At 51.2% G+C, this 196411-nt stretch carries 189 protein-coding genes, 1 tRNA gene, 1 pseudogene and 1 riboswitch; of the genes and pseudogenes, 89 read left to right on the top strand and 102 right to left on the bottom strand.

The features are described from left to right. Window positions 1-255 precede the first annotated feature (255 nt). Entirely contained in the window at window positions 256-1353 is a 1098-nt protein-coding gene (locus C7B82_RS27030) for a Get3/ArsA fold putative tail anchor-mediating ATPase NosAFP (protein ID WP_106259925.1), read from the bottom strand. Window positions 1354-1564: 211 nt separating this feature from the next. Further along, on the bottom strand, window positions 1565-1765 hold the full coding sequence (petP, locus tag C7B82_RS27025) for a cytochrome b6f subunit PetP (RefSeq protein ID WP_106259924.1): 201 nt from the start codon (window positions 1763-1765) through the stop codon (window positions 1565-1567). A gap of 308 nt (window positions 1766-2073) precedes the next feature. On the opposite strand from petP, the gene hisF reads away from it, so the two are divergent. Both hisF and C7B82_RS35310 read left to right on the top strand, forming a co-directional pair. Beyond that, a complete protein-coding gene (hisF, locus tag C7B82_RS27020; protein ID WP_106259922.1) occupies window positions 2074-2844 on the top strand; it encodes an imidazole glycerol phosphate synthase subunit HisF in 771 nt (256 codons plus the stop codon). 90 nt (window positions 2845-2934) lie between these two features. Continuing rightward, entirely contained in the window at window positions 2935-3282 is a 348-nt protein-coding gene (locus C7B82_RS35310; protein ID WP_219904721.1) for a hypothetical protein, read from the top strand. A gap of 338 nt (window positions 3283-3620) precedes the next feature. Here the strand turns inward: C7B82_RS35310 and C7B82_RS27010 are convergent, their stop codons facing one another. Together C7B82_RS27010 and C7B82_RS27005 are read right to left on the bottom strand one after the other, a co-directional pair. Next, on the bottom strand, window positions 3621-4379 hold the full coding sequence (locus C7B82_RS27010; protein WP_106259920.1) for a lipase family protein: 759 nt from the start codon (window positions 4377-4379) through the stop codon (window positions 3621-3623). A 260-nt stretch (window positions 4380-4639) separates the two neighbouring features. Continuing rightward, entirely contained in the window at window positions 4640-5287 is a 648-nt protein-coding gene (locus C7B82_RS27005) for an SH3 domain-containing protein (RefSeq protein WP_106259919.1), read from the bottom strand. 183 nt (window positions 5288-5470) lie between these two features. Here C7B82_RS27005 and C7B82_RS27000 point away from each other — a divergent pair, with 183 nt between their 5' ends. Next, on the top strand, window positions 5471-6355 hold the full coding sequence (locus C7B82_RS27000; RefSeq protein WP_106259960.1) for a YihY/virulence factor BrkB family protein: 885 nt from the start codon (window positions 5471-5473) through the stop codon (window positions 6353-6355). Between the two features lie 144 nt (window positions 6356-6499). Then, the gene (locus C7B82_RS26995; protein ID WP_245940114.1) at window positions 6500-7744 is read left to right on the top strand and encodes an ABC transporter substrate-binding protein; all 1245 of its coding nucleotides are present in this window, start codon (window positions 6500-6502) and stop codon (window positions 7742-7744) included. Window positions 7745-7761: 17 nt separating this feature from the next. Here the strand turns inward: C7B82_RS26995 and C7B82_RS26990 are convergent, their stop codons facing one another. The 5 genes and pseudogenes from C7B82_RS26990 to rpsB all read right to left on the bottom strand — a co-directional run bounded on the left by C7B82_RS26990 (window position 7762) and on the right by rpsB (window position 12075). Further along, window positions 7762-8061 carry a nucleotidyltransferase family protein gene (locus C7B82_RS26990; RefSeq protein ID WP_106259916.1) on the bottom strand — a complete coding sequence of 100 codons (300 nt, stop codon included), beginning with the start codon at window positions 8059-8061 and terminating at the stop codon, window positions 7762-7764. Between the two features lie 378 nt (window positions 8062-8439). After that, window positions 8440-8595, bottom strand: a pseudogene (locus tag C7B82_RS26985) (transposase); the annotation flags it as partial. 155 nt (window positions 8596-8750) lie between these two features. Then, window positions 8751-10292, bottom strand: coding sequence for a site-2 protease family protein (locus C7B82_RS26980; protein ID WP_106259914.1), 1542 nt, complete (start codon window positions 10290-10292; stop codon window positions 8751-8753). A gap of 147 nt (window positions 10293-10439) precedes the next feature. Continuing rightward, window positions 10440-11189 (bottom strand): translation elongation factor Ts, encoded by a 750-nt coding sequence (gene tsf / locus C7B82_RS26975; RefSeq protein WP_106259913.1) that lies wholly within the window; start codon window positions 11187-11189, stop codon window positions 10440-10442. Between the two features lie 91 nt (window positions 11190-11280). Continuing rightward, window positions 11281-12075, bottom strand: coding sequence for a 30S ribosomal protein S2 (gene rpsB, locus C7B82_RS26970; protein WP_106259911.1), 795 nt, complete (start codon window positions 12073-12075; stop codon window positions 11281-11283). Between the two features lie 321 nt (window positions 12076-12396). On the opposite strand from rpsB, the gene C7B82_RS26965 reads away from it, so the two are divergent. After that, complete coding sequence (locus C7B82_RS26965; protein ID WP_106259910.1) at window positions 12397-13026, top strand: nucleotidyl transferase AbiEii/AbiGii toxin family protein; 630 nt, start codon at window positions 12397-12399, stop codon at window positions 13024-13026. Between the two features lie 14 nt (window positions 13027-13040). Here the strand turns inward: C7B82_RS26965 and C7B82_RS26960 are convergent, their stop codons facing one another. Together C7B82_RS26960 and C7B82_RS26955 are read right to left on the bottom strand one after the other, a co-directional pair. Continuing rightward, a complete protein-coding gene (locus tag C7B82_RS26960; protein ID WP_106259908.1) occupies window positions 13041-14036 on the bottom strand; it encodes a glycosyltransferase family 2 protein in 996 nt (331 codons plus the stop codon). Window positions 14037-14128: 92 nt separating this feature from the next. Further along, complete coding sequence (locus C7B82_RS26955; protein WP_146141281.1) at window positions 14129-14665, bottom strand: hypothetical protein; 537 nt, start codon at window positions 14663-14665, stop codon at window positions 14129-14131. Between the two features lie 211 nt (window positions 14666-14876). On the opposite strand from C7B82_RS26955, the gene C7B82_RS26950 reads away from it, so the two are divergent. The 6 genes from C7B82_RS26950 (at window position 14877) to C7B82_RS26930 (ending at window position 21352) form a co-directional block, all read left to right on the top strand. Next, window positions 14877-15782, top strand: a complete 906-nt coding sequence (locus C7B82_RS26950) for a glycosyltransferase (RefSeq protein WP_106259905.1) — start codon at window positions 14877-14879, stop codon at window positions 15780-15782. A gap of 8 nt (window positions 15783-15790) precedes the next feature. Continuing rightward, complete coding sequence (locus tag C7B82_RS26945) at window positions 15791-16054, top strand: glycosyltransferase (RefSeq protein WP_146141280.1); 264 nt, start codon at window positions 15791-15793, stop codon at window positions 16052-16054. A 324-nt stretch (window positions 16055-16378) separates the two neighbouring features. Then, window positions 16379-19321 carry a PAS domain S-box protein gene (locus C7B82_RS26940; protein WP_106259902.1) on the top strand — a complete coding sequence of 981 codons (2943 nt, stop codon included), beginning with the start codon at window positions 16379-16381 and terminating at the stop codon, window positions 19319-19321. 3 nt (window positions 19322-19324) lie between these two features. Beyond that, complete coding sequence (locus tag C7B82_RS33385) at window positions 19325-19540, top strand: response regulator (protein WP_219904712.1); 216 nt, start codon at window positions 19325-19327, stop codon at window positions 19538-19540. Continuing rightward, window positions 19524-19736 (top strand): response regulator, encoded by a 213-nt coding sequence (locus C7B82_RS33380; RefSeq protein ID WP_219904711.1) that lies wholly within the window; start codon window positions 19524-19526, stop codon window positions 19734-19736. The genes C7B82_RS33385 and C7B82_RS33380 overlap by 17 nt, the downstream gene beginning before the upstream one ends. A 65-nt stretch (window positions 19737-19801) precedes the next feature. After that, complete coding sequence (locus tag C7B82_RS26930) at window positions 19802-21352, top strand: hybrid sensor histidine kinase/response regulator (protein ID WP_106259900.1); 1551 nt, start codon at window positions 19802-19804, stop codon at window positions 21350-21352. 265 nt (window positions 21353-21617) lie between these two features. Here C7B82_RS26930 and C7B82_RS26925 read toward each other — a convergent pair whose 3' ends face one another. From C7B82_RS26925 to C7B82_RS26910, 4 genes are read right to left on the bottom strand one after another with little or no spacing between them, the layout of a single operon-like run. Beyond that, complete coding sequence (locus C7B82_RS26925) at window positions 21618-22754, bottom strand: ABC transporter permease (RefSeq protein ID WP_106259899.1); 1137 nt, start codon at window positions 22752-22754, stop codon at window positions 21618-21620. Between the two features lie 5 nt (window positions 22755-22759). Beyond that, entirely contained in the window at window positions 22760-23863 is a 1104-nt protein-coding gene (locus C7B82_RS26920; RefSeq protein ID WP_106259897.1) for an ABC transporter permease, read from the bottom strand. Window positions 23864-23865: 2 nt separating this feature from the next. Beyond that, entirely contained in the window at window positions 23866-25833 is a 1968-nt protein-coding gene (locus C7B82_RS26915; protein WP_106259895.1) for an ATP-binding cassette domain-containing protein, read from the bottom strand. Window positions 25834-25839: 6 nt separating this feature from the next. After that, complete coding sequence (locus tag C7B82_RS26910) at window positions 25840-27057, bottom strand: HlyD family secretion protein (protein WP_106259894.1); 1218 nt, start codon at window positions 27055-27057, stop codon at window positions 25840-25842. A gap of 251 nt (window positions 27058-27308) precedes the next feature. Here C7B82_RS26910 and C7B82_RS26905 point away from each other — a divergent pair, with 251 nt between their 5' ends. Together C7B82_RS26905 and C7B82_RS26900 are read left to right on the top strand one after the other, a co-directional pair. Continuing rightward, window positions 27309-27956, top strand: a complete 648-nt coding sequence (locus C7B82_RS26905) for a TetR/AcrR family transcriptional regulator (protein WP_106259892.1) — start codon at window positions 27309-27311, stop codon at window positions 27954-27956. A gap of 202 nt (window positions 27957-28158) precedes the next feature. Continuing rightward, on the top strand, window positions 28159-29496 hold the full coding sequence (locus C7B82_RS26900) for a hypothetical protein (protein ID WP_106259891.1): 1338 nt from the start codon (window positions 28159-28161) through the stop codon (window positions 29494-29496). A 118-nt stretch (window positions 29497-29614) separates the two neighbouring features. Here C7B82_RS26900 and C7B82_RS26895 read toward each other — a convergent pair whose 3' ends face one another. Further along, window positions 29615-30313, bottom strand: coding sequence for a class I SAM-dependent methyltransferase (locus tag C7B82_RS26895; RefSeq protein WP_181357708.1), 699 nt, complete (start codon window positions 30311-30313; stop codon window positions 29615-29617). A gap of 554 nt (window positions 30314-30867) precedes the next feature. On the opposite strand from C7B82_RS26895, the gene C7B82_RS34445 reads away from it, so the two are divergent. Further along, entirely contained in the window at window positions 30868-30993 is a 126-nt protein-coding gene (locus tag C7B82_RS34445) for a hypothetical protein (protein ID WP_281259052.1), read from the top strand. Window positions 30994-31568: 575 nt separating this feature from the next. After that, window positions 31569-31976: a peptide-methionine (R)-S-oxide reductase MsrB gene (gene msrB, locus C7B82_RS26890; protein ID WP_106259887.1), complete on the top strand. Its 408-nt coding sequence runs from the start codon at window positions 31569-31571 to the stop codon at window positions 31974-31976. A 193-nt stretch (window positions 31977-32169) separates the two neighbouring features. Here msrB and C7B82_RS26885 read toward each other — a convergent pair whose 3' ends face one another. Both C7B82_RS26885 and rffA read right to left on the bottom strand, forming a co-directional pair. Then, a complete protein-coding gene (locus C7B82_RS26885; RefSeq protein ID WP_106259885.1) occupies window positions 32170-33447 on the bottom strand; it encodes a glycosyltransferase family 4 protein in 1278 nt (425 codons plus the stop codon). A gap of 153 nt (window positions 33448-33600) precedes the next feature. Then, window positions 33601-34839 carry a dTDP-4-amino-4,6-dideoxygalactose transaminase gene (rffA, locus tag C7B82_RS26880; RefSeq protein WP_245940113.1) on the bottom strand — a complete coding sequence of 413 codons (1239 nt, stop codon included), beginning with the start codon at window positions 34837-34839 and terminating at the stop codon, window positions 33601-33603. An 832-nt stretch (window positions 34840-35671) separates the two neighbouring features. Here rffA and C7B82_RS26875 point away from each other — a divergent pair. The 5 genes from C7B82_RS26875 to C7B82_RS26855 all read left to right on the top strand — a co-directional run bounded on the left by C7B82_RS26875 (window position 35672) and on the right by C7B82_RS26855 (window position 39198). Beyond that, a complete protein-coding gene (locus C7B82_RS26875) occupies window positions 35672-36055 on the top strand; it encodes a DUF3119 family protein (protein WP_219904710.1) in 384 nt (127 codons plus the stop codon). A 76-nt stretch (window positions 36056-36131) separates the two neighbouring features. Next, window positions 36132-37340, top strand: coding sequence for a DUF3086 domain-containing protein (locus C7B82_RS26870; RefSeq protein ID WP_245940112.1), 1209 nt, complete (start codon window positions 36132-36134; stop codon window positions 37338-37340). Window positions 37341-37342: 2 nt separating this feature from the next. After that, the gene (plsY, locus tag C7B82_RS26865; protein ID WP_339375213.1) at window positions 37343-38146 is read left to right on the top strand and encodes a glycerol-3-phosphate 1-O-acyltransferase PlsY; all 804 of its coding nucleotides are present in this window, start codon (window positions 37343-37345) and stop codon (window positions 38144-38146) included. A 97-nt stretch (window positions 38147-38243) separates the two neighbouring features. Continuing rightward, window positions 38244-38573 carry a hypothetical protein gene (locus C7B82_RS26860; protein ID WP_106259954.1) on the top strand — a complete coding sequence of 110 codons (330 nt, stop codon included), beginning with the start codon at window positions 38244-38246 and terminating at the stop codon, window positions 38571-38573. Window positions 38574-38655: 82 nt separating this feature from the next. Further along, on the top strand, window positions 38656-39198 hold the full coding sequence (locus C7B82_RS26855; RefSeq protein WP_106259953.1) for a GIY-YIG nuclease family protein: 543 nt from the start codon (window positions 38656-38658) through the stop codon (window positions 39196-39198). Between the two features lie 76 nt (window positions 39199-39274). On the opposite strand, the gene C7B82_RS26850 is transcribed toward C7B82_RS26855, so the two are convergent. The 5 genes from C7B82_RS26850 to C7B82_RS26830 form a co-directional block, all read right to left on the bottom strand. Beyond that, window positions 39275-39505 (bottom strand): DUF6887 family protein, encoded by a 231-nt coding sequence (locus tag C7B82_RS26850; RefSeq protein WP_106259882.1) that lies wholly within the window; start codon window positions 39503-39505, stop codon window positions 39275-39277. A gap of 31 nt (window positions 39506-39536) precedes the next feature. Next, window positions 39537-39683, bottom strand: coding sequence for a DUF6888 family protein (locus C7B82_RS26845; protein ID WP_245940111.1), 147 nt, complete (start codon window positions 39681-39683; stop codon window positions 39537-39539). Between the two features lie 297 nt (window positions 39684-39980). Continuing rightward, the gene (gene ispG, locus C7B82_RS26840; RefSeq protein WP_106259880.1) at window positions 39981-41204 is read right to left on the bottom strand and encodes a (E)-4-hydroxy-3-methylbut-2-enyl-diphosphate synthase; all 1224 of its coding nucleotides are present in this window, start codon (window positions 41202-41204) and stop codon (window positions 39981-39983) included. A gap of 168 nt (window positions 41205-41372) precedes the next feature. After that, window positions 41373-41639 (bottom strand): RNA recognition motif domain-containing protein, encoded by a 267-nt coding sequence (locus C7B82_RS26835; RefSeq protein ID WP_106259879.1) that lies wholly within the window; start codon window positions 41637-41639, stop codon window positions 41373-41375. Between the two features lie 143 nt (window positions 41640-41782). Next, window positions 41783-41998 carry a ssl0294 family protein gene (locus tag C7B82_RS26830; protein WP_106259877.1) on the bottom strand — a complete coding sequence of 72 codons (216 nt, stop codon included), beginning with the start codon at window positions 41996-41998 and terminating at the stop codon, window positions 41783-41785. A gap of 516 nt (window positions 41999-42514) precedes the next feature. Between C7B82_RS26830 and C7B82_RS26825 the strand changes: the two genes are divergently transcribed. After that, window positions 42515-43285, top strand: coding sequence for a C39 family peptidase (locus C7B82_RS26825; protein WP_106259875.1), 771 nt, complete (start codon window positions 42515-42517; stop codon window positions 43283-43285). 48 nt (window positions 43286-43333) lie between these two features. Here C7B82_RS26825 and nrdJ read toward each other — a convergent pair whose 3' ends face one another. The 5 genes from nrdJ to C7B82_RS26805 all read right to left on the bottom strand — a co-directional run bounded on the left by nrdJ (window position 43334) and on the right by C7B82_RS26805 (window position 47879). Beyond that, the gene (nrdJ, locus tag C7B82_RS26820; protein ID WP_106259874.1) at window positions 43334-45619 is read right to left on the bottom strand and encodes a ribonucleoside-triphosphate reductase, adenosylcobalamin-dependent; all 2286 of its coding nucleotides are present in this window, start codon (window positions 45617-45619) and stop codon (window positions 43334-43336) included. Window positions 45620-45837: 218 nt separating this feature from the next. Beyond that, window positions 45838-46806, bottom strand: a complete 969-nt coding sequence (locus C7B82_RS26815) for a hypothetical protein (protein WP_146141279.1) — start codon at window positions 46804-46806, stop codon at window positions 45838-45840. Window positions 46807-47007: 201 nt separating this feature from the next. Then, on the bottom strand, window positions 47008-47409 hold the full coding sequence (locus C7B82_RS26810; protein ID WP_106259871.1) for a hypothetical protein: 402 nt from the start codon (window positions 47407-47409) through the stop codon (window positions 47008-47010). A 13-nt stretch (window positions 47410-47422) separates the two neighbouring features. Next, the gene (locus C7B82_RS31680) at window positions 47423-47653 is read right to left on the bottom strand and encodes a hypothetical protein (RefSeq protein WP_146141278.1); all 231 of its coding nucleotides are present in this window, start codon (window positions 47651-47653) and stop codon (window positions 47423-47425) included. 40 nt (window positions 47654-47693) lie between these two features. Continuing rightward, entirely contained in the window at window positions 47694-47879 is a 186-nt protein-coding gene (locus tag C7B82_RS26805; RefSeq protein WP_146141277.1) for a hypothetical protein, read from the bottom strand. A gap of 202 nt (window positions 47880-48081) precedes the next feature. Between C7B82_RS26805 and C7B82_RS26800 the strand changes: the two genes are divergently transcribed. The 7 genes from C7B82_RS26800 to C7B82_RS26775 all read left to right on the top strand — a co-directional run bounded on the left by C7B82_RS26800 (window position 48082) and on the right by C7B82_RS26775 (window position 54691). Further along, on the top strand, window positions 48082-49647 hold the full coding sequence (locus tag C7B82_RS26800) for a DUF4062 domain-containing protein (protein ID WP_106259867.1): 1566 nt from the start codon (window positions 48082-48084) through the stop codon (window positions 49645-49647). Beyond that, complete coding sequence (locus tag C7B82_RS26795) at window positions 49644-52829, top strand: nSTAND1 domain-containing NTPase (RefSeq protein ID WP_106259865.1); 3186 nt, start codon at window positions 49644-49646, stop codon at window positions 52827-52829. Before C7B82_RS26800 ends, C7B82_RS26795 begins: the two co-directional genes overlap by 4 nt. 153 nt (window positions 52830-52982) lie before the next feature. After that, window positions 52983-53240, top strand: a complete 258-nt coding sequence (locus C7B82_RS26790) for a hypothetical protein (RefSeq protein ID WP_245940110.1) — start codon at window positions 52983-52985, stop codon at window positions 53238-53240. 77 nt (window positions 53241-53317) lie between these two features. Next, the gene (locus tag C7B82_RS31675; protein WP_146141276.1) at window positions 53318-53458 is read left to right on the top strand and encodes an oligoendopeptidase F family protein; all 141 of its coding nucleotides are present in this window, start codon (window positions 53318-53320) and stop codon (window positions 53456-53458) included. 93 nt (window positions 53459-53551) lie between these two features. Next, the gene (locus C7B82_RS26785; RefSeq protein WP_106259863.1) at window positions 53552-53875 is read left to right on the top strand and encodes a hypothetical protein; all 324 of its coding nucleotides are present in this window, start codon (window positions 53552-53554) and stop codon (window positions 53873-53875) included. Next, window positions 53872-54282, top strand: coding sequence for a type II toxin-antitoxin system VapC family toxin (locus C7B82_RS26780; RefSeq protein ID WP_106259861.1), 411 nt, complete (start codon window positions 53872-53874; stop codon window positions 54280-54282). Before C7B82_RS26785 ends, C7B82_RS26780 begins: the two co-directional genes overlap by 4 nt. A gap of 169 nt (window positions 54283-54451) precedes the next feature. Continuing rightward, a complete protein-coding gene (locus C7B82_RS26775) occupies window positions 54452-54691 on the top strand; it encodes a hypothetical protein (RefSeq protein WP_106259859.1) in 240 nt (79 codons plus the stop codon). A 535-nt stretch (window positions 54692-55226) separates the two neighbouring features. On the opposite strand, the gene C7B82_RS26770 is transcribed toward C7B82_RS26775, so the two are convergent. Then, a complete protein-coding gene (locus C7B82_RS26770; protein WP_106259858.1) occupies window positions 55227-58580 on the bottom strand; it encodes a phycobilisome rod-core linker polypeptide in 3354 nt (1117 codons plus the stop codon). A gap of 381 nt (window positions 58581-58961) precedes the next feature. Between C7B82_RS26770 and C7B82_RS26765 the strand changes: the two genes are divergently transcribed. Then, window positions 58962-59600, top strand: a complete 639-nt coding sequence (locus tag C7B82_RS26765) for a hypothetical protein (RefSeq protein WP_106259856.1) — start codon at window positions 58962-58964, stop codon at window positions 59598-59600. Here C7B82_RS26765 and C7B82_RS26760 read toward each other — a convergent pair. Beyond that, the gene (locus C7B82_RS26760) at window positions 59597-59782 is read right to left on the bottom strand and encodes a 2-oxoisovalerate dehydrogenase E1 subunit beta (protein WP_106259855.1); all 186 of its coding nucleotides are present in this window, start codon (window positions 59780-59782) and stop codon (window positions 59597-59599) included. The two genes, C7B82_RS26765 and C7B82_RS26760, sit on opposite strands and share 4 nt — an antisense overlap. 111 nt (window positions 59783-59893) lie before the next feature. Between C7B82_RS26760 and C7B82_RS26755 the strand changes: the two genes are divergently transcribed. From C7B82_RS26755 to C7B82_RS26690, 14 genes are all read left to right on the top strand, one after another. Continuing rightward, window positions 59894-61105, top strand: a complete 1212-nt coding sequence (locus tag C7B82_RS26755; protein ID WP_106259853.1) for a class I SAM-dependent methyltransferase — start codon at window positions 59894-59896, stop codon at window positions 61103-61105. 173 nt (window positions 61106-61278) lie between these two features. Beyond that, window positions 61279-61698: an ATP synthase subunit I gene (locus C7B82_RS26750; RefSeq protein ID WP_106259852.1), complete on the top strand. Its 420-nt coding sequence runs from the start codon at window positions 61279-61281 to the stop codon at window positions 61696-61698. Window positions 61699-61766: 68 nt separating this feature from the next. After that, window positions 61767-62522: a F0F1 ATP synthase subunit A gene (gene atpB / locus C7B82_RS26745; protein WP_106259850.1), complete on the top strand. Its 756-nt coding sequence runs from the start codon at window positions 61767-61769 to the stop codon at window positions 62520-62522. A 134-nt stretch (window positions 62523-62656) separates the two neighbouring features. Then, window positions 62657-62902 (top strand): ATP synthase F0 subunit C, encoded by a 246-nt coding sequence (gene atpE / locus C7B82_RS26740; RefSeq protein WP_106259849.1) that lies wholly within the window; start codon window positions 62657-62659, stop codon window positions 62900-62902. 86 nt (window positions 62903-62988) lie between these two features. Continuing rightward, window positions 62989-63465, top strand: a complete 477-nt coding sequence (locus tag C7B82_RS26735; protein ID WP_339375212.1) for a F0F1 ATP synthase subunit B' — start codon at window positions 62989-62991, stop codon at window positions 63463-63465. A 72-nt stretch (window positions 63466-63537) separates the two neighbouring features. After that, window positions 63538-64104, top strand: a complete 567-nt coding sequence (locus tag C7B82_RS26730) for a F0F1 ATP synthase subunit B (RefSeq protein WP_106259846.1) — start codon at window positions 63538-63540, stop codon at window positions 64102-64104. Further along, a complete protein-coding gene (gene atpH / locus C7B82_RS26725; RefSeq protein ID WP_106259844.1) occupies window positions 64101-64658 on the top strand; it encodes an ATP synthase F1 subunit delta in 558 nt (185 codons plus the stop codon). Before C7B82_RS26730 ends, atpH begins: the two co-directional genes overlap by 4 nt. A gap of 111 nt (window positions 64659-64769) precedes the next feature. Beyond that, on the top strand, window positions 64770-66284 hold the full coding sequence (atpA, locus tag C7B82_RS26720) for a F0F1 ATP synthase subunit alpha (RefSeq protein ID WP_106259843.1): 1515 nt from the start codon (window positions 64770-64772) through the stop codon (window positions 66282-66284). Window positions 66285-66420: 136 nt separating this feature from the next. Beyond that, a complete protein-coding gene (locus C7B82_RS26715; protein WP_106259841.1) occupies window positions 66421-67371 on the top strand; it encodes a F0F1 ATP synthase subunit gamma in 951 nt (316 codons plus the stop codon). A 163-nt stretch (window positions 67372-67534) separates the two neighbouring features. Further along, on the top strand, window positions 67535-67864 hold the full coding sequence (locus C7B82_RS26710; RefSeq protein ID WP_106259840.1) for a 2Fe-2S iron-sulfur cluster-binding protein: 330 nt from the start codon (window positions 67535-67537) through the stop codon (window positions 67862-67864). Window positions 67865-67870: 6 nt separating this feature from the next. Then, window positions 67871-68056 carry a hypothetical protein gene (locus C7B82_RS26705; RefSeq protein ID WP_245940109.1) on the top strand — a complete coding sequence of 62 codons (186 nt, stop codon included), beginning with the start codon at window positions 67871-67873 and terminating at the stop codon, window positions 68054-68056. 58 nt (window positions 68057-68114) lie between these two features. Continuing rightward, window positions 68115-69203, top strand: a complete 1089-nt coding sequence (locus C7B82_RS26700; RefSeq protein ID WP_181357706.1) for a DUF3326 domain-containing protein — start codon at window positions 68115-68117, stop codon at window positions 69201-69203. A gap of 187 nt (window positions 69204-69390) precedes the next feature. Next, window positions 69391-70140: a CPBP family intramembrane glutamic endopeptidase gene (locus tag C7B82_RS26695; RefSeq protein ID WP_339375211.1), complete on the top strand. Its 750-nt coding sequence runs from the start codon at window positions 69391-69393 to the stop codon at window positions 70138-70140. A 322-nt stretch (window positions 70141-70462) separates the two neighbouring features. Then, window positions 70463-72415, top strand: coding sequence for an iron uptake porin (locus C7B82_RS26690; protein WP_106259835.1), 1953 nt, complete (start codon window positions 70463-70465; stop codon window positions 72413-72415). Window positions 72416-72470: 55 nt separating this feature from the next. On the opposite strand, the gene C7B82_RS26685 is transcribed toward C7B82_RS26690, so the two are convergent. Beyond that, window positions 72471-73646 (bottom strand): NAD(P)/FAD-dependent oxidoreductase, encoded by a 1176-nt coding sequence (locus tag C7B82_RS26685; protein ID WP_106259834.1) that lies wholly within the window; start codon window positions 73644-73646, stop codon window positions 72471-72473. 270 nt (window positions 73647-73916) lie between these two features. On the opposite strand from C7B82_RS26685, the gene C7B82_RS26680 reads away from it, so the two are divergent. Then, window positions 73917-75122, top strand: coding sequence for a BMP family ABC transporter substrate-binding protein (locus tag C7B82_RS26680; RefSeq protein ID WP_106259832.1), 1206 nt, complete (start codon window positions 73917-73919; stop codon window positions 75120-75122). A 69-nt stretch (window positions 75123-75191) separates the two neighbouring features. On the opposite strand, the gene C7B82_RS26675 is transcribed toward C7B82_RS26680, so the two are convergent. Beyond that, window positions 75192-76310, bottom strand: a complete 1119-nt coding sequence (locus C7B82_RS26675) for an AI-2E family transporter (RefSeq protein WP_106259831.1) — start codon at window positions 76308-76310, stop codon at window positions 75192-75194. A 167-nt stretch (window positions 76311-76477) separates the two neighbouring features. After that, entirely contained in the window at window positions 76478-77944 is a 1467-nt protein-coding gene (gene cysS / locus C7B82_RS26670) for a cysteine--tRNA ligase (protein WP_106259829.1), read from the bottom strand. 185 nt (window positions 77945-78129) lie between these two features. Between cysS and C7B82_RS26665 the strand changes: the two genes are divergently transcribed. From C7B82_RS26665 to C7B82_RS26655, 3 genes are all read left to right on the top strand, one after another. Next, the gene (locus tag C7B82_RS26665) at window positions 78130-79278 is read left to right on the top strand and encodes a CobW family GTP-binding protein (protein WP_106259948.1); all 1149 of its coding nucleotides are present in this window, start codon (window positions 78130-78132) and stop codon (window positions 79276-79278) included. A 103-nt stretch (window positions 79279-79381) separates the two neighbouring features. After that, window positions 79382-79669 (top strand): (2Fe-2S) ferredoxin domain-containing protein, encoded by a 288-nt coding sequence (locus C7B82_RS26660; protein ID WP_106259828.1) that lies wholly within the window; start codon window positions 79382-79384, stop codon window positions 79667-79669. 416 nt (window positions 79670-80085) lie between these two features. Next, the gene (locus tag C7B82_RS26655) at window positions 80086-80307 is read left to right on the top strand and encodes a DUF4327 family protein (protein ID WP_106259947.1); all 222 of its coding nucleotides are present in this window, start codon (window positions 80086-80088) and stop codon (window positions 80305-80307) included. 44 nt (window positions 80308-80351) lie between these two features. Here the strand turns inward: C7B82_RS26655 and C7B82_RS26650 are convergent, their stop codons facing one another. The 3 genes from C7B82_RS26650 to C7B82_RS26640 form a co-directional block, all read right to left on the bottom strand. Then, window positions 80352-81656, bottom strand: a complete 1305-nt coding sequence (locus C7B82_RS26650; protein ID WP_106259826.1) for a protein kinase domain-containing protein — start codon at window positions 81654-81656, stop codon at window positions 80352-80354. A 137-nt stretch (window positions 81657-81793) separates the two neighbouring features. Further along, window positions 81794-83911, bottom strand: coding sequence for a serine/threonine phosphatase (locus C7B82_RS26645; RefSeq protein ID WP_106259825.1), 2118 nt, complete (start codon window positions 83909-83911; stop codon window positions 81794-81796). 333 nt (window positions 83912-84244) lie between these two features. After that, window positions 84245-85948 (bottom strand): cellulase family glycosylhydrolase, encoded by a 1704-nt coding sequence (locus C7B82_RS26640; protein WP_106259823.1) that lies wholly within the window; start codon window positions 85946-85948, stop codon window positions 84245-84247. A gap of 170 nt (window positions 85949-86118) precedes the next feature. On the opposite strand from C7B82_RS26640, the gene C7B82_RS26635 reads away from it, so the two are divergent. Then, window positions 86119-87690, top strand: a complete 1572-nt coding sequence (locus C7B82_RS26635) for a helicase HerA-like domain-containing protein (protein WP_106259822.1) — start codon at window positions 86119-86121, stop codon at window positions 87688-87690. Window positions 87691-87765: 75 nt separating this feature from the next. Here C7B82_RS26635 and C7B82_RS26630 read toward each other — a convergent pair whose 3' ends face one another. From C7B82_RS26630 to C7B82_RS26605, 6 genes are all read right to left on the bottom strand, one after another. Then, entirely contained in the window at window positions 87766-88146 is a 381-nt protein-coding gene (locus C7B82_RS26630) for a translation initiation factor (RefSeq protein ID WP_106259820.1), read from the bottom strand. 57 nt (window positions 88147-88203) lie between these two features. Continuing rightward, on the bottom strand, window positions 88204-88944 hold the full coding sequence (locus tag C7B82_RS26625; protein ID WP_106259819.1) for a hypothetical protein: 741 nt from the start codon (window positions 88942-88944) through the stop codon (window positions 88204-88206). Between the two features lie 259 nt (window positions 88945-89203). After that, the gene (locus tag C7B82_RS26620) at window positions 89204-92464 is read right to left on the bottom strand and encodes an efflux RND transporter permease subunit (protein ID WP_106259817.1); all 3261 of its coding nucleotides are present in this window, start codon (window positions 92462-92464) and stop codon (window positions 89204-89206) included. 100 nt (window positions 92465-92564) lie between these two features. Continuing rightward, on the bottom strand, window positions 92565-93827 hold the full coding sequence (locus tag C7B82_RS26615) for an efflux RND transporter periplasmic adaptor subunit (protein ID WP_245940108.1): 1263 nt from the start codon (window positions 93825-93827) through the stop codon (window positions 92565-92567). Between the two features lie 842 nt (window positions 93828-94669). Next, window positions 94670-97504, bottom strand: coding sequence for a preprotein translocase subunit SecA (secA, locus tag C7B82_RS26610; RefSeq protein WP_106259945.1), 2835 nt, complete (start codon window positions 97502-97504; stop codon window positions 94670-94672). A gap of 237 nt (window positions 97505-97741) precedes the next feature. Continuing rightward, entirely contained in the window at window positions 97742-98377 is a 636-nt protein-coding gene (locus C7B82_RS26605) for a diheme cytochrome C (RefSeq protein WP_106259814.1), read from the bottom strand. A gap of 232 nt (window positions 98378-98609) precedes the next feature. Between C7B82_RS26605 and C7B82_RS26600 the strand changes: the two genes are divergently transcribed. Further along, on the top strand, window positions 98610-99080 hold the full coding sequence (locus C7B82_RS26600) for a GNAT family N-acetyltransferase (RefSeq protein ID WP_106259813.1): 471 nt from the start codon (window positions 98610-98612) through the stop codon (window positions 99078-99080). Here the strand turns inward: C7B82_RS26600 and C7B82_RS26595 are convergent. Next, on the bottom strand, window positions 99049-99534 hold the full coding sequence (locus tag C7B82_RS26595) for a DUF4112 domain-containing protein (RefSeq protein WP_106259811.1): 486 nt from the start codon (window positions 99532-99534) through the stop codon (window positions 99049-99051). The two genes, C7B82_RS26600 and C7B82_RS26595, sit on opposite strands and share 32 nt — an antisense overlap. Before the next feature lie 136 nt (window positions 99535-99670). Between C7B82_RS26595 and C7B82_RS26590 the strand changes: the two genes are divergently transcribed. After that, complete coding sequence (locus tag C7B82_RS26590; protein ID WP_106259809.1) at window positions 99671-100339, top strand: antibiotic biosynthesis monooxygenase; 669 nt, start codon at window positions 99671-99673, stop codon at window positions 100337-100339. An 18-nt stretch (window positions 100340-100357) separates the two neighbouring features. On the opposite strand, the gene C7B82_RS26585 is transcribed toward C7B82_RS26590, so the two are convergent. Further along, the gene (locus C7B82_RS26585) at window positions 100358-100612 is read right to left on the bottom strand and encodes a hypothetical protein (RefSeq protein ID WP_106259808.1); all 255 of its coding nucleotides are present in this window, start codon (window positions 100610-100612) and stop codon (window positions 100358-100360) included. 252 nt (window positions 100613-100864) lie between these two features. On the opposite strand from C7B82_RS26585, the gene hpxO reads away from it, so the two are divergent. The 4 genes from hpxO (at window position 100865) to C7B82_RS26565 (ending at window position 103848) form a co-directional block, all read left to right on the top strand. Further along, entirely contained in the window at window positions 100865-102028 is a 1164-nt protein-coding gene (hpxO, locus tag C7B82_RS26580; protein ID WP_106259806.1) for an FAD-dependent urate hydroxylase HpxO, read from the top strand. Window positions 102029-102269: 241 nt separating this feature from the next. Next, on the top strand, window positions 102270-102782 hold the full coding sequence (locus tag C7B82_RS26575) for a nucleoside deaminase (protein ID WP_245940107.1): 513 nt from the start codon (window positions 102270-102272) through the stop codon (window positions 102780-102782). A gap of 144 nt (window positions 102783-102926) precedes the next feature. Continuing rightward, window positions 102927-103364 (top strand): hypothetical protein, encoded by a 438-nt coding sequence (locus tag C7B82_RS26570; protein WP_106259803.1) that lies wholly within the window; start codon window positions 102927-102929, stop codon window positions 103362-103364. 34 nt (window positions 103365-103398) lie between these two features. Continuing rightward, complete coding sequence (locus C7B82_RS26565; RefSeq protein ID WP_219904709.1) at window positions 103399-103848, top strand: hypothetical protein; 450 nt, start codon at window positions 103399-103401, stop codon at window positions 103846-103848. Window positions 103849-104146: 298 nt separating this feature from the next. On the opposite strand, the gene C7B82_RS26560 is transcribed toward C7B82_RS26565, so the two are convergent. Both C7B82_RS26560 and C7B82_RS26555 read right to left on the bottom strand, forming a co-directional pair. After that, on the bottom strand, window positions 104147-104938 hold the full coding sequence (locus C7B82_RS26560; RefSeq protein ID WP_106259800.1) for an IS5 family transposase: 792 nt from the start codon (window positions 104936-104938) through the stop codon (window positions 104147-104149). Between the two features lie 23 nt (window positions 104939-104961). After that, entirely contained in the window at window positions 104962-105573 is a 612-nt protein-coding gene (locus C7B82_RS26555) for an ATP-binding protein (RefSeq protein WP_245940106.1), read from the bottom strand. Window positions 105574-106973: 1400 nt separating this feature from the next. Here C7B82_RS26555 and gltB point away from each other — a divergent pair. From gltB to C7B82_RS26530, 5 genes are all read left to right on the top strand, one after another. Next, window positions 106974-111563 (top strand): glutamate synthase large subunit, encoded by a 4590-nt coding sequence (gene gltB / locus C7B82_RS26550; protein WP_339375210.1) that lies wholly within the window; start codon window positions 106974-106976, stop codon window positions 111561-111563. Between the two features lie 129 nt (window positions 111564-111692). Further along, the gene (locus C7B82_RS26545; RefSeq protein WP_146141275.1) at window positions 111693-112346 is read left to right on the top strand and encodes a hypothetical protein; all 654 of its coding nucleotides are present in this window, start codon (window positions 111693-111695) and stop codon (window positions 112344-112346) included. Between the two features lie 27 nt (window positions 112347-112373). Beyond that, on the top strand, window positions 112374-112622 hold the full coding sequence (locus C7B82_RS26540; protein WP_106259796.1) for a DUF4926 domain-containing protein: 249 nt from the start codon (window positions 112374-112376) through the stop codon (window positions 112620-112622). Between the two features lie 69 nt (window positions 112623-112691). After that, the gene (locus tag C7B82_RS26535; protein WP_106259794.1) at window positions 112692-113000 is read left to right on the top strand and encodes a DUF433 domain-containing protein; all 309 of its coding nucleotides are present in this window, start codon (window positions 112692-112694) and stop codon (window positions 112998-113000) included. Window positions 113001-113011: 11 nt separating this feature from the next. Next, window positions 113012-113362, top strand: coding sequence for a DUF5615 family PIN-like protein (locus C7B82_RS26530; protein WP_106259793.1), 351 nt, complete (start codon window positions 113012-113014; stop codon window positions 113360-113362). 46 nt (window positions 113363-113408) lie between these two features. Here the strand turns inward: C7B82_RS26530 and C7B82_RS26525 are convergent, their stop codons facing one another. Beyond that, entirely contained in the window at window positions 113409-113714 is a 306-nt protein-coding gene (locus C7B82_RS26525; protein ID WP_106259791.1) for a ssr2422 family thylakoid membrane protein, read from the bottom strand. Between the two features lie 76 nt (window positions 113715-113790). Here C7B82_RS26525 and gltD point away from each other — a divergent pair, with 76 nt between their 5' ends. The 6 genes from gltD to C7B82_RS26500 all read left to right on the top strand — a co-directional run bounded on the left by gltD (window position 113791) and on the right by C7B82_RS26500 (window position 119752). Next, window positions 113791-115275 (top strand): glutamate synthase small subunit, encoded by a 1485-nt coding sequence (gene gltD, locus C7B82_RS26520; RefSeq protein ID WP_106259790.1) that lies wholly within the window; start codon window positions 113791-113793, stop codon window positions 115273-115275. Window positions 115276-115351: 76 nt separating this feature from the next. After that, complete coding sequence (locus C7B82_RS26515; RefSeq protein WP_106259788.1) at window positions 115352-115564, top strand: hypothetical protein; 213 nt, start codon at window positions 115352-115354, stop codon at window positions 115562-115564. Window positions 115565-115678: 114 nt separating this feature from the next. Further along, the gene (locus C7B82_RS32730) at window positions 115679-115828 is read left to right on the top strand and encodes a hypothetical protein (RefSeq protein WP_181357705.1); all 150 of its coding nucleotides are present in this window, start codon (window positions 115679-115681) and stop codon (window positions 115826-115828) included. A 240-nt stretch (window positions 115829-116068) separates the two neighbouring features. Further along, complete coding sequence (locus C7B82_RS26510) at window positions 116069-117877, top strand: AAA family ATPase (RefSeq protein ID WP_106259786.1); 1809 nt, start codon at window positions 116069-116071, stop codon at window positions 117875-117877. 69 nt (window positions 117878-117946) lie between these two features. Further along, complete coding sequence (locus C7B82_RS26505) at window positions 117947-119344, top strand: sensor histidine kinase (RefSeq protein WP_106259942.1); 1398 nt, start codon at window positions 117947-117949, stop codon at window positions 119342-119344. A gap of 132 nt (window positions 119345-119476) precedes the next feature. Beyond that, window positions 119477-119752 carry a UBP-type zinc finger domain-containing protein gene (locus tag C7B82_RS26500; protein ID WP_106259785.1) on the top strand — a complete coding sequence of 92 codons (276 nt, stop codon included), beginning with the start codon at window positions 119477-119479 and terminating at the stop codon, window positions 119750-119752. A 108-nt stretch (window positions 119753-119860) separates the two neighbouring features. On the opposite strand, the gene asnS is transcribed toward C7B82_RS26500, so the two are convergent. Then, a complete protein-coding gene (gene asnS, locus C7B82_RS26495; protein ID WP_106259783.1) occupies window positions 119861-121255 on the bottom strand; it encodes an asparagine--tRNA ligase in 1395 nt (464 codons plus the stop codon). Between the two features lie 249 nt (window positions 121256-121504). On the opposite strand from asnS, the gene C7B82_RS26490 reads away from it, so the two are divergent. After that, on the top strand, window positions 121505-121951 hold the full coding sequence (locus C7B82_RS26490) for an HIT family protein (protein ID WP_106259781.1): 447 nt from the start codon (window positions 121505-121507) through the stop codon (window positions 121949-121951). 70 nt (window positions 121952-122021) lie between these two features. Then, entirely contained in the window at window positions 122022-122546 is a 525-nt protein-coding gene (locus tag C7B82_RS26485; RefSeq protein WP_106259780.1) for a dihydrofolate reductase family protein, read from the top strand. Window positions 122547-122634: 88 nt separating this feature from the next. On the opposite strand, the gene C7B82_RS26480 is transcribed toward C7B82_RS26485, so the two are convergent. Next, the gene (locus tag C7B82_RS26480) at window positions 122635-122877 is read right to left on the bottom strand and encodes a DUF6761 family protein (RefSeq protein ID WP_106259778.1); all 243 of its coding nucleotides are present in this window, start codon (window positions 122875-122877) and stop codon (window positions 122635-122637) included. A gap of 357 nt (window positions 122878-123234) precedes the next feature. Between C7B82_RS26480 and C7B82_RS26475 the strand changes: the two genes are divergently transcribed. Then, complete coding sequence (locus C7B82_RS26475; protein ID WP_106259777.1) at window positions 123235-124017, top strand: response regulator transcription factor; 783 nt, start codon at window positions 123235-123237, stop codon at window positions 124015-124017. A gap of 9 nt (window positions 124018-124026) precedes the next feature. Here the strand turns inward: C7B82_RS26475 and proB are convergent, their stop codons facing one another. The 8 genes from proB to C7B82_RS26435 all read right to left on the bottom strand — a co-directional run bounded on the left by proB (window position 124027) and on the right by C7B82_RS26435 (window position 132386). Continuing rightward, window positions 124027-125151, bottom strand: a complete 1125-nt coding sequence (gene proB / locus C7B82_RS26470; RefSeq protein ID WP_106259775.1) for a glutamate 5-kinase — start codon at window positions 125149-125151, stop codon at window positions 124027-124029. A gap of 416 nt (window positions 125152-125567) precedes the next feature. Further along, window positions 125568-126089 (bottom strand): YqeG family HAD IIIA-type phosphatase, encoded by a 522-nt coding sequence (locus C7B82_RS26465; RefSeq protein ID WP_106259773.1) that lies wholly within the window; start codon window positions 126087-126089, stop codon window positions 125568-125570. A 69-nt stretch (window positions 126090-126158) separates the two neighbouring features. Continuing rightward, window positions 126159-127319 (bottom strand): endolytic transglycosylase MltG, encoded by a 1161-nt coding sequence (gene mltG, locus C7B82_RS26460; protein WP_219904708.1) that lies wholly within the window; start codon window positions 127317-127319, stop codon window positions 126159-126161. A gap of 163 nt (window positions 127320-127482) precedes the next feature. Then, window positions 127483-128043 (bottom strand): DUF3727 domain-containing protein, encoded by a 561-nt coding sequence (locus tag C7B82_RS26455; protein WP_106259770.1) that lies wholly within the window; start codon window positions 128041-128043, stop codon window positions 127483-127485. 60 nt (window positions 128044-128103) lie between these two features. Continuing rightward, entirely contained in the window at window positions 128104-128595 is a 492-nt protein-coding gene (gene ruvX, locus C7B82_RS26450) for a Holliday junction resolvase RuvX (protein ID WP_106259769.1), read from the bottom strand. Between the two features lie 13 nt (window positions 128596-128608). Then, window positions 128609-129946, bottom strand: coding sequence for an N-acetyltransferase (locus C7B82_RS26445; protein WP_106259768.1), 1338 nt, complete (start codon window positions 129944-129946; stop codon window positions 128609-128611). A 163-nt stretch (window positions 129947-130109) separates the two neighbouring features. Then, window positions 130110-131285, bottom strand: a complete 1176-nt coding sequence (locus C7B82_RS26440; protein ID WP_219904707.1) for a F420-0:Gamma-glutamyl ligase — start codon at window positions 131283-131285, stop codon at window positions 130110-130112. 165 nt (window positions 131286-131450) lie between these two features. Further along, on the bottom strand, window positions 131451-132386 hold the full coding sequence (locus tag C7B82_RS26435; RefSeq protein ID WP_106259938.1) for an NAD-dependent epimerase/dehydratase family protein: 936 nt from the start codon (window positions 132384-132386) through the stop codon (window positions 131451-131453). A gap of 185 nt (window positions 132387-132571) precedes the next feature. Between C7B82_RS26435 and mug the strand changes: the two genes are divergently transcribed. Further along, a complete protein-coding gene (gene mug / locus C7B82_RS26430) occupies window positions 132572-133135 on the top strand; it encodes a G/U mismatch-specific DNA glycosylase (RefSeq protein ID WP_106259766.1) in 564 nt (187 codons plus the stop codon). Between the two features lie 66 nt (window positions 133136-133201). Here the strand turns inward: mug and C7B82_RS26425 are convergent, their stop codons facing one another. The 3 genes from C7B82_RS26425 to C7B82_RS26415 form a co-directional block, all read right to left on the bottom strand. After that, complete coding sequence (locus C7B82_RS26425; protein WP_106259764.1) at window positions 133202-134842, bottom strand: glycoside hydrolase family 3 N-terminal domain-containing protein; 1641 nt, start codon at window positions 134840-134842, stop codon at window positions 133202-133204. 113 nt (window positions 134843-134955) lie between these two features. Further along, a complete protein-coding gene (gene rbfA / locus C7B82_RS26420; protein ID WP_106259763.1) occupies window positions 134956-135360 on the bottom strand; it encodes a 30S ribosome-binding factor RbfA in 405 nt (134 codons plus the stop codon). 94 nt (window positions 135361-135454) lie between these two features. Then, window positions 135455-135658 carry a DUF751 family protein gene (locus tag C7B82_RS26415; RefSeq protein ID WP_106259761.1) on the bottom strand — a complete coding sequence of 68 codons (204 nt, stop codon included), beginning with the start codon at window positions 135656-135658 and terminating at the stop codon, window positions 135455-135457. 359 nt (window positions 135659-136017) lie between these two features. Here C7B82_RS26415 and C7B82_RS26410 point away from each other — a divergent pair, with 359 nt between their 5' ends. Further along, window positions 136018-136842, top strand: a complete 825-nt coding sequence (locus C7B82_RS26410) for a DNA adenine methylase (RefSeq protein WP_106259760.1) — start codon at window positions 136018-136020, stop codon at window positions 136840-136842. Window positions 136843-137081: 239 nt separating this feature from the next. Here the strand turns inward: C7B82_RS26410 and hpf are convergent, their stop codons facing one another. Next, complete coding sequence (gene hpf, locus C7B82_RS26405) at window positions 137082-137759, bottom strand: ribosome hibernation-promoting factor, HPF/YfiA family (RefSeq protein WP_106259759.1); 678 nt, start codon at window positions 137757-137759, stop codon at window positions 137082-137084. Window positions 137760-137934: 175 nt separating this feature from the next. On the opposite strand from hpf, the gene lipB reads away from it, so the two are divergent. Next, on the top strand, window positions 137935-138651 hold the full coding sequence (gene lipB, locus C7B82_RS26400; protein WP_245940105.1) for a lipoyl(octanoyl) transferase LipB: 717 nt from the start codon (window positions 137935-137937) through the stop codon (window positions 138649-138651). Window positions 138652-138827: 176 nt separating this feature from the next. Here lipB and C7B82_RS26395 read toward each other — a convergent pair whose 3' ends face one another. From C7B82_RS26395 to C7B82_RS33370, 3 genes are all read right to left on the bottom strand, one after another. After that, window positions 138828-139706 (bottom strand): alpha/beta fold hydrolase, encoded by an 879-nt coding sequence (locus C7B82_RS26395; RefSeq protein WP_106259757.1) that lies wholly within the window; start codon window positions 139704-139706, stop codon window positions 138828-138830. A gap of 230 nt (window positions 139707-139936) precedes the next feature. Then, a complete protein-coding gene (locus tag C7B82_RS33375; RefSeq protein WP_219904706.1) occupies window positions 139937-140128 on the bottom strand; it encodes a hypothetical protein in 192 nt (63 codons plus the stop codon). A 15-nt stretch (window positions 140129-140143) separates the two neighbouring features. Next, on the bottom strand, window positions 140144-140521 hold the full coding sequence (locus tag C7B82_RS33370) for a hypothetical protein (RefSeq protein ID WP_219904705.1): 378 nt from the start codon (window positions 140519-140521) through the stop codon (window positions 140144-140146). A gap of 434 nt (window positions 140522-140955) precedes the next feature. Between C7B82_RS33370 and C7B82_RS26385 the strand changes: the two genes are divergently transcribed. Then, on the top strand, window positions 140956-142230 hold the full coding sequence (locus C7B82_RS26385; RefSeq protein ID WP_106259756.1) for a septal ring lytic transglycosylase RlpA family protein: 1275 nt from the start codon (window positions 140956-140958) through the stop codon (window positions 142228-142230). 225 nt (window positions 142231-142455) lie between these two features. Here C7B82_RS26385 and C7B82_RS26380 read toward each other — a convergent pair whose 3' ends face one another. The 3 genes from C7B82_RS26380 to argF form a co-directional block, all read right to left on the bottom strand. After that, entirely contained in the window at window positions 142456-143730 is a 1275-nt protein-coding gene (locus C7B82_RS26380) for a class I SAM-dependent methyltransferase (protein ID WP_106259754.1), read from the bottom strand. Window positions 143731-143876: 146 nt separating this feature from the next. Next, window positions 143877-144077, bottom strand: coding sequence for a hypothetical protein (locus C7B82_RS26375; RefSeq protein ID WP_106259753.1), 201 nt, complete (start codon window positions 144075-144077; stop codon window positions 143877-143879). Window positions 144078-144644: 567 nt separating this feature from the next. After that, on the bottom strand, window positions 144645-145565 hold the full coding sequence (gene argF, locus C7B82_RS26370) for an ornithine carbamoyltransferase (protein WP_106259752.1): 921 nt from the start codon (window positions 145563-145565) through the stop codon (window positions 144645-144647). A 253-nt stretch (window positions 145566-145818) separates the two neighbouring features. Here argF and C7B82_RS26365 point away from each other — a divergent pair, with 253 nt between their 5' ends. Both C7B82_RS26365 and C7B82_RS26360 read left to right on the top strand, forming a co-directional pair. Further along, a complete protein-coding gene (locus C7B82_RS26365) occupies window positions 145819-146199 on the top strand; it encodes a hypothetical protein (RefSeq protein ID WP_146141274.1) in 381 nt (126 codons plus the stop codon). Window positions 146200-146428: 229 nt separating this feature from the next. Then, window positions 146429-146476: riboswitch (Glutamine riboswitch) on the top strand. A 33-nt stretch (window positions 146477-146509) separates the two neighbouring features. After that, the gene (locus C7B82_RS26360) at window positions 146510-146929 is read left to right on the top strand and encodes a hypothetical protein (RefSeq protein WP_106259749.1); all 420 of its coding nucleotides are present in this window, start codon (window positions 146510-146512) and stop codon (window positions 146927-146929) included. Between the two features lie 148 nt (window positions 146930-147077). On the opposite strand, the gene C7B82_RS26355 is transcribed toward C7B82_RS26360, so the two are convergent. Further along, window positions 147078-147749, bottom strand: coding sequence for a potassium channel family protein (locus tag C7B82_RS26355; protein WP_106259747.1), 672 nt, complete (start codon window positions 147747-147749; stop codon window positions 147078-147080). A 414-nt stretch (window positions 147750-148163) separates the two neighbouring features. Beyond that, entirely contained in the window at window positions 148164-149345 is a 1182-nt protein-coding gene (locus C7B82_RS26350; protein ID WP_106259745.1) for a DUF58 domain-containing protein, read from the bottom strand. A 351-nt stretch (window positions 149346-149696) separates the two neighbouring features. Here C7B82_RS26350 and C7B82_RS26345 point away from each other — a divergent pair, with 351 nt between their 5' ends. Further along, window positions 149697-150899: a type IV pilus twitching motility protein PilT gene (locus C7B82_RS26345; RefSeq protein WP_106259744.1), complete on the top strand. Its 1203-nt coding sequence runs from the start codon at window positions 149697-149699 to the stop codon at window positions 150897-150899. 52 nt (window positions 150900-150951) lie between these two features. Here C7B82_RS26345 and typA read toward each other — a convergent pair whose 3' ends face one another. The 3 genes from typA to C7B82_RS26330 form a co-directional block, all read right to left on the bottom strand. Further along, window positions 150952-152751 carry a translational GTPase TypA gene (gene typA, locus C7B82_RS26340; RefSeq protein ID WP_106259742.1) on the bottom strand — a complete coding sequence of 600 codons (1800 nt, stop codon included), beginning with the start codon at window positions 152749-152751 and terminating at the stop codon, window positions 150952-150954. Between the two features lie 238 nt (window positions 152752-152989). Then, entirely contained in the window at window positions 152990-153778 is a 789-nt protein-coding gene (locus C7B82_RS26335; RefSeq protein ID WP_106259741.1) for a Uma2 family endonuclease, read from the bottom strand. Between the two features lie 28 nt (window positions 153779-153806). After that, on the bottom strand, window positions 153807-154694 hold the full coding sequence (locus tag C7B82_RS26330) for a Dam family site-specific DNA-(adenine-N6)-methyltransferase (RefSeq protein ID WP_106259739.1): 888 nt from the start codon (window positions 154692-154694) through the stop codon (window positions 153807-153809). A 42-nt stretch (window positions 154695-154736) separates the two neighbouring features. Here C7B82_RS26330 and hisIE point away from each other — a divergent pair, with 42 nt between their 5' ends. After that, a complete protein-coding gene (gene hisIE / locus C7B82_RS26325; protein ID WP_106259738.1) occupies window positions 154737-155402 on the top strand; it encodes a bifunctional phosphoribosyl-AMP cyclohydrolase/phosphoribosyl-ATP diphosphatase HisIE in 666 nt (221 codons plus the stop codon). A 16-nt stretch (window positions 155403-155418) separates the two neighbouring features. Here hisIE and C7B82_RS26320 read toward each other — a convergent pair whose 3' ends face one another. Next, entirely contained in the window at window positions 155419-156690 is a 1272-nt protein-coding gene (locus C7B82_RS26320) for an MFS transporter (protein ID WP_106259736.1), read from the bottom strand. Between the two features lie 188 nt (window positions 156691-156878). Between C7B82_RS26320 and C7B82_RS26315 the strand changes: the two genes are divergently transcribed. Further along, on the top strand, window positions 156879-157322 hold the full coding sequence (locus tag C7B82_RS26315; RefSeq protein ID WP_106259735.1) for an Rrf2 family transcriptional regulator: 444 nt from the start codon (window positions 156879-156881) through the stop codon (window positions 157320-157322). A gap of 112 nt (window positions 157323-157434) precedes the next feature. Here the strand turns inward: C7B82_RS26315 and C7B82_RS26310 are convergent, their stop codons facing one another. After that, window positions 157435-157980 carry a CU044_2847 family protein gene (locus C7B82_RS26310; RefSeq protein ID WP_181357703.1) on the bottom strand — a complete coding sequence of 182 codons (546 nt, stop codon included), beginning with the start codon at window positions 157978-157980 and terminating at the stop codon, window positions 157435-157437. Between C7B82_RS26310 and C7B82_RS32725 the strand changes: the two genes are divergently transcribed. The 3 genes from C7B82_RS32725 (at window position 157979) to C7B82_RS26300 (ending at window position 158948) form a co-directional block, all read left to right on the top strand. Continuing rightward, entirely contained in the window at window positions 157979-158140 is a 162-nt protein-coding gene (locus tag C7B82_RS32725) for a hypothetical protein (protein ID WP_181357701.1), read from the top strand. The genes C7B82_RS26310 and C7B82_RS32725 overlap by 2 nt on opposite strands. Before the next feature lie 201 nt (window positions 158141-158341). Next, the gene (locus C7B82_RS26305) at window positions 158342-158566 is read left to right on the top strand and encodes a hypothetical protein (RefSeq protein ID WP_106259733.1); all 225 of its coding nucleotides are present in this window, start codon (window positions 158342-158344) and stop codon (window positions 158564-158566) included. Next, a complete protein-coding gene (locus C7B82_RS26300) occupies window positions 158550-158948 on the top strand; it encodes a type II toxin-antitoxin system VapC family toxin (RefSeq protein ID WP_106259731.1) in 399 nt (132 codons plus the stop codon). Before C7B82_RS26305 ends, C7B82_RS26300 begins: the two co-directional genes overlap by 17 nt. Before the next feature lie 154 nt (window positions 158949-159102). On the opposite strand, the gene C7B82_RS26295 is transcribed toward C7B82_RS26300, so the two are convergent. Continuing rightward, window positions 159103-160260, bottom strand: coding sequence for a GUN4 domain-containing protein (locus tag C7B82_RS26295; RefSeq protein WP_219904704.1), 1158 nt, complete (start codon window positions 160258-160260; stop codon window positions 159103-159105). Between the two features lie 308 nt (window positions 160261-160568). On the opposite strand from C7B82_RS26295, the gene C7B82_RS26290 reads away from it, so the two are divergent. Continuing rightward, window positions 160569-160808, top strand: coding sequence for a hypothetical protein (locus C7B82_RS26290; RefSeq protein ID WP_106259730.1), 240 nt, complete (start codon window positions 160569-160571; stop codon window positions 160806-160808). Beyond that, window positions 160801-161166 (top strand): type II toxin-antitoxin system RelE/ParE family toxin, encoded by a 366-nt coding sequence (locus C7B82_RS26285; RefSeq protein WP_106259728.1) that lies wholly within the window; start codon window positions 160801-160803, stop codon window positions 161164-161166. Before C7B82_RS26290 ends, C7B82_RS26285 begins: the two co-directional genes overlap by 8 nt. Window positions 161167-161226: 60 nt before the next feature. Here the strand turns inward: C7B82_RS26285 and C7B82_RS26280 are convergent, their stop codons facing one another. Next, on the bottom strand, window positions 161227-162099 hold the full coding sequence (locus tag C7B82_RS26280) for an MBL fold metallo-hydrolase (protein WP_106259727.1): 873 nt from the start codon (window positions 162097-162099) through the stop codon (window positions 161227-161229). Between the two features lie 48 nt (window positions 162100-162147). Here C7B82_RS26280 and C7B82_RS26275 point away from each other — a divergent pair, with 48 nt between their 5' ends. Next, window positions 162148-163623, top strand: a complete 1476-nt coding sequence (locus C7B82_RS26275; protein ID WP_106259725.1) for a leucyl aminopeptidase — start codon at window positions 162148-162150, stop codon at window positions 163621-163623. A gap of 179 nt (window positions 163624-163802) precedes the next feature. Here C7B82_RS26275 and C7B82_RS26270 read toward each other — a convergent pair whose 3' ends face one another. The 12 genes from C7B82_RS26270 to purU form a co-directional block, all read right to left on the bottom strand. After that, window positions 163803-165158 (bottom strand): FMN-binding glutamate synthase family protein, encoded by a 1356-nt coding sequence (locus C7B82_RS26270; protein WP_106259724.1) that lies wholly within the window; start codon window positions 165156-165158, stop codon window positions 163803-163805. 68 nt (window positions 165159-165226) lie between these two features. Continuing rightward, complete coding sequence (locus tag C7B82_RS26265; protein ID WP_106259722.1) at window positions 165227-165502, bottom strand: hypothetical protein; 276 nt, start codon at window positions 165500-165502, stop codon at window positions 165227-165229. Window positions 165503-165704: 202 nt separating this feature from the next. Continuing rightward, entirely contained in the window at window positions 165705-166385 is a 681-nt protein-coding gene (locus tag C7B82_RS26260; RefSeq protein WP_106259720.1) for a GltB/FmdC/FwdC-like GXGXG domain-containing protein, read from the bottom strand. Beyond that, window positions 166373-167281: a class II glutamine amidotransferase gene (locus tag C7B82_RS26255; protein ID WP_106259718.1), complete on the bottom strand. Its 909-nt coding sequence runs from the start codon at window positions 167279-167281 to the stop codon at window positions 166373-166375. The genes C7B82_RS26260 and C7B82_RS26255 overlap by 13 nt, the downstream gene beginning before the upstream one ends. 180 nt (window positions 167282-167461) lie before the next feature. Next, complete coding sequence (gene glnT / locus C7B82_RS26250; RefSeq protein WP_106259717.1) at window positions 167462-168790, bottom strand: type III glutamate--ammonia ligase; 1329 nt, start codon at window positions 168788-168790, stop codon at window positions 167462-167464. Between the two features lie 183 nt (window positions 168791-168973). Continuing rightward, the gene (locus tag C7B82_RS26245) at window positions 168974-169645 is read right to left on the bottom strand and encodes a methylglutamate dehydrogenase (protein WP_106259715.1); all 672 of its coding nucleotides are present in this window, start codon (window positions 169643-169645) and stop codon (window positions 168974-168976) included. Continuing rightward, window positions 169642-172707, bottom strand: a complete 3066-nt coding sequence (locus tag C7B82_RS33990; protein ID WP_245940104.1) for a 2Fe-2S iron-sulfur cluster-binding protein — start codon at window positions 172705-172707, stop codon at window positions 169642-169644. Before C7B82_RS33990 ends, C7B82_RS26245 begins: the two co-directional genes overlap by 4 nt. Then, complete coding sequence (locus C7B82_RS26230) at window positions 172704-172964, bottom strand: sarcosine oxidase subunit delta (protein ID WP_106259935.1); 261 nt, start codon at window positions 172962-172964, stop codon at window positions 172704-172706. The genes C7B82_RS33990 and C7B82_RS26230 overlap by 4 nt, the downstream gene beginning before the upstream one ends. Window positions 172965-173000: 36 nt before the next feature. After that, entirely contained in the window at window positions 173001-173330 is a 330-nt protein-coding gene (locus tag C7B82_RS26225; RefSeq protein WP_106259934.1) for a low molecular weight protein tyrosine phosphatase family protein, read from the bottom strand. A 33-nt stretch (window positions 173331-173363) separates the two neighbouring features. Continuing rightward, window positions 173364-173666, bottom strand: a complete 303-nt coding sequence (locus C7B82_RS26220) for an antibiotic biosynthesis monooxygenase family protein (protein WP_106259713.1) — start codon at window positions 173664-173666, stop codon at window positions 173364-173366. 42 nt (window positions 173667-173708) lie between these two features. Further along, the gene (locus tag C7B82_RS26215; protein ID WP_106259712.1) at window positions 173709-174950 is read right to left on the bottom strand and encodes an FAD-dependent oxidoreductase; all 1242 of its coding nucleotides are present in this window, start codon (window positions 174948-174950) and stop codon (window positions 173709-173711) included. 24 nt (window positions 174951-174974) lie between these two features. Next, window positions 174975-175835, bottom strand: a complete 861-nt coding sequence (gene purU, locus C7B82_RS26210) for a formyltetrahydrofolate deformylase (protein WP_106259710.1) — start codon at window positions 175833-175835, stop codon at window positions 174975-174977. Window positions 175836-176028: 193 nt separating this feature from the next. Between purU and C7B82_RS26205 the strand changes: the two genes are divergently transcribed. Next, on the top strand, window positions 176029-176655 hold the full coding sequence (locus C7B82_RS26205; RefSeq protein WP_245940103.1) for a helix-turn-helix domain-containing protein: 627 nt from the start codon (window positions 176029-176031) through the stop codon (window positions 176653-176655). Window positions 176656-176741: 86 nt separating this feature from the next. On the opposite strand, the gene C7B82_RS26200 is transcribed toward C7B82_RS26205, so the two are convergent. Beyond that, window positions 176742-177302, bottom strand: coding sequence for a helix-turn-helix transcriptional regulator (locus tag C7B82_RS26200; RefSeq protein ID WP_106259709.1), 561 nt, complete (start codon window positions 177300-177302; stop codon window positions 176742-176744). A gap of 399 nt (window positions 177303-177701) precedes the next feature. Between C7B82_RS26200 and ureE the strand changes: the two genes are divergently transcribed. After that, the gene (ureE, locus tag C7B82_RS26195; protein WP_245940102.1) at window positions 177702-178172 is read left to right on the top strand and encodes an urease accessory protein UreE; all 471 of its coding nucleotides are present in this window, start codon (window positions 177702-177704) and stop codon (window positions 178170-178172) included. Between the two features lie 21 nt (window positions 178173-178193). Next, window positions 178194-178880: an urease accessory protein UreF gene (locus C7B82_RS26190; protein ID WP_106259707.1), complete on the top strand. Its 687-nt coding sequence runs from the start codon at window positions 178194-178196 to the stop codon at window positions 178878-178880. Between the two features lie 60 nt (window positions 178881-178940). On the opposite strand, the gene C7B82_RS26185 is transcribed toward C7B82_RS26190, so the two are convergent. From C7B82_RS26185 to C7B82_RS26175, 3 genes are all read right to left on the bottom strand, one after another. After that, window positions 178941-182105: a hybrid sensor histidine kinase/response regulator gene (locus tag C7B82_RS26185; RefSeq protein ID WP_181357700.1), complete on the bottom strand. Its 3165-nt coding sequence runs from the start codon at window positions 182103-182105 to the stop codon at window positions 178941-178943. 331 nt (window positions 182106-182436) lie between these two features. Then, on the bottom strand, window positions 182437-183234 hold the full coding sequence (locus C7B82_RS26180; RefSeq protein ID WP_245940101.1) for an ABC transporter ATP-binding protein: 798 nt from the start codon (window positions 183232-183234) through the stop codon (window positions 182437-182439). Window positions 183235-183303: 69 nt separating this feature from the next. Next, a complete protein-coding gene (locus C7B82_RS26175) occupies window positions 183304-183930 on the bottom strand; it encodes a hypothetical protein (RefSeq protein ID WP_339375207.1) in 627 nt (208 codons plus the stop codon). 895 nt (window positions 183931-184825) lie between these two features. Between C7B82_RS26175 and C7B82_RS26170 the strand changes: the two genes are divergently transcribed. The 3 genes from C7B82_RS26170 to C7B82_RS26160 all read left to right on the top strand — a co-directional run bounded on the left by C7B82_RS26170 (window position 184826) and on the right by C7B82_RS26160 (window position 185815). After that, a complete protein-coding gene (locus C7B82_RS26170; protein WP_106259703.1) occupies window positions 184826-185104 on the top strand; it encodes an Npun_R1517 family heterocyst differentiation transcriptional regulator in 279 nt (92 codons plus the stop codon). Window positions 185105-185253: 149 nt separating this feature from the next. Continuing rightward, window positions 185254-185326: transfer RNA gene (locus C7B82_RS26165), tRNA-Glu, on the top strand. A 165-nt stretch (window positions 185327-185491) separates the two neighbouring features. Next, window positions 185492-185815, top strand: a complete 324-nt coding sequence (locus C7B82_RS26160; RefSeq protein WP_106259928.1) for a (2Fe-2S) ferredoxin domain-containing protein — start codon at window positions 185492-185494, stop codon at window positions 185813-185815. Window positions 185816-186019: 204 nt separating this feature from the next. On the opposite strand, the gene C7B82_RS26155 is transcribed toward C7B82_RS26160, so the two are convergent. The 10 genes from C7B82_RS26155 to C7B82_RS26110 form a co-directional block, all read right to left on the bottom strand. After that, window positions 186020-186502, bottom strand: coding sequence for a cupin domain-containing protein (locus tag C7B82_RS26155; protein ID WP_106259927.1), 483 nt, complete (start codon window positions 186500-186502; stop codon window positions 186020-186022). Between the two features lie 344 nt (window positions 186503-186846). Then, complete coding sequence (locus tag C7B82_RS26150) at window positions 186847-188553, bottom strand: peroxidase family protein (RefSeq protein ID WP_106259701.1); 1707 nt, start codon at window positions 188551-188553, stop codon at window positions 186847-186849. A 724-nt stretch (window positions 188554-189277) separates the two neighbouring features. After that, window positions 189278-189955: a hypothetical protein gene (locus tag C7B82_RS26145; protein ID WP_106259699.1), complete on the bottom strand. Its 678-nt coding sequence runs from the start codon at window positions 189953-189955 to the stop codon at window positions 189278-189280. 168 nt (window positions 189956-190123) lie between these two features. After that, the gene (locus tag C7B82_RS26140) at window positions 190124-190381 is read right to left on the bottom strand and encodes a BrnA antitoxin family protein (RefSeq protein WP_106259698.1); all 258 of its coding nucleotides are present in this window, start codon (window positions 190379-190381) and stop codon (window positions 190124-190126) included. A 51-nt stretch (window positions 190382-190432) separates the two neighbouring features. After that, entirely contained in the window at window positions 190433-190651 is a 219-nt protein-coding gene (locus C7B82_RS26135) for a BrnT family toxin (RefSeq protein WP_106259696.1), read from the bottom strand. 50 nt (window positions 190652-190701) lie between these two features. After that, entirely contained in the window at window positions 190702-190896 is a 195-nt protein-coding gene (locus C7B82_RS26130) for a DUF6887 family protein (RefSeq protein ID WP_106259695.1), read from the bottom strand. 42 nt (window positions 190897-190938) lie between these two features. Continuing rightward, window positions 190939-191163, bottom strand: coding sequence for a hypothetical protein (locus C7B82_RS26125; RefSeq protein WP_106259694.1), 225 nt, complete (start codon window positions 191161-191163; stop codon window positions 190939-190941). Beyond that, window positions 191160-191483, bottom strand: coding sequence for a hypothetical protein (locus C7B82_RS26120; RefSeq protein WP_106259693.1), 324 nt, complete (start codon window positions 191481-191483; stop codon window positions 191160-191162). Before C7B82_RS26120 ends, C7B82_RS26125 begins: the two co-directional genes overlap by 4 nt. Before the next feature lie 80 nt (window positions 191484-191563). Further along, window positions 191564-195550, bottom strand: a complete 3987-nt coding sequence (locus tag C7B82_RS26115; protein WP_106259692.1) for a magnesium chelatase subunit H — start codon at window positions 195548-195550, stop codon at window positions 191564-191566. Window positions 195551-195934: 384 nt separating this feature from the next. Further along, on the bottom strand, window positions 195935-196327 hold the full coding sequence (locus C7B82_RS26110) for a hypothetical protein (RefSeq protein ID WP_106259691.1): 393 nt from the start codon (window positions 196325-196327) through the stop codon (window positions 195935-195937). Window positions 196328-196411: the final 84 nt, after the last annotated feature.

Here is a 196411-nt window from a genome sequence, read left to right as displayed (position 1 = left end):
GTGCCGTTACTTTGTCATGAGTATTTGGAGCACAAAAGATTTGCTTCATTCCCCTTGACTTTCAAGACAATCGCTACACAGGCTATTTAATCCACGCTCCTTAGGGAAAGGTTTGATCACAAGGTTATCGGTTAGAGGTCAAGACTCTGGCAAAACCGGCTCGTACCCAACGGTAAATTTTCTTGGAAATCTCCTTAGTTGTTAGAAGGACGCTCACTGCTCAAGCAACGCAAAACGCAAAACTAAGCTCAGAAATCAAAACGAAATAATGAGGAAACTATCCTGGAACTTTGCCCCGGCGACAGGTTTACCACTCAATTCTGGTGGTAGCAGAATATTGCGCCGCTGATCGCCTGCCTCGATCGTAATTTCGGGTCCAGACTGCGTTAGCTTAACCTGCTTCTTATCGAAACCAGGCAAAAAGAGGCTCACCTTACGTTCTGCTACGTTGATCGCGATCGGTCGAGGAGCCTGAGACGCTTGCTCGAAATCTGGTAGCACGTCCATCAGCGGTTGCCAATCGTCGATCGCCTGCGTGGGAATTGGCGTCACCGTAAGCGGTGCAAAGGCTGGCGCGACCGCTCCGCTCTCATGGCTCCGGTTCAACAGCACACCACCTACAGTCAAGCCAACTTGCTGAGCGGCACCCCAGAGATAGGTTGCAGTCGCGATCGCAGCGGGATCGTCCGTCGTGACCAGATAGGCCGCAACCCGTTTGGGATCTGCCAAGGCCTGCTTGCCCTGCTCTAAAATGTTAGTTGCCTGTTGCGCAGCAGGTTGATTGAAAAGATCGTCTGTCCAGCTCACGTTCAGCACGGCGCTGGCGATCGGCTGCAGAAAGGGTGACAGCGTTCGACCCAGATCCGAGTCAGCAAAGACCTTGCGGAACCGACGGGTATACCAGCTCAGAATTTCGGGCATCCCAAACAGGCGTAGCGTTGCCTGATCGCCCGCGCCATCGTAAACAATAACGTCGTACTTGCCGCTCGCATCGTATTCCCTTAAGGCATTCAGCACGAGAGCGTTGTCCATCCCCGGCAACACACCAAGCTCTTGCCCAAAGACTTCCTTAAAGAACGGCGTCCGGAGGTATTGCGCTTCGAGTTTTTTCACCTCTTCCCAACTGCGCTCTAGCAGGGATGCCGCTTGAAGCTGCACCGCAAAGAGGTTGGACGAAAGTTCCTGTGGGTCAACACCCGAAACCTCACCTAAAAGCACATCTAACGCTGGCCCTGGCTCTTGCAATGCCAGCAGCACTCGCTTGCCTTGAATGGCAAAACGCTTGGCAGCCGCGATCGCGATCGTCGTCCGACCGACGCCGCCTTTGCCCAAAAAAGTCAAAATTAGAGCCATTTATCTCGCTTCCACGCCCAATGGATTGTGTGTGCTAGCCGACGTTCCGGCAGCATTCTCTCTTATGGTAGCGAGTGCCTGGAGTCTGCAAACATCCTTTTGATAGGTAACCGTGCCTTGGCGCGATCGACCCACATCTTAACCAGGATTCTGTCAGGATTTTTCGAGCGTTGGCAAGCCCTCAAAAAATAATCCCATCTTCTCTTGCCCGTCAGTTTCCAGGAGCAGGCTGTACCTCATCCTCAAAAAACCAAATGGCTGAGTTATCGGCGAACTTGACCAGAAACCCAACGCCGCTGCCATCCGTCATTTTGTAGTCCTGAATCACACCGACTTCGCCCAACTTTTTAGCAATAACCGGAGACACACGATCTCGCAACCGATACACGCGAACGCTCTGCCCAACTTCCATCACAACTCCAAGACTAACTAACGGGTCTAACTAAATGGCGATTTCGGGGGTGGAAGAGGGGAACCTCTGCTCAGAAGCAAAAACCCAAACCCCTTTTTACAAGTAGTGACCGACGAGTAGTGACAGCGACCAACTTGTAAAACCAAGAATCAGTGTATCAGCGTCGCGTATCGAATCGTATCGATGGGGAAAATTGGGGGAGGAGAGATGAAGGGAATAAGCGCATCCTGACCATCGACCACTGCCACCAAGCACCAAACACTGTTCCCAAAGCTTTAGAATTCAGAAGTCCAATTTTTCTATAGTCAATGCTGGCGAAGCGAATTTTACCCTGTCTAGATGTGAAGGCAGGGCGAGTAGTGAAAGGGGTCAATTTTGTTGACCTGCGAGATGCGGGTGATCCAGTAGAGTTGGCGCAAGTCTATAACCAGGCGGGTGCAGATGAGCTGGTGTTTCTGGACATTACGGCAACGCACGAAGACCGGGGCATCATTTTTGATGTGGTCTACCGGACGGCAGAACAGGTGTTTATACCCCTCACGGTCGGCGGCGGGATTCAAAACTTAGAAACTATTAAACAATTGTTAAGAGCTGGTGCGGATAAGGTCAGCATCAATTCTGCAGCAGTGCGTGATCCTGGCCTGATCGATCGCGCCAGCGATCGCTTTGGCAACCAATGTATCGTAGTGGCGATCGATGCTCGTCGCAGATTGGATGCAGATCATCCCGGTTGGGATGTGTACGTGCGCGGTGGACGGGAGAATACAGGACTGGATGCGATCGCCTGGGCAAAAAACGTGGAGCAGCGGGGCGCCGGGGAACTGTTGGTGACGAGTATGGATGCGGATGGGACTCAAGCAGGGTACGACCTGGAACTAATCCGCACGATCGCGGAGCAAGTTGAGATTCCGGTCATTGCTTCAGGCGGAGCCGGAACCTGTGAGCATATCCATGCAGCACTCACAGAGGGTAAAGCAGAAGCCGCTCTCCTCGCCTCGTTGCTGCACTACGGGCAACTCACAGTGGCTCAAATCAAAACCTACTTGTCAGAGCACCAGGTGCCTGTTCGCTTAGTTTGACCAACCCCAACACCCATAGCAAGGCTGTGATTTTCTTTTCATGCCAGAAAGGGATGACGAAATCTGAGTATCTGTTACAATACTTTAAGTATGCTGATACTTATTCTGATTATTGTTATTGCTTTGGTTGCTTGGGCGCTTCATTTGATGCAGCAGGCAGTCGATCGCAATGAATTTTCACTGATGCTGGCGGGTACCCTGGTGGCGTTCTCCGCAGCAGCAATGGTTGTTGTCTATTTCTTGATGGGTAATTATATCGGCTATGTTACTGGCATGACGCACCCTTCGATCGCGCGTGTCTCATCGGCTAATGTGGCTACCTGGGTAATTGAGTTTGATAGCATTGGGAGCGACGCAGAGGCACCAACCTTTCATCTCTCTGAAAAACCCATTGATGCAGAGACAGGTTTAGCCAGCCCTCGCTTCCCGCTCTACTGATTCATTGATCGAACGTCATTGCTCCGGTTTTCATCGTCAACGGCGATAGCGGCGGCGACACCTGAGGCTCGTGGATTTAATAAAACCGAATGATTGTGTAGGATGGGTAAAGCCGTTTCGGCATACCAGAAAAACGAAGATAACCCATCAACCCCTGAATGCGATGGGTTACGGTTAACGCCTTTAGAGAAGCCATGCCGTAGCTTGCTGCTCGAAGACTAGGCTTTACCCATCCTAGTAAAAGCCGATATTATTTACAGCAGTTTTCAGATCAGTAAGCCACAGGCCTTGGGTGTAGGGTGTGGTTAATCCAAATAAAAACGGCTATTCCTTAGAGGCTATCGAGCGGCCTGTTCCTTCAATGCATTGAGGTAATTGGAGATAGCGTGATCCTTAAAGCGTTGGGTCACAAAGTTAAGGCTCAAGCGAGGCCCCAATCTGTATTCGGCATCCACATGGCTATAGCCCTGCCACGGTCTGGGTAAGGCTGGCACAATATCCATACCATAGACAAAACGGTAGCTTTTGGGCACACGCTGGTTAAAGGAATCGCGGAAACCGCTGTTGCCGACCCTTGGCGAACCAAATGTGTAGAGCTCGACATCAACTGGCGAAAAGTTGTACTGCACATCGACAGCACAGAGCGTTGCCAGTGCCCCACCCAGACTGTGACCTGTAACAGTCACACTGCTGACTGAGTGACTCTTCAAGTACGTATGAATTTGATCGCGCACAGAAAAGTAGGCATCCACAAAACCCTGATGCATTTTCGCACCAGAACTGCTTTCCGCCGCATAGGGATACACCTGCGCTCGGTCTTGCACAATCTGCTCTTGAATCACAGCTTGCTTAAAATTCGCCTCTTTTTGAGAAAATTCAAAATTGGTATGCCAGTCTAGACGCTGCTCACTACCGCGAAAAACGATATAGAGAGAAGACCCGGTTGCATCCAACAGAATGGCACCTTGCGTATCTGTCGTTGCCTGGTTGATCCACCCTGGGGTAATGCCAGGAAAATCAGCAAACTTGAGCTGTGCAAAGTCCTGGTAGATTTCTTGGGAAAGGATGGCACACTTAATTGCTTTCGAGTTATCCATCACCGCGTCTCTCTTGCCTTGTCGGCAGTCAATAGATCCTGTATGAGTCGATCGTCTGCGATCGCATTTCCGAATTTTATCCCGTTAATCTTTTAGCGACTGATAAAAAATGTGTGCCCTCGTCTGTTGACAGCTCGCTCTGCACTGTTCTCAAGCGAACGACTTCATGCAGAGAAACCGTAGAGAAAGGAAAGAAATCGGGTAACTTACAGGCGATCGCGACAAACGCTGTGAAGAAACCCGATTTCCACCTCAATGCTCTAGGGGCAGAGAGTGAGATTGCTGCTACCACCTGGGAAGCCATTGGACACCCAACCAGCCACTGGTTTAGCAATCTGGACCCAATTGCGACCATCGGCGCCCTTCTTAGACGTGGCTGGAGTGGTCGTCAGTTCAACCCGCTCTAGATTGCCCACCCCCCCAACAACAACTGAATCTGGCGACGCTTCTTTACGGATGGCTAGACCCAGCGGTTGCACGACACGACGACAGGTATTGCCTGTAGGGGGCGGCGTAGGGCCACTGCACGGTTTCAAGTTAGCCGTCTGCACGTAACCACTCACGGGGCTACTGATGCCAATAAAACCGCCACTGCCGTTGTCAGCAAGCGTTATTTTCGTTTGAGCATTGAGGGTACTCACTACTGCAGCCGTAGCAGATGCCTGTTTATAGACCGAAACCTTTTTGTTCACAGCACGGCACTGACCAACGAGCGAGCTTGGAACCGGGCTGCTGGTTGGAACCGGGCTGCTGGTTGGAGCCGGACTGCTGGTTGGAGCCGGACTGCTGGTTGGACTCGGTGACGGTTGCGCAAAGACAGGGATGCCGAGCCCTACAGTCGCGATCGCTACGGCGGCAACGCCAGCAGACAGCTGCAAATACTTAAATTTTTTCATTGCTTTTTTCATCGGAAAACTCCTCTTTTAGTTCAAGTCACTCTGTTTAAACGTTCACAGCAAAATTCCTGCACTGAATCTTACACTCAAAGGCTAGATTCATCGCTAAAAAGCATGAGAGTGTAACGTTTGGGATAATGGAACAAACTTGATGAACCAAACGCGCTGATGGCTGACAGCTATCAACTTTCAGCTATGTTCAGGATCCGCTTCTTTCGCTTCTTTCGGTATCTCACACCGACAACGCTGCGCGACATTTTCGAGCGCACTGGGCAACAGAGGTTGCCTGGGCTCGCTTCAGAAATGGCATATAACGCGATGCTGGCAATGTTTCCAGCTATTTTGGCGCTGCTCACCGCGATCGGTTTAGTGGGCGTTTCTCAAAATACGTTTCAAGACCTTGCCAGTCAGATTAGTCAGGTTGCACCGCAAGAAGCACTCACACTGATCCAAAATTTTATAGGCGAAATCGGCGCGCAACCCAATCGAGGGTTGTTTTCCATTAGCTTTATCGTATCGCTGTGGGCGGCTTCTGGGGTTCTCAGTGCTGCGATGCTCGCGCTCGATCAAATTTATCAAGTACCACTGAGTTACAGGCGACCCTTCTGGAAAGCAAAGCTAGTTTCTCTAGGACTGACGATCGGCACGATTCAACTACTGATCTTCGCCTCAGTGCTGGTCTTTATCAGCGATTTTATTGTGCAAGTGGTCGCGAAGGGTAGTGGCGTTTTGCAGCCAGGAGTCATATCACTCTGGCGCTTGTTGACATGGCCTGTAGCACTGAGCATTATCGCCCTTGCTTGCGGCTTTATCTACCGCTATGGACCAAGTCGTTGGACACCTGGAACGCCGATTCTTCCGGGTGCCATCATGGCAGCAATCTTTTGGGCGCTTTTATCGGGTCTGTTTCGCTTCTACGTCTCCCATTTTGGTAGCTACAACCGAGCGTATGGCGCGATCGGAGCAGTGATCGTGCTGTTGCTATGGCTCTATCTCAGCTCGCTGATGATGCTCATTGGTGCCCAACTGAATGTCACAACAGGGGAAGCAATGCACCGACGACAGAGATACAGAAAGTAAGTTCATTTTCAGCAAAGAGGCAACACGCCAATCATGCTCAATTTTCATCGTTACATGACAAACCTTTTACTCTGTCTCTGTCTGCTGGTCTTGTCGGGTTGTCGGGTTACAGTTGCCACCCCTAACGTAACGAGCCCTAGCGTAATGAGATTAATGCTCTGGCAAGGCGTCAATCCACCGTCTAATCGCACGGTTCTGCAAGGGCTGGTAGACCAATTTAACCGTGAGCATCCGACCATTCAGGTCGAGTCGCTGTATGTCGGACAGAGTGACCAGCAGTTGCCCAAAATTCTAGCGGCGATCGTGGGCAATGCGGCTCCCGACCTGCTATGGTACTCCCCTCTGTTAACGGGGCAACTGATCGAACTGAATGCTCTCCGTCCTCTTGATCCCTGGCTCGATCGCTCACCGTTACGGCAGCAGCTTGATCCAGCGCTCTTGGACAGCATGAGGCTAGAAAACCATCTTTGGTCGATCCCCTTTGGTACGAACAATGTCGGTATTTTTTACCGTCCAAGTTTATTCAAGGCAGCAGGAATCACTCAATTGCCGCAAACCTGGTCAGAGTTTCGTCAGGTTGCCCAAACCCTGACTCGTGATACGAACAGCGATGGACGGATTGACCAGCACGGCATGCTGCTGCCACTCGGTAAAGGAGAGTGGACAGTGTTTATGTGGTTGCCGTTTTTGTGGAGTGGCGGTGGTGGTTTGGAGGGGAGTCGGGAGTCGGAAGTCGGGAGTCGGGAGAACACAGGTTTGCCGCCAGCACAAGGCGAACGACAAAACGTAGACATTCAGTTAGTGAATGCTGGGGCGATCGCGGCACTGCAATTTTGGCGTGATCTGATTAACGATGGTTCTGCGGTTTTGTCCGCACCAGAGCGGGGCTACGAGTTGGATCGCTTTCTGGCAGGCAAAGTGGCAATGCAGCTATCAGGCCCGTGGACGTTGGGGCAGCTTGAGAAGACAGGTGTGGATTTTGGTGTGCTGCCCATTCCCAGGCAAGTGACGCAGGCAACCGCGATCGGTGGCGAGAATCTGTTTCTGCTTAAAACGACGCCTGAGCGAGAGCAAGCCGCACAGGTATTTGCAGAATACGTGATGAGTGAAGGGTTTCAGACGCAGTGGGCGATCGGCACGGGCTACCTCCCCACCAATCTGCGATCACGCCAAAGTGAAACATATCTAGCGTATAAAGCAAAGCGATCGGTTGTGGATGTGTTTTTGTCGCAAGCCCCCTACGGACGATCGCGCCCCATCTTTCCTGGCTACAACCGTATTTCTGAAAATTTGGGACGGGCGATCGAGGCCACACTTCTCGATCGAGGTACGCCCTTAGAAACCCTCACTGCCGCTCAAAAACGTCTTGACTTAATTTTCAATCCGTGATGTTGACCAAGAAGCAATCATACATAAACGGCTTCCCGATCGATCCTCGTCTTCAAGTAATGGTTCATGCCATGCCAATATCGCACCACATCAACTTCCTTATCGAAAATCAATTCTAGTTCGGCTTTGAGGCTCACACGCTTGAAAAGATCAGGTGCCATATCCACCACAATATCAATGTCACTTTTGTGATCAGCTTCATTACGCGCTATGGAACCAAAGACCCCAAGGCGAGTGACGCCATAGCGTTTTTCGAGGTCGGGCTTCAGATGGCGCAATTTTGTGACTACGTCATTGCTGTTTATACCTTCACTCATTTATTTCTATTTCTGTGGATATTATTCAGTTAAAGTAGCACATCAGACAATGTTCTCACATCGAACAGCATTGCAACCAAACTGTAAGTCAGATTAGGGCAAACGCACACGTTTCTTAACACGCTAGGGGTAACACAATCTATACCTACGCAACGCTAAAGCCGTCAATTTTGTTCGCAATAAGCTCTGCTTGATGAGACCATTTGCAATAAAGTAGCCAGAATTGGCGCTTATTGAGATATGTACTTTTGTATGCGTTCGCCCTATAAGTCAGATCAATTGATTTACCACACCTAAAGTATTAGGAAAACTTTGTCTAAGTTTCGCAACAGTTGTACCTTCAGTAGCCTGACTTGCAACGGCAGCCTAATCAGCATTCCGACATTCCTTCTGGCGTGCCAATTCATGAAAAATTAGACCCAAAAACTGGCGAATCTCGCCAAACATGACCTTGCGACGGTACTTGGGTACAAACACAACGTGATACTTACAGTCCCACTTCGAGTGAGACAGACTTTGATACAATGCCGACATTGTTCTTTCCTCCTACGGAACTGGCTCATCAAGCCACCGTGGGAGTTACTTTACGGCTGGAACGCTCAACGCTTTGCGAGTCGCACTGGTAGAACCAGTGGCTTACCTCAGGGGTTTAGTTAGATAGCCAGGAACCTTTCAGTCTATTTTTCGCACTAACCACCAATACCCAGGCGACCAGCAAGGCTAGGCGTGAGTGGTAGCAACGTCACGATCATCAAAAATAGTGCCAGCAGCCCTAACGCGGCTCTGGTGTCATCGGGTTCTGTGAGTTCGTTTTGGCTGGGACGTTCTAGCTCACGTTGGAGAAATAACACCACGATCGCCCAGTACAGCGCCAGCGGATTCACGATCGATGCGAAACCCAGCACAATGATGGAGGCGATCGTGGTGCGTCCAGCAATGGTACGTCCGTAAATGGCTTGAACGATTCGTCCACCATCGAGTTGTCCCGCTGGCAGTAGATTGAGCGCCGTGATCACCAGACCTAGCCAGCCCAGAATGACAAGTGGATGGACATCGACGATCGGCTGCTGGAGCGACTCGCGCAGTACAACTCGTGTGAGCGTACCCACTAAAATAGAACCCTGGAAAAACTCCGTTGGCACCTGGAACAAACTGCCCTTGTGCGATAGTAGTAGCCCCGCAACCACCATCACCAGCGAGAGTAACCCGCCTGCGGCTGGGCCTGCGATCGCAATATCAAACAGCGTACTGCGATTGGGCAAGACCGACTCAAAGCGGGTGATGGCACCAAACGAACCGATCTGCCAGGTCGGAATAAAAAACGGTAGGCTCAGACGCACCTGATAGCGACGCGCCACCAGCCAATGCCCCAGTTCATGCACGGCAAGGACGCTGAGAAGTCCTGCTGACAGGGGCAAAACCTCTGCAATGCGATTGGGGGATGTGAAGAAGTCGAAACCGAGCATGAGCCCACTACTCTCCAAACTGGCCGCGATCGTCGCGAAGAGCAGCATTACCGCAACACCCTTCTGAAACAACGTTGATGGCTGCGGGTCTCTGCTCGTAGGCAAAACGATGACCACAGGCTTACCGTCCTGTCCTTCCACCAGAAAGAGCCGATAGCGAGGCTGTTGTGGATTGGTCTCACTAAAGCCAACTTTCTCCTGTAATCGTTCTGAGAGACGGGCGATCGTTGCTTCTGCCTCGCCGCGCAAATTTCCCCGTAGGATCACACCTTCTTGGTAGGGAATCGTTTCGGTGGCAAAAAAGGTGTCAATGCCAAAAATGCTTTGAATGGCCTTCAGGTCGTCTGCGGGAATGGGCACAATGTCAGGTTCTGCCAGTGCTTCAGCAAGCTTTTCAGCTTGTGTCTTAGCGGCGTCAGTTGTATTCAACGCATTGGCGGTGTCGTTGCCAATTTCCAGGCTATGAGTGTCTTGAGTCTCTGCGATCGCCGTTGCTCGTTGGGCAAGAACTTCACTTTGAGCCAGCGATCGTAGACGGCTACCCAGATAGATATATAGCCCAGTGGACAGCACAAACAGAAATAGCACGCTGACAATGTTCAGGTAAATGCCGACGATCGAAAGCCCAAAGAACAGCAGCCAGGGCGCAATCAGCACGACGGATTGCAACCAGGCAACCAAGCCCAGTTTGCCAAAGGGTCTGGCACGGTAGAAGCCCCAACCCAGAAACCCCAGCGCTACCAGTACAGTGATCGCAGTAATCATTCCCAACCCTTTCCAAGACGTTTCGGCATTCAAGACATGAAAGCCCTTTCCTTAATCTACCTGAATCAAGCGCTCACAAACGCTACAAATGGCAAAGGCAGCCCAGTGGACTGCCTCTAAGCATGATTCGGTTGGAGCGATCGAAGACTACTTTTTCTTCTTGCTGCCTTTACCGTCTTGCTTGTCTTCTTTCGGTGCCGCTTCAGGTGTGGCTTCGGCGACAGGCTCTGCTTTCGGTGCGGCTGTACCCAGTTGAGCGGCGACTTCCGCTGCGAAATCGGATTCTTCTTTCTGTATGCCTTCACCCAGCACAAAGCGGACAAAGCGACGCACCTGGATATTTTCACCCAGCTGAGCGACGTTTTGCTTCACCAACTCATCCACGGTGATGTTTTGGTCGCGGATGTAGGGCTGATCCAGCAGGCAAAGCTCTTTCAAGCGCTTTTCAATCCGGCCCTGCACAATCTTTTCTTTGATGGCTTCGGGTTTGCCGCCCAGGTCATCGCGACCCATTTCGATCGCCTTTTCGCGATCAACAATCTCTGCCGGAATGTCGGCAATTTTCACGTACTCAACTTGCTGTGATGCCACAATTTGCTTGGCAATATCCTGCACTAGCTTTTTGAAGGCATCGTTCCGCGCCACAAAGTCTGTCTGGCAGTTGACTTCGACCAACACACCCACACGGCTCCCCGTATGAATGTAGCTATCGACAATGCCTTCAGCCGCTACTTTACCAGCTTTCTTCTCAGCAGAAGAAATGCCTTTTTTGCGGAGCCAATCGGCAGCTTGCTCCAGGTCGCCGCCCGTTTCTGTGAGCGCTTTTTTGCAGTCCATCATCCCTGCGCCCGTTTTCTGGCGCAGTTCACCGACTAATTTTGCTGTGATTTCCGCCATTACCCTTCACTCTGAATAGTTATTAGTTGTTAGTTGTTAGTTGTTAGTTGCTAGAGTCTCTAAAAACTAACAACCAACAACTAACAACGCTCTACGCTTCGGTTTCTTCGGTTTCTTCGGGAATGAACGAGGTGTCGTTATCTTCGTAGTCGAAGTCTTCCTCGCCGCCTTCGTAGTCTTCGTACTCGTCGTCAGACTCAAGCTGACCATGACGACCTTCGTAGATCGCGTCTGCCAGTCTGCCTACAATTAGCTTAATCGAACGAATGGCATCATCATTCGCCGGAATCGGCACATCGACCAAATCGGGATCGCAGTTGGTGTCGAGCAATGCCACGATCGGCAACGAGAGCTTTTGGCACTCCTGGACAGCGTTGTACTCGCGCTTTTGATCCACCATGATGATGATGTCAGGCACTTTCCGCATCGCTTTAATGCCACCCAGATATTTCTGGAGCTTTTCCAACTCACGTCGCAGTACAGACGCTTCTTTTTTGGGTAGTAGATCCAGTCCACCCGTTTCTTCACGACGCTCTAGCTCTTTGAGGCGATCGACACGGGTTTTGATCGTCACCCAGTTGGTGAGCATACCACCCAACCAGCGCTGGTTCACGTAGTAACCACCACAACGAGACGCTTCCTGAGCAATGATCCCAGCAGCCTGACGCTTGGTGCCGATAAAGAGGAACTTTTTGCCCTGCTCAGACGCCGTGCGCACATAGTTATACGCTTCATCCATCAACCGGGCAGTCTGCACCAGGTCAATGATGTGCACCCCATTCCGCGAGGTGTAGATGTACGGATCCATTTTGGGGTTCCAACGGCGGGTTTGATGCCCAAAGTGAACCCCAGACTCTAGTAATTGAGCCAACGAAACAACTGGCATTGATTTTGAACTCCTGATTCGGGTTAATCCTCCATCCAGGAGCACCTGTGAAAGCTTTTAGTTTTTAGTTTTTAGTTTTTAGACAGGAACTTCTTGCTAACAACTAACAACCAACCCCTAACAACTCTTTTGAGGCACCCGAAATCCTGAATGTGTGATTTTAGACAACTTCTCTAGGTTAACACAGCCGTGTAACAGGATTTGAAGCAGATTGATCTAATGAGAATGAGAAGCAATTGATCACCGATGTCAGGCTTACGGCAGGTGTAGGAGAATGAAGACCTGGAGCCGTAATAGTTTTTGATCGATCAATCAACCGTTATGTTTGACGCAGGCTCTTTAACGCTCCGAGAATTTATCATGCGTGAACCATTACCGCTAGCGACCATTCAAGAGGCGGTGCTGGAATTTTTGCGCGATCGCAATGATGCGGTGATCTTTGGCGCTCAAGCGGTCAATGCCTATGTCGGCGAACCCCGTATGACGCAAGCCATTGATCTGCTCTCAACCCGCGCCAGAGAACTTGCTGAAGAACTGCGGGAGTCTTTGAGTCAGCAATTTCATATTGCCGTGCGGGTGCGCGAAGTGGGTGAAGGACGGGGCTATCGCTTATTCCAGGTGCAGAAGTCGGGGAATCGCCATCTGGTTGATCTGCGCCCCGTGCCAACCCTACCGTCTGCTCAACGCATTGAAAAGTTGCTAGTACTGTCGCCTGCCGAACTGATTGCGAGTAAGGTCATTGCTTATCACCAGCGACGCGGCAAGCCAAAAGCCGGAACCGACTGGCGCGATCTGGCAATGCTTTTGCTGACCTTTCCTGAACTCAAAGCGGATGCTGGTGCTGTCATGGATTGTCTGCAAGCGGTCAACGTGGATGATGCCATACTGACCGTTTGGCGAGAATTTGTCGCTCAAGATATTCAGGCAACTGAAGATGAAGACGAATTTTGAGCGAAGTGCCAATCTCAGCGTTCTGACTGCATTTCGGCATAGGCTTCGTAAACGCCCTGGACGTTATACCAGTTGAGGAAAATGCGCGCGACTTCAAGGGACAGTTGGGGTTTGCCCCGATCGATCAGCCATTGCAGGAAGGGAGCCATCGTGCGTTCGTTGAGCCGACCACCGATCGACAACACGCCCCACAGCACGCGATGAATCCAGGTCATCTGAATCATCATGCGCACGTTCCAGGTCGGGTGCTTTTGGTAGAACAGTACGCCCATCTTGCCGCGCTCAATTTCTTTATCGATCAGATTTGGGAGTTGGCTGAGGGCGAAGGGAGGATGCCAGTGATACCCAACCGCATCGGGACATTTGATCAGCGTTAAGCCGAGTTGCTTCAGGCGAACACCCAGTTCCAAATCTTCCCAGCCGTAGAGTTGAAAGCGCGTGTCAAAGAGTCCCGCTTTTTCGAGCCAGATGCGGGCGATCGCCACATTCCCAGTCGCAAAATACGCCGCTGAAAAATCGGTGATTTTGTAAGGTTCTGCCGTAGGGTCGTCGAAGTTGGCAGTGTTGATGACGCGACCGTAGGTGAAGACGGGGGAGGATATGGGGTGGGGGGTGGGGGGCGCAGAGTTTTGAGTTTCCAATGGCTGCTGACTGCTGACCGCTGACCGCTGACCGCTTTGTAAGCCATCGGCGTGTGCCTGGAGAAACCCTTCAGTTACAACGAGATCGCTATCAATAAAAATAATGGTATCGCCAGAGGCTTTTTCGACTCCCAGATTGCGGGCAGCGGCGGGACCTTGATGGTCTTGTTGAAAGAGTCGGACATGGGGAAACTCGCTGGCGTTTGTTTGCAGCCAATCTACAGTGCCATCGGTGGAACCATCATCCACGACAACAACCTCATAGCCTGCGATCTCGCCTGCATCAAACTGCTGCTGCTCCAGCGCTTGCAAGCACTTTTCTAAAATTGGTTTGCGGTTGTAGGTCGGAATGACCACACTGAAAAACACGGCAGTTCCTCGAAAAGTTATTGGTTGTTAGTTTTGGTGTGATGCGTTAGGACTATGCTGGGCAAAACTTACAGTTAATTCTGACGGACGCTTCAAAAAACTCCAAGCAGTATTTCCTCATTCTTCTCGTCTGCTGCAAGATACAAATCTCGCCATTCACTAAAGTGATCAACGCACCATCTATCCTTACCTTCGTAGGCAAATAGTGTTTCCGGATCAATCTGTCGAAGAATTCTGGCTCCTTCGCTAACTAACTCACGCGATATAAGCCCTAACGATTCTGCTTCTGGCAATAAGTTTGGAGCAAGAGACTGGTCTCCAAATATGAGTTTTTCAACAATTTTATTGGCGTTCTCAATCTGTCTTCTTGATAGTTCCTGTGACAAACGTTCCTCAATTTCATTAGATGTCTTTTCCAATGATGCTGTTCTATCTTCAATTCCCGGATACGCTTTACGAGTGAGCCTTAGTTCTGTCCGAAATTCAGCAATTACTTGATCAGCATCTAGCTCAGATCCGAATGTATCTTGATGCGCTTCAATGACCTCTTCAAGAATTTCATTTACCTCTTCAGGCTCAATTTCAAAGAAGTTAAAGATGCCACAGCCATAGGAAAAGAGAGAAACCATGAGAATTGCCAGTGGCTTCTCACGTTGAAGGCGTGTGTACAACGTACTGCTAAGAGGAATGGCGCTATAGATGACTGAGACACCCATTAGAAGCTCACTTTAGTACTTAATCGAATGACCTATCTCATTTCATGCTTTCTGTCCGGTGTTAGTTCGGCGATCGCACCGTGTACTCTAACAACAAAAAACCAAGCCCCTAACATCTACTGCTGTGACCAAACATATTCTGCTGTATGCGTCGCCTGCGATCGGCGGTCTTTTGCCGTATAACCATGCCATTGTGTGTGCCTTAGCCACTCTAGGCTACCAGATGACGCATGTGCAGGATATTCCTGACGCGTTAGTAGAGCTTTTTGGTTCCGAAGGGATGGAGAAAACGCGGCAACGAGCGGATTGGTTCGTGGCGCAGCAAAAGCAAGTTGGCGTTCAGAAGCATATTTGGCTGGAAGGCGCAAAGGCGGCAGAGGCAGAAAAAATCATTGCTGAAGCAAAACCGGATTTGCTGATTGTGAGCAATGGTGGTCCGGTTGCCAACTTTTTTCCTAAGCGGGCTGCGATCAAGTATGGCATTCCCTTCATCGTGGTGGAACATCTGGTGCATCCGATTAAGCCAAAAGAAGTGCCCGAAGCTTATGCAGAATTGGCACAACAGTATCGCGATGCCAGGGCAGTAATTGCGGTGTCGCAAGATAACCTGCGACTGTTGCAAAAGCTGTTTGGGCTGGCGGAGGACAAAGGGCAGGTGATTTACTGTGGGCGACCAGCCACCTATTTTGAGCCGCCAGATTTACAGGTGCGATCGCGTCTCCGCCAGCAGTGGGGCATTCCTGATGATGCGGTCGTCTGCTTTACGGCGGCTCGGATGGACATCATCAAGGGCTATCAGTATCAGCTTGGTGCCATCAAGCGACTGAAGCAAACACCTGCCTGGGAGCATCTCTACTTTGCGTGGGCAGGCACAGGCACACTGGCGGATCACTTTAAGCAAATGGTGAAGCAAGCGGGTGTGGGCGATCGCGTCAAGTTTTTGGGCGAACTGGGTCAGATTAATGAGTGGCTGGATGCCAGCGACATTTTTTTGCTGCCGTCTGAATCGGAGGGGTTGCCGTTGGGATGATGGAGGCGATGGCAAAAGGGCTTCCTGTAGCGGCATCAGCAGTCAGCGGTGTGCCTGAAGGATTGGGCGATACGGGACAACTCCTGACTTCACCGATGTTTGGCAATCCTCAGTCCACGATTCAAGAGTTGGTTACAACGTTGAAGGACTGGGTAAGTGATGCAACGCGACGGCAACAGGTGGGGTTGGCATGTAAACAACAAGCAGAAAAAATGTTTCGCGAAGAACGCATGATTGAGGAAACGGTGGCGATCGTTCAAGCCATTCTGTAACAGTTTTAGGAGCTATGCAGAACCACTAGCACAGTTTGTGACTGCGATTAGGTAGGGGCGCACACCCGTGCGCCCCTACGGAAAACGCCGAGGTGATTAAATTCTTGTTCCTTAACAAACTCTTAAGGCTTCCTGGAGAAAAGTGGGTTTGTCCCTTTTAACCACTATTAAAGGAACTATAAGAAATCATACCGATTTAAAGCATGACGACCACAGAGCCAATCGCTGGGTAGGGGCAAGGCATTGCCTTGCCCCTCCAAGATGTGTCGCCTTTTCAATTCAAATTGGTATTAGAAACCTGAGTCATCGGTCTGGAGCGGGAAAATGCTGAACTGGACAAGCCTTTCTGGAAGCAATTTGTTTATGCCTCATGGGCACTGCTATCTCTGGAAACCAGAGCTTGTAGGGCTGCATATTCTGTCAGACGCTCTCATCGCCCTTGCCTATTACTCCATTCCACTGACGCTGTTCTATTTTGTCCGCAGGCGATCGGATCTGCCTTTCATCTGGATTTTTTGGCTGTTTAGTGCCTTTATTGTGGCTTGCGGCACCACTCACCTGTTAGAAATTTGGACGCTCTGGTATCCCACCTACTGGCTGTCAGGGAGCGTCAAACTATTGACGGCGATGGTTTCAGTGACGACAGCCGTGCTGCTTGTGCCGATCGTTCCCCAAGCTCTGGCACTGCCCAGCCCTACAGCACTGGCGTTAGCCAACGAGGCATTGCAACAAGAAGTCGCCGAACGCACGCGCATCGAAGCTGAACTTAGGCGTAACCGAGATTTACGCGAGGCAATTTTTAACGAATCGGCAGATGCGCTGTTTCTGGTTGACGCACAAACATTATTCACCCTGGACTGCAATCAACGTGCAGTAGACCTTTTTCAAGCCGTTGACAAAACTCATCTGCTTGGCATTGAAGGGCATATGCTGCAACGCTACCAGTTTTCTCAGGATGAGTTGCAAGAGATTGGGGCTGAAATGCAGGCGAAGGGCTTTTGGAGCCGCGAAATTGAATATGTGACCTGTCAGGGCAATATTTTCTGGGGCAATCTTGCTGTCAAGCCGATTACCGTTGCGGAACGAGTGATGCATCTGGTGCGGGTGACCGATATTACCGATCGCAAACGAGCCGAACACGCCTTGCAAGAGCGGGAGGCATTTTTGCGGGCGATCGGCGACAACATCCCCAATGGCTACCTGTACCAGTTGCGGCGCGAACCGGATGGGCGCTACCACTACACCTACGTCAGCGCTGGCATTGAGCGGGTGAGTGGACTCAAACCAGACGCAGTTTTGGCAGACTCCAGCCTCATGTTTAAGCTGGTGGTTGAAGAGGATCTCCCTGCTGTACTTCAAAAAGGAGAAGAATCGGCACAGAATCTCTCTGTCTTTGATCTTCAGGTGCGAGAGCAGTTACCCAACGGCAAGACCCGCTGGTTGCGGCTGTGCTCAATGCCTCGCCGACTGGACAATGGAACGATCGTGTGGGATGGCATGCGGCTAGATATTGATGATCTGAAGCAGACCGAAGAAGCCTTGCGTCAAAGTGAAGTCCGGAATCGGGCGCTGATTCAAGCTATTCCAGACTTACTGATCCGCATGAAGCAAGATGGCACCTACCTGGATATTCAGACGACCGGGAACGTGCTGCCGTACAATGCCAGTCGGATGGTGATCGGTAACAACATCCATGCCATTTTGCCAGCCGACAAAGCCCAAGAACGTATGCAGTATGTGCAGCAGGCGCTGCAAACCCGCGCCTTGCAGGTGTATGAATATCAACTCAGGCTTGATGGCAACCTTCAGTTTGAAGAGGCTCGCATCATACCCTGCGGGGAAGACGAGGTCTTGGTGATTGTGCGCGACATCAGCGATCGCAAGCAGGCAGAAGAAGCTCTGCGACGGTATGAGCGGATCGTCTCTGCCACCACCGACGCTATTTCGTTGATCGATCGTAACTACGTTTATCAAGTCGTCAATCAAACCTATGTCAATTGGTACAACAAACCGCAGGATGAAATTGTGGGGCATCCAGTCAGCGAACTCTTACCGGTGAACGTTTATGAAACGACGATTAAGCCCCGATTAGACCAATGTTTAGCCGGACAAGTTGTGCAGTATGAAATGTGGGCGGACTACGCAACTCTAAAACCGCAATTTTTGAGCGTTACCTATAATCCTTACTTTGACAATGCCTATCAAGCCGTTTCAGGCGTTGTGGTCAGTCTTCGCAATATCACCCGACTCAAACAAGCAGAAGTAGAGCTGGAGCTTCAGAGCCTCATTGTCCGGAACATGGCTGAGGGCGTTTGCATGGTCAAGTCGGCTGACGACACCATTGTTTATGCCAATCCTAAGTTTGAGCGGATGTTTGGTTATGATGCCGGAGAACTCAAGGGTAAACATATCTCGATCGTGAATTACGCAGACGCAGAAGCCACCCCCGTAGCAGCTCATCAAGCCATTGCCACGACCATTCTTCAGCAGGGTGAAGCAACTTATGAAGTCCACAATGTCAAAAAGGATGGGACTCCTTTTTGGGGGCAAGGCATCGCTTCCTTGTTTGAACATCCTACCTATGGCACTGTCTTAGTCGCTGTACATCAGGATGTGACAGAGCGGAAGCAGGCAGAAGCGGTCATTCAGGCATCTCTGAAAGAAAAAGAAGTGCTCCTCAAAGAAATTCACCATCGGGTGAAAAACAATCTGGGTATTGTGGATGGCTTGCTGCAAATGCAGTCGCGACGATCGTCCGATCCACAAGTGATTGCAACTTTAAAAGAGAGCCAGAACCGGATTGCGTCGATCGCCCTGGTGCACGAAAAACTCTACGGCTCTAAAGATCTGGCAAACATCGATTTTGCCCAATACATCGCCGATCTCACCGCTCACCTCTTCGACTCTTACAACACTCGTGCCAATCAAATTAAACTGATGACACAAATCGAACCGATCGCGCTCAATATTGATACTGCTATTCCCTGCGGTCTCATCATCAACGAACTGGTCTCTAATGCATTGAAATATGCCTTTCCCAAAAAGCGCGCGGGTGAGATTCAAGTGCTTTTTCAACAACACCCCGACCAGCGCCTGACTCTCTGTGTGCGAGATAACGGCATTGGGTTGCCTCAAGACTTCAACCTCAAGCAAACAAAAGCGTTGGGGATCACTCTGGTGAAAGGCTTAGTCAAACAACTTCGGGGCACCTTAGAGATTAGCTCTCAGCAGGGAGTGATCATTAGTATTTCCTTCACCAGAACCTAAAAAATGGAACCTTATTGTGAAGCTCTACCCACTAAAACGCCTCCCAGGCGCTTATGCGTCTTGATTGTAGAAGACAACTACATGCTTGCTGCCACCCTGCAAGAAGAACTAGAGTGCTTGGGCTATGACGTGCCAGAAATCGCTGCTTCTGTCGAAGAGGCAGTTCGCAAAGCAGTCAGCCTGCGCCCACAGATTGTGCCTGATGGACATTCGGCTTGAGCATCAAGGCGATGGCATTCAAGCGGCTACCTTTATCTGGAACCAACTACAGATTCCGATTATTTTTGTCACTGGGCACTCCGACCAAAGCACCGTCCTACGCGCCCAAAAAACCTTTCCCTTTGGTTACATGCTCAAACCTGTCAACGTGCAAGATCTGCAGATCGCGATCGCAACTGCCTTAGACTGTTGGTAGCGAAAACTACGCATGACGGCGTTTACTCCTTGCCACCCTATTGCTGACAACATAAACCCTACAATATGACTCAAATCTTAGTCGTAGAAGACGAATACATTCTTGCTGCTAACTTACAGGAGAATCTGGAGTCTCTGCGCTATACCGTAGCAGCTATTGTCAGTTCAGCAACAGAAGCGTTTGAAAGCGCTGTGACACTGCAACCCGATCTGGTGCTGATGGATATTCAGCTTCAGGGTGAAACGGATGGCATCCAGGCAGCGGAGCAAATCTGGGACCGTTTGCAAATTCCGGTTATTTTCATCACCGGGCATTCTGACAAAAGCACCTTAGAGCGAGCAAAAGTTACCCTGCCGTTCGGCTATCTCCTCAAGCCCGTGACGGAACAGGAACTGTATGTGGCGATCGAAACTGCCCTCAACCGCTACGAACGAGAACAACTGTTGTCTACCGTCCTTCGCAGCATTGGCGACGGCATCATTGTTGTCAATACTCAAGGACGCGTCATGTTTCTGAATCGCTCGGCTGAGCTACTCACTGACTGGCAGCAAACCGAAGCTAGAGATCGAGACTTGACTGATGTCTTCGACGTCAGCTCCGAAACAACCGGTCTGCCGATCGGCAACCTCGCCCTGACGGCGATTCAAGAAGACACCATCATTTTTTTGAACGAACACCTGCTACTGACCACCAAAAACGGTAGCACCCTTCCCGTGACAGACAGCATTGCGCCCATTAAAGATCGTAAAGGCTTGATTACGGGCGCTGTACTGGTGTTCCGAGACGATACCCAACGCCGACTTCAGGAAGAACGCGATCGGGCAGTTCAAGAGGCCCAGTTGTTGCAACTGCGGTCGGCAGAACTGGAACAACTGAACCAAATCAAAGATGATTTTCTGAGTACCGTTTCGCACGAACTGCGTACCCCGTTGACAAACATTAAAATGGCAATTCAGATGCTAGAGATCGCGCTCACGCAACAGAGCGAGCTCGATGCCGCAACGACGCCTGATCGCACGACCCGCTACCTGTCTATTTTGCGTGACCAGTGCAATCGAGAACTAACCCTGGTGAATGATTTGCTAGAGCTACAGCAGCTTGAAGCCGGGGCACGTCCGATTGAGTGGCTTTCTCTAGATCTCGAGCAATGGCTTTTGCAAAGTATTGAGGTGTTTCAGGAACGTGCCCAGAGGCGTGAGCAAGCACTGCAAACAAGCATTCCACCCGACCTTCCAGCCATAGTGTCAGACCCAAACATTCTGACGCGCATCCTCGCAGAGCTGCTGACAAATGCCTGTAAATACACGCCTCCTGGCGGCGAGATCACAGTGACCGTTTGCCTCGAACCCGCCGATCGGGTGCAGCTTAGCATTAGCAACACTGGCACTGAGATTGCTGCTGCTGAATTACCGCGTATTTTTGACAAGTTCTATCGCATTCCAAGCAGCGATCGCTATAGCCAGGGTGGGACTGGGTTAGGTTTAGCGTTAGTCAAGCAAATGGTAATGTATCTCGGTGGTACTGTTTGGGCTGAGAGTGATGCGGCGCAAACCCGTTTCATTGTGAATTTATGGCTCGTGCCTCCAGACACAGCCCATGCAATGGTCGAGCCGTAGCAGCACGTTGAATAGGGCACAGGTTTGCACGGAATGCAGTTAAGGGGCGATCCCACCTTAGCAAATTCGTTTCGGGCTGAAGCGTCGGTAGGTAATATAGCGATCGTCACAACGTTTAGGACATGGGGATCAAAGGGGGTGTGGGGGCGTTGCCCCCAGCCAGGGGTTCCACCCCTGCACCCCGTCCTAACCCATCTGTCTATTGCTATAACAATGAAAACAGCAACACAAGTAAGGTCGATTCACCAGCAAAAGGAGCGTTTTTTTAACTAAGCTGACTGCGGAATTTGTTGACGCTGACAGTGAGTAAGACGATCGCAATTACTGCTAACGCCAACGCATGCATCCACAGTGCTTCTAGACCGACACCTTTGAGCAAAATGCCACGCACGATCGCAATATAGTGACGCAGGGGATTGAGCAATGAGACAACCTGAAAAAACGTTGGCATCGTTTCAATGGGGGCGATCGCGCCCGATGTTTGCACCATCGGCAAGTTAATGAAAAAGGCCGTGAGAACAACCTGTTGCTGCGATTTGGAGATCGTCGCCAGCGTAATGCCGACGCCAATGCCCACAAATAAATACAGCCCCGACATCGCAATAAACAGCAATAAATTGCCTCGAAACGGTAGTCCAAAGACGACTCGTCCTAAACTGAGCGCCAGAAAAACATCGCCCATTAACAACACAAACAGAGGCACCACTTTTGCCAGCAAAATTTCCCAGGCTTCAGCGGGTGTCATTAATAACTGCTCTAGCGTCCCAGTATCTTTCTCACGGACGACGGTTACGGCTGAAACCAAACTGCCAATGAGCGTCAACACAAACCCCATAACACCCGGCACAAAAAACCAGCTACTGATTAGCCCTGGATTGTAGAGAAAAATCACCTCAGGTTTAACCAGTGGCTTCAGTGGAGTGCCACTTAGGTTTAAACTATACTGCTGAATAATTTGGTTGATATACCCATTCGCAATACCAGCCGTATTTGCATCCACGCCATCAATAAATGCTTGAATTTCTGCCGTTTTACCCTGACTAATGTCGCGTCTAAATTCTGGCGGAATCACAATACCAGCCGTCAGCTTTCCCGTTTCCACCTGACGGCTGAGTTCTTGTTCTGTGGCTGGATAGGAATCCACTACAAAAATCTGATTTTCTGTTAGTGCCGACACCAGTTCTCGGCTGGCAGAAACATTGGCATAATCCACGACACCCAGCTTGAGATATTGCACATCTGGATTCAGTGCAAAGCCATACAGCAATAGTTGCAGTGTCGGTGGCACAATCAACAAAACAAGCAGTTGCTTATCTCGCAAGATCTGGTTGATTTCTTTTCGCACCAACGCCATCAAGCGACCGTCGAAGAAACCTTTAAAGAACGTAGAAAGAGACTTCATATTTTCTAATCCGGTAGCTGCATACGGCTTAAAGCACGACGAGCAACGTTAAAAAAGAACAATCCAATAACCAACATCATCAGAATGTCAAACCAGACGCTTGCCCAACCGACGCCACGGACAAATGCGTCACGAGTAACAATAATGAAGTAACGAGCAGGCACAACATTGGGCAAGATCGATAGCGGAAATGGGATGTTACTCAAAGGATAAATAAAGCCAGAAAGCAGAAAGGCAGTGAGAAAACCAACGAGTGAAACACCCTGCACAGCCGCGTTTTGATTGGCGCTGCGAACACCCAACAGCAACCCAAACATGACTGCAGCACTGAGATAAATAGGCGTACCAATCAATAGCGGTGTTGGATCGCCAGCAAAGCCCACGCGAAAAATCAGTGAACCCAAAACCATGATGATCGACGCTTCGCATAGACCAACCACCAAATAAGCCAACGCTTTTCCTAACAACAATTCCGCTGCGGTGAGGCTAGAGGCATACACTTGCAAAATCGTGCCTTTTTCTTTCTCGCGCACCATCGCGATCGCCGCTAGCAATGACGGAAAAATCCACAGCACTACGGCATACACTCCGGGCACAATGTAGAGCGATTCTTTGCGTCCAGGATTAAACCAAAGGCGAGTATGAACCTGAATCTTTTGTGTGCTGGATGACACATCATTGGTCAAGAAAAAGTTGGTCGTCGCTTTAATGCTGTTCTTGATCACGCGTGCATTGTTCGCATCCGTGCCATCTACTAACACCTGTACAGAACTTTGTTTATCCGCTTTGATGCGCCGACTGAAATCGGGTGGAATAATCACTGCTGCTTTGGCAATGCCTTTGTCGATCGCGTCATGCATGGGATCATCACCCGACCAGCGCACGGGTTGAAACTGATTCGTTGCAAACAGTCGCTCAATATACGTTTGGCTCAGATTGCTATGGTCAAAATCTTGCACCACTAAGGGAATATTTTTGGACTCTAAGCGAATCGCAAACCCAAAGATTAAAAGCGTCATTAACGGCAGCAAAAAAGCCAACGCCAATGTCAGGCGATCGCGCCGAAATTGCGCCAATTCTTTCACACACTGAGCGAGAATACGCTTCATAACTATTTCTGGCTTCTTTGTACTGTGCCGATAAACGCATCTTCTAGCGAGTAAGGAATGGATCGGAGGGAATGAACGGTGATGTTGGCAGCTTGGAGGCGATCGCGCAATTGAGGAATTTCGGTGTCGGGATTATCCACAACAACGTGGAGGCGATCGGCGAAGATAGAAACGCGCCAGGGTTCCAGCGTTTGTTTAAGCAAATTAGAGGCGGCTTGATTTTGATCGGGTGTAATTTCGATGAGCTTGCCGGGTTGAGCCGCTTTGATCTGGCTGGGAGAGCCTTCGATTACGGTTTCGCCTGCGACCAGAAAGCTCATGCGGTTGCACTGTTCGGCTTCTTCTAAATAGTGCGTGGTGACGAGAACGGCTGTACCTTGACGGGCAAAATCGTTGATTAAGCGCCAGAACTGCCGACGCGCCAACGGATCAACGCCAGACGTAGGTTCGTCGAGAAACAGAATGTCAGGTTCGTGCATGACTGATGCGCCGAACGCGACGCGTTGCTTCCAGCCTCCAGGAAGTTGTCCGGTCAGCAGGTTCTCTTGCCCTTCCAACCCACAAATGGCGATGACCCAGGCGATTTTTTCGCGTCGCAGGCGTTGAGGAATACTGTAAACTCCAGCGTAAAATTCCAGGTTTTGGACGATCGTCAGGTCATCGTACAGCGTAAACTTCTGGCTCATATAGCCGATACGTCGTCTCAGGTTGCCGCTGCGCAGGTTGCCCCGTTCGCCACCGAGAGCAATATCGCCCGAAGTGGCTTCGAGCAAACCACACAGCATTTTAATCGTGGTGGTTTTTCCGGCTCCGTTGGCTCCCAGCAAGCCAAAAATCTCGCCGTAGCGTACCTCAACATTGACGTTTTTGACGGCCTGGAAGGTGCCAAACATCCGGTTCAGGTTCCGTGCGTAAATGGCTGCCTCGCTAGACGTGCGATCGCGCCGGATCGATCGGGGAAACGAAATAAAAGGCGGTTCTAAACCCTGTTGGCGTAACCGAGTCACGAAGACGTTTTCCAATGTTGGCTGTGTCTGGTCAAGGCTGTCGAGCGGTAGGTGCTCCTGGCGCAGTAGACCACGTACCTGGGATTCACCCGCTTCAATGTCGCTGACAAGGATATCCAGGCGATCGCCAAAGGTCTGCACATCACGAATCGCCGTCGCTTCACCTGATTCGGACACTTGTGCTTCAAGCACTTTTTCGGCTGCCTGTAGCTGACTGGTGCGAACTTCTAGACGATGCAGTCCCAAACTATTTTTTAGCTCCGCAGGCGTGCCAATCTGCTGAATCTGCCCTTCGTACATCAACGCTACGCGGTTACAGCGCTCCGCTTCATCCAGGTAGGGTGTGGCAACGACGATCGTCACGCCCTCACTGGCAAGCGCGGCTAACACATCCCAAAACTCGCGCCGCGATACGGGGTCAACGCCTGTCGTGGGTTCATCCAGCAGCAGCACTTCTGGCTTGTAAATCAGGGCACAGCAGAGCGCTAGTTTTTGCTTCATGCCGCCCGAAAGTTGACCTGCGAGACGATCGCTAAACTGTTCTAGACTCATTAGCCGCAGATATTTGTCGCGCCGTTCAGCAAAGTCGCGATCGCTCACGCTCCGCAATCCGGCAATATAGCGCAGATTCTCGTCAATACTCAGATCCAGATACAGCGAAAACTGCTGCGTCAAATAACCGATGCCCAGTCGTGCTTTACGCGGTGCTTGCCCCAGCACCTGAATCTCTCCCGACGTGGCTTCCATAATGCCACCGAGAATATGGAAGGTCGTCGTCTTCCCCGCACCATCCGGTCCAATCAGCCCAAAGACTTCGCCTGTCTGCACGGAAAAGTCAATGCCCCGCACGGCTGACAGTCTGCCATAGCGCTTGTGGAGCCCGTTGACCTGGATGATGGGGGGAGTGGAGGGGTGATGGAGTGGAGGGGTGACGGGGTGAGGGGATGGAGAGGTCGTATGCATAGGGATTTATTCCAGCACAATCTCAGCGTCGGCTGGCATTCCGGGTTTGACGTAACCACCGGGATTGTCGATCGTGAGTTTAATGCCAACCACTTGCTTGACGCGATCGTCTCGAAAATAGATGTTCTCAGGTGTGAATGAAGCTTGGGGATCGATCGCGGCAACTTTGGCATCGAGTGCGTGTTTTGGATCGGAGTCAATAAACACGCGTGCTTTTTGACCAACCCGAATTTTGCCAATATTGCCTTCAGGCACGTAGCCTCGCAGATAGACCGTGTTGAGGTTAATCAAAGATAGGACAGTTTGCCCATTCGTAACAACGGCTCCAGGCTCTTTGCTGCGTGCCGTCACAACACCGTCGATCGGGCTGGTGATGTTGAGATAGTCAATCTGCGCTTGAATTTGCTTCTGCGCTTCCTGCGCATTTTTAATCTCGGCTTCGGCGGCTTTTAGCTGTGCCTGTGCGCTTTGCCGCTGGCGTAACAGTGCGCCCAGTTGGGCATCCCGAATACCCGGGTTAATCTTGTAACTTTGGGCTAAGGCAAGACCACCCACACCCGCATCAATTTGTTTCTGAGCCGCTTCAACATTGGCTGAGGCGTTCCGGTAGCTGGTTTCTTGTTGATCGTATTGCTCTTGCGTGACCGCTCCTTCTTGTACCAGTTGGGCGTAGCGATCGCGAGTCACCCTTGCCAAATCTAGCTGCGACTTTGCTTGCTTCAGCTGCGCTTCTAGTGATGCCACAGTCGAAGCCGCCTGGTAAACGCGCCCCTGGCTATCCTGCTGCGACTGCAAGACATTCAGCTGCGATTCACGAATCTGGCTTTCCACGACGGCAATTTGAAGCTGTGCCTGCTGCGCCTGTTGCTGAGCCGCAATGACCTTTGCAGCCGCACCCCGCAACTGTGCCTGCACTTCGGTATCGCTGATGCGCACCAGTAATTGACCTTGCTTGACCTGATCGCCTTCTCGCACGGTGATCGTATCCACTCGTCCGCCCGTCTTCGCGCCAACATCCGTCTCGTAGCCTTCAATGCGCCCGCTGAGATGCAAATCACGATCGGACGGACGGGACAGAACATACCAGATAGTTGCGCTCACCCCAGCGATCGCAAGCACGCCAAGCATTATGAGTAAACGCGGATTCAGCTTGCGCTGTCGCTTGACTGGCAGCGATGACGATCCTGGAGCACTGTCACTCGAACCTGGAATACTTGTCGTCATAGTGAGACCTTTAATGACTAACGGTCAAACCTTGCTATGTGGATTGTGCTAATCATACTAGACTGTCTAGTATGATTAGACAACAAAACGCTGGAAAATTTAATATCTCCAAGACTTACGCAAAAGCCGTCGGAGGTCGCCCCCTAGCCCCCAAGTTTGGGGGTAGAACTAGTTAAAGCCCCCAAAGTTGGGGGTTGGGGGCATGGCGTAAACCCTAATCTCATTTTTTGCTTTCGCACAGACTCACTACCATGCTCAAAGATTCTCGATCTCAGCCTGAAGACCTTTCGACGCTTTATCAAGAGGGGTCATCGGCTGCTAATCAAAAGCGAGAGCAGATCTTGCAGGGTGCAATGCAAGTCTTTCTGCAATCGGGCTATGCCGGGACGAGTATGGATCGGGTGGCGGCTGAAGCCGGGGTCGCCAAGCAGACGATCTATAGTCACTTTCAGGATAAAGAAGGATTGTTTAAAGCGCTGATGGAACAAGTCACGCTCGATCGGTTCCGCAGTGTGTTCTGCCTGGAAGACTTCGAGGGCGACCCAGCCGTGCGGTTGCGTCAGCTTGCCGAAATCTATCTGACCAAGGTTGCCGATCAAAACTATCTTGCGCTCACCCGAATCATCATTGGTGAATCAGAACGCTTTCCTGCACTGGCGCGACTTTGGACAAGCACCGTGATTCATCGGGGTCGTAGCTTACTGTCCCGCTACTTTGATGCCCACCCAGAGCTTGGCATCGAAGACTCTGAAGCGATGGCGCACATTTTTTTCGGGTCGCTAGTGTCGTTTATGTTGACGCAAGAAATGCTCTACGGCAAAGAACTCATTCCCATAGAGCGCGATCGCGTGGTCACTACCCTGATCAACTTAATTTTGAAAAGCAGCAGAGAGGAGTAAGAAGGGCAGGGGGAGCAGGGGAGTTTTGAGTTTTGAGTTTTGCTTGGGAAGAAAGGCATGAGGGATAGAAGTTTTGAGCGTTAGCCTTAAGCCCTACTCCCTACTCCCTACTCCCCTCCACTCCCCCTCCCTAACATTCCAGCTATTTGCTTGTCATAATGTTAAAGGCGTATGCTTGCGAGACACATATTGAGGTCAGACTGTGGATGATGCAACTTTGGTGCGATCGCGATCACTCAAACAAGCTTTAGCTGATTTTGTGCTGGATGCCGAAGGAGAGTTGGCCACCGCGTTAGAGTGCTACTCCGCAGAACAGTTGGCGCGATCGCCACAGTCGGATCAGCACCAGCAGGCGTTGGTGATCGATCGCTTCGTGGTCGAAGGGACAGTCGGCAAGCAAACTCCGATCGATTTGTTTATTGCCGAAACGTCTGATCTATCGAAGAGCGATCGACAGCTGCTTGAGGGCTGGAAGCGCAGCTTTGTCGGGCTGTTTGCCGTCACGCAAAAGCTACCCGATGGGTTCGAGTTGATGAATTGGCTCACAGCAAAGCCCTACAGCGTCAAGCCAAACGATCCAGCGGCGCTAGAAGAAATGCAGCGCTTGAAGCTAGGTGAGATTCTGCTGACCCAAATCGCCCCCATCACGGATAAGACCTGGACGTTTTCAGCACCCTGGAAAGCAATGGGCAGTCTGGGTAAGCCAAAGCTGGCAGTGGCGATCGGCAATTTCAAGCAGAACTATAAAGAATCGCTCTACAGCGATGCACCAGAACTTTTGGAAGAAGCCTGGCGATCGGTGGAACGCTATCACCAGGACTTCCTGGACTTTTTTGGCAGTGATGCGATAACGCTACCAGGCTACCAGCTAGTGAAAAAAATCACTGAATTCCAAGAAGTGTTGACCAAAAAACAACTGGCAGAAGCAGGCATCGACGAATCGAAATCGATGGCGGATCTGGCAGCCGAAGCTGGGATGGATGAAGCCGCGATCGAGGAAGCTGCTGAAGCGATGGGCGCTGATGCGAAAGCAGTGTCAACGATGCTGAAGAGCAAAGAAACGGCCGCGAAAATGGTCACGCCTAAAATTGACCTGCCGCCTGAATTGAAGAAAGCAGAGGCAGTGACCGTCTTAGCGCATCCCCGCTGGGGACAGGTGTTTTTGCCAACCTATACCCAGTTGGAAACAGTACTGCAAGCCGAGGATTGGCAGAGCGTCCCCGGAGCGGAAAAGCTTATTCGTAAACATCTAGATGATGCCAACACCAATGCTTTTGTCTGGCATCACTTAGCAGCAACCTATCCAGCCTCGTTAGAAACGGTGCTGCGATCGGTGTTAGAACGTCCCACCTTTGACCTTCAGAAGGATTTAGACTCACTCTTGGAAGAGCATAAAAAGCCTTTGCAGCCAGAGCTTCCAGAAATTGCCAGCGTCCCACTTCATCTCCACGACCTCTTCCAGGAAGCGCTGAAGGAAGTGAGTAAGTCAAAACCCAAAGAAAAGGATGGACAAAAAGCCAAAAAAGGTTTTCAGCGCTGAAGCGAGACAAGTGTGAGAACGATCGCTCTGGTCAGACTCCAGAAGCGATCCACCAACACGAAATCTTATCAGAGCGCCACGCATGAGGCTGAGTCTCTTCTAGTGCCGAATCAGCATCTCAATGTAGCGTCATCTCGATAAAGGGCTTGTTGGGACCAAGAGTTTCAAAGGAAGCACCCAGTTCAGCCTGCCAACGGGCTGCGATCGTGCGCTCTTGTTCTCGTTCAGCATCATCAAGGAGTATGACGCAACCAGACTTCAGCCGATCGCTCATGATTGGAACAAGCCCATAGCGTCCTCCCTTGGTAGCCCCAGGAGGGCCATCACAGATCACTAACGAAAAACTGTCAGGCATCGATGCCAAAGGCGCTTCATACCAACAGAAATCACCATAATCCTTGAGAGGTGTTGAACACAGAACAACAGCATCTAACTGATAGCGATTTAAGTAGTGTTGGACTCTTGTTGCCCACTCCGGCGTGTGTTCCAGTGCCCAATGGCTTCGACCTTGCTTTTGCGCGATCGCGCCGAGCAAAAGGGTGGACAATCCAGAACCACATTCTAAAATCGGGCCGTTTGATGTCAGCGCATGTTCGATGCAAGCAGCCAGATATTCATCTAGAGCACTCCAACCCTTGTTGCCCCAACCATAAATCAAGTCAATGAGTACGGGATTTCTAGGCTGTTTGCACGCGTCAGGATTGCTCAGAAAGCGTTTCATAGCGCGATCGAAAACAAAATCACGATGCGGTGCCAAAAGAACCTTCTGCACCTGGGAGGGTAAAACGGCTTTCGCAATACTTTGGAGCTGATTCATAGATAATTCTCTCGAGCAGCCTAATATAATCTCAACAAACCCATTTTGCATGGCTAACCCTCTGCCGTCTCCCTAATCCCTCTCCCAGATTTGGGAGAGGGACTTCAAGACACTCTGACGCCCTTCTCTCAGCATTGGGAGAAGGAGTTGGAGGATGAGGTTAAAAAGGAGCTTGCAAAAGAGCTTTTCTGAACATGCACTAATAAAAAAATGGGTGAGATTCATCATCACCCGCCGACACTAGGGCGTGTTTTAAAACCCTCGGAAGCCCCAAACCCCCAATTCTGAAGGCTTCAAAACCATCTTCAAAGTCCCACAGCCTATAGCCCGATCGGGCATACCCTACGGGAAGCAAGCGACAAGAAAGGGGGATTGAGGGGGCAGCAGCTTTCAGCAACCAAGCGATTATGAGTTTTAAACCACAGCCTAGCCGATGACGGGGTGTACACTACCCATTCCATTTAAGGATAGGCGCAGAAAACACACTTGGCGTTGCAGATGTTTGTGCCTTCAAGATGAAGGTTTTGAGGTAACTTTCGGGTGGACTCTAGAACTTGTCGAATCGGCTGCCGCTGGAGCCTAAAGCAATACTCGGTCAAGACAAGATCGAGCAAACGACCCACATGCCGTTTGAGAGGGCGAAGCATACGGGTGCTAATGTGATCGGCGAAGCCGTATAAAGATACGCCTCTGAAAGTAGTGGTCATAAGCAATCTCACGGTATATAGGGAATGGCATGAAGACCAAGTAAGCCCGTGGCAGACAAAGGATGTACGTAAAGCTGAACCTATAACAGTCTCGCGTGGTCAAAGTCTGTCCCATACACAGTTGCACGCAGTCTGTGTGATAGTCATATTTACGGAATCCCGGGTTAACTATCACTCTGATTCGTCTAGAACAACGCCCATAGCGATGAAATTTATCAAAATCTTTAATATCGTCAGCTTTCTTGAAGCCCTGGTGAAGATTGGCGCTCAGGCTTGTAGTCTGCTCTTTGGCGATCGCTAACATCCGGTACCTAACGTCCGGTTCCTGACATAGAGCAAAGCGCGCTCAATGACTTGGTTCCTCCAATCATGCGGCCCAGTCGTTGAGTTAGACTTTAAAGTATGGAGACAAAAGCCGCCTTTGTTCATCCAGGCCACCACGGAAACGATGATCTACCTAGAATGGGTAGAAGAACGCTTTTAGAAACCAGTGCTGTCATAGTCAGTACAGCCGGTCTATCACACTACTTCCTTGGGAGAACGCGAGCATGACAACCGCAGATCATGAATTTGAAATTAAAAAAAGTGAGGACGAGTGGCGTAGCGCCCTAACACCAGAACAGTTTCAAGTGCTGCGTCAGCATGGTACAGAACGCCCTCGCACTAGTTCGTTAGATAAAGAGTACAGCCATGGGACGTATGCCTGTGCCGGTTGCGGCTTACCCTTATTTTCATCCGATACTAAGTTTGACAGCGGTACCGGCTGGCCCAGCTTCTTTAAGCCGATCGAGGGCTCGATTGAAACAACAACCGATCGATCGCTGTTTATGACCCGTGTTGAAACCCACTGCCGCCGCTGTGGTGGGCACTTAGGGCATGTGTTTGAGGATGGCCCCAAGCCGACTGGTCAGCGCTATTGCATGAACGGTGTAGCACTGAAATTTATTCCAGGTTAAGTCCATGAGAGCGTTTACCTAACCGTGACTGCTGTCTCTGCCACAGTCAAAACTTGTAAGCACCACCGCCTTATCATGTGCGCTCTCTGCGTTGTAATGTTTTCCCTAAGGGGGTTGTAGCAACTTGCTTGCAATCGTTCATGCCACAAGTGGTACTACCCCTTTAAAACAACACAGCAGATTGCGCCACATGTTAAGCCATCTTCGGTATAACCTCAAGTTGGTGTTGAGCGATCGTCTCTTCAAAGATCTCAATCATCCGATCGACTTTAGAATCCCAATCAAAATAGCTTTCTGTCACTCGTTTCGTACTGCCATGACCCAACTTGCGCCTTAGCTCAGGCAATTCAGCCAACCGCAACATTGCCTCGGCTAAGCCATCAATAAAGCCCTGTCGTGAACTGGGTTCAACTAAAATACCGCAGGAATCGTTGACGAATAGCCCCGGACCAGCCCAGTTTGTAGCAATCAACGGTAACCCCATCGCCATTACTTCCAAAATGGCGTTACCACCACACTCTCGCAAAGACGGAACCACATACACCTGGCAGCCAGCAATCAATTTAATGCTATCCTCCAGCGTTAACCGCCCGTGGAAATTGACTTTATCTTGCAGTCCAAGCGCTACGACTTGTGCTTTAGTTGCTTCAAATAGCATTCCATTCCCGATCAACTCCAGCACAGCCTTTGTTTTGGGTGCAACCTGCTTAAAAGCCTCCACTAAAAACTGCACGCCTTTCCAGTCCACAAAACGGGCAAAGAAAACAAAGCGCACGGGTTGATCAGGCGTCAGTTCGACTTGTGTGACCGGTTGACAAAGCGATAAATCAACGCCGCTTTCTTCCACTCTATAAACCCTGCCACGATGGCTTTTCGGCAAGGCTGCTGCCGTAAAATCGTTGCCGACAATCAACGCACTTGCCTGCAACTTACCCGGTACCAGCACATGACCAATTTGAGCCAACGCACGACCAGCATGAATGGAAAAGCGGGTAAACGGTGAATCCATGTAGCGAAAGGCAGGTGGGAACTCCAACCCCCCACACATGGGTCCAATGACGACCGGCACGCCTAGCCCATACATGTAGCTGAGCCCTTTCGGCGTAATAGGAGTGGGTTCAAAGACCAAGTCAGCATCATGTTCCTTCACTAGTTGCTGCACAATCGCTCTTGCAGAACGCTGCGCCAGGAAATGAATGATTTGGCCAAAGATCAAGTCCTGAATACGATAAGGAAAGAGGTTGCTCAGTCGATCAATCAAAATTTGTGAGCGCGTATCTTCGACAAATTGAAACTTTTGAAAATCGTCGTCATTGGGGAAGATGCTCCGAAGTTCCTCACGGCAACGGGCATGAGTGACAACCCAAACCTCTACCCCACGTGCTCGTAAACGGTTGAAGTAATACAACGGTAAGACCGTCTCGCCGCTCATCCGCTGTGAAACATTTGCAGCAGTGATAATTACGCGCATGGCTTCTATTCCTATCCCTAGGTAGTCATTATTAATCGTCAAAGAGGGGTAGATGGGGTAGGAACTGCTTCTACCCACGAAACCAGCATTAATTTGGTTGCACCCAACTGTTTAGAACAATTAATCAAGACGAACAGAAGCCACGCTCATAGCTTAGGCTGCTAATGTTTGCAAGACCAGACCGATGACACGATCGACCTCTTCAGTGGTCAGCGCGGCACTCAGTGGCAGTCTCACAATGCGATCGCAAATATCTTCCGTGACGCTGAGTTCACCATGCGCTCGAGCATACTTACGCCCTGCCGGTGCACTATGGAGCGGGACATAGTGGAAAGTGGCTTGAACCCCATGCTGTTTCAGCACCGATAAGACTCGTGTTCGAGTTTCAATATCATTCACTAACAGGTAATAGATGTGAGCATTGTGCTGGCACTCGGAAGGTACCGTTGGACGTTGCGCCCTACGCTGTAACTCCAGTTCAGCAAACGCTTTGTTGTAGCGATGCCAGATTCTTAGACGCCGCTGTTTGATCTCATCGGCATAGCCCAACTGAGCCCAAAGAAAGGCTGCCAGTAAGTCACTTGGCAGGTAGGATGATCCCACATCAACCCAGGTGTATTTGTCTACCGTGCCACGGAAAAACTGGCTGCGGTTTGTGCCTTTTTCCCAAACAATCTCTGCTCGTTCAATCAGCGCCGGATCGTTGATTGCAAGCGCCCCACCTTCACCAGACACAATATTTTTGGTGGCATGAAAGCTAAAAGCGGCCATCTGACCCAAGCTACCGACAGGCTGACCTTTATAAGTAGAACCGAAGCCTTGCGCTGCGTCTTCAATGAGTGCAAGGCCATGTTTTGCCGCCAGTGCTTTGATAGTGTCCATCTCGCAACTCATGCCTGCGTAGTGTACAGGCATAATCGCTTTTGTCTTAGACGTAATCGCGGCTTCTACCAGTGTTTCGTCTATATTGAGCGTATCTGGTCGAATATCAACGAAAACTGGAATGCCACCGCGCAAAACAACAGCATTCGCCGTTGATACAAACGTATAAGATGGCATGATCACCTCATCCCCAGGCTGAATGCCAGCCAGAATGACCGCCATCTCTAGAGCAGCTGTACACGAATGAGTCAGCAAGACTTTTTGGCTGCCAAGCGCTTGCTTCAGCCACTGCTGACACTTTTTGGTAAACGCTTCATCGCCAGCAATTTGACCATTCGCGATCGCCTGAGAAATGTATTCCAACTCTTGATTCGTTGTGTAGAGCTTGTTAAAAGGAATGTTATTTGTACTATTTCCAATCGCGATATCAACGCTAGGATTATCTAGAGGATAAGAGCTGTTTATACCCTCATTAACATTAACATCTGCTGTAAAATCAATAGCTTTCACAATAACCTCCAAAAGATGGATGTACAACAATCTATAGCGTCCGTGTGAGCCGAATTAGAACCAACTAGGCCCAGCCCATCCAGACTGAGCAGTAATTTTTTCGGGCACTAACTGTTGAAGAACGTGCGTTTCATACATGAAGCCATCATGTCACTGAATGATTAAAGACGGAATAGTAACTCTCTAAAACCCAAATTTAGATGCTGCTTTCAAGATTGATTTCTATAGTGAAATTCACAACCAGTCCAAGCTAGCGACATGCACGTAGTTAGCGATTTGGCCTTCGTTAGTACCACTTCCCTCTTGTGTTTTTGAGAGCTGACTGCGATTCGTGTATCTTGATCAGGCTCACGTAATATTTAGGCTACTCGCAGTTTTGGAATATTACAATTGCTTAGAGCAAAACCAACAGTAATTTTACTCAAACTTTATTGATCAGGTCTCCATTACTCTAAGAACGCACTGCAATATCAGTTTTATGTGAAGCATATAGAGCTTCACGATTGCTCAAAGTCTTTACGGAAAGGCATGCTGTCAATCGTGCAATGTGCAGCTTCAAACTGAATTGATGTACGACAATTACAGCTTTATTAAGTGAATCGATGTCGCCAAAGTCTGCTAACAGAGGTATTTCAGCCTGTCAATAGGGCTTGATGAGAGCGGTGAAGAAGCTGCTAAAAACTTATGGTTTTCCTCATAGCCCTAATGTTGATGACAGAGTGATCAATGCTGGAGTTGTGCCTCACTGGTAACTCAGGGGTCAGCATTGAGCAGCTCAGCATAGAATAAAGAGACGCGCTTCGGTCAGTCTGAATCTATAGGAGTGAAGTCTGTGACAACAACGCCCGCTTCAACCCAAACAATCGTACTGTCGCCAAGTTATAAACTGCCGATCGCGCTGGTGGTTTTGGCAGCCCCCTTGCTATTCGTGCAAGTTTGGGTCAGTCTGGTAATGGCGCTATTTGGGCTGTTTCTGCTGTTTCAGGCAGCGACCTTGCGCCTTTGCTTCACTGAGGCAGTACTTGATATTGAGCGCGGACAGACGCTGATCCGGCGTTTTCCTTATCAAGATTGGCAGAATTGGCGAATCTTTTGGTTGCCTGTACCGGTTCTCTTTTATTTCAAAGAAGTCAACAGCATCCACTTTTTACCGATTCTCTTTGATCCTAAAATGCTGCAGACTTGCTTGGAGGCTCATTGCCCCCGTATTACCTAAGCGCCGTTGTTAGTTGGTAGATGTTAGGCTCCAGAGCTTTACCACTAATAACCCCTATCTTCAATTTGCATTGATTATGAACTCAGACGAATTGCCAATGCCATCGACGGCGGATACGCGTCAGTCTGAATCGATCGCTGACACGCGTGAACAGGAAGAGGTGAGCGATCGCCCCAGTGGCGAACCGTTAGGGATACAAGAAGCCTCTGCGCAGACACTAATGGAAGAGGAAAGACTGACGTTAGTGGAGCGGGTTGAAGCCGAGCAAGTGCTGCCATCGATCTCGGCTGTGGGAACCTCGACGAGCACTGAGGTTGGGCAGCGGGTTGTCGATCTCCAACGTCGAGAACAGGCGCTAAGGCGAGAGATTGCCACGTTGCAAGCATCGCAAGCTCGTTTACAGGAAGAAACGGCAGCGGCTCAGGCAGCAATGGGGCGGCTCGTGCAAGAAGGTCTGAAAGAGCTAGAACAACGGAAGCAGTCACTGCAAATTAGCGTGGAGCAGCTAGAGCGCCGTCAAGAACGAATTCGTAATGAGATGCGAACGACGTTTGCGGGCGTGTCGCAGGATTTGGCGATTCGAGTGCAGAGCTTCAAGGACTACTTAGTCGGCAGCCTACAGGATTTAGCGTTGGCCGCGGAGCAATTGGAACTACCGCAGCCTGGAGCGCCAATGACACAAAGTCCTGAGCGATCAGCTGTGAAGGAAGAACGAGTATCCAAAGCGGCGACCACTCCTCAGTTTGCTGAGCAGAGCTTTCAAGAGCAAACGAAAAAAATCCGTAATTTGTTGGATCAGTACCGCAATCGGCCAGACTATTATGGGTCGGCGTGGCAGCTTCGGCGCACGTTTGAACCCGTTCATGCTGAGCGCGTCTCGAATTGGTTTTTTACCCAGGGTGGACGCGGTGCCGTGCGCACAATGGGTAGCCGCTTGCAGAATATTCTGATTGCCTCGGCGGCGATTTCGATTTTGCATACGCTGTATGGCGATCGCTTACGGGCTCTTGTCCTTGCCCAGTCACCAGAGCGGCTAGGCGAATGGCGGCGTGGTCTGCAAGACTGCCTTGGCATTACGCGGAGTGAGTTTGGCCCAGAGCGAGGTGTTGGTTTGTTTGAAGACCCGTTCGCGCTGGCACAGAAGGCCGATCGACTGATGAAAGATGGGCTCATGCCGCTCATCATCATTGACGAAACGGAAGAGGATATTAGTTTATCGCTGCTACAATTTTCGCTCTGGCTGGCATTTGCACCAAATCCTCAAGCGCAGACCTATTCGTATTAAAGTTGTTAGGTGCTGGTCGTAAAGCCCTTTGGGCATTCAAGAAAGGGTACAGCGATCGCGGCCCATCGCTTGCGACGAGCGATGCCATGACGTACGAAGGAAATCAAGCAATGGTACTCTGGCTTGCCTTGAATGGACTGCTGCTAGTAAGCGCGTATTTATTAGGCTCAATGCCGCCTGGTTACTGGGCGGGACGGTTGCTGAAAGGGATTGACATTCGAGAGCACGGGTCTGGCTCAACTGGAGCGACAAATGTGTTGCGGACAGTGGGTAAAGCGCCAGCGCTGGTAGTGCTGCTGGTCGATATTTTGAAGGGTGCTGTGGCGATCGCGGCGGTTCGCTGGTGCTATACCGTTGCCGAAGCTCAGTCTCTCCCCTTGCCAACGCTAGACGTAGCAGTGTGGCTACCGTGGATGGTGACGTTAGTTGGTATGGCAGCGTTGCTGGGGCACAGTAAATCGATTTTTCTTGGCTTCACTGGCGGCAAATCGGTGGCGACCAGTCTGGGCGTGCTGTTAGCGATGAACTGGATGGTTGGGGCTGGGACGCTGGCAGTCTTCGCTCTCGTACTGGCAATTTCTAGAATTGTGTCGTTGAGCTCGATCGCGGGTGCGATTGCAGTCTCCGGCTTTATGATGTTTACCCATCAGCCCCTGCCTTACCTCTTGTTTGGTCTTTTAGGCGGACTCTACGTCATCTTGCGCCACCGTGCCAACATTCAGCGGTTGCTCGCCGGAAGCGAACCACGCTTAGGGCAACCTGTGCCAAATGCAACCGCTTCATCACTGTCAGAGACTGGAGAATAGAAGGCGGCATTGTAGGGACGTTACGTGTAACGTCCCTACAATGCCCCGTAAAACAGTAGGATCTGAATACTTAGTGCTTCTCTAAATGGGTAGTGTCATGGCGCTCAAGATTATCGATCATTTCGACGGCAGTTTTACGCTTGACCCAGACGCTAAAGCAGCGTTGTTTGAGTTGCTTAAAAGCGACGCCTTTCTTCAACAAGTAGCTCAACAGGCAAGCTATCCAGCAGTTGAATTTACCGAGCTGTTGTTTCAACCTGTTCCCTACAGTGCAGCCACCCCAAAGGGGATGCCAACCGAGTTCGAGAAATTTCAGAACGCCGTTGATTATGTCATTATTAACGTGCCGCCCAACTTTATGTTCAAAGCTAAAATCTTCAAGCCCAGTCGGCTTTGTGCGATTTATCGAAACACAAACGAGGCGTAGTTCAAAGAAAGGATCAAGGCTGAATGCTAAAGACTAAATCAACCTTTTATCCTTGTATCCCTTACCCTTCATTCTTTATAAAATGTCTTCTCAAATTGATACACCTGTGCTCTCTGGTTTGGAGCACCTTGCCTATATTGACGATCGTGGTCAACTGCCAGAACAATTTCAGGGCAAAGTCGGCGTGTATGCCATTTTTGATCAACAGCAAACGTTGCAGTATATTGGCTACTCACGGGATGTTTATTTGAGCCTGAAGCAGCACTTAGTCCGTCAGCCAGAGCGGTGTTATGGGCTGAAGGTACAGACGATCGATCGCCCCAGTCGCACAATCCTGGAGGAAATTCGCACAGCCTGGATGAGCGAGAATGGTTCGGTGCCAGTCGGAAACGGTGCTGATGAAAGTCGATGGACACAAGCGATCGATGCAAAAGCGCAAATGACGCCAGAGGAACAGGCAAGCTATGCTGGGGCGATCGATGAACTGAGCCAAATGAAAGTGCTGAAACAACTCGCCCGACGAGTTGAAGCACAAATACTGGAAGTATTGAAGTCTCGCGACGTTCAGGTGGAAATTCGCTTTAACCCTAAACTCAAAGAAGCAGGGCTGTTAGATCTGAAGTAACGCAACGGTCAATAGGTCTGAGAGACTTGCTAGACACGATTGTTGCCCTAACCCCAAAGTCAGCTGCCTACTATTATCAATCGGCTGACTGATCCTGCTCAATCTGGCGGATTCTCGCCCTGAAAATTGCCTCAACCTCGCGTTCGGGATCAACCATATCGTATGGATAGGGATACCTCGGAGCATTTGGATCGCGACGGCTCATTAAAACTTGCAGCGCATCATGAAACGCATCATCATTGTTCCGATGCTCTGAAAGATAGCGCTTCAGTTCAGCGTTGGTCAGTTGATTTAAGTCTTGAGTCATAGAACGAACTCCCAGTTCCCATCCTCAAAAATTACGATCGCAATTCGTCCGCGCTTCCACCTTGAACATAGATCGTCTTCGCCTTTTGGTCGTATCGAAAAACGTTGATTGGCTGAAACAGGTTAGAAAACAGTTGACAGACAAAAATGGCTGCTTCAGCTTGCTCGCGTGTTGGCAAGTGAACACTCCTGTAGAAACAACCTTAGCGTATTAACTGCTGGACTTGTATGCCATCACTCTTGTATGCCATCACTTGTTGCTTGTAACAATGACATGTGATTTTTTTTTTGCAAATGCAACCTGGGTTGAGCTAAACAGATGACAGCAAAACTCAGTACTCGTATGCTTATTAGGACTTACGCATGAAGTCTTCAGATCCCCGACTTCTGGCGAAAAATTAGCGCTGCCCAGCTTCCCGTGCGATAGAAGTCGGGGATCTTTGCGTAAGTCCTACTTATTTCTACTGTTTCCTTTCTTACGGCTCGATCCAACAGCCGTCCGACTTGATCAAACTAATCAACTCCTCAACGCCTTGAGCCTCAGGGACTTTCTTAATTTCATCGCGTCCCCGATAGAGGGAAATCCAGCCTGCTTGCTTGCCCACATAGCCGTAGTCTGCGTCTGCCATCTCGCCAGGTCCGTTGACGATGCAGCCCATTACCGCAATGTTCAAGCCAGTCAGGTGATTGGTCGCGTCTCGAACTTTGTGCAGCACTTCTTCGAGATTAAAGAGCGTGCGTCCGCAGGACGGGCAGGCGACATACTCGACCATCGTGCGGCGTAGCCCCAAGGCTTGCAGAATGCCGTAGCAGACGGGAATTTCTTTTTCGGGTGCTTCGGTGAGAGAGACGCGGATGGTGTCGCCGATGCCTTCTGCCAAGAGCGTCCCGATGCCAGCGGTGGATTTGATGCGACCGTATTCGCCATCGCCTGCTTCGGTCACACCGAGATGGAGCGGGTATGCCATGCCCAGCTCGTTCATGCGCTGCACCATAAGACGATTGGCAGCCAACATGACGGGTACTCTGGAGGCTTTGAGCGAGAGTTCTAAATGGTAATAATCGAGCGATTCGCAGATGCGGATGAACTCCAGCGCTGACTCCACCATGCCTTCGGGCGTGTCACCGTAGGTAAACAGCATCCGTTCTGCCAGAGACCCGTGATTCACGCCAATTCGCATCGATTTGTTTTGATCGCGCAGAGAAATGACGAGTGGTGCTAGAGTCTCGCGAATCTTCTCGCCAATTTCGTCAAATTCGGTTTGGGTATATTCAGTACGATCGCTCTTCGGCTTTTCAAACACATATAAGCCTGGATTGATCCGCACGTTATCGACGTGCTTAGCCGCCTCTAGCGCAATCTTCAACCCGTTGTGATGCACATCTGCAACCAGCGGTACGGGTTGATAGGTGGCACGCAACCGCTGTTGGATTTCTTCCATTGCCTTAGAGTGCGCCATGCTGGGGACGGTCACACGCACGATTTCGCAACCGATTTCGTGCAGACGGCGAATGGCAGCCACCGAGCCATCAATGTCCAACGTATCTTCGTTGATCATGGACTGCACGGCAACGGGATAGCTTCCGCCGATCGTGATGCTGCCCACAGGCACCGATCGCGTTTTGCGACGCTGGATAGCAGTATCGGTAGGTGCAGCGAGAGGCGTTGTGGCGGTTGGTGGGCTGGGCAGAGTTTGCATACGCTATGGGTAAAGCTTGGCAGTAAGACAGTATCAGTTGTCTCTGTTCTTACAGATTGCCATAGATAGGTTAAGTTTGACGGTTAAAACGCGAGAAAATCTTTGGTGCGCTAGCGTTGCTACCGCAGTGAACTCTCAATCTTTGACCGCTGATGCTCGTGACTGCCGCTATCGTGCAGCGCTACGAGCGTCTTCTCGCGGTTTTGCCTTATTCACCTTTAACTGACGACCCATCCATTCGGCACCGTCTAATGCCACGATCGCCGCATCTTCTTGAGCGTCTTCAGCGAGTTCCACAAAGGCAAACCCACGCATCCGACCCGTTTCGCGATCGGTCGGCAGAGAGACACGCTTCACTGCACCGTACTCAGTAAAGACTTCCGATAGGTCTTCTGGAGTTGCCTGGTAAGACAAATTGCCAACGTAAATAGTCATAGGAGCTTGATCAGATGGGACGAAGGGTTCGTATCAAACCCTAAATCCGGTGATAGCACACCAGCCACACCTCATTCTGAAAAGCCTGATACTTGTTAGACGTCGTTGGTATCAAGCATCACGGTTTTATTCATTTAATTTATTTAGTCGATCGAAATCGACTTGGGAGCACCGCTGTTGCCATTATTCGATCCAGTCGTTGAGCCAGACGTCGTGCTACCTGACTGTTGATCCAGCCAGCTTTTGACGGGGTCTTCTGAAAGATTGAGGCGAAACAGCCCTGATAAGAAGCCACCTAGAAACGCAACAGGCTGCTGCGAAAGCTCTTTCCAGACAGGGGTTAGTTCATCAAGAAACACGAGTGGACTCCTTTGGGTTATGGGTTTGGTTGGTTAGTGAGCGGTGAGAAACTATCCGTTAACAGTGGTCAGGAATCAGTGATCAACGGGTTGAAGACATTGTTTAGCTAACAATCAACGATTGCTGTACGGCTCAGTTTCTAGCGCGAGCTAAACGCCGACTCTTTGGTGATTGTAGCGCGTTGGTAATGATGGAGCGCTGGTCATGAGGCTAGATGTGTCAAAGCGAAGCAGCCTCATTGGTTGGGCAAACTTGACATACGATGGCAACACCACGCTAGCAAGCTACGAAGCAGTCAGCAGTCACCTGTTCGTTGATGTTCCGCGGACTGAGGTGAGAACCCTGGTCATATTAGTAGCCTCGATCGCCTCACCTTCATAAGCCTGACGCAGGGTTGAAAGCAAGCGCGTTTCTGGTCACAACCTGGACGCTCTCCTGGCACCGATTCGTGAACACCCCAGTTACTGCATCAGCCCTGAATCCATAGAGTCCATTTAGTAAAACGGCATTGTCTTATGACTCAACTTAAAGTCCTTTGCGATACGGTACTTAAGCAACAGCCCATCCAAGCGGGAAAGTTAGCCGCTGATCAATTGCAGACGGTGCAGGCTGGCACGCTGCTTAACGTTCAGTCCTACGGAGCAGCGAGTGATCACATTAAGGTAGCGCTGTCAGATCAGAGCTTTCAAGGAAAAAATACCTGGTATATCTATCAGCGGCACGGTGCCATTTTAGAGGACAACAACGTTGTCTTTCCGAAAGCCGTCAAACTCTCGGTGCCCTATTATGATCAGCTAGATAACTCTGAAAATCCCTACGGTACCTGTAATGTGACCTCGATCGCGATGTGCCTGGCGTATCTAGGAGCATCGCGCAAACATCCTGAACAGCGCTTCCCGGATGAACTCCAGGATTACTGCGCGGCCAATGGGCTCGATCGCCATGTACCCGATGTACTGGCAAAAGTCGTGGAAGTCTACGGCTGTAAAGACACGTTCAAAACGACTGCAAGCTTTGAGAATGTGAAAGAGTGGCTCATCCAGGGCAATCCAGTCGTTGTCCACGGCTATTTCACAGCCTCTGGGCATATTGTCGTCTTCGTTGGCTACAACGAAAACGGGTTCATTGTGAATGATCCCTACGGCGAATTAACCTACAACGGTCCTGGCGATAGTCAATACGACATTTATGCCAGTGGTGTGGGGCTGACCTACTCGTACAGACTGGTTTATGACCTCTGCTGTGGCGACAATCAGTTTTGGGTGCACTTTATTTCCAAAGGCTAAGGGATGAAGGCTAAAGGATAAAACGTTTTAGCCTTCATCCTTTAGCCTTTAGCCTTTCCCTTCCGGCAACATGCACTTGTCGCTATCGCAGCCAGCGGGTCCTTCAGCCAGACTAAAGCCAGAGTCGTAACGGCTGAGCGCGGCGTAAAAGTCGCTGGTTTGCTGTTTGGTGGCGACCGCTTGCTGGAGACGATCGAAGGTTTCCTTATCAATCTTCTCAAACGGTAGGCGGGGGAAGGGCGCATCAAAGCGAGCTAACAGAGCCGCGCTAATGTAGCCTTCCTCGTTGGCGATCGTCTGGTAAATGCGCTGTGCCAGCGGTTCAATTTCGGCTTCGGTGAGTTCGATCGTAGCGCTGGTATTGTGCGCGGTGTAGTAGGTTTGCACCTGCATGTAGAAATCGAACTGCGCCAGAGCCGAGAACTTTTCGATCGCGATCGTGTCGGCACCGGGCAGGTTTGCCCATGAAACCTCAACGGGGATCTCAACCAGCCATTCCGTACAGCGAGGATCAAACGGATCGTTCAGTAGATTGCCCGTCTCATCCTTATCGGACTGTGACGGCACAATGCTGTAGCCGTAATCCAAGCACGCCAGGGCGACTGGATCATTTTTGCGGAAGGTGATGCGACGAATGAACCGCTGGGCTTTGGGCGGATGCCAACCGGGGCTGGCTCCTGTGAGTAAGGATTTAGTCCCGGCAGGTTGAACGGTGGTGCAGCGGTTGGGACGCTTGAGGTGATGGCGATCGCAGTATTCCCATACCGCCTGGTTCACGGTTTCCCGCCAGCGCGACAAGAATGCCTGCTCTTTTTGCTTGAACGCCAGACCTGTCACTGTATCGGGTCTACCTGCTTCCCACCAGCGCAACCACTCGACGCCAAACGCATGGACGAAGAAATCAAATAAGCCTGTGAAGGAGACACCCACGATCGGATCGAGATCACGCGATTTCTGATAGCGCGGTTCCGCAAAACGATGATTCAGGAGCGCTGCGACAGAAAGTGCGGCTGCCTTGAAAGCGTCCGCCTGTTCGTCGAGATTGTTTGGATCAAGCTGATTCAGATGCACTTCTGCCAGGTTGCAGTGGAAGTCAGCACCCAAAATCTCGCCGCAGGGATTCAACCCATAACGACCCAGACGATGTTCTAGCTCCGCCGCAGGCATTTGGGGTTGCTGTTGGAGCAGCCATTCTCTGGCTGTGCCTTGATTGTAAGCAGCCAGGAAGGCCGTTTTGAGTTCTGGTGTGGTCAACAGATCACGGTTGGAGCGGGCGATCGCTTCGGGTGCATACTGAATCGCTCCTTCACCAGAGTAAAACTGCTTGCGCACCGCATCGGTACATTCTTGCTCGGTTGGCTTGTGGTGATACACGCGCGTATGGTTTGCCATCCGCAGCGCATCGCGTTCTGGGTCAATACGCCAGTTGCCAGCCTCGTCTTGCTGCCACAGATTATCTTTAGCGACGGCAAACGCGGCATCGTTGCTCACGCCTTGACGCATGCCCGCCGATCGCCGAATATTGCCTGCAACCACTGTGGCAGCGGCTTCATCAATCAACAAACAGCATTCAACAGAGGTAAGTTGACGACCGATCGCCTTGTTCAATAGTGCCGCACACCGTTCGTACAATCCTGGTAGCCGAATGGGGTTTGCCATGCCGCCAAAGCCTTTCAGCACTTCCCCTTCAGCGCGGACATCGCTCACGTTGACGGTTACGGCAACATCGCCTGTAAAGCGATCGTCGGTCGAAAGTTCCAGCAAGGTTTTGTAGGACTGCACCCATCCCTGGCGGCTATCGCCTACGAGAATGTGTACCTGATTGCCGTCAATGGTGACTTGCGTGCGATCGTGCCGTTGCTCAGCGGGTGTCGTGCCGATTTCGCCCTCTAAATTGACGAGTAGATGGTTACGAATGGCGGGTAGTTGATTGCTGTAGCGTGGTTCGAGAATCGCACCAGTACCACAGCCCATCATGGCGAGATCCATCATGAGCCCAAACGCCTGCCAATCAATGACGTTGGTGCTGGTGCAGTTGTAGGCTCCCGAAAAATTTTCTGGCTTGTTGATCCAGTCTGTGCCGCCGACCCACAGCCAGCGCCCTGAGGGCATGCTCTTAAGCTGCTGCTGCATGCGTTGAATGAGGGCTTTTTCTTCGACGCTCAGCCGCCCTAACTCAACCAACCCTTGCGTTGTCCGCTGGATCACGTCTGCCAATGGTTCACGACGGTTGTTAATGCGACGACTGTAGGTTCTGTAGAAGACAGGATTGGCAGTGGGAGCGGTTTCAGGAAACTGCTCAGACAAATGTTTGCGTTGAAGTTCTATAACCATAGGTTGCGCTGCCTGCTAGCGTGGTATACAAATAGAAGGCTCTATATGTAGCGTTAAAATAAGGATTATGTCCATACAAATGAGTTCAAGTCAAGATCTAAGATTAAAAACTCAGAGCAAAAAAGGAGTAAGAGTGTACGACTCTTACTCCAGATTTATGCAATCTCAAAAGAAGTAATCTTGATGACTTCTCTTTTGATGAGACGGGTCTGTATCAATCAGCGACGAGGTAAGCACTTCCACAATTCATCAATTTTCGGTAGAGCCCTACCATAGTTGCTTGTAGAAATGTCCTCTAGAATCTGCTTCATTAGCGCTGAATCTACTGGACAGCCAGAAATAAAAGGCTCACCTTGACTGTAAATCGATAACCCGTCTAAAGAGGGGTTCCAAACAGGCCACAACTCTCCATTAAACTCTAGAGGATAGTTGCTTAAATGGGCATCGCGAATCAACTTGGACATAAGTAAGTAGCCAAATATGCGCTGCTGCTTATCTTCACGACCATCGTTAGGGAAGACATCAAGCATTGCTCTGCACACTCCACACCAGAGTTCATAAAACCATCTGATATATTTTCGATGGTTGTAAGCTCTTTCATCGTGGAACATCAGAAATAAGCTAAGCGTGTGAACTACTAAATAATCACTTCTTAAATCTAGTTCTCCAATCCGCTCCCTACCGATTCTTACGTCAACCTCTTTCATTCGCTGGACATCTTCGTACTCCGCAAGTTTCTGAGCAATGTGAGAAACTTCATGAAGTAGGAATACTAGGCACGCCATACGCAACCATTGCTGAGGTCTATCTGAAGAGAAACGCTTAGGGACTGCTTCAGCCATTTTTACGACAATTTCCAAGCTTAGGCTCAGGGTACGATCAGCACTGTTTACCCGTAGGCTGCCATATTCTAAACGCTCAAAGATTATTCCATTTGCGTAATGCTCCAGAGAGTTTGTAATCTTCTCAGTGAAAGGATCAATCTTCGATAGCTCAGGGGCGTACTTTCTGAGCAAATAGAGCTTGTCACCTAAAGTGCTACAAACTTTTTCGTTCAGAAGGCTACATAGCTCTTTACTTATTACCCTGTCTCCCGAACAAGTATAAGTTCTAAAAAATACTGGGATTGCTTCAGGAGTTGACAAATAAAACTGTTCAAGCTCTTGAACCATAATTTCAGCGCTCACTTCTTTGGAACGGGGTGGGCTTGGCTAGATGTAGCATCTAGACATCACAGTCTACACCATAGGTAGAGTTGTGACTTAGTGGTGTTGTAGCACGAAGTTCGCAGAATGGCGCGACTTTTTGCGGCGTTTGCCCCGTTCTGAGAGGAGACTTTAACTGAAAGGGCGATCGCAGCCTGCTAAGATCGCCCTCTCGTTGGGAGACTAAACGGCTTGTCCACTCGCGCTGCTGCTGGCTGGCTCGTCTGCGCTTGCTTTGAGGCGGCTCACGGTACTCCGGCGAATGCGCTCACTCTTGCGGACACCCCCTGCCATTTCGTACTCGCGGCTGTTTTTGCCGTACTTGAAGGCGACGCCAATCAACATCTGGTCTGCCAGGTCGCCGAGGGTCTTCTCTAATGCATCAATTTCAGTTTTGGATGAATCGATGATGGCGAGAGCGGTATTATACGCGTCTAGTTTGGCGCGGAGTTGTGACATCTGGGCGGTGAGATTGGCTAAGGTGCGAACATCGCCAAAATCCATCTTAGGGTCAACGGCTTTCAATCCGGCAGAGCGGAGTTCAGCGTTTTCGAGCATGCGGGAGGTACGTTTTTTGCGGGACATAGAGGTAAGCCTGCTAGAGAGTAGATAAGACCAGCATGGCTGATGGGTCATGGCTTTGAGAGCCGCGAACCCCGCAAGGTTGTGTGTGGTTTCTAAGAAGGGTTGGGCGATCGCCCGCTAATGGCACGGCAGTACGATACGGATAGGCCTGATGCAGACGTTGCAGAAACCGGGTTTCTTGACGAGCATCTGCCGTTGCAGCGTTCAGAGGGCATTCAGAAACCCGGTTTCTCTCAAAGCGCACGATCGTACTTCACGAACGCTTCACCGTAAGTCACCACAGCTTAACCGTAAGTAACGACAGCTTCATCGTAAGTAACCAACGCTTGAGTGGAAGTGACCACCGTTTGAGCGTAAGTCACCAACGTTGGTGCTGAAGTGACCACGGCTTGAGTGGCGGTGAGGACGGCTTGACTGGTGGTAAGGACCGCTTGAGTCGAAGTCACCAACGTTGGTGCCGATGTCGCCACTGAAACTGTGCGGGGGGTTAGACCTCGGAGGTTTCCAAAACCTCCGAGGTCTGAGAGGGCATTTGCCACGCCCCCGTGTCTTTCTCAAGCACTTCGGCTGTAGAATAAAGCAGACTAAGACACTTACACGAAACCCCTTGCAGGTGAGTGCGGGTTTACGGTGGCTGGCAGGGTGCTGAAAGGCACACGTCTGGATAAACGCATGACAGTTGAAACCGCTTTCGAGAACGACATTTTCATCAGCTATGCCCACATTGACAATGAACCCTTAACGGAGGGGCAAGAGGGCTGGATTTCGGACTTTCATCAATCATTAGAGAAACTGCTAGCCCAACTGCTGGGCGATCGTCCCCGTATCTGGCGTGATCCGAAACTGCAAGGCAATGATTACTTTGCCGACACGATCGTGGATCAGTTCTCGAAAGTGGCGTTACTGGTGTCGATCTTCTCGCCTCGCTACATCAAGTCGGAGTGGTGTGTACGCGAACTGAAGGGGTTTCACACGGCTGCCAGTCAGACAGGTGGCGTGCGGGTTGCCGACAAAGCCCGAATTTTTAAGGTGATCAAAACGCCCGTACCCCTGGAACGGCAGCCAGAGGAAGTACAAGGTCTGCTGGGCTATGAGTTTTATCAGCGCGATCGCAACGAGAATCCGCTGATGTTTAATCGCATCTTTGGGTCTGAGGCAGAGCAGCGGTACTGGGCTAAACTGTCTGACCTGGCATACGACATCTGTCAGCTTTTGGAAGCGCTCTCGCGAGTGGAGGTGGTAACCCCTCCGGAGGTCACCACTCAAGGAAATGGTGCTCAGACCGCGTTAACAGAGCCAGCCAGCGCGAGCAATGGTAAGACCGCCACGATCGCTGGATCTAGCGGTATTGCCGTCTACCTGGCAGAAACGAGCTACGATTTGCAGGACGATCGCGACAAGATTAAGCGAGAGCTGCAGCAGCGGGGACATCTGGTGTTGCCCGACCAAACGTTGCCCACCTATTATCCTGACTTTGAGCGGGTGGTGACGGAGAACCTGGCGCGGTGCAAGCTCTCCATTCATCTGGTTGGGTCGCGCTACGGCATGATTCCAGAGGATGCGGAGCGATCGCTGATTGCGCTACAGCATGATCTGGCAGTCGCCCAGCGTCGGGAACGTGCAGAGTTCTCACGGTTGGTCTGGATGCCTGTGGGGTTACAAACGCAGGATGCCCGTCAGCAGGAATTGATTCGATCGCTCCAGAACGACCCGGACTGGCTGCAAACGGGCATTGAGGCGCTTAAAACCGTCATCCAGGATCGGCTCACCGCGCCGACGCCGCGACTGGACAACGGCTCCAGCGACGACGCAACGGTGCGAGTCTACCTCATCTGCGACCAAAAAGACCTGGAGAGCGTTGTGCCTGTCTACAATCACATCTTCTTCGATCGCGGTTGGGAGCCAATGTTACCCGCGTTTGAAGGCGATGAAGCTGCGGTGCGGCAGGAGCATCAAGACACTCTCTGCGAGTGTGATGCGGTGTTAATCTACTACGGCAGCGGCAATGACCTGTGGCTACGTACCAAACTGCGGGATTTACAAAAGGTGGCGGGCTACGGACGTACCAAGCCTATGCTGGCAAAGGCGATTTACGTGGCAGCACCGGAAACGCCGAAGAAACAAATGCTGCTAAGCCATGAGGCGATCGTCCTCAAGAATTTTGATGCCTTTACGCCAGCGGCACTGGCACCGTTTGTGGATCAGATCGCTCAGGCACAGGGAGGACAGCACCGATGACGATTGGCACCCAGACCCGCACCAATCCCTTTCCAGGGCTGCGACCCTTTGAAGCTGAGGAAGACCACCTGTTCTTTGGGCGCGAAGGGCAAACGGATGAACTGTTGCGACGGCTGCGATCGCGCCGCTTTCTGGCAGTGGTGGGCACATCGGGTAGCGGCAAGTCGTCGCTGGTACGAGCGGGACTGCTGCCTGCACTCTACAGCGGCTTTATGGCAGGCGTGGGGTCAAACTGGCGAGTGGCGCTGCTGCGACCAGGGAACGCACCGATCGCGAACCTGGCAGAGGCCTTGAACCATACAGATGTGTTCGGTTCTGATGGGGAAGACCAGCGCCTGCAAACGATTATCACGGAGACGGTGCTGCGACGGGGCGCGCTGGGGTTGGTAGAAGCGGTGCAGCAGTCGCGGTTGCCAGACGATGAAAATTTGCTGGTAGTGGTGGATCAGTTTGAGGAATTGTTTCGGTTTAAGCAACAGTCGTCCAGCGAGGATGCGGGGGATGAGGCAGCGGCGTTTGTGAAGCTGCTGCTGGAGGCAACGCAACAGACGGCACTCCCCATCTATGTGGTGCTGACGATGCGATCGGACTTTTTGGGTGAGTGCGCCCAGTTCCGCGATCTGCCCGAAACGATGAACGATAGCCAGTATCTCATTCCCCGCATGACGCGCGACCAGCAGCGACAGGCGATCGAGGCTCCGGTGGCGGTCGGGGGGGCGACGATTACCCCGCGTCTGGTGAGTCGCCTGCTCAACGATGTGGGCGATAACCCGGATCAGTTGCCCATTTTACAGCACGCGCTGATGCGAACGTGGGACTACTGGACGGCACACCATGAGGGGAATGAACCGATCGATGTGCCGGACTACGAAACGATCGGCGGCATGGAGCGGGCACTGTCGCAGCATGGGGATGAGCTGTACGACGGGTTACCAGACGATCAGGCGCGGCAGCGTGCCACATGGCTGTTTCAGTGCCTGACGGAGAAGGGAGCCGATGGGCGCGGCATTCGACGACCGACGCGGTTGCGGGATGCGGGTGCGATCGCGGATGCATCCGACGCAGACATCATCGCCATCGTCGAAGCCTTTCGGACACGGAGCGGCACGTTTTTGACCCCACCGTTGCCCACCCCCCTGCAAGCTGACTCCATGCTGGATATTTCCCACGAAAGCCTGATGCGCGTGTGGCAACGGCTGGATGGCTGGGTGGAGGCAGAGAGCCAGTCTGCCCAGATCTATCGACGGCTGGCAGATACAGCCGTGCTCTACCAGCAGCAGCGAGCCGGACTGTTGCGCGACCCGGAGTTGACGATCGCCCTTACCTGGCGACAGGAGCAACAGCCCAATGCCGCCTGGGCAGAACGCTACGCCCCCAACTTTGACCAGACGATGCAGTTTTTGGATGCCAGCGTCACGGCACGCGACGAGGAAGCGGCGGAAAAGGAGGCGAATCGCAAGCGAGAACTCAAGCGACTGCGGCTGTTTTTGGCGGGGCTGGGGCTGTTGTCGCTGCTGGCAGTGGGCGCAGCCGTGTTTGCGTTCCAGAAGCAGCAAGAAGCAGATAATGAGAAAACGAATGCGGATGTTAACTTTCAAAGTGTCACCGCCCAAAACTTGCTGGCATCCAATCTGGAGCTTGAATCCCTCATCGCCGCGATTAAAACGGGGCAGCAAGTCCAGCAGCTTGAGAAGGGCAAGATGCTAAAGCCCGATACGCGCATGCGAGCCATTGCCACGCTCCGTCAGGTCGTCTATGGGGTTCAAGAGCACGATCGTCTGGAAGGGCACAGCAGCAGTGTCTTGAGCGTGAGTTTCAGCCCGGACGGCAAAACCCTGGCGACGGGCAGTGATGACAACACGGTGAAGCTGTGGGACGTGCAGGCGGGGCGGGAGTTGCAAACGCTCAAAGGGCACAGCAGCAGTGTCTATAGCGTGAGTTTCAGCCCGGACGGCAAAACCCTGGCGACGGGCAGTGTGGACAACACGGTGAAGCTGTGGGACGTGCAGGCGGGCCGCGAGGTGCAAACCCTGAAAGGGCACAGTAGCAGTGTCTGGAGCGTGAGTTTCAGCCCGGACGGCAAAACCCTGGCGACGGGCAGTGCGGACAACACGGTGAAGCTGTGGGACGTGCAGGCGGGGCGGGAGTTGCAAACGCTCAAAGGGCACAGCAGCAGTGTCTGGAGCGTGAGTTTCAGCCCGGACGGCAAAACCCTGGCGACGGGCAGTGCGGACAACACGGTGAAGCTGTGGGACGTGCAGGCGGGGCGGGAGTTGCAAACGCTCAAAGGGCACAGCAGCAGTGTCTGGAGCGTGAGTTTCAGCCCGGACGGCAAAACCCTGGCGACGGGCAGTGCGGACAACACGGTGAAGCTGTGGGACGTGCAGGCGGGGCGGGAGTTGCAAACGCTCAAAGGGCACAGCAGCAGTGTCTTGAGCGTGAGTTTCAGCCCGGACGGCAAAACCCTGGCGACGGGCAGTGATGACAACACGGTGAAGCTGTGGAATCTGAACCTGGATGATTTGATGGCAAGGGGCTGTAGCTGGCTTGATGCTTACTTGAGCAGCCATCCTGAAGAGCTAGCGACGCTTCCAGTGTGCCAAACTACTGCCAATCTCATCACTGCGTCCCAAGCATGGGTTAAAACCGCAGAGCAGCAGGCAAGCTTAGGCAATGTAGACAAGGCAATGACCATGCTCCGCACTGCTCTCAAATGGAATCCCAAATTGGGTGTTCAGCTAGACGCCAAAGAGCAGCAGTTCAAAGCGCTCGCGCTTCTGGCTCAAGGCAATGAGTTCGTCGGCAAGCGCGACATCAAAGCCGCGATGGATTCCTATACCCAGGCGCAAACACTCGATCCTCGCTCTATCGATTCCGTTTCTGCCCAAAACTGGAACAGTCTCTGCTGGTTTGGCAGCCTACAGGGCAATGCTAAAGCTGTGCTGTCAGCTTGTGAAACCGCCGTTAAGCTCGCGCCTAAAAATATAGAGTTTCGAGACAGCCGTGGGCTTGCCAGAGCGCTCAGTGGCAATACCCAGGGTGCAATTGAAGACTTTCAGGCGTTTATCGCTGGCACTGAAAACCAGGAGCGAAAGCAGCAACGGCAACGCTGGATTGATGCCTTACGCGCTGGCAAAAATCCTTTTACACCAACAGAGTTGAAAAGCTTGGAAGGTCAATAAGGTGGGGGAGAGTTTTGGTTTTGAGTTGAGGGAATTGACCAAAACCTCCGAGGTTTAAGCCGATCGATTGGTCACGCTTGATTCGTGGTTCAAACCTCGGAGGTTTAAGCCGATCGATCGAAGCAATTTAAACCCTAAGCTCTGCCATTTATAATGGACAACATTACGACTGGCGGTTCGACGACGATGCAAACCTCATATCGCCTCAATGCCAAAGACCTGGATCACCATTTTCTAGAATCACTTAAGACTCTTTTTCAAGACAAAGAAATTGAGATTATTGTCTACGATATTGATGAAACGGCTTATCTCTCTCGCTCTGAGGCAAATCAAAGGCGCTTACTTGAAGCAATAGAAAACGCTGAAAATGGCACTAACCTCATTACGGTCAGCCTTGAGGGACTTGAATGAGTCGGCGGATTAGCTTTGAAGCATCTGCCTTTGAGGATTTTAACCAATGGGCAACGCTGTAACTATCACTATTCGTAATGCGATTCGGTTTAGAGATCCTACGCGATCAACTAAAAGCTCATACCCTGACTGCGCAGAAAGAAGCCGAATTGGCAGGTATGACGGAACCCGATCGTATCTTTACCGTGATCAACGCCCGCATTATCGCTGAATCATGAGTAGAGTGAGCAATGCACCTTACACCTCAGCTTCCCACACTTCAGCCTTGCCCTCCTGTTAAAATTTCGTCAGACTCCATCTGTTTTAGACTCATGCAAGCGATTGAAGCCACTGGAACGATCGATGCCTACGGACAACTCGCGTTGGATCAGCCGCTGCCGGTGGCTCATCCCGGTCGGGTCAGAATCATTGTGCTGCTGACTGACTTAGCCAGCCCAATACCTGAGCAGACTCAGCCACCTATCATCAGTAGTCAATCTTTGGCAGAAAACCAACCATCTCACAAGCGCCCCATTTGGGAACGAGTAGCGGAAATTTCAGCGCAGGTGCCTCCCGAAGAGTGGGCGAAACTACCCAAAGATTTGTCGAAGAACGTGGATCACTATCTGTACGGCTCACCGAAAGAGGACGAATGAGAACCATCTTTGCGGATGCAGGTTACTGGATTGCCCTGGTCAACCCAGCCGATGATTTGCATCACCACGCAGCAGTCGTTTCTGCTTCTCTAGCACCGCTCAAGCTTGTTACCAGTGAAATGGTCTTAACTGAAGTCTTAAACTCGTTCTCCAGGAAGGGATTAGGTCTGAGAAAAACAACAGTTGCTCTGATGCAAGATATCAGAACTGACTCCGCGATCGAGGTTGTGCCTCAAACCAGTGAATTATTCAACAACGCGCTGACGTTTTACGAAGAACGCCTTGATCAAGCGTGGAGCCATACCGACTGTGCCTCGTTTCTCACCATGCAGCAACAAAAGCTTCTGGAAGCGCTGACCCACGACAAGCATTTTGAACAAGCGGGTTTCATTGCTCTCTTGAGATGAGTCATAGAACTTAAGCATATTGACCAACACATCGGAGATTTCAGGCACCACGTTGGTCACGGCTGGATTGGTGGCTTAAACCTCCGAGGTTTGCGTCAGTGATGGACGATAGCAGCCAGATGAAGCAAGAACGATAAGATAAAAATAGTTAGCTGCTGAGTGAACAGGTATGATTACTCAAACAATGGTACAACCCTCCTCCTGGGTTGAAGCGGGTGTCACGATTCAGACCATTCGTGGGCTCAACCTGTTCAAGTTTACCGATGAACTGCAAGCTCGCCTCGAAGCCCTCATCGACCAACAAAAAGCCAACACCCTGACCGCGCAAGAAGAAGCTGAATTGGCAGGCATCACCGAACTCGATCGCATCTTTACCCTGATCAACGCCCGCATCATCGCGGAGTCATGAGCATCAAGCAATGCCCACCCTTTATTTTAGAGCTAGGCAAGACCTCCGAGGTTTTCAAAACCTCGGAGGTCTAACATCTCTGGCGATGGTTGATTTCCGGTTAAAACCTCCAAGGTTTGCGTCAGTCCTAAGTCTCATCTTGAAATCGATGTAATACGATCATCGTTGGAGTGCTGAATTACAGACCCATACGCCCAATGACTGGTCGTCGCAGTTAGCAAAACTACCCTCGCAACACGGTATGAATACTAAAGAGCCATCGGTTCATTTATCCCTTGCAGACCAGGCTCCCAACACCAGCATCAAAAGCCCACTCGCAAAAATGGCGATCGCTAATCCTCCTAAAACCATGTCTACACCATTCAATGGTTCCATCTGCTCTCTCCGTTGTAAGTTGCGTTAACTGCCCCAGGTCATCCCCAATATCCTGAACTAAAAGAAATCCCCCGATCGAAGGCTCGATCGAGGGAGAACGTCAGGTATGTTTAACCAACTAAACTGATTAACGACCCGGCAGTGACCAAGCAGAACAAGCTTATTTCACCAGATCTGCTTCTACCTTCACGCTATCAAGGTCATTTACGGCTAGTGCGGAGACGCGCTTGTAAGGCACCACATCTTCGCCAAAGTAGCGACTGTATTCCGCACTATCGACGATCGCGTCAACTGTTGCCTTCAGCCCACCGGTCGCCAGCAACTGCTCGTACTGCTCGCGTTCATCCTGAGTGGCAGGCGCACGACCCAGCAAGTGACGGAACAACAGTTCAACCACTTTAGGCTGGGGATAAGCCAGACAGAAGCGATGGCTGTAGCTGCCAGAGCTGGCCAGCGTCCGTACAAACTCCCGCACAGAGAGTACGCGGCTGTAGAGCTGGCGTTCTAGCTCCGCGTGACGATCCTCCTCTGGCATCTGTTCGCCAGAGATGTCCATCACCTGACCATAGAGCGCGTTCACGACCAGCGCCATCTCAGCCTGAGACATGCTGGAGTGCAGGCGGTAGATGCGGGCAGGTTTGCGATGAGTTGCCTCTACACTGGACTCGATCGACAGAGCATCGGCATTGCTAGAGCGGCCCAAGCCAACCAACTGTTGCTTGTTTAGTTCCGTTTGTTTCGCCTGAGTCGCCATATCGGCCAAAGCCTTACTGCTCAAAGGCAGCGTTGAATTATCCAAACGCGACTTAACAGTTTCAAAGCTTGGTACAACCAGCTCTTTGTTTTGCTTCGTCAGCGTGTTGTACAACGTTTGGGTATTCGGGTAGTTCGCAGCAGGCAACGTCAGGAAACGATTGTACGGAACGGTGTCTTCACCGAATGCGTGAGCATATTCAGCTCCGTTTACCAGGGCACCGATAAAGGCTTTGAGGCCGTTTGTTGCCAACAGCTGGTTGTACTTGCGGATTTCTGCCTGATCCAACGGTGCACGACCCAGGAAGTGCTTGGTACCCAGTTCAATCACTTTCGTGTTGGGGTAGGGCGTGTAGAACTCCTTGATGTAAAGGCTGGAGCAACCCAAGCCCTCAATGAACTCTTTGAGATTGATTTCGCCATTGCTTAGCTTGCTCTCCAGCACCGAAAATTCGTTCTCGAGGATATAGGGGGCAATGTCGCGCTCAAACACTTGACGGTAGGCAGCACCAATCAGAATCGTAAGCGTCATCTTGTCTTCTAGCCCGGTCAGCTTGAAGATTTTTGTTTGCTCACGCTTCTTGCTAACGCCCTGATTTGCACGGAACTCAATGCTAGGAGCGGAACGGTTTTCTGTAACAGTACCCAATTCGATAAAGCGAGGTGTTTCTTCTTTATCGACTCGACCGCCTTTCTCTCCCAGGCTGCCAAGACGAGCATTGCGCTGTGATAAGCCAGCGGGGGTTACATAGCGTTCGTAAGGCACCGTGTCTTCATTGAAGGCATCGCTGTATTCCTTACTATCGATCAACGCATCAATGAGTGCATAGAAACCCTTCTTGGCACAGATATCAAAGTAGCTGTTGATTTCCTGGCGGCCGTACGTGGGGCGACCCAGCAAGCGACGATGGATGTATTCGACTGCCTTCGTCACATACAGCGGCGTCCAGTAAAGCGATCGGAACAAGTTGGATTTCGCCAAGCGACGCACAAACTCGCGGAGGGTGATTTCGCCATTTTCCAGCTTGATTTCATCCACCTTCAAGCGTTGACCGTCGTAAACAGCACGCCCAAATACTTGCAAATAAGCAGCATTAATCACTGCCTGCGTAGAGCTCTCAGAGAACTTGGTGCTAATACCCTGGGTGTTGGTTTTGCGCCGACCTTTGCCACTGCCGCTGACATAGCTGGGCAGTTGATCAAGTTTGAACACTTTGGGACCCAGTGAACCGGGAGCCACGCCGCGTGCACCAGGATTGCTGAGCTGGTTGTTGATGCCTGCGCCCTGGTTGATTAAAATCCGGCGGGTGTCTTTGCCAAACGGTGCTGGGCTGGCGCTGGGGTTTTTGGTCTCTTTCGGGAAGATCGCACCAAACTGGATTTCCAGTGGATCGTTGCCAGAGCCGTAGACATGCTGGTCGGGCAGAGGGCGATCGTAGTTCGCAAAGGTGACAAGGAATTGAGGAATCTTGCGGAACGGCGCGCTGTAGTTAAACAGATCTTGCTGCGGTCCCCAGTTGCGGCATTCTTGCGCTTCTTGACCCAAACCGCGCAGATAGGGCACCGTCTCTTCACCAAAGTAGTCCGCGTACTCTTTAGAATCAACCAGCGCATCAACGAGTGCGGGTAAACCACCTTTAGAGACGATCGAGAAGTAGATTTGCACTTCTTCGCGCGAACTGGGACCACGCCCCAAAATATGGCGGAAAGCCAGCTCCAACGCTCGGCTGTTGATGTAAGGTTCGTAGAAGTTTTTGCGGTACAGCGGAGACTTGGCGAGGCAACGCATGAACTCCTTCATGGAGATCTCGCCATTCTTCACCTTTGAAGACAAGTCCGAAATGCTGAGGGAATAAGCACGGGTAATATCGCGCTCAAACACCTGCCGATAGGCTGCTTTGACCACATCATTTTTCTCAGACGCTGAGAGCCCCGGCTTCATCACGAATTTAGGACGACGCTCTGAGGCGTTGAAGTAGATTTGGGGCAGTGCCAAACCTTGCAAATCAGTAGCGGAGCGCTGGCGCAGCTTAGTCGATGGGGTCGGTGCTTTAAACTCGGTGATTAAGACATCGAAATATTCCGCCACAATCGTCGCCGATGCTTCACCACGACGGAAATAGCCGAGACTAGCCGACTTCATTTCTTGTAGCGCCACGATCGTCGCATCACCAGAGCAGGCGCGTTCAATGATTTCCCGCAGCCCGCGAGTATTGACAGCAATAATATTTGGATCTCCCGCCACGATCGCGTAAGTCACATAGCGCAAGAACCAGCTCAAATCCCGCAGGGACTTCGCCATGTTGCTGGGGCCATAACGCGCCACGTTAATCGGACGGAAGCTCGCTGGAGTGGCACCACCGCTGACACTGAAGAGCGATTTAATTCCATCCAAAAAGCCACCACCAGAGCCCACGTACGTCGCAGTACCTAGCTTCATCGATTCACTGGTACTCATCGCACCACCACCAGCTGCTACCAGGGCAGGCTCTTCCTGGGGTTTTTCCAAAAACGCCATCGGTGAACCGCCAACAAAAATGCGGTTAGCAGCACGCGACACAATGATTTCAGAATTTTGAGTCAGCGTTTCAGCGATTTCGAGGCGCGTTGCTCCGGAACTGAAATAACGAGCCAACTCGTCCAATTCACCGCGACCCAAGAAACGATCCTGCTGTTCAGCCTGGGAGATCGTTGCAACCGGGACAGTTTGATAAAGGTTCGGACGGGCGACCGAGCTTCCACCACTTGCTTTAACACTCATTGATTTCAAAAGCTCCCTTTAACGGATCGTGACTGTGTTAAATCTGACCAGAGCGGCACCTGGCAACCATCCCAAAGCCCTTGCCTTTTAAGGAAAAAGCATCTAGTTAGGGCTCGAATCTAATGACGGCACAGGGTCTACCAGTTCAATATTTAGGTTAGAACGATTCGAGCCTCAAGACTCGTTGATTAAAAAGTATGTAGACGCGATCGCTCACTGTATCGTCCGATCATAGGGGATGGAGGTAACGCTCCTGAGAAGGCACAAACGTTTTGTTACAAATCTTCGTCGAGTGCAGAAACGGTAGTCTGTGGCTCGATCGATTTCGGTGAATGGAACGCATACTGCACGTTGTTTAAACCTTGTACAACCCTAGACGGCATGACCCCTGAAAATACCGAATCCTTTGTGCGCTCAATTTTAGGTGATGATGACCTTCACCCTGTCACTCTTACTGTGAATGGACAAAGTTGGCAAGGATGGCAAAAAGGCAGGTTAAAAGAGGGTGCCTTCAAAGAGTCCGATGTGTTTGCTGCTCACTTAAAGACGAAGGCAAACAGGGATAGCGTTGAGCAAGCGTGGCGTTTATGTCATGGACGCGATATTCGGCTGTGGATAAATGGTACGGGTAGTCTCTTCGCCATTCCCCAAATGCCCGCACTGGCAATTCCTGCTTGTGAGCGTGTCGGCACACACAATAGCTGGGACAGGGAAGAAGATGCTCTTCGAGAAGTGCAGGATACGTTGGCAGAAATCTATCATCATTGCCCGTTTGAGATTCTTTATGCTGGTACTGCAAGCCTTAACGCTGCTTTCTTAGAACCGATTACTCGACAACAAGCGGAAATGTTTGCAGAACTAATCAACCGCATTGCTTTTGAGACTGAGAACGAGTGGTTAGGCGAACTAGCCGATCGCGGTGAAATTGAAGCAGATGAAAACGGCGTGCCACAAGGAAATATTCAAACGTTGGCAGATTGTCTTCAGCAGAAGCAGGCTCTCCATTTGTATTGGGATTAGAGAACTAGACGAATCATGTTAGAGCAGCGTTGTTGGTCGGGATAATGGCACTGAACGGCATCTCTTACCAGTGCTTCTAATTCTTTGATGCTTTCAGCTTGCGTAAAAATAGATTCCCCGATCGCTCTCGCAACGTAACCACCGTCTGGATCGTCTTCCACCAAAAAAATAATTTCTGTCATGGCTATCTTTACTGGGAAAAGCGTCGAGCGCTTATGCACTCCTGCCATAATCATAAGCAGGTAAGCGCTACTCTATTCGGTACACTCAAGATCGCTGCAATAGTGTGTGCCATGCCAGATTCTCAAGCCGTTAGTGCTGCTGTCGCCAAACTCTACGACACCTATCCGTTTCCCCCCGAACCGTTACTAGACGAGCCACCTCCTGGCTACAACTGGCGCTGGAATTGGCTAGCCGCGTACAGTTTTTGTACAGGACGAAAACCTGAGAAGGATGATCCGCGCATTCTGGATGCAGGCTGCGGGACAGGTGTGGGTACAGAATATTTAGTGCATCTAAATCCCAAGGCGCAGATTACGGCGATCGATCTCAGTGCAGGAGCCTTAGCCGTTGCGAAAGAGCGTTGCCAGCGATCAGGAGCCGATCGCGTCGAGTTTCACCACCTGAGTCTTTACGATGCTGACCAGCTTCCCGGTGAGTTTGACCTGATTAACTCCGTTGGCGTACTGCATCACCTTCCTGACCCGATTCGGGGCATTCAGTCCTTGGCGGCAAAGCTGGCTCCGGGTGGCATTATGCACATCTTTGTCTATGCCGCCTTGGGACGCTGGGAAATTACGTTAATGCAAGAGGCGATCGCGCTTCTCCAGGGCGATCGGCGTGGTGACTATAAAGATGGGGTAAAAGTTGGGCGTCAGATTTTTGCAGCACTGCCCGAAGACAATCGACTCGTACAGCGAGAGAAAGAGCGTTGGTCGCTAGAAAACCAGCGTGACGAAAACTTTGCCGATATGTACGTTCATCCTCAAGAGATTGACTACACGATCGACACCCTTTTTGATCTCATTGAAACGTCTGGGCTGGAGTTTCTTGGCTTCTCCAATCCACGTAATTGGTCGCTGGAAGCATTACTAGACAAAGCACCGGAGTTAATGAAGCGAACGGAAGGACTGAGCGATCGCCAGCGCTATCGGTTGATCGAATTGCTCAACCCCAGTGCGATTACTCACTACGAGTTTTTCCTGGGTCGTTCACCCTTACCCAAAAACGACTGGTACTCCGATGAGGCATTGCTGAGCGCGATCCCCGATCGCAACCCCTGCATGGACGGGTGGGAAAGCCGCTGTTTATTCAACGAAGACTATCAAATTGTGAATTTGAGTGAAGAGGCCTTTGCGCTTCTTAAAGCCTGCGATGCGAACACGCCTACATTGACGTCATCACACCGTAAAACCGTGCGTGCATTGCTTTCTGACGTTGGCGTTGACCTAGCTCAAGTGCGCTCACTCTGGGAACAACGCTTAATTCTTTTAACCCCAGCTTAACGTCACGTCATTAAGTATTATTACTCTCTGCGTGATATGATGACATCGTTCTCAGGTCAGTCTATGGGTGCCTGGGGCTCATCAATTACAGAGCTTCTTTGACAGAATCTTGCGATCGTTGAGTTCTTTTGTGACGCACATACGGCTTTAGTAACAGGCGACGACTTTGATTTATGCAAACACCTGAAACGGGGACGTCCTCTATACCCAGCGAGCTCCCAGTGGAGTTAACTGCTTCTATGCAGGAGTACTACCAGCTTCAGAAAGAGTTGTTGGTCACGACGCTGGTTCTGACAGGGATAATTTTCATCACTGTTTGGGCTTTCTACCCCGTCAACATTGCTCTGAATTATTTACTTGGAGCGTGCACAGGTGTGGTTTACTTGAAAGTGTTGGCTAGAAACGTTGAGCAACTTGGCAAGGAAAAGAGCCAGGTCGGTAAGTCCCAGCTTGCGATTTTTATTGGGCTGATTATAGTAGCAACTCAATGGAATCAGCTAGAGGTACTACCAATCTTTTTAGGTTTTCTGACCTACAAGGCAACGCTCATTGTTTACACCCTGCGCCTCTTGCTACTGCCTGACTCTCGCTAGTCGATCGGGTCTGAAGCATTTTGCCCTTTGTAATAACCCCTTAATTTGGGAAAACCGCTCAAAGTCTAATGCTAAGTTTTCTCCCAACGCTTAACGCTTTTCCGCTTGCTAGTCTCGAAGTGGGGCACCACCTTTACTGGCAGATTGGCAACCTCAAAATTCATGGACAGGTTTTCCTGGTTTCGTGGATTGTGATTGGGGTCTTGCTGATTGCCTCGATCGCGGCGACGCGCAACATCCAACGTGTTCCCAAAGGAATTCAAAACCTGATGGAATATGCGTTGGAATTTGTGCGCGACCTTGCCAAGAGTCAGCTTGGCGAAAAGGAATATCGCCCCTGGGTGCCCTTCATTGGCACGCTCTTTTTATTCATTTTTGTCTCCAATTGGTCGGGTGCACTGGTTCCCTGGAAGCTGATTAAGCTACCTGAAGGTGAACTCGCCGCTCCAACCAACGACATTAATACAACGGTGGCGCTGGCACTGTTAGTCTCTCTGGCGTATTTTTACGCTGGTTTCAGCCGGAAAGGGTTGGGCTACTTTGCCAAGTATGTACAACCAACGCCCATCCTGCTGCCGATCGCGATTTTGGAAGATTTTACCAAACCGCTCTCGCTTAGCTTCCGTCTGTTCGGTAACATCCTGGCAGACGAGTTAGTCGTAGCAGTGTTGGTGCTGCTGGTGCCGTTGTTTGTGCCCTTGCCCGTCATGCTGTTGGGCTTGTTTACGAGTGCGATTCAGGCGCTGGTCTTTGCGACGCTTGCGGGTGCTTACATACATGAAGCACTTGAGGGTCATGGAGACGAGCACGAGGAGCACGCCTAGATTTCGCTTTTAACTTTCAGCTTGCTCGCTGTTGGGTGAGAGACTGAGGTTGAATCACCCATGACTGTCATGGTGGGCGCAAGCTGAAAGCTCTACCCCGTTCGATTTGTTTACTATCTAAAGGAAAAGACATCATGGATCCATTAGTTCAAGCTGCATCTGTTCTGGCTGCTGCTCTGGCGATTGGTCTAGCCGCGATCGGTCCTGGTATCGGTCAGGGTAATGCCTCTGGCTCGGCAGTCGAAGGGATTGCGCGTCAACCCGAAGCAGAAGGCAAAATTCGCGGTACGCTTCTGCTGACCCTGGCGTTCATGGAGTCCCTCACCATCTACGGTTTGGTGATCGCGCTGGTGCTTCTGTTTGCTAATCCGTTCGCTTAAGCGCTCTCGCTCAAGCAATAAAAGCGGTTTACAGCCATTGGGTGATCGGTAATTGGTCAACGGTAAGCGATTTCAATCCATTGCCAATGACCAATTACCCATTGCCAAGTAAGGAAAAATCTCCACTCAACCCCAAGACAATGTTTGATTTTGATGCCACTCTGCCGCTGATGGCAGTTCAGTTCCTTCTCCTGGTTGTCCTTTTGAATGCGGTGTTCTATAAGCCGTTGACAAAAGCAATCGAAGACCGCAGCGATTACATTCGCACGAACGAAACGGAAGCACGTGAACGACTGGCAAAAGCTGAGCATCTAGCGACGCAGTACGAGCAAGAATTGGCGACAACTCGCAAGCAATACCAACAAACGATCGCCACTGCGCAGGCCGAAGCGCAAGCGCTTGCTGATCAGCAGATTGCGGCTGCACAGCAGGAGGCTCAAGCCCAACGAGAGCAGGTGCAGCGCGAACTTGACCAGCAGAAGCAAGAAGCCATGCAAACCCTGGAACAGCAGGTCGAGTCGCTGAGCCATCAGATTTTAGACAAACTTTTAGTCAGTTCTTAGTTGTGGATTGTGACTCTTTAAACCCTTTCTAAACGAACATCCATCAACTCCAACCGTTTTGGATCTAGCACTATGGAAATGCTCTTAAAGTTGGCGATCGGTGCCAATGTACTCGCCGCAGAAGCGGCAGAATCAGCTGAAACGGGCGGGTTTGGCATCAATTTTGACATTCTCGAAACGAACCTGATCAACCTGGCGATCGTGATTGGTGTTCTCATTTACTTCGGTCGCGGCTTTCTGACCAAAACGCTGGGCGATCGTCGCTCTGCAATTGAAACCGCAATCAAAGAAGCTGAGCAGCGTAAGAAGCAGGCGGTCAGTGCTCTGGCAGAACAGCAACAAAAGCTGGCACAGGCACAGGGAGAAGCGGAAACCATTCGGGCGTCTGCTCAAGAAGCGGCTAAAGCGGCTAAAGCTGAAATCGTGGCAAAAGCAGAGCAAGATATTCAGCGCATGCGTGAAGCAGCCAGTCAGGATCTCAGCGCTGACCAGGCCCGAGTGATCACCGAGCTGCGTCAACGGGTGGCAGCACTCGCCATCCAGCGAGTCGAAGCAGAATTGCCGTCTCGGCTGAATGATTCGGTGCAGCAACAGTTGATCGATCGCAGTATTGCCATGCTAGTAGGAGGCGACCAGTGAACGATAGCGTCATTACCAGTGAAATTTCTGCCCCCTATGCACAAGCATTGATGTCTCTGGCAAAGTCTGAAGACTTGAGCGATCGTTTTGGTGAAGATGCTGCCAGCATTTTGAATCTCCTCAAAGAATCACCTGATCTAGACCAGTTTTTGGCAAGCCCCGTCATCGATTTGGATGCCAAGAAGGCCGTTTTGCAGCAAGTTTTGGGCGATCAAGTGCATCCCCACGTGCGTAATTTCTTGCTGCTCATTGTTGACCATCGCCGTGTAGCCTTTTTGAGCGGCATTCTCAGGCAGTATCAAGCCTTGCTACGCGAACTGAATCAAACGGCTTTGGCTGAAGTCATCTCTGCAGTTGAACTTAATGAAGGGCAGCAGCAGACGGTACGCGACAGAGTCGTTGCTCTCACAGGTGCGCGCCAGGTTGATCTGGAGACCACGATCGATCCCGATTTGATCGGCGGCGTCATTATCAAAGTTGGCTCCCAAATCATTGATGCCAGCCTACGCGGACAGCTTCGACGGATTTCGTTAAAACTCGGCAGCGCCACTTAAGTTTTTAGCCATTAGTTGTTAGTTTTTGGTTTGAGCACTACCAACTTAAAACTAACAACCAAAAACCATCAACTTCCCTCACTCCTTATCCTTCTTACAAAGAGCAACCCTATGGTAAGCATTCGACCAGACGAAATTAGCAGCATTATTCGCCAGCAAATTGAGCAGTACGACCAAAAGGTTAATGTGTCGAACGTTGGCACCGTCTTGCAAGTGGGTGATGGTATCGCCCGCGTCTACGGCCTAGACAAGGCGATGGCGGGTGAGCTTGTAGAGTTTGAAGACGGCTCTGTCGGCATGGCGCTGAACCTTGAAGAAGATAACGTCGGCGTCGTGTTGATGAGTGACGGTCTCAGCATTCAGGAAGGTAGCTCGGTCACATCGACTGGCAGAATCGCTCAAATTCCGGTGGGTGAAGCCATGCTCGGACGCGTAGTGGATGCGCTGGCTCGTCCCATTGACGGTAAGGGCGACATTCACACCACCGAAACCCGTTTGATTGAATCGCCTGCACCTGGCATCATTGAGCGGAAATCGGTTTATGAGCCCATGCAGACTGGAATTACGGCAATCGACTCCATGATTCCCATCGGTCGTGGACAGCGTGAGTTGATCATTGGTGACCGTCAGACGGGTAAGACCTCGGTGGCGATCGATACCATCCTGAACCAGCAGGGTGAGGATGTCATTTGCGTATATGTCGCGATCGGGCAAAAAGCTTCAACTGTCGCCAATATCGTCAGCGTACTCCGCGAAAAGGGAGCGCTCGATTACACGATCGTCGTCGCTGCGTTCGCTAACGACCCTGCGACCTTACAATATTTTGCACCTTACACAGGCGCTGCCTTGGCAGAGTACTTTATGTACAAGGGCAAGCACACCCTGGTCATTTACGATGATCTTTCCAAGCAGGCACAGGCATATCGTCAGATGTCTCTGCTGCTGCGCCGTCCGCCCGGTCGTGAGGCATATCCTGGCGATGTGTTCTACGCTCACTCGCGTTTGCTAGAGCGTGCCGCTAAACTCAGCCCTGAACTGGGCGAAGGCAGCATGACGGCGCTTCCCATCATTGAAACCCAGGCGGGTGACGTCTCGGCGTATATTCCAACTAACGTGATTTCGATTACGGATGGACAAATCTTCTTGTCGTCTGACCTGTTCAACTCTGGTCTACGTCCTGCTGTGAACGCAGGTATTTCGGTGTCACGGGTGGGTTCGGCAGCACAAACCAAGGCAATGAAGAAAGTCGCTGGTAAGGTGAAGCTAGAGTTGGCGCAGTACGACGACCTGCAAGCGTTCGCCCAGTTTGCGTCTGACCTAGACAAAGCCACGCAAAACCAACTGGCACGTGGTCAGCGTCTGCGCGAAATTCTGAAGCAGCCTCAATACTCACCATTGTCGGTGGCTGAGCAGGTAGCATCCATCTACTCTGGCATCAATGGCTACTTGGATGATATCCCCGTTGACAAAGTGGTTGCGTTCCTCAAGGGCTTGCGTGAGCACCTGAAAAATAGCGTCTCGAAGTATGGCGACATTGTTCGTACTGAGAAGCAGCTAACCCCCGAAGCCGAAGATCTTTTGAAGGGCGCGATCGCTGAATACAAAAAGACCTTCGCAGCTGCGTAGAGGTGAGGAGAGAGGGGTGAGGAGAGAGGTGTAACGCGCCCTTATCCCTCTTTTCATCCCGCTGCTTACATTGACTGCTTTAGCTTTGATCTGGTGACGTACTCCTCACCCCTTACCCCTCACCCCTCACCCTGATATGGCAAACCTTAAAAGCATTCGCGATCGCATTAAGTCGGTCAAGAACACCAAAAAAATCACTGAGGCGATGCGACTGGTTGCTGCTGCCAAAGTGCGTCGTGCTCAAGAGCAAGTGATTGCGACCCGTCCGTTTGCTGACCGTCTGGCACAAGTCCTCTACGGATTGCAAACTCGCCTGCGGTTTGAGGAGGCGAACCTGCCGCTACTGAGCCGCCGCACGGTTAAAACCGTCGGCATCCTGGTGATTTCGGGTGATCGAGGCTTATGCGGTGCTTACAATTCCAACGTGATTCGCCGAGCCGAAACGCGAGCCAAGGAACTGCAAGCCGAAGGTGTTAACTATCGCTTCGTGTTGGTCGGTCGTAAAGCCACGCAGTATTTCCAGCGTCGTGAACAGCCGATCGCGGAAACCTTCGTGAACCTGGAGCAGATTCCGACCGCTTCTGAAGCGTCGCAGATTGCCGATCAGTTACTCGCTCTCTTTCTTTCGGAAACGGTTGATCGCGTTGAGTTGGTGTACACCCGTTTTGTCTCGCTCATTAGCTCTCGTCCCGTCATTCAGACCTTGCTGCCGCTTGACCCTCAAGGGTTGGAGGCAGCAGATGATGAAATCTTCCGGCTGACGTCACGGGGTGGGCAATTCCAGGTAGAACGGGAGAAAGTGACGGCTTCTGCGCCTCAAACGTTTCCTCAGGATATGATTTTTGAGCAAGATCCGGTTCAAATTCTGGATGCACTCTTGCCGTTGTATTTGAATAACCAATTGCTGCGAGCCTTGCAAGAATCTGCTGCCAGCGAACTTGCGGCTCGGATGACTGCCATGAGCAACGCCAGCGACAACGCCAAGGAACTGATTAATACCCTAACGCGAGGCTACAACAAAGCGCGTCAGGCTGCCATCACCCAGGAGATTCTGGAAGTGGTCGGTGGTGCTGAGGCTCAGCGTTAAAACGGTCATCGAGTATCAGTATTCTCTGCGTTGGGTTCCCGGTCATCTTTGGTGGCAAAGCCCCAACAATAGGTAAGTAATCGGTCGTATTTCAAAGCGTTGTTTACGTCCGTAGGGACGTTACCTGTAACGTCCCTACGATGTTTTCTTGGATTTTTAGCACATGTCCCAACTTTACACCGTTGAAATCCATCATCAGGGTAGTACGCACACCCTTCAAGTGCCAGACGACCAGACCATTCTGGCGGTTGCTCAGGCATCAGGGTTGGATCTCCCGAACTCTTGCAACGCTGGCATTTGTACCACCTGTGCGGCTCAGGTGGTTGAAGGCACGATCGAGCAGCCAGATGCTATGGGTGTTAGCCCAGAGTTGAGGGAGCAAGGGTATGCCTTGCTCTGCGTTGCCTATCCACGTTCGGATCTGAAAGTTGAGACTGAGAAAGAAGACACGGTTTATCATCTGCAATTTGGCCAGTTTCAGCAAAAGAAGTAACGGCACGTGCTGATCACTCAGTTCATCACCACCGAGGTCGCTCTCCAGAAGTCACCGTTTGTTATGCAACGATCGATCGAAGCGGAACTGCAGAAGCACGGTGAACCGTTACGTTGGGCGATCACCGAAGTCAATACGGCAGAGCAAAAAGCGATTGTTGAAGCGATCGTCACTAGAAAGGCTGAAGGATAAAAGCTAAAGGATCAAACGTTTTCTATTTAGCCTTAATCCTTTAGACTTTATCCTTTCTATGAAACGCCCTTTTACCGTTGTACTGATTGTGCCGACTGGTGTGGGAGCCGCGATCGGCGGGTATGCAGGTGATGCATTGCCGATTGCGCGTGCGATCGCCCAGGTTGCTGACTGTCTGATTACCCATCCGAACGTACTGAATGGCGCGCAGTTATATTGGCCGCTCCCTAACGCTCTATACGTCGAGGGCTATGGTCTAGACCAATTCGCAGCGGGATCTTGGGGTTTACGTCCAGTCCACCAAAATCGTGTGGGTTTAGTGCTTGACCAAGGCATTGAACCAGAGCTGCGGCTGCGACACATCCAGGCGGCTGACGCAGCAAGAGCCACATTAGGGCTAGATCTCACTGAGTATGTTGTGACGGACGCGCCGTTGGCGGTCGATCTGCAAACCGCTTCATCAGGTGCAACCTGGGGCACCATTCGGAACCCGGACAGTTTGTTGCGAGCAACTGAAACCGTAATTCAAAAGGCCGGTGCAGAAGCGATCGCAGTGGTTGCCCGTTTCCCAGACGATTTTAGTAGCGACGCACTCCAAAGCTACCGTCAGGGTCAAGGGGTAGACCAGATCGCAGGCGCAGAAGCGGTCATTAGCCATCTTGTTGTGCGCACATTCCGGCTGCCTTGTGCCCATGCACCTGCTCTTTTACCGCTGCCGCTCGATCCTCACGTCGCCCCTCGATCGGCAGCTGAGGAATTAGGCCATACCTTTTTACCGTGCGTCTTGGTCGGTTTAAGTCGTGCTCCACAATTTATCGTGCGATCGCACCCCACGTTTACCCCGCAACAGGGAGACCTTTGGGCTGATCAAGTGGATGCGGTTGTGGTGCCAGCAACGGCCTGTGGTGGTAGCGCTGTTTTGAGCCTGAGCCAGCCAGCGTCGGCATCTGAAGCGCGATCGCCCCGTATTATAGCTGTACGGGATAATCAGACGACGATGCAAGCATCGCCTCGGTCGTTGGGGATGGCCGCGATAGAGGTCGATTCTTACCTGGAAGCGTTGGGCGTACTGGTTACTCAGCGAGCAGGCATTAGTCACACGGCACTGAGACCTTCAATGGGATCTCTTGCCTCTTTGGATCAATGAGCGCTCAAGAAAAGGAACGCTGCACTTTCAGCACAAGGCGCTAGACTGGTTAAGATTCATTGGCTCAGAGCTCAGTTTGCCACAGCTCCAGCATAGCTTGACTGACATGGCCTGACTGAATTTGATCGCAAATTGCATTGTGATCGAGGCGGACTGTGATCGAGGCAGATATTTGTTGGGATAGGGTTTGTCCTTAAGCCACAGCGAAACCGATGATATAGCGTCCAAAGCCACTCCTACGACTGACTGCATTGACAGCAAGAACGGCTTAAATCGGTACAAGGCACTTAGCGATCGCTCTAAAGTCAGCGTCCTTTTTCCTATAACGCTCTTTCCCGTGGCAGAACAACGTCCCGATCATCCCGAAGTTGAATCTCTTAGCCGCACTCAAGTACTCATTGCGATGGGCGTTACAGCCGTTGTGCTGTTGCTGGTTGCCAAACTGTGGGTTCAGTTTGGCACTGTCATTCTATTGCCGCTGCAATGGTCAGCGATCGCAGTGCTGCAAGGGCTTGGGTTAGGGGTTGTCATTACGCTTGCCAGTGCGGTGGTGTATCGCGTTTGGCCAGCCTATCGTCAAAGTGCTGATTATTACCTGGCACTCGTACTCAAACCACTGGTTTTGCCTGATCTAATCTGGCTGGGGCTTTTGCCAGGCTTAAGCGAAGAGTTACTGTTTCGCGGCGTCATGCTGCCTGCTTTCGGCTTGACGTTTGAAGGTGTGATTATTTCGAGCCTTTGTTTTGGTGTCTTGCATTTGAGTAGCCCACGGCAGTGGTCTTATGTGGTCTGGGCGACAACGATTGGTGTTCTATTAGGCTACAGCGCCCTGCTGACGGGCAATCTTCTAGTACCGATCGTGGCACACATCACAACCAATCTAGTTTCCAGCACGATCTGGAAATGGAGTAATCGCGAAGGAATAGTTAAACGATAAGCCGCGATCGTGTGGCGTTTATACATCGGTTCCACCTGACAGTAAAGATACGGTTCCACCCTGACAATCAGGTCGCACACTACTGCCTCCCAAGGCTAAGGTCTTTAGTGCCAATGGAGCCAATGGAGCCAGGCTTTTCTGCCCTAGCCATAGAGTTTCTGTAGTTCGTTTGTTGGAATGGGCTGTAGAACTTTTCTCATACCTGTCAACTAGCTTTAGTAAGCCTTTAGAACGCTTTATTGTGTCTAAAATTACATATCTCGACCTGTAGCTTTAGTATGCTTACGTCTTGATTTGTTTAATCGCGTGGTGTGAGGATTCGATGTCTAGTCTTAATAATCGATGGAAATCTTTGTTGCTTTCGCCAGTGAGCCTGTGGACAGCGTTGTTCCTTGCAAGCACGGCAACAGGGCTACTAGCGTCTGGTGCCAAGGCTTCGCAAAGCTCGATCGACGCATCACAGCGTGTCGTATCGGTTGTGCCTCAAGCGCCTGTGCTCTCAGCGAACACACAAGCGACCCCAGCTGTTTCTGATCGGCAAGCATTGAGCCCACGTCTGGTGGCAAGTGCAGTGGCAAGCGATCCGCTTGTCCAAGGGGCTGAGATCCAGCCAATGCTATATGCAGCCGACGCTCAAGAAGTTGAGCCTAGCGTACTGGATCAGGTGACATCTGTTTCTCAGTTGACTGACGTTAAACCAACTGACTGGGCTTTCCAGGCGTTGCAATCGTTAGTTGAACGGTACGGCTGTATTGTGGGCTATCCCAACAAAACCTACCGCGGCAACCGTGCGTTGACCCGTTATGAATTTGCGGCTGGTCTAAACGCCTGCATGGATCGCATCAACGAACTGATTGCGGCGGGAACGGCTGACCTGGTCAAAAAAGAAGACTTATTAGCCGTACAAAAGCTTCAAGAAGAGTTTGCAGCGGAACTAGCCACCTTACGGGGTCGGGTCGGTGCCTTGGAAGCTCGTACTGCCACGCTGGAGAAGCAGCAGTTTTCGACGACGACCAAGCTGAATGGTTTAGTTTGGTTTAACCTCTCAGGCGCTGGTGCCAGCCGCGACGTGACCTATGAAGGCCCTGCTAGCGGTGTGAATGATGCTGCCAACGGACGGTTCTTTACGACTCGGACTAACGGTCAGCCAACCAGACAAGTCACCGGTTCGCCAGAACCAACGTTTAGCTTTTTGACCTGGTTGACTCTCAATACCTCGTTTTCGGGTAAAGACAACCTGGTCACGCAGCTATCGGCAGGTAACGGTATTTCGCCAATCAACCAATATGCGTCGGCGGGCTTCTTTAACGCCTTCGGTGCTCCGTTTACCGATCAAACAGCGGGAACGGTCAACGGTCGCAGCGATGTGGTCATTCACGATTTGTTCTACAGTTTCCCAGTTGGTGACTCCATTAAAGTCACCGTTGGGCCTCGTGTTAACTGGTACCGTGCCTTTGACTTCAACCGCTTTACCTTCTTCCTAACCGGTTCAGGTAGCTTTGACTCGATCGGTAGTACCCAGACAAACGCAATCGATCGTGGGTCGGGTGCGATCGTTGAGTGGAATATCAACAAGCAGTTCCGGTTTGCAGCCGCTTATTTGGGTGAGAATACCGAGTTTCTACCCAGCCAGTTTGGCTTTAACACCTCAAGCAGTCCTACCTTCGGCTTGTTTGGTGGTACAAACACCGCAACAGCTGAGTTGACCTTCTCACCTAGCAGCACGCTCAACTTCCGCTTTCTATACAACTACAGCCGGATTCAAGCCTACGGTGGTCAGGTCGGTGGTGCGATCGGTGAACCCATTCCTTATGGTTATGTTGATGCGGGTCCGGGCTTCTCTGAAAACGGGGTTGGTGGCGGTCTGAAATACGCCTATGCCAACACGTTTACCTTTAACTTTGATTGGCTGATTACACCTGGCTTTGGCATCTTTGGACGCTATGGCTTTGGTAACACTAATCTGAAGCCAATCGACAAGGCCGTTGATGTCCAATCCTTCCAGGTGGGTGTTGGTTTCCCCGATTTACTCAAAAAAGGTGCCTTGGGAGTTGTGACGTTCTTGATGCCAATGGACATCATTCGGGGCGATCGCTACTTTGCAGCGGGTGCTGGTGATGGCGGCACCATGTACGAGTTAGAAGCCTCCTACTTCTACCCGCTGACGGATAATATCGCTCTGGTGCCTGCGTTCTACGCCATCTTCAATGCCAACAACTTCGACAGTAATCCGACGATTTTTGTCGGTAACTTGCGGGCACAGTTTAGTTTCTAGTCGTTAGTGGTTAGTGATTTTATAAAACTAAGCACTAGCCATTAAGAGCTAACAACTACTCAAAGCGATCGGGCGAGAGTTGGGCAATGATCTCATCTCCTTGCCCGATCGCATTGCTAGCAAACCGTCTTGCCAGGGTTGGCACGATCGCCAGGGGATTGCTGAAGCCTGAAAACAGGTGAACGCCATCTACGCCTGGAAGTGTGCCGATTAAGGGTAGGCGATCGCTGCTAAACCCAATCAGACAGTGATGCCATTGACCAGGCAGATCGTTTAAGGCAGGTAGGACGGTGCCAACTTTGGTTCGCATTATGACTTCGCTCTCAGTTGCATTAATAGGAGCATCTGGATCGGTCAGCACTCGGCTCATCTGCCCTATTCTCAGCCTGCCATCTAGCAATTGAATCGCTCCCGCATCCAGGATCGGTGGACTTGGCTCATGTCCAGGCTGATCCCACAAAGCATCCAATGCCGTTGTGCTTGCTTCTGCTTCTAGTTGAAACCGTTTGGTATCCGCTGGCATGACTAACGTTTGCAAGCAAACCTCGACTGGAGGTGTTTCAATCAATTCTGCATGCGTAAAGTAGAGTCTGGTGGGAATACCTGCGGTCTTCAGCAACGATCGACTGAGTGCACCGGCACAGATAGCCACATTAGCGCTGTGGTAGGTGTCCTGTTTGCCGACAACACCTGTGACGCGCGAGTTCTCACCCTTCAGCAGTTCTTTTACCTGATCGATTTGGATGCTGCCACCCAATTTAGTGAATGCTTTTGTGTAAGCGTTCGTAGTGGCAGTAGTGGAAATGTGACCATGTTTCACCGTCAGCGCGCCAGCGATCGCATTCGGATTCAACAGCGGCTCTAGCTCGCAGGCTTCCGCGACGCTCACCAAACTTGGGGGAATAGCAAAGTGTGTATAGGATTGTGCGATCGCCTCGGGGTCTTCGTCGGCAGCAATGGTTAACACCAAATCCAGCTCACGAAATTCTGTTTCAGCGTCTAGTTCTGCGGATAATGTGCGATGTAAGGCAATGCCTTCGGCACACAGTTGACGAGTTAGATCGGTTGTTCCAGACCAATATGCGATGCCTCCATAGCCAAAGCGGGTCGCTCCTTGCAGGGATTGATGTCGCTCCAAGAGCAAAACAGAAAACCCCTGTTTAAGCAATTCATACGCAAGAGCGGCTCCCGTAATCCCCCCACCCACCACAATCCAGTCATAGATTCGCATAGCCCAAATGCCTAACGTAGGCAATCACTTATCTTTGCCCACTAATTGTACTGTTACAGTTTGTTTCGTACTGTGCCGTGCGATCGTGTACGAGCGATTTGAGCGAACAGTGCTGTGCTTGATCGGGCAGGATTGGCTCAGCCAGCAGATGTGTAACGAATCTGACTGAGCGTCACTATTCGATCAACACTATCCTTCCAGCGATCGCAGACTATTTTTTGGATTCTTTCTCGTAAATTAAATCGTTCTCGCAACTTTGAGGAGTTAACCATGACCACTAAACGCCCCTTGTCTGTACCACGTCGCCAGATCATTCGAGGACTTCTCGCTGCTGGTGCCTTCGGTGCAACCTCCCGTCTGTGGGTGGGTTGTACCCCCACGCCAACGCCCGAAACCAGTTCCGGTAGCCCTGCCGCCAGTGGTTCGGCAAGCCCCACCAAAGAAGTGGTCATGGGTTTTATTTACGTGGGTCCCAAAGATGACTACGGTTGGAACCAGGCACATTTTGAAGGCAAAGAAGGCGTTGCCAAATTGCCTGGGGTTAAAACGGTTGAGCAGGCAAGCGTTCCAGAAACCAACGAAGTCCAGGAAGCGATGCTTAATATGATCAACCAGGACAAAGCGACGGTGGTTTTTCCCACGTCCTTTGGCTACTTTGATCCGCATATTTTGAAGGTGGCACCCGGCAACCCTAACGTGCAGTTTTTCCATGCGGGTGGTCTTTACGTCGAAGGCAAGCATCCTAAAAATGTTGGCAGCTATTTTGCCTATATCGATGAAGCGCAGTACGTGGCAGGCATCGTAGCCGCGCATATGGCAAAGAACGGGAAACTCGGCTTCATCGCTGCCAAGCCCATTCCTCAAGTCGTTCGTAACATTAACAGCTATACCCTCGGCGCACGTACCGTGAATCCCAAAGCGACTACACAAGTCGTCTTTACAGGCGATTGGTCGTTACCCGTCAAAGAGGCAGAGGCCGCTAACAGCATGGCAGACCAGGGCATCGAAGTCATCACCTGCCATGTGGATAGCCCTAAAGTGATCATGGAAACCGCTGAAAAGCGGGGGATCTACTGCACGGGTTATCACACCAATCAGTCCAAGCTGGCTCCCAAGGGCTACCTGACTGGGGCAGAGTGGGACTGGTCAAAAATCTATGGTGAATATGCCAAGCTCATCCAGGAAGGTAAATCGGTCACAGATGGGGGCATTCCGCATCTCGTGCGCGGTGGCTACAAGGAAGGCTATATCAAAGTGTCAGACTATGGTCCTGCTGTGACGGATGCTGCTAAGAAAGATGCCGATGCTGCCAAGACAAAGCTGGAAGCAGAAACCCTCATCATTTATAAGGGACCGCTGAAAGACAACAAAGGTAAGGTTGTGATCCCTGCTGGGAAAGAGTTTAAGCAGAAAGACACTGAGCTAGAAAAGATGGATTGGTTAGTTGAAGGTGTGTTGGGGACAGTCAAGAGTTAGTGTTCTAAATGCCAAAAGATCCCTCTGCAGGGACGTTCCATGGAACGTCCCTGCAGAGGGGTCGATCGTCTAGCGGGTTGTAGGCACGAAGTCTTTATCGATCGCACTACTCTCCTCATTCCGTGCCCGCTCAATCCTGGCTTCAGCAATGCGTTTGGGTCGGATGTAGAGATTCTCCAGCAGCACAGCCGCTCCAGCGATCCAGGGCGGCACAATAATGGCACCCAGAATGCCCAAAACCTGTGTGCCACCAAACACGGCTAAAAGCTGATACAGCGGATGGATGTTCACAGACGAGCCGACCAGCAGCGGGTCGAGAATATAGCTTTCCAGGTTTTGGACGATCGCAAATAGCAGCAAGACCCACAGCCAGGTGACACCGCCCATTGATAGCGACACGATCAGTGCAGGAATTGCGCCTAAGAAAGGGCCCACAAATGGGATCAGATTCGTGAAGCCAGCAATCACACCCAGCGCCAGCGAGACTTCGGACAAACCCAGGATATTTAAACCAACCGTCGTCACAACGCCCAGAATCGCGGATACGACCACTCGACCTTGAATAAACCCGCCCATCCGCTGACTCACTGGTTTAACCTGCGCCAGCAAGCGGCGATCCCAGGGCTGCGGAAAGAGCTGAACAAACCCCTGAAGCAGCGTTTTGCTACCTGCGACCATATAGCCCGAAATGAGCAGGATCAAAATCACGCTGAACAACGCGCCCACAATATTTTTCGTCAAGCCAAACGATCGCAGCAGCACCTGCTGACTGGAGCGAATCACCCAATTGGTTAACGCTTGCGGATTCACCAACTGCGGCACAAGCTCTGGATGCGATGTGTTGAGTCGTAGGGCAAGGCCCTGAATCCAGTTGAATAAGGCTTCTGAATAAACGGGAATTTGAGTGATCAGGCGATCGGTTTGCTCTACCACCGTAGGGCCGATTAACACTCCAGCGCCCACAAAACCACCAATCAAGGCGAGATAAACGCCGATCACCGCTAACCAGCGTGGTACTCGACGACCTTCTGCCCAGTTGACGATCGGACTCAATGTCGCCGCCAACACCACCGAAATCATCAGCAAAATTAACAAACTCTGCAACTGCCACAGCAATACCAGCAGCACCACGATGAGCAAAATGCTGAAGAGGCTAGAAAGGGAAATGGTAATGCGCTGTTCGGACATGGATAGAAGAAGTTTTGGGTTTTGAGTTTTGAGTTTTGGAACTACCAGCCACTAACTCCTGGCTTCTGACTCCTCACCGAGTTTTAAGTGACGACTTAACTCTACCGATTCACACGAGAAAAAGCGCAATCTAAAACTCTTTCTTCCTACTCCCTACTTCCCACTCCCTAACCCCGATGCCAACGCGTTACGCCATCCTTCTGATCGATCAACGTAATGCCCTGAGCCTGTAGTTCATTACGAATGCGATCGCTCTCTGCCCAATTTTTTGACTGTCGTGCCTCTTTCCGTTGCTGAATGAGTGTTTCAATTTCGCCATCCGTTAGCCCAACTGTTCCTGTATCGTTGGCTTCAATAGGAAGCTCAACTGTTCCAGGCTCTTTCACCTCCAACCCTAAAACCTTCAGAAGTGCCTCAAAGGTGTGCCATTTTTGCTGTAGCTGCGTAACAGGTATTTCCCGTTCTTGATCATGAATTATTAGATTACGTCCGCGATGGAGATCCTTTGCCAACTCGAAGAGAACAGAAAGCGCGATCGGCGTGTTGAAGTCGTCATCCATTGCCTCGTTGAAGCGATCGATAGCCTCCTGCTCTAACACATCGGCTTCGGGACTCCAGGCAGTTAAGGCTACAAATAGTGCCCCAAACTGAAGCGCTTCTTTCAAGGTTTTCCAGCCGTTTTCGGCAGCATCCAGGGCATCGGATGTGAAGTCGATCGGCTTGCGATATTGCGCTTGCAAGACAAACAGTCGAAACGCCATTGGGTCATAGTTTGCTAACAAATCGCGCGTCAAGCGGAAGTTGCCCAGCGATTTGGACATCTTCTCGCCATCCATATTAATAAAGCCGTTATGCAGCCAGTATCGTGCCAAGGGCTTACCCGTCACCGCTTCGCTTTGAGCAATTTCGTTTTCGTGATGGGGAAAGGTCAAATCCATGCCGCCTGCGTGGATGTCGATCGACTCACCCAGTTCATCCCGCACCATTGCCGAGCATTCAATGTGCCAGCCCGGTCTACCTGCCCCCCAGGGTGATTCCCAGGATGGTTCACCCGGTTTGGCTGCTTTCCATAACGCAAAATCAGCGGGATCTTTCTTTTTGTCTGCGTCTTCTTCCACGTCAACCCGACCGCTAGCACCTGCTTGCATATCGTCCAACTGGCGTCCAGAGAGCTTGCCGTACTCTGGAAACTGACGGACTGCATAATAGACATCGCCATTGGCAGCATAAGCGTAATGACGTTGTTCCAATTCGTGGATTAAGCGCTGAATGCCGTCGATCGTATGCGTTGCTCGTGGATAGACATCGGCGCGGAGAATATTCAGGCGATCGGAATCCTCAAAATAGGCAGCAATATATTTCTCAGCAATTTGTTCCATCGTGCTGTTTTCTGCGATCGCCCGTTTCAGAATTTTGTCATCAATATCCGTAAAATTCTGGACATACCGTACCGCATAGCCGCGCCACATCAGGTAGCGCCGCACCACGTCAAAAATCACAAAGGCTCTGGCGTTGCCCACATGAAAGTAGTTGTACGCCGTAATGCCACACACGTACATCCGCACCTTACCGGGTTCGATCGGTTCAAACCGTTCTTTGCGACGGGTGAGCGTGTTGTAGAGCATTAATGGCATGGCAAAACTATTCCAGAGTTGATAAGAGCAGTTTAGAATGGGCAACAGTCGGTTCGTTTGCAATCGAAAAACAACCCACCCCAGATCGGTGATAATGAAAAAGAATGGCTATGCCGTTGTGCAAGCTGTTCATTTTAACAATCACGTCCCAACCTCTATCTTCTGACGTCTCGGACATTTGCGCTATGCAATCAGCGGTCACTCCTGCCTCTTCTTCTGCGATCGACGCTCCCAAGCATGGCTTACCTGTCACTATCATTACAGGGTTTCTGGGTAGCGGCAAAACAACTCTACTGAACCATATTCTGACCAATCAGCAAGGCGTGAGAACAGCCGTTTTGGTCAACGAATTTGGTGAAATTGGGATCGACAACGAACTCATCATCACCACCGGCGAAGACATGGTGGAGTTGAGCAACGGTTGTATCTGCTGCACCATCAACAACGACCTGGTAGAAGCCGTTTATAAAGTCCTGGAGCGGCAAGACTCGATCGATTATCTGGTCGTCGAAACAACCGGACTCGCCGATCCACTGCCTGTTGCGCTCACCTTCCTGGGCACGGAACTGCGCGATCTAACGCGGCTTGACTCTATTATCACCCTGGTCGATGCCGAAAACTTTAGCCTGGATCTATTCAACAGCGAAGCGGCTTACAGCCAGATCAGCTACGGCGACATTATTCTGCTGAACAAAGCCGATCTTGTGGAAGAAGCTAATCTGGATGCGCTGGAAGTGAGAATCCGCGATATCAAAGAGGGCGCGAGAATCCTGCGCACTGTGAAGGGACAGGTACCTCTGGCAATGCTGCTCAGCGTTGGGCTGTTTGAATCAGACAAATACTTTGATCCCGCTGACAAAGCGCCCGATCACGAGCATCATGACCACGAGCATCACGAGCATGGTCATGAGCACAAGCATGACGAGCATGAACACGCTGATCATGCTGCTTGCGATCACGATCATGGTCACTGTGAGCATGACCACGATCACGACCATCACTCTCACCACTTAGAGAACGATGGCTTTACTTCCGTCTCCTTTGCCAGCGACAAACCGTTCGATATCCGTAAATTCCAGTTCTTCCTGGACAATCAGCTACCCGCCAACGTCTTTCGTGCCAAGGGTATTCTCTGGTTCAGCGAAAGTCCGAAGCGGCACATCTTCCATCTCAGCGGCAAACGCTTCTCGCTCGATGATGACGACTGGAAAGGTGAACCCAAGAACCAACTTGTGTTGATTGGTCAAAATCTGGATCACGACGCGCTGCGATCGCAGGTCGAAAATTGTCTCACCGTCGCATCAGTTGGTCGCGGCAAAGGCTTTGGGAAGTAGTTTTGAGTTTTGAGTAGCGCTCCGCGTCGACAAACTAGAGAGTTTTGAGTTCTCAACGGCCCTCAACTCAAAACCCTTAATTCTTAACTCATAACTTTACTGTATGGATTCCAGCCGTCAGATTCTCGTTTGCCAGTACACCAACTGCCTTAGAAATGGGTCTGCAGGTGTACTGGCAGCTTTTCAGGGCTATTCCATACCGGGTGCAATGGTCATTGGCTGTGGTTGCCAGGGACAATGCAATATGGGAGCCACCGTACGCGTGCTGCCTGATGACACCTGGTATTGTCGCGTAAAATCCGAAGATGTCAGGACGATCGTTGAGCAGCATTTCAAGCAAGGTCACCCTGTAACAAAACTCCTCCACCCACGCCTGCACCCTCACGGTTAGGTGCATGGTTAAAACGGGCGTCGCTCTGAATCTGGGGATGCTTGAGAGACCCTGACTCTGCTGTAGGGAAGTTATCCCCTGTGACAGGCAAGAAACGCGAACCGCTCCTACGCCCTACGAAATTCAGTCCTCAAACCAGCAACGCCTGGAAACCTACCAACCCGTAAAATGTAAGTTTGCGTCTTTTGGTGCTTGACTCTTGCCCTTTACGCTCCTTTTAGGGCGGTTAAGTTCGGTAATTCCCCAATTTAAACAAGTATTTTAAGGAATCGCTTGCTAGCTCATTGGAGTATGCTAATATCAATGGCTGGAAAGGCTGCTTCCCCCTCCTAGCATTCATCTACACGCTGCCGAGACTTTATTGGGAAGCACCAAGCAGAGTATTCACACAATTCAATTACATGATCCAAACCGGTATGAGCCAGCAGGTTATTCACCCAATGGTTAAATTGCAGCGTCAAGTGCGATCGCTCGTCGATGGCAAGCTGCTAAAACCAACAGACAGCATTTGGAAAATTGCGCTTCTTTATGGAGACGATTGGTCTCATTTGAAGCAAGAGTTATTCGCGTTCGAATTCACCATGCAAGACCCAGTGAGCGATTTGCTTGCAGTCGAAAGTTGGGAAGAGGAAGAGTAGACAAGAAAGTTTGAAGTCTGAAAGCTTTTTAGCCTTTAGCCTTTTCAAAGGCAGTTTGACAGCGCTTGCATTAACTCCTTCGCGGTTTGGTAGCGATCGCTAGCGCGTGATTGTGTCACCCGATCGATCACTTTACGTAAGGGGGGTGTAATCTCTGGGTAGTTATCCAAGCTAAAGCGGTAACTCTGATTGCCTTTTGTATACAGTCGAACGGGGTTCTGACCAGTAATGAGAAAGATGAGACTGGGGCCGATCGCGTAGAGGTCAGACTGGGTGACGGGTCGCCCTTGAGCTTGTTCTGGCGCTGCATAGCCTTCTGCACCGATGCGGGTACCAGAAGGGATGCCAACGGCTTTAACGGCTCCAAAGTCCAACACTACGATGCTGTTAGTGAGCGTCTGCACCAACAGATTGCCGGGCTTAATGTCGCGATGAATGATCGGCGTTCTATGGGTGTGAAGATAAGACAGAATATCGCAGGTTTGGATCATCCAGGCGATCGCCTGCTGGGCTGACACAGGTCCCTGATGGCGAATCCGTTTTTCCAGATCTTGACCGTGCAGCAGCGCCATCACCAGGTACTTCTTGCCTGCCTCAACGAAAAAATCGTAAAACTTGGGAATGCCAGGATGGCTGAGCGTTTGAAGGGTACTTGCCTCCCGTTCAAACAACTCTTGCGCCTTGGGGATTTTAGCCATGTCCGCATTCATTTCTTTGAGCACTCGGAGCGCATTTTGCGGTTGCCCAGACACCTGGCTTGCCGCTGGATGCCACACCAGGTAAGTGGTGCCCATACCACCCTTACCGAGCACGCGCAACACTTGATACTGACGAATCGTCTTCTCGACCTTGACCGGTAAGCCACAGTGCATGCAGAAAAGATTGTCAGGTGGATTGCCAGCATGGTTGCAAAACAGTCGCAGAGGTTGCTTAACCAACAGTGGCGGTTGAGGAAGCGCTGGTAATTGAGGAGCTTTGGCGATCGCCAACGGGCTCTTTGAAACGGAGCCGGTCGCTGCTAGAATTTGCAGTTTCAGCAGTGGACCACCCTGCGCTAATTGAAGCAACGCATTGGCTCCTAGCAGCCCTTGTGACATGACAGCACCGTTGACAAACGTGCCGTTGGAACTGTGATTGACCAGGTGCCAGGAAACAGTCCCCGCCGATCTAGCGTCAGCGGTAGACACATCAACCTGACGCAAATCCAGATGGTGCCGAGAAACCAGGAGATCGTTAAGAATGACGTGATTTCCCGGTGCGCGGCCAATCCGAATCAGCGGTTCATTTGGAAAGCACCATTGCCTGAGCGGTGTTCTGTGTTGAGGATGAAGAAGGGTCAGGATGACCATGTGAACGGGTAGACTCTAGACTGAGACTCTAGCTGCGGATGGTCTAGATGCTGGTAGACTGCTGACGCTGTGATTACTTCAGAGTCAAGAGTCTCCAGTCCAGCGATCGGTCAATCGTTTGCTTACAATGCTGGAGGTTAGCGCAAATGATCCAGATTGGGGCGAACCTTAGCGCGAATTGCGATCGCGGTGATGTTGTCATGCCCATTGTATTGGTTCGCCAGCTCAACCAGCTGAGAAACGCCCTGCTCTAGATTGGCTTGCGAACTGAGCAACGGTTCTACGTGAGTGCGCCAGTGCGTTTCCAGGAGGTCATTGTCAGTCAGCCCATCCGAGCACAGCAACAGCAAGGTGTCTTCGTTTAGTTCGACATACTGGATGTCAGGCTTAATGAAATGCTCATCACGAGGTCCTAGCGCCTGGGTCAACTGGTACGCGTCAGGACGAGCGTACGCAATATCAGGGTCAACGCCCCGCTGGATCTCGCGCTGCCCCACTTCGTGGTCGATCGTAATCTGCTCTAACCCCCGTTTACGGGTATAGCGATACAGGCGACTATCACCGACATGGGCCACCGCCGCTTCCGTATCTTGAACAAGCAGCACAACCAACGTCGTACCCATGCGACCACTGCCTGAGCGGGCATTTTGCTGATTGACATCGTAAATTGCCTTGTTAGCAAGCTGTACGGCATCAATTAAAACCTCTGGCCCAGGCAGTTTATTTGAGGCGCCATCAGAGAAGGGAGCGCTCTGCCACTTTTCCTTGAAATAGCGGCGCAAGGTATCGACTGCCAGTGCACTGGCCACTTCGCCGCCCGCATGCCCACCCATGCCGTCACACAAAATGTAGAGACTACGAGCATGCACTGTTTTACCAGAAGGGCTTTCGAGCTTTGCCGTTTGGGTCTCGATGCCAAAGTAGTCTTCGTTGTGGTCGCGCTGTCTTCCAATATCAGTCCGACCGGCATCCTCCAGGTTAAATAGCTGCATTGGCAAAACGACCGTCGGCAGGTCGTCGCTATCCCCGTCGCTATCGACATCCGGCGGCAGCGTTGGCTCTGGCAAGGAGACTTCTAACCGAGTCGAGGCAGCGGCTGTACTTAGATCCGCCACGCTCGACGAACGTGATGGCTCTGAGTCGAGCGCCAGATCATCAACAGATTCATCAGTCGGTTCAAAACTCTCAAGATTGGGCATCATCTCGGTTTCAGGTTGGTTTGCCTGGAGCTCATGGGCGATTTCCTCAATGCGCGATCGCAAATCAGCGATAGTTTCTAGCTTGCCAGCCTCTAAATCTGCAAGCAGTACATAAATTGCACCAATTTGAGTGCGCTGTGATTGAGCGAACAAAGTTTGCCACAATTGCCCTAGATCTTGCAAGGTCGCTGGTGCATCAGGCAAGTTCAAATGCAAGCGTTGCAGACAGATTGCCTGATCTTCATCTACTTTCAGGTTTTCAATTTCTAGCAGGCTGCGGCAGGCTTGCCACTCGTCTAACACACTCCATAGCTCCACCATTTCATAAAGCCAATGCAAAAGCTGTAGGGCGGGTAAGGCAAGATCCTCATCCAGCCACAAATCGACGAGCCGTGGGAGAAGCGCCCGATCTTCTAATAGGATGATCTGCTGCCCGTCTTGCTGCCAGGCGTCGTGAATCACCGGTAAAGCTTGATGAAATTTGCTGCCCAAGGCCAGATACGGTTGGGCGATCGCAGGCACTGCCATCGCTTGCACGGAATGTATACGATTGCCTGCAAGTGCCGTTGGATCAGCGCGTTCGATCGCATCAGGTTGACTTTCGATCGGCATAGACCCAATGGGCTCGTCTGCCTCATGCTTTGCCAGCGCTTCTAAAAGCGACATCTGAAACGGTTGACAATCCAACACCCGAACGTGCCGCTCAACGTTGGTACCATCAGGTGCCGGTAAGACCTCCAACAGCCGATACCGCTGACGACGATCAAGATAGGCGTACCCTCGCTCGGCGTCATTCACTGCAATAGGGCGATCGTCAGCGGTTACTTCTATTGCAGCAGGAGTTGAAGGCAGCTCAACGACTCGCCGTTGGTCGTCTACCATCAGTGCCCACCAGATCACGCCAGCGATCTCGCCACACTCCTGACATTGCACAACATCAAAAGGCACGAGACTAGAGCATTCAGGGCAAGTATTCTGAGTCAGTGATGTACCGCACTCCTGACAAAACTTGTTGGTGTTGGGATTTTCAAACTGGCATTGAGGACAGACAAGCATGGTGGGACTTCCTTCATTCCCCGTTTGGGAGGCTCAGGGTGGGGCATCGGCCGCAGAGATAAACCAGCGCCACTCACGGGGCTGAATTAAGTTGCTACCGTCAGGGCGATCGAGTCTTGTCAGACAAAACTGTAGCCTATTTAAGCAGAATTCCCAAAACGGCTCCTCTGTATACAGCTTATCCGAATGTTTGACACTCGGCATCTCTGCGGGGTTGTTGGTTGCTAATTATTAGTTGTTGGTTAGAAAAGTTTTAAGTTGAGACTGCCCCCTGAGTTTTGAGTTCTAAGATCAAAACAAGCCTCTACGTCCCCCTGTTCCCCGGCCTCCTGCCTACAAACCCGAAACAGCCAGCTTCTTCAACCGATAATCTACACCTTGCTTCGCAGCACAAAACCCTAAATCGATCGACTGATTCGGCTCAAGCACTCGTCCCCATTCGGGTGGATCAACGGTATAGCGGGAACCTTGATGCGCAAAAGTTCCATTCCAACTGTTGCGAATGGTTGCCTGGTTCATCTGAAATTTCAGCCGCCAGTTGCGACGACTCAGCTTAGTGTGATTGGTAACGCGAATAGCAGTACAAAAGCCCGTTTGCCAGTCTGATTGCATGGTTGCCTGCACCTCTAATTGACCATCAGCGCTAGAGGGGACGATCTCGCCTGTAGGACGTGGTGAAGGCAATGTCGGGGCAACCAATGGCGCCAATGGCGATACCGACTGCCGTACTGACAGTGCCAGTGCTGTCGGGCCTGGCACTGTCAGTAGCTGACTGAGCAATTGCTGCTTCGCTTGATCTACCGTACGCCAGTCATCTTGCAAGATGCCGCCTGTATCGCTGCTGTTAGGGTTCCAACTCCAGTAGGTAAAGTGCAGCTTTTTTTGCTGAATAAAATTGACTAGCTGACGGTGCCAAAGACCCTCTTTAGAACTGGCATCCACCTGTCGTCCACCAAACTCACCGATCAGGATGGGAGCAATGTTGCGACTGGCAAGGTAATTAAAGCCAACCTCCCAGCGGTTGAGCAGATTTTTTGGAAAGGCTGCTTCGGAAAACCAGGGCTGGTTATAGACACCAGGACCATACTCGTGAGGTGAGTAGACCAGTTTACGCGCCTTGTTCAGGCGCACTGGATAGCGGCCTGCGCCTTCTAGATTGCCACCCTGCCAGTGTCGCGCTAGTTTCTGTCCGGGTACATTCCTTTCTACGCCTTCAACGACGATGAGCCAGTGAGGAGCGATCGCCAAAACAGCGTTACCCGCACGTTCGGCTGCTAGTCGCCAGTCAGTAGCCCGGTCATTAGTGCCCCAACTTGCGCGACCGTGGGGTTCGTTTTTCAGATCTGCTCCAATCACATTGGGCTGTTTTTGGTAGCGAGTTGCCAGCAATTTCCAGGTATCAACCCAGTCCGCTTCAGTGAAACCATCCCCATACCACAGCTCCGGAATCCGCTGGTTGTTCAGACGGTGGCTATCCAGCAGGATCATCAGTCCCTGTCGCTGAGCCTCTTGAATGATCAAATCCATCACTTCCAGGGGCGTTTTGCCTTGCAGGTCGCGGTTATTGCCAATAGTGAAATCAACCCCGTTGATGGTAGACGCACGTAAACTCTGCACTGCATACGGTAGCCGGATGAGGTTGTAGCCCAGACTCTTGATTTGCGCCAACATCTCCTTATAATCGCGAGCCCAAAGCCCATGAGGAACTTGCGTTTCGGTTTCGATGCCGAACCAATTCACGCCCCGTAGCAAGACAGGCTGACCGCTGGCATCCACAATTTGAGCCCCCTTAGTTGAGAGGGGGAATTGCACAACCGCAGCATCTGCTGGGTTGAGTCTATGTAGCGCCAGACTCAGGACAATCGTTGAGAGGAAGAGCCCACCCCAAAGCCAACGCAAGCGCTTCTGCCTGAGGTTGCCTGTTTTAGTGTGCAGTGCGGCTGCGGCGAGCGATCGCCAACCGTCTTTTATACAGACCCGCTGCAACGGTTTTACAGCAGTGCCCAGCCATCGAAGCCATCGCTCAAGTTGAATCATAGACCTTACCGAATTTGCAAATCGTTGACTCCCACTGATCAGACATGCGGATGCTGTAGATTGTGACGCCAATTACACCCAAAAGTGCCTCAAAGCAGCCTGCTGGCAGAATTCACAACCACATTCTCTCTGTATAATTTCAGGAGATTCCCAAGTGAGCGCTAACTGCCATGACCGATTCCTTGCTCATTGCCAAAACTACCGCCACTCAAGGTAGCCATGACTGTTGTCTCGTACCTGCGATGGCAACCCGTCACGGACTGATTGCGGGAGCAACAGGCACGGGCAAAACGGTCACACTGCAAGTCATGGCTGAGCGCTTCAGTCAAATTGGGGTGCCTGTTTTTATGGCTGATATTAAGGGCGATCTATCTGGTATCAGTCAACCAGGGAGCGACAAACCGAAGATTCGCGATCGCATTCAGCAGCTAGAGCTTTTGGACTTTCAGTTTGCCAGTTGCCCTGTCGAGTTTTGGGATGTGTTTGGCGAGCAAGGTCATCCCTTACGCACCACGATATCAGAGATGGGGCCGCTGCTCTTGGCACGACTGCTGAACCTGAACGAAACGCAAGCGGGGGTGCTGACCATTGCCTTCAAGATTGCTGACGATTTGGGGCTATTGCTGCTTGATCTTAAGGATCTGCGATCGCTCTTGCAATTCGTTGGCGATAAGGCAAAGGACTTTAAAACTGAGTATGGCAATCTTTCGGCTGCGAGTGTGGGTGCCATCCAGCGGGGTCTACTCACTCTAGAACAGCAAGGGGGCGATCGTTTTTTTGGCGAACCGGCGCTTGACTTAATGGATTTGCTACAGACCGATGCAAATGGTCATGGCGTGATCAACCTCCTCGCGGCTAATCAGCTGATACAAGCACCCAAACTGTATGCCACTTTTGTACTCTGGCTGCTCTCTGAATTGTTTGAACAGTTGCCAGAAGTCGGTGACATGGATAAACCTAAGCTAGTCTTCTTTTTTGATGAAGCACATCTCCTCTTTGCTGATGCCTCTAGCGCCCTGCAAGACAAGCTGGAACAGGTTGTGCGTTTGATTCGTTCCAAAGGCGTTGGCATCTATTTCTGCACCCAAAACCCGACTGACGTGCCGCTAAAAGTGTTAGGTCAGCTGGGTAACCGATTGCAGCATGCGCTCCGAGCCTTTACGCCCCTCGATCAGAAAGCAGTTAAAGCTGCTGCTACCACCTTTCGCCCAAACCCTTCGTTGAACGTCGAGCAGGTGATTACAGCGTTGGGCATTGGCGAAGTGCTGGTTTCGTTTCTAGATGCACAGGGCATCCCGACCATTGTAGAACGTGCATTTGTGTTGCCGCCTCAAAGCCAGGTTGGTGCGATCGACCCTCAACAGCGTCAGCAGAGTGTCCAGGGCTCAGTCCTATACGGGCACTACGAGGCGGCGGAAGACCGTGAGTCAGCCTACGAGCTTCTCAAAGCGAAAGCAGCTGCAGCCGCTCAATCAGTTGCTCAAGCGGCTGCTCAGGCCGACGCTGAAAAACTAGCAGAGCAGGAGCGTAAACAAGCTGAGAAAGAGGCGACTCAGGCGCAGAAACTGGCAGAGAAAGCAGCGGCGGCTCAGGCAAAGGAAGAGGCTCGCCTGGCACGTGAACGTGAGAAGTTCCTCCTTAACCTTGCTGGCAATGCAGCTCAAGCACTAGGCGGTGGGTCTCAGGGCAAAAGTATTGTACGAGGCGTGCTAGGCGGTATTTTAGGCTCTAGACGACGGTAGCTTGTCAGCAGACTGGAGAGGTTGAACATACGTCTAAGCTAATCAACCTTAAAGCTGATCAACACTGAAAATGTTCTAGCCGCCGCTGCTTTTTGCCTTATAGCCCAGATTGATCAGAAACTCGACCACTTTTTGCTTGTGATCGCCCTGGATTTCAAGCTCCGTTTCTTTCAGCGTACCGCCAGCGCCACAATGGGCTTTGAGCTTTTTGAGCAGTTCTGTCAACGTCTCTGTATGAGCTTGAAAGCCACGCACGATCGTGACCGTTTTGCCTTTGCGTCCAGCGCGAGACGCTTCGACTCTCAGGTTCTGCTGGTTAGGTGGCAGGTCGGGGACGGCTCGTTTAAACGCGTCATCATTGTTTGCGTTACCAAACTCTGAGTAGACGACTCGTCCGTGATCAGAGGGTTTTGCCTTAGAGGCGTTAGCATTGGCGGGCTTTTGCTTGGAAGACATGACAAGACGCGCAGGATGACCATTGCAAGGTGCTAGCAATTACAATACTAGCGGCAATCATTGCGTTCGTTCGTCCTTTAGCCTGAAGGCAGCCGCTTTACCACCGTCACGAATCTGCTTGATGCGATCGCGCACGCGCTGCTCTTCTTTTAAGCGTCCACTGACCCGGTAAAGATCAGCCGCCCGCAGCAAGGAAATCAAGCCAGTGCGTGCGTCTCCCTGGGTAATCTGCTTGGTAGCGATCGCTTCATAGGCTTCAGGGGGCTGGAGCGGCGGTAGTGTAAGCGCCCGTGATGTTTGGCTCCTGGTAACAGCTGGCTCGACCGCGACTGGTGCATCGACGATAAAGAGACGGCTGGGAAACGTCGTAAATATGTGGCCATCCCAGCTGGCTACACGCCCCACCAGGCAAATGGGCCCCTCATCCACTTGAATGCCCCAATCGCTACTATAGCTATCGGTACCCAGTAAATAGCTCTTGCCAGGTTCGGCATACCAGTATTTAAAGATCCGTTTTGGCGCATCAGGATGGTAGAGCGAAACAATCGTCGCGGTTTGAGTATTGTTTACGATCTTGATGGGTCCGATTCTGCTATCCAACAGACCAGATTTAGTGCGCTGTTGCAGCGTTCCAGGCTCATAGGATGATGCACAGTTTTGTGCCTGTGCGCTCGGTTGATACACACTGAGCAGGAGCAACGCTGTCGTTGACAGGAACGCGGACGTGAGCATCTTTGCAGCAGGGTAACGTAACTGCGATAGGCCATCCGCCGGAAGCAAATCCTTTTGATCAATCATTATTTGCACTCATGAACGCCGTAGATAGCGCACCATTCAAAGCGAGCCAAGGGCTGATGTTGGAGAGGAGTCATCAATCCGTACAGGCTTATGGATACCTCTCCTTTCTACAGAAAAAGTGAGCGCAATCAGGATTTTGAGTTGCAACTTTAAGATAGTTTTGCGATCGAGAATGGGAGACTGGTGATCACGTTGCCAGGTCTTTATTTAGCCATTAGTGTTAAACCAGGAACGCATGGGCTTGAACTAGGGGAGGCACCTAACGTTTGGACGTTACTTCTTCACCCGTACGAGTGCCATCCGATTCGGCCTCCGGAGCGTCGGCGATCGCAGGCTTATAGGGGCCTCGGCGATAGCGTGCTTCAGCCGTTTTGATCACGATGTAGAGGACAGGTACGACCAAGAGACTGAGGATCGTGGCAACACACATCCCACCGACGATAGCCGTTCCCAGCGATTGTCGGGCACCAGCACCGGCACCTGTGGCAATAAAGAGGGGAAAGGCACCAATCACCGTGGAGATTGCCGTCATCAAAATTGGCCGTAGCCGATCTTGCGCTGCTTCCACTGCTGCTTTGGTAATGCTCCACCCTTCCGCATAAAGCTGGTTCGCAAATTCCACGATGAGAATGCCATTTTTACTTGCCATCCCAATCAGCATGACAAAGCCAATCTGGGTGTAGACATCATTGGCAGTCCCCCGCAGCAGTAGCGCAATCAACGCACCGAGAATTGCCAGCGGCACTGTCAGCAGAATGATGAAGGGATCGATGTAGCTCTCGTACTGGGCTGCCAACGTCAGATAAACAAAGATAATCCCTAGTGCGAAGATAAAGATGGCGCTGCCGCCCGCACTAACTTCTTCTAGCGATAAGCCAGACCATTCATAGCCAAACCCTTTGGGTAAGGTTTCCTTCGCGACTGCTTGCATTGCCTGGAGGGACTGCCCAGAACTAACACCTGGAGCGGGAGCGCCCGTGATTTCGACTGAGCGGAACAGGTTGTAGTGCGAGATGATGGACGGACCGATCGTTTGAGTTACTGTGACCAGATTACTCAGTGGAATCATTTTGCCTGTCTGCGATCGCACATAGAGCCGCTTAATGTCTTCGGGGTTGGAGCGAAACTGTTGATCTGCCTGCACATAAACCCGATAAGTACGTTCAAATTGATTGAAATCGTTCACATACGTGGAACCTAACGAGGTTTGCAGGGTGTTGAAAATATCCTGTAGTGGCACCTGAAGTTGGTTTGCCCGTGTGCGATCGACTTCTACTGAAATTTGGGGGGTATTCGCATTGAAGGTCGGTCGTAATCCAGTCAACTGAGCTTTGTCTGGAGAGGGATAGGTAGCAGCACGGCTCATAAACTTGTTAAGGTTTTCGCCAAGCACATTAAAGCCAAGCCCAGTACGGTCTTGCAGTTGAAAATCAAAGCCCCCGAAGTTACCCACACCCTGTAACGCTGGTGGCGCTACCGGAATCACCGTTGCTTCTTTGATGCCTAGCATTTGGGGGAATAGCCCTGATGGTTTAGGGAAGAAGCCACCGATGATCGCCTTCACAGACTGATCGGCTCCCTTGCGCTCTTCCCAGGGCTTGAGGGTTGAAAAAATCAAGCCATTATTGGGAGTGGAGCCACTAAAGCTAAAGCCACCGACCGCAAAAATATTTTGGACTTCCGGCTGCTGCTTGAGGATTGCCTCTGCCTTTTCCAGTACATTGCGCGTGTAGTTAAGCGATACGCCTTCTGGTGCCTGGACGATCGTAATAAAGTAGCCCTGGTCTTCATCGGGAAGGAAGCCACCCGGTACGAGCGTGTAGACCCAGCCAGTTAGCGCCAATGCCCCCGCGAACAGCCCCATGACTAACCCTTTGCGCCGCGTTACGTTACCCAGCAATCGGCTGTACCGTTGGCGGGTGTAATCAATCCCTACGTTGATACGGTTAAAGAACCAGTTGTTGGGCATTTGACCACGCCGCAGCAAGAGTGCTGACAATGTTGGGGTCAAGGTGATCGCATTAAAAGTGGAAACCGTGATCGAAAAGGCGATCGTCAACGCAAATTGTTTGTAAAGTTGCCCGGTGGTACCAGGGAAAAAGGCAACGGGGACGAAAACCGTCACCAAAACCACAGAGGTGGCAACAACGGCACCAATAAGCGAGTCCATTGATGAAAGTGCGGCATCTAGCGGTCGCATTCCATCTTCTTGAACACGCTTAGTGATATCTTCCACAATGACGATGGCATCATCCACCACCAACCCTGTTGCCAGCGTCAAACCAAAGAGGGTGAGTGTGTTAATTGAGAAGCCCAGCAGTTTGACGAAGATAAAGGTACCCAGCAAGGCAACTGGAATTGCGATGGACGCAATAAGCGCCGATCGCCAATTCTGCAAAAAGAGATAGATGATCAAGACCACCAGAACGATCGCCAGGATGAGTGAAATGATGACCTCTTCTGCACCTGCCTCAATAAAGGTCGTGGTATCAAAGGCAACGGCATAGCGCATTCCTGGCGGGAAATTCGCCGCCAGCACTTGCATTTCTGCCTTCACATCACGGGCAGTATCCAGCGCATTGGTACCAAATTGCTGATTAATGCCAAGTCCAATCCCCTGGTGTGTAATGCGGTCACTGGGCGTAAAGCGCAGCAAAGACCCGTAGTTTTCCGCCCCCAGTTCGGCGCGACCCACATCCCGCAACTTGACTAAAGTGCCAGTAGCGGTAGTTTTGACAACAAGGTCATTAAATTCCTCTGCATTTTTGAAGCGACCCTGAGCCGTGACGGCATATTGATATTGCTGTCCATCGTCAATCGGTGGTTGCCCGATCTGCCCCGCACCCACCTGGAGGTTTTGTTCTTTCAAGGCTGTGATCACATCCTGGGAGGTCAGTCCCCGACTAGCGAGACGCTCTGGATCAACCCAGAGGCGCATGGCATATTTCCGCTCACCAAAGGTTTGTACTCCACCCACCCCCTTAATTCGCTTGAGCGCATCAGCAATGTACAAATCGGCATAGTTGCTGAGATAGGTGCTGTCGTAAACGTCTTGTCCAGTTTTCTCGTCGCGATCGGAGTACATCCCGATCGCCAGCAGAAGGTTGCTGTTTGCTTTTGCTACCTGCACACCTGTTTGGGTCACGGGTCCTGGCAAACGTGATTGCACCGTGGACACCTTGTTTTGCACATCGACCGCTGCGAGATCCTGATCGCGTCCGAGTTCAAAGGTGAGATTAATGCTGCTAGAACCATCGTTAGCGCTGGTGGATTTGATGTACCGCAGGTCGTTGATGCCGTTTAGCTCTCGTTCCAAGATGTTGGTCACGGTTGATTCAACCGTTTCCGCACTAGCGCCAATGTAGTTGGAGGTGACTGTAACTTGTGGCGGCACAATATCAGGATACTGGGCGATCGGTAGCGTTGGAATACACGCAATCCCCAGCAGCGTCACCACGATCGAGCAAACTGTTGCAAAAATCGGGCGACGAATAAAGAAGGTTGAAATGGAGAGAATCATAAAGCACAGGTGTCCTGAGGAAACTGCCCGCTGTCAATAGTGATGTGCCATGAACTACGCACTCCTGCCCGCTAGCCCACTTTAAGTTGAGCCGTGGAAATTACTTTGGTGTGGCTGCCGCTTCTTGAACAATCAGACAATTTTGCAAGCTCAGGATGCCGGAAGTGATGAGGCGATCGCCTTTGCCAAGTCCGTCCTGCACTTCCTGCTCGTTGCCCACAATCTTGCCTAGCTTGACTGCCTTTTGAGCCACCGTTAGTTGTTCAGGGTCAACGTTAGTTGGTGGTGGTGCCCCCTCTCCCGCAGAGGCAGCTTTGCAGCCTGAAGCCTTGAACGACGTACCGACAAACACAAAATCCTTACCGCCTAACCGCGAAATCGCAGTTACTGGTACCAAAACACCCGGACGGGTTGACCAAATGACTCTCACGCGAGCAAATTGTGAGGTTCGTAGCTTGCCGCTCGAATTGTTAAAAACCGCTTTTGCTTGTATGGATTGCGTAGACGGGTCAACATCTGGCGCAATAAAAGACACCTTACCAGTTTGCAGTACTTTGCCTTGCTCATCCAGTAGTTGTACAGGCAACCCCGATCGCAAGGCAGGTGCCCTGTCTAAAGGAATTTGCATTTGCACCTCAAGCTGCTCGTTCTGCGTAAGGCGGAGCATTGGGGAGGTGTTATCAACAAAATCGCCCACCTTGACAGGAATGTTACCAACAACCCCCGAAAAGGGCGCTTTGATGGTGTAATACTGAAGCTCTGCTTGCCCTTCAGTCACATTTGCTTGTGCTTGCTGTAAAGTACGCTGGTTTTTTGCAACGGTTGACTGCGATCGCGCAATAGCTGACCGCTGAGCCTGTATATCAGCCTCTGTCTGCCTGAGGGTTGCGCGTGCAGTTTGCACCGCGTTTAGCTTTTGATCGAGCACTTGCTTGCTGCTGGCTCCCTGAGCAAACAGATCCTGATAACGCTTGTACTCACCCTCATTGAACTGCACATCAGATTGATTAGCTGTTCGCTTTGCCTGGAGTGATCGCAGATTATCTCGAGCGCTTGACACGTCGGACTGCGCAACCGAGATATCAGCATCAGCAGATTCTACTGCCGCATCCCGACTGGCAACCTGTGCTCGCTGTTGCGCTGCATCAATTTGAATGATAGGTGCCCCTGCCTCAACGCGATCGCCAGCCTTGACGTAAATAGCCGCAATCTGCCCCGACACCCGTGGCTGCAAAGTGACAGACTGGCGCGAATCAAGGTTAGCCGCATAGTCTGAGCTATCGGCAATTGGCGCTGTCTTTGGCGACGATAACTCAACTGGTGTTAGCTGTGGCTTCATGCTGCTGAAAATGAGTATCGGCATGATGAACCGACTGAACACGATCCACCCAACGCCTCCCAAAATTGCCGCTGCAATAAGGGCAGGTATCAGGAAACGTCGCCTCCCTCTGCGTGGTGGTTGAGGGTCACGCTCAGAATCTCCTACTGGCTTGGAACTGCCCCTCTCATGTGGAAAAGGTTGCCTATTATGATTTTTGCTTGTCCCTTCAACATTCATAGGGTTGTTCACTCACTTTAAAGGACTAACAAAGCGTAACCGTATGCTTTAGATGAGCGTCGCTTAAGAAGGACACAAGCCATTACAAAGTCAAACACTTAGCGTTGAAGCATCTCATTCCAATGATCATTGCTGCATGGCATACGAAATCTTTTAGATACGTATGAAATCTCGCTGTGGTCAGGTTATCGCAAGAGCGTAGAGCAGGCTTCACCTATTCAAGTCGCCCGATCGGAGGATTTCAAACTTGTGGAATAAAGAATAATGCTCGGCAAACCTGGATCAAGTGTACCAGCGCCCCTGTGTTTTGCCCATGCCGTGCTCTTGAAGAGACGCGATCGCTAGGAATGGCTTTAATGCACCGGATGAGCAAAGCATCGACTGATCAGCCTCAAAGAGTAAACGCCAAAGACTGTAACCTTATAGATTGACTGGTGTAGTTTTGGTTAGGACTACCGTTATTATTTCTACCATCAGCACCAAAGCGTAAAAAGCGCCCAAGCATTCATTGCCTCAAAACCTACAAACCACGCTTTAGCTTTGTCAAGTATAGCTTTCGCCACAGAAGTTAGGGCATCGGGTCGAAAGCTGGGTAAAAGGGCGATCGATTGATTGCCCTTCGAGATCTCCACCCTATTAACTGAGTTCTAGATTGTTTCAGACGCAACAGCAGCAGTGGGCTGCATCTGAGGTTGAAACTGGAACAACGAGTAAACCACATCACGACGGATTTCGGTCATCATTTCCAGGAAGATTTCGTAACCTTCGCTCTTATACTCGATCAACGGATCTTTTTGCCCGTAGCCGCGTAGACCTACCGATTCGCGCAGAGCATCCATCTGCTGTAGGTGTTCACGCCAAAGCGTATCAATCCGTTGCAGGATGAAGAAGCGCTCAGCTTGTCGCATCAATCCGGGTTGAATCTGATCAATTTGGGCTTCTTTGAGGTCATAAGCAATGCGAACTTGCTCATGTAAGAAGGTTTTAATTTCGCCGATCGTCATATCGATGAGATGATCCGGCTCCAGGTCAGACAACAAGTAAACAAATTCCTGCACCTTGCTGACCAGGCTCTTGAGATCCCACTCTTCTGAGGGCAGGTCTGGATTGACTTTGGCTTCGACGATGTCATCCATCGTGCGCTCAGCGTATTTGACGACTTGCTCTTTCAGGTCTTGCCCTTCCAGAACGCGACGACGTTCAGCATAGATAGCACGACGCTGATTATTCATCACTTCGTCGTATTCAAAAACCTGCTTCCGAATGTCGTAGTAGTAGGTTTCCACTTTGCGCTGGGCACCTTCTAGCGATCGAGTCAGCATCCCCGACTCGATTGGCATATCTTCTTCAACCCGGAAGGCATTCATCAAGCCCGCTACGCGATCGCCACCAAAAATCCGCAGCAGGTTATCTTGCAGACTCAGGAAGAATTTGGTAGAGCCAGGGTCACCCTGCCGACCCGCTCGACCACGCAACTGGTTGTCGATGCGTCGGGATTCGTGCCGCTCTGTACCGATGACGTGTAAGCCGCCCAGTTGAACCACTTCATCGTGTTCACGGGTCGTAAACGCTTCGTATTCTTTCCGAATCAGGTTGTAAACCTCGCGTAGCTTTTGCACCACAGGGTCTTCGGTGGGCGCTTTTTCCGAAGCAACGGCAACGCGATCTTCCGCTTCCAGTTCGGGTAGCGATCGCTCACCATATTGCTGTACGCCAACATCTACCGCTGCCTTCAGCAGTCGCTCAGTTTCTTTCGATAGAGACGTGGGATAAATTTGGGGCGAGGCTTTCCAGGATTTCACTTTTTTACCAGGAACAAAGCCCTGCCCACCACCACGACTAGCCGCTAAAGCTGGAACATCGGCAACACCAAAGGTATCTTCGTCCTCTGGTTGCACAATCCTGGGCATGAAGTATTCCCGGACTTTCAGACGCGCCATGTAGTCGGCATTACCACCGAGAATAATATCGGTACCACGACCAGCCATGTTGGTGGCGATCGTCACTGCGCCTTTGCGTCCCGCTTGGGCGATGATTTCTGACTCTCGCTCCACGTTCTCTGGTTTGGCATTGAGCAGATTGAGTGGAATGTTGCGCTCATTCAGCAGCCGAGCGAGGAGTTCCGACTTTTCAACGCTGGTGGTACCCACAAGCACAGGGCGACCCACTTCGTGCATTTGAGCGCATTCTTCGGCGATCGCATTCCACTTCGCGTCCTCGGTTTTGTAAACCACATCGGACAAATCACGTCGGCCAGTAGGACGATTCGTCGGAATAGTAGCAACTTCCAGGTTATAGATTTTGCCAAATTCCGCTTCTTCGGTCTTTGCCGTCCCCGTCATGCCCGCTAGCTTGGGATAGAGTAAGAAAAAGTTTTGATAGGTAATGGTTGCCAGCGTTTGCGTTTCGGGCTGAATTTCAACGCGCTCTTTGGCTTCGATCGCCTGGTGCAAACCATCACTCCAGCGACGACCCGGCATCACGCGGCCAGTAAACTCATCCACAATCACGATCTCGTCGTTGCGAACGATATAGTTCACATCATTGATGAACAGTTCTTTTGCCTTAATGGCATTGAAAACATAGTGCGCCCACGGGTCTTGCGGGTCAAACAAATCTGTCACGCCCAGAAATTGCTCTGCTGCAATAAATCCTTCATCGGCAAGGATTACATTCCGCTGCTTTTCATCTACTTCGTAGTGATTGTCAGGGTCATCTTCGTTCGCCTTGCGGGTGAGCGATGCCGCCACCTCTGCCGCGCGCACATACTTCTCACTCGGACGCTCGACCTGACCAGAAATGATCAACGGTGTGCGGGCTTCATCAATCAGCACCGAATCCACTTCGTCAATAATGCAATAGTTAAAGGGACGCTGCACCACATCGACCATTGCCGTCGCCATGTTGTCACGCAGGTAGTCAAACCCAAGCTCGCTGTTGGTAGCGTAGGTAATGTCGCACGCGTAGTTGCGCTGGCGATCGGCCGGAGTCATGCTCTGCTGAATCAGCCCTACGCTCAACCCCAGGAAACGGTGTACCTGTCCCATCCACTCAGCATCGCGTCGTGCCAGATAGTCATTCACTGTAACCACGTGGACACCCTTGCCCGCGATCGCATTCAGATAGGCTGGCAGCGTCGAAACCAGGGTTTTACCTTCCCCAGTTTTCATCTCAGCCAGGTGCCCTTTCACACGGCCGCCTTCGTTGTCGTGCAGCAGAATGCCGCCTAACACCTGCACATCAAAGTGGCGCATGCCTAACACTCGCTTAGCAGCTTCTCGAACCACTGCAAAGGCTTCCGGTAGCAGATCGTCTAGAGATTCGCCATTTTCAACGCGCTGTCTAAACTCTGCTGTTTTGCCTTGTAGTTCGTGATCAGACAGAGGTTGCACTTCCGCTTCGAGTAGGGCGACCTCAGTAATGAGCGGTTGGTACTTCTTGAGTTTGCGTACGTTGGGATCGCCCAGCAGAGTCTTAAGCATGGCAGAAAGAAACCAGTTCCTAATGTTTGGAAAGTGTGTTTGACAAAACGTTAAAATGCTTCGGTCAAAGCTTAGTAAGCCCTCGAATCGACAGGACATACCGCTAGGACGAACCTTTGAAGCCACAATTCGGTCTACTTTAATCCTATCACCGCAATTAGAAGGGGCAGGATGAAGGCTAAAGGCTAAAGGATTAGTCAATTGAGCCTTTAGCCTTTAGACTTCATACTTTCTTCCCTACGGCGCGTTCTGCCACTCGGCCGTGAGGCTGCGGAAATCGTATTTGCCAGCGCCAGCATGGCAAGAGACACAACTGCTCAGCCCTAATCGTGTCGGTAGCTTGACTTTAGGATGTAACGCTTTGAAGTAACGTGCTTGGTACACCCGATACGGAATGTCTTCATCTGCACCCTGAGGTCGCGAGAACGTACGGATGTACTGCCAGACAATTTGCAGATTGGGTGGAACGAGTGGCTGAATTTGGGCACCGTAATGCTGGGAATCTTGAATCAGTTGTCGCCAAGTTTCGGTTGGCATGACCTGGGGCGGCACACCAATATGGCAGCTCGCGCAATTCTCTAGATACAGATCTTGACCCAGCTTGAGGCTTTTCGGAACGACATCAACGGTGCCAATGGTGACTGGTGGCGCGGTGGTTGGCTGCACGGTGGTGGGTGCCGGCAGAGGTTGCGCGATGGGTTGGGACGCACGCGGTTCTTTTGCCTGTGCCAATCCCCATCCTAAACAAAGGCTCCAGGTCAACAGCAGGAGCAACAATACAATCGCCGATCGCCCTCGCCTGAGCGTCTGCCACCGATCGCGGGTCAATCGGAGGAGAGGGTAACGAGAACGTTGGCGGGCAGGATGGGGCATAGAAAGACGAGAATTTTTGAGTTACGAGCGTTAAGTCCTGGGCTGTCATCCAACCGGAAAACTAGAAACTGATAACTACTGTTTGTATTCTAGCTGGCGGTGGTCAAGCTTTCATGATGCATGAGTCGAAATTTTGGCAATGAGTTCCCTCTAAACAGACAAAGCCGCCGTCTTTGAAGTTAGGTTATGTAAAGTTAGATTATGTTCGTACCGTTATTACAGTGATGTGGGAATGGATTGTCGTCATATTCGGTTTTCTGACCAGAGACGTGTGGACTTGATCCAGCTTCAGGCGCTCTTCCAGGTGGCTACTTTTTGGGCGACCGATCGTTCTCTTAAAGATATGAGCCTGGCGATCGCCAACAGTGAGCCTGTGATCACCGCGTGGGATGGCGAACAGTTGATCGGTTTCGCTAGAGCGACCTCTGATGGTGTTTACCGTGCGACCATTTGGGATGTTGTGATTCATCCGCACTATCAGGGCGCAGGTTTGGGACGGAAGCTCGTCCAAACGGTGTTGAGTCATCCCAAAATGAGTCGCGTTGAGCGGATCTATCTGATGACCACACATCAGCAGTCGTTTTACGAACGCATTGGCTTTGAGTGCAACACCAGTACAACGATGGTGCTACACAATCAGCCGATTGACGCTCCGCGATCGCAGTCGATCGCTAGCCAGATATCGTCTTCAGCAGCCAGGTAATCAGCAGCGTTGCAATCGCAGCAATGCCGACAAGTAGCACGACCAACAAGAGGATGATCAGAACGACAAAGCCACGATTCGCGGCCTTTTTCGGTGATGGTGTCGCCACATGAGCTTCTAAAAGCGCCAAATTGCGACTATTCGCTTTCCAGGTTGCGTCAAACACATCCCCTAGCACAGGTAGCGAACCGCCAACCGAGTCGAGCACCAAATTCGTCACCATCTGCGTCAATGTTTCTCGTGGCAAGCCAAACCGAGCCGCCTCGATCACAATGTAAGCAGAAAGGGCTGCCCCAAGAAAATCGCCTGCACCAGGCAGTAGCCCCAGAATCGGGTCGAGCCCAACGCGAAAGCGCGTCCCAGGAATCGGAATCGCATTGTCGAGCAGATGGCTAACAAGACGAACACGCTTGAGTGCTGACGGCTTGTTGATGTTTTTAGGAATGGTGGACATAGTTCTGGGATAACGGCTATCCCCAGAATACCGATCCTGCTCTAAACTGCATCAAACTACAGTCATACATTTCAGCGAACACCTACTGCAGCCCGCTGTTGCACCGCTTCCTGCCCCTTATTTTTGTCTTCTATCTATGACGGATCAAATTGAGCCGATGCCCGATGGCAGCATTGTGATTGAGTATGACGGCATCCCTGGAGAAAAAGAAACAGAGTTTCGGAAATGGCAGTCAGAGATTCGATCGGGGGTCACTCAGTTTGAAGGCTATTTACGCACGGATGTCTTCCCAGCGATCAAAGATGCGCAGGACAAATGGTACATCATTGTGCATTTCGACACTCCTGCCAACCTGAGTCAATGGCTCGATTCAGATACGCGTCATCGCCTCATCAGCATGGGAAAGCGGCGCTTTGGTGCCTATCGTTATCACATGGGTAATGGGCTGACGGGCTTGGAAGCCTGGTTCTCTAAACGCATCGATACCAACGGTAAACGCTCTCATCCACCGGCCTGGAAACAGAATTTTGCAGTGCTATTTGGGCTTTATCCAACGGTGATGGTAGAAACGTTACTGTTTGCCAAATTGCGCTTTATGGACGCATGGGCGTTGCCCTACCAAATGTTTGTGAGCAATTTAGTCAGTTGCTCTTTGTTGACATGGGTAGTTATGCCATCGGTGACATGGCTGCTCAGTTTTTGGTTAAAACCGCAGCAGATGGACGGCAGGCTTAACCTCATCGGTGCGTTACTAGTGTTTCTTGGCTACAGCTTGATGGTCGCTGTTTTTCGTTCTCTCGTTTAGCTGTTTGCAGATGACGTATTAGTCCATCAACGTCAACAGCTTTTTGAGTTGGTCTGCATGCTTAATTGTATAAGGATCGGCATAATCGATCGCCCAGCACCGCTCAAAATAGTCGCGTCGTTGCTCATAAAAATGCTCTTGCGCCAGGGCATTGATGAGCGATCGCCAAAGATGGCTGAGCAAGAGCCCATGCATAAAGTGATTCACTTTTGGTTCCGGTGCAGAGTCTGGAATTAGCTCCAGCCCTTTATAGGTTTCCCATTGAGTTTGCATAAAAAGCTCCCATTTATATGGGTTGAAGTCGTTTTATATGGATTGAAGTCGTTAATGATGCGCCTCTCAGCCACCCTTTGCGTTAATGTGTGGCTGAGATCACGAAAGGATGAGTAGCAGCGCTCGAACGAATAGCTTTAGATTAAGACGGAGAGCCGGGAAGCACATCATCCAGGTGGTAGATTTGTATCGTAGAGTTCAGTTTTATTCGAATAATTGTGCATCTTTTGGAAGTATTGAAAGGAGTACGTCATGGATAGCCTGAAGGTCATTATCATCGGTGCTGGGATGGGTGGCTTGACTACAGGCATCGCTATGCAGCAGGCAGGATATACCGTCAAAATCTACGATCGCGTCAGCGAATTACGTCCTGCAGGAGCCGCTATTTCTCTCTGGTCGAATGGCGTGAAAGTGTTGAATCACCTGGGGCTAGCCAGCGAGATTGCCAGCATTGGTGGGCAGATGGATCGCATGGCCTATTACAGCCGCGCAGGAGAACCACTGAATGATTTCAGCCTTTTGCCATTAATTGAACAGGTCGGACAACGACCGTATCCCGTAGCACGGACAGAACTCCAGCAAATGCTGCTGCAAGCGTTTGGGACAGAAAATGTCCAGCTAGGCGCGAAGTGTGTGGGCGTCGAGCAAGACGCCGATAGCGTGACCGCCCTTTTTGAAGACGGTAGCAGTGCTACAGGCGATGTACTGGTTGCAGCAGATGGCACTCACTCACGCCTGCGTCCCTACGTTGTGGGGCATCCCCTCGATCGCCGCTATGTGGGCTATGTCAACTGGAACGGGCTAGTACCTGCCACAGACGATCTAGCGCCGAAGACAAGTTGGGTTATCTATGTGGGTGAACACAAACGCGCCTCGCTGATGCCGATCGCGAGCGATCGCTTCTACTTCTTCTTCGATGTCCCAATGTCCAAGGAACAGGCTCAGGACGCCGGTGAGATTCGTACCGAGCTAGAACACTTTTTTGCGGGTTGGGCAGCACCCGTGCAAGCGCTGATTCAACGCTTAGAACCAGAGAAAACCAACCGTGTCTTAATCCACGATATTGAACCACTGGAAACCCTGGTACGCGGCCGCGTTGCCCTGCTGGGTGATTCGGCACATGGCACCGCTCCCGATTTAGGACAGGGTGGCAGTCAGGCGATGGAGGATGCGTTCGTGCTCACTAACTACCTGAAAACGACTAACCTCAGCGTTGCCGATGCCCTCAGGCGCTACGAAGCAGAACGGAAGGATCGCGTTGCCGACATCATCACTCGTGCCCGTAAACGCGCTGACATGATTCATGGCAAAGACCCTGAAAAGACCCAAAAGTGGTACGAAGAACTGAAGTACGACGATGGAACCGAAACAATCGACGGTATCGCCAAAACAATTTTGGGTGGACCGCTAGGGTAGGAAGGAAGGGGGAAAGTTTTGAGTTTTGAGTTTTGAGTTTGGCTAGCAGCGGTCAGCGGTCAGCGGTCAGCGGTCAGCGGTCAGCGGTCAGCTTTTCTTGCTTTTAACCGTCAGCCTTTAGCCTTTCTAACAACCAACAACTCCTCCTGCTCTCTGCCTTTTCCAATTTTTTCTAATAATTAAAAACTAACAACTAAGAACTCCTCTAGCCTCCTGCCCTCTGCTTTTACTCCTCACGCCTATGCCCGATCGCCCTTCCCTCCCGCCCAATCCTGACCCAACGCCTGAACAGATGCTTCAGCATTTGCGACGGGCCAATCAAATTGCCATGCGTGCGCGTGAGTTTGGGCATCATCCGTTTGGCGCCCTGTTGGTGGCACCCGATCGCGAAACGGTGCTGTTGGAGCAAGGCAATGTGGATACGGTCAATCACGCAGAAGCGGTGCTGATTCGCACAGCATGGCTCAATTTCTCGCCAGATTATCTCTGGGGCTGCACACTTTATACGACGGCTGAGCCCTGTGCAATGTGTGCCGGAACGCAATACTGGGCAAATATTGGTCGCCTTGTGTATGGCATCGCTGAAACTCGGTTACTCGCGTTAACAGGCAACCATGAGGCAAACCCAACGTTGCATCTGCCCTGTCGTGAGGTGTTCGATCGCGGTCAGAAACCGATTCAAGTCTGGGGTCCTTTGCCTGCAGTAGAAGCTGAAATTATCGAAGTGCATCGTGAGTTCTGGCAGTTTTCTTAGCCAACAGCCCCTCACTAAGCGCAGCGCCATCAATGCATCCGACACAACCTCACCAATCGAAGAGAAGAACTCATTCTACCCAGCAGATTTGGGAATACTGGGAAGAGTTGCAAGCTCGTAAGGATAATCACGTTGTCAAGCTTCATGCGAAAAACCGGCATACAGTTGCTGGTGCTGTTCTGTAGCTGTGGGCTGGCAGGTTACGTGCTGTGCAGTTATAAGGCATCCTTTGCCGTTTGGGTGAGCATCGAAGCGATCGTTTTTTACCTTGCCTGGGCAGGTTTTGGAGCGATCGCTGGATCGGTGGTTTGCGTTCTTGGTCTGCTCTGGTGCACTACCCTCTTTCACCACGAGGCCATGTTCTTTGTGTGGTCTGGTACAGACCTGACATCCGCCCAGAATTGGGCCATCGAACTTGTGGTGAATTGGCTTTTAGCAACAGTTTTAACGTTTCAACTGGCATTTACCCATCAGTTTCTCCGCTCAAATAGCTGGAACAGAGCAAAAACGTTTTGCTTGCTGATGATCGTGACCAATCTTGGTTTAACTCTGGGCCAAGGCACCAGAGTTTTGTTGCCATAACGTTTAGGGCTTAATTCAGCTATAGGAAGTCATTGTGAACCGTCCTGACTATTCATCGCACACTCCCAATTACTATTTATCAAAGCTTGCTGCACCGATACGAAACAGCCTCACACCAGAACAATTAGAAGCTTTTCACCAAATTCTGAACGAGGCGATTCCGAAACCATCGGCCAAGCTGGTTGATCTGCGGTTTGTCATTGATCTGCTTGTTTCACGCTTCTATATAGTGCTGTTTATTGGCAAAGATCGTCGCGCCAAAAAGCGACGCTACGTTCCTCAGGTCATGACGAAGATGGGCAATACGATCGCCATCGTCATCATTTTGCTGGGAGCCAATTTGACCATAAGCGCGTTTATTCTCCTGGCAGCCTACTTAATGAAGTCTGCGATCGGTATTGATCTGTTACCAGGTCATTTTCCCGATACGATTAAGCGTTTTTTTCACGTTGCCTATGCAGATTACTTAATGCTCATCAAGTAGACACGCCTGCAAAACTATTATTGCACTCATTCTTGGATCAACTGCTTATAGTCGATCAATCTTGCCTCTAGCCGTTAATCCTGTGATCAAACCTGCCCCTACGGGTATTTTGTTGACTAGAAAGCTCCTAAGTCGGCGACATTTACCTATAAGTGCCGAGTGACCGCAACGCTTTTTAGATCAACGCGGGTTGAAGGCACAACGCCTCTTCTACTGCGCCCTCACCACGAGGATAAATCACGGCCTCTAAGCTCAGGTCACTGAGAGGCTGTTTGAAAAGGGTTAGGGGTGTAACAAATTACGCCAGTCGCCTGACCATAAGCCGAATCATGGCGAGATAAATCATCGTTTCCGCAGTTTCCGGCAGTGCCTCATAATCACAATTGAGCCGCCGATACCATTGCCACCAGCCAAACGTCCGTTCCACGACCCAACGCTTTTTCAGAAGTACAAAGCCTTTGGTCTGTTCGGGGCGCAGCACTGGGTAAACCACCCAACGAAAGCGATCCATTACCCATTGCACAAAGGGTTGACCACTATAGCCGCCATCCACCCAAACGAGGTAAAGGCGACAAACCTTCGCACCCAGTTCAGACAAGCGTTGCAGCACCCGTTTGCCCCCCTCGCGTTCCGGCAGGCTCGCCGCGGTCACCAGCACAGACATCACTAAACCCAGCGTATCCACAACGGTATGACGTTTGCGCCCTTTGGTGGCTTTGAAGCGGTCAAACCCCACTGCCTGCTGCACCATCGCTACCGTGGGCACCGTTTGACTATCGAGAATCACCTCGGAAGGACTTTCTGGGCGTCCGACTGCGACTCGTGTCCACGCTCGTAAGCGCGCATGGATCGCTTGCCAGGTGCCGTCTTTGCGCCAGTTGCGGAAGTAGGTGTACACCGTTTGCCAAGCCGGAAAGTCGCCGGGGATGTCTCGCCATTTACAGCCCTGCGTGACCACGTAAAAAATGGCGTTCAGCACTGCCCACAGGTTGGTACTGCGGGGGCGACCGCCGGGTTTGGCAGGCGGCAGCAGCGGTCGGATTAAGTCAAATTGGGCGTAGGTCAGGTTGCTTGAGTAAAATTTAACCATCGCTCTCACGGGGTTGGAGTTCACTACTTACAGCCTAACCGTGTGAGTTTTTTACGGTCGATCCGGCTTTCCAAACAGCCTCTGAGATAGCGGGCAATTTGTTCTGCGGCAGCGGTAGAATCTTCGACAATCAAGACGCGATCGTTCGGCAGTAAGAATGCCTCACTAGGTATCATCTTCGGTGCTGCTGCGATAACGTTTGGCGCCTGGCACGCATACGGCAAACGTACAGTAAAACTTCCTTTTCCCACCTCGCTGTTGACTATGACACTACTGCCATGTAGCTCTACGATTTGCTTGACCAACATCCGACCCAAGCCCGTGCCTGAATATTGACGGTTGAGGCTGCTATCAATCTGAACAAACGCCTGAAAAAGTTTGGCATGATCGGCAGCAGCAATCCCGATGCCTGTATCAAGCACCGAGAAGCAGAGGTTACAGGCACCTGAAGGTATCGGTTGGATGCAATCGCTGTCTTTGTAAGCCTCTGGTTGTTCTAGGTGGACTAACAGCGTTACCTGTCCACCGGGGGGCGTAAATTTAACGGCATTGTTGAGCAAGTTGAGCAGTACTTGCCGCATGCGACGTTCGTCTACAAAAACGTTGCCTAAGTCTTCCTGAAAGACCGTTTTCAAATGAACGTCTCCGCCGCAAGCGGACGGAGTATCACTTCGCTACGCCTCACACGCTTCGCGGCTCGGCTTCGCTCAACAGCGCCCATTCGGACTGCTGTGCCTCATGCGCTCCCAGGGGCGGGGAATTGACCCGTAGTGATTAAACTTCAACAGCAGTAACGGGCTTGGCAATCAGCTTTCTTGTGAGCTTTAGGTGCAGGGAAGGTACCGTTTGGAGTCTCACCGATCGCACGACAACAGATTGCTTCAGCGAATCCACGCATTTAAAGGCAGAATTTTATGCCTACGATACGCGAAAACGCTACCGGTGGCCTAGCTACGCAACTGGCGGCAGTACGACTCTTTCGTTGAGTTAGGTTGCTGGAGCGATCGTGTAGAGCATTGCCAGCGTTAGCGTGCCCAAAATTGACCCTGTTTAGCTAGTTGTAGAGACATCCATCACGAAGCCACACGTTGGTCTCCATTTCGCACCCTACTCCATTTCGCACCCTAAAGGACGTACATTACAAGAGGATGGACAACATTAGACGCGATGAAAAGAGACGTGATGAAAAGCACGCGTTAGCATTCAAATATAGGAGACTAGACTTAAAGTAGTTTTGCCAAAGCCAGTTGGAAATTGTTGCTTTTCAACACTCATTGTCAAGAATAATCACAATTAATGGGGAAAGATTTCTATTTCGTTGTGCAGAAACAACATCAGTTCAAAAAACAGGTTTTCCAAGCTTTGTAGCATCGTGGGACTAGCGCTTTTAAATACTGATGTGATTTTGCATTCAGGTTTAACGTCACTACTCCTTATTTTGAGAGCAGAGCATAGAGAGTAAAGCAGATTTAGTCTCTGCAAAAGTGCTTGGCACCCTTCTTTTTGAGCAGCAAGCATTCGTCTCTAGAGGTAAGATCTTTTTCTGGTCAATTTTCTTGCACGACTTTTTATGACTAGGAATGACATACGGTTTGAGCACAACCCGCTTCTTGGGACGAAACCTGGAGACTTAAACGGCATCGTCTCGTGGAGAGAAACGGTTTCCTAAGCTCTGATTACAAATGATTGAGGACTGCAAGAGGGTATGCAGTGACACAATTTATCGCTGTTGCAGATCTGATAATTTTATTAGAGCTGGCGATCGACGCACGGTCTCGTTAGAAGCTTTAACGACTGTTTGAAACAATCAGATTAAAGCGATCAGAATGCTGAAGGCGGTCAAGGCACTTTAGGCACTTTAAACAATGAAAGTAACAGCTTGATTCAGTCTGGTCGGCAAAGTCCTAAAGACGTTAGCCTGCAAACCCTACTTGACCGAGGGTTCGTTAACGTTTTAATTTAATGGCTTCGACGCTCTTGCTCACCTCTTGCCCTTCTCAGGCAGTCAGCACGCACCCAAATGAACAGTAACAAAATGCCATTACCACAAGGTTTGTACGATCCGCGCTATGAGCATGACGCGTGCGGCGTTGGTTTCATTGTCCACATGAAGGGCACACAGTCTCACGCGATCGTGGAGCATGGGTTGACCATTCTCCTAAACCTGGAGCATCGGGGTGCGGTGGGTGCTGAAACGAACACAGGCGATGGCGCAGGTGTTTTGCTACAGCTACCGCGCAAGTTTTTAGCGAAAGCCGCTGCGGCTGTGGGCATTACCCTACCTGAAGCAGGGCAGTACGGCGTGGGCATGATTTATTCGTCGCCCGATCGCGCACAACGGGAGAAGGGACGCCAACTGTTTGCTCAGATTGTGGCGGAAGAAGGGCAAAAGGTATTGGGTTGGCGCGAGGTACCCACCGATGATTCCATGCTGGGTAATACGGCAAAGGCGAGCGAGCCGTTTGTGGAGCAGGTGTTTATCCAGCGATCGTCTGATCTGGCGGATGATCTGGCATTTGAGCGGAAGCTGTATGTGATCCGCAAGCGCGCTCACACTGCGATTCGGGCAACTGCAATTGATCCCTACTGGTACCCATCCAGCATTTCCAGCCGAACGATCGTCTACAAAGGGATGCTGATGCCCGTGCAGGTGGGACAGTATTTTCTGGATTTGAGCGATCCTGAGTTTGAGAGTGCCCTGGCGCTGGTGCATTCTCGCTTTAGCACCAACACCTTCCCCAGCTGGGAGCGATCGCACCCCTACCGCTACATTGCCCACAACGGCGAAATCAACACGCTGCGCGGCAACATCAACTGGATGAACGCACGGCAATCGCTGTTTGAGTCTGAGCAGTTTGGCGACGACATTAAAAAAATTACGCCGATCATTAATGTGGATGGCAGCGACTCGCTGATTTTTGACAACGCGCTGGAACTGCTGACGCTGGCGGGTCGATCGCTGCCCCATGCCGTAATGATGATGATCCCGGAACCGTGGACGGCACACGAATCCATGAGCGATGAGAAGAAAGCGTTTTACGAATACCACTCCTGCCTGATGGAACCGTGGGATGGACCTGCGTCGATCGCCTTTACCGATGGCACGATGATGGGTGCCGTGCTCGATCGCAACGGGCTGCGTCCATCGCGCTACTACGTGACGAAGGATGATCTGGTCATCATGGCATCGGAAGCGGGCGTGCTGCCGATCGAACCAGAACGGGTGGCCCACAAAGGTCGCCTGCAACCAGGACGGATGTTTCTGGTGGATATGAAAGAAGGTCGCATCGTCGCCGATGAGGAAATTAAGAGCCAGATCGCCTCTGAACATCCGTATCGCGAATGGCTGAACCAGCATCTCGTGGATCTGTCGCAATTGCAGGATACGCCTGTGGAAACGATCCCTGCTACGTCCGAAACGTCCCTACCGAGCGTGATCCAGCGGCAGACCGCCTTTGGCTACACCTTTGAAGATCTCCGCCTGTTGCTGACCCCGATGGCGCGCGATGGCGTGGAAGCGGTTGGTTCGATGGGAGCAGACACCCCGTTAGCCGTGCTGTCCGATCGTCCCAAGCTGCTGTACGACTACTTCCAGCAGTTGTTTGCCCAGGTCACAAATCCCCCGATCGACTCCATTCGCGAAGAGATTATCACTTCTGCCGAAACGACGATCGGCGCTGAACGCAATCTACTCACACCGGAACCCGAAAGCTGTCACCTCATCAAGCTCAAAACGCCGATTCTCAGCAATGAAGAACTGGCGAAGCTGAAAGCGTTGCATGAGGGTGACTTCAAGTCCATTACGTTACCGATTCTGTTCAAGTCGTTAGATGGCGTGAAGGGGCTGGAACAGGCGATCGAGCAGTTGTGTGCCGATTCAGATCGTGCCATTGAGAATGGAGTGAGCATTCTGATTTTGAGCGATCGGGGCATCAGTCCTGACGAAGCTCCCATTCCCGCATTGCTTGCAGTCGCTGGGTTGCATCATCATCTGATCCGACACGGCACACGCACGCGGGTCGGTCTGGTGCTGGAATCGGGCGAACCGCGCGAAGTGCATCACCATGCCATGCTGATTGGCTATGGCTGTGGTGCCATCAATCCCTACATGGTTTTTGAGACGATCGACGACATGATCCAGCAGGGTTTGCTGGTCGGTGTGGAGTACAAAACCGCGTGTAAAAACTACATCAAAGCTGCGACGAAAGGAGTGGTGAAGATTGCGTCTAAAATCGGCATCTCGACGCTGCAAAGCTACCGGGGCGCACAGATTTTTGAGGCTATCGGGCTGAATCACACGGTCATCGATCGCTACTTCACGGGTACAGCTTCGCGCATTGAGGGCATGGATCTGGAGGTGCTGGCAAAGGAAGCCATGTTACGGCACAGTCATGCCTTCCCCGATCGCGAGGTTAACGGGCATACGCTGGATGTGGGTGGTGACTACCAGTGGCGCAAAGACGGTGAAGCGCATTTGTTCAACCCACAAACCATCCACTCGCTGCAACAAGCCGTCCGCACGGGCAGCTACGACACCTACAAAAAATACGCCAGCCTCGTCAATGAGCAGAACCAGAAGCACTTCACTCTGCGCGGATTGCTGGAGTTTAAGGCACGGGAGCCGATCTCAATCGACGAAGTGGAGCCGATCGACGCCATCATGAAGCGCTTCAAAACCGGGGCGATGAGCTATGGCTCGATTTCCAAAGAAGCGCACGAAACGTTGGCGATCGCCATGAACCGGATTGGTGGCAAGTCGAATACCGGGGAAGGGGGCGAAGACCCCGATCGCTATACCTGGACGAATGACCAGGGCGACTCGAAGAATAGCGCCATCAAGCAGGTGGCCTCTGGTCGCTTTGGCGTGACCAGTCTGTACCTGTCTCAGGCACGGGAAATCCAGATCAAGATGGCGCAGGGTGCAAAGCCAGGAGAAGGCGGACAGCTTCCGGGCAAAAAAGTCTATCCCTGGATTGCAAAGGTGCGCCACTCTACGCCCGGTGTGGGACTGATTTCGCCCCCGCCTCACCACGATATTTATTCCATCGAAGACCTTGCCGAACTCATCCATGACCTGAAGAATGCCAACCGGGAGGCGCGGATCAGCGTCAAGCTGGTCTCAGAAGTGGGTGTCGGCACGATCGCGGCAGGCGTAGCGAAGGCGCATGCCGATGTGGTGCTGATCTCGGGTTACGACGGTGGGACGGGAGCCTCGCCCCAAACCTCCATCAAGCACGCCGGATTGCCCTGGGAACTGGGACTTGCCGAAACGCACCAGACGCTTGTGCTGAACAACCTGCGATCGCGCATCGCCGTCGAAACCGATGGACAAATGAAAACCGGACGCGACGTGGTCATTGCAGCCCTGCTGGGTGCCGAAGAGTTTGGCTTTGCCACCGCGCCGCTCATCACGCTGGGCTGCATCATGATGCGCGTCTGCCATCTGAATACCTGTCCCGCAGGGATTGCGACTCAAGACCCACAGTTGCGCGAAAAGTTTGTGGGTGAACCGGAACACGCCGTCAACTTCATGACGTTCATTGCTCAAGAAGTGCGGGAACTGATGGCGCAGCTTGGGTTCCGCACACTCACCGAAATGGTCGGTCGCACGGATGTGTTGGAATCTCATGCGGCGATCGAGCACTGGAAAGCAAAAGGCATCGACCTGTCCAAGATTCTTTATCAGCCACAAGTCGGTGCGGATGTGGGTCTCTACTGCCAGATTCCCCAAGACCACGGGTTGGCAAAATCGCTGGATATGACCGTGCTGCTGGATTTGTGCAAGCCTGCGATCGAAAACGGTACACCAGTGAAAGCCACCTTACCCATCAAAAACGTCAATCGCGTCGTGGGCACTATCCTGGGCAACGAAATCACCAAGCGCCACTGGGATGGACTCCCCGAAGACACGATTCACCTTCATTTCCAGGGCAGTGCAGGGCAGAGCTTCGGCGCGTTTGTGCCCAAAGGTGTGACGCTGGAGCTGGAAGGCGATGCCAACGATTACCTCGGCAAAGGACTCAGCGGCGGCAAGATCATCCTCTATCCGCCTGCTGCCTCGACCTTTGTTGCTGAGGACAACATCATCGCTGGAAACGTCGCCCTCTACGGTGCCACCAGCGGCGAAGTGTACATTCGCGGCATGGTCGGTGAACGCTTCGGTGTCCGTAACTCTGGCGTGAATACCGTGGTGGAAGGCGTGGGCGATCACGGCTGCGAATACATGACGGGCGGCAAAGTCGTGGTGCTGGGTGCCACCGGACGCAACTTCGCAGCAGGCATGAGCGGTGGCGTTGCCTACATTCTGGATGAAGCAGGCGATTTTGCCACTCGCTGCAACCCCTCTATGGTCGGACTCGAAACCCTCGACGACCCTGAAGAAATCGAGGAGTTACGCCAACTCATCCAGCACCACGCCGATTACACCCAAAGCCAGAAAGCCGCAACGGTACTCGCCAACTGGGATGCCATGCTACCCAAGTTCGTCAAGGTGATGCCCAGAGACTACAAACGCGTCCTGCAAGCCCTGAAGCAAGCGCTAGAAGACGGTCTGAGCGGCGACGATGCCCTCACCGCCGCCTTTGAAGCCAACGCCAAAGACGTTGCCCGTATTGGTGGTAGTTGATTTTTCTGTCGGGTAGGCACTGCCTACCCGACAGCTCTATTACTTGACTAGCTGCTTAGGATATTGCCAAAGATTATGGACTCCTGGAAAAAATTAAGATGCCACTTTATCATCTCTGAGATCGATCGAATGTCAGAGTATCTTGATCTCATTGATTCTTCGATAAAGGATAGCCAGCAGAAACTTGAAGTAGATCTTAAAGCAAGAGCTGAGAGTATGACTGAAGAAGAAAAGCTTGATTTTTATGATTTTTACGAAGATGACATGATCAACTTAGGTAGTGATTTCCCGGTCTTTCTTTTTTCAGGCTTTGTTATTAGTTGGTATTCATTTATTGAACATGAATTGATTAGTCTATGCAAATCTCTAAAACTTACAATAAATGTTTCAATCCAGGATAAAACACGTTTTGAGGAAGGAATTAGGCGAGCATATAATTTTCTAGGCAAAGCAGCAAATTATAAGATTGATGATAAGCATTGGCAGGAGCTTGAAGCTGTTCGCCAAGTTCGCAACAGACTAGTTCATGAAGGTGGTCGTTTAATCCCCAAACCTGATAGAACAAAGCCAGATATGGTAGAGATTGATTTGGATGAAGATGGTTCTATTTATCTTCCCATAAATCAAAATTTGTACCAATATCTTATCAAGTACAACCTCTACGCAGCAGGATGTATGCGATTAGCTCCTAACTACGTTTATTGCAAACATCTCGTTACCTTTGGCATGGAGTTGTTAGTCAAGATATATAAGGATTTTAATTTACTCCCTATAGCATCCTGATATTAGAAGCTAATTAGTAGAAATGCTATGGACTACGAACTCTACACAGACACTATTTTGCTGCGCGACCTTCCCGAAGAAGGCTTGTTCGCTGGTGATGTTGGAACGCTTGTAGACCGACATGACGTTGAAGGACTAGAGACAGGCTATAGCGTCGAGTTTTTTGATATGTTGGGAAACACCGTAGCCGTTGTCACCTTGCCTGGAAGTTCTTTGCGATCGCCCTCCCATGCCGATCGGCCAACTGTAAGGCTCGCTAATGAGGTTGCCGTGTAGTAGCATTGCTACTCTAAGTCTACTCACCCCACTGAAGTATTCTGCAAATAATAAGATTGGCGAAAACATATGAGTACCGTAGTTGTTACGACAAAGCAATATGTTGAAGAACGAGAAGGAGCTTATCGCATTGTTGGTAAGCGGGTTTCTCTCGATTCGATCGTCTATGCGTTTCTATCAGGACAATCACCTGAGAGCATTGCTCAATCATTTCCTGTACTCACGTTAGAAGACGTATACGGAGCGATTGCCTTCTACCTTGCCAATCGTGCAACCATTGATACATATTTAGCGGAAGGAGAGCAGCTTTTTGAACAATTGAGACAGCAAGCAAGAGCTAACAACTCCTTGCTTTATCAAAAGTTATATAGCGCTTAGATTAGCAGTCTATGAAAATTCGCTTTCAAGCCGATGCGGATCTGAATCAAGCGATCGTCACGGGGATTTTGAGACTTGAACCAACCATTGATTTTCAAACCTCAAATGTAGCAAGCTTGTCTGGATTAAGTGATTTAGAGGTTTTAGCTTTGGCGGCACAGGACGGTAAGATTCTTGTTTCTCATGATCAAAGAACAATGCCCAAGTATTTTGCAGAATTTGTGATGAATCAAGCAAGTGGAGGTGTGATTATCGTGTTACAGAGCTTTCCAATTAGTGAAGCAATCAACAATTTAATCAAAATATGGCGAACATCGGAAGCAGAGGATTGGATAAATCGAATTGCTTATCTACCTTTGTAAGTACAACATTGATTAAAGAGGCTCGTGATGACCTTAAGCTATCACCTCACCCCGCATTTGCGTTTGACAGCGCTGTAATAATGGCGATCACTGCTAGGCTCAGGCTAAAAAGAACCATTATAGAAGCCGTCGCAATGATGATCGTGATTGATAGCCTCACCATGCCATTCGTACCGTTACCATAAGCATCAAATCTGTTGTAATCGCTTTTCTTGATCGTGATTTTTTCAATCTTGTTATTAAGTTCCTCGAATTTCTGACCAAACTCATCCCGTATCTGATTCAATTCTATTCCTAACTGAATCAAGGCTTCCCGAATGTCATTGTTGTTTGGATTCTCTGGTATTTGCATCGCTTCTCTTTCCCATGCCAGAACAATCTACTTCGCTCTATTAACCAAGCTTAACCTTCAAAACTGAGACACCACAATGGGAAAACCAACCGGCTTTATCGAATATCTGCGTGAGGTTGCGGCTGAGACAACACCCCTCGATCGCATCCACAATTGGGACGAATTTCATCTGCCCATGCCGGAGGAAAATCTCCGCACTCAAGGCGCACGGTGTATGGATTGCGGTACGCCATTCTGCCACACCGGGACGATCATCAGCGGTATGGCGAGCGGATGCCCCATTAATAACTTGATCCCCGAATGGAACGATCTGGTGTATCGGGGACTGTGGAAAGATGCCCTCGATCGCCTGCACAAAACCAACAACTTCCCCGAATTTACGGGGCGTGTGTGTCCCGCTCCCTGCGAAGGCTCCTGTGTGCTGGGCATCCACAACCCGCCTGTCACCATTAAGAACATTGAGTATTCGATCGCCGAAAAAGGCTGGCAAGAAGGTTGGATCACACCCAATCCGCCTAGCAACCGCACAGGCAAAAAGGTTGCCGTTATCGGTTCGGGTCCCGCTGGCTTGGCGGCTGCGGCTCAACTGAATACGGCTGGGCATTGGGTGACGGTGTATGAACGCGCCGATCGTCCCGGTGGGCTGCTGATGTATGGTATTCCCAACATGAAGCTAGACAAAGAAGATGTGGTGATGCGCCGCCTCAATGTTCTCGAAGCGGAAGGCGTCACGATCGTCTGCAACACCGAAATCGGCAAAGACTTGCCTGTTGAGACCTTGCTCAAAGAGTTTGACGCGATCGTCCTTTGCACCGGAGCCACCAAGCCGCGCGATTTACCGACCGACGGGCGGGACTTAAAGGGCATCCATTTTGCAATGGACTTCCTCACCGCGAATACCAAAGCCGTGCTCGATGGTCATGAAAGCGACCAGTTCATTTCTGCGGCTGGTAAGGATGTGGTAATCATTGGCGGTGGTGACACCGGAACCGACTGCGTGGGCACCTCCTTACGGCATGGTTGCAACAGTGTGACCCAACTGGAAATTATGCCCAAACCACCGCTGACTCGCGCTGCTAACAATCCCTGGCCCGAATGGCCCAAAGTGTACAAGGTGGATTACGGGCAGGAAGAAGCCGCTGCCAAGTTTGGGGATGATCCCCGTGGCTATCTCACCACCGCCACCAGGTTTGAAGGCGATGAGAACGGTCACGTCAAAGCGATCCACACCGTTCAGGTGGAATGGGCGAAAAACGACAAAGGGCAGTTCATTCCCCAGCATGTTCCGGGCACTGAAAAGGTCGTTCACGCGCAACTGATCCTGCTGGCAATGGGCTTTCTCGGACCCGAACAACCGCTGCTGGAGGCACTCGGACTCGATCGCGATGCCCGCAGCAACGTCAAAGCAGATGAACAAACCTACACCACCAGCCTTCCCGGTGTCTTCGCCGCTGGAGATTGCCGTCGTGGACAAAGCCTTGTTGTTTGGGCGCTGAACGAAGGACGAGGAGCCGCTCGCGAGTGCGATCGCTACCTCATGAAGCACACCGATTTGCCGTAAAGAGCGTAAATTAACAGGTAGGGACGTGGCAATCCCATGCCCCTGCGTAGACAATCCCCACCTCAAGGAAGGAACTATGGACGCTATTTCTCCTCGTGTGGTTTATCACAACCTCCGTATGCTCGAACATGTAAACGCTGCCACCAGCGCCGTGTATCGTGAACTGGCTCAGGATGTGTTAGCCGATCCCAGCATTGATCTCGTGTGGCGACAGGCGATCGCCAACCGACTCCATGAGGCCAATCATTTGCTTGAAACCCAAACGGTCGGTCGGGATGATAGCTACTGATGGAAGGGTGTGGGGTTTAGGGTGTGGGGTGTGAGGTATCTCGCATCAACGTTCAACCCACGATCGTCATTTACGAGTAGCTGATTCTCTTTAATGAGCCTCTGATGTTCGGAAATGAGCCTGAGCATGCTGGTGAATGAGTCCTGGATACTCGTGGATGAGTTTCGGATACTCGCGAATGAGTCTCGGCTACTCGCGAATACGCTTCGGATGCTGGTGAATGAGTCCCGGACAGTCGTGAATGAACACCTTACTGGTTATTAAAGCGCCTCTTATCGTTGTGAATGAGGACGAGATACTTCATTCATAAGTCTGCAATGGTCTTGAATGAGGCAGGATGCACGGAAACTGGGTAGTGCTTCCCCTTTTCGATCGCCCCTCTCTTCCAACTCAAAACGCCTTACCCCTCACCCCTCACTCCTCACCCCTCACTCCTCACCCCCATGTCTATAATGAAGTCATTGGGCTGGGCAATCGTCTCCAGCACTCCCTACGTAGAAGTGTATGGATGACTTATTGAAAGAATTTAGCGACCTGTTTGATCAGGGCGTTGATGGGTTGCTGGATATAGTGAGAGTGATTGAAGGCAGAGCAGAGCCAGAAACATTCTCGACGGATGTGAGACGCGCCTCTAATGGTGATGCGGACCATCGCCCAGAGCAGAGATCTACGGTTGACGCTGCTGCCCGTTCGGATCGCACAGCAACTGCCACTGTCAGAGATACCACTGACGCACCATCAGCCACTCCTGTCTCACTGAAAGGCGTCGGCGGGCTGACAGAGGTTTTAAGCGAACTGCGAGAGTTGGTAGAGTTGCCACTTAAGCGTCCAGACTTGCTCACCATGCTTGGGCTGGAACCTACATCGGGTGTGCTCCTGGTGGGACCACCCGGAACAGGCAAAACCCTGACGGCTCGTGCCCTAGCTCACGATCTAGGGGTTAACTACATCGCGATCGTCGGCCCTGAGATCATGGGCAAATACTACGGAGAAGCCGAAGGTCGCTTGCGAAGCCTGTTTCAAAAAGCGTCTCGATCGGCACCCTGTATTGTGTTTATTGACGAGATTGACAGCCTTGCGCCCGATCGCTCCCAGGTCGAAGGCGAAGTCGAGAAGCGTGTCGTCGCTCAATTGCTGGGCTTGATGGATGGTTTCGCCAAAACGAAAGGCGTGATTGTGCTCGCTGCAACCAATCGCCCCGATCATCTCGATCCGGCACTGCGCCGACCTGGACGCTTCGATCGCGAAGTTCAGTTTCGTGTCCCCGATCGGGCGGGACGGCTGGAGATTCTCAAGATTCTGACCAAAACAATGCCTCTGAACGGGGTAGATCTGGCCGCGATCGCCGATCGCTCTGTGGGCATGGTGGGCGCTGACCTCAAAGCGCTCTGCCAGAAAGCGGCTTATACTGCCTTGCGTCGGTTTGTGCCGTCGCCGAATGCTCCCATGCCAACGGCGATGACCGTGAACCAGGCAGACTTTATTCACGCAACCAAGCAGGTGAAGCCTGCGGTATTGCGATCGGTGGAGGTTGAAACTCCCAACGTTACATGGGATGCGATCGGCGGGCTAGACAGCCTCAAGCAAACCTTGCAAGAAGCGGTTGAGGGCGCGTTACTCTATCCTGAGCTTTACCACCACACCAAAGCCAAAGCGCCGCGTGGCATTTTGCTGTGGGGGCCTCCAGGCACAGGCAAAACGTTGCTTGCCAAAGCGGTTGCCTCGCAAGCACGCGCGAATTTTATTGCTGTCAATGGTCCTGAACTGATGAGCAAATGGGTCGGTGCCTCAGAGCAGGCTGTACGAGACTTGTTTGCAAAGGCGCGACAGGCTGCACCCTGCGTGGTTTTCATTGATGAACTGGATACATTAGCTCCAGCGCGAGGGGGGCATGGCGATACAGGCGTGAGCGATCGCGTCGTGGGTCAATTGCTTACGGAACTGGATGGCTTACACGAATGTCCCAATGTCCTGTTGGTAGGAGCAACCAATCGCCCAGAAGCGCTTGATCCAGCTTTGCTGCGGTCTGGACGGTTAGATTTACAGCTAAAAGTTGATCTCCCTGACGAGGCGAGTCGTTTGGCGATTTTGCATGTGCACAATGACGATCGGCCTTTAGCAGACGTCGATTTAGCGTCTTGGGCAGCTCAAACAGAGGGCTGGAACGGGGCTGACTTGACGCTGCTGACCAATCAGGCCGCGTTAGAAGCCATCCGTCGCTATCGTCGGCAAGGAGCCAGCGACCCTGGAGCGATTCAGATCATTGCTGATGACTTCACGGCCGCCTATCAACGTCTTCTTGAACAGCGTTAAATATAGACAAAGTAGGGGCCGCCACTCCGCCAGAGGGACAGGTTGTGAGTCGTTTAGCTGGAGATGCTCATGCTGTATGTTGAGGATTTGATTCATCTAAATCCCTTTCAACAGTTGCCCCAGGAACGTCTGGAGTGGGTATGCGATCGCGCCCAAACGGTTATGCTCCCTGCGGGAGAGGTGCTGGTGCATGAAGGCGATCCTCATAGAGGCTTGTTTCTCCTCATCGAAGGTCAAATGAGCATCACTCGGCGCAGTGACGGCATTGAAATCCCGATCGGGCAGCACAATGCTCCCTCGTTTTTTGGTGAAATTCCAATCCTGACTGATGATCCCGTTCCGGTGACCATGCGGGCGCTCGGAGACTGCCGACTCTACGAAATTGAGAGCGACGACTTCCGCACCTTGCTGCATGAATGCCGTGACTTTGAACGGATGATTTTCCGCACGATGCAGCAGCGAACGCGGGGGTTAGAGTCATTCATTCGCGGGCGCGAAAAAATGGCAGCATTGGGAACACTCGCGGCTGGTCTGGCGCATGAACTGAACAACCCAGCCGCAGCCCTGGTGCGATCGTTCCGCGAAATTCCTGCTGCTGTCGTCGAGTTGCAACGGATGAGTCTGGTTTACGGGCAGCGTCAGGTTGAAGAAGACCATACGCAGCAATGGTTGCAGATGCGTGACCGGGGGTATGATGCCATTCTCAACGGTCGCCTTGATCCGGCAACCTTGAGCGATCGTGAAGAAACCCTGCTGGAATGGCTAGAAGACTACGGAGTTAAGCAGGCATGGAAACTGTCAGAACCCTTAGCCGAAGGCGGCGTTGCAGTAGAAGCCCTGGAACAGATCACCGAGCGCTGGCGAGATGATACGACTGAACTACGAGAGATGGGCTTGCACTGGTTAGCGCTTTCCTTTGAAGTGATGTCGATGCTGAAACATGGCTTACGGGGAGCTGAACGCATTTCAGACCTTGTAAAAGCAATGAAATCCTACTCCTATCTCGATCAAGGTGTGCAGCAAGAAGTAAATCTGCATCAAGGGCTGGAAGATACGTTACGGTTATTTGATCACAAGCTCAAACATGGCATTGAGGTAAAGCGCCATTACGATCAACAGCTCCCGAACGTGCTGGCGTATGGCAGCGAGCTGAATCAGGTATGGACAAACTTAATTGATAACGCGATCGATGCAATGGATGGCAAAGGAGTGTTGGAAATCATCACCAAGCAGTGCGATCGCCGTGCCCGCATTGATATCATCGACTCCGGCAGAGGCATTCCACCTGACATTCAAACGCGCGTTTTTGAACCCTTTTTTACCACTAAAGCGGTGGGTCACGGCTCTGGGCTAGGGCTAGAAACCGTGCGCCGTATCGTGGAAAATCGTCACCACGGAACGCTGACCTTCGAGTCCAAACCTGGCAGAACCTGTTTTACAATCTGCTTGCCATTATTAGCAAAATAAGTAAAAGTTAGCCAAATAAGTCATTTCTCACTTTAAGCAGATGACAAGGCGATCGCTCTAGCCGCAGTATCTGAACACGTGTTCGAACCTCTGTGCCTAACTCCTTAACTCAACACCTACCCTTAAGACTGTATGACCTGCGAACATCTACAAACGCTGACGACAGAAACCATCATTCCAAAAGCCAACTATCCTGTCTTTCGCTGCGAAGAGTGCGTCAAAACCAATAGTCGATGGGTGCACCTGCGGATTTGTCAGGAGTGTGGCAAGATGCTGTGTTGCGACTCTTCCCCCAACCAACATGCTAGCCATCACTACCAGGAAACGGGACATCCTGTGATTAGTTCAGCAGAGTTGGGAGAACAATGGCTGTGGTGTTTTACAGATCAGCAGGCAAAAAACTATTGACGGTCGTCTTCATCTGGCCAATAGCTAGAATCTAGCGTAGCTGCAACGGTGTAAGGGCACGATCGTGGCAAGGATTCGGCAGGGAGATTGGTCTCAGCGATCGCCTTTCTAAAACTCTACATCCAACGGCGCCCGCGGAAAGGGTATCACGTCGCGGATGTTGCTCATGCCTGTAAGGAACTGTACAAGACGCTCAAAGCCTAGTCCGAAGCCTGCATGAGGCACCGTACCATAGCGACGCAAATCGAGATACCACCAGTACTCTGCCAGGTCGAGTCCCTGTGCCTGGATGCGGCGTTCCAACACATCCAACCGTTCTTCACGCTGCGAACCGCCGATGATTTCACCAATCTTGGGCGCAAGGATATCCATTGCCCGGACGGTGTTTTCGTCATCATTCAACCGCATATAGAAAGCTTTGATTTTGGCGGGATAGTCGGTGACGATCGTCGGCTTTTTGAAATGCTCTTCTGCCAGATAGCGCTCGTGTTCCGATTGCAGATCCAACCCCCACTCAACGGGATATTCAAAGGTTTTACTGGCTTTTTCGAGCAGTGCGATCGCCTCTGTATAGGTGACGCGGGCAAACTCGTTGTTGATGATATTATCGGCAGTTGCCAGCACGGAATTATCGATCCGCTGGTTAAAAAACTCCATATCTTCCGGGCAGGTTTCCAGCACGTACTTAAAGATGTACTTGAGGAAGGCTTCTGCCAGATCCATGTCGCCTTCAAGATCGCAAAAGGCCATCTCTGGCTCGACCATCCAGAACTCTGCCAGGTGTCGCGAGGTATTGGAGTTCTCAGCGCGAAAAGTAGGGCCAAACGTGTACACATTGCTGAACGCCATCGCCATAATTTCGGCTTCGAGCTGTCCGCTAACGGTGAGGTAAGCATGCTTGCCGAAAAAATCTTTGCTAAAGTCAACGCCCTGTTCAGCCGTTAACGGCACTTTTTTCAAATCAAAGCCGGTGACAGTGAACATTTCGCCTGCACCTTCACAATCGCTGGCGCTGATGATGGGTGTGTGCACCCAAAGAAACCCACGTTCCTGAAAGAACTGGTGGATTGCCGTCGAAGCCGCATTACGGACGCGGAAAACAGCGCTGAGTGTGTTGGTGCGCGATCGCAAATGCCCAATGTCTCGCAGAAACTCAAACGAATGTCGCTTTTTCTGCAAGGGATAGGTTTCTGGGTCAGCTTCGCCATACACGGCGATCGACGCTGCTTTGAGTTCGACGCGCTGTCCCTTGGCAGGGGATTCGACTAAGGTGCCCGAAATTTCTACCGATGCGCCTGTGTTGATTCGCTTGATCGTCTCCGCATACCCCGGCACCTCTTGGTTGACAACGACCTGAAGCCCCGCTAACGAAGAGCCATCATTCACTTCCACAAAGCTAAATTCTTTCTGCTCTCGCTTGGTACGCACCCAGCCTTTAATGGTGACAGATTCGTCAGGCTGCCCGTGACGGAGAAGATCTACAATGCGTCGAGTCGTAGGCATGAGGAAGTGGGGTGTAGGGTGTGGGGTGTAGGGAGGAGCGCTGAATTTGAGTGTAGCAAAGTGCTTAGAGATGGGAATTAAAAGTGCTTAGAGATGGCAATTAAATAACATTGGCTTTTGATAGGATGTGTTAGGCAATCGCCGTAACACATTAATCCTTGAAGACAATCACGTAACGCATTAACTCCTGGGGGCGGTGCGTTACGCTGCGCTAACACATCTTACAAAAGCTATCGATCGAAAGCGAAGATGCGAACTTTGATTCATCGTCGCGTTGAAGCGGCACGAAACGGAACAAACCCAATGGTTATTAGTCGCGTAACGTCGGGATGGCTAGTTCTGGGGGATGTACAGTTTTTGCGTGGCTACTCTCTGCTGTTGCCAGATCCGGTAATACCTGCCTTGAATGCGCTCGATCAGCAAGGGCGTATACAGTTCCTGCACGATATGGCGGTTTTAGGCGATGCCCTACTGGAGGTGACTGAGGCCTGTCGCATCAATTACCAAATTTTGGGCAATCTGGAACCAGCCTTACATGCACACGTATTTCCTAGATATTTGACAGAACCGGAGCCCCACCGTACTTCGTTGCCGCAGTCGTACGAACAAGCCTATCGTCAGTCGATCGTGTTTGATGAGGAGCGCGATCGTCCACTTATGCAAGCGATCGCCAACGCCATTCAGCATCGACTGTAATTTGAATCTGCATACGTGTAAGACGTTCTTGTGGTAATCTAGCCAAGGCAATTTGAACGGCCTTGGCACGATGCGTCGCCTTATTCTTTATATCGCCACGAGTCTGGATGGTTACATTGCTCGTCCATCCGGTGAGGTTGATTGGCTCTTCACCGACCAGGACTATGGCTACACCGACTTTCTGGCTGGTGTTGACACCATATTGATGGGACGAAAAACGTACGAGCAGGTACTCACGTTCGGCGAATTTCCCTATCACGAGAAGCAAAACTACGTCTTTTCCAGCCAGCCTGATTTTGATGCGTCCCCTCATGCCAAAACGGTTCGCACTGATGTCAAAGCCTTTGTGGAAGCGTTACGCCAAACCGATGGCAAAAATATTTGGTTGGTCGGGGGACCCACGCTCATTCATCCCTTTATAGAGCACGCGCTGCTAGACGGGGTGGTTCTTTCCATCCATCCCATCTTGCTCGGCAGTGGTATGCCACTCTTTCAAACTAGCACTTCAACACAGCCATTGAACCTCATTGACTGCCAAGCTTATAGTTCAGGGCTGGTACAAATTACTTATACGGTTAACAAGCCGAAAAGCTAAACGCACTCTGAAGTGCCGTTCAAAAGCGACGACGGTACAACACAGTGAAGTAGTCAGTGGTGGAGCGGAGGGTAGATGCGATCGCGCTTTAGCGATAGTCCAGCTCAGTCTCAGTTTTTTCAAAGTTAGACGGGTCGTAGAGATAGCGCACGATCTCTTCTTCAAGCCGATGAATCAAATAGGGCTCAAGGCCATTGGTGTGCCTGAGAGAAGCCAGATAACCATCCACAAAGAGGCGTAAGTCGTCAAAGCGATACCCCCGGTTCCAGAGGTCGACTAAGGCGTCGCTTAGCTTCTGGTAGTAGCGGATGGTGAGAGTGTCCTGCAACATAGTTGGCGTTAGAGTAGTTAGGTTAACAGTTAAGACTTAAAAGGGCAGCGGTGTGTCGGGGAAGGACAAAAGGCTGCGACTGCAAAACCAATTTCTCCAATCATTTGTCCTAAACGAAACTACTATCTGTAATCATTTTAACTTTAATGAATTAGGATCTTGCTCTTTCTCAGGGCTTTAATATGTAAAACTTTTTTGAACCACCCGGAAAGCCGTTGCAGCGCTTAGAAGTGGATCAGGCTGAATTAACGCACGCCTTCCTGGAAAGGCTGAATTGGTAGGGGTAGCGCCGATTACAAACCCACACTGAAGGCTCTGATAGGTTTATAGTCACAATCTTTGAGGAATGCAGCCTCCGTGGGAGCTTTTTGTATTCAAATTGTCGAGGCAAATCCGCATCTGCGATCGCTACTGGGTTGGCATTTGCAGCAGGCAGGGTATTGGGTTCATCAAACGGCTGACCTGCATCAAGCAAGGGACGTGTTCCAGCATCGCCAGCCAACGCTGGTCATTCTGGACTCTGAACTGCCCGATGGCAACGGCATTGAATTTTGTCGTTGGCTCCAACAGCAGCAGCAGTCACTTATTTTAATGTTGTCTGCTCGCAGCACCGAAACCGATATTGTGGAGGGGCTACGGGCAGGCGCTGACGATTATTTAACCAAGCCCTTTGGGATGCAGGAATTTCTCGCCCGGGTGGAAGCACTGACTCGACGCAGCAAATCGCCATCCCCCCCTGCATCGCTAGACTATGGCGACCTCAAGATCGATCTCGTCCATCGTCGAGTGCGGTTTAAGGGTGATCTGGTCGATTTAACGCCGCAAGAGTTCAGCCTGCTATATGTGCTAGCGCAGGCAGGCGGCCTGCCACTCAGCCGTTTGGAGTTGCTGAGACGAGCATGGCCTGACGCGATCGACAATCCTCGTACGGTAGACACTCACGTTCTGTCACTGCGCAAAAAAATCGAATCCGATCCGCGTCAACCCAGCCTCATTCAAACCGTTCGTAATGTGGGCTATCGATTTAATCTGGAGTTTCTCACGGCGGCATCGGCTCAACCAACCGATTACCCACCGCACCGAAAATCCCTGGCACGTTCGTCTAATCGCATGATGGTAGGCGAACGTGCCAGGAGTTAGAACCATCCTTTAACTCAGCACCAAATTATCTCTATGTACCACGGTCTCAGCGCCAGGGTAGCCGAGAATAGCCGCGATCGCGTCAGATTGGTGCCCTTTAATTTGCTGGAGTTCGCTGCTGCGGTAATTGACGATGCCTCTGGCGATCTCTTGACCAGAGCGTTCGCACAACAACACAGCTTCCTGGCTTTGAAACTCACCGTCTACTTGAACAATCCCAGCAGCGAGGAGCGATCGTCCATCGCTGCGAATGGCGTTGACCGCGCCATCATCCAGGTATAGTTTGCCAGTGGGCACCAAGCCATGGGCAATCCAACGTTTGCGGGCACTCGCCGGTCGAGGTTGGGGTTCAAACTGAGTGCCGATCGCTTCACCCTGCAAGATCTTTTCCAGATTTTTGGGAAACCGACCGTTGGTAATGACTGTACGGACTCCTGCACCCGTCGCAATCTGTGCCGCCGCAATTTTTGTCACCATGCCGCCAGTGCCCCAACGGGAGCCGGGGTTGCCAACACTAATCTGTAGATCGTGCAGTTGCTCCATGCGGTTGATGCGCACAATCGGTTGGGCATCGGGATCATTGCGCGGATCGGCTGAGTAAAGACGATCGACATCAGTAAGCAAAAATAGCCAGTCTGCCCGAACCAGATTGGCAACCAGCGCCGAAAGGGTATCGTTGTCGCCAAACTTCAGCTCATCCACAGCCACCGTATCGTTTTCGTTGACGATGGGGATCACACCCAACTGAAGCAGTTGCCGAAAAGTACGTTCAACGTTGAGGTAGCTGTTGCGCTGTACCAGATCGCTTCGAGTGAGCAAGACTTGAGCGATCGGCTGCTCCAAAGAGGTAAAAAAATCGTCGTAGATGCGGATGAGCCGCCCCTGCCCGACGGCCGCAACAGCTTGCTTAAGGGCGATGGCGCGTGGTCGTTCGGTCATGCCCAGGCGAGCACAGCCAACACCAACAGCACCCGATGACACCAGGACCACACGATGGCCCTGCCGCCGCAGATTGCTAAGCACCTCAACAAGGCTCGCGATCGTCGCTAAGGCTAAACGCCCAGTCTCTGGTTGCGTCAAGCTAGAGGTACCGATTTTGACCACCAGGGTTTGAGAGAGGGTGTCAGTCGTCACAATGAGATATTTACAGCCATAAGGATAGGAAGGAAACCCAAATCTTTTTTCAGACTAAAAATCGTTAAATACTATAGCTATAGCCATACTAGTTAGGACGGGGTGCAGGGGTAAAACCCCTGGCTGGGGGCACGCCCCCTTTGATCCCCATGTCCTAAGCTTTGTGGCAACTGCTATATTGATGAGCGAGTTAAAAACTCACTTTAAAATGGCGAAACGCCAGAACCATCATCAGAAAGGTCTAGCGTCCCACACACATATTCACAGTCATTCGTCGTTAGAGTCTTTAAATAAGCTGACTCCAATACTATGTTCATCAATTTAGCAGCCGTTTTCATTGATCCCTGACTGACTTAAGCTTTTTTTTAGATTTTTGATCACCCACGTCAAGCAAGCTTGAGGTCAACCTGGGACTCTTACTTATCCGTTACAAAGGATGCCCCTAACATTTGAGACAGCCAAACTTCAAAGGAATGGATAGGAGACCGTTTGACCACTTCGTTAGGGTTGACCATCGGTTCAACAAGAATCGTGAACATGCCCAGTCGATTACCTGCAAGTACGTCGGTGAACAGTCGATCGCCGACCATCGCGACTTGCTCTACAGGCAAGGCCATATCATCAACTGCTCGTCTTAGTTTCCGGCGAGACGGTTTACCAGCACCCGCGATGTAAGGTAGATCCAACGTTTTAGCAATGCGCTGAATCCGACCTTCACTGATGTTATTACTCACCAGCCACAACGTCGCGACCTGGCGGATCTCGTTGACCCAGGGCAGCAATTCTGTTGAAACCTCAGACATACGGATGGGCACTAACGTCTCATCCACATCAAGCACTAACCCTTTGAGTTGATGCTGCCGCAGCAGATCAGGCGTTAGCTTCAAGATCGGTCCATGTAAGATCAAGTCGGGTTGGAGAAGTTCGCCACAGGACATAAGCAAAAATAGTAAAGAATACGATTACAGAAGGCACTGGGAACCACCTTTTCACAGGCAGAAAGTGTCTTAAAGCAGCGCACGATCGCGTCCGGGTAGGCTACTTTGAGAGCCCTGATCTGGTTGGCTTTGCCCCTGAGCGTTGCTTTGTTTGGTAGATTTGCGCTTATCCTGAATAATGACTTGGGCGGCCTGGTGTTCTGCCAGGGTGCGGCTAAAGACATGAGTACCATCGTACCGTGCAACGAAGTAGAGAAAATCAGTGTTTTCTGGGTTGAGCGCCGCTTTAAGGCTAGCTAAACCAGGACTAGCGATCGGAGTTGGTGGTAAGCCCGTGTTGAGATAAGTATTGTAGGCAGACGGCGTTCGTACTTGCGCAAGAGAAAGGGGTTGGTCTGGCGTTTGCTGGATGCCTAGCCCATATTCAACCGTTGGGTCAGCGCCAAGGGGAATTTTCTTCCTTAAGCGATTCATAAAGACGCCTGCAATGCGAGTGCGTTCATTAGCGATCACCGCCTCTTTCTCGACAATGCTGGCCAGGGTAACCCATTGGGTAAAGCTTAAGGCTGTTTGCTTATGTTCCGACTGCTTTTGTTTGTGCCCTTGCTCGTAAAGAGGGAGTGCTACCTGCTCAAACCGATCGAGCATTTGTTTCAAGACGGTCTCCGGCTTTGCAGGTAAGCCAGAAACCTGATAGGTATCGGGATAGAGAAAGCCTTCCAGGAGAAGTTGCCCAGGTGCTCTATTAGTCGGTAGCCAGGCATACTGAGCCGTTGGCAAGCGCTCCACGGCGGTGAGAAAGTCCTGCGCCGAGAAAAAACCTTCGGCCTCAAAGTAAGCTGCCATTTGCCGCAGCGACCAGCCTTCAGGGATCGTATAGCTCAAGTGGACGACGTCCCCTGACCAGATTTTAGTCGCCACATCTTCCAGTGCTTCTGTGCGCGACAGTTGATAGATGCCTGCCTTAAAGCCTCCCTCCGGCTCGTGAAACATCAGCCAACGCGACCAGAGATCCCACGCTGTCGCCGAACGAATGACGCCCAGCGCCTGTAAATCCCTGCCAATTTCCTGAGCAGAGGTACCCTGAGGAACGCGAAGCTTCACTGGTTTATCCGGTGCTCCTGACGCGATCGGGGGGGCACTGGCAGCTGTCCACCAAGCCCAAGCGCGCCAGCCAATCGCCCCGGTCGCTGCCAATAGCAGCAGTAGGACGATCACACCTTTAGTCATGCTCTTTATTGCTTTCATGCACCTCTTTATTGCTTTCATGCACTATTAAGATGGCTTAATCGCTTTAAAAGGGGCAAAGAAATCAGTTGTTAGCCGCCAGCGATCGGCATCTAGCAGCCCACCACTTTAACAGCTAACAACCAAACACTAACAACTTGCAAACTTATTCGAACTGATCAATCAACTGGTCTTCAATCATTGGCAGCAGTGGTTCAATCTTCTCCAACTCTTCGGGCGAAAGCAGCTGAGGTTGATTGTTAGCATCTACCCGCGCCAGGATGAAAAAGGGATCCAGCGGTGCGTAAATGCCGAATTCTTGCTCTTCATAATAGAAGCTTGCCAGGAACTGAAGCTCCTCCTCTTCGCCCTCTCCATCAGATTCCAAACCTGCCAGATCATCTTCCTCAGTTAAATCGGGAAGATCACCCTCAACGGTCAAGGTGACAGCGGTACGCTTGAGCACAAGATTCTGCTCTTCCAACACCACTTTGGCCACAGGAAAGAGAAGATTAATGTCTTCATCGTCTTCGACTGGGACAGCTTCCTCCTCGTCACCATCTTCTTGCCAAGCAATGATTTCGACGGGCGAGTCTACTGGCAGTAGCAGCACGTAGTCCTGCCCTTCGACTTCGAGAGCATGTTCAATGGTGCAGGTAATCGTCCGTCCGGCATCATCCGTCAAGGTAACGGTTTCTACATCCATCTCAAGATCGTCTTCATCCATTCCGGACTCTCCACTAAAATCGGTCATGTTACAGGCTCTTTACACATCTCTACCCGTGACTCAGAAGAAGGTTGAATCCAAGGCTTCGGAGTCAGCCGCATCGGGCTGCGGAGACGTTAGTGTATAAGTTGCCTTGAGGCGGCGCTCATCCAACCATTGTTGCAGAATGAGTGACGCTGCTTTGCGATCGATTAGTCCTTTATTGCGAGAAGGCGAAAGATTCTGTGCATGCAGGAGTTGTTCTGCCTGGTAAGAGGTCAACCGTTCATCAACATATTCCAGAGGTAGTTGTAGTGCTTTTGCCATTGCCCGCGCAAATTTCTGCACCTGTCGCGCTTGAGCACCAATTGCTCCGTTCATGGTATAGGGCAAGCCAACGACCAGGATTTGCACCTCACGTTCAGCGACCAACTGCTGTAGCTCGGCTTGCACTTGCTGGAACGATTGACGCTCAATCGTAGTCAGCCCTATAGCAATCAAGCCCGTGCGATCGCAGCCAGCAACACCAATTCGCTTACTTCCAACGTCTAGCCCCAGGGCGGAAATGTGCATCCAAAGATACCGCTTAGCAGCAAGGGCCTTCTTGAGGCGGGTCAGAAAAGTCGGTTGAGGTCGGTAAGTTTAGCAAGGGATTGCTTCGCAAAGAATCATCTGCTGCAGTGGCATCGCCGCTCGGCTGACTGACATCTGCTTTGGGATCGGTCGTTGATTGATTCCACAACCGCAGCAGTGAAATACGTCCCGGTACTGGTTTACGGGCGGGTTTAAACCCCTGCAGTACTTCGGAAAGTTGGAGGGAGTCGAGTGCCATAGGCAGCTTGGATTCCCGCAGTTTGTGCCAGACCGATCGCGACATCATCAACGTATGAGCGACTCGATTGGCGCCAATGCGCTCTAGATACTCTTCGCGTTCTGGCTGGTAATCAGACGACGCCAGCTCCAGAATTTGAGGCGGCACTTCTTGAGTAATACGCGCCATTTGGGACATAAGTTCAGGGTAGAGCCAGGTATAGGCAGGATGCACAGTCAGCTGCGCCTGGTGGGGCTGCGAGCCATCGCGACAGAGCCGAATTTGAAAATAGCCGATCGCGGCTTTCCGCTGTGGCTCAAAGACATAGCCACTGACGACCTCAGCATGGCTAAACCAATTTTTGACGCCACCCATCAGCGAGCTAAGCAAGCTTGTTTTGAAATCGAGCACATGGCGATCGAACACCTGCCGTACTAAGGGTGGCATGGCGGCTGTATCGAGTTGATACAACAGTTGAGCATCCGCATTACTAATCGGCAGCAGGTTGGGCAAGTCAGGCTCCCGCTCGGCGATCTCCTGGAGTTGTTCAGGCGCAAGCAACCAATAGGTCATCTGCGCCAACGGCTGAAACCCGTTCTGACGGTATAACGCCAACAGTGCTGTATCGTTGACATCCACTTCCAAAAGCCAGGTACGCGCCTCCCAGATTTTTTCAAAGCAGTGCCGCAGTAGCTGCGAACCAACGGTTGCGAGGCTCAGCTTGGGAGGCAGTTTTGATGGCTCAGGCACTTCAGGAGTAGGAGCCTCGGCAACTGGCTCAGCGTGATGCACAACCGCAACGCGATCGACGCGCCAGGTGCTGCGGGTGCGATTAAAGGGCGAAATGCGAATCATCCCTCGGAGCTGATTGTCCTGATCATCGGCAAAGTATGCCCCAAAGGTTTGCTGCGATGGTGTCCACACGAGACTAAGGGCTTTCTTCAAGCCCCGCCAAGGTAGCAATGACAAAGCTTTTAAAGGCTTTCCAGTGTCAGTGGTAGGGACACTTTCTTGGTCAGAGTCTGCTTCACAGAGACGCTCGATCGTTTCCAAATCGCGATACTGAATTGATCGAATCACGACTTGAGTCGTCTGAGGGAGAACTTGAGTCATCGTGGGTATGGCTGCAACCAGCCGCGCGCAACGTCCAGAACTTGAAGGCTTAATTTACATTCTAAAGGGTTTACAGACGAAACAGGACGTCCCTCACACGTAGAGGCTGCAATCACTGATCAGCTTAAGGATTGCGACCGCCAGTCTGCTGGCCTTTCGCCGTCTATTCGCCTAACGCTTTAACGGGTCGAATCAGAACAACAGGCGTTTGTTCGCTGGCATTGCCTGCTGGGTTTTTGATTAATGCCTGTTTGAGAAACGGCACTGAAAGGTCTGAGGATGCTGCCAAGACCTTTACCGCTCTTAAATCGTTGACATCTACAATGGCAGCGGATAACCCCGTTTCGCGCTTGATTTGATCAACCACCTGCTGCGGATTGTCCGGCCCCAAGACAATGAACTGGTCGTAGGGTGGGATGGTACCCGTAACATCATCAATGAGACGAGCCTGCTCCCCAGCCAGTTGGTAAAACACGCCAGGTTTGCCCAACACTTTAGCGATCGCGCCCACTAAAAACGCCACCAACACTCGTACAGGACCCACCAAATCTACCAACGTTTGCAAGCCACAGGCGGTTGCCAAACTAGATGTTGGTAAAAAGAGGTAGCATAACCGCCGCGCCACCCATCCTGGCTTCACTTCACTGGGGTGCCGAAAGCGGCCTTGCATGATTGCTAACGGGGTTTCCCCAATCGTGACGACATCACCCGGTTGAGCGTTGGGCAACACATAGCGCTGGATGACCGCTACAGGGTTGTCTAAATGCGTCAGCAAATGGGTACGAATGGGCAGCACATCAGCATTGTTAGCCGGTCGCCAGTGTTTAGAATCGTCTGCGCTGGGAAAGGTCAGTGGCACAATCACATGACGCACTTTGGGAAAACGTCCCTGCGGACCATAAGTCATGTAGTGCACTCGTATCCAGGCCACTCTCAGCCCAATCAAATCATCTCCCTGCAATTCAACCTGAATTTCGATCGGCGACACATCCTGCTTCACAATGTGCCCTTCCCAGTACCCATCGGCTCTGAATTCGGCACCCTGATAGCGGGGAATGACCTGCGTGCTGGTTGTAATGCCTTTGAGGCTAGCAGCAGAGAGCAGTTTTACCTCTACCCAGATTTCTGGCACCATCACTTCAAACCGCTGGGTGAGGTTATGAAATGCCAACTCACCGACTAGCAAGTAGCGCTGCGGTTCATAGCTCTCAAGCTGCCAATTACCAGCCGTTAGCTCTAGCTTATTTCCCGGTCGAAGGCGGTACTGAAGATCTAATGCGAGCAGCAAGAAAACTGCTACAACAACGATCGCGATCGCAATGCTCCCAATAATCCCCACAAACGTTACTTTGCCTAATCACTCTGTTAAAAAGTTTAGTAGGAGTTGGGAGTTTTGCAGCATGGAGAGGTGAGGAGTGAGGAACCAGCGATCAGCGGTCAGTGGCCAGCAGAAGGCTTAGAACTCAAAACTCAAAGCTTCAGGCTTCAGCTTGCAGCCTTTCTCTCACCTCACTGCCAGAATTTCCTCGTCAACGGAGAAATCTACTTCTGTCTTGTCTCGTCCCGAACTCAGATAGTCATTTTGGAAGGAGTCTTTGAGTCCTGAGACCAAATCGTACCGAGGTTGCCAGTTGAGTTCGTTTTGAGCCTTTTGAATCGAAGCAAAAAAGTGCTGTGCGCGAAGGGGAAAGGCTTTGCGCTTACCAAAATCGAATTGTTTGGGATCGTAATGAACGATCGCAAGCGCCTCAGGAGACTTTCCAGCCGCCACCGCACAGGCACGAGCAAGACCGTCGAAGGTGATGTAGCGATCGCCCGAAACATTGTAAATTTGGCCTACAGCGCTGGCCTTACCTAAAACCTGAGTCATGGCTTGTGCCAGATCCTGTACGTGCCCAAATTGGGTCAAATGTTGACCGTGACCCGGAATCGGAATGGGACGATCGCGCACAATGCGATCGAAAAACCAGGCTTCCAGATCATTGTAGTTTTGTGGTCCGTAGATGTAGGTAGGGCGGATCGACGTAAAGGGAACATCGTGTCTCACCAGGTAAGCTTCCGTTTCATGTTTCCCCTTGTGCCGACTCTGAGGATCGACCGGGTCGGCTTCTAAATGAGGCATCTGGTCAGACTTTAAATACACACCAGCAGAGCTCATGTAGACAAACTGCTGCATTTTGCCATTGAAGAGTTCTGCAAGCAGTTGGGTGTCGCTCAGCTCGCGCCCGTTGTTGTCGAAGATGACATCGAAAGTTTCGTCAGAGAGCTTGTCTTTGAGATCGGTAGCGTTGGTGCGATCGCCATGAATCTGTTGAATGCCGTCTACAGGGGCAGGCTTTTTGCCTCGATTAAACAGCACAACCTCATGCCCTTGTTTCACCAAAAGACGCGTCAGGTAAACGCCGACAAACCGGGTACCTCCCATAATCAAGATCCGCATGACCTTCACCATCCCGATGACAACAACTTTCCATCTTAGGCTGAAGTGATTCGCAATAGTGCTGGCTCTCCGAAATGCCCTGACGAAGTAGTCAATATTGACGCAGAACTTAGCTTGCTTTTGCAAAGTCTGTTCATGTTAAATTTCCCCTACTCTCCATCCCCTACTCCCTACTCCCCACTCCTATGCCCCCTCTCCATAAGCCGACCAAAGCCGAGATTCAAGCGGCGATCGGTACAACGGTTCCCGATCTTATTGCGCCTGACTTACGGGTCTTGTTCTGTGGCATTAATCCCAGTCTGTACAGTGCAGTGGTTGGGCATCATTTTGCGCGTCCTGGTAATCGGTTTTGGCCGACTCTTCACGCTGCTGGTTTTACAGAGCGCTTGTATGCGCCTAGAAACGATCGCGATCTGTTGCAGTTGGGCTATGGCATTACCAATGTGGTCGATCGCGCAACAGCCACCGCCGATCAGCTTTCAACCGATGAGCTTATTGTGGGTGGAAAGCAGCTTTTAGCCAAAGTGCAGCGCTATCAGCCCCAGGTGCTTGCGGTGTTAGGCATTGGTGCTTATCGCACGGCCTTTGGACGACCCAAAGCAACGATCGGGCGACAGTCAGAAGGACTACCATCAGACGCGTTGCAAGGCACGATCGTCTGGGTGTTGCCCAATCCCAGTGGTTTGAACGCGCATTATCAGCTCAAGGATCTCGCAGCAACATTTCGATCGCTGTTGGATGTAATTTAATCCAGAAACCGGATTTCTTTACCATGTGGCATTTGAGTGTTGAGGTTGCGTCCAGGAACCCGTTTTCTATTGAGGAGTTCGCAAAAACTCTAGCGCGATCGTCTGTGCTGACGGCATCTGTCCATAGGTAAACACGTAAGGCACACCGGCTGGCAGGCTCGGCAAGAATTTGTCGAGAACATAAGGACTACCGTAAAGCACCAGCGCCAGAAGTTGATCAGTTTCCACCAAAAAATGAAACCAATCGATCGCAGTGTGAGTCAAGCCAGCACTACCACGAAAGGGATTGCCGCGAATGAAGAGCTGTAGCAGAGTCGGTTGCCAGGTTATGGTAGCGGCATTAAGCGCGATCGCAGGTGTATGGCGATCGACCACTTGCAGCTGATAGCCCAGGCTTTGGGGCAAGGCGATCGCAGGCGTATGCCGTCCTAAACCCTCACACGCCAACAGCTCATCAACAATGATCAGATTGCGGGGATTTTGCGACCAACGTGGTTGCGTCAACCGTGAGTGTTCCGGACAATGGACTTGCATTGAATCCTGCAAGATGGCAGCCACCGTCGCTTGTGCCTGCGGTTGCGCCAACTGCGTAGTCAGTGTTTGTGTCTCGATCGGGACTGAGTGTGGTGTTTCCCAGGCGTGAGACGTGCCACCTTCAACCGAGGGGCAAACTTTGTACTTGGCTCGCCAGATGCGTTCAACCGATGACTGGATGCGCTCGACAGCAATTCGCCCCGTCTCGATCGCCTCGCAGATAGCTTGGATGGCACCCTCTGGATCGAGCGGCATCAGCAGAATATCGGCACCCGCTTCGACTGCTAGAACGGCTGCTTCATTGGCACCGTAGCGATCGGCGATCGCTCCCATGACCAAAGCATCGGTGACGATTAAACCGTCGAAGCCCAGTGCCTGCCGCAACTCCTGCGTCAAAATACGCGACGACAGCGTTGCCGGAAACTCTGGATCTAGCGCTGGAATTTTCACGTGGGCACTCATCACCGTATCCACCCCTGCCGCGATCGCAGCCTTAAACGGTGGGATTTCGATTTGAGCCAAACGATCGAGCGCATGGGGTAAAACAGGTAAGGCCAAATGAGAATCAACCGCTGTGTCACCATGACCGGGGAAATGTTTCGCAGCCGTCAAAACGGGATGGCGTTGTGCGCCTCGCAAGAAGGCTGTAATGAGTTGACTAACGATCGCGGGCGTTTCGCCAAACGATCGCACATTAATCACGGGATTATCAGGATTATTGTTCACGTCCACGATCGGAGCCAGCACCCAATTGAGCCCGATCGCGCACGCTTCCTGCGCTGTCGTGTCTCCCAATTGTTCGGCATAGCGCTCTGCACGTTCGATCGACCCTTGCGCGACGGCTGCCAGTGCCATTGGTGGTGGAAACCAGGTCGCTCCAGAGAAACGCTGTCCCACCCCTTCCTCGACATCAGCGGCTACGAGTAGTGGAACAGTCGCCCACTCCTGTAGCTGCTGCGTTCGTAACGCCAACTCTCCTGCGCTGCCCCCTAAGAGAATGACACCACCGACGCCCAAGGTTTCGACCCAGTGTTGTAGCACTGTGGTAGTCGGTTCCCAAGCTGGATACTGAATCTGGTGATCAAAGAGATAGCCTGATGCTCGCACCACAACCATCTGCGCCACTTGCTGCCGCAGCGAAAGCGTCTCAATGTCAGTAAGGAGAGATGTCATGGGTGAAGCGATAAGAGATGAAGGGACGACGTACAAGCGCCTGCATTGTAACCGCCTACATTACAACCGTCTGTAGGGACGTTACATGTAACGTCCCTACAGACGAGAAGCCTCTAATCTTCTGCCCCACCCTCGTCAGCCTCATCAGTGTGATCTGCTAACTCCCGTTCCTGGCTGAGACGGCTGAGCAACGATAGAACTTTGTCACCACGCTCTAACGAACTGTCTTCTAGAAAAATGACTTCGGGCGTTCGGCGCAGACGAATACGCTGCCCTAGTTCGCTGCGAACAAAGCCCGTTGCTGACTTCAAGCCTGCCATTGTTTCGGCTTTGGCTTCGCTGGTGCCATAAATGCTGACAAAGATTTTGGCATGCTGCAAATCGCCAGCAACCTGGACATCGGTAACACTGACGATACCCGAGCCAACCCGATCATCCTTAATACCAGACAGCAACATCTGGCTGACCTCGCGTTTAATCAACTCGGAAACGCGAGCAACCCGACGACTCGTAGCCATAACAAACCTACCTTTTGATGTATACGCTGCCTGATGTGTCGCGATCGCGTCTCCATAACTGAGTGATCACAACTCACCCGAGTAGCCAGGCGAATCAAGCCATCCCAAGCCCCAGCATGGCGCGGAGGGTAAAGCCAATAAAGGCGAAGCCCGCAACGAAGACGCTGACCAGGGCGATCGCAGTAACAGGGTTCTTGAAGAGCGGCGCGAGTGGCTTCAACGCGTTCAGCAAGACACCTAAAACGACACCCGTAATGAAGATCGGGTACTTAGAAACTGTATTCCAGAAGTTTTGCATGAGCTTGAATGAGAACGGCGTACCTTACAGGGATTAAGAGTAAACGGGCTGTCTTTCTATGTTACTGGACTTGCTGTTCTTCTATGTTACTGGACTTTAGACCAAGGGCTCTGCACTAGAGCCAGACAAGCTACGTTGAGCACTGCTTCACGTTTGACAAATGTTACGGGTAGTACTCTTCAGCGAGCAATTTCACAATCCAAACGCTATTAGTAGCGCCCTTGAAGATGAACTCAAACTCCAATTTTTAGACATCGTTAGACACCGATTAATGTTTCGTTCAAACGCAATGGATTGAAGTCGAGAATTGCAACAGAAAACTTGCTTCCACATTCAGAATCACCTCTATGATGTGTTCTATGCAAACCCGACTCCCGCTACGACTGCATCCCCGTCCGTTTTTAAAGTGGGCTGGCGGCAAAGGTCAACTGATTCAACAATACATTCCCCACTTTCCCAAACAGTTTTCGACCTACTACGAACCGTTTTTGGGAGGCGGTGCTGTTTTTTTCCACCTACTGCCGCCACGATCGCGGCTGATGGATATTAATCCAGAGTTGGTGAATGTTTATTGTTGCGTCCGAGACCACGTCGAAGCGCTCATCGGTTGCTTAAAAGACCATCGCGATCGCCACTGCGCTGACTATTATTATCAGATTCGCGCCAGCGTTAACGGTTCGCCGATCCAACGTGCCGCTCGCTTAATCTACTTGAACAAGACCTGTTTTAACGGTCTTTATCGCGAAAATTCGAAAGGGCTGTTCAATGTTCCGATCGGCAGATACGCAAAACCAACCATTTGCGATGCTGACCTACTGTATGCCACTTCATCAGCCCTACGATCGACTCACATTGAGCTAAGCTCCTTTGAAACCGTGTTGCAGGATGCCAGCAGTCAGGATTTTGTCTACCTCGATCCGCCCTATCACCCGATCAGCGCCACTAGTAAGTTCACGTCTTACAATCGATATGCATTTACGGAAACAGACCAGATTCGTTTGCGGGATACATTCCTAGCCTTAGCCAATCGGGGTGTGAAAGTGATGCTTTCCAACTCTGACTGTCCGTTTATTCGAGAGCTCTATCAAGACTTCACTATTTATACGATCGTCGCCTCCAGAGCCATTAACTCCAACGCGGAGAAACGAGGAAAAATCACAGAAGTCTTAGTGACCTCCTATTAATTGGCATCAAAAGATTTCTTGCGTCAATCAGGTACGCGTCAGTAGCAGTCCGTAAAAGCGGAAACCCTTAAGCAACTTGGGTAGGGGCACAACAATGCCGTGCCCACAGGTAAGGCAACCAGTCACGTATGGATGCAAAAACCGCCTGTTAATTCGACTCTGCGTTAAGCGGGAGTCGAATTAACAGGCGGTTATCTGTAGAACGTCGGTTTTAGGTTGTTTGAAGCACAAGCGCACGCTTAAGCATGACTAATAACCTCGGCAACTGGCACACTTTGGTCGCTGTAGCCGTTGCCGTTCTGTTCATAATGGGCTGTTTTGACGTTTTTTCCGTTTGTATGTCCATTGCCCTTACGGGGTTGAATCACCCCATAGCCGCCGTGATTGCGCTCGTAGATGACATTGATCTCTCCCGTTTCACTGTTCAAAAACATGTAGAAATCATGGTCAACCAGTTCTAACTGTTCCAACGCCTCCTGCGTCGTCATAGGCGGCATGGCAAAGTACTTCGTCCGTAACACTTGACTGGGTAAGATTGGCGATCGGTCTTGCAATAGATCCGATGCGACGGGCTGATCGCTCAAAACCTCCACTGTTTTCACTGGAGCCTGGCTCTGAGCTTGACGTTTCTCCTTATATTTACGAAGCTGACGGCTTATCTTATCGGCAACTAAATCGATACTGGCATAGAGGCTCTCGCTACCTTCTTCAGCGCGGACAATCGAACCGTTAACATAGATTGTGACCTCAGCCGTCTGTTTGGAGTTAACACGGGGATTTTTAGCAACAGACAAATGGACATCTACTTCAGTCGTCAGGCTTTGATAATGGCTCACCGCCTTTTCAATCTTGCTGGTCACGTATTCACGCAACGAATCAGTAATCTCGATATTTTTGCCCTGGATAACAAGCTTCATAAACGAGCTTCCTCCCCTGAACTATTGGGTTATGCATTCACCCTAGCACTTTGTATTCTGCACAACAGTGGCCGTTAGAATGTTTTGCAAGCCTTGACAATTCTTGATTCGAACTTGCCTCATTTAATGCGAAGTTGCGTTAGAACCCCCTTGCTTTTTTTATGAGTTTCATCCAGTGAGTCGAGGCATTGCTAGGGCGTTACTGCCGGACGACAATCGTGTCGATCGTCGTGTTTGTCAGCTTTATCAGAGAGGCATTGTCCCCTACGCAACCGCCTGGGCATGGCAACGATCGCTCGTTGACGATCGTCGCCAAAACCCCAGCCTCGACGATGTCATGCTTCTGCTAGAACATCCACCGACCTACACACTAGGGCAGGGTGCCAGTACTCAATTTCTCAAGTTTGACCCAGCACAAGCAGAATGGGAGGTGCATCGAGTTGAGCGCGGTGGCGAAGTGACCTATCACTGTCCCGGTCAATTGGTCGGCTACCCAATTTTGAATCTGACTTACTATCAGAAAGATTTGCACTGGTACTTACGCCAACTAGAAGCAGTCATCATTCAGGTCTTAGCCGTCTATGGCTTGCAGGGTGAACGACTTCCGGGTTTGACGGGCGTCTGGGTAAGCGATCGCAAAGTCGCTGCGATCGGCATTAAAGTGAGCCGTTGGATTACCATGCACGGCCTTGCGCTGAATATTTGCCCTGATCTCAGTGGGTTCGATCGCATTGTCCCCTGCGGCCTTTCTGACAAGGCAGTCGGCAGTCTGGAGCAGTTTGTGCCAGGAGTCCAGTTTGAGCAAGTACGCGAACAAGTAGCGATCGCCTTTGCTGAAGTCTTCAACGTTCAGTTGGTAGAAGACGCAGATGTCGCCAAGATTGAGCGCTGAGTGAGCCGCTGCAACTTGATAGCCAAGGCTGACAACTTATGGAGATTTCTAAGAGAAAATTTGCCGTAGGGCAGGGGCAGGTTTTGCCAGAGTTTTGATATCTAGCCGTTAACCTGGTGGTCAAACTTGCCCCTACGAGTCTTTTGTTGACTAAAAATCGCCTTCAGCCTCTGTTACTAACGCTGCCGCAAAAACGACAACAGTTCCCGATTCACCGTTTGCGGGGCTTCCTGCTGAATCCAGTGTCCGCAGTGAGGCACAAGGGTCAACCGAAACGGAGCCTGAACGAACTGATCAAGCTCTTTAATCAAATTCTGGCTCAACAACGAATCTTCTTCACCCCATAACACCAGTGTTGGTGCTGTCACGAGATTAGGCGTGCGCCCAAACTCCTTCAGCCAACTCCAGGGTGATAGCATCTGGCGGTAGTAATTAAGAGCAGCAGACAGCGCTCCCGGTTTCTCCAAGGCTGATTGATAAAGTTTCGTCTCCTCATTAGAGAAAGCGCCCTTACGAACTGCCTGCCCCTGGAGCAGGTTATTGAGAAATTCTTTTAAGTTCTGCTGAATTAACCACTCTGGAATTCCGGGCACCTGAAAGGCAAGCACATACCAACTGCGGCGAAGTTGATCCAGGTTGCCCACCATTTCTTGTAAAAAGCGTTGCGGTGGTGCAGCATTCAAAATCGCTAGACGATTAAGATACTGAGGAAACTTTTGTGCTAAATGCCACGCGATCGTACCACCCCAGTCATGTCCCACAATATGAGCGCGAGCGTACCCTAAACTTTCAATCAGTCCTTGAATGTCAGCGCTGAGCGTATCCAGATCGTATCCACTAGCAGGTTTATCCGATTCGTTATAACCGCGTAGATCAGGCACCACAACCTTAAAGTGTCGGGCTAGCGCCGGAATCTGAAACCGCCAGGCGTACCAAAACTCAGGAAATCCGTGCAGCAGCAGCACTAGCTCACCATCACCCTGCGTGACATAGTGTAGGCGAATACGATTCGTTTCAACAAAATGATGTTGCCATTCAGAAGACAGCGTAGCCATAAAAAATTTTGCGTAGGAACGATTGCCTTCGATCAGGGGGACGACCGCGTTAATCAGTAAAAAACTCTATATATAGAGATTATTTTTTACAACCATCGCAGCGTTGAAGACCTCTTACAGAGTATCATTTGACCCGCTACGACAGCCATGCGTGATTACCGCTGCAGCAGACGTTCGCGCGATCGGTTAATTATCTGACCGCTGACTGCTGAACGCTAGCTGCTAAACGCTCAATCTAGCGGACGCATAGCCTCTCGCCCAAGCATAAATAGACCCGCAACGCCCAAACCAACAAACCAAATGTACTGATACCAGTATTGACTCATTTGTTGAACGGGACTGAGCTCTGGATGCAGCGCCGAGAGATAGAGTAACAGCAAGACCATTGCCAGCGCACCAAATCCGGTAAAGATCAAGCCCATTTTGATGCGAGCAGGCTAAAGGTCAGCGGCGTCAACCGCATTCAGGTCAATTTCTGCCAACTGGTTCATCGCCTCTTCATCAACCAGAGACGTCTCACCTAAATTGAGCGCTAGCGGATTAGGCAAAAGAGGCACAATTGCCGTCAGCGTTTTGCGGCGCAGCGATCGCTCGGTGTCTCGCAGCCAGACTAAGAGCGTTCGCTCAGTTGCGGCAAAGATTGCCGTCCGCACCAGATTTTGAGGCGCTGCTTTGGGTTCAAACTCCATAAAGGTGCCTGGCATCGATACGTTTGATTGATGTCTATTGTAAGAGTGAAACCAGCGATCGGGAGAAGGTACACGCAAGCCTTGAGTGCTAAAAGTGGCTCCTGCCGTCACTATAAAACGACCCAAAACGGATTGAGGCGATCGCTGAGTCTAGAGATGTGGACAGTGATCGGATGCGCCAACGTTAGTTGGTCTGGCACCAAAAATCCAAACTCTCTTACTTTCCGTTAATTCAATACTCCTGTTGGGTGATTTAGGTCACAAAAGTGTAAAGTTAGCGTGAAGTTTTGATGAAGCGCCTAAAACGGCGTAAAACGGCAAAACGTCCTTTAACACTTGCTTTGCCTACCTTCTTAGCGCTTAGGACATTGGCTAGGTTTGGGGGTGTCTGTTAGATCCCTGATCCCCAAAGCAAAAAGTTCGTGATAGTCTGTTGCAGTTCTTAAGCTATGGAGTTAACGCGAAACGAATACGAGTTATGAGAGATGTCAACCAAGAAATTTTTGCCTAGTTCAACTGGTTGCAAGCTTGCTTGACATATGCCCTTCACACATGGATGTATGAATCAAAATGTTATTAGTGGTTTAACTGCCACTTTGTTTCTGACAACGCTTGGTCTGCCGCTGGCTAGCAGCGCTAATCCAGCAACAGCAGTTAACCAGTTAGCGGAGGCCAAGCTTGACCAAGCGTCTAACCAGCCTCCTGCCCCTCAATCAATCCAGGGTGACGTCGCTAACAAGGTCAGCCAACAGCCATCTCAGGCTACCAGTAAAACCAGTGGGGCAACTGCCTTAAAGCCATCACTGACCCCAGATTTGAAGCTGACACATGCGGTCGTTAAGCTTGGAGAGCAGCAGTCTCAAGCAACAAACGCCGCTACCTCTGAACGTGAGGTGATTGCGAAAGTGCAAGCTCACGATCTAGCAGGGCGCAAGGCCGCCACCCTTTATGTGCGCAACCTCCCTATCCTGACGTTTACCAGCTCTGGCAAAGCGGCTACAACTAGGGTCAAGCTAGGGAGTCGACAACTTAATCCCGGCATTACAGCTACTGCGATCGCAAGCGCCAAAGCTCTCGAAGAGTCCAGCACTGCTGATGCGCCTCAAGCAGCAACGTCAGAACCTTCCGCTCAATCTACTAGCACAGCGCCGACGGTACTGGCCGATGCCGCCCTTTCCCAAAGCGATCCTGTTTTAAAAGCCGCTGCGATCGCTGCCAGAATTAATCAACTGAACCGCGAAGGCGTTGACGCCAAAACCATTACCGTTAGCTGGAGCGCACAAGCTGGGAAAGCAGCGCCGCAGAGCGAACGTTATGCTATCAAAGCAAACAAAACCCTGCTTGCTGTGATTGATGCCAGTACAGTGCTGTCAGGTTCTACTCGCAACCTTGAGACAGACGCGCTACAAGCAACCAATCGGCTGCGGCGGTTGCTCGGTAATGCGTCTCCGCTCTCTAGCGTATCTGGCAAGCCAAATGGCTGGTCTCAGGCGGCTGTCGGCTCGATTCGGCAACGGCTCAGCGGTTTAGCCTCCTGGTATGGTCCTGGGTTCCACGGTAACCCTAGTGCTAGCGGCGAAGCATTTAACCAAAACGCCATGACCGCAGCGCATCGAACCTTACCCTTCGGTACACAAATCCTCGTCACCAACCTGGATAATGGTCGATCGGTTGTCGTGCGCATCAATGATCGAGGTCCCTTTTCCGGCGATCGCGTCATTGATTTGTCTACTGCAGCAGCTCGCGTACTGGGTCTAATCCAGTCCGGTGTTGCCCCTGTGCGGCTAGATGTCCTAGACAATAGCGCCAGGGCAGTAACGGCTTCTGGCAAATAGAAAGGAGCGCAGTGTGGGTGGGTCATAAAGCAGGAACAATGCCCGGTCATCGGCAACTAAACGATGGCAGAAGCTGAGCTTGAAGGCTGGTCTCAATTTTAGGTTCATTGAATGAGACGCACTGGCTCGGAAAAAGTTTCGCTTGCTCTATGTGCCGTATGAATGTAATATACCACCCTACAGCGTTGATTCTCGCTTCTCAACAGCTCTTCAACCGTCTCTAGTCTAACTAGTAGCGTAGCTTGATAAGCCACTCAGCCCCTTGAGCGGGTGGACACTTTCTGAACTGGTGAGCCCTTTGGCTTGCACTAGCACACCGAAGTTGCCTAGCCCCATTGGATTAATGAGCAAATGCAACGCATTTCGCTGGTGGAGTATTGCTTGCATTCCTGGAGCATCGGTAGCCGTAGATTGGCTAAGCGCAACGATGCGATCGCCCAGTCCTAGTGCCATTAGGAAAAGACTTTGCTGAGTCAGGCCGATCGTACTTAACCCACAGGCTTCACCTTGTCGTTCCAAGGCGGTGAAGTCAACATGGGCTGTGATGTCTTGCCGCCCAACGTGGAGATAAGGATTGGCATGATGCGTGTGCTGGTAGTAGCACTGCAGCGTCCCCTGCGGGCGTGTAGGGCTGTAGTAACGAGCGCTGGTGTAACCGTAATCGATCGTCAGAACATAGCCCCGTTGCAGACGATCGGCAACCAGATGCATCCAATCCAATGCGGCTAGATTAACTTCACTACGATAGCGATCGGGGTAGTCTTGAGCCGCCCAATCGATGCCTACAAGCTCAAAATATTTTGCCAGTTGTGGTGTAGACAGTGCGCCGCTCACCTCATCAAACTGAGCAGTCTCGTTCTCGCCACTGTCCTTTACGCTACTGGCCTTCTCACTCCGCTCCTGCTTGTGATTGCGTGTAGTGACGTACAGCTCTTGCAATTGCCCTGACAGCAGCATCACTTGATGCACCGGGAACGCATCTACTAGCTCATTTGAAAAAAAGCAACCAGTGATGGAGTGCGGCGCGATGTCTTCAAGGCTGCGCCAGTGTAGCGGAATCCCACTAGCCGCTAATGCTTTTAATTGCCGCTGCTGCTCAGCAATGAGTGCAGCCGCACGTTCAACAATGATGTACTCTAGCGATCGTAAAAATTCAGGATATTGACGCTGCACATAGCGCAGAATGTCACCGGCTAAAAGCCCCTGCCCGGCGCCCATTTCAACCAGTGTGAAGGGAGTCGGTCGCTGCAGGATATCCCACATTTGGACAAACTGGTCGGCTAGCAATTCGCCAAAATCCGCACCCAGATGGGGTGATGTAAAAAAATCACCGCTGGCGCCAATCACGGCAGCATTAGTGGCATAGTACCCTTGCTCTGGATGGTACAATGCTAATTCCATATATTCAGCAAATGTAAGGCGTTGTTGAAAACTCTCGGCAATCCGTTGAGCAATTAAATTGCCGAGAGTTGAGTTGCTGTCTTGCTCGTCCGCTGGCATAACCACCACTGATAGTGGTCTTTATTTTGACACAGGGATGCATGACGACAGCATGAAAAAGCCGTCGATCGCGAACGGCATTGAGATCGATTCAGTTGCGTCAACACCACACTCCACAAACCATACTGCTAGCCATGCCGACTTAATTACAACTCAGCCTGAGCAACAAGCTCATTCACTCCGGCATCAAAGGTGATTGCAAAATCAGAGTGAGGCTGAGACTGCTTCAGAACTTTGAGATAGGCTTCAGCATCAGGGCGGCGACGGAACCGAGTAATAGTGAGATGCTTTAAGTTGGGCAGGAGCTTATGAACAACCCACGGGCTCAGTTGATGTTGGTAACTCATCGTTTTTATTCTGTGGCTAATGGTTTTATCGCTGATCAATGAGACTGTCGCTACAGAGAGGTTGCTAGAGCCAACCGGTGCACCCAACCTGTAGATCTAAACTCCAAGCAAACGCTGTATGTAGTCCCATCTTCTCAGTTTCACTACTATAGATAGCGGTTAACGCTTTAAACTGCAAAGCATTTTACAAAATGAGATGTTTTTAATTGTCAGCAGCATTAAAGCAGTCGATCGCAAACCACCTGAAGAGCAAGAATGTAATCACTCCAGCATTTCCTCGTAGGCGCGCATAGGACGCTTTACAGACGGTCATCCGTAGTGCTTTTTGGCATTGGTATAGCTGTTGCCACAAAGCTTAGAACATGGGGATCAAAGGGGAAGTGGGGGCGTGCCTCCAGCCAGGGGTTTCACCCCTGCGCCCCGTCCTAACCAGTATGGCTATAGCTTTCTACAGCACGCTGCAATAGTCGCTCCATGCTGCGGCTCAACAACAACTCCTTCTGTAGACCTGTTGTCGTGGGCCTACAGAAAGACGACTAGAAGACTGGCTGCACCCACATCGCTCCGTTAAGCGATCCCCAACAAGCTTGCCAAGAGTGCTTTTTGCGCGTGCATCCGATTTTCGGCTTGATCCCACACTCGCGATTGGGAACCTTCGATTACCGCCTCAGTAATTTCTTCACCGCGATGGGCAGGCAGGCAATGGAGCACGATCGCCTCCTTATCCGCATGGCTGAGCAGCACCTCGCTGACCTGATACGGCTGAAAAATAGGGATGCGGGTTTCTGCTAATGCTTCTTGACCCATGCTTGCCCACACATCTGTATAGACAACCTGAGCATCTTTGATCGCAAGGAGCGGATCGGCTGTGACGATGACTTCCGTCTTACCATTGGCGATCGCCTGAGCCTTCTGCACAATGCTATCCAACGGACGATACTCTTGGGGCGAGGCAATACGTACATTCACACCCGCCATAGCGCAGCCCAGCATGAGTGAATGCGCCATATTGTTGCCATCTCCCATATAAGCCAGGGTTAGACCGGACAACGAATTAAAAGACTCTTGCATAGTCTGTAGATCCGCCAGAACTTGACAGGGATGTTCTAGATCGGTGAGCGCATTGATGATCGGAATGTGGGCATAGCTGGCGAAGGCTTCCAAATCGTGCTGGTCGAAGGTGCGAATTGCCAGAATATCGAGGTAGCGATCAAGCACTCGCGCCGTATCAGACAAGGGCTCTCCGCGCCCTACTTGCGTCACATTGGGGTTTAAGTCCAAGACTTGCCCACCCAGTTGGTACATGGCGGTTGTAAAGCTGACACGGGTGCGCGTAGACGCTTTGTAAAACAATAGCCCCAGGATCTTTTCGCACTTCGGCTTCAGCGTTCCTGCCTTCAGTTGCGCTGCTAGCTGCAAAATTTCCTGTAGCTCTTCTGTTGTCAGATCTGCCAGGCTAAGCAAGTCACGTCCCTTCAGTGCCCCCATTGCGCTTCACTCTCCAAGATTGTCCTCAAAACCCTATCAGATCTGTCTCCGTTCGCCTAGCGGTCTAGGCGGAAAAGATCAAGGGGCGAGAATGCTTTGCGCGCGTGCTCTCGTGCCGTGCAAAAACCGTTCAACAATAGAAAATGTCAACAAACGTTTAAACCGTAGCTTTCAATACAGAAAAAATTCTATAGTTATAGATGTAGAGTTTCAAACCTCTATGTCAACTGTACATTTTCGGGACATCGTTATTATGGCTAATGCACTTCATCTCCACGATCGCCACCCACTGAACAAGCACCAAGACAGCATCATAGCGTCTCTAAACCATCGTCTAGCGGTGGCCAAGGCAAGCCACAATGCAAATCTAGTAGCGGTGTTAGAACGAGAGCAACAGCAGGTCGCACCAAAAGCAGCATCTAGCGTTGTGCACTCAGGCCGCAATTGGTGGCAAACAATGACTCGCTCTATTACCGACAAGCTGTTTGGTGGATCGGTTCTGCAAGTAGTTGAAATTGTGGACGGTCGCGATCGCTGGTGGGTCGCCTCCGATCCACGGACTGGTCAGCTTGTGTATGCCGACTCTGAAGCAGAACTCCGACTTTGGATTGAAGAAAATTATCAGGGTAAGTAAGTAACATTCACTTGTTACCAACAGATGCGCAAAGTCAGGAAATTAAGACACTTCTTTGTCCAGATCCAGCTTGACGTTTTTGTCCAAAACATAAAATCGTTCATCTCTCTCTTCGCTTAAAAACTAATCGTTAGGTAAGCCAGAGCAATCTTAGATGCGGCGTGCGGGTAGAGGCGTGCAATAGAACGCTTCTACAATACCTCTTCGTCTCATGCAGATAAGTTGCATATCCGTTCAGGGAGGGACGGAAGTAGGGAAAGCCCCGAAGGAACGCGCTTCATGTACTCAAGAGATTTTATGGAGCGTTGTGATGAAATCGCAATGGCAATTTTACAAAGCACTAGAGCTGCTTTCAGACGTCGTCGAACCGCAGCCAATTCATTCGCCACTGATCGCATCTTTGGATCGGTGGTGGCGATCGCTGCTGAGCCGTCGTGCTAGAAGCCTCGATTATGAGGATCAGGTGGAATACTTAGAGCGGCGCTTCACTGTAGTCTGCGATCGCTCGACAACCCGTACCAACATTTGGCAACCACTCTGGCGCTTACTTAACCAACCGCTCAGCTTTAACCCCTACCTGCTGGCGCGCCCTGAACCTGAAGTACGGCGCACGTTGGATCGGACGGGACAAGCGTGGTGGACTGTTTATGATCCAAGTACCGGACAAACAGCCTATTTAGAGTCTGAAGCAGAAGTCCAAATCTGGCTAGAAGAGCGTCTTTACCATTAGCTGTCTTGTCTGGAACAACGCTACTGTCGCCGCGTGTAAGGCTTCTGCGTAGGAACACAGATTAAAGATGGTTGATTTTTCAGTCGGGACATGGCCTTGCCATATCCTCAAACGTTGGCAGCTTTACCAATCATTTCATTCGCGTTCCTTAACCTTCAATAAAATCGATTATCTCGCGCATTGAGCCCGGTTTCGTAACCACTAGAATGGTTGAACCAGCCTCCAGAACGGTATTGCCATTAGGAATCGCAAGATCCATCTGCGGGTGCGGTTGGTAACCAATGATGAGCGAACCGGAGGGAAAGCGATGATCTTGGGCAATCTCTGCAACGGTGCGATCGACCACATTGCACTTTTCAGGGATGGCGAGTTTCAGCACTTCAATCTGCCCCTGCTCGAAGTGCATCATCGACTCTACCTGGGGATATTCGATCGCGTTTGCCAGGGTTGAAACAGCCAGGTCGATCGCGTTGACAACGTGAGTGGCTCCAGCAATGCGATAGGGCTCAGCAAAGTCTCGATGCCGCATTCTTGCCAGAATATGGTTCACGCCGTTGTGTCTGGCGAGTGTAATCATGGCCAGGTTCAACGCATCGTTTCGGAGCACTGCTGCCAGGGCATCGGCCTTACGGATGCCCGCTTCAAGCAACACCTCGGTACTCACAGCGCTGCCTTCAAACGCCATCACACCTAACTGTTCGCGGGCATAACGGCAGGCGATCGGGTCAATATCGATCATGGCGACCGTGTGGCCCAAATCAATTAACCGCTGTGCCAACCCCAAGCCAACCAGGCCTGCGCCACCAATCAATACATACATCTTGAATTGCCGTTCTAAACGAAAGGAAAGGGAAAGGGTACGATCAAGACCAGCATTAATACGTCAGCCGCAACATTGAATGAGTGGCTCGATCGTACTGCTTGAAAGGGCATTCGCTTGGGTGAGCAAATTCAGTTGGCAACGATTTTATGAGATTTCTAGGCAAAATCTACCGTTGAGTGGGGGTAAGCTTTGCCAGAGCCTTGCCATCAACCGCTAACCTTGTTTTAAACCGGCTCCTACAGGTCTTTTTTTGCTAGAAATCGCCTGTATAGCTGTTGTCACTAAGCTTAGGGCGTTGGGATCAAAGGGGGCGTGGGGGCGTGCCCCCAGCCAGGGGTTCCACCCCTGCACCCCGTCCTAACCAGCATGGCTATAGCTATACAACCATAGCGTGACACATCGCTTCATCGCTTACTCACTCTGCAGTTGCTTCTCCAATGCTTTTTGGAGCTGGCTCTGTAATGGTTGATCGGGCTGCAGCCGCATACCTGGACAATGAGAGACAAACTGCTCCAGTTGTGCACTTGGCCACAGCAGCCAGCGACTTCCAAGCGGCAAAGTCGCTATCCTAACGGGATCTTGCGCCAGCCAAAGTAGCGGCGCATCTGGTAGTCTGTCTGATCGGGCCTCTTCACCAGCCTGAACGGCTGCCAACGCTTCTAGCACGGCTTGATTACCCTGGATAAGTCCCATCCCAGCGGTCCACACTTGAACGCTAAGCTTGCGGCGAACAGCATAAAAATAAAGAGAGGCAGCCGCAACAACCGCTTGTTCAAATGGTTCAGCTGCTTCTGAATCACTGGGAGACTGCCAGGGCATGGCGCTATCCAGGCAAATGATGAGCGCTTGCTCACTGGTTAAAGTTTCCAGTTCACGCACTCGCAGTTCACCATAGCGGGCGCTAGTCCGCCAGTGGACGAAACGGATAGGATCACCCCAACGATAGGGACGCAGTGATCGTGTTAAGCCCTCGCTAGCAGCTTGAGCCCGACGATCGCGGTTGAACAAGACGTTAGCATCACGTCCCATTTCATCGATCAACGGACACTGCGTTAACGGCAAAATGGTGGGATACACCACCGCGCCCGCGGGGACTGTTTGCGATCGTCTGCACCAAAAGAGCCCCAATGGTGCAGCCGTTCTCAAGTTAACGGTTTGCCAGCGGTAAAGGCCACGTCGTTGGGCTGGTTGGTGATAAAGCCAGTGATGCGTGCTGTGCGGCGCAATGCGTTCAATCGTCGCTGTTACAGGGGAAGCCATCACAAAAGGCAGCAAATCTTGTACCTGAATCAAGGTCTTGGGTTGTTTCGTCGTATTCACCAACAGCAACTCAATAGTCAATGGATCGCCAACCGTTACAGGATTGATCAGACGGCGCTGAACCTGGATACCGCGTAACATCCGCTCGGGTAAAACTGCCGCGATCACAAGCAAAGCAAAGCTGATCCCACTGATCACATAGAGCCAACCAGCCAACGTATTCGTAGCAGAAACGAAGAAAAAGAGCGCTAAACTACTTAATAGCCAGCCGCTGTAAGCAGGCGTAACCCAGTGGGCTTCTAGCCAGTCAGCAATTCGCTTTGCAGTGTTCATGAAAATTGCTACGCTAGACGCACTAAGAGTTAAGGCAAGTTTTCAGTAGACCAAATTGCAGGTAACTTAAAGGTTACTCCCAACATGATACTTGCTATCATCACGTTACTTTTAAGCGTAACTTTCAAGCGTCGTCACTGAATTTAGCAGCAGCAGTACCAAAAAGACGGATCACTTCAAGGTTACTCGATACAATAAGTGGATATTTATCAGGCGTGCCAGTAAGTTCTTAGTTCGCATCAGCAAAATTTCTAGCTTACTCAAGCTAGTCTACCCAGGCTGACATCCGTTGAACTAGATTGTGCCACTGTGATGGCTCTGCATAACGAAAGACCTACCAGAGAGATACCAATGTCCGGCTCACCCGCACCCCGTCCCCACGATCAAGCACCGAGCGCACCGCCGCCACCACCTCTTTCAATGGCTGCGCAAGGGCGACTGAAAGAGACCAGTTCCATCGAACAAATGGTTCGGGATGCTCATGCAAGGCAGGCTTCTGACATTCATATTCGCATTGGCGAATTGCCCAGATTCCGCATCCGAGGGCAGATGGTGCAGCCACGGGATCAGCTGAAAGTGACGCCTGAACTATTTGAGACATATCTAGCCGAAATTTTATCGCCAAAGCAACGGCAAGACTTTGAACAGCACAAGGAACTGGATACCGCCATTTTCTATCCGGGCTTTTTGCGTTGCCGGGTTAACTGCTTTGAGACCCTGACGGGCGGCGCGATCGTGCTGCGACTGATTTCGCTTGAGGTGCCGTCGATTGAGGGCTTGGGGCTACCAGAAGTACTGAAATATTTAGTGAGCCAGCCGCAAGGCTTGATTCTCATTACGGGTCCAACCGGGTCTGGAAAATCGACCACGTTGGCGGCAATGCTGCGGCACTTGAATGAAAATATGACGAGGCATGTCGTCACGATTGAGGACCCCATTGAGTATGTGCATCCATCACAGAAGTGTCTGATTAGCCAGCGAGAAGTGGGGCTACACACCCATGAATTCCACCAGGCACTACGAGCCGTGCTGCGGGAAGATCCAGATATCATTTTGATCGGGGAAATGCGCGATCGCACAACCGTTGATACGGCCCTTAAGGCGGCTCAAACGGGCCACCTGGTATTAGGAACGCTGCACACACGGAATGCGATCAACGCCTTGAATCGCCTGCTTAACATCTACAACCCCGATGAACAGGCAGCGATGCGGGTGCAAATTACCGAATCGTTGGTGTCGATCGTGGCGCAGCAGCTCATTCCGACAACGGATGGACGCCGAACCGCTGTCCACGAGATCCTGATCAACACACCTGCCATGCAGGATTACCTGTTGAAAGGACAGGAAACTGATGCCTTCCAGCTCATGGAAACCGATACCAATCAGGGCATGCAGGTCATGAACCAGGCACTGTGTGATCTAGTGCTGCTCGGCAAGATTAGCCCGGATGATGCGGTGAGAGCGTCTCCCGATGCTGGTGATCTCCGGCGACGGGTGCGTAATGAAGGCTTTGACCCAGCGCGATCGTCCAACCGCGAATTCAATCACGCGTAAAAGAAAGGCTAAAGGATTAATTCTTTGATCCTTTAGCCTTTATACTTCATACTTACTTTTTGCCTGCCATCTTCTTCGCTTTATCAACTTTCCGCAAGCGGATTGATTGAGGCGTAATTTCAAGCAGCTCATCAGAACCAATGTATTCCAGAGCACGCTCAAGACTCATATCGACCGGAGCTTGCAGTTGTACTAGCTCTTCACCGCCAGAAGCGCGGTGGTTGGTTAGCTGCTTGCTCTTGCAGATATTCAGCTCCAAGTCCTGGTTGCGGTTGTGTTCGCCCACAACCATGCCTTTATAAACGCGAGTGCCAGGAGTAATAAAGAAAACACCCCGGTCTTCAGCATTTTGCATGGCATAGACGGTCGAGACCCCTTCTTCGAAAGAAATCAAGACACCGTTACGCCGCGTTTCAATCGCACCACTGATGGCACGATATTCCAGGAAACTGTGGTTCATAATGCCAGCACCACGAGTCAGGCGCATAAATTCGCCCCGGAAGCCAATCAGCCCTCGTGCGGGAACGACAAATTCTAGTTGCGTCCGACCAGCAACGCCAACCTGCATATCTTGCATTTCGCCTTTGCGCTGACCCAGGCGTTCAATACAGCTACCAACCGCTTCTTCGGGCACGTCTAAGACCAGCGTCTCAAACGGTTCGCAGGGCTGTCCATTAATTTCACGGTAGATCACCTGTGGCTGCGACACCTGAAACTCGTAGCCTTCCCGTCGCATGGTTTCAATCAAAATACCGAGGTGAAGTTCACCCCGACCAGAGACCAGAAACTTATCCGGTGAATCGGTTTCTTCGACGCGCAAAGCAACGTTCGTTTCCAATTCACGGAAGAGGCGATCGCGCACCTGACGAGAGGTAACCAGCTTGCCTTCCTGGCCTGCAAACGGCGAATCATTCACCTGGAACGTCATTTGCAAGGTTGGTTCATCGACCTTGATGAGCGGCAACGCTTGCGGATCGTTGGGATCAGTAATCGTTTCGCCAATGTTTGCCCCAGCGAAACCTGCGACTGCCACAAGATTGCCTGCGGAGGCAGATTCAATCTCGATCCGCTTCAGACCCTCAAAGCCCATGAGCTTGGTCACTTTTGTTTTGACGATCGCGCCACTTTCAGTCACCAACGCGGCTTGTTGACCCGCCCGAATCGTGCCGTTGTGAATTTTGCCAATAATAATGCGACCAAGGTAATCGGAGTAATCGAGCGTGGTCACCTGCAATTGCAACGGCTTTTCGGGATCACCAATCGGTGGTGGAACATGCCGCAAGAAAGCGTCAAACAGCGGCTTCATGTCCACCGACTCGTCTTCCAGCTTTTCTTTGGCAAAGCCTGCCATACCCGAGGCAAACAGGTAGGGAAATTCACACTGATCGTCGTCAGCACCCAGTTCCAGAAAAAGATCGAGTACTTTGTCAACCGCAGTGTGGGGATCGGCGCGCTGGCGATCGATTTTGTTTACCAGCACGATCGGGCGCAAGCCCTTTTCCAGTGCTTTTTTCAGTACAAACCGTGTCTGCGGCATCGGGCCTTCATTGGCATCCACAATCAGCAGACAGCCATCCACCATGCCTAACACCCGCTCCACTTCGCCACCGAAGTCAGCGTGTCCAGGTGTATCGACAATATTAATCAGCGTGTCTTTGTAGCGAACCGCTGTATTTTTCGACAGAATCGTAATCCCACGCTCTCGCTCCAGATCGTTGGAATCCATGACGCAATCTGGAACCTCTTCGCCTTCACGGAAGGTACCTGCCTGCTTCAGTAGGGCGTCAACAAGAGTAGTTTTGCCGTGGTCAACGTGAGCAATGATCGCAACGTTGCGAATAGGGAGAGTCATAACGGGTTCCGTGGAAGAGGATATCGAAAGGGAAGAGGATAAGAGACGACCGATGAGCGCTAATTGTGGACTATAAAGCTTGAACAGACGAATGAGCGAGTCTGAGATTCAGCCTCTAAAGACAGCGTTGAACACTTCTTCACAGAGCGTTCCCCAAATTCCGTGTCAAGTCTAGTAAAGAAGCCTTAACAATTCTATCTTAGCGGTTGACGTAACAAAGGGTGTAAGGAAGCCTTGTTTAGAGTGAATTTGGATCAACGCCCTGCGATCGCAAATACTCTGCCAGTCTTTCTGCCCGTTGATGCTCCTGCTCTGCTCGTTGCCGCTCTTGTTCTGCCTGCTGGCGCTCTTGAGCAATTTGCTCCACAGCCCACGGTAGCAAGTTTCCTGCTTCGTCCCACCAGCGTAACCAATAGCCTGTGCGTTCTTCTTTGGTGCCCTGCCAAACGCCTAAAAATAATCTCATATCGGCAAACCAGCAGCGGTTTTCAGGCGTAAGGGGCTGCAATTCGTAGCGTCCGGCGGCTAACTGATAGATTTCGAGCAGTCCATCCGACGGATCGAATATGACGTAGACCGGAATCTGAAGAATCTGTTCGTAAAAAAACCACTTTCCCGGCGGAAACGTGCGCTTCACGGAGTATTCGCCACCCTCTTTGTGGGACAGAAACTCCATGACGACAAGAGGAACAGCCCCTTGAAGCGTCGGCGTATAGCTTCTACGATCTGCTGCCACTCCTAAAGGCTGCACAGCTTGCACATAGACCCAATCAGGCGCTTTGATGACCAGATCGCCATTGACGGTTGCACACAACCCAAAGTTGGATGCGATCAGCATCTCTGGTTGGATGAACCCAGCTAATTCGAGCGCTTCGCGGAGCGCTCCTGCCAGGAGAGGTTGACCAGTATTTTCCACAGGCTCATCTTCTAAGGGCACGTCGTCAGGTAAGGGTTCCCAAGTGATGACGAGGGTTTCTGCTGGTCGTGCTGGCGTTGGAGTAATGGGCAAACCTGGCGTTGTCACCATAGCCTGATGGAGCCAATAAGGATTAGCTTCATTTTAGCGACGATCGCCCATTGCCTGTAGCAAACCCAGGTTTGATCAATAGAGCTTCCGCGATCGCCCCTCTTAACGCTTCCCTAGCTCCCACATGGTAGAAGTGCTGACACACGCGCATCTCTAAATCTGACCAGCAGTCTTGAATATGACTGTTCTTACGGTGCTGATTTTCGAGCCACATCGATACCGCAAAGCCGCATGGCAATTGCTTCGTCGCTATAGCCAGGGCTTCTGCCTCTGCCTGACTCCACGCATTGTAATAATCGGTATGACGACCACAATAGGGTGGATCGAGGTAAACAAAATCACCCGGCTGAGCTTCGAGCAGGACGTCCTGCCAATTGGCAATACGAAATTCCCAATCTTTACCTGCCATCTGCTTGGCAACCCAATCGACTTGATTCGCAATTTTGGTGATGTAGCTTTGGGCAAAACGCTGGGGCTTCCGGCAAAACGGCACGTTGAAACCACCTTTGCGGTTAAACCGCATCAGCCCGTTAAAACAAGCACGGTTAAGAAAGAGAAAGTCTAACGGTGAGGCGTATTGATTGAAGCGATCGCGTACTTCATAGTAATAGTCTGCGCCCGAACGCAGCAGCATTTCGCCATTGCGTTGCAGGAAATCCGAAACAATGGCTCGATCGATTTCGCCCATCTGAATGCCTTGATACAGCCGAATAATATGCTGGTTTGAATCGGCAATCAACGCCCGTTGGGGAGCCCGGTTGAAAACCACCACACCCGAACCGACAAAGGGTTCAATCCATTTTGAGTCTGCTGGCTCAACCCAATGGATTTGACTCAGGATAAAGGGCACCAGCTTCGTTTTAATACCCTGGCATTTGATGGGCGGCACTTTTACAGGCAACACGTTTACAGGCAATCTCTACAGGCAACAGGAGGAAAGCAACCGACAGTCGGTAAGATGAAGACACCGACTCTAGAGACGTTTGAGGCAATGAACTTACAGCAATCGATTCCGGTAGAAACGATCCGCTACGACGATCGCGGTTTAGTGCCAGCAATTGTACAGGATTACCTGGATGGCACCGTGTTGATGATGGCATGGATGAACCAGGACTCGTTGCAAAAAACGTTGGATACAGGTGAAACCTGGTTCTGGAGCCGATCGCGTCAGGAACTCTGGCATAAAGGCGCAACATCGGGGCATCTCCAAAAAATCCACTCGATCCGCTACGACTGCGATAGTGATGCACTGCTCATTGGGGTCGAGCAGATCGGCGAAATTGCCTGCCACACTGGAGAGCGCAGTTGCTTTCATCGCGTCAATGGCTCGGTGAACCCACCCCCAGCTGATATGCTGTCACAAGTTTTCGGGGTCATTTGCGATCGCCGCGATCATCCCTCCGAATCCTCCTATACCTCCAAGCTGTTGGCTGACGGCGACAACAAGATTCTCAAAAAAATTGGCGAAGAAACGGCTGAAGTCGTGATGGCGTGTAAGGATAATGAGCCAGACGCGATCGCGGGTGAGGTTGCCGACCTTTTTTACCACACACTTGTAGCACTGGCGCATCACAACGTTGATCTAAAAGCCGTTTATCGCAAGCTGCAAGAACGTCGCCGTTGAGGATTTGCCACCGCCTTTACTTGTATTTGGGTCTCACGACGTCTTGAGGCAAGTCACACTGCATCATGCGATCAAGTACTTGCAAAACCAGGATAGCGATACTGACACTGAGCGCTAACCCGATCCACAGGCTATGGGCAACGAACGGTGACTGATCCAACGCCCAACCACCCAACGGTGGCCCAATGAAAGCACCGATCGCCCAGCACTGCGAATTGACTGCAAGATAAACACCACGTAGAGACTCTGGAGCCAACTCAACCGTAATAGAAGAGGCGGATGGCATATAAGTGACAGTTGCCAGCGCCAACACACCCAAGGCCAGAATTGCCCACAGCAGATGATTTGAGGGCACAACCCCCGTAACCCATACCAGCAGAAAGCCCACGCCCCACAGCACAGCAGACAGCGTTAACCCGCGCGCTCGGCTAAAGCGATTCAGCACTCGGACAGCTGGCAATTGACACAATACAGACACCACCATATGCCAGGTAAACAGGGCACTCAACATCGGTGGCGAAAAGCCCTTTGGCAGACCCGACAGAAAATTTGTGAAGTACAGCGGCATGGTGCTATTGATCTGCACCAGGTAGGTGGTGAACAGCACATTGGCAACGGCATAGGTGAGCAGACGCCGATCGCGCAATGCCTGCTGCCAACCCCTGATCGCCTCATGGTTACTGATCGATTGATTTGATTCGGCGATCGCCCAATACACCACTCCAAACAGCACCACAAACGAAATGGCATCAATCACAAATAGCGCTCGATAAGCACCCGTCATACCGACTAGCAAGCCACCCAAAACTACACCCAAGCCCAGACCCAAACTGTCACTCAAACGAGTCAAGGCAAACGCTTCATTGCGCTGTGCGGGTGCTGTCAAATCTGCCACCATCGCCTCATTCGCGGGCCAATATAAGCCAATGCCCAACCCCATCAGCAGATTGCCCGCAACGAAGACAGGAAAATCGCTGGAGATGGCAAGGACAATGGACGCGATCGCCGACAATACCGCTGACAGCAACAGCGTCCGTCGTCGTCCCCAAAACTGCGAATCGGCGAACGACCCACCCAACAAACGCCCAAACACACCCGAAATAGACGCGCTGCCCAAACCCAGACCCACTTGTGTTGCCGACAAACCGACCTGATTGACGAAAAAGATTGGCGCGTAGAAGAGTGTAAACCCCGAACCTGTTTGAGACAGCAGCCGTCCTGCTGCCAAAACCCAAACCTGATAGTTCAAAGCGGGTAGCCAGGACAAGAGTTTGGATTTTCGAGGCATGAAGCAGAAACCTGAGACAGGGAATATTAGACCTCAAGTTTGCCTGAATGTCGAGCCTTGGAGAAAAAGAATTCGTTCAGTGGCTGCTGTAGAAGCACCTGTTACGCTTAGGATGCCGCTCATCCAATCGATGCTCTTCATAAAATGGTGGGGCGATCGTCTTCCCTCTTTTCTGGCCTCTTCCCTCAATGAAATTAACGACTCGCGGACATTACAGCGTCAAAGCGCTACTCGATCTGACGCTACAACCGAAGTATGGCCCGGCATCGGTAAAGGCGATCGCGCAACGTCAAGACCTACCCGCTCCGTATCTCGAAAAACTGCTGATCGAGATGCGCCGTGCTGGATTGGTCCAATCTCTACGGGGATCGCAGGGCGGATATCAACTCGCGCGATCGCCCGCCAGTATTTCGCTAGGACAAATTCTAGAAGCCGTTGGTGAAAGTGTAGATCCACTCCCCAGGCACTCTCCTGACGGCTCACAGGCAGAAGACTGGGTCACCTTTACCGTCTGGAATCGACTCCACCAAAAACTAAAGGAAGCCCTCTACAGTATCTCACTGGAAGATTTGTACTTTGATGCGCGCAGTTGGCAGGCAGCGCAAGGGGAAGAGACCAGTTTCGTCGTGTGAGAAGGAGCGGAGGAGTAGGGGAAAGTTTTGAGTTTTGAGTTCGGAAGAAACTTCTGCTTTCTCTTGCTCCCTCAGCCTCCCCTGCGTCCTCCACCCTCTGACTCTTGGCTCCTTACCTTTCCACCTCTTGCCGATCGCCCACTAGCCACTGCCCCTCACCCGCAAACGCTTGTCCATTGCCTGCAAACGCTTGTCCGTTGCCTACAAACGACTGCCCACTGGTGTTGGCAACCGATGGCTCAGTCGTAACAGCCTTGCCGTCTTCGTCACCGGGTTTGTTATACGAGCACTTGACGGTGATTTTCAGATTGCTTTGGGCTTTGCCGCTGGCGATGTAAGGGATACCCGCATCGGCGCTAAGATTAATGCCAAACTCTAGCGTCACTTCATCGACATTGGCTGCTGCACAGTTTTTGAAGGCATCCAGGCAATAGGTTGTGTAAGTACGAATGGTGCTTTGAACCATTTGCATGGACTGAGTTGGAGTAGGACGAAACGGCATTCTCGGATCGGTAATGCCTTTTGCGCCGCCACGCCGTTGTTCGATTGTTTCGTCGATCGGGGCTTGGGGTGATATGGGAGCGGTTTCCGTATCATCCTGTGCCTCAATATAGAGAACGGTGCCGTTATCCAGTTGGACGGGGACAATCTTAGTCATGTTTCTGCCTGCGAGGGTTGATGCGATCCCGATTCTGGCTAAGAACGATCGCTTTCACTTAATGGGTGTCACCCCTCATCCTCTCAAAGCAGAGCAAAGACTGCGATCGCACCTACCGCATCAAACAGCATGGAGACAAACGGGAACGGAGCAAAGTTAATGGTGAGTTAGTTTGAACGTGGGTGAAATGTACGATCACCCAATCAGCCTTTGTGAAGCGGGATGGACGATCGCTGAGTTCAGGAGTCCTTAACTGCCATGTGAAATCTCAACACCACTGCCTTTCACCTTCCCCATAACCCTGAACTGATTGCTAGCTCTGGGCAGTAAACTGATAGTAGAACGCTCTTAATAACTAAAGATGGAAACCATTCGTCAAGTAATTGAGGTCAAGGGCGATCGCAAGGTAGAAATTACCTTACCGGATATCATTCAGCCAGGTCTCGTTGAGATGGTTGTCGTAGTGCAATCAATGCCACAGACTGATTTTGAAACAGTACCATCAAGCAACCTCTTTGGCTTTTTGCCTCGACGCATTGACCCACTCCAGTTTCAACGGCAGTTGAGAGATGAATGGAACCGATAGACGGTATCTACTCGACACGAATATCTTCATCTATTACTTCAACGGTGATCCAGTTGTTCAGCCAGTTGTAGAAGACATTCTGACTGGAAAGGCGGCAGGGTTCTATTGTCCTGTGAGTTGGGTCGAACTGCTGTGCTACCCAGCATTAACAGAAGCAGAGGCAGAGCAAATTCGCGCATTTTTGCGATCGCTAACCTGTATCGCTCTGACAGAAAGCATTCTGGATCGAACTGCCCAAATTCGTCGAGCTGATCGAACTGCCTTACCCGATGCCCTCATTGCAGCGTGTGCGTTGGAAACGACAAGCACTCTGGTCACACGCAACACTCAAGATTTCCAGCAAATCAACGGATTGAGCATTGTTAACCCCTTCAATCCATAAAGACTTGGATTTAGACCTCCGAGGTTTTCAAAACCTCGGAGGTCTTGGAAGACAAACGATGCCAGGTCACAAAACATGGAAACGCCGATTCCTCATAGATCTACCTAGCTGTAGCAAAGTTTTAGAAAGCCCTGAAAATACTCAATGCTAGACTTTACAAGTCTCGACACGAGAGAAGAGAAACCCACCACACCATACCAATGAACCCAGCCTCCCCCACCCGACCCACCCCCAGATAAGGTAGATGACCATTTGGGGCTGAGGTATCAAAAGTAACTTCGCTGTATTTTATCCACAGAACTTTTTTCTTCCATTCAACGGCTTCGCCAAACTTTTCCCAGTTCCGATCGTACTCGGTTGGACTACCGCATGCCTGCCAGATTTTTTTCTGCACACTGAACCCAAACCTGCCCTGGCTGTGCTTTACCCACAGTTGATCAATCGTATGCAGGTCAGCAGAGGGAAAGTTTTGTATATCTTCCACTCTTAACCAACGTTCCTTTTGCCGACCCATTACTTCGCACATCCTGTCTGCCGTTTCCTTGTCTGCCTCTTTCCACTGCCCTGCCTTCAGCAAGTCTTGCAGTCGGGTGTAGTCTATCCCTCTTTCAGAGGCTAGCTTATCGGTACTTTCAGTTTGAGCAGCCTGTCTCTTTCTTTGGGCTCGTTGCTGCTTCAATAGCCGTTGCTGTTCTAATTCCTGCTTCTGTTGTTTTACTATTTCGGCTTCCCGATTCAACCATTCCGTCATTCGTTGCTGTTCCCGTTGAAGCCGTTCCCATTCTGTCTTTTCCTCCGCTTCTCTTTGAGCAAGCAATCGCTGCCCCTGTTGTTCTTCCGCCTGCTGTTGCTGATTGCGTCGTTTTTTAATCTCGGTTGCTGCCAGGTAAACACCATCCACCACATTCGTATAGGCTTCATCAATATCGCTCCAGCTTTTAATCGGCTTTGCCTTTTCGGGATAAGCCTGGATTGCTGCCAGAGGAGTGTATTGCCAACCGCAATGCCGCAAGATCACTGGCATCACGATCGCGTCGTTGGTCTGATGCCGTCGCAGTGCCTCCGGGATCTCAACTTGCGTGCAGTAGTCGGTGGCTAAAAAGTCAGCGCTGAGCAACAGCAAAATAATGTCTGCGGCATTCAGACGCGCTCTAATCTCGTCATCCCACTCTGTACCGGGCAAAATTTGGCGATCGTGCCAGGTAATAATGCCTTCCCGTTCGAGCGGACGCAGGTGAGACAGCAACCCGTCACGCAACTCTTTGTCTTGCTTCGAGTATGAGATAAAGATTTCGACAGTATCATTCGGCATTGGGAGACGGGCGAGGAAACAATCTTGATCAGGCTTGCTGAGTCGATTATAGTCTTCCGCCACAGGTTAACGGAAACGCCCTGAGTGGGCATTCACAGCAGGAAGAATAGTGCGTGCGATCGCCCTGGGTAATAAGGCAAATTTGTTGAGGCGATCGCTTGCGGCTCTCATCCCCTGCGCGAGAATAGATCTCGTAGTACCTACACTCACTACGACGTGGAAGACGTTGAACAAAACGTGCGGTATTGCGTGATCAAGGTTGGCTATCCTACAAACTCAGCAAAGAATCAAATTACGGAGCTTATGTTATGCAAATCACGATCGACCTTCCCCACGACCTCCAAGCCAGCCTTATTAAGCAAGCCACCCAACTCAACCTCCCTCTCGAAACCTTCATCCTCCAAGCCCTCCAGCAAATCGTAGTCCTCGATCCCGACGATACCCCCAAAGCCGAAGTCCTAGCTGGGCTCTACCGCGCTCTCGAAGACGTAAAAGCAGGGCGCATCAGCCCCGTCGAAACCCTGTGGGACGACGACAGCGATGCCTGAACCCGCATTCACGCAGGTTTTAACAACTGCTGAATTCAAACGTGAAGCCCGCGCCCTCAAAAAACGCTATCGCAGCATCGAACTTGACCTGCAACCCTTGATCGAACAACTGCAAAACGGCGACCTCCCTGGCGATCACATCCCTGGTTTCGCAGACTACATCGTCTACAAAGTCCGTGTTAAAAACAGCGCCATCCGCAAAGGCAAAAGTGGCGGCTATCGCGTCATCTACCAGAGCCTTGCCCCTGATGTCGTTGTCCTACTCCGCCTCTACTCCAAATCTGACCAAGATGACGTGACCGTTGACGAGATCCGCGCCATCATCAAGAAATTCCAGGCTGATACAGAATCTACTTAAACAAGCGAAAGCCCTGTATCTGAAGTCTTCAGATCTACTTACTAAGGCGCATTGAATCTCCTAGACGCTCTGCATCCACTGCACGCATTGCTGCATTTGCTGGTGCACGGTTGCCCGATCGCCGTGAAACCGACGACCATGACCGGGCAGCACCCATTCAAACGAGTAGTCTGCCAATCGTTGCATCGATTTGGTTTGTTCCGTCCAGGAGTACCAGCAGACAGAACGAAAGGCGATGAGCTGTTGGCGATCGTCTGACCAGGCGAGGTGATCGCCAGAAAACAGAAATTTTTGGTCGTAGAGCAGAACCGTGTGCCCTTTGGTATGTCCGGGAACGGGAATGATCAGCAAATCGGGCGCGAGTTGGACTGTCTCCGTACCAGAAAGCTGGATCTCAACCGTTCGAGTATCGGCATTGATCTCGTCTTTGTGGAGAATGCGATCGCACCCGAAATGCTCATGAAATTTAGCGTGATCCGCCACATCATCGCGATGAGTCAGGTACAAATAACGAACACCACCCATCGCTTCTAACCGTTTCACCAGCAGCGGTACAAAGCGTGGCGAATCGACCAGCACATTGCCATCAGGACGTTGAATCAAGTAGCTAGCGGCTCCATAGGAACTTTCCGCATGGTAGCCACAGTGGTAGACGTTTTCGGCAAGGGCGATCGGGAAACTCTGCTGCACTGCTTTGATATCGGCTGGTTTCTCTACGGTGCCGATCGACGCAGTGGGGCAAGACAACAGTGCCTGCATCGCCTGCAACCGTTCAAACTCGCTGGCAGGCTGATGGTGCACCGCCGACTGGTCGCCTACTTGAGAAAACACTTGAGGAGCCATCCAACGGCAGGTGTCACAGTCAATGCAGGTCGTATCTACATAAAAGTCCCCGCTGACGTTTTCAGGGCGACGTTGGGTGAGGTGAGCCATGATTTTGATCGATACTAGAGATCTGATAAGACAACGAGGAAAAGCCGCATGGATTTGCGAACGACGAGTAAGCCCCTCTTAGAGTGGTCTGGGGATGGTTTGGCGATCGGTCTGTTTGAAGGTGATGGCGAACTCACGGCTGAGTTAGTCGCGTTGGATGACAAGCTGTCTGGCACACTGAAAGAGCTGATCGCCGAAGCAGAGTTCAAAGGTAAAGAGGGCAGCAGTGCGGCAACGCGAGTCGGGTCAGGCAGCACAGTCCGTAAACTCATTCTAGTGGGTTTGGGCAAACCGGAGAGCCTGAAGCTGGACAGTCTGCGTCGGGCAGGGGCTATAAGTGCGCGTCTGGCAAAGAAGGAAAAGTGCAAATCGCTGGGCATCAGTCTGCCTATCTGGCAGGATAAGGCGGCACTCACGGCTCAGACGATCGCGGAAGGTGCTGAACTGGCGCTCTATCAGGACACCCGCTTCAAATCGGAAACAGAAGATAAAGGATCGTCGGTTGAGCAAATTGAGCTATTGGGGTTAGGTAATCAGGAGAGTGCCGTGACTCGTGCTCGTCAGATTGCGTCGGGTGTCTTTTTGGCGCGTGAGTTAGTCGCGGCTCCTGCCAATTACGTCACGCCTATTACTCTGGCAGAAACGGCTCAAGCGATCGCCAACGAATACGGTCTGGCACTAGAAATTTTGGAGCGGGAAGACTGCGAGAAGCTGGGTATGGGAGCGTTTCTCGGTGTCGCGCAAGCCTCCGATCTGCCACCGAAGTTTATTCACCTGACCTACAAACCAGACGGCACACCTCGCCGCAAGCTGGCAATTATTGGCAAGGGACTAACCTTTGATTCGGGTGGACTCAACATCAAAGGTGCAGGCAGCGGTATCGAGATGATGAAAACTGATATGGGCGGTGCCGGAGCCACATTGGGTGCAGCGAAGGCGATCGCGCAAATTAAACCCGATGTCGAAGTCCACTTCATCAGCGCTGCTACCGAAAACATGATCAGCGGTCATGCCATCCATCCGGGCGATATTCTCACGGCTTCGAACGGCAAAACGATCGAAATCAACAATACGGATGCCGAAGGTCGTTTGACGCTCGCCGATGCGCTGGTTTTTGCTGAAAAACTGGGTGTGGATGCGATCGTCGATCTGGCAACGCTCACGGGAGCCTGCGTCATTGCTTTGGGCGAAGACATTGCGGGGCTGTGGAGTTCTGACCCTGCCATTGCTAGCCAGTTAACACAGGCAGGCGAGCTAGCAGGCGAAAAAATCTGGCAGATGCCGATGGAAGAAAAGTACTTCGACGGATTGAAATCCCCGATCGCCGACATGAAAAATACAGGACCGCGACCTGGTGGCTCAATTACTGCTGCACTGTTTCTCAAACAGTTCGTCAAAGAAACCCCCTGGGCACACCTTGATGTGGCTGGCCCCGTTTGGACGGAGAAGGAAAACGGCTACAACAGCCCTGGTGCCACAGGCTATGGCGTGAGAACGCTGGTGAACTGGGCGATCAGCGAGTAGCCACAATTCATAGCCACAGTTACCCATGCCCTTGCATGGGTTTGCCTCGGTGGTGTTTGAACGTGTTGTCAAACTGTAGAGACGTTACCCTGTATCGTCTCTACGCTCTTTGCCTGTACCCCGTTTGCTAAACTTTTTTGTCAACCGGGAACATAGCGTCTAGTATCGCAAAGCGTTTCTCACTGCCAACCGGGAATCCAGGGCGTTCCGGCAAGCGGTAAACGTGCCATTGCCGCCGCTTCAACAGTAAGGGCAACGAGATCTTCCCGCTCCAAATGATGGATATTTTGCTTGCCGCAGGCGCGCGCGATCGTCGTCAGTTCCATATTCAACGTTTTGAGATAGTTTTCGACCCGACGCGCACCGACCTCAGGTTCCAAACGCTTTTCCAACAGGGCGTCTTGAGTAGTGACACCCACGGGACATTTTCCAGTGTGACAATGATGGCAGAAACCGGGAGCGGTGCCGATCGCCGCATAATCCTCAATAGCCGAGTGATGTTCGCCCTGCTGGATGTAGGTTTCGCTATTGCAGCCCAACGCAATGAGAATGCCTTGTCCGATCGAGACGGCATCGGCACCCATCGCGATCGCTTTTGCCACATCCGCTCCGGTGCGAATACCACCGGATACAATGAGCTGCACGTTGCCTTTCATATCCAGATCTTCGAGGGCATCCACTGCCTGACGCACCGCTGCCAGCGTGGGAATGCCGACGTGTTCGATAAAGATACTTTGGGTTGCCGCGGTGCCGCCCTGCATCCCATCAACGACAATCACATCCGCACCGGAATGCACCGCCAGCTTGACATCATTGAAGGTACGCGAGGCTCCCACTTTCACATAGATGGGCTTTTCCCAATCGGTGAGTTCCCGCAACTCTTGAATTTTGATAGTGAGGTCATCGGGGCCTGTCCAATCAGGATGGCGGCAGGCAGAGCGTTGATCGACGCCTTCGGGTAAGGTGCGCATTTGTGCCACGCGAGGATTAATTTTTTGCCCCAGCAGCATGCCACCACCGCCCGGTTTTGCGCCCTGCCCAATGACAATTTCGATCGCGTCTGCCTTGCGCACATCATCAGGATTGAACCCGTAGCGGGATGGTAAGCACTGATAGATCAAGGTTTTGGAGGAAAGCCGTTCTTCGGATGTCATGCCGCCATCGCCCGTGGTGGTCGAGGTGCCCACAGCAGTTGCAGCAAGTCCTAATGCTTCTTTGACATTGGCAGAGAGAGAGCCGAAACTCATGCCTGCGATCGTGATGGGAATCTCCAACTCAATGGGTTTAGTGGCGTACCGAGTCCCCAGAACGGTTTTGGTTGTGCATTTTTCGCGATAGCCTTCCAGCGGGTACCGCGAGAGAGAGGAACCCAAAAACACCAAATCATCAAAGTGGGGCAAGCGCCGCTTGGCACCTAGCCCACGAATTTCGTAAAGACCATGCGCCGCTGCATTTTGAATGTAGCTAATCATGCGGCTGTCGTAGCCCCAGGATGCTTCACGAGAAATGGATTGATGCGATTGAGCGTCGTTCATGTTCTTACAGTCGTGTGAAGTGGCTAGGAGCGATCGGCAAAACGTAGCAGGATAAAGTAGTTCACTGTTTAGGGGTGCTCCTCATAAATCCCTGCGCGGCTCACTGCATAGTCTGATAGCAAAGGCAGATTGGGGTCAACACATTTGTCGAATTCATCTAAAAGTTGATTTGTGAGAGTTTCAAAGTCTTGATCTCTCATGGTCGTATCTAGATTGCTGAGGCTAGATTGTGCTGTGTGCTGTTCTTGCCAAGTGACAAATTCAACAAAGTCCAACACTTCATGTAACTTCGTTTGAGGCAAGGAATTTAACTTGGTGATAATAGTTTTAATAATCGATTCCATCTAGCCTCACTCTTCATCGTCTCTCAATGTTAGGATTTACACATTTTGCCAAAACCTCGGAGGTTTAAGCACTAAAGCTGGTCATAGAGTTCAATGTTTGGTTAAAACCTCCGAGGTTTGCGTAAACCCAAAATGTGTTTGATCATTTATAGCAGGCGCTTGCTCTATCCTAGCGAATGCGATCGCATCAGAATGAAGATACTTAATACTCCTGATTGGCATCGGCGTTCCAGTGATAAAGCTGCTTGGCAGAGGCAATGCGTTTGAATTCTTTTGCATCGTGAGAAAAACCGGCTTTGGCGAGAAGTTCGCCCACGGCTTCGTAATCAGCATCGGTCATAGGCTCAATTTGGGCATCGGCACCGAGTGATTTGATGGTGCCGCGTACGTAGATGATGGCTTCGTAGAGAGAATCGCCGAGGGCATCGCCTGCGTTGCCGCAAATCACGATTCGTCCGGCTTGTGCCATGAACGCAGAGAAGCTGCCGACGCTGCCACCCACCACAATATCGGCTCCTTTGAGGGAAATACCACAGCGCAGACTAGCATCGCCATCGATTACCAGTAAGCCGCCCTGGGCAGACGCTCCAGCAGCAACGGAAGCAAAGCCTTTGACGTGGACTCGTCCTGACATCATGTTTTCGGCAACACCGGGGCCGGCATTACCGAGAATGGTGACGTTTGCCAGTTGGTTCATGCCAGCCGCGTAATAGCCCGCATGCCCCGCAATTTCGACTTCTACAGGCGAATCTAAACCGACCGCGATGTTGTGAGCACCGTCAGCATTCAGAATGCGGATGGTTTGACCGCTTAATGGTTGATGGAGAAAGCGGTTGACTTCGCGCAGGGGCGTTTGGGCGAGGTCGAAGGTTACACCGTCCATACGTACATTTCCTCGGGTGCGGGTTCATAGATGTGAGCATGATTAATGTTGGGAAGATGAGCGAGCGAGCGAAATTCGGAGGCGATCGCCACGTAATCATCCGTCTCTGCGACCACAGCAGGCTTGCAGGCAAAGGCATCACGCACCAACGCCAACTTATCTGCTGTGCCCATGAGAAAGGTATAGAAACCATCAAGCGCTTCAAAGCCTTTCTGAATGGCTGCTTTCAAATCATCACCTTCCTGCATCCGCCATTCGAGAAAGCGGCAGGCGGCTTCGGTATCGTTGTCGGTTTCAAAGTGAATGCCGTGATGTTCAAGCTTGCGGCGAATTTCGTAGGGATTGGAAAGAGAGCCATTGTGGACGAGGCAGAAATCTTCGCCGGCCGTAAAGGGATGGGCGTGGGCAGGCGTGACGGCAGATTCGGTTGCCATGCGGGTATGCCCGACGAGATGGGAGCCTTGCAGGTCTTTGAAGTGATAGCGATCGGCAATGCTAGTCGGACTACCGGCATCTTTGTACAGGTCGATCGCCCGTCCGATAGACAAGAGATGGATGTGTGGATAGTGGTCTTGTAGCCATTGCTTGACGGCACTGGGAGCCAGGTTCGCGGTCAGCACGGCTTGATTCTCGTGAATTTGGAGATCGGGAGCCGTATTGAAATGGGTTTGAAAGGTCTGCGCCAGTTCTGACCAGTGGAAGTGATCACCCGCAGGGATACTGCCAGAGTAGAGGCTGTATTTGCGCTGATTATCTGGCAGCGCTTCAGTAAAGACGGCGAGTCCGGCAGAATCGGGACCGCGTTGGCTCATGCCAATGAGCATGGGCACCATCAGTTCACCGAGTGACGATCGCAGTGATGGATTTTTGATGAGTAAGCCGACGATGCCACACATAGATGGTTGTTAGTTGGTAGTGGTTAGTTTTTAGTTAAAGAAGTGTTGAGTGTTGAATTGCAAGGATGGTTAGTGGTCAGTGGCATTAGTTGGTAGTGAGTAGTCATTGCTTTTTCTCCTGGCTTCTGACTCCTGACTTCTAACAACCAACCACTACCAACTAACAACTAAACAAGCCGCTTAGAAAAACTCCAAATAGCGCTGCACTTCCCAGTCCGAGACATGGCGCATGTATTCGACCCATTCCATGCGCTTGAGACTGATGAATTCGGTGGCGAGAGGGCCGAGGGCATTGGTGAGCACGGTATCGGCTTCGAGGGCGTCGATCGCTTCTTTCAGACTTTGCGGCAAGGTTTGAATGCCTTTGTCCTTGAGGTCGGCTTCGGAGAGATCGTAGAGGTTGATGTTGTGGGGGTCGCCCGGATCAAGTTCATTTTCGATGCCGTCCAGTCCAGCAGCGATCGCGACAGCGGCGGCTAGGTAAGGATTGCAGGAACCATCGGCAAGGCGGAATTCGAGTCGTCCCCCTGGAATGCGCACCAGGCTGGAGCGATTGTTGTCACCGTAAGTGATGTAGGCAGGTGCCCAGGTGGCACCACTGAGCGCTCGTCCCACCACCAGTCGTTTGTAGGAGTTGATGGAAGGCGCACAGATCGCAGTCAGTGCAGGCGCATGAGCCAGCAAGCCACCAAGGAAGTGATACGCCAGTTTGGACAGTCCCAAATGGCGAGGATCGCTGTCATCCGCAAAAATGTTGGATGTGCCATCCGACATGGACATGTGCATGTGCATCCCGGTACCCGTGCGGTTAGCAAAAGGCTTGGGCATGAAGGTGGCAATCAGCCCCATCTCTTTGGCAATTTCAGACGCTGCCATTTTGAAGAAGATGTAGCGATCGGCGGAGGTTAAGCAATCCGTATAGGTGTAATTGATTTCGAACTGACCGTTTGCATCTTCGTGGTCAATTTGATACACGTCAAAGCCAGCAATTTGCAGGCTTTCCACCAATTTTTCAATAAACGCGCGACTGCGAGACAGTCCTTTGTAGTCGTAGCAGGGTTTTTCCAACGTATCGGTCGGATCAGCGGGAGCAATGTGGCCTTGAGCATCTTTTCGCAGCAAGCTAAATTCAGGTTCCAGCCCGGTATAGAACGTCCAGCCTTTTTGCTTCAGCCGTTCCAACTGCTGCATCAGCACGAACCGAGCATCGTAAGGATAGGGCTGTCCATCCACGTGCCCAACGCAAACCATGCGGGCAAACCCTGGCATCCAGGGCACCAGGCTCAAGGTTGATGGATCACCGATCGCCATGAAATCATGGCTGTTAGGCTGTTGCGCCAGACCCCAAACGGCAAAGCCCGCAAAGCCTGCGCCCGGATCGAGAATGTCGTCAAAGTGCGAGGCAGGTACGGCTTTCGTTTTGGCAGTGCCGTGCATATCTACGAACTGCGCCAGGACGAATTTGACGTGATTGTCTGCTAGAAATTTCTTTGCTGTTTCTGGAGTCATAGATGGATGCCTTGAAAATGGTTGTTGGTTGTTAGTTGTTGGTTGTTAGAAGATAGGAGCAGGAGAGGCGGAGGAGTGGGGAAGTAAAGAGATTTGAATTAACTCAGAACTCTCTAGCTTGTCGGCGCGTAAAGCCTTCGGCATACAAGAAACACAAAGTGGCTCCTTCGGAGCTAGCGCTACTCAAAACTCAAAACTTTTATCCCTCATCACTGTCTCCAAGCCGACAATCCCCCCACCTAACTCTTCTACGATCGCCACCAACGTCCGCCACAGATATGCTCCAAAAGTACCATCACACCAGAGGCGATAGAAGGGTTGTCCATTGCGTTCCCCCGGAATAATAATCACAGCGACCCCCACCATTGAGGTGAGGATAACGGGACGCTCCAGTAATGATAAAGCGCAAAAGTTAACGCTACAGGTTTGCAGCAGTAGTTCGTTGACCGCTGAGCCACAAAGGACGATCGCGGCATCCTGACGCAAGACGGGATAGACTTTGGCGGGTGGTTGCTGACAAGCTTCCGCCAATTGTGGTGCAATGTGGCTGTGCAAACTGTCTTCGATCAAAAATTCTGTTAAACCAAGACGAGCAATGATGCCACCGTCGGGAAGCGGACTCCAGGTATTGGGTCGATCGGGTGTTGTGATGCCTTCATTTAATAACCAAGCGGCTGCATTGGCTCCTTTGACTCCGAAGCGAGTCAGGCAGGAGACATCGGCAATACCTAAACGGGAAGCGATCGCAGCGTCATTCGGCATTGTCACCAACGATGGCATTTTATTCACATCACGCCACGATCCATCAAGAGATTGGAGTACATCATGCACTGGACTCACGCGACGTGTCTTCATACCGCAACCTCCTCACGTTTGGGAATGGATTCTTTCTGGCGGAGGTTTTCAGGATCGTAGAACGGTGTAGGACTGATGGTTGCAGTGACAAAGGAAGCATCGGAGCGGCGAATGGAGATGCGATCGCCCATCGTTGCTAACTCTGTTCTCACGTATGCCAACCCAATAAACCGTTGCAGTGAGGGGCTGTAGGCAATACTGGTGACACGACCCGCAATCTCATCGCGATCGATCACTAAATGACACTCTTGGGGCGGCACCCCTTGAAATGGCTCCAGCATAAAGCCCACCAACGTGTGTTTGACCGGACGTTTTGCCATACTTTGCAAACTCCGTTGACCAATGAAAAATGGCTTATCCAGTTTGACAGCCCATCCCAAACCAGCCTCTCGCGGAGTGGTCAAACCGTCGGTATCCTGCCCAACAATCAGGTGCCCTTTCTCCAATCGCAACAGCCGCTGCGCTTCGACGCCAAAGGGGGTAATACCGTAGTCTGCACCCGCTTCTAGCAGAGCATCCCAGAGCGCGAGCGCGGAGTCTGCCGGGACGTGAATTTCATAGCCCCATTCACCCACAAAACCAACGCGTAGGAGTAAAGCGGGAATGCCAGCCACAGTTGCCTGACGCACACCAAGGTAGGGGAAGGCGCTACTGGACAAATCCAGATCGGTGAGTTTGGCAAGCACTTCACGGGCGTAAGGGCCTGCTAGATTGATGGCCGATCGTGCCCCTGTTGTGTTCACAATGCCGCAGTCTAAGCGCCACATCGTATTGAGTCGCGACAGTTCGCGATAAATATTCGCTGCACCGGATGTCGTTGTCGTGAAGTAGAAATGCTCGGCTTCAAAGCGAGCAATCACGCCATCATCCACAATGACACCCGTTTCATCCAACATCAGGGCATAGCGAGACATCCCGACTTTCAGATTGGCGTAGCGTCCGGTGTAGACGCGCTCCAGAAATGCAGCCGCATCAGCACCCCGGATTTCCAGCTTGCCCAAGGTGCCCACGTCGATGATGCCGACCTGAGTACGAACAGCGATCGCTTCCGCCCCAATGCATTCCTCACGGCTTTTTCCCGATTGAGCGTAGTATTCGGGTCGCCGCCAGTTCCCCGCCAGCATGAATGTTGCGTTCAATGCAGCATGGCAACTATGCAGCGGTGTTTGACGCTCTGGTGTAAACCCACGCCCTGCTAGATGAGACAGAGGCACCGGATGGAAAAACGGTCGTGCGGTTGTTGTACCCACTGCTCCAGGAGTTTTACCCGTAATGCGTGCCAGAATTCGTAGAGCATTCATGTTGGAATGCTTACCCTGGCTGGGTCCCATCCCTACCGTGGTGTAGCGCTTGAGGAGTTCAATGTTGTCAAATCCTTCCTGTGCAGCATTGTAGAAGTCTTTGAGTTGCAGATCCTCGTCAAAATCCACAAAGTTTTTGCCGTGTGGATGGGGGACGATCGGCCAGGGATGAGAAACACTCTCACTCCTGAACGAACTGCTGTGTATAAATATCTGGGCTGCGTTTGCAGTCCTGACCGGGGGACTTCCCCCCGTGCCCCCGCCATGTGGGGGCCTAACTCCCCCACGCCCCCCGAAAGGTGCTGCTTGCTTCGGCTCTAGTCCCTCGTATACCGAATTGTGGGTGTGTGAGTTTTCAAAATCTAGATAAGCTGCTGCTGCCATCCCAGCGCGATCGCCATCCAGCCTTTTCGGCTCAAACTGAAAGATGCCATTGACTCGACCACAGGCAAAAACGCCCGCAGGCAACACATCTGGCACAAACTGCTGCAAGTGGTCATCAAAACGCATTTTGGCACCCGCTTGATACAGCAAATTTGCGGTCGGTGCCCAACCCACACTCATGGCAATGCCATCACAGGCGATCGTTCGTTTCTGTCCAATGAGCGGCTCACCATTTCTATCCAAGGGACAAATCACCACACTGGAAATGCCATCGCCTGCTGGATTTCCCTTTGCTTCGTAGATGCAATGTCCTGTAAAGATGGGAATGTTCTGCGATCGCGCCCTTTGCGTGAGCTCCGTTACTACCGGAGTGGGGCGCAGATCGACGATCGCCATCACAATCACCCCATGCGCCGCCAGATCCAATGCCGCTCGATACCCATCACTATTCGCCACCAAAACGACTGCCCGTTGCATGGGTTTCACCGCATAGCGATAGATAAGCCGTTGAGCAGCCGATGCCAGCATCACACCCGGAAGGTCATTGTTGTGAAAAACGGCTGGCTGTTCATAAGCACCGCTGGCAACAATGACTGCCTTGGCCCGCATTTTGGAGAGCCGATCGCGATCGACCAGGGGAATCCAGTGATCGGCGTAATAGCTTGCTGCCTGTGTTCCCGTGTAGAGGCGAATAGTGGGATGGGTGGCGATCGCCGCCAGCAATTCATTGGTTTTCTCGGCGAGAGAACCATCACCGCCCAATTGATAACTGCCCGACCCACCAGCTTTCGCATTCTCATCAACAACGACCACATCTGCGCCTGCATTCGCTGCTGCCAGAGCCGCTGCCAGTCCGGAAACACCCGCACCAATTACCAACACATCACAAAAGTCGTAGCGTTTGGGTGTGCGAATGTGGGGCGTTGATGGATCGCCTTCGCCTAACCCAGTCATGCGGCGAATCAGGCGTTCCCAAAAAGGGAAGAGTTTTCGATCTAAAAAGGCTTTGTAGTAGAAACCAACGGGCAGAAAGGGTGAAAAGAAGTTGAGGACGCTGGCACGATCGCCCATCACGCCACCCACCGTATTAATGGCGGTGAGCGCCATTCCCGCTTCTAACGGCGTGACATCTGCTCGAACATTCAGCACCTGACCAGCTTGCATCAGCGTGTTGATGTCGTGATTGGCAAAGCTCAACAGCCCACGTGGACGATGATATTTGAAGCTACGTCCCAAAATGTGCTGACCCGCTGCCCACAACGCGCTACTGATGGTATCGCCTGCGTAGCCTCGAAAGGTTGTGCCTTCAAACGTGAAGTCGATCGGCTGAGTGCGATCGATCCATTCGCCCGGTAGCGGTGGCAGTCGTTGACTCATGCTGCATCCTCACTGAACAAATAGGTGCGAAGAATTTCATCGGTTAGGGTATTGCGATCGACCAAAAACCAGGTATTGCTCGGCGTATGGCACCACCATTCTTGCTTCACACCTGCGGCACCATTACGGTTAAACACATAATCTGCCCACATTGCATCATCTAATGACTGTGGATCGGGCATGGGACGTACTTCGCCGCCATACACAAATTCAGAAAGCGGTCGAGTACCGTTAATTGGACACACCATTAATTTCATGCTCATCCCATCCATCACAGGTCGTTTTTCTCAATGCTAAAAGGTGCCTAACAGCGGCAATACTTTTCTCTCAAGGAGTTCTACCAAAGCTGGTTCCATATACTCATACTCATCACGAATATCCAAACAAACGATTCGTTTACCATTGAGATGACGCTGAAACTTTTTTGAGAGCTTACTTCGGTGTACGTTCTCCATCACAAAGATAATATCTGCCCATTGGATTGCTTCGTTAGATAGTGGTGTGTCTGCATCCCGATCGATTCCTGCCGATGCAACCTCTAAACCCTCATAGCGCGAGAAAAGCATTTCAGCGGTCGGGCTACGTAGATGATTTTTGCCGCACACAAAGAGCAATTTCTTCATAAGCTCCATCACATTTACCGGAATCCTTCACCCCTACCGCTTCCAACTAAGGACTTCTGTAAAATGCTCGACCACTGGAAAAGGTTCATAAAAGTGATGGAGAAGCTGTTTCCATTTTTGATAAGTGGGTGATTCCCGAAAGCCAATCGTATGATCTTCCAATGCCTGCCATCGCACCAACAGTAAATATTTTCCGGGCACTTCAAGGCATTGATGGAGTTCATGAGAGTCATACCCCGGCATGGATGCTATCAAGAAAGATGCTTGCCGGAACGAGGTTTCAAACGCCTGCTCCAGACCACTTTTGACCATCAACATCGCCACCTCAAGCACCATAAACCCTCCTCAATTCCGACTCCCCACTCCCCACTCCCCCAATCAATGTCCTACCGATGCTGCACCCTTTTCACCAACCAGGGCATAGTTAGCGAAGCGATCGAGGGAAAAGTCCTCAATCAACTCATGATTGCGATCGTTCGCTACCGTAGAGGCCATCGTCTTACCGGCAACAGGGGTTGCTTTGAAACCCCAGGTGCCCCAACCAGAGTCGAGATAGAAGCCGTCGATCGCGGTTTTTCCCATAATGGGCGCAAAGTCTGGAGTCATGTCTGCCATACCCGCCCATTGCCGCACTACCTTGACGTGCGACAGGAAGGGAAAGAGTTCCAGCATGTGAGCCGCTAAGCCTTCCACAAAATCGAGAGTTGATCGGGTGGAATGCAATTCATAGGGGTCAAGCGACGCACCCATCACCAGTTCTCCCCGCGCCGTTTGGCTGACGTAGACATGGAGACTACCCGAAACAATGATGGGATCAAGCCATGCTTTCATTGGTTCGCTGACCATTGCTTGCAGGGGATGGATGTAGAGAGGCGATCGCAGCCCCACCATGTCCAGCAACCGGGGGGTTGATCCAGCCACCGCGCATAACACTCGTGACGTAGAAATCTTACCCCGTGACGTTTCCACACCTGTCACTCGACCAGATTCCACAGTGATGCCTAAGACCTCTGTTTGTTGATGGATTTCCACACCGCGTTGATCGGCTCCACGCCCATAGCCCCAAGCCACTGCATCATGACGAGCAATGCTTCCCGGCGCATGATAGAGTGCGCCTAGAATGGGAGCCTGTCCACCACAGGTAATATCCATGTGTGGACAGGCTTCTTGCACGGCATCGGCATCGACCAGTTCGCTATCAATGCCAAAGTGCTTGTTGACCTCCGATCGCCAGCGCATGGTTCGCACCGAGGCATCGGTATGTGCCAGCGTAAAGTGTCCCCGTGTGGAATAAAATAAATTCAGGTCGAAATCCTGCGCTAAGTCCTGCCAGAGACGCACCGATTCATCGTAGAACTTTACGCCTTCAGGTGTAAGGTAGTTGGAGCGAATGATCGTCGTGTTGCGCCCCGTATTGCCACCACCGATGTAGCCTTTTTCCAGTACGGCAACGTTATGCATCCCATGATCGCGCGCCAGATAGTAGGCTGCGGCAAGTCCATGCCCACCCGCACCGATGATCACCGCGTCATAGCTCGACTTGAGGCGATCGGGTTGCCGAAACATCCGGGGTTCCGGGTACTTGTTAGAAAAACCAAATTTCAGCAGACGCAAGGGCATGGCTTTTTCTGATCAAAATACAATCTAACGAAACACGACGGTCTTGTTGCCATGCACCAGCACGCGATCTTCAACGTGATAACGCAAGCCTCTTGCCAGAACCGTTTTCTCAATATCTTTGCCATAACGCACCAAATCTTCAACAGAATCAGAGTGGTCAATGCGAATCACATCCTGCTCAATGATGGGCCCTGCATCAAGATCTGCCGTGACGTAGTGACAGGTTGCACCCGTTAATTTCACGCCTCGTTCATACGCCTGATGGTATGGTTTCGCACCCACAAACGACGGCAAAAAGGAATGATGGATGTTAATAATGCGTCCAGAATAGTGATCGCACATCTCTGGCGACAACACCTGCATATACCGCGCCAACACCATCACATCTCCCTCGACACGCTCAAACAAATGTATCACTTTAGCAAACGCGTCTGCCTTAGTTGCCGGCGTCACGGGTACATAGTGAAAGGGAATGTCATGCCACTCCACAAACTTACGAAAGACATCATGATTAGAAATAACGCAGGGAATTTCCACATCCAGTTCGCCACTTTGCCACCGAGCCAGCACGTCATACAAGCAATGCTCTAGTTTCGAGACCAGAATGACTACTCGCTTTTTCTGTGCCGAATCGGTAATTTTCCAATCCATCTGAAAGGACTCGGCGATCGGCGCAAACTGCTCCCGAAACGTCTCAATGCCAAAGGGAAGCGAATCGGCGAGAATTTCTTGCCGCATAAAAAACCGTTGGACTACCTGATCGGCGTGGTGCTGCGCTTCGACAATCCACCCCTGATGATTGGCAACAAAGGTGCTCACGGCTGCCACAATACCCACGCGATCGGGGCACGAAAGGGTCAAAGTATAGCGTCGAACAGAAGACATCGGATTCCCGTTCCGTTGAGGCAACTTCAGTGCTTATCATCCCGTTTTGATTCATATATGTCAACTAAAATTCCTGCTATTATCCAAAAAAGGATGTTTGAGAGCATCCAGGTTTGTGGATGCAACCTGGATGCTTACGGCGTCTTTCCATGACAGAAACACGGTTTCTGCGTCAGTCCCATTGAGGTAAACGATGGCAGATGCAATGACAGGGAAGCCTGAGCAAACTGTCTCTGACCATACATTAGAGCGCTATGTGGGCAACACTATTCGTGACTTGCGACAGCGGCATGGATTGACGATCGCCGAAGTATCTGAACAGGTCGGCATTTCGCGTGGCATGTTGTCCAAGATCGAAAATGCGCAAACCGCAACCAGTCTAGAAACGTTGGCTAAACTCGCCAGTGCGCTAGGCGTGTCATTGGCAACGCTGTTTCGCAACTACAACATCCCTGCTGGGAGTGCCCAACTGGTCAAACAGGGTGAAGGGATGGAAGTGGTGCGTCGGGGCACCAAACGCGGTCACACCTATCATCTGTTGGCATACGATCAGGGACCCACAAAACTCTTCGAGCCCTTCCTGATCACAATGGATGATGCCTCCGAAGTGTTTCCCACCTTTGAGCATCCCGGTACGGAGTTCATTTATATGCTGGAAGGCGCGATCGAATATCGTCACGGGCAATCCACCTATCTGCTGGAACCGGGCGATTCTCTGACCTTTCGCGGCGATATTCCTCACGGCCCCGAAAAGCTGATTACCTTACCCATTCGCTTCCTTGCCATTATTTACTATTCAATGCTGCCTACGGATGCGTAGGACAGGGCAATGCCCCCTACAGCCACGATCGCTGCATTGGACCCACATCCAATTGGACAAAGAACAACCGCATGGAAAGCCGATTGCTAGTCTGCGATCGCGATCGCCATCTGTCGTTTAGCGAAAATATTTTTCATGTGTTTCTTCACTGTGTTGTGGGTGATATACAGCTCTGTTGCAATCTCTTTATAGGTGTAGCTAGCGCGATAGCGCAGCCAGACATCTAGTTCGCGCGGCGTCAACTGATACTGCTGCCCTTCAGCGATCGCCGTACTCTGTATCGATTGAACCTGATCCTCTAGCGTGATGAGTAGGCAGGGATGTTGCCACAGCTCTAAATTCAACCATTGTGCGCGGATACGATAAGACACTGTTTTGCCAGTGATAATCTCATCCTCGAACGTCACAGCAGTCTGTGGATAGCGCTTGAGGCTACCGATTAAGCCTTGACACGTCCGCCAGATTTCTTGCGGTACGCGATCGGGCTGAGCCAGACCTTGAGTCAGTTGGTTACAAATGCGACGAGCGCGATCGTTTGCATGGATCCACTCCCCCTGATCAGTCAGTATCAGTACGCCGTCAATAAACCCTTCCAGTAAAGCTTGAAGCAACGAAGGTTGTTTAAGGGTAGAAGTTACCGTGTGCATTGGTGTCTGTCCAGTGAGGCTGAATGAACGCTTGGTGAAATGCGGCTCTATCGTTCCTATTATGCTGATTTAGGTCTCAATTAGCTTGAAACCCTTGCCAGTAAAGGATCTCAGCCACAAAGACATTCTTGTTAATCGGAAAGGACTTCAAACTCTTATCTAGCAAGCTTTTCCTCGTAATTTCGTCTGATTTCGCATAGTTTGGTCGATAGAGCCTGAAATGCTTGCACTCAATGCTGAGTCAGCCAAAACCGCTGTCTCAGCAACCTGATGTATGCTCACACCGGGTCAAGCACGGGTGAGCATACGAACGTATTTAGATCCCTCAAAAAATTACATCATTCCGGAAAAGATTGTTATGGCTTTAGCAAAGCTACTTGAATGCATTAAACTCTTGCTGTGCATGAATACATTAAGATTCCAGTTGGAGCCGTGATCACAACACTTACGCAACGCTTAACGGCAGCTTCAGAAACGACAGCGGCTTTAACATTGGCATTGACAGCAGATGAGCGGACGCGATCGCGTCACCACTTTGGCAGCACAGAAGGGCAACCCGTGTACCTTCAATTACCAAGAGGGACAGTGCTGCGTGATGGTGATTTATTGCAATCTGAAGAGGGTTTAGTGGTGCGGGTGCTTGCCAAACCAGAACCCGTTCTCACCGTACGGGCTGAGGCTGCACTGCAACTCCTGCAAGCGGTTTATCATTTGGGCAACCGCCATGTCCCGCTAGAGATTCAACCAACCTACTTACGGTTGTCTCCCGATCCCGTTCTACGCGACATGCTAGAGCATCGAGGGCTGCAGGTCGTTGAAGAAGTACAGCCGTTTCAACCCGAAACAGGAGCGTATGGGCATAGTCATTAAAAAAGTTCCTAAGAGACAAAGATGAAGGACAAAATTGAACCTTTTGCACTCCTGCATTTACTACAGTTAGCGAGTCCGGCTTTGCCAGTGGGGGCTTATAGCTACTCTGAAGGCATTGAAGCGCTGGTTGAAGCTAGCAACCTTGACGATCGCAACGCACTGGAAACGTGGATGGTACAAGAGTTGCAGTGGGGGGCGATTCGCGTTGAAGCAGCGATTATGGTCAGAGCTTACAGAGCCCATCAAGCCGGTGAATGGCAGACCGTGAGCGACTGGAACCACTGGCTGTCAGCGGCACGGGAAACGGAAGAATTGCGGCTACAAAGTTTGCAGATGGGTCGATCGCTCGTACGGCTGTTGCACGATTTGCACCTGCTAGAGGAGCCATATGCCTTTTTGCAACAAGAGGGCTGTCACTTTGCGATCGCGTTTGCCCTTGCAGCGGCTCATTGGCAAATCGATCTGCAGCCAGCCATGCTGGGCTATTTGCATAGCTGGGCCATGAACTTAGTCAATGCGGGTGTCAAGCTCATTCCGCTAGGGCAAACAGCAGGACAACAACTGCTGTTGCACCTTCAACCCGTCATCCAACACGCAGCTGAGGCGATCTTGACACTGCCAGACGAAGACTTAACAAGCTGCAGTTGGGGGCTGTCGCTGGCGAGTATGAAGCACGAAACCCAGTACAGTAGACTATTTCGCAGCTAATGTAGGGGCGGGTTTAGCAAACTTTATTTGGCTCAGCAAAAGACAGCTTATGCATTCTCTTCACCGCTGAATCAAGCTGGCGATCGCGTTCACCAGTACGGTTGGGTCTATAGGCTTGGCAAGATGCTTTTGGAAGCCAGCGTCGAGCGATCGCTGATAATCCGTTTCTCCCGCATAGGCCGTCAGCGCGATCGCAGGCGTATGCCCACCCTGGTCGAGCGGTAAGGTTCTCACCTGTCGCAGCAACATATAACCATCGACCGTTGGCATCCCAATATCGCTGACCAGCACATCTGGCTTCATCTGAGTGACGGCAGTAAACGCTTCTTCTGCCGAGGCAACGGCTGTTACCGTGGCTCCATGCTGTTCTAAGAGAAACGTCGTCAAGACTCGTGCATCGGCATCATCATCAACGACTAAAACATTGACCCCATTGAGGTCAGGACAAGTCTCAGAAGGCGAGAGGGCTGGTTGGTTACTTGCTTGAGTCGGCATGAGCGGCAGCCTGACGGTGAACGTTGCGCCGTGGCCTTCGCCAGGACTCTCTGCACAAATCGTGCCGCCGTGCAATTCAACTAATTGACGCACGATCGCCAACCCTAAGCCCAACCCACCCACCGATCGAGTCGTCGCCCCTTCTGCTTGCCGGAAATAATCAAACACGTAGGGCAGAAAGTCGGGTGAAATGCCTTTACCAGTATCGGCGACTGTAATCTGAGCTTGAGAATCTAGCTGCTCTAAACGGATGTCTACCCGTCCCTCGGTCGGTGTAAATTTAACGGCGTTAGAGAGGAGGTTCCAGACCACCTGTTGCAAGCGATTTGCATCACCTGCAACGAGTCTTACATCGGGTTCAAGCTGTGTCTCGATCTGAATGGCTTTGGCCTCTGCTGCCAGACGCACAGTTTCGATCGCCGCTTGAATAATCGTCGTCAAAACCACCGGGGCGACATTCAGGCTAAGCTTGCCCTGCAAAATCCGAGAGACATCTAACAGGTCTTCAATTAACTCGGCTTGCAATCTGGCATTCCGTTCAATGGTTTTCAGCGCTTCTGTCGTTTGAGCCTCGTCCAGCTTGCGGGTCTGAAGTAAGCGCGACCAACCCAGAATGGGGTTGAGGGGCGATCGTAACTCGTGTGACAGCACGGCCAAAAACTCATCTTTGATGCGGTTTGCATTTTCAGCGGCTTCACGGGCCACTTGTTCCTGCTGGAGAATGCGAGCGCGTTGCTGCTCCAGGCGCTTTTGATCGTCAATATCAGTCGCGGTACCAAACCATTTCAGCACCTGACCCTGTTCATTCTTTAAAGGCACCGCCTGATGCAGGTGCCAGCGAAACACACCATCGCTGCGTCGCATGCGCCCTTCTGCACGGTAATAGGTGCCGGAGGCTTGGGCTGCCTGCCAGTGTTCACTCAGAGTGGGGATATCATCGGGATAGACGATCGCTTGCCAGTCGTCAGTCTGAGCCTGGGTGTAGGTCAGCCCTGTAAAGTCTAGCCAGCGTTGATTGACGTCAAGGAGTGCGCCTTCGGTACTAGCCGTCCACACTAATTGCGGAATCAATTCCGCTAAATAGCGATAGCGCTCTTCACTTTGCCGTAAGGCAACTTCTGCTTGTTTTTGTCGGCTGATATCAAGATTGATACCTGCCCAGGCAATGATAGCACCGTCGCTATTCCTGACTGGCATACCCCGCGCCAAAATGGGATGCCAATTGCCATCAACCCCTCGGAAACGGTGTTCAATATCCCAGGTGCCTTCTGTGCGCACACATTCCGTCCAGGCTGCGATCGTTCGCTCCGCATCATCAGGATGCAGCACATGCCCCCAGCCAGACTCAGAGCATTGTGCCTGGGTTAAGCCAACCAGTTGAAGGAACGAATCACTGGCGTAAACATTCCGCCCATCAGGGTCACAAACCCAAATGCCGTAGTCCAGGGTTTCTCCGATCGTCCGATACAAACTTTCACTTTCACGCAGTTTCGCTTCGGCCCGTTTGCGCTCTGTAATATCGCGAATGAGCCAGCGCACGCTAGAAACGCCGCCTGTGAAATCATACACACGCCGTACCGTTAGCTCAGCCGGGAAAGGCTGCTGCTGCCGCGGTTGCAGCTGCATTACCCATACCTGCGTCTGGGGCACTGGAAGCGGTTCGGTTAGCTGATTGAACCGATCGCGAAACACTTCAAGATCTTGGGTGGCGATAAAGTTGAACAGAGGCTGACCCACTAAACCAGCCGCAAGATCGGTTGTCACCGCCTGATTGGCTTCCTGAATAATTCCCGCTGTATCTGTTACCAGGTAGCCATCCGGCGCGAAATCAAACAAATCCTGATACCGTTGCTGCTCCGTTCTCAGCCGTTCATTTTGCCGCAGCAATTCTTCTTCAGCAATTCTCAGTTCTTCCAGGGTCGTTTCTAGCTCTTCATTAGTCACCGCGAGCTCAGTACCGTGTTGCTCCAAACGGGCGTTCACTTCAAGCAGGGCGGCTTCAGCTTGTTTCCGTTCACGCAGTGCCGCTTGCTGTGCGCTGATATCGAGGATGAAACTACTGACAGTCGTCTCATTGACCAGAGCCGAGCCCACCAGAACCGGAATGCAGGTGCCATCTTTGCGGTTGTAAGCCGTTTCAAAGGGCGTACTGACCTTCGTGGTTCTCAATGCATACATCGATCGCTCATGCACTTCTAGCTGATCAGATGGAATCAGCGCATGCCAGTTAAGGCGACCAGCGCGAAGTTCTTCCTGCGTATAGCCCAGCATCGACAGAAAAGCATCATTGGCTTCCACGATCGCACCCTTCAAGTCAACCGTGATGATGCCAATCACATTCGCTTCTGACAAACGGCTAAAGCGCCTTTCGCTATCGCGCAGCAACTTCAAGCTATGGTCAGATCGGCGCTTGGCCGCCTGCAACTGGGTACAAAGCACGGTAATGAGCAACGACACCAGCAAAAATGTGAGCAACTGTACCAGGTGTCTGATGCTGGTAATCCGAAAGGAATAGAGCGGTGCGACCAGGAAGAAAAGACTATAGAGCGTAGAGAGAGCGATCGCCAGCAAGCCTGGTTTCAACCCACCCCGCCAGGCACTCACGGCAACAGCCGCATAAAAAAAGGAGTAGATAAGCGGATTGAGCAACGCATACAACAAATGCGTCAAGATCAAGGCAATAGTTACTGCCAGTGCCGCAACGCCATAAGGAAGCACATGTGAGCGCATGATGAAAGTTTTGAAGGGAACGTTTACTCTCATTGCACGCATCATCAACCTACTTCACGGATGAGCCTTACTGGCTTTACAATCTTGCTCAATGGGCAGCCTCGGAGTTTCAATAGACAAAATTTACCAGCCTGATACTAAAGACGCAAATGAAATACGCCTTTTTAGCATTTTTCTATCTAAGGTTAGAGTAGCTTGCAGCCGTACATCACTCCTAAGGCGCTTAACAGACCTGTACATTCCAGTTGTGATGATAGGAAAAAGCGATGATAGGAAAAAGCAGGTTTCTGTTGGAGTCCGTACAACAGTCATGAACCAAGAAGTATTGGACTCAATCCCATTCCTCCGACTGCTGGGTTTCTGCTGCCACTAGCGTTTGTTTGAGTGCCTGCCAGTCCAGCTGCTGTGCCGTCAGATCTTGTCGCAGCTGGCCTTGTTCAAGATGCAGCACCCGATCGCACCATTGCTCTGCCAGTTCCAGTTGATGGTTAGCCATGATGACAGTCGTACCATCCACTTGAGCGACGTCGCTCAGCACCTTCAACAGTAAGTCACTACGACCCATGTCTAAAGAGGCGGTTGGTTCGTCTAAAAGCAGCACCTTAGGTTCCGCAACCAGAGCACGGACGATCGCGACCCACTGTCGTTGCCCAACCGAAAGCTGTAGCTCTGTACGCTCCAGCCAATCGGATGGTAGATGGAGCCGATCGCTCCATTTCTGAATGCGGTCTTGAATTGCCCTTTTGTCTAGGTGTCGTAGCGTTAAAGGGTATGCAAGCGCTTGTTGCACCGTCATGCCCAATAGCTTTGATTCTTGTAGCACCAAAGCAACCTGCTGCCGTAATGCCACTGCGGGTATTTGAGGCAGTGGCTGATTGTCTAAATAAATCACGCCACCCGTCGGTTCACTCAAGCGATTTAACAGCCGCAGCAAAGATGTTTTACCTGCACCTGACGCACCAACAAGAGCAATGCGATCGCCCCGAAACACCTCAAACGAAAGCTCCCTCAATAAATAGTGAACATCTGCCGCTAAGCGCTCATCAGCACGAGTCTTACCAGATAGCAGCATTCTGGGTGTGAGACTAACCCGCTCAACGCGAATTTGGGCAGGTTTGGACGGATGCAAAGTCAGGTTTCTACTCCCAAAGCGCTTGTTCAATTGATCGATCAGGAAATGCAGGTGACAAATCTCCCGTCAAACTTTTATCGTTTGACTCAGAGCGGCTCCAACCGTCCATAGATCGATCGCCAGCAGTAATACCGTACACCCCAGCAAAATAAAGTACATCCACGGTTGCGAAAGCGGGCGCACATCAGTCATGTCAATAGTGGTCTCTGCCTGCACACACTTGACCATGCGGTTAAACCCAGCAACCCGCATCGGCAAAAGATACGCCTGCCCAGAGCGACTCAGAAAGTAATAAACAAGGCCACCTTGTCCGGTAGAGCGTGGCTTCAATGCGGTCACCTCTGACCACGCCAGCGTCCACCCTCGACGAAAAACGGGTGGCACCCAACCCGCATACCGAACCTGTATACCATGACTATCTAGCACCACCCGTTCGGTCAGCGCTGCGTATAGCAGCACTCCACCTAGCCCAATCCCCGTCCACAGTAAAGGTGATGGAATCACAGAGGCTGTCATAGCGGCTAAGAAGGGCAGCGGTAGCGTCAAAGCCAGATATAGCAGTAAGAGCGTCAGCCGAATGAGCGGCGCAAGCTTAAAGACAGAAGGTTCAGTCGCAGCAGACGGCAACGACCGATCGCCATCTGACAAAGAACCATCTGCCGTCACGCTTTGATCTGGCTGATCCCGTTCCACAATACACCTCAACGTTTCCTTCAATTTACAGGTTTTTGCCTTGAAGCACCAACTCAAATATGGCTATACGCCAGTCATGACCTAGACTGCGATTGCTTGTAATTGCGCTCGCACTTGTCACACATGGTAGCCAAATAACACTGAGCCTCATAAATACGATCGCCACTCAGTACAGTAAGCGTTAAAAGCTAGCATCCTATCAACACAGCATTGATACATCGAGAAAAACCGCCACCGTAGGAACGTATCCTTTTAGCGCTTACTGTCAGTATATTTTCTAACATTTTCCAACAAGCAAGGTGTCAATTGGCGTTTAAGAACAAAAGACTTGCTGAAAAAACCCATCGCTTTATCATGATCGAGAAGCAATTGTATAATTTAATTTTACAAAGATAGCAGCACTCATCTCACTAGAAACGAGTCCTTTAGATCAATTAGTTGAGAAGTTCTCTCAAGACTGATACGCATTCAACCGATGTAGTCATTTATATCTTCCACGGCTTTTTCACCCTTAAAAAGCCCCTTATCGCAAGCCGATGAAGCGACTTCAACAAAGAATAGGCAGGCAACAGACGGCTCAAAAAATCTCATAAAGGGACAAATCGGAAAAATTGAAGAAGCGCTGCCTAGAAAAGTAGAATGCCTTTAGAGAAGCGTATGAACCGCAGTTGTGAAGAACTGATGAAGCCAGCTTAAAGATCAGTCTAATTTGCAAAAGCCTTGTTTTTAAGTTCAGCTATTTAGCGGATTTGAGTCAATTTATGGGAATGCTAGGTTTGCAATGTAGTGCAAGGTTTCTACCCAACCAGGTTTGTCAAACTGCTCACAACATGCGGCAAAAGTTAGTTGAGTGTGACCTGAATTTTCTTCGCTGTGCTAAAGAGCTACCTCAAAAATGAACCACGATTTAGAGCATCAGCAGCCCACAGTTCCTGATGTGGGTGTTTATGAATGTGAAATCCATCTCAAGTTTCGGCTGATCGAGGAGAAAGGAGCGCTGAATGATCGCGAGCGGCTTCTGGAGCTGTTGATTGACGCCTTTACCTGTGGTACAGACGAGTATTTGGAACCGCTTCAGATCGAAGTCGAGGCACAGGAGCTTCCTGAGACTCAAGCATCCCCTCAAATGCGACGTCGGCTTATTCGTTTGCGGAATTCTAAAGACCTTGCCTAGTCCACAGTTTCAATGTCACAGGCTGAACACGCACAAAATGAATAGTCGTGTGAAACTGGGTAACACTATACCAAAAGCGTTTTAGGGATCTTGATGTGGGTTGACAGATGACGCAGCATTCGTTAATCTTATAAAGGTCTAGTCAATGCGCCCCCATCGTCTAGAGGCCTAGGACACCTCCCTTTCACGGAGGCGACGGGGATTCGAATTCCCCTGGGGGTATTTACAAGAACCCGAAAAGAGAGAGTTGTTACAGCTCTCTCTTTTTAGTTTTAAAGTGGTTTGAAGTACGTTTCGATCGCTCTTCCTTAGTCAGCGTCGAGTAAGGTTGCTTCAATGTCACCGCGATTGCCAATGGCTTTCTCTGCAGTTCACCTTACCTTATCCATGTCATCGCCACTAGCTGAGCCAATGGGAGCCCAAAAGCGTGTACTGGTTTGCCAACATCGCACATGTTTAAACCAGGGTGCAGCCGCTGTGCTAGAAACCTTTCAAGCCCACCCTGTTGCAGGTTGGGTGATCACAAGAAGTGGCTGCATGGGGCAATGTGGCAATGGCCCTATGGTGCGCATGCTGCCAGACAACATCTGGTATTGTCGGGTGTCACCCAAGGAGGTCGCTGAAGTGGTGGAGCGTCATTTACAGGGTGGCCGTCCAGTAAGAGCAATGCTGTCGCCTCATTTCCATGCCGATCGCAGCCAACCGCTATAGCAATCATTGTTTCGCATCTCTCTCGCAACAATAAGACAACCCACAAGAACGGTCGATCGCCAACCGCTTGCAACCGCTACGACACCAGCAACCCTCGTCTATATGTGTGACGGCATCGTTATGCCATCGGCACTACTAGCGCAAACCCTTTGCTCACCGGGGAAACGGAATGCAGGGCGTCATGCTTCAGTGAGCATCAACTGGCTAGATCTTTTTTCCAGCAGCTGGCTCACCGATATTGTCAAGATCAACCAGGTTCCATTTCAAGCCTTTGTTTCTATAAATGCGCTTTTTTAGGTTTGGGTAATCGCCAACATCGTGTTCAAGCCGTTGTCCAACCACGATGCACTTTAATAAAGAGCGACCGCTATTTTTCAGTTTGTGTGCCTCGCCACCAGCACGATAACCAATAAAGTCACCTGCTTTGACAGGATAGGTGTTGGCGCCGATCGTTGCCTCTGCCTCGCCTTCAAGGATATAGACACATTCATCTTCGTGATAGTGCCTATGTAATTCTGTAGACTCATACCCAGGTTGGATCGCGATGATGTGAAAACCAAAACCAGATAAGCCTGTTAGATCACCTAGCGATTTATTTCGTCTACGAGCGTTTTCATTGAGAAAATGGGTTTTCTCAACGCCTTCGTATTGCTCAATTTCTTCACTTGTAAGGATATATTGATCCACGTCACTCTCCTGACCAGTCATTATTTATAGTTGATGCATTATTTATACTTGATGCAGATTTAAGGTCGTTCATGTAGAAACCATCGATTAAGCGTCAACAGCGAACGGGCATGATCGCGCAAAGAAACACCTGGAAGCATAGTGGTACATTCTGCAAGTGCTTCTTGCTGCCATGCCAGTTCAAACGATGTGGCTACCAGGATCACTCCGTCAAACGCTCAACCTGCTTCCGCAGGCTTTTCAACCAGACTGATGTCTGCTTTTGCTGAAATGCTCTCCATGCCCAGTGGCAGCCCGATCTCACGATCGGGCTGCCACTGAGTGCTATGAGACTTTAACGACGACTAGATGAACTTAAGAAGGTTAGCAAAGATAACCTTCTTATCCCCTCCTAGAAGCGGTTGCCAGCCTTGAGGAGCGGCGTTGACGTAGGACTCTCGATCGGAGTCCAGTAGACCATAAAACACCTCAGCCACAATGCGACCACCAACCCAGCCGAGCTGAGTTTTAGCCCCACCGCCTGAGAGCAATTCCTCTTCCTTGAACGTCCCATCTTTCTGATATGAGACTGAGTCTACTACTGATTTTTGGGCTTCAGCTAAGATGTAGAACCACAGTGGGGTATCTGCCTGAAGGGCTGGATCAATTTCGACAAATTGGAAATCGCCCTCCTTTTCTTCTACTTTTTGTCGCGTCGCTAGATACTTGGGTGCAAGTGGTTCAACTGGATGACCTTTCTCCTTGAGTCTTGCCGCGATCGCTTGACCACCTTGCACTCGGTAATTATTCCCACGCAGCAAGTTGAGCAACGCTAACGAAGGACGACCCGCTGGATCAGGTAAGGGGGCGGGCGCGATCGCTTGTTTAACTTCTGCGATCGCGCCTCCTACAACTGGGCTGGTTGGCAGCACATTGGGCGGCAAAACCGTCATGGGATCGACCAGAACCGTATCCAGTTTGTAAGCAAACTGAAGTCTGAGTGCCCCATCCGGCGCATCATTCTCAGGTGGAGTACCCAGGTCTGAGGGAATGTCAGCCGCTAACGTGTCTGGGAAAAAGCGTCCCCAATCGTCGATCACGTGGTTGGCTGGTAGTGGGTCAAAGCCCAGCAAACTGTCTTTGAAACTCTCGTCATAGGGTGGCAGCACCGAACCGTCAGGCAGGCTGCTGGGTGGAAAAATGCTTAACCGAGTCCCTTTTGCTTTATCTTCTGCATCGCCATTGAGCCGATAACCCGTTCTGATGCCTGAGTGACCATAGCGATAAGCCGCAACGACAAATTCACGCGGTAGATTAATGCGCTTGTCTTCGGTGTAAAGGGCGTAGAGATTTTTCCGATACTCAGGCGTTCCAGCGTGCTGAAGGTCTGATAGCACTTCAGCCTGAACAATGCGAGGCAAAAAGTCTTCGACCACCACCTTTTGATAAGCCCATCGCACCTCATTACGTGCTTTGTTGAAAAGAGCAGTACCCGTTAGCGTTGCATCATTTTTGTGAAGCTGTTTCACAACAGCATTGTGATATTTCACAAAGGCCAGGTGAATTTGGGAGACGATCGAGTTTTCATCGTTGCGTTTATCGCCAATAATGGCGCGACCATTGGGACTACGCAGCAGGTCTTGATGTGCCTGGTCATAGCTGGTTTGAGACTGATTCTCATAGCTATCTTTGAACAGCAAACTGGCACCATCTTCGGCATACATGAAGGGCTGAGCATCTGGTCCATCGCCATACAACGAATCTAAATCAAAGCGTGGAGTGCGTAAGTTAGACGGTAAGCGATCGGGTCCGTCAACATCAGCGGGATTCAGTGATGATGTGTTGTCAAAGGTGAGATCGTGGTCAACAAACTGACCGAAGTAGGTATAGCCCGATGGCACCCAGAGGTTTTCTTCCGGATCAGGACCATCTTTGACCAAATCAACTTCGCCCTTCATGCTTGCAGCCAGCTGTACAAGTTGACAGACTGCATAACCGTCTGTTCTGGAGTCCAGCAACTTTGTAAAGGCTTGTTCGCGTGTGCCAACATTACCGTGACCAAATCCGCTCATATAATTCTCCTGTGTGAGATTGAGTAACAACCATTCGTGCTACTGGCAAGGCTTTACGGTTGAATGGAAAGACGGCTAGTAACCCAAATGATTCGTTTGTTTGCTCTCATGCGTTGCCTCGATCGCCGCATCGCTGATGTTGTGAAACGTTGCGATCGCCCAACATCGCTGCAAATTTGACAATGCAGCCGCTATCAACCTGCACTCCAATCAAGCAAGGTGCCTTGATGGATCATCAGGTAGGGGCATAGCGATGAATTGATCGACCTGCCTATGGGGAATACACTCGCCGAAGAAAATATCCGGAAAGTTCCCTCAAGTTTTTCTATTTCAAGAAACTATTCAGAAAGATCTGCTTCTTCGGAGCATTAGCCGGAGAGTGCTCACCGTCCCCTTAAAAAGCGGACAGAAAATATTGATAAAAAATGAGGTGAACACGCTTTCGAGTGAGCAACAACGACAGTGGCATGCAAGAATTACTGACGCAGCTAAAGTTACCGCCTGCGATCGCATCTGCGCTTCATAAAGTTCAGTACCACGTCGCGCAAATTCCTCTTTGCTGTAACGGGGTTATCGAATAGTCATCGGCTTGACCTTGTTTCAACGTTGCTCTCTCAGGTTAAAGTGGGCAATTGGCAGTCCATACTCTGTATTCTGTATGGATAATTGCTGATTGGTGCGTTTGCAGCAGCAGTGTACCCTACAAGATCTGCGATCGCACTTCCTATTCCTCAATTTTGTATCGTGTATCCAACGGTTGTAATGTTATATGTTCGATTGTATTTTCTGTCCCAACGGAAACTGCCCAGCCAGCATTTGTAAGTGTACCTTCTACCATCATGTATGATGCCGTTGGATAATACCCACTGCTTACATCAAGTGATGGAAAATCAACTTTTGGCTCGCTATTACCCCATAACCTGTTAACTCCTGCTTCTGGATGCACAAACCATACGTTACTGAATCTAGATCCTATTGCAGCCGCAGAAGATTTCATTAGCTCTAACATACGGCTATCGCATTCATACAAACAAATCCCTACTTTAAAGTCTGAATGAGTTATTAGCCAAGCTTCTTCTGAACCACTATTATGTAGATACTCAGTCACCTTACCTTCTTTGTCTTCAATGGCCTTCTTCATCCACAAATGAGGTTCAAGTGGGAACGTGATTTTGTAGTTTCTATCAGGCTTCATCTCCCGCTTGCAGTTGCTCCATTTCATTAATTCCTGCAAACCAATAAGACGACATTCTGCCGCCACTCTTTTTCCATTTAGTGAAAAAACCCAGTCGGGCTTATCATGAAATTTAGCATCTTCAATAACTTCATTTCCTGTTTCACAAAGAGCATCGTGTACAAGATTAATTACGATTTGCTCTTCTCGTGTTCTTTGATTTCTCATCTCTCATCATATAACTCTAGGGAGAAGCATTTTGCAGGCTGGATTGAATGCGCGACACCTGACGTTGATCATTAGTCTTACGTGATTTTGAGGTTTGGTTTCTGATCTTCTACCCAATCGATATAGTCGATGCTCGCGATTTGTTATCCCGTTTTGACATTGCCCACTTTACTTGTCCACCCGTTCAAGTTCCTCGCGCAAAACTCGTCTTAATGTCGCTTCTAACGGTTCACGTTTTTGCTCAATGTGTTGGCGTAAGGCTTCATTAATCAAGCTTTGGTAGTTGCCGCCGCCTGCTGCGTTAACCTGTTCCCGAAACCATGCCAACACATCATCATCCAATCGAATAGTGATGCGAGTTTTTCCAGCAACAATCGGTTCAACCGCTCCTCGCTTCCCTTGACTGAAATCGTACTCTACGTCCATAGTCTATCCCTCTTCATATTGCGATCGTTCATGGCGCATCGCTTGGCGAGCCTAAATCAACCGAATTTCGTTGTCACGCCACGTATACACCACTACCAAGACTCGACCCAATGCATCTATACCGATCGTGACGAACCGTTCTTCTTCAAACCGCTCGTCTGTTACTGTGATTGCCAAATCATCTGAAAAGACTGTCACAGCGTCGGCAAAGTCGATTCCATGCTTACTGAGATTGGCAACAGCTTTTTCTCTATCCCATTGGTAGGACATATTACTATTGTATGCACATTTGTACACCGATGGGCGATCACACCTTTCAATTACTCTGATTGATTCTCACGAACTTTTTGTTTTGTCTCGATTAATTTGGTTAAATCCTCTAGAGACTGGAGTTCTACGCCTTCTGTGTGAACGCGATTAGCTAGAGCATAAAAGGCTTCATCATCTGTCCGATGGTTTAGAACATACGCTCTCAAGTCGGCGATCGGCATTGCAGCAAAGTTAGGTCTGATCATAGGACTTTCTTTTAGGCAATCGATGAAGCGGGCGATCGCGCCTCACGCAACTTCATCTACTACCGTTTGCTCAACGAAATTCTGTGCCTCTTCTGCTTCCAGGTCAGCCAGTTTCGCCGTCAGTTCTGCCAATCGCCGCGACGCATTTGCCCGACGGACTGGATTTTTTTCTTTCCAGAGCCACTCACTCTCAAAATACACTGCGTAGCGAATCGCTTTAATGGAGTCAGGTGGCAGAATGTAGTCTTCTGATGTCTTGCTAGTCATGGCAGAAACCTCATTTCAGTTTCAATCAGCAGCAACCGTCTCTGTGCTTCATTGTAAGTGTATCGCACACCAAGAATGGCATTTTCAGCGACACCGACATCGTAGCGCGTCTCAGTTGGCGTTAAATCAGGATGTCTTGCAACAATCGTGTAATTTCCGGCTGGCACATCCTGAAAGGTTGCGGTTGCTGTCCGGATATCAACAGGTTGCTGCGCTTCGATCGCTCCATCGCGGGCGACTAAGACGAGGATCAATTCCCCATTGATCGAGGACATTGCGACATCATTTTGATTGTGAATGACTACGTAAATTGCTGCCATCGGCTCAGGCTATCATTTGGAACTAAACGGATCAAAAAAGGTGGACATTGCGCCCACCCTCAAAGTCCTTTGAGTTTTGGTTACTCAATCCCTTCAATGCGGTCTTCGACTTCTTGATAGAGTTCGCGGAGGCGATCGAGGTTCTCCTCAGTGGTTTCCCAATAGCCGCGACCGTTCGCTTCGAGCAACGTCGTCACCATCTTGCGGTACGAGCTGGGGTTGAGGTCGAGCAAGCGCTTGGACATGTCCTCATCCTTGAAGAACGTCTCGTTGGCATCTTCGTAGACCCAATTATCCACTGCGCCTGCCGTTGCCGACCAGCCCATCGTGTTGACCAACCGCTTCGATAGTTCGCGCACGCCTTCATAGCCGTGACTCAGCATCCCTTCGTACCATTTGGGGTTGAGCAATTTGGTACGGGCATCCAGACGGACGGTTTCGGAGAGGGTGCGAACCTGGGCGTTAGCAGTCGTGGTGTCGGCGATGAAGGATGTTGGCGCTTTGCCGTCGTTCCGCAGACGAGACACGACCTTGGTGGGGTCGGAGTCGTAGTAGTGGGAAACATCCGTCAGCGAGATTTCGGATGAGTCCAGGTTTTGGAAGGTGACATCCGCCGTCTTAAGGGCAGACTCGAAGATCTGGCGGTCTTGCGCCATCGTGCCGGGGTTATCCGACGAGAAGGCGAAGGATTTCCGTGCCAGGTACATATCCTGAAGTTCGGCTTCGGTTTCCCAGGTGCTGTTTTCCACCGCCAGGTTGATGTTGGACGAGTAGGAACCGGACGCATTGGAGAAGACGCGGGTAGCAGCCTGCCGGAGGTTGATGCCCATTTCTTCGGATTGCTTCAGCGCGTGCTTGCGGACGAAGTTCATTTCTAGCGGCTCATCAGCCTCGGCTGCCATCTTCACGGCGCGATCGAGGAGTGCCATCTGGTTAATGAACAGATCGCGGAACACGCCAGAACAGTTGACCACCACGTCGATACGGGGACGACCGAGTTCCTCCAGGGGAATTAGTTCCAGCTTGTTCATCCGTCCCAGCGAGTCGGGCAACGGAGCTACACCGAGCATCCAGTAGATCTGCGCCAGCGATTCGCCGTAGGTCTTGATGTTGTCGGTGCCCCAGAGGACAGCGGCGATCGTCTCTGGATATAGCCCATCATTCTCCGCACATTGACGGGCAAGCAGGCGATCGACCACCACTTTGGCAGATTTCACCGCTGCGGAGGTAGGAATTGCCTGGGGATCGAGAGCGTGGATATTCTTACCAGTGGGCAACACATCGGGATTGCGAATGGGGTCGCCACCGGGACCAGGAATCACGTATTCGCCTTCCAGTGCCGTCAGTAAAGCACCAAGTTCGTTATCCGCCACAATTTGCTTCAGGCAAAATTCCAGATATTCAAACAGGGGCTTGATTTTTTCAACGTCTACCTTCGTGTAACCTGCGGTGTGTAAGGCTTCTAGCCAAGGTTCCTTCTTACCCATGTTGAAGAAGTTGAGCCTGGATACGCGAGACACACGCCCATCAGCATCGACTTGAGCCTGGACGAGAGAAGCTGTGGCGGCACGGGTTGCCAGGGTGATGTCTTGCAGCAACTGCACGTCTTCCAGCACGCCGCGATCGCTCCCCTGGTAAATTTCCTCCATCGTGCGACCGAGACTGTTGGCGATGATGCTGGGCAGGCTAAGGATCTCATCTTCAGGACGGTCGAGGCTGGCGATGTTAACTAGGGTGGCGATCGCTTCCTCAGCCGTCGGTGGTTTGCCAATAACGTGCAGACCACAGGGCAACAGGCGCGATTCGATTTCCATCAGTTTGATGTAGACCTTGCCGACCACGGTATCGCGGGCTTCTGGCTCTAGCTCTTTGGCGCTTTCAGGAAACTCAATATCCTTATCCAGATTGCAGATTCGCGCTTTATCCATGATGGAATCGACGATCTGGGCACCGCGTCCTGTGTCTTTTAACGTTTGATAGGACGCAACCAATTCACCCAGTTCCTTCAAGCCTTTGTACAATCCAGCATTTTCAGCGGGTGGTGTGAGGTAACTGATGGTTTCGGCATAGGAACGGCGCTTGGCGATCGTCGCTTCCGAGGGATTATTCGCCGCGTAGTAATAGAGGTTGGGAATCGTACCAATCAAACTATCAGGGAAGCAGGTTTCGGACATACCGATCTGCTTACCAGGCATGAATTCGAGCGATCCGTGGGTGCCGAAGTGCAGCACTGCATCGGCTTTCCAGATTTGCTCCAGGTAAGTGTAGTAGGCAGCAAACCCGTGATGAGGGCTAGCCGATCGGGAGAACAGCAGCCGCATCGGGTCGCCTTCATAGCCAAAGGTAGGCTGTACGCCGATGAAGACGTTGCCGAACTCCTTGCCGAAGATCAGCAGATTCTGCCCATCGGTGTTGAGATGTCCAGGCGGTGGCCCCCAGGATTCGTGGAGGCGTTCCGAGTAGGGAGTCAATGCCTCGTACTCCGGTACCGACATCCGGTAGGCAATATTCAGTTCAGGACTGTTGTACTGGGCGCGGGCATCGTGCAGCACTTCCAGCATCAGCGCTTCAGCGGTTTCGGGCACGTTCTGCACGTCATAGCCGTTGTGCTGCAAGGCTTCCATCACTTTGTAGATGGAGCCGAACACATCCAAATACGCAGCCGTCCCGACGTTGCCTTTATCCGGTGGGAAGCTGAAGACGGTGATGGCGACTTTTTTCGTCAGCTTGGGCTTGCGGCGGAGGTTTGCCCACTTCATGGCACGTTGGGTGATCGCCTCGACCCGATCTTGTAGGGCGATCGCTTTGCCTGTCATGCCATCCCGACCAGAAAGGATGATGGGTTCGATCGCGCCATCCAGTTCCGGCAGCGCAATTTGCAACGCGACCTGAATGGGATGCAGACCGAGATCGCTGTCTTCCCATTCTTCTGTCGTTTGGAACACGAGGGGCAGAGCCACCATGTAGGGACGGTTGAGCCGCTTCAGGGCTTCGATCGCCTTCGGATGATCTTGTTTTGCGGGACCACCCACGAGCGCAAAGCCTGTCAAAGAGATCACCACATCGACGATCGCGGTTTGACCTTTGGACAGGGGATCGTAGAAGAACGCTTCGACGGGTTTGGAAAAGTCCAATCCACCTGCGAACACGGCAATCACCCGTGCGCCCATGCTTTCGAGCTCCTGCACCATCGAGACGTAGTGGGCATCATCGCCCGTCACTAGATGAGTCCGCTGCAACACCAGACCAATGCAGGGGGCAAGGGGATCTTTCAGGTCGTCCGAAATATCCGTGCGCGAGTTAAACCAGTTGAGGTACTCTTTCACATCCTCAAACATGGTGGGCGCGAGGGGATGCCAGATGCCCAGATCGGGGTAGGTGACGGGATCGCGGTACTGCAACGCACCGCTGTCCGTTTCCATATCTTTGTAGACATAGCGATCGGCCAGCATCAGCAAGAAATTCTCTAGGTTCTCCTGCGAACCACCGAGCCAGTATTGGAAGCTCAACATGAAATTGCGAGCATCCTGCGCTTTATCCATCGGCAGGTACTTCAGCACTTTAGGCAGCGTATTCAGCAGTTTCAGCATCCCGTCCTGGAAGCCAGCACCGGATTTCTCCTTGCGCTTCTTCATGAACTGGGCGATCGCGCTCTTCGACTGCCCTAACTGCGCCATTGAGAAGCTGCCCATCTTGTTCAGGCGCATCACCTGGGGCATAGAAGGGAAGACGACCGCAACATCCAGGCGATCGCGATGGGGTTCGACAGCCTCAACCACCTTGTCTGCCAAATCTTCGAGGAAAATCAGTGACGCAATAAAGATATTTGCCTGCGACACGTCACGCTTAAAGGCTTCGTAGTTCTCTGAATCGCGGAGTTCCTCGATCAAATAGCCGCTAATTTCGACAGCCAGATTGGGGTGGTTCTGGTTGATAGCGCGAACCGCTGCCGAAAGCGAACTTTGATACTGAGGCTCTAGCACGACATAGACCACTCGTAACAGAGCGCGTCCCCGCAGGTCATCGGGTGCGACGTGTCTGATGGTGGGCTTGACGTGTGTGAACATGCAGTTAAGCTCCTTATCTAGTGATGCGCGAAGTCGATCAATCAGTTGTCAACCGTGCTTCTAAGACCGAAACCAAGACTCACAGACAGGCGAGTACATTAGGATCAAGCAGTTCACTGACGGTTTAACGCCGACTGTTACGATAGTCGCACACACATGTTTGTATCAGAAAACCAGACCAGATAAGCGTTCTGGGCTATATCTGACACAATTTGATAAAATTATTTCAAGCTTTCGTTACATTTGTCGATAATTTTGCGAGCAGTGACTCAGAATTTATTTGCAAAACTTAATCATGCTCCAAGAACGTTGGCTAGTGCCCTGAAAGCTTACTGAGAGAGGGTTTCAGTCCCCTAAGTTGATTAACTCACTGCTGCGATCGCCCTACTGCTTGTCCCAAGCCTGGGGTCTATAGTCAGCGCAATCGATCGCATTCACTGTAAGCGCATCGATCGGATTGATGGCGCATTTCAGATACGGATTGTTTTTGAAAAAAATGCAGTGACGACAGGGCACTGCATGCGGCTTCTGATCAAACTCCTTGGTGCTGCCATGACGCTGGCGCTTTTTCTGCAGTTTGGAAACGATCAGCGCGATCGTCCAAAGCACGATTAACCCAAACGGCACCAGGATCAGCGTGCTGTTGGATAGCGTGTTGATCGGTGGTGCGGTTTTGTCATACAGCCAACTTTGCTCGACCAGCGTCGTCTGTGGCGATCGGGCATTCGATGTATCCTGTACCTTCATTCCCGGCTGAAAAACTGGTTCCTCGTTCATAAGCCCCGATACCGTTGGCGAACTCTGATCGAGATCACCCTCCTTACTTCAGTACTTCAGCTTTCGGCTAGAGCCGCGAAGCGA

Origin of the sequence: Stenomitos frigidus ULC18 (genome assembly GCF_003003795.1) — a bacterium.
Lineage (GTDB): Bacteria > Cyanobacteriota > Cyanobacteriia > Leptolyngbyales > Leptolyngbyaceae > Stenomitos > Stenomitos frigidus_A.
This window is presented reverse-complemented; position numbering and strand designations above follow the sequence as displayed.

Coding starts and splice junctions, on each gene's coding strand:
- C7B82_RS26635 (WP_106259822.1), top strand. CDS start 86,119: ATGACCGATTCCTTGCTCATTGCCAAAACTACCGCCACTCAAGGTAGC.
- C7B82_RS26145 (WP_106259699.1), bottom strand. CDS start 189,955: ATGAGAAATCAAAGAACACGAGAAGAGCAAATCGTAATTAATCTTGTA.
- C7B82_RS26990 (WP_106259916.1), bottom strand. CDS start 8,061: ATGAGTGAAGGTATAAACAGCAATGACGTAGTCACAAAATTGCGCCAT.
- C7B82_RS26930 (WP_106259900.1), top strand. CDS start 19,802: ATGACTCAAATCTTAGTCGTAGAAGACGAATACATTCTTGCTGCTAAC.
- C7B82_RS26125 (WP_106259694.1), bottom strand. CDS start 191,163: ATGACTAGCAAGACATCAGAAGACTACATTCTGCCACCTGACTCCATT.
- C7B82_RS26570 (WP_106259803.1), top strand. CDS start 102,927: ATGCGAAAAACCGGCATACAGTTGCTGGTGCTGTTCTGTAGCTGTGGG.
- glnT (WP_106259717.1), bottom strand. CDS start 168,790: ATGACTCCAGAAACAGCAAAGAAATTTCTAGCAGACAATCACGTCAAA.
- C7B82_RS26825 (WP_106259875.1), top strand. CDS start 42,515: ATGACTCAACTTAAAGTCCTTTGCGATACGGTACTTAAGCAACAGCCC.
- C7B82_RS26225 (WP_106259934.1), bottom strand. CDS start 173,330: ATGAAGAAATTGCTCTTTGTGTGCGGCAAAAATCATCTACGTAGCCCG.
- hisF (WP_106259922.1), top strand. CDS start 2,074: ATGCTGGCGAAGCGAATTTTACCCTGTCTAGATGTGAAGGCAGGGCGA.
- C7B82_RS26595 (WP_106259811.1), bottom strand. CDS start 99,534: ATGTCCACCATTCCTAAAAACATCAACAAGCCGTCAGCACTCAAGCGT.
- mltG (WP_219904708.1), bottom strand. CDS start 127,319: ATGACTAAAGGTGTGATCGTCCTACTGCTGCTATTGGCAGCGACCGGG.
- C7B82_RS26680 (WP_106259832.1), top strand. CDS start 73,917: ATGACCACTAAACGCCCCTTGTCTGTACCACGTCGCCAGATCATTCGA.
- C7B82_RS33385 (WP_219904712.1), top strand. CDS start 19,325: ATGGAACCTTATTGTGAAGCTCTACCCACTAAAACGCCTCCCAGGCGC.
- C7B82_RS26660 (WP_106259828.1), top strand. CDS start 79,382: ATGGATTCCAGCCGTCAGATTCTCGTTTGCCAGTACACCAACTGCCTT.
- C7B82_RS26455 (WP_106259770.1), bottom strand. CDS start 128,043: ATGGATGAAGACGATCTTGAGATGGATGTAGAAACCGTTACCTTGACG.
- argF (WP_106259752.1), bottom strand. CDS start 145,565: ATGGGGGCACTGAAGGGACGTGACTTGCTTAGCCTGGCAGATCTGACA.
- C7B82_RS26200 (WP_106259709.1), bottom strand. CDS start 177,302: ATGCACACGGTAACTTCTACCCTTAAACAACCTTCGTTGCTTCAAGCT.
- atpB (WP_106259850.1), top strand. CDS start 61,767: ATGCTAAGTTTTCTCCCAACGCTTAACGCTTTTCCGCTTGCTAGTCTC.
- C7B82_RS32730 (WP_181357705.1), top strand. CDS start 115,679: ATGAGCCTGAGCATGCTGGTGAATGAGTCCTGGATACTCGTGGATGAG.
- atpA (WP_106259843.1), top strand. CDS start 64,770: ATGGTAAGCATTCGACCAGACGAAATTAGCAGCATTATTCGCCAGCAA.
- C7B82_RS26190 (WP_106259707.1), top strand. CDS start 178,194: ATGAAGGACAAAATTGAACCTTTTGCACTCCTGCATTTACTACAGTTA.
- C7B82_RS26700 (WP_181357706.1), top strand. CDS start 68,115: ATGAAACGCCCTTTTACCGTTGTACTGATTGTGCCGACTGGTGTGGGA.
- C7B82_RS26270 (WP_106259724.1), bottom strand. CDS start 165,158: ATGAACGACGCTCAATCGCATCAATCCATTTCTCGTGAAGCATCCTGG.
- petP (WP_106259924.1), bottom strand. CDS start 1,765: ATGGAAGTTGGGCAGAGCGTTCGCGTGTATCGGTTGCGAGATCGTGTG.
- C7B82_RS26160 (WP_106259928.1), top strand. CDS start 185,492: ATGTCATCGCCACTAGCTGAGCCAATGGGAGCCCAAAAGCGTGTACTG.
- C7B82_RS26130 (WP_106259695.1), bottom strand. CDS start 190,896: ATGATCAGACCTAACTTTGCTGCAATGCCGATCGCCGACTTGAGAGCG.
- C7B82_RS26365 (WP_146141274.1), top strand. CDS start 145,819: ATGGCTAATGCACTTCATCTCCACGATCGCCACCCACTGAACAAGCAC.
- C7B82_RS26295 (WP_219904704.1), bottom strand. CDS start 160,260: ATGCCGAATGATACTGTCGAAATCTTTATCTCATACTCGAAGCAAGAC.
- C7B82_RS26300 (WP_106259731.1), top strand. CDS start 158,550: ATGAATGGAACCGATAGACGGTATCTACTCGACACGAATATCTTCATC.
- atpE (WP_106259849.1), top strand. CDS start 62,657: ATGGATCCATTAGTTCAAGCTGCATCTGTTCTGGCTGCTGCTCTGGCG.
- C7B82_RS26775 (WP_106259859.1), top strand. CDS start 54,452: ATGATTACTCAAACAATGGTACAACCCTCCTCCTGGGTTGAAGCGGGT.
- C7B82_RS26375 (WP_106259753.1), bottom strand. CDS start 144,077: ATGAGTTACCAACATCAACTGAGCCCGTGGGTTGTTCATAAGCTCCTG.
- C7B82_RS26380 (WP_106259754.1), bottom strand. CDS start 143,730: ATGCCAGCGGACGAGCAAGACAGCAACTCAACTCTCGGCAATTTAATT.
- C7B82_RS26150 (WP_106259701.1), bottom strand. CDS start 188,553: ATGAGCGGATTTGGTCACGGTAATGTTGGCACACGCGAACAAGCCTTT.
- C7B82_RS26785 (WP_106259863.1), top strand. CDS start 53,552: ATGCAAGCGATTGAAGCCACTGGAACGATCGATGCCTACGGACAACTC.
- C7B82_RS26135 (WP_106259696.1), bottom strand. CDS start 190,651: ATGTCCTACCAATGGGATAGAGAAAAAGCTGTTGCCAATCTCAGTAAG.
- C7B82_RS26245 (WP_106259715.1), bottom strand. CDS start 169,645: ATGAAGACACGTCGCGTGAGTCCAGTGCATGATGTACTCCAATCTCTT.
- C7B82_RS26290 (WP_106259730.1), top strand. CDS start 160,569: ATGCAAATCACGATCGACCTTCCCCACGACCTCCAAGCCAGCCTTATT.
- hisIE (WP_106259738.1), top strand. CDS start 154,737: ATGAAGACACCGACTCTAGAGACGTTTGAGGCAATGAACTTACAGCAA.
- C7B82_RS26645 (WP_106259825.1), bottom strand. CDS start 83,911: ATGCTTGTCTGTCCTCAATGCCAGTTTGAAAATCCCAACACCAACAAG.
- C7B82_RS26920 (WP_106259897.1), bottom strand. CDS start 23,863: ATGAAGCGTATTCTCGCTCAGTGTGTGAAAGAATTGGCGCAATTTCGG.
- C7B82_RS26500 (WP_106259785.1), top strand. CDS start 119,477: ATGACCTGCGAACATCTACAAACGCTGACGACAGAAACCATCATTCCA.
- C7B82_RS26980 (WP_106259914.1), bottom strand. CDS start 10,292: ATGATTACTGCGATCACTGTACTGGTAGCGCTGGGGTTTCTGGGTTGG.
- C7B82_RS26120 (WP_106259693.1), bottom strand. CDS start 191,483: ATGGCAGCAATTTACGTAGTCATTCACAATCAAAATGATGTCGCAATG.
- C7B82_RS26800 (WP_106259867.1), top strand. CDS start 48,082: ATGACAGTTGAAACCGCTTTCGAGAACGACATTTTCATCAGCTATGCC.
- C7B82_RS26560 (WP_106259800.1), bottom strand. CDS start 104,938: ATGGTTAAATTTTACTCAAGCAACCTGACCTACGCCCAATTTGACTTA.
- C7B82_RS26205 (WP_245940103.1), top strand. CDS start 176,029: ATGGCAGATGCAATGACAGGGAAGCCTGAGCAAACTGTCTCTGACCAT.
- C7B82_RS26625 (WP_106259819.1), bottom strand. CDS start 88,944: ATGATTGATCAAAAGGATTTGCTTCCGGCGGATGGCCTATCGCAGTTA.
- C7B82_RS26870 (WP_245940112.1), top strand. CDS start 36,132: ATGAACTCAGACGAATTGCCAATGCCATCGACGGCGGATACGCGTCAG.
- C7B82_RS27000 (WP_106259960.1), top strand. CDS start 5,471: ATGTTCAGGATCCGCTTCTTTCGCTTCTTTCGGTATCTCACACCGACA.
- C7B82_RS26995 (WP_245940114.1), top strand. CDS start 6,500: ATGAGATTAATGCTCTGGCAAGGCGTCAATCCACCGTCTAATCGCACG.
- C7B82_RS26955 (WP_146141281.1), bottom strand. CDS start 14,665: ATGGTTTCTCTCTTTTCCTATGGCTGTGGCATCTTTAACTTCTTTGAA.
- C7B82_RS26540 (WP_106259796.1), top strand. CDS start 112,374: ATGGACTACGAACTCTACACAGACACTATTTTGCTGCGCGACCTTCCC.
- C7B82_RS26760 (WP_106259855.1), bottom strand. CDS start 59,782: ATGACAGAAATTATTTTTTTGGTGGAAGACGATCCAGACGGTGGTTAC.
- C7B82_RS26315 (WP_106259735.1), top strand. CDS start 156,879: ATGAAATTAACGACTCGCGGACATTACAGCGTCAAAGCGCTACTCGAT.
- C7B82_RS26895 (WP_181357708.1), bottom strand. CDS start 30,313: ATGAATCAGCTCCAAAGTATTGCGAAAGCCGTTTTACCCTCCCAGGTG.
- C7B82_RS26260 (WP_106259720.1), bottom strand. CDS start 166,385: ATGGACGGTGTAACCTTCGACCTCGCCCAAACGCCCCTGCGCGAAGTC.
- C7B82_RS26310 (WP_181357703.1), bottom strand. CDS start 157,980: ATGACTAAGATTGTCCCCGTCCAACTGGATAACGGCACCGTTCTCTAT.
- C7B82_RS26525 (WP_106259791.1), bottom strand. CDS start 113,714: ATGCAAATACCAGAGAATCCAAACAACAATGACATTCGGGAAGCCTTG.
- C7B82_RS26925 (WP_106259899.1), bottom strand. CDS start 22,754: ATGAAGTCTCTTTCTACGTTCTTTAAAGGTTTCTTCGACGGTCGCTTG.
- C7B82_RS26685 (WP_106259834.1), bottom strand. CDS start 73,646: ATGCGAATCTATGACTGGATTGTGGTGGGTGGGGGGATTACGGGAGCC.
- C7B82_RS26620 (WP_106259817.1), bottom strand. CDS start 92,464: ATGATTCTCTCCATTTCAACCTTCTTTATTCGTCGCCCGATTTTTGCA.
- hpf (WP_106259759.1), bottom strand. CDS start 137,759: ATGAAGCTTGTTATCCAGGGCAAAAATATCGAGATTACTGATTCGTTG.
- C7B82_RS35310 (WP_219904721.1), top strand. CDS start 2,935: ATGCTGATACTTATTCTGATTATTGTTATTGCTTTGGTTGCTTGGGCG.
- C7B82_RS26170 (WP_106259703.1), top strand. CDS start 184,826: ATGAACCACGATTTAGAGCATCAGCAGCCCACAGTTCCTGATGTGGGT.
- C7B82_RS26335 (WP_106259741.1), bottom strand. CDS start 153,778: ATGGTGACAACGCCAGGTTTGCCCATTACTCCAACGCCAGCACGACCA.
- C7B82_RS26305 (WP_106259733.1), top strand. CDS start 158,342: ATGGAAACCATTCGTCAAGTAATTGAGGTCAAGGGCGATCGCAAGGTA.
- C7B82_RS26795 (WP_106259865.1), top strand. CDS start 49,644: ATGACGATTGGCACCCAGACCCGCACCAATCCCTTTCCAGGGCTGCGA.
- C7B82_RS26965 (WP_106259910.1), top strand. CDS start 12,397: ATGTTTGACGCAGGCTCTTTAACGCTCCGAGAATTTATCATGCGTGAA.
- C7B82_RS32725 (WP_181357701.1), top strand. CDS start 157,979: ATGTTTCTGCCTGCGAGGGTTGATGCGATCCCGATTCTGGCTAAGAAC.
- C7B82_RS26415 (WP_106259761.1), bottom strand. CDS start 135,658: ATGCAAAACTTCTGGAATACAGTTTCTAAGTACCCGATCTTCATTACG.
- C7B82_RS26655 (WP_106259947.1), top strand. CDS start 80,086: ATGAGCCAGCAGGTTATTCACCCAATGGTTAAATTGCAGCGTCAAGTG.
- nrdJ (WP_106259874.1), bottom strand. CDS start 45,619: ATGGTTATAGAACTTCAACGCAAACATTTGTCTGAGCAGTTTCCTGAA.
- C7B82_RS26780 (WP_106259861.1), top strand. CDS start 53,872: ATGAGAACCATCTTTGCGGATGCAGGTTACTGGATTGCCCTGGTCAAC.
- C7B82_RS26730 (WP_106259846.1), top strand. CDS start 63,538: ATGGAAATGCTCTTAAAGTTGGCGATCGGTGCCAATGTACTCGCCGCA.
- typA (WP_106259742.1), bottom strand. CDS start 152,751: ATGACTCTCCCTATTCGCAACGTTGCGATCATTGCTCACGTTGACCAC.
- C7B82_RS26640 (WP_106259823.1), bottom strand. CDS start 85,948: ATGATTCAACTTGAGCGATGGCTTCGATGGCTGGGCACTGCTGTAAAA.
- secA (WP_106259945.1), bottom strand. CDS start 97,504: ATGCTTAAGACTCTGCTGGGCGATCCCAACGTACGCAAACTCAAGAAG.
- C7B82_RS26485 (WP_106259780.1), top strand. CDS start 122,022: ATGCGTCGCCTTATTCTTTATATCGCCACGAGTCTGGATGGTTACATT.
- C7B82_RS26320 (WP_106259736.1), bottom strand. CDS start 156,690: ATGCCTCGAAAATCCAAACTCTTGTCCTGGCTACCCGCTTTGAACTAT.
- tsf (WP_106259913.1), bottom strand. CDS start 11,189: ATGGCGGAAATCACAGCAAAATTAGTCGGTGAACTGCGCCAGAAAACG.
- ruvX (WP_106259769.1), bottom strand. CDS start 128,595: ATGCACATTTCCGCCCTGGGGCTAGACGTTGGAAGTAAGCGAATTGGT.
- C7B82_RS26110 (WP_106259691.1), bottom strand. CDS start 196,327: ATGAACGAGGAACCAGTTTTTCAGCCGGGAATGAAGGTACAGGATACA.
- C7B82_RS26665 (WP_106259948.1), top strand. CDS start 78,130: ATGCAATCAGCGGTCACTCCTGCCTCTTCTTCTGCGATCGACGCTCCC.
- cysS (WP_106259829.1), bottom strand. CDS start 77,944: ATGCCATTAATGCTCTACAACACGCTCACCCGTCGCAAAGAACGGTTT.
- C7B82_RS26445 (WP_106259768.1), bottom strand. CDS start 129,946: ATGACTCAAGTTCTCCCTCAGACGACTCAAGTCGTGATTCGATCAATT.
- C7B82_RS31675 (WP_146141276.1), top strand. CDS start 53,318: ATGCGATTCGGTTTAGAGATCCTACGCGATCAACTAAAAGCTCATACC.
- rbfA (WP_106259763.1), bottom strand. CDS start 135,360: ATGGCTACGAGTCGTCGGGTTGCTCGCGTTTCCGAGTTGATTAAACGC.
- hpxO (WP_106259806.1), top strand. CDS start 100,865: ATGGATAGCCTGAAGGTCATTATCATCGGTGCTGGGATGGGTGGCTTG.
- C7B82_RS26715 (WP_106259841.1), top strand. CDS start 66,421: ATGGCAAACCTTAAAAGCATTCGCGATCGCATTAAGTCGGTCAAGAAC.
- C7B82_RS26905 (WP_106259892.1), top strand. CDS start 27,309: ATGCTCAAAGATTCTCGATCTCAGCCTGAAGACCTTTCGACGCTTTAT.
- C7B82_RS26275 (WP_106259725.1), top strand. CDS start 162,148: ATGGATTTGCGAACGACGAGTAAGCCCCTCTTAGAGTGGTCTGGGGAT.
- C7B82_RS26735 (WP_339375212.1), top strand. CDS start 62,989: ATGACCAATTACCCATTGCCAAGTAAGGAAAAATCTCCACTCAACCCC.
- C7B82_RS27030 (WP_106259925.1), bottom strand. CDS start 1,353: ATGGCTCTAATTTTGACTTTTTTGGGCAAAGGCGGCGTCGGTCGGACG.
- gltD (WP_106259790.1), top strand. CDS start 113,791: ATGGGAAAACCAACCGGCTTTATCGAATATCTGCGTGAGGTTGCGGCT.
- C7B82_RS26605 (WP_106259814.1), bottom strand. CDS start 98,377: ATGCCCCATCCTGCCCGCCAACGTTCTCGTTACCCTCTCCTCCGATTG.
- ispG (WP_106259880.1), bottom strand. CDS start 41,204: ATGCAAACTCTGCCCAGCCCACCAACCGCCACAACGCCTCTCGCTGCA.
- C7B82_RS26630 (WP_106259820.1), bottom strand. CDS start 88,146: ATGTCTTCCAAGCAAAAGCCCGCCAATGCTAACGCCTCTAAGGCAAAA.
- C7B82_RS26590 (WP_106259809.1), top strand. CDS start 99,671: ATGACGGATCAAATTGAGCCGATGCCCGATGGCAGCATTGTGATTGAG.
- C7B82_RS26690 (WP_106259835.1), top strand. CDS start 70,463: ATGTCTAGTCTTAATAATCGATGGAAATCTTTGTTGCTTTCGCCAGTG.
- C7B82_RS26465 (WP_106259773.1), bottom strand. CDS start 126,089: ATGTCCTGTGGCGAACTTCTCCAACCCGACTTGATCTTACATGGACCG.
- msrB (WP_106259887.1), top strand. CDS start 31,569: ATGACAACCGCAGATCATGAATTTGAAATTAAAAAAAGTGAGGACGAG.
- rpsB (WP_106259911.1), bottom strand. CDS start 12,075: ATGCCAGTTGTTTCGTTGGCTCAATTACTAGAGTCTGGGGTTCACTTT.
- C7B82_RS26255 (WP_106259718.1), bottom strand. CDS start 167,281: ATGTGTGGCATCGTCGGCTTACTCATCAAAAATCCATCACTGCGATCG.
- C7B82_RS26750 (WP_106259852.1), top strand. CDS start 61,279: ATGCAAACACCTGAAACGGGGACGTCCTCTATACCCAGCGAGCTCCCA.
- C7B82_RS26140 (WP_106259698.1), bottom strand. CDS start 190,381: ATGGACGTAGAGTACGATTTCAGTCAAGGGAAGCGAGGAGCGGTTGAA.
- C7B82_RS26185 (WP_181357700.1), bottom strand. CDS start 182,105: ATGCGCTCACATGTGCTTCCTTATGGCGTTGCGGCACTGGCAGTAACT.
- mug (WP_106259766.1), top strand. CDS start 132,572: ATGCCCCCTCTCCATAAGCCGACCAAAGCCGAGATTCAAGCGGCGATC.
- C7B82_RS26480 (WP_106259778.1), bottom strand. CDS start 122,877: ATGTTGCAGGACACTCTCACCATCCGCTACTACCAGAAGCTAAGCGAC.
- C7B82_RS26945 (WP_146141280.1), top strand. CDS start 15,791: ATGGCAAAAGGGCTTCCTGTAGCGGCATCAGCAGTCAGCGGTGTGCCT.
- C7B82_RS26910 (WP_106259894.1), bottom strand. CDS start 27,057: ATGACGACAAGTATTCCAGGTTCGAGTGACAGTGCTCCAGGATCGTCA.
- C7B82_RS26220 (WP_106259713.1), bottom strand. CDS start 173,666: ATGGTGCTTGAGGTGGCGATGTTGATGGTCAAAAGTGGTCTGGAGCAG.
- C7B82_RS26280 (WP_106259727.1), bottom strand. CDS start 162,099: ATGGCTCACCTCACCCAACGTCGCCCTGAAAACGTCAGCGGGGACTTT.
- C7B82_RS26585 (WP_106259808.1), bottom strand. CDS start 100,612: ATGCAAACTCAATGGGAAACCTATAAAGGGCTGGAGCTAATTCCAGAC.
- C7B82_RS26360 (WP_106259749.1), top strand. CDS start 146,510: ATGAAATCGCAATGGCAATTTTACAAAGCACTAGAGCTGCTTTCAGAC.
- C7B82_RS26675 (WP_106259831.1), bottom strand. CDS start 76,310: ATGTCCGAACAGCGCATTACCATTTCCCTTTCTAGCCTCTTCAGCATT.
- C7B82_RS27005 (WP_106259919.1), bottom strand. CDS start 5,287: ATGAAAAAAGCAATGAAAAAATTTAAGTATTTGCAGCTGTCTGCTGGC.
- purU (WP_106259710.1), bottom strand. CDS start 175,835: ATGTCTTCTGTTCGACGCTATACTTTGACCCTTTCGTGCCCCGATCGC.
- C7B82_RS33990 (WP_245940104.1), bottom strand. CDS start 172,707: ATGAGTCAACGACTGCCACCGCTACCGGGCGAATGGATCGATCGCACT.
- C7B82_RS26650 (WP_106259826.1), bottom strand. CDS start 81,656: ATGGTCATCCTGACCCTTCTTCATCCTCAACACAGAACACCGCTCAGG.
- C7B82_RS26355 (WP_106259747.1), bottom strand. CDS start 147,749: ATGTATGTATTGATTGGTGGCGCAGGCCTGGTTGGCTTGGGGTTGGCA.
- C7B82_RS26345 (WP_106259744.1), top strand. CDS start 149,697: ATGTCCGGCTCACCCGCACCCCGTCCCCACGATCAAGCACCGAGCGCA.
- C7B82_RS26510 (WP_106259786.1), top strand. CDS start 116,069: ATGGATGACTTATTGAAAGAATTTAGCGACCTGTTTGATCAGGGCGTT.
- C7B82_RS26230 (WP_106259935.1), bottom strand. CDS start 172,964: ATGAAATTAATGGTGTGTCCAATTAACGGTACTCGACCGCTTTCTGAA.
- asnS (WP_106259783.1), bottom strand. CDS start 121,255: ATGCCTACGACTCGACGCATTGTAGATCTTCTCCGTCACGGGCAGCCT.
- C7B82_RS26575 (WP_245940107.1), top strand. CDS start 102,270: ATGCCCGATCGCCCTTCCCTCCCGCCCAATCCTGACCCAACGCCTGAA.
- C7B82_RS26530 (WP_106259793.1), top strand. CDS start 113,012: ATGAAAATTCGCTTTCAAGCCGATGCGGATCTGAATCAAGCGATCGTC.
- C7B82_RS26850 (WP_106259882.1), bottom strand. CDS start 39,505: ATGACTCAAGACTTAAATCAACTGACCAACGCTGAACTGAAGCGCTAT.
- C7B82_RS26755 (WP_106259853.1), top strand. CDS start 59,894: ATGCCAGATTCTCAAGCCGTTAGTGCTGCTGTCGCCAAACTCTACGAC.
- C7B82_RS26385 (WP_106259756.1), top strand. CDS start 140,956: ATGAATCAAAATGTTATTAGTGGTTTAACTGCCACTTTGTTTCTGACA.
- C7B82_RS26350 (WP_106259745.1), bottom strand. CDS start 149,345: ATGAACACTGCAAAGCGAATTGCTGACTGGCTAGAAGCCCACTGGGTT.
- C7B82_RS26860 (WP_106259954.1), top strand. CDS start 38,244: ATGGCGCTCAAGATTATCGATCATTTCGACGGCAGTTTTACGCTTGAC.
- C7B82_RS26425 (WP_106259764.1), bottom strand. CDS start 134,842: ATGACATCTCTCCTTACTGACATTGAGACGCTTTCGCTGCGGCAGCAA.
- gltB (WP_339375210.1), top strand. CDS start 106,974: ATGCCATTACCACAAGGTTTGTACGATCCGCGCTATGAGCATGACGCG.
- C7B82_RS26265 (WP_106259722.1), bottom strand. CDS start 165,502: ATGGAATCGATTATTAAAACTATTATCACCAAGTTAAATTCCTTGCCT.
- C7B82_RS26410 (WP_106259760.1), top strand. CDS start 136,018: ATGCAAACCCGACTCCCGCTACGACTGCATCCCCGTCCGTTTTTAAAG.
- C7B82_RS26810 (WP_106259871.1), bottom strand. CDS start 47,409: ATGTCCCGCAAAAAACGTACCTCCCGCATGCTCGAAAACGCTGAACTC.
- C7B82_RS26710 (WP_106259840.1), top strand. CDS start 67,535: ATGTCCCAACTTTACACCGTTGAAATCCATCATCAGGGTAGTACGCAC.
- C7B82_RS26515 (WP_106259788.1), top strand. CDS start 115,352: ATGGACGCTATTTCTCCTCGTGTGGTTTATCACAACCTCCGTATGCTC.
- C7B82_RS26915 (WP_106259895.1), bottom strand. CDS start 25,833: ATGCATACGACCTCTCCATCCCCTCACCCCGTCACCCCTCCACTCCAT.
- C7B82_RS27010 (WP_106259920.1), bottom strand. CDS start 4,379: ATGGATAACTCGAAAGCAATTAAGTGTGCCATCCTTTCCCAAGAAATC.
- C7B82_RS26545 (WP_146141275.1), top strand. CDS start 111,693: ATGTCAGAGTATCTTGATCTCATTGATTCTTCGATAAAGGATAGCCAG.
- C7B82_RS26885 (WP_106259885.1), bottom strand. CDS start 33,447: ATGCGCGTAATTATCACTGCTGCAAATGTTTCACAGCGGATGAGCGGC.
- C7B82_RS26940 (WP_106259902.1), top strand. CDS start 16,379: ATGCTGAACTGGACAAGCCTTTCTGGAAGCAATTTGTTTATGCCTCAT.
- C7B82_RS26505 (WP_106259942.1), top strand. CDS start 117,947: ATGCTGTATGTTGAGGATTTGATTCATCTAAATCCCTTTCAACAGTTG.
- C7B82_RS26835 (WP_106259879.1), bottom strand. CDS start 41,639: ATGACTATTTACGTTGGCAATTTGTCTTACCAGGCAACTCCAGAAGAC.
- C7B82_RS33380 (WP_219904711.1), top strand. CDS start 19,524: ATGGACATTCGGCTTGAGCATCAAGGCGATGGCATTCAAGCGGCTACC.
- C7B82_RS33375 (WP_219904706.1), bottom strand. CDS start 140,128: ATGGGCTTGATCTTTACCGGATTTGGTGCGCTGGCAATGGTCTTGCTG.
- C7B82_RS26285 (WP_106259728.1), top strand. CDS start 160,801: ATGCCTGAACCCGCATTCACGCAGGTTTTAACAACTGCTGAATTCAAA.
- C7B82_RS26790 (WP_245940110.1), top strand. CDS start 52,983: ATGGACAACATTACGACTGGCGGTTCGACGACGATGCAAACCTCATAT.
- C7B82_RS26855 (WP_106259953.1), top strand. CDS start 38,656: ATGTCTTCTCAAATTGATACACCTGTGCTCTCTGGTTTGGAGCACCTT.
- C7B82_RS26435 (WP_106259938.1), bottom strand. CDS start 132,386: ATGCGGATCTTGATTATGGGAGGTACCCGGTTTGTCGGCGTTTACCTG.
- C7B82_RS26535 (WP_106259794.1), top strand. CDS start 112,692: ATGAGTACCGTAGTTGTTACGACAAAGCAATATGTTGAAGAACGAGAA.
- C7B82_RS26215 (WP_106259712.1), bottom strand. CDS start 174,950: ATGCCCTTGCGTCTGCTGAAATTTGGTTTTTCTAACAAGTACCCGGAA.
- C7B82_RS26395 (WP_106259757.1), bottom strand. CDS start 139,706: ATGGCTACGCTGTCTTCTGAATGGCAACATCATTTTGTTGAAACGAAT.
- C7B82_RS26615 (WP_245940108.1), bottom strand. CDS start 93,827: ATGCCGATACTCATTTTCAGCAGCATGAAGCCACAGCTAACACCAGTT.
- C7B82_RS26600 (WP_106259813.1), top strand. CDS start 98,610: ATGGATTGTCGTCATATTCGGTTTTCTGACCAGAGACGTGTGGACTTG.
- C7B82_RS26770 (WP_106259858.1), bottom strand. CDS start 58,580: ATGAGTGTTAAAGCAAGTGGTGGAAGCTCGGTCGCCCGTCCGAACCTT.
- C7B82_RS26765 (WP_106259856.1), top strand. CDS start 58,962: ATGACCCCTGAAAATACCGAATCCTTTGTGCGCTCAATTTTAGGTGAT.
- C7B82_RS26490 (WP_106259781.1), top strand. CDS start 121,505: ATGCGAACTTTGATTCATCGTCGCGTTGAAGCGGCACGAAACGGAACA.
- C7B82_RS26115 (WP_106259692.1), bottom strand. CDS start 195,550: ATGTTCACACACGTCAAGCCCACCATCAGACACGTCGCACCCGATGAC.